General features: G+C 72.2%; 207 protein-coding genes and 4 tRNA genes (1 of these 211 only partly in view). 57 read left to right on the forward strand and 154 right to left on the reverse strand.

What is annotated here, in order from left to right; translation table 11 throughout:
- The first annotated feature begins 203 nt into the window (after nucleotides 1-203).
- The 3 genes from mmpB to ACIOGZ_RS13895 all read left to right on the forward strand — a co-directional run bounded on the left by mmpB (nucleotide 204) and on the right by ACIOGZ_RS13895 (nucleotide 3066).
- Nucleotides 204-329 (forward strand): morphogenic membrane protein MmpB, encoded by a 126-nt coding sequence (gene mmpB, locus ACIOGZ_RS13885; RefSeq protein ID WP_279634918.1) that lies wholly within the window; start codon nucleotides 204-206, stop codon nucleotides 327-329.
- A gap of 73 nt (nucleotides 330-402) precedes the next feature.
- Complete coding sequence (locus tag ACIOGZ_RS13890) at nucleotides 403-1002, forward strand: nucleoside triphosphate pyrophosphatase (RefSeq protein ID WP_363580284.1); 600 nt, start codon at nucleotides 403-405, stop codon at nucleotides 1000-1002.
- A 288-nt stretch (nucleotides 1003-1290) separates the two neighbouring features.
- Complete coding sequence (locus ACIOGZ_RS13895) at nucleotides 1291-3066, forward strand: biotin carboxylase N-terminal domain-containing protein (protein WP_363580282.1); 1776 nt, start codon at nucleotides 1291-1293, stop codon at nucleotides 3064-3066.
- Nucleotides 3067-3145: 79 nt separating this feature from the next.
- Here the strand turns inward: ACIOGZ_RS13895 and ACIOGZ_RS13900 are convergent, their stop codons facing one another.
- Both ACIOGZ_RS13900 and ACIOGZ_RS13905 read right to left on the reverse strand, forming a co-directional pair.
- Complete coding sequence (locus ACIOGZ_RS13900) at nucleotides 3146-4102, reverse strand: DeoR/GlpR family DNA-binding transcription regulator (protein WP_400811353.1); 957 nt, start codon at nucleotides 4100-4102, stop codon at nucleotides 3146-3148.
- A gap of 236 nt (nucleotides 4103-4338) precedes the next feature.
- Nucleotides 4339-5787, reverse strand: coding sequence for an NAD(P)H-quinone dehydrogenase (locus ACIOGZ_RS13905; RefSeq protein ID WP_350877308.1), 1449 nt, complete (start codon nucleotides 5785-5787; stop codon nucleotides 4339-4341).
- A gap of 99 nt (nucleotides 5788-5886) precedes the next feature.
- On the opposite strand from ACIOGZ_RS13905, the gene ACIOGZ_RS13910 reads away from it, so the two are divergent.
- The gene (locus tag ACIOGZ_RS13910) at nucleotides 5887-6324 is read left to right on the forward strand and encodes a gamma-glutamylcyclotransferase (protein ID WP_363580278.1); all 438 of its coding nucleotides are present in this window, start codon (nucleotides 5887-5889) and stop codon (nucleotides 6322-6324) included.
- Nucleotides 6325-6336: 12 nt separating this feature from the next.
- On the opposite strand, the gene ACIOGZ_RS13915 is transcribed toward ACIOGZ_RS13910, so the two are convergent.
- Nucleotides 6337-7332, reverse strand: a complete 996-nt coding sequence (locus ACIOGZ_RS13915) for a hypothetical protein (RefSeq protein ID WP_400986032.1) — start codon at nucleotides 7330-7332, stop codon at nucleotides 6337-6339.
- 246 nt (nucleotides 7333-7578) lie between these two features.
- On the opposite strand from ACIOGZ_RS13915, the gene ACIOGZ_RS13920 reads away from it, so the two are divergent.
- The 6 genes from ACIOGZ_RS13920 to ACIOGZ_RS13945 all read left to right on the forward strand — a co-directional run bounded on the left by ACIOGZ_RS13920 (nucleotide 7579) and on the right by ACIOGZ_RS13945 (nucleotide 15727).
- Complete coding sequence (locus ACIOGZ_RS13920; protein WP_400986034.1) at nucleotides 7579-9819, forward strand: cache domain-containing protein; 2241 nt, start codon at nucleotides 7579-7581, stop codon at nucleotides 9817-9819.
- Between the two features lie 21 nt (nucleotides 9820-9840).
- On the forward strand, nucleotides 9841-11190 hold the full coding sequence (gene pgsB, locus ACIOGZ_RS13925; protein WP_363630738.1) for a poly-gamma-glutamate synthase PgsB: 1350 nt from the start codon (nucleotides 9841-9843) through the stop codon (nucleotides 11188-11190).
- Nucleotides 11187-11669, forward strand: a complete 483-nt coding sequence (locus ACIOGZ_RS13930; protein ID WP_063349074.1) for a poly-gamma-glutamate biosynthesis protein PgsC/CapC — start codon at nucleotides 11187-11189, stop codon at nucleotides 11667-11669. The genes pgsB and ACIOGZ_RS13930 overlap by 4 nt, the downstream gene beginning before the upstream one ends.
- Before the next feature lie 56 nt (nucleotides 11670-11725).
- Nucleotides 11726-12811, forward strand: a complete 1086-nt coding sequence (locus ACIOGZ_RS13935) for an NlpC/P60 family protein (protein WP_400986036.1) — start codon at nucleotides 11726-11728, stop codon at nucleotides 12809-12811.
- A 217-nt stretch (nucleotides 12812-13028) separates the two neighbouring features.
- Nucleotides 13029-13850, forward strand: a complete 822-nt coding sequence (locus ACIOGZ_RS13940) for a purine-nucleoside phosphorylase (protein ID WP_350877297.1) — start codon at nucleotides 13029-13031, stop codon at nucleotides 13848-13850.
- Between the two features lie 152 nt (nucleotides 13851-14002).
- The gene (locus tag ACIOGZ_RS13945; protein ID WP_363630737.1) at nucleotides 14003-15727 is read left to right on the forward strand and encodes a phospho-sugar mutase; all 1725 of its coding nucleotides are present in this window, start codon (nucleotides 14003-14005) and stop codon (nucleotides 15725-15727) included.
- A gap of 63 nt (nucleotides 15728-15790) precedes the next feature.
- Here ACIOGZ_RS13945 and ACIOGZ_RS13950 read toward each other — a convergent pair whose 3' ends face one another.
- Nucleotides 15791-16465, reverse strand: a complete 675-nt coding sequence (locus ACIOGZ_RS13950; protein WP_363580266.1) for a PH domain-containing protein — start codon at nucleotides 16463-16465, stop codon at nucleotides 15791-15793.
- A 207-nt stretch (nucleotides 16466-16672) separates the two neighbouring features.
- Here ACIOGZ_RS13950 and deoC point away from each other — a divergent pair, with 207 nt between their 5' ends.
- From deoC to ACIOGZ_RS13970, 4 genes are all read left to right on the forward strand, one after another.
- Entirely contained in the window at nucleotides 16673-17659 is a 987-nt protein-coding gene (gene deoC / locus ACIOGZ_RS13955) for a deoxyribose-phosphate aldolase (protein ID WP_363580264.1), read from the forward strand.
- Nucleotides 17660-17664: 5 nt separating this feature from the next.
- Nucleotides 17665-19140, forward strand: coding sequence for an aldehyde dehydrogenase family protein (locus ACIOGZ_RS13960; protein WP_363580262.1), 1476 nt, complete (start codon nucleotides 17665-17667; stop codon nucleotides 19138-19140).
- Nucleotides 19133-20035 carry an aldehyde dehydrogenase family protein gene (locus tag ACIOGZ_RS13965; RefSeq protein ID WP_363624611.1) on the forward strand — a complete coding sequence of 301 codons (903 nt, stop codon included), beginning with the start codon at nucleotides 19133-19135 and terminating at the stop codon, nucleotides 20033-20035. The genes ACIOGZ_RS13960 and ACIOGZ_RS13965 overlap by 8 nt, the downstream gene beginning before the upstream one ends.
- 265 nt (nucleotides 20036-20300) lie before the next feature.
- Nucleotides 20301-20909 (forward strand): ATP-binding protein, encoded by a 609-nt coding sequence (locus tag ACIOGZ_RS13970; RefSeq protein WP_363580258.1) that lies wholly within the window; start codon nucleotides 20301-20303, stop codon nucleotides 20907-20909.
- 270 nt (nucleotides 20910-21179) lie between these two features.
- On the opposite strand, the gene ACIOGZ_RS13975 is transcribed toward ACIOGZ_RS13970, so the two are convergent.
- Nucleotides 21180-21842: a SigE family RNA polymerase sigma factor gene (locus ACIOGZ_RS13975; protein ID WP_107453068.1), complete on the reverse strand. Its 663-nt coding sequence runs from the start codon at nucleotides 21840-21842 to the stop codon at nucleotides 21180-21182.
- A 591-nt stretch (nucleotides 21843-22433) separates the two neighbouring features.
- Between ACIOGZ_RS13975 and ACIOGZ_RS13980 the strand changes: the two genes are divergently transcribed.
- From ACIOGZ_RS13980 to ACIOGZ_RS14000, 5 genes are all read left to right on the forward strand, one after another.
- Nucleotides 22434-23111: a response regulator transcription factor gene (locus ACIOGZ_RS13980; RefSeq protein ID WP_063349065.1), complete on the forward strand. Its 678-nt coding sequence runs from the start codon at nucleotides 22434-22436 to the stop codon at nucleotides 23109-23111.
- 120 nt (nucleotides 23112-23231) lie between these two features.
- Nucleotides 23232-24776, forward strand: a complete 1545-nt coding sequence (locus tag ACIOGZ_RS13985; protein ID WP_400811318.1) for an ATP-binding protein — start codon at nucleotides 23232-23234, stop codon at nucleotides 24774-24776.
- Nucleotides 24773-25087, forward strand: a complete 315-nt coding sequence (locus ACIOGZ_RS13990) for a hypothetical protein (protein ID WP_363580254.1) — start codon at nucleotides 24773-24775, stop codon at nucleotides 25085-25087. The genes ACIOGZ_RS13985 and ACIOGZ_RS13990 overlap by 4 nt, the downstream gene beginning before the upstream one ends.
- A gap of 261 nt (nucleotides 25088-25348) precedes the next feature.
- The gene (locus ACIOGZ_RS13995) at nucleotides 25349-25864 is read left to right on the forward strand and encodes a VanZ family protein (RefSeq protein ID WP_400986134.1); all 516 of its coding nucleotides are present in this window, start codon (nucleotides 25349-25351) and stop codon (nucleotides 25862-25864) included.
- Nucleotides 25865-26093: 229 nt separating this feature from the next.
- Nucleotides 26094-26573, forward strand: coding sequence for a hypothetical protein (locus ACIOGZ_RS14000; protein WP_363580250.1), 480 nt, complete (start codon nucleotides 26094-26096; stop codon nucleotides 26571-26573).
- Nucleotides 26574-26663: 90 nt separating this feature from the next.
- On the opposite strand, the gene aspS is transcribed toward ACIOGZ_RS14000, so the two are convergent.
- Nucleotides 26664-27941, reverse strand: coding sequence for an aspartate--tRNA(Asn) ligase (gene aspS, locus ACIOGZ_RS14005; RefSeq protein ID WP_400986040.1), 1278 nt, complete (start codon nucleotides 27939-27941; stop codon nucleotides 26664-26666).
- 504 nt (nucleotides 27942-28445) lie between these two features.
- Between aspS and ACIOGZ_RS14010 the strand changes: the two genes are divergently transcribed.
- Nucleotides 28446-28631, forward strand: a complete 186-nt coding sequence (locus tag ACIOGZ_RS14010; RefSeq protein ID WP_363580246.1) for a PspC domain-containing protein — start codon at nucleotides 28446-28448, stop codon at nucleotides 28629-28631.
- Nucleotides 28632-28740: 109 nt separating this feature from the next.
- On the opposite strand, the gene ACIOGZ_RS14015 is transcribed toward ACIOGZ_RS14010, so the two are convergent.
- The 3 genes from ACIOGZ_RS14015 to ACIOGZ_RS14025 all read right to left on the reverse strand — a co-directional run bounded on the left by ACIOGZ_RS14015 (nucleotide 28741) and on the right by ACIOGZ_RS14025 (nucleotide 31576).
- Nucleotides 28741-29097 carry an ATP-binding protein gene (locus ACIOGZ_RS14015; RefSeq protein WP_363580244.1) on the reverse strand — a complete coding sequence of 119 codons (357 nt, stop codon included), beginning with the start codon at nucleotides 29095-29097 and terminating at the stop codon, nucleotides 28741-28743.
- Between the two features lie 213 nt (nucleotides 29098-29310).
- Entirely contained in the window at nucleotides 29311-30468 is a 1158-nt protein-coding gene (locus ACIOGZ_RS14020; protein ID WP_363624600.1) for an adenosine deaminase, read from the reverse strand.
- A 130-nt stretch (nucleotides 30469-30598) separates the two neighbouring features.
- On the reverse strand, nucleotides 30599-31576 hold the full coding sequence (locus ACIOGZ_RS14025) for a LysR family transcriptional regulator (RefSeq protein WP_363580242.1): 978 nt from the start codon (nucleotides 31574-31576) through the stop codon (nucleotides 30599-30601).
- 92 nt (nucleotides 31577-31668) lie between these two features.
- On the opposite strand from ACIOGZ_RS14025, the gene ACIOGZ_RS14030 reads away from it, so the two are divergent.
- From ACIOGZ_RS14030 to ACIOGZ_RS14045, 4 genes are read left to right on the forward strand one after another with little or no spacing between them, the layout of a single operon-like run.
- Complete coding sequence (locus ACIOGZ_RS14030; protein WP_400986042.1) at nucleotides 31669-32958, forward strand: MFS transporter; 1290 nt, start codon at nucleotides 31669-31671, stop codon at nucleotides 32956-32958.
- Nucleotides 32959-32984: 26 nt separating this feature from the next.
- A complete protein-coding gene (locus ACIOGZ_RS14035) occupies nucleotides 32985-33302 on the forward strand; it encodes an AbrB/MazE/SpoVT family DNA-binding domain-containing protein (RefSeq protein ID WP_400986044.1) in 318 nt (105 codons plus the stop codon).
- The gene (locus ACIOGZ_RS14040; RefSeq protein ID WP_400986046.1) at nucleotides 33289-33582 is read left to right on the forward strand and encodes a hypothetical protein; all 294 of its coding nucleotides are present in this window, start codon (nucleotides 33289-33291) and stop codon (nucleotides 33580-33582) included. Before ACIOGZ_RS14035 ends, ACIOGZ_RS14040 begins: the two co-directional genes overlap by 14 nt.
- Before the next feature lie 26 nt (nucleotides 33583-33608).
- The gene (locus tag ACIOGZ_RS14045) at nucleotides 33609-33773 is read left to right on the forward strand and encodes a hypothetical protein (protein ID WP_400474711.1); all 165 of its coding nucleotides are present in this window, start codon (nucleotides 33609-33611) and stop codon (nucleotides 33771-33773) included.
- Between the two features lie 91 nt (nucleotides 33774-33864).
- Here the strand turns inward: ACIOGZ_RS14045 and ACIOGZ_RS14050 are convergent, their stop codons facing one another.
- The 10 genes from ACIOGZ_RS14050 to ACIOGZ_RS14095 form a co-directional block, all read right to left on the reverse strand.
- Complete coding sequence (locus tag ACIOGZ_RS14050) at nucleotides 33865-34203, reverse strand: helix-turn-helix domain-containing protein (protein ID WP_387817609.1); 339 nt, start codon at nucleotides 34201-34203, stop codon at nucleotides 33865-33867.
- Nucleotides 34200-34394, reverse strand: coding sequence for a hypothetical protein (locus ACIOGZ_RS14055; RefSeq protein WP_400986049.1), 195 nt, complete (start codon nucleotides 34392-34394; stop codon nucleotides 34200-34202). The genes ACIOGZ_RS14050 and ACIOGZ_RS14055 overlap by 4 nt, the downstream gene beginning before the upstream one ends.
- A 46-nt stretch (nucleotides 34395-34440) precedes the next feature.
- Entirely contained in the window at nucleotides 34441-35718 is a 1278-nt protein-coding gene (locus tag ACIOGZ_RS14060) for a thymidine phosphorylase (RefSeq protein ID WP_400811305.1), read from the reverse strand.
- A 96-nt stretch (nucleotides 35719-35814) separates the two neighbouring features.
- Nucleotides 35815-36219 carry a cytidine deaminase gene (locus tag ACIOGZ_RS14065; RefSeq protein WP_063349052.1) on the reverse strand — a complete coding sequence of 135 codons (405 nt, stop codon included), beginning with the start codon at nucleotides 36217-36219 and terminating at the stop codon, nucleotides 35815-35817.
- Complete coding sequence (locus tag ACIOGZ_RS14070; protein WP_350877261.1) at nucleotides 36216-37481, reverse strand: ABC transporter permease; 1266 nt, start codon at nucleotides 37479-37481, stop codon at nucleotides 36216-36218. The genes ACIOGZ_RS14065 and ACIOGZ_RS14070 overlap by 4 nt, the downstream gene beginning before the upstream one ends.
- Complete coding sequence (locus tag ACIOGZ_RS14075) at nucleotides 37478-38644, reverse strand: ABC transporter permease (protein WP_363580228.1); 1167 nt, start codon at nucleotides 38642-38644, stop codon at nucleotides 37478-37480. Before ACIOGZ_RS14075 ends, ACIOGZ_RS14070 begins: the two co-directional genes overlap by 4 nt.
- A gap of 5 nt (nucleotides 38645-38649) precedes the next feature.
- Nucleotides 38650-40176: an ABC transporter ATP-binding protein gene (locus tag ACIOGZ_RS14080; RefSeq protein WP_400986136.1), complete on the reverse strand. Its 1527-nt coding sequence runs from the start codon at nucleotides 40174-40176 to the stop codon at nucleotides 38650-38652.
- A 347-nt stretch (nucleotides 40177-40523) separates the two neighbouring features.
- Nucleotides 40524-41585, reverse strand: a complete 1062-nt coding sequence (locus ACIOGZ_RS14085) for a BMP family ABC transporter substrate-binding protein (protein ID WP_363580226.1) — start codon at nucleotides 41583-41585, stop codon at nucleotides 40524-40526.
- A gap of 418 nt (nucleotides 41586-42003) precedes the next feature.
- Nucleotides 42004-43257 (reverse strand): amidohydrolase, encoded by a 1254-nt coding sequence (locus tag ACIOGZ_RS14090; protein ID WP_363580224.1) that lies wholly within the window; start codon nucleotides 43255-43257, stop codon nucleotides 42004-42006.
- A 183-nt stretch (nucleotides 43258-43440) separates the two neighbouring features.
- Entirely contained in the window at nucleotides 43441-45030 is a 1590-nt protein-coding gene (locus ACIOGZ_RS14095; RefSeq protein WP_363580222.1) for a methylmalonyl-CoA mutase family protein, read from the reverse strand.
- Nucleotides 45031-45170: 140 nt separating this feature from the next.
- On the opposite strand from ACIOGZ_RS14095, the gene ACIOGZ_RS14100 reads away from it, so the two are divergent.
- Entirely contained in the window at nucleotides 45171-45926 is a 756-nt protein-coding gene (locus tag ACIOGZ_RS14100; protein ID WP_363580220.1) for an SDR family oxidoreductase, read from the forward strand.
- Nucleotides 45927-46362: 436 nt separating this feature from the next.
- Entirely contained in the window at nucleotides 46363-46800 is a 438-nt protein-coding gene (locus ACIOGZ_RS14105) for a 2-oxo-4-hydroxy-4-carboxy-5-ureidoimidazoline decarboxylase (RefSeq protein ID WP_387817637.1), read from the forward strand.
- 43 nt (nucleotides 46801-46843) lie between these two features.
- On the opposite strand, the gene ACIOGZ_RS14110 is transcribed toward ACIOGZ_RS14105, so the two are convergent.
- Entirely contained in the window at nucleotides 46844-47623 is a 780-nt protein-coding gene (locus ACIOGZ_RS14110) for a hypothetical protein (protein ID WP_400811299.1), read from the reverse strand.
- A gap of 254 nt (nucleotides 47624-47877) precedes the next feature.
- Between ACIOGZ_RS14110 and sdhC the strand changes: the two genes are divergently transcribed.
- Genes sdhC through ACIOGZ_RS14130 form a run of 4 tightly spaced genes read left to right on the forward strand, consistent with a single transcriptional unit; the run spans nucleotide 47878 to nucleotide 51328 of the window.
- Nucleotides 47878-48258, forward strand: coding sequence for a succinate dehydrogenase, cytochrome b556 subunit (sdhC, locus tag ACIOGZ_RS14115; protein ID WP_063349043.1), 381 nt, complete (start codon nucleotides 47878-47880; stop codon nucleotides 48256-48258).
- Between the two features lie 8 nt (nucleotides 48259-48266).
- Entirely contained in the window at nucleotides 48267-48758 is a 492-nt protein-coding gene (locus tag ACIOGZ_RS14120; RefSeq protein ID WP_350877244.1) for a succinate dehydrogenase hydrophobic membrane anchor subunit, read from the forward strand.
- A gap of 54 nt (nucleotides 48759-48812) precedes the next feature.
- On the forward strand, nucleotides 48813-50555 hold the full coding sequence (gene sdhA, locus ACIOGZ_RS14125) for a succinate dehydrogenase flavoprotein subunit (RefSeq protein ID WP_063349041.1): 1743 nt from the start codon (nucleotides 48813-48815) through the stop codon (nucleotides 50553-50555).
- A complete protein-coding gene (locus ACIOGZ_RS14130; RefSeq protein ID WP_350877240.1) occupies nucleotides 50555-51328 on the forward strand; it encodes a succinate dehydrogenase iron-sulfur subunit in 774 nt (257 codons plus the stop codon). Before sdhA ends, ACIOGZ_RS14130 begins: the two co-directional genes overlap by 1 nt.
- A gap of 66 nt (nucleotides 51329-51394) precedes the next feature.
- Here ACIOGZ_RS14130 and ACIOGZ_RS14135 read toward each other — a convergent pair whose 3' ends face one another.
- Complete coding sequence (locus ACIOGZ_RS14135) at nucleotides 51395-53005, reverse strand: hypothetical protein (RefSeq protein WP_400811296.1); 1611 nt, start codon at nucleotides 53003-53005, stop codon at nucleotides 51395-51397.
- A 91-nt stretch (nucleotides 53006-53096) separates the two neighbouring features.
- Nucleotides 53097-53354 (reverse strand): SCO4848 family membrane protein, encoded by a 258-nt coding sequence (locus ACIOGZ_RS14140; RefSeq protein WP_400986052.1) that lies wholly within the window; start codon nucleotides 53352-53354, stop codon nucleotides 53097-53099.
- Nucleotides 53355-53496: 142 nt separating this feature from the next.
- On the opposite strand from ACIOGZ_RS14140, the gene ACIOGZ_RS14145 reads away from it, so the two are divergent.
- Nucleotides 53497-54708, forward strand: coding sequence for a D-alanyl-D-alanine carboxypeptidase (locus tag ACIOGZ_RS14145; RefSeq protein ID WP_363580214.1), 1212 nt, complete (start codon nucleotides 53497-53499; stop codon nucleotides 54706-54708).
- A 22-nt stretch (nucleotides 54709-54730) separates the two neighbouring features.
- Here the strand turns inward: ACIOGZ_RS14145 and ACIOGZ_RS14150 are convergent, their stop codons facing one another.
- Nucleotides 54731-55678 (reverse strand): YihY/virulence factor BrkB family protein, encoded by a 948-nt coding sequence (locus tag ACIOGZ_RS14150; RefSeq protein ID WP_363580212.1) that lies wholly within the window; start codon nucleotides 55676-55678, stop codon nucleotides 54731-54733.
- 54 nt (nucleotides 55679-55732) lie between these two features.
- A complete protein-coding gene (locus ACIOGZ_RS14155) occupies nucleotides 55733-56728 on the reverse strand; it encodes a glycosyltransferase family 2 protein (protein ID WP_400986054.1) in 996 nt (331 codons plus the stop codon).
- Nucleotides 56729-56862: 134 nt separating this feature from the next.
- Between ACIOGZ_RS14155 and ACIOGZ_RS14160 the strand changes: the two genes are divergently transcribed.
- Nucleotides 56863-60435: a CDP-glycerol glycerophosphotransferase family protein gene (locus tag ACIOGZ_RS14160; RefSeq protein ID WP_400986056.1), complete on the forward strand. Its 3573-nt coding sequence runs from the start codon at nucleotides 56863-56865 to the stop codon at nucleotides 60433-60435.
- Nucleotides 60436-60743: 308 nt separating this feature from the next.
- Entirely contained in the window at nucleotides 60744-63254 is a 2511-nt protein-coding gene (locus ACIOGZ_RS14165; protein ID WP_400986058.1) for a CDP-glycerol glycerophosphotransferase family protein, read from the forward strand.
- Between the two features lies 1 nt (nucleotide 63255).
- Here the strand turns inward: ACIOGZ_RS14165 and ACIOGZ_RS14170 are convergent, their stop codons facing one another.
- The 6 genes from ACIOGZ_RS14170 to ACIOGZ_RS14195 form a co-directional block, all read right to left on the reverse strand.
- Nucleotides 63256-63744 (reverse strand): 2'-5' RNA ligase family protein, encoded by a 489-nt coding sequence (locus ACIOGZ_RS14170; protein WP_363630719.1) that lies wholly within the window; start codon nucleotides 63742-63744, stop codon nucleotides 63256-63258.
- 62 nt (nucleotides 63745-63806) lie between these two features.
- Entirely contained in the window at nucleotides 63807-64847 is a 1041-nt protein-coding gene (gene trpS / locus ACIOGZ_RS14175) for a tryptophan--tRNA ligase (protein ID WP_363625898.1), read from the reverse strand.
- A gap of 30 nt (nucleotides 64848-64877) precedes the next feature.
- Nucleotides 64878-66203, reverse strand: a complete 1326-nt coding sequence (locus ACIOGZ_RS14180; RefSeq protein WP_363580202.1) for a hemolysin family protein — start codon at nucleotides 66201-66203, stop codon at nucleotides 64878-64880.
- Between the two features lie 124 nt (nucleotides 66204-66327).
- Nucleotides 66328-67320 carry a malate dehydrogenase gene (locus tag ACIOGZ_RS14185; protein WP_350877220.1) on the reverse strand — a complete coding sequence of 331 codons (993 nt, stop codon included), beginning with the start codon at nucleotides 67318-67320 and terminating at the stop codon, nucleotides 66328-66330.
- A 204-nt stretch (nucleotides 67321-67524) separates the two neighbouring features.
- Nucleotides 67525-67950, reverse strand: coding sequence for a DUF3017 domain-containing protein (locus ACIOGZ_RS14190; protein ID WP_063349030.1), 426 nt, complete (start codon nucleotides 67948-67950; stop codon nucleotides 67525-67527).
- A gap of 35 nt (nucleotides 67951-67985) precedes the next feature.
- Nucleotides 67986-68840, reverse strand: a complete 855-nt coding sequence (locus tag ACIOGZ_RS14195) for a bifunctional methylenetetrahydrofolate dehydrogenase/methenyltetrahydrofolate cyclohydrolase (protein ID WP_363580198.1) — start codon at nucleotides 68838-68840, stop codon at nucleotides 67986-67988.
- 628 nt (nucleotides 68841-69468) lie between these two features.
- Between ACIOGZ_RS14195 and ACIOGZ_RS14200 the strand changes: the two genes are divergently transcribed.
- Nucleotides 69469-70095, forward strand: a complete 627-nt coding sequence (locus ACIOGZ_RS14200; RefSeq protein WP_363580196.1) for a hypothetical protein — start codon at nucleotides 69469-69471, stop codon at nucleotides 70093-70095.
- 160 nt (nucleotides 70096-70255) lie between these two features.
- Here ACIOGZ_RS14200 and purH read toward each other — a convergent pair whose 3' ends face one another.
- Complete coding sequence (gene purH / locus ACIOGZ_RS14205) at nucleotides 70256-71833, reverse strand: bifunctional phosphoribosylaminoimidazolecarboxamide formyltransferase/IMP cyclohydrolase (protein ID WP_363580194.1); 1578 nt, start codon at nucleotides 71831-71833, stop codon at nucleotides 70256-70258.
- A gap of 69 nt (nucleotides 71834-71902) precedes the next feature.
- On the reverse strand, nucleotides 71903-72568 hold the full coding sequence (gene purN, locus ACIOGZ_RS14210) for a phosphoribosylglycinamide formyltransferase (RefSeq protein ID WP_063349026.1): 666 nt from the start codon (nucleotides 72566-72568) through the stop codon (nucleotides 71903-71905).
- Nucleotides 72569-72936: 368 nt separating this feature from the next.
- Between purN and ACIOGZ_RS14215 the strand changes: the two genes are divergently transcribed.
- Entirely contained in the window at nucleotides 72937-73569 is a 633-nt protein-coding gene (locus ACIOGZ_RS14215) for a hypothetical protein (protein ID WP_363580192.1), read from the forward strand.
- A gap of 46 nt (nucleotides 73570-73615) precedes the next feature.
- Here ACIOGZ_RS14215 and ACIOGZ_RS14220 read toward each other — a convergent pair whose 3' ends face one another.
- Nucleotides 73616-75115 (reverse strand): DUF6350 family protein, encoded by a 1500-nt coding sequence (locus ACIOGZ_RS14220; protein WP_400986061.1) that lies wholly within the window; start codon nucleotides 75113-75115, stop codon nucleotides 73616-73618.
- Between the two features lie 132 nt (nucleotides 75116-75247).
- On the opposite strand from ACIOGZ_RS14220, the gene ACIOGZ_RS14225 reads away from it, so the two are divergent.
- A complete protein-coding gene (locus ACIOGZ_RS14225; RefSeq protein ID WP_400986063.1) occupies nucleotides 75248-76978 on the forward strand; it encodes a sigma factor-like helix-turn-helix DNA-binding protein in 1731 nt (576 codons plus the stop codon).
- A 70-nt stretch (nucleotides 76979-77048) separates the two neighbouring features.
- Here ACIOGZ_RS14225 and sucD read toward each other — a convergent pair whose 3' ends face one another.
- From sucD to ACIOGZ_RS14250, 5 genes are all read right to left on the reverse strand, one after another.
- Entirely contained in the window at nucleotides 77049-77933 is an 885-nt protein-coding gene (gene sucD / locus ACIOGZ_RS14230; protein WP_063349021.1) for a succinate--CoA ligase subunit alpha, read from the reverse strand.
- A gap of 19 nt (nucleotides 77934-77952) precedes the next feature.
- Nucleotides 77953-79125: an ADP-forming succinate--CoA ligase subunit beta gene (gene sucC, locus ACIOGZ_RS14235; RefSeq protein WP_363625906.1), complete on the reverse strand. Its 1173-nt coding sequence runs from the start codon at nucleotides 79123-79125 to the stop codon at nucleotides 77953-77955.
- A gap of 302 nt (nucleotides 79126-79427) precedes the next feature.
- Nucleotides 79428-80591, reverse strand: coding sequence for a VWA domain-containing protein (locus tag ACIOGZ_RS14240; RefSeq protein ID WP_363625908.1), 1164 nt, complete (start codon nucleotides 80589-80591; stop codon nucleotides 79428-79430).
- 20 nt (nucleotides 80592-80611) lie between these two features.
- Entirely contained in the window at nucleotides 80612-83041 is a 2430-nt protein-coding gene (locus ACIOGZ_RS14245) for a DUF5682 family protein (protein ID WP_400986065.1), read from the reverse strand.
- A complete protein-coding gene (locus tag ACIOGZ_RS14250; protein WP_063349017.1) occupies nucleotides 83038-84150 on the reverse strand; it encodes an AAA family ATPase in 1113 nt (370 codons plus the stop codon). The genes ACIOGZ_RS14245 and ACIOGZ_RS14250 overlap by 4 nt, the downstream gene beginning before the upstream one ends.
- A 149-nt stretch (nucleotides 84151-84299) precedes the next feature.
- Here ACIOGZ_RS14250 and ACIOGZ_RS14255 point away from each other — a divergent pair, with 149 nt between their 5' ends.
- Entirely contained in the window at nucleotides 84300-85598 is a 1299-nt protein-coding gene (locus ACIOGZ_RS14255; protein ID WP_400986067.1) for an SWIM zinc finger family protein, read from the forward strand.
- A gap of 28 nt (nucleotides 85599-85626) precedes the next feature.
- Complete coding sequence (locus tag ACIOGZ_RS14260) at nucleotides 85627-87228, forward strand: DUF5691 domain-containing protein (RefSeq protein ID WP_400986069.1); 1602 nt, start codon at nucleotides 85627-85629, stop codon at nucleotides 87226-87228.
- 131 nt (nucleotides 87229-87359) lie between these two features.
- Here the strand turns inward: ACIOGZ_RS14260 and ACIOGZ_RS14265 are convergent, their stop codons facing one another.
- Nucleotides 87360-87767 (reverse strand): cobalamin B12-binding domain-containing protein, encoded by a 408-nt coding sequence (locus ACIOGZ_RS14265; RefSeq protein WP_063351339.1) that lies wholly within the window; start codon nucleotides 87765-87767, stop codon nucleotides 87360-87362.
- Nucleotides 87768-88135: 368 nt separating this feature from the next.
- Between ACIOGZ_RS14265 and ACIOGZ_RS14270 the strand changes: the two genes are divergently transcribed.
- Nucleotides 88136-88975, forward strand: a complete 840-nt coding sequence (locus tag ACIOGZ_RS14270) for a peptidoglycan DD-metalloendopeptidase family protein (protein WP_363580176.1) — start codon at nucleotides 88136-88138, stop codon at nucleotides 88973-88975.
- 6 nt (nucleotides 88976-88981) lie between these two features.
- Here ACIOGZ_RS14270 and pcrA read toward each other — a convergent pair whose 3' ends face one another.
- The 3 genes from pcrA to ACIOGZ_RS14285 form a co-directional block, all read right to left on the reverse strand.
- The gene (gene pcrA / locus ACIOGZ_RS14275) at nucleotides 88982-91609 is read right to left on the reverse strand and encodes a DNA helicase PcrA (protein WP_363580174.1); all 2628 of its coding nucleotides are present in this window, start codon (nucleotides 91607-91609) and stop codon (nucleotides 88982-88984) included.
- A gap of 148 nt (nucleotides 91610-91757) precedes the next feature.
- Entirely contained in the window at nucleotides 91758-92435 is a 678-nt protein-coding gene (locus ACIOGZ_RS14280; protein ID WP_350877187.1) for a response regulator transcription factor, read from the reverse strand.
- Nucleotides 92428-93885, reverse strand: coding sequence for a PspC domain-containing protein (locus ACIOGZ_RS14285; RefSeq protein WP_400809129.1), 1458 nt, complete (start codon nucleotides 93883-93885; stop codon nucleotides 92428-92430). The genes ACIOGZ_RS14280 and ACIOGZ_RS14285 overlap by 8 nt, the downstream gene beginning before the upstream one ends.
- Before the next feature lie 134 nt (nucleotides 93886-94019).
- Here ACIOGZ_RS14285 and ACIOGZ_RS14290 point away from each other — a divergent pair, with 134 nt between their 5' ends.
- Complete coding sequence (locus ACIOGZ_RS14290) at nucleotides 94020-95456, forward strand: PspC domain-containing protein (RefSeq protein ID WP_363580172.1); 1437 nt, start codon at nucleotides 94020-94022, stop codon at nucleotides 95454-95456.
- Entirely contained in the window at nucleotides 95453-95662 is a 210-nt protein-coding gene (locus ACIOGZ_RS14295) for a hypothetical protein (protein WP_363580170.1), read from the forward strand. Before ACIOGZ_RS14290 ends, ACIOGZ_RS14295 begins: the two co-directional genes overlap by 4 nt.
- Before the next feature lie 16 nt (nucleotides 95663-95678).
- On the opposite strand, the gene ACIOGZ_RS14300 is transcribed toward ACIOGZ_RS14295, so the two are convergent.
- The 7 genes from ACIOGZ_RS14300 to ACIOGZ_RS14330 form a co-directional block, all read right to left on the reverse strand.
- Nucleotides 95679-96716 (reverse strand): Rieske (2Fe-2S) protein, encoded by a 1038-nt coding sequence (locus ACIOGZ_RS14300; RefSeq protein ID WP_400986072.1) that lies wholly within the window; start codon nucleotides 96714-96716, stop codon nucleotides 95679-95681.
- 193 nt (nucleotides 96717-96909) lie between these two features.
- Nucleotides 96910-98505 (reverse strand): glutamine-hydrolyzing GMP synthase, encoded by a 1596-nt coding sequence (gene guaA / locus ACIOGZ_RS14305; protein WP_363580166.1) that lies wholly within the window; start codon nucleotides 98503-98505, stop codon nucleotides 96910-96912.
- Nucleotides 98506-99599: 1094 nt separating this feature from the next.
- Nucleotides 99600-101342 carry a hypothetical protein gene (locus ACIOGZ_RS14310; RefSeq protein ID WP_400986074.1) on the reverse strand — a complete coding sequence of 581 codons (1743 nt, stop codon included), beginning with the start codon at nucleotides 101340-101342 and terminating at the stop codon, nucleotides 99600-99602.
- A gap of 218 nt (nucleotides 101343-101560) precedes the next feature.
- Nucleotides 101561-103366, reverse strand: a complete 1806-nt coding sequence (locus tag ACIOGZ_RS14315) for a GMC family oxidoreductase (RefSeq protein WP_363630708.1) — start codon at nucleotides 103364-103366, stop codon at nucleotides 101561-101563.
- A 217-nt stretch (nucleotides 103367-103583) separates the two neighbouring features.
- Complete coding sequence (locus ACIOGZ_RS14320; RefSeq protein ID WP_363580160.1) at nucleotides 103584-105215, reverse strand: succinic semialdehyde dehydrogenase; 1632 nt, start codon at nucleotides 105213-105215, stop codon at nucleotides 103584-103586.
- A gap of 87 nt (nucleotides 105216-105302) precedes the next feature.
- Complete coding sequence (locus tag ACIOGZ_RS14325; RefSeq protein ID WP_363580158.1) at nucleotides 105303-107054, reverse strand: serine/threonine-protein kinase; 1752 nt, start codon at nucleotides 107052-107054, stop codon at nucleotides 105303-105305.
- Between the two features lie 160 nt (nucleotides 107055-107214).
- Nucleotides 107215-108339 carry a protein kinase domain-containing protein gene (locus ACIOGZ_RS14330; RefSeq protein WP_363580156.1) on the reverse strand — a complete coding sequence of 375 codons (1125 nt, stop codon included), beginning with the start codon at nucleotides 108337-108339 and terminating at the stop codon, nucleotides 107215-107217.
- Between the two features lie 57 nt (nucleotides 108340-108396).
- Between ACIOGZ_RS14330 and ACIOGZ_RS14335 the strand changes: the two genes are divergently transcribed.
- Nucleotides 108397-108939, forward strand: coding sequence for an SHOCT domain-containing protein (locus ACIOGZ_RS14335; protein ID WP_363580154.1), 543 nt, complete (start codon nucleotides 108397-108399; stop codon nucleotides 108937-108939).
- A 24-nt stretch (nucleotides 108940-108963) separates the two neighbouring features.
- On the opposite strand, the gene ACIOGZ_RS14340 is transcribed toward ACIOGZ_RS14335, so the two are convergent.
- Entirely contained in the window at nucleotides 108964-110931 is a 1968-nt protein-coding gene (locus tag ACIOGZ_RS14340; RefSeq protein ID WP_363580152.1) for a protein kinase domain-containing protein, read from the reverse strand.
- Nucleotides 110932-111185: 254 nt separating this feature from the next.
- Here ACIOGZ_RS14340 and ACIOGZ_RS14345 point away from each other — a divergent pair, with 254 nt between their 5' ends.
- The gene (locus tag ACIOGZ_RS14345) at nucleotides 111186-111749 is read left to right on the forward strand and encodes a hypothetical protein (protein WP_363580150.1); all 564 of its coding nucleotides are present in this window, start codon (nucleotides 111186-111188) and stop codon (nucleotides 111747-111749) included.
- A 65-nt stretch (nucleotides 111750-111814) separates the two neighbouring features.
- Here ACIOGZ_RS14345 and ACIOGZ_RS14350 read toward each other — a convergent pair whose 3' ends face one another.
- The 4 genes from ACIOGZ_RS14350 to ACIOGZ_RS14365 form a co-directional block, all read right to left on the reverse strand.
- On the reverse strand, nucleotides 111815-112942 hold the full coding sequence (locus ACIOGZ_RS14350; RefSeq protein ID WP_063348999.1) for a GuaB3 family IMP dehydrogenase-related protein: 1128 nt from the start codon (nucleotides 112940-112942) through the stop codon (nucleotides 111815-111817).
- A gap of 189 nt (nucleotides 112943-113131) precedes the next feature.
- A complete protein-coding gene (guaB, locus tag ACIOGZ_RS14355) occupies nucleotides 113132-114634 on the reverse strand; it encodes an IMP dehydrogenase (protein ID WP_063348998.1) in 1503 nt (500 codons plus the stop codon).
- Between the two features lie 251 nt (nucleotides 114635-114885).
- Nucleotides 114886-115602, reverse strand: a complete 717-nt coding sequence (shbA, locus tag ACIOGZ_RS14360) for an RNA polymerase sigma factor ShbA (protein WP_079135824.1) — start codon at nucleotides 115600-115602, stop codon at nucleotides 114886-114888.
- Nucleotides 115603-115940: 338 nt separating this feature from the next.
- Nucleotides 115941-116552 (reverse strand): response regulator transcription factor, encoded by a 612-nt coding sequence (locus ACIOGZ_RS14365; protein WP_014136228.1) that lies wholly within the window; start codon nucleotides 116550-116552, stop codon nucleotides 115941-115943.
- Between the two features lie 560 nt (nucleotides 116553-117112).
- Here ACIOGZ_RS14365 and ACIOGZ_RS14370 point away from each other — a divergent pair.
- Entirely contained in the window at nucleotides 117113-117439 is a 327-nt protein-coding gene (locus ACIOGZ_RS14370; protein ID WP_063348997.1) for a WhiB family transcriptional regulator, read from the forward strand.
- 89 nt (nucleotides 117440-117528) lie between these two features.
- Here the strand turns inward: ACIOGZ_RS14370 and ACIOGZ_RS14375 are convergent, their stop codons facing one another.
- The 3 genes from ACIOGZ_RS14375 to groES form a co-directional block, all read right to left on the reverse strand.
- A complete protein-coding gene (locus ACIOGZ_RS14375) occupies nucleotides 117529-118524 on the reverse strand; it encodes a LysR family transcriptional regulator (RefSeq protein ID WP_363580148.1) in 996 nt (331 codons plus the stop codon).
- 131 nt (nucleotides 118525-118655) lie between these two features.
- Complete coding sequence (gene groL / locus ACIOGZ_RS14380) at nucleotides 118656-120281, reverse strand: chaperonin GroEL (RefSeq protein WP_063348995.1); 1626 nt, start codon at nucleotides 120279-120281, stop codon at nucleotides 118656-118658.
- Between the two features lie 116 nt (nucleotides 120282-120397).
- The gene (gene groES / locus ACIOGZ_RS14385; protein ID WP_014136232.1) at nucleotides 120398-120703 is read right to left on the reverse strand and encodes a co-chaperone GroES; all 306 of its coding nucleotides are present in this window, start codon (nucleotides 120701-120703) and stop codon (nucleotides 120398-120400) included.
- Between the two features lie 317 nt (nucleotides 120704-121020).
- On the opposite strand from groES, the gene ACIOGZ_RS14390 reads away from it, so the two are divergent.
- Nucleotides 121021-122187 carry an SAM-dependent methyltransferase gene (locus ACIOGZ_RS14390; RefSeq protein WP_400330337.1) on the forward strand — a complete coding sequence of 389 codons (1167 nt, stop codon included), beginning with the start codon at nucleotides 121021-121023 and terminating at the stop codon, nucleotides 122185-122187.
- 25 nt (nucleotides 122188-122212) lie between these two features.
- Here the strand turns inward: ACIOGZ_RS14390 and ACIOGZ_RS14395 are convergent, their stop codons facing one another.
- The 5 genes from ACIOGZ_RS14395 to tsaB all read right to left on the reverse strand — a co-directional run bounded on the left by ACIOGZ_RS14395 (nucleotide 122213) and on the right by tsaB (nucleotide 125741).
- Nucleotides 122213-123127: a polysaccharide deacetylase family protein gene (locus ACIOGZ_RS14395; protein ID WP_363580144.1), complete on the reverse strand. Its 915-nt coding sequence runs from the start codon at nucleotides 123125-123127 to the stop codon at nucleotides 122213-122215.
- Nucleotides 123128-123207: 80 nt separating this feature from the next.
- A complete protein-coding gene (locus ACIOGZ_RS14400; RefSeq protein WP_363580142.1) occupies nucleotides 123208-123468 on the reverse strand; it encodes a hypothetical protein in 261 nt (86 codons plus the stop codon).
- Entirely contained in the window at nucleotides 123465-124571 is a 1107-nt protein-coding gene (gene tsaD / locus ACIOGZ_RS14405; protein ID WP_363580140.1) for a tRNA (adenosine(37)-N6)-threonylcarbamoyltransferase complex transferase subunit TsaD, read from the reverse strand. The genes ACIOGZ_RS14400 and tsaD overlap by 4 nt, the downstream gene beginning before the upstream one ends.
- Nucleotides 124564-125043 (reverse strand): ribosomal protein S18-alanine N-acetyltransferase, encoded by a 480-nt coding sequence (gene rimI, locus ACIOGZ_RS14410; protein ID WP_363580297.1) that lies wholly within the window; start codon nucleotides 125041-125043, stop codon nucleotides 124564-124566. Before rimI ends, tsaD begins: the two co-directional genes overlap by 8 nt.
- Before the next feature lie 23 nt (nucleotides 125044-125066).
- Entirely contained in the window at nucleotides 125067-125741 is a 675-nt protein-coding gene (tsaB, locus tag ACIOGZ_RS14415) for a tRNA (adenosine(37)-N6)-threonylcarbamoyltransferase complex dimerization subunit type 1 TsaB (RefSeq protein WP_350877147.1), read from the reverse strand.
- A 153-nt stretch (nucleotides 125742-125894) separates the two neighbouring features.
- Here tsaB and ACIOGZ_RS14420 point away from each other — a divergent pair, with 153 nt between their 5' ends.
- Nucleotides 125895-126464, forward strand: coding sequence for a hypothetical protein (locus tag ACIOGZ_RS14420; RefSeq protein WP_363580295.1), 570 nt, complete (start codon nucleotides 125895-125897; stop codon nucleotides 126462-126464).
- 16 nt (nucleotides 126465-126480) lie between these two features.
- On the opposite strand, the gene ACIOGZ_RS14425 is transcribed toward ACIOGZ_RS14420, so the two are convergent.
- The 5 genes from ACIOGZ_RS14425 to ACIOGZ_RS14445 all read right to left on the reverse strand — a co-directional run bounded on the left by ACIOGZ_RS14425 (nucleotide 126481) and on the right by ACIOGZ_RS14445 (nucleotide 131470).
- Nucleotides 126481-126675, reverse strand: coding sequence for a hypothetical protein (locus ACIOGZ_RS14425; RefSeq protein ID WP_063348989.1), 195 nt, complete (start codon nucleotides 126673-126675; stop codon nucleotides 126481-126483).
- Nucleotides 126676-126792: 117 nt separating this feature from the next.
- Nucleotides 126793-127290 carry a tRNA (adenosine(37)-N6)-threonylcarbamoyltransferase complex ATPase subunit type 1 TsaE gene (gene tsaE, locus ACIOGZ_RS14430; protein ID WP_363580138.1) on the reverse strand — a complete coding sequence of 166 codons (498 nt, stop codon included), beginning with the start codon at nucleotides 127288-127290 and terminating at the stop codon, nucleotides 126793-126795.
- A 96-nt stretch (nucleotides 127291-127386) separates the two neighbouring features.
- Nucleotides 127387-128580, reverse strand: a complete 1194-nt coding sequence (locus tag ACIOGZ_RS14435) for an alpha/beta hydrolase (RefSeq protein WP_363580136.1) — start codon at nucleotides 128578-128580, stop codon at nucleotides 127387-127389.
- Nucleotides 128577-129776, reverse strand: coding sequence for an alanine racemase (gene alr / locus ACIOGZ_RS14440; RefSeq protein WP_400809103.1), 1200 nt, complete (start codon nucleotides 129774-129776; stop codon nucleotides 128577-128579). Before alr ends, ACIOGZ_RS14435 begins: the two co-directional genes overlap by 4 nt.
- 218 nt (nucleotides 129777-129994) lie before the next feature.
- Nucleotides 129995-131470, reverse strand: coding sequence for an NAD(P)H-hydrate dehydratase (locus ACIOGZ_RS14445; protein ID WP_400809100.1), 1476 nt, complete (start codon nucleotides 131468-131470; stop codon nucleotides 129995-129997).
- Between the two features lie 171 nt (nucleotides 131471-131641).
- On the opposite strand from ACIOGZ_RS14445, the gene ACIOGZ_RS14450 reads away from it, so the two are divergent.
- Complete coding sequence (locus tag ACIOGZ_RS14450) at nucleotides 131642-132199, forward strand: Uma2 family endonuclease (RefSeq protein ID WP_363629383.1); 558 nt, start codon at nucleotides 131642-131644, stop codon at nucleotides 132197-132199.
- Between the two features lie 33 nt (nucleotides 132200-132232).
- Here the strand turns inward: ACIOGZ_RS14450 and glmS are convergent, their stop codons facing one another.
- Nucleotides 132233-134089, reverse strand: a complete 1857-nt coding sequence (gene glmS / locus ACIOGZ_RS14455) for a glutamine--fructose-6-phosphate transaminase (isomerizing) (protein ID WP_363580128.1) — start codon at nucleotides 134087-134089, stop codon at nucleotides 132233-132235.
- A gap of 99 nt (nucleotides 134090-134188) precedes the next feature.
- Between glmS and coaA the strand changes: the two genes are divergently transcribed.
- Complete coding sequence (gene coaA, locus ACIOGZ_RS14460) at nucleotides 134189-135184, forward strand: type I pantothenate kinase (protein WP_063348983.1); 996 nt, start codon at nucleotides 134189-134191, stop codon at nucleotides 135182-135184.
- A gap of 61 nt (nucleotides 135185-135245) precedes the next feature.
- Here coaA and glmM read toward each other — a convergent pair whose 3' ends face one another.
- The 49 genes from glmM to ACIOGZ_RS14705 all read right to left on the reverse strand — a co-directional run bounded on the left by glmM (nucleotide 135246) and on the right by ACIOGZ_RS14705 (nucleotide 173452).
- Nucleotides 135246-136610, reverse strand: a complete 1365-nt coding sequence (gene glmM / locus ACIOGZ_RS14465; RefSeq protein ID WP_363580126.1) for a phosphoglucosamine mutase — start codon at nucleotides 136608-136610, stop codon at nucleotides 135246-135248.
- A 165-nt stretch (nucleotides 136611-136775) separates the two neighbouring features.
- Complete coding sequence (rpsI, locus tag ACIOGZ_RS14470; RefSeq protein ID WP_363580124.1) at nucleotides 136776-137285, reverse strand: 30S ribosomal protein S9; 510 nt, start codon at nucleotides 137283-137285, stop codon at nucleotides 136776-136778.
- Nucleotides 137286-137330: 45 nt separating this feature from the next.
- Nucleotides 137331-137774, reverse strand: coding sequence for a 50S ribosomal protein L13 (gene rplM, locus ACIOGZ_RS14475; protein WP_030055846.1), 444 nt, complete (start codon nucleotides 137772-137774; stop codon nucleotides 137331-137333).
- A gap of 234 nt (nucleotides 137775-138008) precedes the next feature.
- Complete coding sequence (locus tag ACIOGZ_RS14480) at nucleotides 138009-139667, reverse strand: ATP-binding cassette domain-containing protein (protein WP_350877126.1); 1659 nt, start codon at nucleotides 139665-139667, stop codon at nucleotides 138009-138011.
- Nucleotides 139668-139708: 41 nt separating this feature from the next.
- The gene (truA, locus tag ACIOGZ_RS14485) at nucleotides 139709-140620 is read right to left on the reverse strand and encodes a tRNA pseudouridine(38-40) synthase TruA (RefSeq protein WP_363580122.1); all 912 of its coding nucleotides are present in this window, start codon (nucleotides 140618-140620) and stop codon (nucleotides 139709-139711) included.
- A gap of 76 nt (nucleotides 140621-140696) precedes the next feature.
- Nucleotides 140697-141182 carry a 50S ribosomal protein L17 gene (rplQ, locus tag ACIOGZ_RS14490; protein WP_350877122.1) on the reverse strand — a complete coding sequence of 162 codons (486 nt, stop codon included), beginning with the start codon at nucleotides 141180-141182 and terminating at the stop codon, nucleotides 140697-140699.
- A gap of 127 nt (nucleotides 141183-141309) precedes the next feature.
- Entirely contained in the window at nucleotides 141310-142332 is a 1023-nt protein-coding gene (locus ACIOGZ_RS14495; protein WP_030232516.1) for a DNA-directed RNA polymerase subunit alpha, read from the reverse strand.
- Nucleotides 142333-142478: 146 nt separating this feature from the next.
- Nucleotides 142479-142886, reverse strand: a complete 408-nt coding sequence (gene rpsK, locus ACIOGZ_RS14500) for a 30S ribosomal protein S11 (protein ID WP_030232513.1) — start codon at nucleotides 142884-142886, stop codon at nucleotides 142479-142481.
- Nucleotides 142887-142958: 72 nt separating this feature from the next.
- Nucleotides 142959-143339, reverse strand: a complete 381-nt coding sequence (rpsM, locus tag ACIOGZ_RS14505) for a 30S ribosomal protein S13 (protein WP_063348977.1) — start codon at nucleotides 143337-143339, stop codon at nucleotides 142959-142961.
- Between the two features lie 178 nt (nucleotides 143340-143517).
- Nucleotides 143518-143631, reverse strand: coding sequence for a 50S ribosomal protein L36 (gene rpmJ / locus ACIOGZ_RS14510; RefSeq protein ID WP_003956441.1), 114 nt, complete (start codon nucleotides 143629-143631; stop codon nucleotides 143518-143520).
- Between the two features lie 32 nt (nucleotides 143632-143663).
- A complete protein-coding gene (gene infA, locus ACIOGZ_RS14515) occupies nucleotides 143664-143885 on the reverse strand; it encodes a translation initiation factor IF-1 (RefSeq protein ID WP_014047798.1) in 222 nt (73 codons plus the stop codon).
- 195 nt (nucleotides 143886-144080) lie between these two features.
- Nucleotides 144081-144506 (reverse strand): large conductance mechanosensitive channel protein MscL, encoded by a 426-nt coding sequence (gene mscL / locus ACIOGZ_RS14520; RefSeq protein WP_363580119.1) that lies wholly within the window; start codon nucleotides 144504-144506, stop codon nucleotides 144081-144083.
- 152 nt (nucleotides 144507-144658) lie between these two features.
- On the reverse strand, nucleotides 144659-145498 hold the full coding sequence (gene map, locus ACIOGZ_RS14525) for a type I methionyl aminopeptidase (protein WP_363580117.1): 840 nt from the start codon (nucleotides 145496-145498) through the stop codon (nucleotides 144659-144661).
- Nucleotides 145499-145606: 108 nt separating this feature from the next.
- Nucleotides 145607-146260: an adenylate kinase gene (locus tag ACIOGZ_RS14530; protein ID WP_363580115.1), complete on the reverse strand. Its 654-nt coding sequence runs from the start codon at nucleotides 146258-146260 to the stop codon at nucleotides 145607-145609.
- Nucleotides 146260-147570, reverse strand: coding sequence for a preprotein translocase subunit SecY (gene secY, locus ACIOGZ_RS14535; RefSeq protein WP_063348973.1), 1311 nt, complete (start codon nucleotides 147568-147570; stop codon nucleotides 146260-146262). Before secY ends, ACIOGZ_RS14530 begins: the two co-directional genes overlap by 1 nt.
- Nucleotides 147571-147892: 322 nt before the next feature.
- On the reverse strand, nucleotides 147893-148345 hold the full coding sequence (gene rplO / locus ACIOGZ_RS14540; RefSeq protein ID WP_255752515.1) for a 50S ribosomal protein L15: 453 nt from the start codon (nucleotides 148343-148345) through the stop codon (nucleotides 147893-147895).
- Nucleotides 148346-148347: 2 nt separating this feature from the next.
- Nucleotides 148348-148530, reverse strand: coding sequence for a 50S ribosomal protein L30 (rpmD, locus tag ACIOGZ_RS14545; protein ID WP_030055835.1), 183 nt, complete (start codon nucleotides 148528-148530; stop codon nucleotides 148348-148350).
- A complete protein-coding gene (rpsE, locus tag ACIOGZ_RS14550) occupies nucleotides 148530-149153 on the reverse strand; it encodes a 30S ribosomal protein S5 (RefSeq protein ID WP_400986078.1) in 624 nt (207 codons plus the stop codon). The genes rpmD and rpsE overlap by 1 nt, the downstream gene beginning before the upstream one ends.
- 48 nt (nucleotides 149154-149201) lie before the next feature.
- Nucleotides 149202-149585 (reverse strand): 50S ribosomal protein L18, encoded by a 384-nt coding sequence (rplR, locus tag ACIOGZ_RS14555; protein WP_030280785.1) that lies wholly within the window; start codon nucleotides 149583-149585, stop codon nucleotides 149202-149204.
- Nucleotides 149586-149588: 3 nt separating this feature from the next.
- Nucleotides 149589-150128, reverse strand: a complete 540-nt coding sequence (gene rplF / locus ACIOGZ_RS14560; protein ID WP_030055832.1) for a 50S ribosomal protein L6 — start codon at nucleotides 150126-150128, stop codon at nucleotides 149589-149591.
- Nucleotides 150129-150150: 22 nt separating this feature from the next.
- Nucleotides 150151-150558 carry a 30S ribosomal protein S8 gene (rpsH, locus tag ACIOGZ_RS14565; RefSeq protein ID WP_030055831.1) on the reverse strand — a complete coding sequence of 136 codons (408 nt, stop codon included), beginning with the start codon at nucleotides 150556-150558 and terminating at the stop codon, nucleotides 150151-150153.
- A gap of 269 nt (nucleotides 150559-150827) precedes the next feature.
- Nucleotides 150828-151013, reverse strand: coding sequence for a type Z 30S ribosomal protein S14 (locus tag ACIOGZ_RS14570; RefSeq protein WP_030055830.1), 186 nt, complete (start codon nucleotides 151011-151013; stop codon nucleotides 150828-150830).
- Between the two features lie 4 nt (nucleotides 151014-151017).
- On the reverse strand, nucleotides 151018-151587 hold the full coding sequence (gene rplE / locus ACIOGZ_RS14575) for a 50S ribosomal protein L5 (RefSeq protein ID WP_030393302.1): 570 nt from the start codon (nucleotides 151585-151587) through the stop codon (nucleotides 151018-151020).
- Nucleotides 151587-151898: a 50S ribosomal protein L24 gene (gene rplX, locus ACIOGZ_RS14580; RefSeq protein WP_030055828.1), complete on the reverse strand. Its 312-nt coding sequence runs from the start codon at nucleotides 151896-151898 to the stop codon at nucleotides 151587-151589. Before rplX ends, rplE begins: the two co-directional genes overlap by 1 nt.
- A gap of 15 nt (nucleotides 151899-151913) precedes the next feature.
- Entirely contained in the window at nucleotides 151914-152285 is a 372-nt protein-coding gene (gene rplN / locus ACIOGZ_RS14585; RefSeq protein WP_030393301.1) for a 50S ribosomal protein L14, read from the reverse strand.
- A gap of 102 nt (nucleotides 152286-152387) precedes the next feature.
- Complete coding sequence (gene rpsQ, locus ACIOGZ_RS14590) at nucleotides 152388-152660, reverse strand: 30S ribosomal protein S17 (RefSeq protein WP_030055826.1); 273 nt, start codon at nucleotides 152658-152660, stop codon at nucleotides 152388-152390.
- The gene (rpmC, locus tag ACIOGZ_RS14595) at nucleotides 152660-152884 is read right to left on the reverse strand and encodes a 50S ribosomal protein L29 (RefSeq protein ID WP_063348970.1); all 225 of its coding nucleotides are present in this window, start codon (nucleotides 152882-152884) and stop codon (nucleotides 152660-152662) included. Before rpmC ends, rpsQ begins: the two co-directional genes overlap by 1 nt.
- Complete coding sequence (rplP, locus tag ACIOGZ_RS14600) at nucleotides 152884-153303, reverse strand: 50S ribosomal protein L16 (RefSeq protein WP_030055824.1); 420 nt, start codon at nucleotides 153301-153303, stop codon at nucleotides 152884-152886. The genes rpmC and rplP overlap by 1 nt, the downstream gene beginning before the upstream one ends.
- Before the next feature lie 5 nt (nucleotides 153304-153308).
- A complete protein-coding gene (gene rpsC / locus ACIOGZ_RS14605; protein WP_363580113.1) occupies nucleotides 153309-154133 on the reverse strand; it encodes a 30S ribosomal protein S3 in 825 nt (274 codons plus the stop codon).
- On the reverse strand, nucleotides 154133-154480 hold the full coding sequence (gene rplV / locus ACIOGZ_RS14610) for a 50S ribosomal protein L22 (protein WP_363580111.1): 348 nt from the start codon (nucleotides 154478-154480) through the stop codon (nucleotides 154133-154135). The genes rpsC and rplV overlap by 1 nt, the downstream gene beginning before the upstream one ends.
- Before the next feature lie 50 nt (nucleotides 154481-154530).
- Entirely contained in the window at nucleotides 154531-154812 is a 282-nt protein-coding gene (gene rpsS, locus ACIOGZ_RS14615) for a 30S ribosomal protein S19 (RefSeq protein WP_030055821.1), read from the reverse strand.
- A gap of 11 nt (nucleotides 154813-154823) precedes the next feature.
- Entirely contained in the window at nucleotides 154824-155660 is an 837-nt protein-coding gene (gene rplB, locus ACIOGZ_RS14620; RefSeq protein ID WP_063348968.1) for a 50S ribosomal protein L2, read from the reverse strand.
- A gap of 43 nt (nucleotides 155661-155703) precedes the next feature.
- Nucleotides 155704-156024 (reverse strand): 50S ribosomal protein L23, encoded by a 321-nt coding sequence (rplW, locus tag ACIOGZ_RS14625; RefSeq protein ID WP_063348967.1) that lies wholly within the window; start codon nucleotides 156022-156024, stop codon nucleotides 155704-155706.
- Nucleotides 156024-156701, reverse strand: a complete 678-nt coding sequence (rplD, locus tag ACIOGZ_RS14630) for a 50S ribosomal protein L4 (protein ID WP_350877106.1) — start codon at nucleotides 156699-156701, stop codon at nucleotides 156024-156026. Before rplD ends, rplW begins: the two co-directional genes overlap by 1 nt.
- A 4-nt stretch (nucleotides 156702-156705) precedes the next feature.
- The gene (gene rplC / locus ACIOGZ_RS14635; RefSeq protein WP_327677876.1) at nucleotides 156706-157353 is read right to left on the reverse strand and encodes a 50S ribosomal protein L3; all 648 of its coding nucleotides are present in this window, start codon (nucleotides 157351-157353) and stop codon (nucleotides 156706-156708) included.
- Between the two features lie 14 nt (nucleotides 157354-157367).
- Nucleotides 157368-157676 (reverse strand): 30S ribosomal protein S10, encoded by a 309-nt coding sequence (gene rpsJ, locus ACIOGZ_RS14640; protein ID WP_012785157.1) that lies wholly within the window; start codon nucleotides 157674-157676, stop codon nucleotides 157368-157370.
- A gap of 419 nt (nucleotides 157677-158095) precedes the next feature.
- Entirely contained in the window at nucleotides 158096-159916 is a 1821-nt protein-coding gene (locus ACIOGZ_RS14645; RefSeq protein ID WP_363580108.1) for a hypothetical protein, read from the reverse strand.
- A 332-nt stretch (nucleotides 159917-160248) separates the two neighbouring features.
- Nucleotides 160249-161142, reverse strand: a complete 894-nt coding sequence (locus ACIOGZ_RS14650) for a glycosyltransferase (protein ID WP_363580106.1) — start codon at nucleotides 161140-161142, stop codon at nucleotides 160249-160251.
- Nucleotides 161143-161581: 439 nt separating this feature from the next.
- On the reverse strand, nucleotides 161582-161959 hold the full coding sequence (locus ACIOGZ_RS14655) for a DUF2304 domain-containing protein (RefSeq protein ID WP_363580104.1): 378 nt from the start codon (nucleotides 161957-161959) through the stop codon (nucleotides 161582-161584).
- Nucleotides 161956-162645, reverse strand: coding sequence for a glycosyltransferase family 2 protein (locus ACIOGZ_RS14660; protein ID WP_363580102.1), 690 nt, complete (start codon nucleotides 162643-162645; stop codon nucleotides 161956-161958). The genes ACIOGZ_RS14655 and ACIOGZ_RS14660 overlap by 4 nt, the downstream gene beginning before the upstream one ends.
- Nucleotides 162646-162748: 103 nt before the next feature.
- On the reverse strand, nucleotides 162749-164083 hold the full coding sequence (locus ACIOGZ_RS14665) for a hypothetical protein (protein WP_363580100.1): 1335 nt from the start codon (nucleotides 164081-164083) through the stop codon (nucleotides 162749-162751).
- Between the two features lie 124 nt (nucleotides 164084-164207).
- A complete protein-coding gene (locus ACIOGZ_RS14670) occupies nucleotides 164208-166274 on the reverse strand; it encodes a hypothetical protein (protein WP_363580098.1) in 2067 nt (688 codons plus the stop codon).
- Nucleotides 166275-166456: 182 nt separating this feature from the next.
- A complete protein-coding gene (locus ACIOGZ_RS14675; RefSeq protein ID WP_363580096.1) occupies nucleotides 166457-166888 on the reverse strand; it encodes a GtrA family protein in 432 nt (143 codons plus the stop codon).
- Nucleotides 166885-167874, reverse strand: a complete 990-nt coding sequence (locus tag ACIOGZ_RS14680; RefSeq protein WP_363580094.1) for a glycosyltransferase family 2 protein — start codon at nucleotides 167872-167874, stop codon at nucleotides 166885-166887. The genes ACIOGZ_RS14675 and ACIOGZ_RS14680 overlap by 4 nt, the downstream gene beginning before the upstream one ends.
- Before the next feature lie 175 nt (nucleotides 167875-168049).
- Nucleotides 168050-169243 carry an elongation factor Tu gene (tuf, locus tag ACIOGZ_RS14685; RefSeq protein ID WP_031063092.1) on the reverse strand — a complete coding sequence of 398 codons (1194 nt, stop codon included), beginning with the start codon at nucleotides 169241-169243 and terminating at the stop codon, nucleotides 168050-168052.
- Between the two features lie 234 nt (nucleotides 169244-169477).
- Nucleotides 169478-171583, reverse strand: coding sequence for an elongation factor G (gene fusA / locus ACIOGZ_RS14690; protein ID WP_063348955.1), 2106 nt, complete (start codon nucleotides 171581-171583; stop codon nucleotides 169478-169480).
- Nucleotides 171584-171622: 39 nt separating this feature from the next.
- A complete protein-coding gene (gene rpsG, locus ACIOGZ_RS14695) occupies nucleotides 171623-172093 on the reverse strand; it encodes a 30S ribosomal protein S7 (RefSeq protein WP_148644378.1) in 471 nt (156 codons plus the stop codon).
- A 2-nt stretch (nucleotides 172094-172095) separates the two neighbouring features.
- Nucleotides 172096-172467, reverse strand: coding sequence for a 30S ribosomal protein S12 (rpsL, locus tag ACIOGZ_RS14700; RefSeq protein ID WP_014144289.1), 372 nt, complete (start codon nucleotides 172465-172467; stop codon nucleotides 172096-172098).
- A gap of 421 nt (nucleotides 172468-172888) precedes the next feature.
- Complete coding sequence (locus tag ACIOGZ_RS14705) at nucleotides 172889-173452, reverse strand: DUF1707 and DUF4190 domain-containing protein (RefSeq protein ID WP_363580092.1); 564 nt, start codon at nucleotides 173450-173452, stop codon at nucleotides 172889-172891.
- A 253-nt stretch (nucleotides 173453-173705) separates the two neighbouring features.
- Here ACIOGZ_RS14705 and ACIOGZ_RS14710 point away from each other — a divergent pair, with 253 nt between their 5' ends.
- The 4 genes from ACIOGZ_RS14710 (at nucleotide 173706) to ACIOGZ_RS14725 (ending at nucleotide 178728) form a co-directional block, all read left to right on the forward strand.
- A complete protein-coding gene (locus ACIOGZ_RS14710) occupies nucleotides 173706-174563 on the forward strand; it encodes an ABC transporter ATP-binding protein (RefSeq protein ID WP_400986081.1) in 858 nt (285 codons plus the stop codon).
- A complete protein-coding gene (locus ACIOGZ_RS14715; protein WP_400986083.1) occupies nucleotides 174560-176191 on the forward strand; it encodes a transporter in 1632 nt (543 codons plus the stop codon). Before ACIOGZ_RS14710 ends, ACIOGZ_RS14715 begins: the two co-directional genes overlap by 4 nt.
- Nucleotides 176192-176292: 101 nt before the next feature.
- On the forward strand, nucleotides 176293-177573 hold the full coding sequence (locus tag ACIOGZ_RS14720) for a DUF2786 domain-containing protein (protein ID WP_400330281.1): 1281 nt from the start codon (nucleotides 176293-176295) through the stop codon (nucleotides 177571-177573).
- Nucleotides 177574-177615: 42 nt separating this feature from the next.
- A complete protein-coding gene (locus tag ACIOGZ_RS14725) occupies nucleotides 177616-178728 on the forward strand; it encodes an ADP-ribosylglycohydrolase family protein (RefSeq protein WP_400986085.1) in 1113 nt (370 codons plus the stop codon).
- 78 nt (nucleotides 178729-178806) lie between these two features.
- Here the strand turns inward: ACIOGZ_RS14725 and ACIOGZ_RS14730 are convergent, their stop codons facing one another.
- The 4 genes from ACIOGZ_RS14730 to ACIOGZ_RS14745 form a co-directional block, all read right to left on the reverse strand.
- Nucleotides 178807-179949: a serpin family protein gene (locus tag ACIOGZ_RS14730; RefSeq protein WP_400986087.1), complete on the reverse strand. Its 1143-nt coding sequence runs from the start codon at nucleotides 179947-179949 to the stop codon at nucleotides 178807-178809.
- 276 nt (nucleotides 179950-180225) lie between these two features.
- Nucleotides 180226-181224 carry an ADP-ribosylglycohydrolase family protein gene (locus ACIOGZ_RS14735; RefSeq protein WP_363580080.1) on the reverse strand — a complete coding sequence of 333 codons (999 nt, stop codon included), beginning with the start codon at nucleotides 181222-181224 and terminating at the stop codon, nucleotides 180226-180228.
- Between the two features lie 55 nt (nucleotides 181225-181279).
- Nucleotides 181280-182494, reverse strand: a complete 1215-nt coding sequence (locus ACIOGZ_RS14740) for a cytochrome P450 (RefSeq protein WP_400986089.1) — start codon at nucleotides 182492-182494, stop codon at nucleotides 181280-181282.
- 81 nt (nucleotides 182495-182575) lie between these two features.
- A complete protein-coding gene (locus ACIOGZ_RS14745) occupies nucleotides 182576-183316 on the reverse strand; it encodes a Sir2 family NAD-dependent protein deacetylase (RefSeq protein WP_363617965.1) in 741 nt (246 codons plus the stop codon).
- Nucleotides 183317-183428: 112 nt separating this feature from the next.
- On the opposite strand from ACIOGZ_RS14745, the gene ACIOGZ_RS14750 reads away from it, so the two are divergent.
- Together ACIOGZ_RS14750 and ACIOGZ_RS14755 are read left to right on the forward strand one after the other, a co-directional pair.
- Nucleotides 183429-184493, forward strand: coding sequence for a MoxR family ATPase (locus tag ACIOGZ_RS14750; protein WP_363369345.1), 1065 nt, complete (start codon nucleotides 183429-183431; stop codon nucleotides 184491-184493).
- A complete protein-coding gene (locus ACIOGZ_RS14755) occupies nucleotides 184490-186289 on the forward strand; it encodes a DUF2201 family putative metallopeptidase (protein ID WP_363580074.1) in 1800 nt (599 codons plus the stop codon). The genes ACIOGZ_RS14750 and ACIOGZ_RS14755 overlap by 4 nt, the downstream gene beginning before the upstream one ends.
- A gap of 66 nt (nucleotides 186290-186355) precedes the next feature.
- On the opposite strand, the gene ACIOGZ_RS14760 is transcribed toward ACIOGZ_RS14755, so the two are convergent.
- From ACIOGZ_RS14760 to ACIOGZ_RS14840, 17 genes are all read right to left on the reverse strand, one after another.
- Nucleotides 186356-186967, reverse strand: a complete 612-nt coding sequence (locus ACIOGZ_RS14760) for a hypothetical protein (protein ID WP_400809066.1) — start codon at nucleotides 186965-186967, stop codon at nucleotides 186356-186358.
- A 202-nt stretch (nucleotides 186968-187169) separates the two neighbouring features.
- Complete coding sequence (locus tag ACIOGZ_RS14765) at nucleotides 187170-187850, reverse strand: response regulator transcription factor (RefSeq protein WP_363580070.1); 681 nt, start codon at nucleotides 187848-187850, stop codon at nucleotides 187170-187172.
- The gene (locus tag ACIOGZ_RS14770; RefSeq protein ID WP_400986091.1) at nucleotides 187847-189034 is read right to left on the reverse strand and encodes a sensor histidine kinase; all 1188 of its coding nucleotides are present in this window, start codon (nucleotides 189032-189034) and stop codon (nucleotides 187847-187849) included. The genes ACIOGZ_RS14765 and ACIOGZ_RS14770 overlap by 4 nt, the downstream gene beginning before the upstream one ends.
- 82 nt (nucleotides 189035-189116) lie before the next feature.
- The gene (locus tag ACIOGZ_RS14775) at nucleotides 189117-189791 is read right to left on the reverse strand and encodes a hypothetical protein (protein WP_400986093.1); all 675 of its coding nucleotides are present in this window, start codon (nucleotides 189789-189791) and stop codon (nucleotides 189117-189119) included.
- Nucleotides 189792-189970: 179 nt separating this feature from the next.
- Nucleotides 189971-190044, reverse strand: a tRNA-Met gene (locus ACIOGZ_RS14780).
- A gap of 171 nt (nucleotides 190045-190215) precedes the next feature.
- The gene (locus ACIOGZ_RS14785; protein WP_350877062.1) at nucleotides 190216-194109 is read right to left on the reverse strand and encodes a DNA-directed RNA polymerase subunit beta'; all 3894 of its coding nucleotides are present in this window, start codon (nucleotides 194107-194109) and stop codon (nucleotides 190216-190218) included.
- Between the two features lie 98 nt (nucleotides 194110-194207).
- On the reverse strand, nucleotides 194208-197684 hold the full coding sequence (rpoB, locus tag ACIOGZ_RS14790) for a DNA-directed RNA polymerase subunit beta (protein ID WP_350877059.1): 3477 nt from the start codon (nucleotides 197682-197684) through the stop codon (nucleotides 194208-194210).
- 722 nt (nucleotides 197685-198406) lie between these two features.
- Entirely contained in the window at nucleotides 198407-198790 is a 384-nt protein-coding gene (gene rplL / locus ACIOGZ_RS14795; protein WP_208869184.1) for a 50S ribosomal protein L7/L12, read from the reverse strand.
- A gap of 84 nt (nucleotides 198791-198874) precedes the next feature.
- The gene (gene rplJ / locus ACIOGZ_RS14800) at nucleotides 198875-199438 is read right to left on the reverse strand and encodes a 50S ribosomal protein L10 (protein WP_063348937.1); all 564 of its coding nucleotides are present in this window, start codon (nucleotides 199436-199438) and stop codon (nucleotides 198875-198877) included.
- 366 nt (nucleotides 199439-199804) lie between these two features.
- On the reverse strand, nucleotides 199805-200668 hold the full coding sequence (locus tag ACIOGZ_RS14805) for a hypothetical protein (protein ID WP_363580063.1): 864 nt from the start codon (nucleotides 200666-200668) through the stop codon (nucleotides 199805-199807).
- Between the two features lie 267 nt (nucleotides 200669-200935).
- Nucleotides 200936-201748 (reverse strand): hypothetical protein, encoded by an 813-nt coding sequence (locus tag ACIOGZ_RS14810; protein WP_363580061.1) that lies wholly within the window; start codon nucleotides 201746-201748, stop codon nucleotides 200936-200938.
- A 111-nt stretch (nucleotides 201749-201859) separates the two neighbouring features.
- The gene (locus ACIOGZ_RS14815; protein ID WP_363580059.1) at nucleotides 201860-202645 is read right to left on the reverse strand and encodes a hypothetical protein; all 786 of its coding nucleotides are present in this window, start codon (nucleotides 202643-202645) and stop codon (nucleotides 201860-201862) included.
- Nucleotides 202646-202816: 171 nt separating this feature from the next.
- Complete coding sequence (gene rplA / locus ACIOGZ_RS14820; protein ID WP_363580057.1) at nucleotides 202817-203539, reverse strand: 50S ribosomal protein L1; 723 nt, start codon at nucleotides 203537-203539, stop codon at nucleotides 202817-202819.
- Nucleotides 203540-203616: 77 nt separating this feature from the next.
- A complete protein-coding gene (gene rplK / locus ACIOGZ_RS14825; RefSeq protein ID WP_063348931.1) occupies nucleotides 203617-204051 on the reverse strand; it encodes a 50S ribosomal protein L11 in 435 nt (144 codons plus the stop codon).
- A 165-nt stretch (nucleotides 204052-204216) separates the two neighbouring features.
- Nucleotides 204217-205104, reverse strand: a complete 888-nt coding sequence (gene nusG / locus ACIOGZ_RS14830) for a transcription termination/antitermination protein NusG (RefSeq protein WP_363580055.1) — start codon at nucleotides 205102-205104, stop codon at nucleotides 204217-204219.
- Between the two features lie 212 nt (nucleotides 205105-205316).
- On the reverse strand, nucleotides 205317-205676 hold the full coding sequence (gene secE / locus ACIOGZ_RS14835) for a preprotein translocase subunit SecE (RefSeq protein ID WP_350877047.1): 360 nt from the start codon (nucleotides 205674-205676) through the stop codon (nucleotides 205317-205319).
- A 147-nt stretch (nucleotides 205677-205823) separates the two neighbouring features.
- Nucleotides 205824-205896: transfer RNA gene (locus ACIOGZ_RS14840), tRNA-Trp, on the reverse strand.
- Between the two features lie 284 nt (nucleotides 205897-206180).
- Here ACIOGZ_RS14840 and ACIOGZ_RS14845 point away from each other — a divergent pair.
- Entirely contained in the window at nucleotides 206181-207428 is a 1248-nt protein-coding gene (locus ACIOGZ_RS14845) for a pyridoxal phosphate-dependent aminotransferase (RefSeq protein WP_363580053.1), read from the forward strand.
- 128 nt (nucleotides 207429-207556) lie between these two features.
- Complete coding sequence (locus ACIOGZ_RS14850) at nucleotides 207557-208591, forward strand: adenosine deaminase (RefSeq protein WP_350877043.1); 1035 nt, start codon at nucleotides 207557-207559, stop codon at nucleotides 208589-208591.
- Between the two features lie 21 nt (nucleotides 208592-208612).
- Here ACIOGZ_RS14850 and ACIOGZ_RS14855 read toward each other — a convergent pair whose 3' ends face one another.
- The 8 genes from ACIOGZ_RS14855 to ACIOGZ_RS14890 form a co-directional block, all read right to left on the reverse strand.
- Complete coding sequence (locus ACIOGZ_RS14855; RefSeq protein ID WP_400986095.1) at nucleotides 208613-209656, reverse strand: UDP-N-acetylmuramate dehydrogenase; 1044 nt, start codon at nucleotides 209654-209656, stop codon at nucleotides 208613-208615.
- Nucleotides 209657-209717: 61 nt separating this feature from the next.
- Nucleotides 209718-211217, reverse strand: coding sequence for an MFS transporter (locus tag ACIOGZ_RS14860; protein ID WP_363580049.1), 1500 nt, complete (start codon nucleotides 211215-211217; stop codon nucleotides 209718-209720).
- 87 nt (nucleotides 211218-211304) lie between these two features.
- Nucleotides 211305-211886: a TetR/AcrR family transcriptional regulator gene (locus ACIOGZ_RS14865; protein WP_363580047.1), complete on the reverse strand. Its 582-nt coding sequence runs from the start codon at nucleotides 211884-211886 to the stop codon at nucleotides 211305-211307.
- Nucleotides 211887-211995: 109 nt separating this feature from the next.
- The gene (locus tag ACIOGZ_RS14870; RefSeq protein WP_063351327.1) at nucleotides 211996-212418 is read right to left on the reverse strand and encodes a MaoC family dehydratase; all 423 of its coding nucleotides are present in this window, start codon (nucleotides 212416-212418) and stop codon (nucleotides 211996-211998) included.
- 5 nt (nucleotides 212419-212423) lie between these two features.
- The gene (locus tag ACIOGZ_RS14875) at nucleotides 212424-212882 is read right to left on the reverse strand and encodes a MaoC family dehydratase N-terminal domain-containing protein (RefSeq protein WP_363369376.1); all 459 of its coding nucleotides are present in this window, start codon (nucleotides 212880-212882) and stop codon (nucleotides 212424-212426) included.
- Nucleotides 212883-213038: 156 nt separating this feature from the next.
- Nucleotides 213039-213203, reverse strand: a complete 165-nt coding sequence (rpmG, locus tag ACIOGZ_RS14880) for a 50S ribosomal protein L33 (protein ID WP_006604855.1) — start codon at nucleotides 213201-213203, stop codon at nucleotides 213039-213041.
- Nucleotides 213204-213286: 83 nt separating this feature from the next.
- Nucleotides 213287-213359 (reverse strand) — tRNA-Met (locus ACIOGZ_RS14885).
- Nucleotides 213360-213402: 43 nt separating this feature from the next.
- A tRNA-Thr gene (locus ACIOGZ_RS14890) sits at nucleotides 213403-213475 on the reverse strand.
- Between the two features lie 286 nt (nucleotides 213476-213761).
- Between ACIOGZ_RS14890 and ACIOGZ_RS14895 the strand changes: the two genes are divergently transcribed.
- Complete coding sequence (locus ACIOGZ_RS14895) at nucleotides 213762-215033, forward strand: hydrolase (RefSeq protein ID WP_363580045.1); 1272 nt, start codon at nucleotides 213762-213764, stop codon at nucleotides 215031-215033.
- Nucleotides 215034-215279: 246 nt separating this feature from the next.
- On the opposite strand, the gene ACIOGZ_RS14900 is transcribed toward ACIOGZ_RS14895, so the two are convergent.
- The 8 genes from ACIOGZ_RS14900 to ACIOGZ_RS14935 form a co-directional block, all read right to left on the reverse strand.
- The gene (locus ACIOGZ_RS14900; RefSeq protein WP_363580044.1) at nucleotides 215280-215954 is read right to left on the reverse strand and encodes a response regulator; all 675 of its coding nucleotides are present in this window, start codon (nucleotides 215952-215954) and stop codon (nucleotides 215280-215282) included.
- Between the two features lie 60 nt (nucleotides 215955-216014).
- Entirely contained in the window at nucleotides 216015-218567 is a 2553-nt protein-coding gene (locus tag ACIOGZ_RS14905) for a sensor histidine kinase KdpD (RefSeq protein WP_363580042.1), read from the reverse strand.
- A 176-nt stretch (nucleotides 218568-218743) separates the two neighbouring features.
- Complete coding sequence (kdpC, locus tag ACIOGZ_RS14910) at nucleotides 218744-219379, reverse strand: potassium-transporting ATPase subunit KdpC (protein ID WP_363580040.1); 636 nt, start codon at nucleotides 219377-219379, stop codon at nucleotides 218744-218746.
- 14 nt (nucleotides 219380-219393) lie between these two features.
- A complete protein-coding gene (gene kdpB / locus ACIOGZ_RS14915) occupies nucleotides 219394-221508 on the reverse strand; it encodes a potassium-transporting ATPase subunit KdpB (RefSeq protein WP_363580038.1) in 2115 nt (704 codons plus the stop codon).
- Entirely contained in the window at nucleotides 221508-223169 is a 1662-nt protein-coding gene (gene kdpA, locus ACIOGZ_RS14920) for a potassium-transporting ATPase subunit KdpA (RefSeq protein WP_363580036.1), read from the reverse strand. Before kdpA ends, kdpB begins: the two co-directional genes overlap by 1 nt.
- A gap of 1 nt (nucleotide 223170) precedes the next feature.
- Nucleotides 223171-223260, reverse strand: coding sequence for a K(+)-transporting ATPase subunit F (kdpF, locus tag ACIOGZ_RS14925; RefSeq protein WP_037971201.1), 90 nt, complete (start codon nucleotides 223258-223260; stop codon nucleotides 223171-223173).
- Between the two features lie 411 nt (nucleotides 223261-223671).
- The gene (locus tag ACIOGZ_RS14930; RefSeq protein ID WP_363580293.1) at nucleotides 223672-225669 is read right to left on the reverse strand and encodes an APC family permease; all 1998 of its coding nucleotides are present in this window, start codon (nucleotides 225667-225669) and stop codon (nucleotides 223672-223674) included.
- Between the two features lie 272 nt (nucleotides 225670-225941).
- On the reverse strand, nucleotides 225942-226316 hold the 3' end of the coding sequence (locus tag ACIOGZ_RS14935; protein ID WP_363580034.1) for an APC family permease. Its footprint extends 1458 nt past the window's final position; 375 of the gene's 1833 nt are visible here — the last part of the coding sequence; its start codon lies off the right edge, out of view — the gene reads right to left on this strand; the stop codon is at nucleotides 225942-225944.

Genomic DNA, 226316 nt, shown 5'->3' on the forward strand with positions numbered 1-226316 from the left:
CCGGGCGCCCCCCCGCGCCCCCCCCCGCCGCCCCCCCCGCCGGGGCCGGGGGGGGGGGGGCCGGGCGCGGCGGGGGGGGGGGGGGCCCGCGCCCCCCCCCCCCCCCCCACTCCGCACCCGTTCGGGCCCGTCCGCCCGGATTGCCCGAAAGCTGAGTACGGATACTCAGGCGCCCGGGGCCGGGCGCGGCGCACCCTGGACGTGTGCTCTGGTCAGACCCCCGCGACGAGCCCTCCCCGGAGGCCCGCCGGATGATGGAGCGGCTGCACCGGGCCGGCCGGGTGCTCGCCGCCCTCGCGATGGTGGCCGCCGTCCTCCTCCTGCTGTGACCGCCGCTGATCCGACTGCGGTGGCCGTCGTTCACCCGAACGGCGGACACCGGCACCCCCTACCCTGAGGGGCATGACCGACCAGCGCATCCTCGTCCTCGCCTCCGCCTCCCCCGCCCGCCTCGGACTGCTGCGCCAAGCGGGCCTCGACCCGCGCGTGGTGGTCAGCGGCGTCGACGAGGACGCGATCAGCGCCGCCACCCCGGCCGAACTCGCCCTGGTGCTGGCCGAGGCGAAGGCGAAGGCGGTCGCCGCCGAACTGACCGGCGGCGAGCTGGTGATCGGCTGCGACTCCGTCCTGGAGCTGGACGGCCAGGCCCTCGGCAAGCCCGCCGACGCCACCGAGGCGCTCGCCCGCTGGCAGTCGATGCACGGTCGTGCCGGGGTGCTGCGCACCGGCCACTGCGTGATCGACACCGCGACCGGCCGGCAGTCCTCGGCGACCGCGTCCACCACCGTCCGCTTCGGCACCCCGGACGACGCCGAGATCGCCGCCTACGTGGCCTCCGGCGAGCCCCTGCACGTCGCCGGGGCGTTCACCCTGGACGGGCGCTCGGCGCCGTTCATCGAGGGCATCGACGGTGACCCGGGCAACGTCATCGGCCTCTCGCTGCCGCTGCTGCGCGCCCTGCTCGCCGACCTGGACGTCCGGCTGGTCGACCTCTGGGCCTGACGGCCGGGCCCGCGGGACCGCGGCGCCCCGCCGCCCGTTCCACCGTCCTTTGAGCCGCCCGCGCGAGAGTGTGTCCGATGCCACCGGGGGACCGGACAACGCCCGGTCACCCGCTGTGGATCCGGCCGGTTCGACCGCACCGGCCGCGACCTGCGGCGTCACCGGACGGGCGGCCGACGGGCCCCGGAAATTCATCACCGTCCGTGTGGGATAGTTCACAACCTGGGGCTACTCGCCGGTACCGCCCAGGAATCCATAAACTCGACCAGGTTCAAGAAGGGAGCCACAGTGCGCAAGGTGCTCATCGCCAACCGCGGGGAAATCGCCGTCCGCGTCGCCCGGGCCTGCTCGGACGCCGGTATCGCCAGCGTCGCCGTCTACGCCGAGCCGGACCGGGATGCGCTGCACGTCCGCGCGGCCGACGAGGCTTACGCGCTGGGTGGAGACACCCCCGGCACCAGTTACCTGGACATCGCCAAGGTCCTGAAGGCCGCGGCGGACTCCGGGGCCGACGCCATCCACCCCGGCTACGGGTTCCTGTCGGAGAACGCCGACTTCGCCCAGGCCGTCCTCGACGCGGGCCTGACCTGGATCGGCCCGCCCCCGCAGGCCATCCGCGACCTCGGTGACAAGGTCACGGCCCGGCACGTGGCGCAGCGCGCCGGCGCGCCGCTGGTCGCCGGCACCCCGGACCCGGTCTCGGGTGCCGACGAGGTGGTCGTGTTCGCCCGGGAGCACGGCCTTCCGGTCGCCATCAAGGCGGCCTTCGGCGGCGGCGGCCGCGGCCTCAAGGTCGCCCGCACGCTGGAGGAGATCCCGGAGCTGTACGAGTCCGCGGTGCGCGAGGCCGTCGCCGCCTTCGGCCGCGGCGAGTGCTTCGTCGAGCGCTACCTGGACAACCCGCGGCACGTGGAGACCCAGTGCCTCGCGGACAAGCACGGCAACGTGGTGGTCGTCTCCACCCGTGACTGCTCGCTCCAGCGCCGGCACCAGAAGCTGGTCGAGGAGGCGCCCGCGCCGTTCCTGACCGCCGAGCAGAACGCCGAGCTGTACCGGGCGTCCAAGGCCATCCTGAAGGAGGCCGGCTACGAGGGCGCCGGGACCTGCGAGTTCCTGGTGGCGCTGGACGGCACGATCTCCTTCCTGGAGGTCAACACCCGGCTGCAGGTCGAGCACCCGGTCACCGAGGAGGTCACCGGACTCGACCTGGTCCGCGAGATGTTCCGGATCGCCGACGGCGAGGAACTGGGCTACGGCGACCCCGAGGTGCGCGGCCACTCGTTCGAGTTCCGCATCAACGGCGAGGACCCGGGCCGGGGCTTCCTGCCCGCGCCCGGCACCGTGACGCTGTTCGCGCCGCCGTCCGGCCCGGGTGTCCGGCTGGACTCCGGCGTGGAGACCGGCTCGGTCATCGGCCCGGCCTGGGACTCCCTGCTGGCCAAGCTGATCGTCTCCGGCCGGGACCGCAAGCAGGCCCTGGAGCGGGCCCGCCGCGCGCTGAACGAGTTCAAGGTGGAGGGCATGGCCACCGCCATCCCGTTCCACCAGGCGGTCGTCACCGACCCGGCGTTCGCGCCCGAGGTGCACGGCGGCGAGGGCCCGTTCACGATCTACACCCGCTGGATCGAGACCGAGTTCGACAACACCATCCCGCCGTTCGCGGGCGCGGCCGGCGACGGCGAGGAGGCCGAGGGCCGCGAGACCGTCGTGGTCGAGGTCGGCGGCAAGCGGATCGAGGTCTCGCTGCCGTCCTCGCTGGGCGTCTCGGCGGCCCCGGCGGCCGGTGCCGCGGGTGCCGCGAAGGCCAAGCGCCGGGTGGGCGCCAAGAAGGCCGGTTCGGCCGTCAGCGGTGACACCCTGGCCTCGCCGATGCAGGGCACCATCGTCAAGGTCGCCGTCGAGGAGGGCCAGGTCGTCGCCGAGGGCGAGCTGATCGTGGTCCTGGAGGCGATGAAGATGGAGCAGCCGCTGAACGCGCACAAGGCGGGCACCGTCGTCGGCCTCAAGGCCGAGGTGGGCGCGAGCGTCAGCAGCGGCGCCGCGCTGTGCGAGATCAAGGACTGACACGCTCCCTGGAGCACCGGCCGGCCCGTACCCCCTCGGGGGGTGCGGGCCGGCCGCGTTCGCGCGGCTGTACGGGCCCTCAGCGCCCGCGCGGGAGGCCCAGCTCGGCCAGCCGGGTCGGCATGCCGCCCGGCCCGGCCGGACCGCCGTGCGCGCCCGGCCGGCGCTGGCCGGGCAGCGGGGCGCCGCCGGGGGGCGGGGCGGGCCGGCGCGCCAGCGGGCCGGGCTGGGTCTGGTGGACGGGCCCGCTGCCGGTGCCGTGCACCGGGGCGTCCCCGGTGGGGGCGGCGCCGAGCGGCGCCAGGTCGATCTGCACCCCGCAGTCGGCGATCGCGTCGAGTTCCCGGGCGGTGCCGTCGTCGGCGGTCGCCTGCTCGTCCGTGACCAGCCGGGTGATGTTCTCGGTGGGCACGGTCTGGAACATGGAGTCCGCGCCGAGCTTGGTGTGGTCGGCGAGGACGATGACCTCGTTGGCCGACTGCACCAGCGCCCGGTCCACGCTCGCGGACAGCATGTTGGCGGTGGACAGGCCCCGCTCCGCGGTCAGCCCGCTGCCGGAGATGAAGGCCTTGGAGACCCTCAGCCCGTGCAGGGACTGCTCGGCACCGCTGCCGACCAGCGCGTAGTTGGAACCCCGCAGGGTGCCGCCGGTCATCACCACCTCCACCCGGTTGGCGTGCGCCAGCGCCTGGGCGACCAGCAGCGAGTTGGTGACCACGGTGAGGCCGGGCACCCTGGCCAGCCTGCGGGCCAGCTCCTGGGTGGTGGTGCCGGCGCCGACCACCACCGCGTCCCCCTCCTCCACCAGGCCGGCGGCGAGGTCCGCGATGGCGCTCTTCTCCGCCGCGGAGAGGTGGGTCTTCTGCGGGTAGCCGGGTTCGCGGCTGAAGCCGCCGGGGAGCACCGCGCCGCCGTGCCGGCGGTCGAGGAGCCCTTCTGCCTCCAGGGCCCGTACGTCGCGGCGCACGGTCACTTCGGAGGTCTGGACGACGCGGGCCAACTCCCGGAGCGAGACCGCTCCGTTGGCGCGCACCATTTCGAGGATCAACTGGCGACGTTCTGCTGCAAACACAGAACCGACGGTAACGTGCGTGACCGTCTGCTTTCAGGCGTTTGCAGCTAGTAGCTGGAATTGCTCACGCAAGAGCGGCGCGTGACCGTACAATACGCGCCGTCAGCAGCCCGGGGCCGCGCCCGCCGTCCGGGTGACGATCACTCCTGCGCGAAGGGCGGCCGCCGATCGGCAGCCGCCCTCAACTGTGCGCCGGAGGTTCAGGATTCGCCCTCGACCCGCTTGCGGATGTGCAGCTGCCGGGCGGCCTCGGCGGTCGAGCCGGAGACCGACGGGTAGACGGTGAAGGCGCTGGCCACCTGTTCGACGGTCAGATTGGCGTCCACCGCGAGCGCGATCGGGTGGATGAGCTCGCTGGCCCGCGGGGCGACGACCACGCCGCCCACCACGATGCCGGTGCCCGGGCGGCAGAACAGCTTCACGAAGCCGTCCCGGATGCCCTGCATCTTCGCCCGCGGGTTGCCGCGCAGCGGCAGCTTGACCACGACCGCGTCCATCTTGCCGCACTCCACATCGGCCGCGGTGTAGCCGACGGTGGCGATCTCCGGGTCGGTGAAGACGTTGGAGGCGACGGTCTTCAGGTTCAGCGGCTGCACCGCGTCGCCGAGCGCGTGGTACATCGCGATCCGGCCCTGCATGGCCGCCACCGAGGCGAGCATGAAGACGCCGGTGCAGTCGCCGGCCGCGTAGACGCCCGGGGCGCTGGTGCGGGAGACCCGGTCGACCTGGATCTGGCCCCAGTCGTTGAGCTTGACCCCGGCCTCCTCCAGGCCCATCTCCGCGGTGTTGGGGATCGAGCCGACCGCCATCAGGCAGTGCGTGCCCTCGATCACCTTGCCGTCGGCGAGGGCCACCTCGACCCGGTCGCCGATCCGCTTGACGCTCTCGGCGCGCGAGCGGCCCATCACGTTCATGCCGCGGCGGCGGAAGACGTCCTCCAGCACCTCGGCGGCGTCCGGGTCCTCGCCCGGCAGCACCCGGTCACGGCTGGAGACCAGGGTGACCTTGGAGCCGAGCGCCTGGTAGGCACCCGCGAACTCCGCGCCGGTCACACCGGAGCCGACCACGATCAGCTCGCGGGGCAGCTCCTCCAGGTCGTACACCTGGGTCCAGGTGAGGATCCGCTCGCCGTCCGGCTGGGCGTCCGGCAGCTCGCGGGGGTGGGCGCCGGTGGCGATCAGCACCGCGTCGGCGCGCAGCGACTGGACGGTGCCGTCCGGCGCGTCCACCAGCACCTCGCGGGAGCCGTCCACCGCCTGCCCGCCGCCGCCGAGCCGGCCGCGGCCGCGCAGCACGGTGACCCCGGCCCGGGTGACCGACTGGGTGATGTCGTGGGACTGCGCGATCGCCAGTCGCTTCACACGGCGGTTGACCTTGCCCAGGTCCACGCCGATGACCTTGGCCGCGTCCGCGGCCTCGTCCTGCGCGACGGTGATGCCCAGCTCCTCGTACGAGCTGTCGAAGGTGGTCATCACCTCCGCGGTCGCGATCAGGGTCTTCGACGGCACGCAGTCGGTGAGCACCGCCGATCCGCCCAGACCGTCGCGGTCGACGACGGTCACCTCCGCGCCGAGCTGCGCGGCCACCAGCGCAGCCTCGTAGCCGCCGGGTCCGCCACCGATGATCACGATCCGAGTCACGTGCACCATTGTCCCGCACGCCGGGAGCGCCGCCACGCCGGGGTCCGGGCTTCTGTGCGATCGCCCAGTCGCCACGGACCGTCCACCGGCCGGGCTAGTCTTCCCCTCATGCCCCTTTACGCCGCGTATGCCACCAACCTCGATGCACGGCAGATGACCCGCCGCGCCCCGCACTCACCACTGCGCGGCACCGGGTGGCTGGACGGCTGGCGGCTCACCTTCGGCGGTGAACAGCTCGGCTGGGAGGGCTCGTTGGCCACCGTCGTCGAGGACGGCAAGGACCGGGTCTTCGTCTCGTTGTACGACGTCGCGCCGATGGACGAGGAGGGCCTGGACCGCTGGGAGGGCGTCCAGCTCGGCATCTACCGCAAGATCAAACTGCGCGCGCAGACCCTGGACGGCGACACCCCGGTCTGGACGTACGTGCTCAACGACTACGAGGGCGGCCTGCCCGCGGCCCGCTACCTCGGCCTGGTCGCCGACGCCGCGGAGAGCGCCGGCGCCCCGCACGACTACGTGATGGACCTGCGCCGCCGCCCCTGCTAGCCCCTGGCCCCACTAGCTCCGGCCCGCAGCCCAGCCGCGGACCGTCTGCGCCAGCACCCCGGCCACCTCCGCACGGCGGGCCGGCTCGGTGCGCAGCCCGTTGCCCAGCTCGACGTGCAGCCACGGCACGCCGAGCCCGGCCGCGAACCGGCCCTCGACGTTGGTGGTGCCCCCGAGCTGCCCGCACTTCTCCCGCCAGGCCCGACAGGCCGCGTACCCGGCCCTGCCCAGCCCGGTGGCGGTCAGCTCGGCGGCCGGGCCCGGCTGGCCGGCGCCGCTGGAGACCACCGCGTCCTGCCCGGGCAGGCTGCCCTCGTCGAAGCCGTGCACCTGGGTGCCGGGCAGGCCGCGCCCGGTGAGCGCCTCGACCACCGCCGCGAAGACCGTGTCGGCGCGGTGCGCGACGTCCGAGGCGCCGTCCGCCCCGGCCCGGCGGTGCGCCCCGGCGAGCACCAGCACCCCGCCCGGCTCGGCCCGGAAGAGGTCCACCCCGAGCGCCTCGGTACGGGCGTCCGAGACCGGGTGGGGCACCTGCACGGACCAGCCCGCCCGGGCCGAGAGGTCCAGGTAGACCCGGCCCCAGCCGCGGCTCCCGGCGTCCGTGCCGTCGGCGTCCGCGCCGTCGGCGATCTCCGCCACCCGGCGGCCGGTCGCCGCCTCGGTGAACTCGGTGAGCCGGTAGCCGACCCGCGCCAGTGAGCGCCCGGCCTGCTCGGCCTGCCCGTCCAGCGCGCCGAGCACACCGTCGGCGATCGCCCGGCGCTGCCCGGCGTCCGGCGCGGTGTACGGGCCGCCCGGGGTGAACCCGGCGGTGTACCCGTCGACCAGGGCCGCCAGGTCCACCGGGGCGGGCCCGGTCGGTCCGCTCCGGCCCGCCGCGGCGCCCGCCGCCGACGGCCGCCCGTCGGAGCCGCGCACGGCCAGCGTCAGCACCGCCGCGAGCGCCGCCAGCACCAGCAGCACCGCCGCCGACAGCAGCAACGGGCGTCGCGAACCCCGAGTCTCCATGGCCGTCGAACCTACCGTGCCGCCCGCCGAGGACCGCCGGGGGCCACCTGGGGCCGCGCACCACGCCCGGTCCACGGAAAGAGATCCCGAAGCGGCATCCGATCGACACCGGAACGTGACAACTTTTCGAAATCTCCTTCGTACGCTGTTCCGGCTTGACCGACTCTTGATCAGCGCTTGACCGACGAGAAGGCCGGCGGACCTCCCGGGGACAGGTGCGCCGAGCCCCGAGAAGAACGAGGCCCCGTGAGCACGGCACCCAACCCGCCGCGACAGCACCGCTATCGCCGCCGGGCCGACATGCCGCTGCTGGGAGGCATCCGCCCGCCCATCGCGCTGCTGCTGGTGCTGCTGCTCGCCGTCGCCGCCATCACCGCGCTCGCCGTCGGCGGGCTGCGCGTCGACGACACCCCGCAGGCCGTCCGGGAGTCCCACCAGTACGCCGCCGAGGACACCGCGGCCTCGCTGCGCGCCGGGCTGCACGAGAGCGCCACCGACCTGCGCCGGGCCGCCGCCCGCTACGACGCCGCGCCCGCCGAGCCGACCGCGGTGCTGTCCGCACTCGGCCAGGCGTACCACAAGTGGCGCGGCACGGTGGTGGTCCGCCCCGACACCGGCCGGCTGCTCGCCGCCCGCGGCGAGACCGTGCCGCTGGCCAGCCTCGACCTCAGCCGGGTCACCGACACCGCGCCCGCGCCCGTCCTGGTGCCCTCCGCCGCCGGCACCCGGCTGCTCACCTTCGCCCTGGTCGCCACCAAGGCCGACGGCCGCGCCCTGCTGGTCGCCTCCGACAACCTGCGGCTGCCCGGCATCGCGACCCGCAAGGAACAGACCATCCAGGTCCTCGACGCCGCCGGCGCCGTCCTGGACAGCACCGGCGCCGAACTCGGCGCCGAGGCCGACCGCGCCGTGGTCACCGGTGCCCGGGAGCGCGCCGCCCGCGAACGCCCGGCGCCCGGCGGGACGGCCGCCGGCAGCCTGTCCGGCAGCCCGGACGCCAAGGGCGTGCGCCGGGTCGCCGGCTACGCCGCCGTCGGCACCGCGGGCGGGCACGACCCGGCCGCCCCGCTCGGCCTGACCGTGGTCTCCACCAGCACCGTCGACGGCAAGCCCGGCAGCCTGCGCCACCCCGCGCTCGGCCTGGCCGCCGCCGGCGCGCTGCTCGCCCTGGCCCTGCTGCTCGCGTGGTACCTCAGCCGCAGCCTCCAGCGGCCGCTGCTGCGGCTGTTCCTGGAGTCCCGCCGGCTCACCCGCGGCGAACGGCTCGACCTGCCGGTCCGCGGCCCGAAACGGGGGGAGGCCGGCCGGATCGCCCGCGCCCTGGAGGAGCTGCGGCTGCAACTCCTCGACCCGGCCCGCCCGCCGGCCCCCGCCGCGCCGAAGCGCCGCCCCGGCACCGCGCTGCCGCTGGCGCTGTGCGCCGTCCTGGTGCTCGGCTGGTCCGGCCCGCTGCTGTTCCTGGGCGGCAACGACCCGACCGTACGGGTCCCCACCCAGGTGGTGGCGGGCCAGCGCGACCGCACCGACACCGCCGCCGACCGGATCCGCCAGGCGCTCAACGAGGGTTACGCGGACCTGCGTTCGCTCGCCCCCGAACTCGCCGGCGCCTCCGTCGGCAAGGCCGACGCCCTGCTGCGCGCCACCCTCGCCGAGCACGACCGCTACCGCGCGCTGTACGTCCTCGGCGCGAACGGCGAGGTCCTCGCGCACGCCGGCGACACCCCGCACCGCACCGGCCCGCAGGCCCTCGGCGCGAGCGGCGTGCTGCTGCTCAACAGTTCCGGCCGGGAACCCAGGATCGCCGCCCGCGCGGCCCTCACCGCCGCCCCCGCCGACGCGGAGGCGGAGGGCGCCGCCGAGCCGCCGGGGCCCGTGCTGATCGGCGAGTTCAAGACGGACTTCCTCAGCGGGCTGCTGGTCCGCCCCGGCCTCGGCCGGGTCTGGCTGGTCGACGAACGGCAGCGGGTACTCGCCGCCAACGAGGGCTACAGCTCCTTCGGCGAGCTGCCCGAGGGCCGTGCCAGGGCCCTGCTGGCCCAGGCGAAGAAGTCGGCCGCCGCCGAGGTGCTGCGCGGCGGCGGCGACCCGGCGCTGTTCGCCGCCGCCCCGCTCGGCGGCAACGGCAGCGTGGCCAAGCTGGGCTGGTCGGTGGTCACCGCCCACCCGGTGGCGTGGCTGCACCTGGACGAGAACCGGGCCGACCGGCGGACCGTACTGGCCGGCATGCTCGGCCTGGCCGCGGCCGCGCTCTGCCTCGGCTGGCTGTTCATCGCGGTCGGCCTGCCGCTGCGCCGGCTCGCGGCGAGCGCCGAGGCGCTGGCCGCCGGGGACCGCCGGACGGTCCTCTACCCCGTCCACCACGACGAGGTCGGCGCCGTCGCCCGGAGCCTGGAGCTGATCCGCCAGGAACTCGTCCGTCAGGAGCCGGCCCGCCCCCGCCGCACCGCCGCCCCCGAGTCCGTCCCCGTGCCCGCGCACGCCCGCTGAGCCCCGCCCGAAGGACCTCCCGTGCTCTTCCTCTACGTCGTGCTGCTGGTGTGCTGCGCCGTGCTGCTGGTGGCCGGCATCGTCGAGCAGCGCCGGCACTTCGCCGCGCTGGAACAGATCCCGACCCGGGTGCTGGTCAACGGCATCCGCGGCAAGAGCTCGATCACCCGGCTCTGCGCGGGCGCGCTGCGCGGCGGCGGGCTGGTGACGGTCGCCAAGACCACCGGCACGGCGGCCCGGTTCATCCACCCGGACGCCACCGAGGAGCCGGTCTACCGCAAGTTCGGCATCGCCAACGTGGTCGAGCAGATCGGCATCGTCCGCCGCGCCGCCACCTACCGGCCGGACGCCCTGGTGATCGAGTGCATGGCCGTCATGCCGGCGCTCCAGGAGGTCAACCAGACCAAGCTGATCCGCTCCACCATCGGCGTGCTGTGCAACGTCCGCGAGGACCACCTCGCCGAGATGGGCCCGACCCTGGACGACGTCGCCCGCTCGCTGTCCCGCTCGATGCCGGTCGGTGGGGTGTGCGTCACCGCCGAGCGGGAGCGCGCGCACATCCTGCGCGCGGAGGCGGCCCGGCGCGACTGCGAGCTGATCGTGGTGGACCCGGAGTCGGTCACCGACGAGGAGCTGCGCGGGTTCAGCTGGTTCACCTTCAAGGAGAACGTGGCGATCGCCCTGGCCGTCGCCGAACTCCTCGGCGTGGAGCGGCGGACCGCGCTACGGGGCATGTGGGCGGCCCCGCCGGACCCGGGCGTGCTGTCGGTCGAGCGCTACCGCACCGAGGACGGCAAGCGGCTGCGCTTCGCCAATGTCTTCGCCGCCAACGACCCCGAGTCCACGCTGATGAACGTCCGCCAGCTGGAGGGCCTGGGCGCGATCCACCGCCCGCTCAACGTGGTGATCAACTGCCGCCCGGACCGGGTGGAGCGCAACGGCCAGATGGGCCAGATCGTGCCCGACCTCGACCCGGACGCCGTGTTCCTGATCGGCCACCCCACCAGGAGCGCCCGGGACGGCATCCCGGCCGGGTGGTCCGGCCGGGTGGTCGACCTCGGCGGCGACAAGCGCGACCCGGCCCGGCTCACCGCCGAACTGCTGGCCGAACTCGGGCCGGACTCCTCGCTGGTGGCCGTCGGCAACATCCACGGCCAGGGCGAACTGTTCCTGGAGGAGCTGGCCCGGCTCGCCCCCGACGAGGCCCCGGACGCGCCCGACGCCCCCGAACTCCCGTACCACGAGCCCGAACCGCTCTACCCCGAGCCGGTGTACGACTCCGCGTACCGGCCCGTCCACCGCCCCGAACCGCTCCCCGACTCCTGGTTCGAGCCCCACCACCACACCCCCCACCACGGAGACCAGCAGTGATCCCCACCGAGCTCACCCCCGAGATCGCCGCCATCGGCATCGCGCTCGGCCTGGTCTTCTCGCTCGTCTGCTACCTGACCACCAACCTCTCCCCCGGCGGCATGATCACCCCCGGCTGGCTGGCCCTCACCCTGGTCGAGGACCTCCAGCGGGTGGCCATCGTGATCGGCGTGACGGTGCTGACCTACCTCGCCACCCGGGTGGTCCAGAAGCTGGTGATCCTGTACGGCAAGCGGCTGTTCGCCGCCGTGGTGCTGATCGGCGTGCTGCTGCAGGCCACCGTGATGCTGGTCCTCCAGCGCGAACTGCCCACCCTGTACGCCAACCAGACGCTCGGGTTCATCGTCCCCGGCCTGATCGCCTACCAGCTGGTCCGCCAGCCCCGGGCGGCCACCCTGATGGCCACCAGCACGGTGACGCTCGCCAACTACGTGGTGCTCACCGCCGGCGTCCTGCTCGGCGCCCTGCCCGGCACCTGATCCCCCGTTCAGGAACCCTCGCCCGGAATCCCGCAGGAACCCCCAGGAAGACCCCGATGCCCGTCACCCGCAAGTCCCTGCTCAGCGGCGGCCTCGCCGTGGCCCTGCTGGCCGCCAGCGGCTACCTCACCGTCCAGCTGCGCGACCGCGACCACGACCGGCCGTCGGACCCGGGCGGCGGCGCACCCCTGATCACCACCACCGCCGTGCCCGGCCCCGCCCAGGGCACCGCCGCCGAGTACCGCTACGAGCGGCTGGGCGGACCCGACCGCACGGTGGTCCGGGACGCCCGCGGCGGCGTGGTCGCCACCCTGACCGACAGCGCCCGCACCGCCGTCCTGGCCGGCCCGAGCCGCACCTTCGCCGAGCCGGGCACCACCACGGCCACCGTGGTGACCGACACCTGGGTCCGGCTGATGCCGCAGCCGTGGCGACCGGGCGCCGAGCAGGAGGGCTGGTTCCGCGCCTGGTTCCAGCAGTCGCTCGGCTCCACCGCGGACGACGTGCTGGCGGTGGCCACCCAGTACCTGGCCGGCGCGGCGCCGGAGAAGGACGCCAAGGGCGTGCGGTTCAAGGGCGATGCCTCCTTCGGCCCGCTCAACCCGAACGGTTCGGTGGGCAACGACCTGCGGCTGGAGCAGACCGACTTCCTCGACTACCTCGGCGTTCCGTACACGTTCGCCGACAAGGTGGCCAAGCAGCCGGACAGGACGCGGTACGGCGCCTTCGACTGCTCCGGGTACGTCCGGATGGTCTACGGCTACCGCTCCGGTTACCCGCTGCTCTCCAAGGACGTGGCCGGCCCCGGCCTGCCGCGCAGCGCCAACGGCCTGGCCAGGGTCGGCCCGGGCGTCCCGGTGCTGCCGCTGACCACCGCGCCGGGCTCCGACACCACCCTGCGACCGGCCTCGATCGACCCGCTCCAGCCCGGCGACCTGGTGTTCTTCGAGATCGACGCCCGCACCGGCGCCCGGCTCGACCACACCGGCATCTACCTGGGCCTGGACACCGACGGCCACCCCCGGTACATCTCCAGCCGGGAGGAGGCGGACGGCCCGACCTTCGGCGACAAGGGCGGCACCGCGCGACTGGACGACAACGGCCTGTACGCGACGGGGCTGCGCAGCGCGAAGCGGCTCTGAACCCGGGCCCGGCTCCCGGCCCGCACCGCCCGCGGGCCGACTGCGGTTCGACCTCGCACCGGCCTCGCACCGGCCTCGCACCGATTTGTACGTACCGACGAGCGGCGTCACCCGAAAGACGCCACCGAGCTGTGCTTTCGGGTCAACCGGGTAACGATCCGGCATGCCGCGCCGGATTTTCTACGCGCGTAGTCGAAACCCGTCTATCCTCGGAGCCGTGAACGCATCTCCTCAGTCGGTCGTCTCCGCCGACCCCTACGCCGCCGCCCAGGCCGCCGCCGAGCGCCTGCGCGAGCTGACCGGTGCCGAGCGGCACGACGTCGCCCTGGTGATGGGCTCCGGCTGGGTGCCGGCCGCCGACGCCCTGGGCGAGACCGTGGCCGAGTTCCCGGTCACCGAGCTCCCGGGCTTCCCCGCCCCCGCCGTCGCCGGCCACGCCGGCACGATCCGCTCGGTGAAGATCGGCGACAAGCGCGCCCTGATCTTCCTCGGCCGCAACCACTACTACGAGGGCCACGGCGTGGCCACCGTCGTCCACGGCGTGCGCACCGCCGCCGCGGCCGGCTGCGGCATCATCGTGCTGACCAACGGCTGCGGCGGTCTGCGCGAGGGCTGGGTCCCCGGCCAGCCGGTCCTGATCAGCGACCACATCAACCTGACCGCGGACTCCCCGATCGTCGGCGCCAACTTCGTCGACCTCACCGACCTGTACTCCAAGCGCCTGCGCGCGCTCTGCCGCGAGGTGGACCCGAGCCTGGACGAGGCCGTCTACGTCCAGTTCCGCGGCCCGCACTACGAGACCCCGGCCGAGGTCAACATGGCCCGGGTGATCGGCGGCGAGCTGGTCGGCATGTCCACCACCCTGGAGGCCATCGCCGCCCGCGAGGCCGGCTCCGAGGTGCTCGGCATCTCGCTGGTCACCAACCTGGCCGCCGGCATCACCGGCGAGCCGCTCAACCACGCCGAGGTGCTGGAGGCCGGCAAGGCCTCCGCCGAGCGCATGGGCGAGCTGCTCGCGAAGGTCCTTGAGCGGATCTGACAGGCCTAGGCGCACAATCATGAGCGACGGGGCCCTCGGGCGGCCGTGATCCGTTGATCACGCCCCGCGGGCCCCGTCCGCATGTGCACCCCCCTTCTTTGCGGAACCCTCCGGCCGACCAACCGACGCACTTCCCGATGGAGCAGGCAGCCATGACGCAGGCAACCACCACCGACCTCCTCGCCCGGGCCCGAACCTGGCTGGCCGAGGACCCCGACCCGCAGACCCGCGAGGAGCTGACGGCCCTGCTCGCCCGGGCCGAGGACCCGGCGGCCGAGACGGACGGCAAGCTCGCCTGGTCGGACCTCGCCGAGCGCTTCGCCGACCGGCTCCAGTTCGGCACCGCCGGCCTGCGCGGCGAACTGGGCGCGGGCCCGATGCGGATGAACCGCGCCGTGGTGATCCGGGCCGCCGCCGGCCTGGTCGCCTACGTCAAGCAGCAGAACCTGGGCGACCTGGTCGTGATCGGCTACGACGCCCGCCACAAGTCCTACGACTTCGCCCGGGACACCGCCGCCGTGGTGGTCGGCGCCGGCCTGCGCGCCGCGCTGCTGCCGCGCCCGCTGCCGACCCCGGTGCTCGCCTTCGCCGTCCGCCACCTGGGCGCGGCCGCCGGCGTCACCGTGACCGCCAGCCACAACCCGCCGCAGGACAACGGCTACAAGGTCTACCTGGGCGACGGCTCTCAGATCGTCCCGCCGGCCGACGCCGGGATCGCCGCCGAGATCGACGCCATCGGCTCGCTCCACGACGTCCCGCGCGCCGAGGACGGCTGGGAGGTGCTCGGCGAGGACGTCATCGAGGCCTACCTGGCCCGGGCCGTCTCGATCGTCGACGAGCACAGCCCGCGCAACCTCGACGTCGTCTACACCCCGATGCACGGCGTCGGCCGCGACACCCTGGTCGCCGCCTTCCGCCGGGCCGGCTTCCCGGCGCCCACCGTCGTCGCCGAGCAGGCCGAGCCCGACCCGGACTTCCCGACCGTGGCCTTCCCCAATCCGGAGGAGCCGGGGGCGATGGACCTCGCCTTCCGCACCGCCGCCTCGGTCGGCCCCGACATCGTGATCGCCAACGACCCGGACGCCGACCGCTGCGCGGTGGCCGTCCCGGCCCTCGCCAACGCGGCCGGCAGCGGCAACGGCACCTCCGGCTGGCGGATGCTGCGCGGCGACGAGGTCGGCGCGCTGCTCGGCGCGGCCCTGGTCGCCAAGAAGGCCGAGGGCGTCTTCGCCACCACCATCGTCTCCGCCACCCTGCTGGGCCGGATCGCCGAGGCCGCCGGCCTGGGCTACGCCGAGACGCTGACCGGCTTCAAGTGGCTCTCCCGCGCCGAGGGCCTGCGCTACGGCTACGAGGAGGCGCTCGGCTACTGCGTCGACCCGCAGGGCGTCCGGGACAAGGACGGCATCACCGCCGCCCTGCTGGTCGCCGAACTGGCCGCCACCCTCAAGACGTCCGGCCGCACCCTGACCGACCTGCTGGACGACCTGGCGCTGGAGCACGGCCTGCACGCCACCGACCAGCTGTCCGTCCGCGTGCAGGACCTCTCGCTGATCGCCGACGCCATGCGCCGGCTGCGCGAGCAGCCGCCGACCGTCCTGGCCGGCCTCCGGGTCACCCGCGCGGACGACCTGTCGGCCGGCTCCGCCGAGCTTCCGCCCACCGACGGCCTGCGCTACTACCTGGCCGGCGAGGCCGTCCGCTCGGCCCGCATCGTGGTCCGCCCGTCCGGCACCGAGCCCAAGCTCAAGTGCTACCTGGAGGTCGTCCTCCCGGTCGCCACCGCCGCCGACCTCGCCGCCACCCGCGAGCGGGCCGCCGAGCTGCTCGAAGCCGTCAAGCGCGACCTGGCCGAGGCCGCGGGCATCGCCGTCTGACGCCCGCCCGTACGAGAAGGGGCCCGCCGGTCGCGTACCGGCGGGCCCCTCGCGTGCTTCGGCTCAGACCGCGATCACCGTGATCAGCGCGGCCAGGCCGGCCAGCGTCGGCGCGATCACCCACCAGCACCACGCCACCTCGACCGGGCCGGCCGCGTCGGGGCGGCGGGCGTTGCGCTCGGCCATCTCCTGGAGCACGTTGGTCACCTGGTCGGACCAGGCGCGGGTCGGGTCGGGCGAGCCCTGCACCACCGGGTTGGCCTGGCGGCCGAACACCATCCCCATCCGGGAGGCGTGCTCGGCGCCGCCGCGCTGCTGGGCCCGGGTCGCCCGCTTGCGCTGCCGCAGTGACACCGGCACCGCCCACACCTGGTACTTCTTGCCCCCGGCCAGCAGCTCGACCGAGTACCCCGCGCGCAGCGCGTCCACCGAGGCCCACGGCGCGGTGATGGTCCGCCACGGGTTGCGCACCAGCAGCCGGCTGCGGTCCGCCAGCACCGCCGGGCGCAGCGTGTAGGCGATCACCGGGAAGGCGAACACCGGTACCGCCGCGAGCGAGACGTACGGCGTCTTCCCCGTCCCGTTCAGCACCGCGTCGCCGATCAACCAGCCGGCGACGGCCAGCAGCAGCACTCCGGAGATCACACCGGGGACAGAGCGGTACACGCGGTCCGCGTACGCGGGATCCCCGTCGGGGGCGGCGGAACCCTGTCGGGGCTTGCCGTCGGAATCGGTCATGCCGTCGATTCTGCCCCATGCCCCCCACCGAGAGGTCTCGGTCCGGCATCGAATGCCGCCCCCGGACCACCCGGTCGCCGGTCGCCGCGCGGCCCGGCCGTACACGCTCCCTGCCACCCCTCCGCCTTCTCCGAGGTCTCGGTCCGGCCACGAAAGGCAGGCCCCCTAGCGGTCGACTACGCGCGTAGATATGCTGCTCTGGTGACTATGTCCACTGTTGCAGCCAATGCCCTCGGCGTTGCGGGCAGCGGCCTTCAGGACGTTGCGGCGTCCGAGGCCTCGCTCCGCCGCTTCCTGCACGGCCTGCCCGGCGTCGACCAGGTCGGCCTCGAGGCGCGTGCCGCCGCCCTCGGTACCCGCTCGATCAAGACCACGGCGAAGGCCTACGCCATCGACCTGGCGATCTCGATGATCGACCTGACCACGCTGGAAGGCGCGGACACGGTCGGCAAGGTGCGCGCCCTGTGCGCCAAGGGCAGGACCCCCGACCCGACCGACCCGACCACCCCCCGCGTCGCCGCCATCTGCGTCTACCCGGACATGGTCGCCACCGCGAAGGACGCCCTGCGGGGCACCGACATCCAGGTCGCCTCGGTGGCCACCGCCTTCCCGGCCGGCCGCGCCGCCCTCCCGGTGAAGCTCGCCGACACCGCCGACGCGGTCGCCGCGGGCGCCGACGAGATCGACATGGTGATCGACCGGGGAGCCTTCCTCTCCGGCCGCTACTACGACGTCTTCAACGAGATCGTCGCCGTCAAGGAGGCGTGCAAGCGCCCGGACGGCACCAGCGCCCACCTCAAGGTGATCTTCGAGACCGGCGAGCTGCAGACGTACGACAACGTGCGCCGCGTCTCCTGGCTGGCGATGCTGGCCGGCGCCGACTTCATCAAGACCTCCACCGGCAAGGTCGCCGTCAACGCGACCCCGCCGGTCACCCTGCTGATGCTGGAGGCGGTCCGCGACTTCAAGGCGCAGACCGGCGTCCAGGTCGGCGTGAAGCCCGCCGGTGGGATCAAGACCACCAAGGACGCCATGAAGTACCTGGTGATGGTCAACGAGACCCTCGGCGACGACTGGCTGAGCCCGCACTGGTTCCGCTTCGGCGCCTCCAGCCTGCTCAACGACCTGCTGATGCAGCGCCAGAAGCTCACCACCGGACGTTACTCCGGCCCCGACTACGTGACGGTGGACTGATCACCATGGCCAAGAAGAAGAACATCGAGGAGCCCGTGAAGGCCTCCGGCCTCTTCGCCTACGCCCCGGCCCCCGAGTCCCCCGCCGCCGCGGGCGACATCGCCACCTCCTACGGCCACTTCATCGGCGGCGAGTTCGTCGACTCCTCCGGCAGCGAGGCCCTGAAGACGGTCAACCCGGCCACCGAGCAGGTGCTCGCCGAGTTCGCCCAGGGCACCGACGAGGACGTGGACCGCGCGGTCGCCGCCGCCCGCAAGGCCTTCGCCGACTGGTCGGCGCTGCCGGGCAGCGAGCGCGGCAAGTACCTGTTCCGGATCGCCCGGATCATCCAGGAGCGCAGCCGCGAGCTGGCCGTGCTGGAGTCGATCGACAACGGCAAGCCGATCCGCGAGACCCGCGACTTCGACATCCCGACCGTCGCCGCGTGGTTCTTCTACTACGCCGGCTGGGCGGACAAGCTGGACTACGCGGGCTTCGGCCCGAACCCGCGCCCGCTGGGCGTGGCCGGCCAGGTCATCCCGTGGAACTTCCCGCTGATGATGCTGGCGTGGAAGATCGCGCCCGCCCTGGCGACCGGCAACACCGTCGTCCTCAAGCCGGCCGAGACCACCCCGCTGACGGCCCTGCGTTTCGCCGAGATCTGCCGCCAGGCCGGTCTGCCGAAGGGTGTCGTCAACATCGTCACCGGCGACGGCCGCACCGGCGCCGCGCTCACCGCGCACCCGGACGTCAACAAGGTCGCCTTCACCGGCTCCACCCCGGTCGGCAAGGCGATCGCCAGGCAGCTGGCCGGCAGCCGCAAGAAGCTGTCGCTGGAGCTGGGCGGCAAGGCCGCGAACATCGTCTTCGACGACGCGCCGATCGACCAGGCGGTCGAGGGCATCGTCAACGGCATCTTCTTCAACCAGGGCCACGTCTGCTGCGCGGGCTCGCGCCTGCTGGTCCAGGAGTCGATCCAGGACGAGCTGCTGGACGCCCTGAAGCGCCGGATGTCCACCCTGCGGGTCGGCGACCCGCTGGACAAGAACACCGACATCGGCGCCATCAACTCGGCCGCCCAGCTGGCCCGGATCACCGAGCTGACCGACGCCGGCGAGGCCGAGGGCGCGGACCGCTGGTCGCCCGAGTGCGAACTCCCGGGCACCGGCTTCTGGTTCAAGCCGACCCTGTTCACCGGTGTCAGCCAGGCCCACCGGATCGCCCAGGAGGAGATCTTCGGCCCGGTCCTGTCGGTGCTGACCTTCCGCACCCCCGACGAGGCGGTCGCGAAGGCCAACAACACCCCGTACGGCCTCTCCGCCGGCATCTGGACGGAGAAGGGCTCGCGCATCCTGTGGACGGCGAGCCGGCTCAAGGCCGGCGTGGTCTGGGCCAACACCTTCAACAAGTTCGACCCGACCTCGCCGTTCGGCGGCTACAAGGAGTCGGGCCACGGCCGCGAGGGTGGCCGCCACGGTCTGGAGGCCTACCTCGATGTCTGATGTCGCGACGCGTCTTGACGTCTTCAAGACCTACAAGCTGTACGTCGGCGGGAAGTTCCCGCGCTCCGAGAGCGGGCGGGTGTACGAGGTGACGGACGCCAAGGGCCAGTGGCTCGCCAACGCTCCGCTGGGCACCCGCAAGGACGCCCGCGACGCCGTCCTGGCCGCCCGCGCGGCGGTCAAGGGCTGGGCCGGCACCACCGCGTACAACCGCGGCCAGGTGCTGTACCGGGTGGCCGAGATGCTGCAGGGCCGCCGCGAGCAGTTCGCCGCCGAGGTCTCCGCCGCCGAGGGCATCGGCCCGAAGAAGGCCGCCGCGCTGGTGGACGCCGCGATCGACCGCTGGATCTGGTACGCGGGCTGGACGGACAAGGTCGCCCAGATCGCGGGCGGCGCCAACCCGGTCGCCGGCCCCTTCTTCAACCTCTCCACCCCGGAGCCGACCGGCGTGGTCGGGATCGTCGCCCCGCAGGCCGGGTACGGGCACTCGCTGCTCGGCCTGGTCTCGGTGATCGCCCCGGCGATCGCCACCGGCAACACGGTCGTGGTCGCGGCCGCCGCGGACGCCCCGCTGCCGGCCCTGTCGCTGGGCGAGGTGCTCGCCACCTCGGACGTCCCCGGCGGCGTGGTCAACATCATCTCGGGCAAGACCGCCGACATCGCGCCCACCCTGGCCTCGCACCAGGACGTCAACGCGGTGGACCTCACCGGCGCGATCGCCGCCGACGGCCCCGGCGCGGCGCAGGCGCTGGAAGCGGCCGCCGCGGATACCCTGAAGAGGGTGGTCCGTCCGGAGCTGGACCCGTTCGCCCAGGACTGGACCAATGCGCCCGGTACCGACCGGCTACTCTCGTTCCTGGAGACGAAGACGGTCTGGCACCCGATGGGGATCTGACCGCCCCGTCGACCATCGAGTAACAACTCCACAGACTGGCCGTCCCCAGTGCCCTCTCCCCCCCAGGGCCCGGACGGTCATTGGACGGACCCGCGCCTCTCCCCCCCTGGCGCGGGTCCGTCGCCTTTCCGTGCCGTTTCGACGCCGTCCTCCGGCTCGCCGATCCCCGGAGCTCTCAGAAGGTGTGATCCGACGGGTTTCGGCATCGGGCCCGGATGCGTCAGACTGGTGTCCCGTGAGTGACGACCCGCTGAATCCTGTGCCGATGACCCACGCCCGGGTCGTCCTGCTGTCCGGCCCCTCCGGCTCCGGGAAGTCCTCGCTCGCCGAGCGCAGCGGGCTGCCGGTCCTGCAACTGGACGACTTCTACAAGGACGGGGACGACCCCACCCTGCCGCTGCTGCCCGACGGCGCGGTCGACTGGGACTCCCCGCTCGCCTGGCACCGCGACCAGGCGGTCGCCGCGATCCGCAGCCTGTACGCGACCGGCCGTGCCGACGTCCCGGTGTACTCGATCCCGGACAACGGCCGGATCGCCACCCGCGCCCTGGACCTGGACGGCGCCCCCGCGTTCATCGCCGAGGGCATCTTCGCCGCCGAGATCACCGCCGAGTGCGCCGCCGAGGGCCTGCTCGGCGATGCCCTGTGCCTGCGCAACGGCGCGCTCACCACGGCCTGGCGCCGACTGCGCCGGGACGTCCGGGAGGGCCGCAAGTCGCTGCCGGTGCTGCTGCGCCGCGGCTGGCGGCTGATGCGCGCCGAGCGCTCCATCGTCGGGCGGCAGGTCACCCTGGGCTCCCACCCGTGCGCCGGGGCCGAGGCCGAGCGCCGGATCCGCGCCGCGGCCGGGCGGCGGGAGCTGTCCTCCGTCTGAGCCGCCCTCCGTTGGGGCGGGCCGTGCTCCGTTCGGGCGGGCCGTGCTCCGTTCGGGCGGGCCGTCTCCGGACGAGGGCTCGACGCGGAACGAAGACACGAAGAACGACGGGCCCGGTGCGTCTCCCCCGCACCGGGCCCGTCGCCTTCCCCGAACGGCCGTCGGGCTCCCCGTGTTCACCGCTCCCCCGAGCCGGCGTCCACGCACCGCGACCGTCCGCTACCCGTCCCCCGACGGGAGTTCCACTCCTTCGCGTCACCCGCGTCCGCGTCAGGCGACCAGCTCGCCGAACGCCCGGACGGTGTCGCCCGACTTGTTCAGGTGCTCGTCCTCGCGCAGCCGGCGCAGCGCCCGCCAGATGCTGCTCTTGACCGTACCGACGCTGATCCCCAGCACGTCGGCGATCTCCGGGTCGGTCTTGCCCTCGTAGTACCGCAGCACCAGCATGGTGCGCTGGTTCTCCGGAAGCTTCGCCAGCGCCTGCCAGAGCACGGTGCGCAGCTCGGTGCCGCCCATCGCGTCGGTGTCGCCGGCCGTCTCCGGCAGCTCCTCGGTCGGGTACTCGTTGACCTTGCGGCGCCGCCAGGCGGAGATGTGCAGGTTGGTCATGGTGCGGCGGAGGTACCCGCCGACCGCGGCCTTGTCGGTGATCCGGCCCCAGGCCCGGTAGGTGCTGAAGAGCGCGCTCTGCAGCAGGTCCTCGGCCTCGTAGCGGTCACCGGTGAGGTGGTACGCCGTGGCGTACAGGGAGGCGCGGCGCTCGCGCACGTACGCGGTGAACTCCGTGATGTGGTCCTCCGCGACGGCCGGGTGCTCCCCCTGCGCGTCCGCCCGTCCCGCCTCGGTGGTGCGGGCCGCCGCCGGGTTCAGCTGCAGCAGCGTCGCACCGGCGGCCTCGCGGCCGGCCGACTCCCCCGAGCCGACCGTCCGCAGGCCGTTCCCGCCGACGCCCCGGTTCCCCGCCGGAGCGTCCTTGCCCTCGACGCGGACGGGGAGGATCCCCCGCAGCGTGAGGGTGTTGCCGGAGTCGGCCGCGTTCCCCACCCGGCCGATCCCGTACAGCTCCCCCGTCCTGGCGCCGCCGCTCACCCGGCGGGCGACAGGGTTTCCACCGGTGCTGTGCGCGCACCCCCGTACGGTCACGGCACCGGAGTTCTCGTCGGTCCTGACCTCGTACCGGGTCCGCGGGGCGGTGGCTGACGAGCGCGCGGTGCGGACAGCCGGGTTGGTCCGGGTCTGAAGCATGGCGTTCATCGTGCGCCCCCTGGGTCGGTACGAGCGGTTCCTGTTGCCGCCTTCCAGCCGGCCGGGTTGGCCCGCTGTCCTGCGGCGACATGGAAAATCTTGCCCGCCGGTTGTGATGGCGCTGTCCGCCGACTGTCACAGGGGTGTCACAGGGGCGGGCCTTTCGTCCCGGTCCGCCTCCCTCCGTACCGGACGCCGGTGGTGCTCCTTCCGGTTCCCGTACGGGCGGTGACCGGTCCTGGGGGTGATTCGACGCTTCGAGTGGGCCAAAATGGGGCCGTGCCTTTCCTCCTTCTGATCGAGGACGACGACGCCATCCGGACCGGCCTCGAACTCGCCCTCACCCGCCAGGGCCACCGTGTGGCCACCGCCGCCTCCGGCGAGGACGGTCTGAGGCTCTTCAAGGAGCAGCGGCCCGACCTGATCGTGCTGGACGTCATGCTGCCCGGAATCGACGGCTTCGAGGTCTGCCGCCGCATCCGCCGCACCGACCAGCTGCCGATCATCCTGCTGACCGCCCGTTCGGATGACATCGACGTGGTCGTCGGCCTGGAGTCCGGCGCCGACGACTACGTGGTCAAGCCGGTGCAGCCACGGGTGCTGGACGCCCGGATCCGGGCCGTGCTGCGGCGCGGCGAGCGGGAGAGCTCCGACTCCTCCGCGTACGGCACCGTGGTGATCGACCGGGCGGCGATGACCGTCACCAAGGACGGGCAGGACCTCCAGCTCACCCCGACCGAGCTGCGGCTGCTCCTGGAGCTCAGCCGCCGCCCCGGCCAGGCGCTCTCCCGCCAGCAGCTGCTTCGGCTGGTCTGGGAGCACGACTACCTGGGTGACTCCCGCCTGGTGGACGCCTGCGTGCAGCGGCTGCGGGCGAAGGTCGAGGACGTCCCGTCCGCGCCGACCCTGATCCGCACCGTCCGCGGCGTGGGCTACCGGCTGGACCCGCCGGCCTGAGCGCCTCTCCCGTCCTCCTGCTTCCCGTCCTCCTGGCTGCCGCACTCCTGATCCGCCTGGGCTGCCCGAAATTCCTGAACTCCCTGAACTCCCTGAACTTCCGTACGACGACAGGCTCTTGTGACTGATCATCAGACGACGGCCCGCCGCTTCACCGCGGGCCCGTGGCGCAGGCTGCGTTCCCTGCGCGTACGGCTGATCGCGGTGTTCGCGGCGGTCGCGCTGCTCGCCGCCGTCTCGGCCTCCGGCATCGCCTACTGGCTCAACCGCGACGCGGTGCTCAAGCGCGCCCAGGACACCGCCCTCAACGACTTCCGGGTCTCGCTCAGCCGCAACGTCTCCGAGCTGCCGCTGAACGCGAGCTGCCCGGACCTGACCACGCTCGCGTCCACCGTCGCCAGCTCCGGACTGAGTTACGACGTGGTGGTGGCCGACCCGGCGCACCCGGAGTGCACGGCCTCCTCCGACCCGGGGCAGTTCACGCTGGCCGACGTCCCGGCGGCGCTGCAGTCCACCGTCGCCAGACAGCGCGAGGTCACCGAGAGCAACCCGTACCCGTACCACCTGTACTGGCAGCGGCAGAACCTGGCGGGCCAGCCGTTCCTGATCGGCGGCACCAAGGTGGTGCCGACCGGCCCGACGGCGTACATGTTCAAGTCGCTGGAGAACGAACGCAAAGACCTCAACACGCTGGGCTGGTCGCTGGCCATCGCCACGCTGCTCGCGCTGATCGGCTCGGCGCTGCTCGCCCAGGCGGCCTCGTCGACCGTGCTGCGGCCGGTCAAGCGGCTCGGCGACGCCGCCCGACGGCTCGGCGAGGGACACCTGGACACCCGGCTGGAGGTCGAGGGCGGGGACGAACTCGCGGACCTGGCGAGGACGTTCAACCGGGCCGCGGAGTCGCTGCACGAGCAGGTCGAGGAGTTGAGCGCGCGCGAGGCGCAGAGCCGGCGGTTCGTCGCCGACATGTCGCACGAGCTGCGCACACCGCTGACCGCGATGACCGCCGTCACCGACATCCTGGAGGACGAGGCCGAGTCGCTGGACCCGATGATCGCGCCGGCCGTACGGCTCGTGGTCAGCGAGACGCGGCGGCTGTCCGACCTGGTGGAGAACCTGATGGAGGTGACCCGCTTCGACGCCGGCACCGCCAAGCTGGTCGCCGACGAGGTGGACATGGCCGACCTGATCATGTCCTGCATCGACGGCCGGGCCTGGTACGACGCCGTCGAACTGGACGCCCCGCGCGGCATCCTGGCCGTGGTCGACCCGCGCCGGCTCGACGTGGTCTTCGCCAACCTGATCGGCAACGCGCTCAAGCACGGCGGCTCCCCGGTGCGGGTCAAGGTCCGGCAGACCGCGGGCTCGGTCGTCATCGAGGTCTCCGACAGCGGCCCGGGCATCCCCGAGGACGTGCTGCCGCACGTCTTCGACCGGTTCTACAAGGCGGACCGGGGACGGGCCCGCTCGGAGGGCAGCGGCCTGGGGCTGTCGATCGCGATGGCCAACGCACAGATCCACGGGGGCACGATCACGGCGGCGAACGGGGAGGTCGGGGCGGTGTTCACGCTGACGCTGCCGCTGGCCCCGCCGCCTCCGCCGAACGAGGGCGAGACCGGTGACGGCCCCCTCGGCGACGCCGCCCAGGACAAGGACGCCACGTGACCGCCCCCACCCGCACCGCCCTGCGCCGCACCGCCGGCGCCCTGCTGCTGCTCGCGCTCGCCTCCGGCTGCGGCATCCGGCCGACCGCCGTCCCGGTGGACGCGGGCGCCCCGGCCAGCCGGACGGCCTGCCCGACCGCCCCGCACATACCGACCGCCCTGGCCACGCCGCCGGCGCCCACGCCGACCCCGCCGGCCCGCGGCGCCGCCAAGGCCGGTGTGAGCCCGAGCCCGTCGCCCACGGTGGTGCCCGCCACCCCGCCGGCCGACAACGTGTTCGGCGCGGTGCCGACCGCGGCGCCCTGCCGGTAGTCCCGCCTGCCCCTCGTCCGCCGCCCCGCCGCCCCGCCGTTCCACCGCTCGGCCCCGGGGCGGCGGGAGGCCAGGGGCGCGCCCCGGAATGTTCACGCCCGGGGTGGAACCACCGCGCCACCGGCCCACGTCCTTCCCCCCGTGCAGCGAGATGGCACCAGGACACGCGACGAGCGTTCCGGCGCACGGACCAGGAACCGGCCGGCGACGGCCGTCCACCGTCCCCTTCGAACAGCCGGACTGGCGGGCCTGACCTGTCACCTGGCCCTCGTCCTCTGGCTGGTGGTGCTGAGGCCGCTGCCGGTTCCCTGGGTGTACGACACCAACCTGACGCCGCTGGCCTCCCTCCGCTCCTCCACCGGCTGGCAGGTGGTCGGCGAGTTCCTCCTGCTGGCCCCGCTCGGCGTGCTGCTCCCGCTGTCCGGCGGCCGGCTGCGGGCCCCCTGGCTGCCGTCCTTCCTGCGCACCACCGGCGCCTCCGCCCTGCTGGCGACCGGCCTGGAGTTCCTCTCCTCCTGGACGCCCGGGCACGTCCTCAACGTCGACCACATACTGCTCGCCGTGATCGGCGTGGCCATCACCCACCTGGCCCTCGTCCCCGGCCTGCGGCGGCTGCTGCGCGACCGGCGGCCGCAGGTCCGGGTGCCGGTGCCCGCGCCCGGGGCTGCGCCCGCGACTGCGCCTGCGCCTGCGCCTGCGCCGAAGGTGACCGCCCTGGTCGGCCCGCCGGTCGCGCGCGCCCGCGCCTACGCCGAGCCCACGCCCCCCGCTCGCTGAGGCCCGTCCTCCCGCACCACGGCGAGTGCGTTCCCGCACTCGCCGTCGAGGCCGCAAAAGACCCGCGGCACCTCATAGTCAGTCATTTCCCACCTCGTCCATTGCCGTTCCGTCGGGGTGCGACGACTCCGTGATGAAAAGGCGACGCCGAATGTCGGCCGCCTCCGGTAATCTGCGCTGTCGCCCCAAAGGCCTCACCGCCTTATCCCCCGTCCCACAGGAATCCCCCTTGAACAATCTCGATTTCAGCGCCGAGCCGCTTTTCTCCTGGTACGTCGTCGCGCTGGCGATCAGCGGTGCCGCCATGCTGGTCCTCGGAGCGGTCAATCCCGGTAGCGGCCTGAAGGTCGGCTGGCGAATCATCAACGTCCTCGCCGGCCTCGGATTCCTGGGGTACGCCTACTACCTCGCGTTCGTCTTCGAAGGCGGCCGGTACGAGATCTTCTTCAAGGCGTTCATCCTGCCGATCGCGCTGATCGCCAACTCCGTGAAGGCGATCGTCGAACGCGGCAACGCCAAGAACCAGCAGTCGGCCCCGCAGGCGGCGCCGTACGACCCCAACGCCCCGCAGGCGCCGTACGGCCAGCCCGTCCCGCCGCAGGGCGCCGCGCCGCAAGCCGCGCCGTACGCTCCGCCGGCGCAGCCCGTGCCGAACAACCCGTACGCGCAGCCGGTGCCGCCGGCCGGGCAGTCCGGGCAGGCGCAGTAACCGCCTGTTGATCCGCCGCCGACGGGCGGGGGGCTCCGGTCCGTCCGGTGTCCCCCGCCCGTCGGTGTCAGGGTGTCAGGGCGTCAGGGGTCAGGGCGTCAGGCGGTGCAGGTCGCGCGGGAAGAGCGTGGTCCGGCGGATGTTGTCGGTGCCGGTGAGCCGCGCCGTCCAGCGCTCCAGCCCCAGCGCGAACCCGCCGTGCGGCGGCATCCCGTGCGCGAAGGAGCGCAGGTAGCCCTCGTACGGCTGGACCGGCTCGCCCCGGGCCGCCAGCGCGGCCAGGTAGTCCTCGTACCGGTGCAGCCGCTGGCCTCCGGTGACCAGTTCGAGCCCGCGGAAGAGCAGGTCGAAGCTGTTGGAGTACTCCGGGCGGCCCGGTTCCGGGTGGGTGTAGAAGGGCCGCTTGCGCATCGGGTAGCCGACCACGAACAGGAACTCGCTGCCGTGCTCGCGCAGCGCCCACTCGCCGAGCCACCGCTCGTGCGCCGGGGCGAGGTCCGGCTCGTCGACGCCCAACAGCCGGATCGCCTCGGCGAAGTGGAGTTGCGGGATCTCCGCCGGGACCTCGGGCGGCTTCACCTCCAGCAGGTCGACGGCGGCGCCGGCCCGCTCGGCCACCGAGGCGACCATCCCGGCGACCACCTCGCGCAGCACGGCCATCACCTCGCGGTGGTCGGTGATGAAGCCGAGCTCCGCGTCGAGGCTGGTGTACTGCGCCAAGTGCCGCGCGGTGTCGTGCGGTTCGGCCCGGAACACCGGCCCGGTCTCGTAGACCCGCTCGAACACCCCGACCATCGCCTGCTTGAAGAACTGCGGCGACTGCGCGAGGTAGGCGGGGCGGCCGAACCAGTCCAGCGCGAAGACGTCCGCCCCGGACTCGGTGGCCGAGGAGACCACCTTCGGGGTCTGGATCTCGGTGAAGCCCAGGCCGTCGAGGGTGGCCCGGAACCCGCCCACCGAGGCCGCCGTGATCCGGTGCAGGGCGGACAGGCGCGGGTGGCGGAGGGTGACGGGAGCGCCGTCGAGGATCACCGGGAGGGCGGCCTCGACGGTCGGCCGGAACAGGCTGAACGGGGGCGCCTCGGCGAGGCTGGACAGGACCTCGACGGTGGGCGAGGTCAGCTCGACGCCGGCCGGCGCCTGCGGGTTGGCGGTGACGGTGCCACGGATCCGCAGGACGGTCTCCTCCGGCAGGTCGGGACCGGCGCCGGTGGCGACCACCTGGGCCGGTCCGGAGCGGTCCCGGATCACCAGGAAGGTGACGGACTTGAGTGCGCGGCGGCGGTGCAGCCAGCCGCTGATCTCTACGGATTCGCCGACGTGGCCGGGTAGTTCGGCGGCCAGGACACGGGTCGTCGGGTGGATCATCGCGGCCCTCCAGGGGCGTCGTGGTGATCCCTTCGGAGTGCGGGCGAGAAGGGCAACTCGCGGTGCCACCGCACTTTCGCCGCCGCCCGCGCGGGCGGCGGCCTCATTGCGGCCCGTTGACGGGGGCCGGTCGGCGGGGCATTTCCTCCCCGCACTCGGGAGTGTCTTCGCTCCGGGGCGCGGGGCCGCCTTCACAGCTGCCGGCGGCTCTCTCGGCCCACGGGGCCCGGAGGTACTCATCTCCCTCGACGTGTTGCCGGAGAGGCTAGACCGGCCCGCCACCGGCCCGCAACGGGCTTTCCCGCCGCCGGGCGGGCGCCACCTGGGGCATCCGCACTCCGGGCGACCCTGAGACGGACCCCGACACCCGGCTACGCCTCACCGGCGAGTCGGCGGGGTGGCGAATCGACTGCCAGGTGGACGTTTCCGGGAGCGCGGTGGCGGAGAGTGGAAATTAAGCCCGCCGGATCGGCCGGATCGGGTGCCACGACACGGAGTTGACCCATGAGCGCCCGTCTCGCCCGTCCCCGTCACAACCGCGTCATCGCCGGCGTCTGCGCCGGGCTTGCCGAGCGCTACGGCGTGACGCCGTGGACCGTGCGACTGATCTTCCTGATCTCGATCATCCTGCCCGGGCTCCAGTGCCTGGTCTACCTGGTCCTCTGGGTGCTGCTCCCCCAGGAGCCGTAAGCCCGGGAGCCGTACGCCCGGCGCCGTCGCGCCGGGCCCGGTACGACGGCGGGCCGCCCGCTCCCGGGATCACCGGGGCGGACGGCCCGTCGCCGTGCCGGCGGCCAGGTCAGCCGGCCAGGCCCGGCAGCGGCAGGGTGTGGGTCAGCCCGCCGATGGGGGTCTTGTCGATGCCGGGGATGGTCGGGATGGCGCCACGCGTGGTGGCACCGGCCTCGGCGGCCGGGGCGGGCGCCGCCTGGCCGGCGGCCGGGGTGAGGGTGCCGAGCGTGCCGGTGACCTTGTCGCCGCCGGGCAGCTTGGCGGCGGTGTCGGTGACCGCACCGGTCACCGCGGGGTTCGTGACCGCGCCGGTGGGCAGCCCGAGGCCGCCGGGCGCGGGGGCGGCGGCGGCGGTACCGGCGCCCACCGCCGCGATGGCGATGCCGAGCGCCGCGGTGCCGGCGGCCTTGAGAGCCTGCTTCATGGTTCGTCCCTTGGGTCGTCGTCGGTGGCCGACATCGGGACGGGGCGGACGGGCTACCGCCGCCACGGCCTGTCAGCATGGACGGGCACACCGTAGTGAGTGGGCCGCGCGAGGACCAAAGGGCGTTCACTCACCCGAGTGAGTAGTCGGATGAACGCCAACTCCCTTTCGGGACATGGGCGTTCACCCGACCATTCGAACGGGCCGGGCCGCTCAGCTGTCGCCGGTGCCCGAGCTGAACAGCCACTCCGCCTTCAGTTCGGCGTACCCCGGCTTGATCACGTCGTTGATCATCGCCAGCCGCTCGTCGAACGGCAGGAACGCGGACTTCATCGCGTTCACCGTGAACCACTCCATGTCCCCCAGCGTGTAGCCGAAGGCCTCCACCAGGTGCCCGAACTCGCGGCTCATGCTGGTGCCGCTCATCAGCCGGTTGTCGGTGTTCACGGTGACCCGGAACTTCAGCCGGCTGAGCAGCCCGATCGGGTGCTCGGCGTACGAAGTGGCCGCCGCGGTCTGGAGGTTGGAGGTCGGGCACATCTCCAGCGGGATGCGCTTGTCGCGCACGTACGCGGCCAGCCGGCCGAGCTCGACGCTGCCGTCCTCGGCCACCGTGATGTCGTCGACGATCCGCACGCCGTGGCCGAGCCGGTCGGCGCCGCAGCACTGCAGGGCCTCCCAGATCGACGGCAGGCCGAAGGCCTCGCCCGCGTGGATGGTGAAGTGGTTGTTCTCGCCCTTGAGGTAGTCGAAGGCGGCCTGGTGGCGGGTGGGCGGGTGACCCGCCTCGGCACCGGCGATGTCGAAGCCGACGACGCCCTGGTCCCGGTGGCGGTTGGCCAGTTCGGCGATCTCGGTGGAGCGGGCGGCGTGCCGCATCGCGGTCAGCAGGGTGCCGACCCGGATCCGGTGGCCGGCCGCGCGGGCGTTGGCCTCGCCGAGGCGGAAGCCCTCGTTCACGGCCCGGACGACCTCGTCCAGGGACAGGCCGGCCTCCAGGTGCTGCTCGGGGGCGTAGCGGACCTCGGCGTACACGACGCCGTCGGCGGCCAGGTCCTCGGCGCAGTCGGCGGCGACCTTGATCAGGGCTTCGCGGGTCTGCATCACGGCGCAGGTGTGCGCGAAGGTCTCCAGGTAGCGGACCAGCGAGCCGGAGTCGGCGGCCTCGCGGAACCACTCGCCGAGCTCCTTGGCGTCGGTGGTCGGAAGGCCCTCGTAGCCGACCGCGGCGGCCAGCTCGACGACCGTCTCCGGGCGCAGCCCGCCGTCGAGGTGGTCGTGCAGCAGCACCTTCGGCGCGCGGCGGATCTGGTCGGGGGTGGGGATGCGCGGGCCGGCGCCCGCGGCGGTGACAGGGATCTGCTTCTCCATTGCGGAAATATAGCCCCTACGCGCGTAGACCCACCACTGTTGACACGGCCGGTTCGGCGAAAGTCCACCGGGAATTCCACCGCTCGGGCCATCCGCGACACATTCGGCCCGGTTGTGGCCCGGTTACGGCTCAGTCGTGCTGCAGCAACCGGCCCCGCCGGGACAGCACGAAGTCCCGGAACGCCGCCACCGGCGGGGTCAGCGGCCGCCCCGCCGCCCAGGCCAGCCCGATCGCCCGCCGGGTGCGCGGCGCCGTCACCTCCAGCTCCACCACCCCCGGCCGCGGCACCAGCGCCGGCGGCAGCAGCGCCACCCCCAGCCCGGCCGCGACCAGCCCGCGCAGCGTCTCCGCCTCCTCCCCCTCGAAGGCCAGCCGCGGCACGAACCCGGCCTGCGCGCAGAAGCCGTCCGTGATCGCGCGCAGCCCGTACCCCTGCTCCAGCCCGACGAACGGCTCCTCGGCCACCTCCGCCAGTCGGATCCGCCGCCGGCCCGCCAGCCGGTGGTCCGCCGGGACGACCAGGTGCAGCCGCTGCTCGTCCAGCGGGCGGGCCGTGAAGGCCGGATCGTCCGGCAGCGGCGCGACCAGGCAGAGGTCCAACTCCCCCGCCCGCAACCGCTCCAGCATCGCCCCGACGTAGTCCTGCACCAGCTGGAACCGGACCTGCGGATGCCCCGCCCGGAACCCGCGCAGCAGCGCCGGCACTGCGTCCGTCCCCATCGTGTGCAGGAAGCCGAACGCCACCCGCCCGGCCGCCGGATCGGCCTCCGCCCGGGCCGCCTCCGCCCCCCGCTCGACCTCCGCCAGCGCCCGCTCCACCGAGGCCAACAGCAGCCGGCCGGCCCTGGTCAGCCGGACCGTCCGGCCCTGACGGGCCAGCAGGTCCACGCCCAGCTCCTCCTCCAGCCGGGCCACCGCCCGCGACAGCGTCGGCTGCGGCACCCCGAGCAGCGCGGCCGCCCGCGTCACGTGCTCCAGCCGGGCCACCGCCGCGAACTGGGCCAGCCGGGGCGCCAGCAGCACCGCCGGCTCGTCCGGCCCCAACTCCGCCACCCGGTACCGCGGCTCCGTGCCGTCCGTCACGTCCGCCCGGTCCACCCCGGCCATCCCGCCACCACCTCGACTCATACGACAACGCATCGATCATCCACCGTTCATGCATTGGACGCATCAACCGCGGCGCGCCTACCGTCGACGACATGCAGCCCGCCGATACCAGGGCATCCGTGACCACCCCGGATGCCCCCGCCCCCGCCCCCTCGCACGACGACCGCCACCGCCCCGGCCAGCGCGCCTTCCGCCGCGCCAACCTCGCCCTGTTCGCCGCCGGAGTCGCGACCTTCGTCCTGCTCTACTCCACCCAGGGCCTGCTGCCGATCCTCTCGGCCGACCTCGACCTCACCCCCGGCCAGGCCAGCTGGACGGCCTCCGCCGCCACCCTCGGACTCGCGCTCGCCCTGCTCCCCGCCAGCGCCCTGTCCGACCGGTACGGCCGCACCGCCGTGATGACGGCCTCCACCCTCGCCGCCGCCGCCCTCGCCCTCGCCCTGCCGTTCGCGCCCGACCTCACCACCCTCGTCGTACTGCGCGTCCTCCAGGGCGCCGCGCTGGCCGGGCTGCCCGCCACCGCCATGGCCTACCTTGCCGAGGAGGTCCACCCCAGCGCCCTGGCCTCCGCGATGGGCCTGTACGTGGCCGGCAACAGCATCGGCGGCATGGGCGGCCGACTGCTCTCCGGCTGGACCGCCGCGGCCTTCGGCTGGCGCTGGGGCCTCGCCGCCTCCGCCGCCCTCGCCCTGCTCGCCGCGCTCGCCTTCCGGCTGCTGATCCCCGCCGCCCGGCACTTCACCCCGGCCCCGGTGGACGCCCGCGCCCTGGCCCGCACCGTCGGCCGGCACCTGCGCAACCCGCTGCTGGTGCGGCTGTACGCGCTCGGACTGCTGTTCATGGCCGTGTTCGGCGCGGTCTACAACACCGTCGGCTACCGGCTGATCTCGGCGCCGTTCCACCTGCCCGAGTCCGTCGCCGCCTCGATCTTCGTCGTCTACCTGGTCGGCACCGGCACCTCCGCCGCCGCCGGCCGCCTCGCCGCCCGGCTCGGCCGCCGCGGCGCGCTCTACGTCTCCATCGGCGTGACCGCCGCCGGGCTGCTGCTCTCCCTCACCGAGTCCCTGGTCTGCGCCCTGCTCGGCCTGGTCCTGATCACCGCCGGTTTCTTCGCCGGCCACGCCACCGCCTCCTCCGCGGTCGGCCGCACCGCCACCGAGGGCCGCGCCCAGGCCTCCGCCCTCTACCTGATCGCCTACTACCTCGGCAACAGCCTCGGCGGCACCCTGGGCGCCGACGCCTACCACGCCACCGGCTGGCCGGGCGCCGCCACCGTCGGCCTCACCGCCATGACCCTCGCCGCCGCCGTCACCCTCTACGCCACCCGCCGGGCCCACGCGGCCCGGCGAGAGGACCGACTGGGCAGACTTTCCGCCAGGTAGACCTCAAGCGCCGCCGCCCCCACCTGGTGTCCACGCCCGTACGGAAGAAGGGCGTGGTCACCATCCCGCAGGAGATAAGGGAGCAACTGGACCTCCAGGAGGGCGACCAACTGGTGGTCGCCGTCGAGGACGGCCGCATCGTGCTGACCCCCGCCTCCGTGATCCCCGACGACCAGGCGTGGTTCTGGGGCGCCGCCTGGCAGGAGAAGGAGCAGGAGGTCGACGAGGCGATCGCCGAGGGCGACCGCGGCGAGGTCTTCCAGGAGGGCGACGCCTTCCTGCAGTCCCTCGCCGACGAGGGCGGTCTGGACCTGGAGGAGATCAAGCGCCGTGCCGACGCATGAGTCGCCAGCCCACTTCCTCCGCGACTGGAAGGGCCTGACTCCCGCGCAGAAGGCCGAATTCCTCGTCGCCGTCGCCCAGTTCGTCACCGACCTGCGGGCCGGTCAGGGCTTCCGACGCGGCCTGCGCGTGAGGAAGATGCAGGGCCACCCGGACATCTGGGAGCTGACCTGGGCCCCGGACGGCCGGGCCACCTTCCACCACGGCCACCCCGTCCAGGGCGGGGAACCACGCATCGTCTGGCGCCGGATCGGCACCCACGACGTCTTCAACCGCCCCTGACAGTCACCGCGGATACACTCCGGGGCATGAGCGTCGATCCGGCGGCGTACCTCCTGGTCGATCCCCGCAAGGGCACCGGCATCGTGCACGACGAGCCCGGCTACACCCGCCGCAAGGACTTCGTCTTCGGCGACGAGATCACCGTCGGTCCCTGGACGCTCGACACCAGCGTCCTGCGGACTTACGCCTGAACCCGCACCCGCAGGACACCGGCCGACCGGGCCCGAGCACACGGAAGGAGCCCGCACCCGGCAGACCGGGTGCGGGCTCCTCGTCGGTCCCTCATGCAGCCGGCGCGTGAAAGCGAAGCTTCGTATCGGCGCCGGGCACCACGTGGAGGTCCAGCTCGGCTTCCAGAGCCACCGCCAGCTTTTCCAGCAGCAACAGGGTAGGGACTGTGTCAGCTCCCTCGATGTTCTCGATCTCCGCCTCGGTCATGTTCGCGCGGCGGGCCACTTCGGCCTGCGACAGGCCGAGAGCAGTGCGGCGGTCGTAGAGAGCCTGTCCGAAGGCCAGCGCATAGCGGATCTCCCGCCGGTGCTCGACCACCTCGGGCGGTTCTTCGACCTGCTCGCCCAGCAGCGCACGCGTGCGAGCGGTCTTCCACTGGAGGTGGTTCATCGCTGCTCTCCCTTTCCGAAAATTCTCGCAGCGCCCCCCAGATGGCGCGTGTACGGCTCACCGAGTGTCGTGGGGTGGTCGGCCAGCAGATCGACGGTCTCTTCGACCTTGCGATAGCGCCGGTCCGACAGCTCACAGAGCCACTGTCGGACCTCCGGTTCGATCTCGACCGTGAAGCGGTCAACTCCCATGTGCGGCAGCGTAGGACACGCTGCCGCACATGGGGTAATCACGTGGTCACGCGATGCGGTCGAGGACGATCGGGTTCGGGGTGAAGGCCGTGCCGGCCGGGGAGACCGCGATGCCGCCCGCCAGCGCCTCGATGGCGTAGTCGTAGCGCTCGGGGGTGTCGGTGTGCAGGGTCAGCAGGGGCTGGCCGGCCACGACGGTGTCGCCGGGCTTGGCGTGCATCTCGACGCCGGCGCCGGCCTGGACCGGGTCCTCCTTGCGGGCGCGGCCGGCGCCGAGGCGCCAGGCGCAGACGCCGACGGCGTAGGCGTCGAGCTCGGTGAGGACGCCGGAGGCGGGCGCCGGGATGACGTGCTGCTCGCGGGCGACCGGGAGCGGGGCGTCGACGTCGCCGCCCTGGGCGGCGATCATGCGGCGCCAGTGGTCCATCGCGGAGCCGTCGCGCAGCGCGTCGGCCGGGTCCTTGCCGTGCACGCCGGCCGCGGCGAGCATCTCGCGGGCGAGGGCGAGGGTGAGCTCGACGACGTCGGCGGGGCCGCCGCCGGCCAGCACCTCGATCGACTCGCGGACCTCCAGCGCGTTGCCGGCGGTGAGGCCGAGCGGGGTGGACATGTCGGTGAGCAGGGCGACGGTGTTCACACCGGCGCTGGTGCCCAGGCCGACCATGGTGCGGGCGAGTTCGCGGGCGTCGTCGAGGTTCTTCATGAAGGCGCCGGAGCCGACCTTGACGTCCAGGACCAGGGCGCCGGTGCCTTCGGCGATCTTCTTGGACATGATCGAGGAGGCGATCAGCGGGATGGCCTCGACGGTGCCGGTGACGTCGCGCAGCGCGTAGAGCTTCTTGTCGGCGGGCGCGAGGCCGTCACCGGCGGCGCAGATGACCGCGCCGGTGGAGCGCAGGACGTCGAGCATCTCCTCGTTGGAGAGCAGGGCGCGCCAGCCGGGGATGGACTCCAGCTTGTCGAGGGTGCCGCCGGTGTGGCCGAGGCCGCGGCCGGAGAGCTGCGGGACGGCGGCGCCGCAGGCGGCGACGAGCGGGGCGAGCGGGAGGGTGATCTTGTCACCGACGCCGCCGGTGGAGTGCTTGTCACTGGTGGGCAGCGGCAGCGAGGAGAAGTCCATCCGGACGCCGGAGCGGATCATGGCGTCGGTCCAGCGGCTGATCTCGTGCGGCTTCATGCCGTTCAGCAGGATCGCCATGGCCAGGGCGGACATCTGCTCGTCGGCGACCTCGCCGCGGGTGTAGGCGTCGATGACCCAGTCGATCTGAGCGTCGCTCAGCTCTCCGCTGTCGCGCTTGGTCCTGATGACGGAGATGGCGTCCATGCGTGCTCCAAGAGGGGTTTCAAAAGCGAAGAGTGTCGCGAGATGACCGGGTTCCGGCCCACTCGCGACACTCTACGCGCGTAACAATTGTCGAAGCTAGAGCCGCTCCGGCCCGAACGCGTCGGGCAGGACCTCACTCATCGGGCGGATCCCCGAGGGCAGCTCGATCAGCAGTTCCGGCCCGCCGTGCTCGTAGAGCAGCTGGCGGCAGCGCCCGCACGGCATCAGCAGTTCGCCCGCGCCGTCGACGCAGGTGAAGGCCGTCAGCCGGCCGCCGCCGGTGGCGTGCAGCGCGGACACCAGCCCGCACTCGGCGCACAGCCCGAGCCCGTACGAGGCGTTCTCGACGTTGCAGCCGGTGACCAGCCGCCCGTCGTCCACCAGCGCGGCCGCGCCGACCGGGAACTTGCTGTACGGGGCGTACGCGTGGGTCATCGCCTCGCGCGCGGCGGCGCGCAGCCGCTCCCAGTCGATCGCGGCCGACGCCGCAGGCGCCGTCACTTGCCCTGGCCCTTGCGGTAGATCTGGCCGTCGGCCTTCGGCATCCGCAGCCGCTGGGAGGCCAGCGAGAGCACCACCAGGGTGATCACGTACGGCGTGGCGACGATCAGCGGGCGCTGCACCTCGTCGGTGAGCGCGTACCAGGCGCCGAGACCGCCGGCGACCACGAAGGAGATCGCCGCACCGGTGAACTTGCGCCGGTACAGCTGCCAGAGCGCGAGCAGCGCCATCGCGATGGCGACGGTCAGGATCAGCACGTGCACCGACTCCGGGTCGCGCAGCTGGAGGCTGTCGGTGAAGCCGAACAGGCCGGCGCCCATGGCGAGGCCGCCCGGCATCCAGTTGCCGAAGATCATCGCGGCGAGGCCGATGAAGCCGCGGCCGAGGGTCTGCCCGTCCTTGTAGAAGTGCGCCGCGACCAGCGAGAGGTACGCACCGCCGAGACCGGCGAAGGCGCCGGAGGCGATGACCGCGAGGTACTTGTACTTGTAGACGTTGACGCCCAGCGACTCGGCGGCGGTCGGGTTCTCACCGCAGGAGCGCAGCCGCAGGCCGAACACCGTGCGCCAGAGCACGAAGTAGCTGACCACGATCATCGCGCCGGCCACCAGCACGACCACCGAGATGTTGGTGACCAGGCCGCCGACCACGCCGGCCACGTCCGAGACCAGGAACCAGTGGTGCTTCTCGATGTCGGACAGCCACGAGGACAGCCCGGGGACGGTGATGTACGGCAGCGGATCCGCCGGCGGCGACTGGTTCGCACCCGCGCCGACCGCGATGTAGTCCTTGTAGTAGATCCGGTTGACGTACGCGCAGATGCCGGGGATCAGCAGGTTGATGCCGACGCCGGAGACGATGTGGTCGACGCCGAAGGTGACGGTCACGAGCGCGTGCAGCAGACCGCCGAGCGCGCCGCCGAGCATGCCGGCCAGCAGGCCGACCCACGGGTTGACCAGGTAGCCGGCCCAGGCACCGCAGAAGGTGCCGGCGACCATCATGCCTTCGAGGCCGATGTTGACCACGCCGGCCCGCTCGGACCACAGACCACCCAGACCGGCCATGCCGATCGGCACGGCGGCGCTGAGCGCGGCGGTGATCTGACCGGAGGAGGTCAGCGCGTGGTTGCCGGTGGCCATGCCCACGGCGGAGAACAGGACCAGGGCGCCCGCGATCAGCAGCAGCACCACCGGCCAGGACATCTTGCGCTTCTTGGTGGGCGCGCCCGGCGCCTTCGGACGCGCGGCGGTAGCCGTGCTCATGCGGACACCTCCTTCTTCTCAGTGGCCGCGAGCTGAGCCGCGAGCTGGGCGGCGAGCTGGGCGCCGACCTTCTGCTGCTGGCGCTTCAGGCCGTAGCGGCGCACCAGCTCGTAGGCGACGACGACGCAGATGACGATGGTGCCCTTCATGACGTCGACGATCTCGAAGGGGAAGCCGCCCTGGAGCGGCAGCTGGGAGCCGGTGGTGTCCAGGAACGCGAACAGCAGGGCCGCGAAGGCCATGCCGATCGGGCTGTTGCGGCCCAGCAGGGCGATCGAGATGCCGAGGAAGCCCAGACCGGGCTGGAAGCTCTGGCCGTAGTAGAACGAGTTCTGCACCAGCTCGGGCATGCCGATCAGACCGGCGATCGCGCCGGAGACCGCCATCGAGATGATCACCATGCGCTTGACGTTCACGCCGGACGCGGTCGCGGCCGACTCCGAGCGGCCGGTGGCGCGCAGGTCGAAGCCGAAGCGGGTGCGGGTCAGCGCGAACTGGAACACCACGCCGACCAGGGCGGCGATGAAGATGAAGCCCCAGAGCGGGCCACCCGCCGTCTCCATCGTGAAGAAGTGGCTGGACTGCGAGATCGGGTCGGTCTGGATCGAGTTGCTGGTGGCGCTCGTCTTCGGCGCGAAGATGCCGGGGACGAGCAGCAGGCCGACGACCGCGATCGAGATCGAGTTCAGCATGATGGTCGAGATGACCTCGCTGACCCCGCGGTAGACCTTCAGCAGACCGGCGATGCTCGCGTACAGGCCGCCGACCAGCATGGCGGTGACCAGCAGCAGCGGGATCTGGATGATCGCCGGCAGGTCGACCTTGGCACCGACGAAGGCCGCGAACAGCGCCGCGACCTTGTACTGGCCCTCGACGCCGATGTTGAACAGGTTCATCCGGAACCCGAAGGCGGCGGCAGCGGCGGCCAGGTAGTACGTGGTGGACCGGTTGAGGATCCCCACTTGGCCGTCCGACTTGCCGGCGTACGTGAGCATCACGTTCCACGCGTCGAACGGGTTCTTGCCCGAAGTCGCCAGCAGGACGGAACAGATCACGATGGAGAGCACGACCGCGAGCACCGGCGCCGCCAGTGCGAGCACGATCCGCTCACCGCTGATCCGCTGCGCCAGGCTGCGCTTGGCGGCGGTGTTGGGACTGGTCATGTGGGTTACTCCCCCGCCTGCGGGTCGTCGGCGGTGTCGGTGGGGCCGGCGTCGGACTCGGCCTCGGTGCCCTCCACGAGGATCTCGTGGAACTGCTCGACGGCCTCCGCATCGGACTCGATGTGGCCGCTGGCGGCACCCGTCATGGCGGTACCGAGGTCCTCGGCGGTGACGGTGGCCGGGTCGGCGTCGGCGACCAGGCGCCCGCGGTAGATGACCCGGATGGTGTCGGACAGGCCGATCAGCTCGTCCAGGTCGGCGGAGATCAGCAGGACGGCCAGACCGGCCCGCTGGGCGACCCGGATGTGCTCCCAGATCTGCGCCTGCGCGCCGACGTCCACACCACGGGTGGGGTGCGCGGCGATCAGCAGCTTGGGCTGGTGGCTCATCTCGCGGCCGATGATCAGCTTCTGCTGGTTGCCGCCGGAGAGGGAGGCCGCGGTGACCTCGATGCCCGGGGTGCGGACGTCGTAGTCCTCGACGATCCGCCAGGTGTCCTTGCGGGCGGCGCCCGGGTCGAGCAGGACGCCCTTGGAGTTGGGCGCCTCGGTGACGTGACCGAGGATCCGGTTCTCCCAGAGCGGGGCCTCCAGCAGCAGGCCGTGCTTGTGGCGGTCCTCGGGGATGTAGCCGATGCCGGCCTCGCGGCGGGCCCGGGTGAGCGAGCCGGAGAGGTCCTTGCCGTCCAGGGTGACGGTGCCGCCGTCCAGCGGCAGCATGCCCATGATGGCCTCGACCAGTTCGGCCTGGCCGTTGCCCTCGACGCCGGCGATGCCGAGGATCTCGCCCTTGTGGATGCGCAACGAGATGTCGTCGAGGACGACGCGCTCGATGCCCTCGGCGTCGGTCTTGGCGATCCGCAGGTCCTTGACGTCGAGCATCTCGGTCGTGGTGACGGTCGACTCGCGGCTCTCCGGGGAGGGCAGCTCGGCGCCGACCATCATCTCGGCCAGCTGACGGGCGGTGACGGCCTTCGGGTCGGCGTCGCCGACCGTGGTACCGCGCCGGATCACGCTGATCGCGTCGGCCACCGCCAGCACCTCGTGCAGCTTGTGCGAGATGAAGATGACGGTGACGCCCTCGGACTTGAGCTCGCGCAGGTTGTCGAACAGCGCGTCGACCTCCTGCGGGACGAGCACGGCCGTCGGCTCGTCGAGGATCAGGATCTTGGCGCCGCGGTAGAGCACCTTGAGGATCTCGACGCGCTGGCGGTCGGCGACGCCGAGGTCCTCGACCAGGGCGTCCGGGCGCACGCCCAGGCCGTACTGGTCGGAGATCTCCTTGATCTTCGCCTTCGCCTTGGCGCCGATGCCGTGGAGCTTCTCGCCGCCGAGGACGACGTTCTCCCACACGGTGAGGTTGTCGGCCAGCATGAAGTGCTGGTGGACCATGCCGATGCCGCGGGAGATGGCGTCGCCCGGGGTGTTGAACTCGCACGGCTCGCCGTTGATCGCGATGGTGCCCTCGTCCGGCTTCTGCATGCCGTAGAGGATCTTCATCAGCGTCGACTTGCCGGCGCCGTTCTCACCCATCAGGGCGTGCACGGTACCGCTGCGGACGGTGAGGTTGATGTCGTGGTTGGCCACGACACCGGGGAAGCGCTTGGTGATGCCGCGCAGTTCGACGGCCGATGTCGCCGTCCCCGCGCTGGGGGTACCGTCCTCGCGCGGGGGGACGGGGTCGGATGCGGTGATGGCGATCTCCTGGTGGTCTGGAGGCGCGTCGTTGCGCTGGGAGGGCCAAGGGGAAGACGGGGGGACGGGACGGGGCCCGGGGGTACGCGTTGAGCGCACCCTGCCGGGCCCCTCCCGTGATGCTTTGCCGTTCATCGCGCTGCCGGGCAGGCGGCAGTCGCTGGTGCGTCCGGGACGCGCGGGCCTTACTGGGCCGGCGCGGTCGGGACGGTGGTGGCGCCGGAGGTGATCGCCGTGGCGGCGGCCTTCAGCTTGTCCTGGATGTCGTCGAGCTTGCCGCCGGTGGTGGCGAGCGAGACGCCCTCGGCCTTCAGGTCGAAGAGCTTGATGCCGGTGAACGGCTGGCCCTTCTTGATCGACTCGATGTAGGAGAAGACGGCGTTGTCGACGTTCTTCACCATCGAGGTGAGGATGCTGTTCTTGTACTTCGCCAGGGCCGGCTGGGCGGCCTGGTCGGAGTCGACGCCGATGGCGTAGGCGCCCGGCTTGTTGGCGACGGCCTCGATGGCGCCGTTGCCGGAGGAGCCGGCGGCGGCGTAGATGACGTCCGCGCCCTTGTCGAGCTGGCCCTGCGCGGCCTCCTTGCCCTTGTCGGGCGAGTTGAAGCCGGTGAAGTCCGGAGGCGTGGTCAGGTAGGTGGTCTCGACCTGGATGTTCGCGTCGACGGACTTCACACCCGCCTTGTAACCGGCCTCGAACTTCTTGATCAGCTCGGTCTGCACACCGCCGATGAAGCCGACGTGCTTGGACTTCGACTTGTTCGCGGCGGCGACGCCGGCGAGGTACGAACCCTCCTGCTCGGCGAAGACCAGCGAAGTGACGTTGGACGGCTGGTCCTTGTCGTTCGAGTCGATGATCGCGAACTTGACGTTCGGGTTGTCCTTGGCGACCTTGTCGACCGCCTGCTGGTAGACGAAGCCGACCGCGATGATCGTCTTGTAACCACCGTCGATCAGGTTCTTGAGGCGGGTCTCCTTGTCAGCCTCGGCCTCACCGGTCTTGGCGTCGGCCTCGGTGACCGCGACGCCGAGCTCGGCCTTGGCCTTGTCGAGACCGCGAGCGGCGGAGTCGTTGAACGACTGGTCGCCACGGCCGCCGATGTCGTAGGCCATACCGACCTTGATCGAGCCGTCGCCCGAACCGGAGGAGGTGTTGCTGTCAGTGCTCTTTGCGCCGCAAGCGGCGAGCGAGGCCATGCCCAGGGAACCCGAGAGCACAACCGCAGCGAGCTTCATTGAACGGCGCAAGGGAGTATCTCCTTCTCACACGCACCTGATTAGCGTGGTCGGACGCCACCGTAACGCGCGTAGAACACGGTTGGGTTACGGGGTGCCGGAGCATTCGGGTTGTTATCAAACCGTGGTCTCACGGTCTTCCCGAGGCCCTATTTCCCGTGCGCGACGGTGATCCAAAGCTGGTTTTGCGGCTCAGTCTACGGAACCGTTCGATTAGCTCGGATGGCGGTAAACCGGCCGGTCACCCCGATGGGGTGCCGACCGGTCGTCCGGGGGGGTCGCCCGAGGGGGCGTTCACACGGTGCCCGAGGAGATGTCCGGGGACGGCGTGCGCCGCTCAATCCCGCGGCCCAGTCCTGCTGTTCGGTTTCCGCGGCTCGGTCCTGCGGCTGGGTCCTGCCGTTCGGTTTCCGCAGCTCAGTCCCGCAGCTCAGTCCCGCGGCTCGTCCAGGGCGAGCGCCGCGAACAGCTCCACGCCGATCCCGATCGCGCGCTCGTCGGCGTCGAAGCGGCCCTGGTGCAGGTCGCGGACGGTGGTGTCACCGGGGGCGCGGACGCCGAGCCGGGCCAGCGCGCCCGGGGCGTGCTCCAGGTACCAGGAGAAGTCCTCGCCGCCCAGGCTCTGCTCGGTGCTCTCCACCACCCGCGCGCCCTCCCGGCCGAACCGGTCGGTCATCGCCGCGTCCAGCAGGGCGACCGAGACCGCCTCGTTGACCACCGGCGGCACCCCCCGGTGGTAGTCCAGCGTCCACTTCGCCCGGTAGGTCTCGGCCAGCTTGGCGATCAGCTCGTGCAGCAGGTCGGGCGCCTCGCGCCAGCCGTCCAGCTCCAGGCAGCGGACGGTGCCCTCCAGTTCGGCGTGCTGCGGGATGACGTTGGACGCGGAGCCGGAGGCGATCCGGCCCCAGACCAGGCTCACGCCCCAGCGCGGGTCCATCCGACGGGCCAGCGCGCCCGGCAGGTCGGCGGCCATCCGGGCGACCGCGGTCACCAGATCGGTGGTCAGGTGCGGGCGGGCGGTGTGCCCGCCGGGGCCGTCCAGGTGCAGCACCAGGCGGTCGCAGGCCGAGGTGATCGCCCCGGTGCGCAGGGCGATCCGGCCCACCTCCACCTTGGGGTCGCAGTGCACCGCGAAGATCCGGCCGACGCCGTCCATCCCCCCGGCCTTGATCACGTCCAGCGCACCGCCCGGCAAGACCTCCTCGGCCGGCTGGAACACCAGCCGGACGGGGCGGCGCAGTTCGCCGGTGCGGACGGCCTCGGCCAGCACCAGGGCGGTGCCGAGCACCACCGCGGTGTGCACGTCGTGGCCGCAGGCGTGGGCCCGGCCGGGGACGGTCGAGCGGTACGGCACGTCGGTCTTGGCGTCGTCGATCGGCAGCGCGTCGATGTCGGCGCGGAAGGCCAGGAACTCGGTGCCGGGGGCGGTGCCGGCCGGGACGACGTCGACGATCAGGCCGGTGCCGCCGGGCAGCACCCGGGGGCTCAGGCCGGCCGCCACCAGCCGGTCGCGGAGCAGGCCGGTGGTGCGGAACTCCTGGCGGCCGAGCTCCGGGTGCCGGTGCAGGTCACGGCGGAAGGTGATCAGCTCGGACTCCAGCCCCCGGACCCGGGCGCGCAGTTCGGCGGCGGGGCGGGCGGTGGCCAGAGTGGCGCCCGGCTGAGCGGGCTCAGGACGGTTCATCTCAACAAGGGTAGGCCTGTTGGGGGGATTTGGCCCGACTTCTGGAAAACTAGTCCCCGGATGGGCGCATACCGGCCGAACAGGTGGGTATGACATCTCGTTTCAGCCGCCTTCCCCGGTTGCTTGCCCTGTGCAACGATCACCCGGAGCGGCGGTCACGGCCGCCCCAATCTTGACGTGACGTCAGAAGCGCTCCACCGGGGCGTACACGCCCCACACCTCCCGCAGGGCGTCGCAGACCTCGCCGACGGTGGCCCGCGCGGCCAGCGCCTCCTTCATCGGGTACAGCACGTTCCCCGCCCCCTCCGCGGTGCGGCGCAGCCCGTCCAGCGCCCGGGCGACGGCCACGCGGTCCCGCCCGGCGCGCAGCCGGGACAGCCGCTCGACCTGCTGCCGCTCGACCGCCGGATCCACCCGCAGCGGCCGGTACGGCTCCTCGGCGTCCAGCCGGAAGCGGTTGACGCCGACCACCGTCCGCTCGCCGGAGTCGGTCTCCTGCTGGAGCCGGTAGGCGGTGCGCTCGATCGCGGCCTTCTGGAAGCCCCGCTCGATCGCGGCCACCGCGCCGCCCAGCTCCTCGACCCGGGCCATCAGCGCCAGCACGGCGGCCTCCACCTCGTCGGTCAGCGACTCGACCGCGTACGAGCCGGCGAACGGGTCGGCGGTGGCGGTCACGTCGGTCTCGTGGGCGAGCACCTGCTGGGTACGCAGGGCGAGCCGGGCGGCCTTCTCGGTGGGCAGCGCGATCGCCTCGTCGAAGCCGTTGGTGTGCAGCGACTGGGTGCCGCCGAACACCGCGGCGAGCGCCTGCACCGAGACCCGGACCAGGTTCAGCTCGGGCTGCTGGGCGGTGAGCTGCACCCCGGCGGTCTGGGTGTGGAAGCGCAGCATCCACGAGCGCGGGTCCTTCGCGCCGAACTCCTCCCGCATCACCCTGGCCCAGATCCGGCGGGCGGCACGGAACTTGGCCACCTCCTCCAGCAGCGTGACCCGGGCCACGAAGAAGAACGAGAGCCGGGGGGCGAAGTCGTCCACCGCCATCCCGGCGGCGATCGCGGTACGGACGTAGGCGATGCCGTTGGCCAGCGTGAAGGCGATCTCCTGCGCCGGATCCGCCCCGGCCTCGGCCATGTGGTAGCCGGAGATGGAGATGGTGTTCCAGCGCGGGATCTCCGCCCGGCAGTACCGGAAGACGTCCGCGACCAGCCGCAGCGAGGGCTGCGGCGGGAAGATGTACGTGCCCCGGGCGATGTACTCCTTCAGCACGTCGTTCTGGACCGTGCCGGTCAGCCGGGCCGGCGCCACCCCCTGGGCCTCGCCGACCAGTTGGTAGAGCAGCAGGAGCAGGGCGGCGGGCGCGTTGATGGTCATGGAGGTGGACACCCCGCCCAGCGGGATGCCGTCGAACAGGACGGCCAGGTCCTCGACGCTGTCGACGGCCACGCCCACCTTGCCCACCTCCCCGGCGGCGAGCGGCGCGTCCGAGTCGTAGCCCATCTGGGTGGGCAGGTCGAAGGCCACCGACAGGCCGGTGCCGCCGCCCGCGATCAGCTGCCGGTAGCGGGCGTTGGACTCGGCGGCGGTGCCGAAGCCCGCGTACTGGCGCATCGTCCACGGCCGCCCGGCGTACATCGTCGGGTAGACGCCCCGGGTGTACGGGTACTCCCCCGGCCGGCCGAGCCTGCTCGCCGGATCCCAGTCGGCCAGCGCCTCCGGGCCGTACAGCGGCTCGATCGGGAAGCCTGACTCGGCGCGGCGCGGCTCGGCTGCCATGAGGTCCCTCCACGGGATCGGCGGGGGCATCGGTCGGTCCTCGCAATGTAGGACAGGACCCGGAGCGGGACCGGTCGGCGCGGGCGCGGACGCGGTTGAGATGATCGGGTGAACGACCGGATGAGCCCCAGGGAGTGGCAATGACCGAGCAGAAGGTGGCCGTGGTCACCGGTGCCAGCAGCGGAATCGGCGCGGCGACCGCCCGCCGGCTGGCGGCCGAGGGCTTCGACGTGGTGCTGACCGCCCGGCGGACCGAGCGGATCGAGGCGCTGGCCAAGGAGATCGGCGACGGGGGCGGTTCGGCCAGGGCGGTCACGCTCGACGTCACCGACCGGGCCGCCGTGGACGCCTTCGCGGCCGAGGTGGGCCGGGTCGACGTGCTGGTGAACAACGCCGGCGGGGCGATCGGCGCCGAGACGGTCGAGCACGGCGACCCGGCCGACTGGCGGGCCATGTACGAGGTGAACGTGCTCGGCGTGCTGCACGTGACGCAGGCGCTGCTGCCGGCCCTGCGGGCCACCGGCGACGGCACCGTGCTGGTGCTCTCCTCGACCGCCGCGCTGGCCGCGTACGAGGGCGGCGGCGGGTACGTCGCGGCCAAGCACGCCGCGCACACCATCGCGGCGACGCTGCGCCTGGAGCTGTGCGGGGAGCCGATCCGGGTGATCGAGATCGCCCCCGGCATGGTGAAGTCCGAGGGCTTCGCGGTCACCCGCTTCCGCGGCGACGAGGAGAAGGCCGCGGCCGTGTACGCCGGCGTGGCCGAGCCGCTGACCTCGGAGGACATCGCCGACACCGTGGCCTGGGCGGTCACCCGCCCCCCGCACGTCAACATCGACCTCCTGGTCGTCCGCCCCCGCGCCCAGGCCGCCAACCACAAGGTCCACCGCGGCTGACGGCGGTCGGATCCACCGGCGACCCGGCCACCCCGTACGCCTCTGGCGAGCCTCGCCAGAGCCACCCTCCTGAGGCGGGGGTGCCGGGTCAACAGATGCCGGATTAACGGATGAATGTGGGGAGGGCGCTGACACAAAGATGTCAACGTCACAACTTGATAGCTCGTCCGGATGAATTCCGCGCGCGCCCTCCCCAACTGATGACCGCTCAACTACCTTTGAGGAGCTGCCCGACCGGCGCCGCGACACCGCCCGCAGCCCCCATACTTCAGCTGCTTCACCCCACCCCACTTCACCGGCACCTTCCCGCCCTCACGAGGAGGACCCGCTGGCCAGCGACGTCCCACCACAGCGGCTCGATCCAAGCTCCGAGCCGACCCTCCTCGGGCTGCACCGCTTCAACGAAGCCGATGCCGGCGCCGCCGAGGAGGCCCTCCTGGCCTGCTGCGGCAGCCACCGCTGGGCCCTGCGGCTCACCGCGCACCGGCCCTACCCCGACATAGAGTCCCTGCTGGCCGCCGCCAGCGAGGCCTCCTACGACCTCCGCCCGGCCGACCTGGCCGAGGCGCTCGCCGACGAGAGCTGGATGCCGCAACCGCTGCTCGGCATGCGGGCACCGGGCAGCCAGGCCGCGCACACCGCGCTGCGGGCCGCCCACGCCGCGTACGAGGCCAGGTTCGGCCACGTCTTCGTGGTCTGCCTGGAGGGCGTGGCCCCGGAGGAGATGCTCGACACCGTGCTCTCCTCGATCCGCACCCGGCTGGCCAACGACCCCGACGAGGAGCGGCTGATCTCGGCGGACGAGCTCCGCCGGATCTCCCTCACCCGGCTGGAGCACCTGGTCGCCACCCATTCGGAGGCCGGGGCGCGCTGAGCCGCCGACTCCTCCCCCATCCCGCCCACTCCCTCTCCGCCCGCTACTTCTTCTTCGCCTGCGCGGCCCGCAGCTTGGCCACCTGCTGCCGGACGATCACCTCGTCCGGCGCGGTGGCCGGCTCGGCGGCGACCCCGAAGGTGGTGAACACCGCGAGCGCCGGCCCGATCCGGGCCAGCACCGCACGCTGCGAGAGCACCGCGCTCCCCGATTCATTCGTCAGGGTGAATCCGAGCGCGGCGTCCGCTCCCCCGGGGGTGGGCGTGTCCTCACGGTTCAGCCGGTGCCTGGTCCGGATCGGCGCCTTCTTCCCCGGCTTCTCGGCCGGCGGCGCCGGGGCCATAGAGGTGAACGCGGCACACGGGCCGAACAGCTTCTCCAGCTCCGCCTGGAGCACGGCCGCCCGCCCCGTCCGGTAGCCGAGCAGCCCGCCGTACACGCCGCCCCTGGGGTCGGCGGCCCGGGCCACGCTCAGGTCCGTCTCCGCGTACGGGTAGCCCGGGGCCTGGGCGGCCGGCGAGGCAGAGGCGGCCGGGGTGGCCGGGGTCACCGCGTCCAGCAGCGGCTGGCAGGCCGGGACGTCCGCGACCTCCCGCCCCGCGCCCGCCCCGGTGTCGCCGTGGCCGGGCGTCATCACCGTCACCGTGTAGCCCGCCCCGAGGTCGGCGTCGGCCACCGCGGCCGCCCGCAGCTCGGCCGCGGACAGCTCGCGACCGGGCCCGGCCCGGTCCGCGGAGGAGCCGCCGACCGCGGTGCAGCCCGTGGCGAGCATCAGCAGGGCCGCGAGGGCGGCGGCGGGCGGTCGGACGGGGCGAAGCGGCACGGGGGCCTCGGCAGGGTGTCGGCGGCGGAGCGGGCCGCCACCGTAACGCAGCCGAGCAGTCACCCAGAGCGACCAAAGCGCCGCCGGTTCCCGTCCGGCTAGGCCAGTCGTGCCTGATTGATCACACCTGAGACCCCCGGAGGCGGTTCGCGACGCGGCGTCGATAGGATGCTGGCGGCCGGTGGACCGTACCTGGCCGGGCTGACCGACACCGAAGCCGGCCGAGCCCCCAATCGCTTCCGGAGGGTTTTTCCGTGCCGGCTGGAACGCTGTACCGCGGCCGGGAAGGCATGTGGAGCTGGGTGGCTCATCGAGTCACCGGCGTCCTCATCTTTTTCTTCCTGTTCGCCCATGTCCTGGACACCGCTCTGGTGCGAGTGTCGCCCGAGGCGTACGACACCGTCATTCAGACGTACAAGACTCCTCTCGTGAACCTGATGGAGTACGGCCTGGTGGCCGCCATCCTGTTCCACGCCCTCAACGGCCTGCGGGTCGTCGCCGTGGACTTCTGGTCCAAGGGCCCGAAGTACCAGAAGCAGATGCTCTGGACCGTCGTGGCGGTCTGGGTCGTGCTGATGGCCGGTTCCTTCTACGGGATCCTGCAGCACACGCTGATCTCCTGGTTCGGGAAGTGAGCTGACACATGTCCACGGAATACTCCGACGCGCTGGTCGTCCCCTCCGCGCAGGCGCACACCGGCAAGGGCCTCGGCACCGGCAACCCGGCCGACGCGTTCGTCATCGAGCCGCCGCGCAAGCGGACCCCGAAGACCCCGCGCCGCACCCGCACCAACTTCGAGATGCTGGCCTGGCTCTTCATGCGCCTGTCCGGCATCGTCCTCGTGGTCCTGATCCTCGGCCACCTGCTGATCATGCTGGTGCTCGACGGCGGCGTCTCCAAGATCGGCTTCGCCTTCGTGGCCGGCCGCTGGGCCTCGCCGTTCTGGCAGGTCTGGGACCTCACGATGCTCTGGCTCGCCATGCTCCACGGCGCCAACGGCATGCGGCAGGTCATCAACGACTACGCCGAGAAGGACTCGACCCGGCTCTGGCTGAAGGGGCTCATGGGTACCGCCACGGTCTTCACCGTGCTGCTCGGCACCCTGGTGATCTTCACCTTCGACCCCAACATCTGACGACAAAGCATCTAATCGGCAATCGGCAGAGGCCAGAGGCGAGTTAGAACCCCCATGCAGATTCACCAGTACGACACCGTCATCGTCGGCGCCGGCGGCGCCGGCATGCGCGCGGCCATCGAGTCGACGCAGCGCACCCGCACCGCCGTCCTGACCAAGCTCTACCCCACCCGGTCCCACACCGGCGCGGCCCAGGGCGGCATGTGCGCCGCCCTCGCCAACGTCGAGGAGGACAACTGGGAGTGGCACACCTTCGACACGGTCAAGGGTGGTGACTACCTGGTCGACCAGGACGCCGCCGAGATCATGTGCAAGGAGGCCATCGACGCCGTCCTCGACCTGGAGAAGATGGGCCTGCCCTTCTCCCGCACCGAGCAGGGCCGGATCGACCAGCGCCGCTTCGGCGGGCACTCCCGCAACCACGGTGAGGCCCCCGTCCGCCGCTCCTGCTACGCGGCCGACCGCACCGGTCACATGATCCTCCAGACGCTGTTCCAGAACTGCGTCAAGCACGGCGTCGAGTTCTTCAACGAGTTCTACGTCCTCGACCTGCTGATCAACGAGGGCAAGACGGCCGGCGTCGTCGCCTACGAGCTGGCCACCGGCGAGATCCACGTCTTCCAGGCCAAGTCCGTCGTGTTCGCCTCCGGCGGCACCGGCAAGTTCTTCAAGGTCTCCTCCAACGCCCACACCCTCACCGGTGACGGCCAGGCCCTGGTGTACCGCCGCGGCCTGCCGCTGGAGGACATGGAGTTCTTCCAGTTCCACCCGACGGGCATCTGGCGCATGGGCATCCTGCTCACCGAGGGCGCCCGCGGCGAGGGCGGCATCCTGCGCAACAAGGACGGCGAGCGCTTCATGGAGCGCTACGCCCCCGTCATGAAGGACCTCGCGTCCCGTGACGTCTGCTCCCGCGCGATCTACACCGAGATCCGCGAAGGCCGCGGCTGCGGTCCGGACGGCGACCACGTCTACCTGGACCTGACCCACCTGCCGCCGGAGCAGCTGGACGCCAAGCTCCCGGACATCACCGAGTTCGCCCGCACCTACCTCGGCATCGAGCCCTACACGGACCCGATCCCGATCCAGCCCACCGCGCACTACGCCATGGGCGGCATCCCGACCAACGTCGAGGGTGAGGTGCTGCGCAACAACACCGACGTCGTCCCGGGCCTGTACGCGGCCGGCGAGGTCGCCTGCGTGTCCGTGCACGGCGCCAACCGCCTGGGCACCAACTCGCTGCTGGACATCAACGTGTTCGGCCGTCGCGCGGGCATCGCCGCCGCCGACTACGCCAACGTGCACGAGTTCGTCGAGCTGCCCGAGAACCCGGCCGAGAAGGTCCAGGCCCTGGTCGACGGCCTGCGCGAGGCCGCCGGCACCGAGTCCGTGGCGCAGATCCGCAAGGAGCTGCAGGAGACCATGGACGCCAACGCGATGGTGTACCGCACCGGCGCCACCCTGAAGCAGGCGGTCGAGGACATCGCCGCGCTGAAGGAGCGCTACAAGAACGTCTCGATCCAGGACAAGGGCTTCCGGTACAACACGGACCTCCTGGAGGCCGTCGAGCTGGGCAACCTGCTCGACCTGGCCGAGGTGCTGGCCGTCTCCGCGCTGGCCCGCGAGGAGTCGCGCGGCGGCCACTACCGCGAGGACTTCCCGACCCGTGACGACGTGAAGTTCATGCAGCACACCATGGCGTACCAGGAGGTGGCCGCCGACGGCAGCACCTCCATCCGCCTCGACTACAAGCCGGTCGTCACGACCCGCTACCAGCCGATGGAGCGTAAGTACTGATGAGCACTCCTACCGTGGAGAAGCACTCGGCCGCTCTGGACGCGGTCGAGGCGGGCGGCGTCGAGCTGATCACCGTCACCTTCCGGATCCGCCGGTTCAACCCGGAGGAGCACCCGGACCCGGTGTGGGTCGACTACCAGCTGACGCTGGACCCGAAGGAGCGCGTTCTGGACGCGCTCAACAAGATCAAGTGGGAGCAGGACGGCACCCTCACCTACCGCCGTTCCTGCGCGCACGGCATCTGCGGCTCCGACGCCATGCGGATCAACGGCCGCAACCGGCTGGCGTGCAAGACCCTGATCAAGGACGTCAACCCGGAGAAGCCGATCACGATCGAGGCCATCAAGGGCCTCACGGTCCTCAAGGACCTGGTCGTGGACATGGACCCGTTCTTCCAGGCGTACAAGGACGTCATGCCGTTCCTCATCACCGAGGGGAACGACCCGACCCGCGAGCGCCTGCAGTCCGCCGAGGAGCGCGAGCGCTTCGACGACACCACCAAGTGCATCCTGTGCGCCGCGTGCACGTCGTCCTGCCCGGTGTTCTGGAACGACGGCCAGTACTTCGGCCCGGCCGCGATCGTGAACGCGCACCGCTTCATCTTCGACTCGCGCGACGAGGGCGCCGAGCAGCGCCTGGAGATCCTCAACGACCGTGAGGGCGTGTGGCGCTGCCGCACCACCTTCAACTGCTCCGAGGCCTGCCCGCGCGGCATCGAGGTCACCAAGGCGATCCAGGAAGTGAAGCGGGCGCTGGTCACCCGCCGCTTCTGATCCCCACCTGACACGGCGAAGGCCCCCGTCCGATCGGATGATCGGACGGGGGCCTTCGCCGTGGGCTCAGCGCAGCGCGCCGAGGTCCTTCGGGGCGGACCAGCCGCTGAAGGTCACCAGGTGCCGGTCGGCGGTCACGGCCCACAGGTCCGGCGTGCCGTCCCCGTCACCGTCGCCCGAGCTGCCGAGGGTCGGGTAGGCGGCGGTGGTGAAGCCGGTGGCGACCACGTTCGCCTTCGGGTCCGCGAGCGCGGAGAAGTCGAAGGTGCCGTCAGCCTTCTTCGGGACCGGGTAGGCGTGCAGGTCACCGGTGGCCCGGTCGCGCGCCCACAGGGCGAGGTTGCCGGCGGCGTCCGGGCCGGGGGCGATCAGGTCGTAGCCGGCCCAGTCGCCGGTGGTGGTGAGCTGACGGGCGCTCCCCAACTCGTACGAGAAGCCGGGGTCGGCGAACAGCCAGAGGTTGCCCTCCTCGATGGTCACCAGTGAGGAGACGGTCGAGTCGTTCAAGGAACCGATCAGGGCCAGCTGATCGGCCTTGTGCCAGTCGGCTGCGTAGCCCCCGGGGCAGGCGGTCGCCTTACCGGAGGCGTTCTGGCAAGCCCTCGGCCGGGAGACCGAGAGCCGGCCTCCGGTGAAGGAGCCGTAGTCCTGGTTGCTGGAGAAGTACAGCGCCCGGGATCCGCCCTCGTGCATCAGCAGGTCGTCCATCGGCGCGTGGGAGTCGTCCCAGCCCCGGTGCATGACCTGGACGTTGGTCCAGGAATTCTGGTTGGGCGACCAGTTGGCCGGGATCGTCGCGGTCGGGATGGTGCTCGCCGAGCCGCCGCTGATGATCTGGAGGTTGCCTGCGGAGTCCGGAAGCAGGATGTCCGGAACACCGTCGCCGTCGACGTCGCCGAGGGCCTGCGGCGGGTTCGGGTTCGAGGGAGCGTAGAAGGTGTAGGACGCCGCGCTGACGTTGCCCGCGTTGTCCATCACCTGGACGTTGAGGATGTTGGTGCCCCAGTTCCGCACTTTCAGCGGCAGCGACACCGTACCGTCGCCGTTCGGCCGAACGGCGTTCGGCGAGGAGCAGTCGCCGACACCCAGCATGGAGAAGCCGTACCGGAAGCAGGCGATGCCGGAAGCCGCGCCGCCGGCCGGAGCCGGGTCGACGCCCTTGAGGACGAAGGTGCCGATCTGGCCCGCGTACTTGGTGGCGGTGCCGCCCGCCGGGAAGTCGGGCGAGGAGACCGTGACGGTCGGGCTCGTGGTGTCCACCCGGAAGTGGCAGTCCGCCGACGGGGCGGAGGTCTGCTGGTCCTGCACGGCCCAGGCGTGCCACGCGTAGCCGTGCCCGTCCACCAGGCCGGGGACGGCGACCTTGGCCTGCTGGCCGTACGCCTGGGACGCCCCGGTGAACACCGGGTCCTGGGCGCCCGTGGTCTCGTCCCAGACGCCGAACCGGGCGCCGGTGCCGGTGACCTTGGCGTTGAGCGTCGGGCCGTTCGTGGTCCGTCCGACCCAGCTCGGGTCGGTGGTCGAGTCGCAGGCGTCGGCGCGGTACTCGCTGCCCTGGCTGGTGCCGAGGACGGCCGGCGCGGTGTCGGCGGCGAAGGCGCCGGGCGCGGTGAGCAGGCCTGCCGCGATCGCGGCCGCCGTCACCCCGCCGAGTCTGCGGGCATGCCGAAGTGTCATGGAAGTACCCCACCCCTTTGATCGAGAGATCTCGTTACGTGTACGAGCGGTGAGGATCTTTCCAGTGGGGACCGACAGCGGCAACGGAGATTCAGTCGGTGGACGGGGTGCGGCGGGTGGCGCGGAGGCCGCGCAGGCCGATGGCGCCGACGGCGATGCCGAGGAGGAAGGAGGTGACGGCGAGGAGGAGGTGGATCCAGAAGAAGGCGGTGGGCTGGGAGTGGTCGCCGTCGGTGAAGGCCTGGCCGCCGGAGTCCTTCCAGAGGTTCTTGACGAAGGTGGTCCAGATGATGATCGACCAGACGCCGAAGGCGGTCAGGAACCAGGAGGTGCGGCGGCTGAGCTTCATGGGGGTCCTCGTCGGGGGTGTGGGGGCGGGGTGCGTCCCCCAGTATGCGCGGACCGCCGATCGGCGTAGGGCGGGCCCCTCATACGGAGGACCGGCCCGGTGTGGCGCACAGCGGATGCCCCGGAGTGGGTACGGTCTGCGCGTGTCCACACGTCGTCAGAAATTCGCGCATCTGTTCGTCACGACCGCCGCGGTCCTCCCGGCCCTGCTCGCCGCCCCGGGGGCGGTCGCTGCCCCGCAGGAGCCGCCCCCGGCCGCTTCCGCGGTCGGCGGCGAGCGGCTCGGGCGCTCCGGGGTCCAGGTCTCGCCGCTGGCCGGAGCCCCGGCCCTGCCGAGGGACCTCACCGGCCAGTCCTGGATAGTCTCCGACGCCACGTCGGGCGACGTGCTGGCGGCCAGCAACCCGCATCTGCGGCTCGCCCCGGCCAGCACCCTGAAGATCCTCTTCGCCGACACCGTGCTGCCCAAGTTCGACCGCAACACGGTGCACAAGGTCGCCGACGAGGAGATCCTCGGGATCGGTGAGGGCAGCAGCCTGGTCGGCATCAAGGAGAACCTGGACTACCGGGTCGAGGACCTGTGGCGCGGGGTGTTCCTGAGCTCGGGCAACGACGCCGTGCACGTCCTGGCGCACATGAACGGCGGCGTGGAGCAGACCGTCACCGAGATGCAGTCCCGCGCCGACGCCCTCCAGGCCCGGGACACCCGGGTGATCTCCCCGGACGGCTACGACATGGACGGGCAGCTCTCCTCGGCCTACGACCTGTCGCTGTTCGCCCGGGCCGGCCTGCGCAACCCCGACTTCCGGATGTACTGCGCCACCCGGCAGGCGATGTTCCCGGGCGCGGTGGACAAGAACACCGGCCAGCGCGGCAGTTTCGGGATCGCCAACACGGACCGCCTGCTGGGCAAGTACCCCGGCCTGATCGGGGTGAAGAACGGTTTCACCACCAACGCCGGCTCGACCTTCGTCGGCGCCGCCGAACGCAACGGCCGCACCCTGCTGGTGACCGTGATGCACCCGGACAGCTACCAGAAGGTCTACGACGAGACCGCGGCCCTGCTGGACTGGGGCTTCGCGGCGGCCGGCAAGGTGCAGCCGGTCGGCAAGCTGGTCGACGAGCTCCCGCCGGACGGCGAGCCCTCCGGCCAGGCCGGCGGCACCGCCGGCGCGCCCCCGCCGCACTCCACCCCCGCCACCCGGCCCGGCACCGCCCCCACTGCCGCCCCGGCCGCCGCCGAGGACGACGGGCTCGGCCTCGGCGGCTGGCTGGCCGTCGTGCTGGTGACGGCCGCGGCCGGCTACGGGGTGCTGGTCCTGCGGCGCGGCCGCCGCGGGGCCTCCGGCTGGTGACGGCCGGACGGACGGCCCGGCCTCAGGGTTCCTCCCGGGGCCGGGCCGCCGTCGTGTCCGCGGCCGCCTCCGCCTCGTCGGCCGCCGCCAGCAGCGCCCGGGCGTGCTCCCGGGTGCGCTCCCGGGCGGCCACCGGATCGGCCATCGCCGTCCAGGCCACGCAGTACATCAGCAGCCGGGAGACGAAGTTGATCCACAGCAGCAGCGCCACCGGCACGCCGAAGGCCCCGTACAGGCTCTTCCCGGCGACGGAGCCGAGGTAGGAGGCGAGCAGGACCTTCAGCAGCTCGAAGCCGACCGCGCCGATCAGCGCGCCCTGCAGCACGTCGCGCCGGCGCTGGCCGCCGATCCCGGGGAACGGCGCCAGCAGGTAGGCGAAGAGCAGCGTGTCGCACGCTATGGCGACGAGCACGCCGACTCCGGTCAGCAGGTAGCCGCTGGGCAGGCCGGTCCAGTCGGCGATCCGCCCGGCCAGCGTCGTCCCGGCGGTGGAGACACCGACCGAGATCAGCGACACCACGCCGAGGCCGCCCAGCACCGCGCAGTCCCAGCCCTTGCGCAGCACCACGTTGGTGTCGTCGTCGGGCAGCTGCCAGACGTCCCGGATCGAGGTGCGCATGGTGTCCACCCAGCCGAGGCCGGAGACCAGCAGCAGCGCCCCGCTGACCAGTCCGACGGCGCCCGCGTTGGCCACCAGGGACGGCAGGTTGAGCGCCTCCGAGATGCCCGGCAGCTGGTCGGAGATGTGCTTCTGCAGGTCCGCGACCTGGCTGCTGCTGAGCGTCGAGACGGCGATCGCCAGGCCCACCGTGAGCAGCGGGAACAGGGCGAGGAAGCCGAAGAAGGTGACCGCACCGGCCAGCCGGTTGCCCCGGGCCGCGGAGAAGTGCTCGTACACCCGGTACGGGCGGCTGCGCAGCACCCACGTGACGAGCGGGCCGATGACCGGGAGGCGGGTCAGGAAGTCCACCCGACCGGTTATACCGGCCCGTCCTCCGAATGGCCGTCAGGCTCGGCGCAGATTCTAGCGTTTCACCAGGCGGCGGGCCCGGGCGAGGGCGCGGACGGCCTGGTAGGCGCCGTAGCGGCCGTGGCTGAGCAGTTCGGTGCGCACGCCGTCCACGCCGGGCGGCGGGCGGTAGCCGGCCGGCCGGAGCCGGGCGCAGTGGGCGGCGGCGCGGCGGAAGTACTCGCGGCGGTCGCCGGGCGGGATCCGGCCGGGCTTGGAGACGACGGTGTTGAGGTGGTGCAGCATCCGGCCGTAGACGACCGGGCGCCAGTGGTCGAGGTCGGGGCGGTGGTCCAGGAAGGCGAAGACCAGGTCGTACTGGGCGAAGACGTCGAAGTGCTTGCGGCTGGCGGTGGCCAGGATGTTGCCGCCCTCCTGGCGCTGGCGGTAGTGCACGCCGACCTCGTCGAGCAGGGTGATCCGGGCCGCGGCGAGCAGCACCGGGTACGTCCAGGGGGTGTCCTCGTAGTAGCCGGCCGGGAAGACCAGCTGCTGGGCGGTGACGAAGTCTCGGCGGTAGGCCTTGTTCCAGACCACCTGGAGCAGGTCGAGCAGGTCGGGACGGGCGGCGAGGTCGAAGACGTCCGGGGAGGCGGCGCCGAACACGTGGGCGGAGGCGGCCCGGGTGATCCGGCCGTCGGCGTAGGTGCGGGCGTAGTCGTAGACCAGGACGTCCGGGTCGCCGGTGGCGGCGAGCCGGTCGTCGACGCTCTTGAGCAGTTGGGGGGTGAGCGTGTCGTCGCTGTCGAGGAAGATCACGTAGTCCCCGGTGGCGACCTCCAGGCCGGCGTTGCGGGCCCGGCCGAGGCCGACGTTCTCGGGCAGGTGCAGCACCCGGATCCGCGGGTCGGCGGCGGCCTCGTCGAGCATCGGGCCGCAGCCGTCCGGGGAGCGGTCGTCCACCGCGATCAGTTCGAGGTCGGGGCCGCCCTGGCCGAGCACCGAGTCGAGACACTCGGCGAGGTAGTCCTCAACCTGGTACACGGGGACGATCACGCTGAAGCGGGGCACGGGCCCAGCGTAGTGGCCCCGAAGGGCCCCATGGCCCGGAGGTAGGATCGGTGCGCACGTACGCACCGATCCAAAGTGCGGTCAGGCCCTCACCGGGCTGCCACGCTCCTTCCCGAGAAAGGCCTGCGTAGCCGATGGCTCCCCGCCTCTCCATCGTCGTTCCGATCTACAACGTCGAGCGTTACCTGGTCGAATGCCTCGACTCGATCGCCGCCCAGACCTTCACGGACTTCGAGTGCGTCATGGTCGACGACGGTTCGAAGGACGACAGCGCGGCCCTCGCCGAGGCGTACGCGGCCAAGGACTCGCGGTTCCGGCTGGTCCGCCAGGTGAACAAGGGCCTCGGCGCGGCCCGCAACACCGGCATCCGGCACATCGACCCGGACGCCGAGTTCCTGTGCTTCGTCGACAGTGACGACTCGATGCCGCCGAGCGCGTACGAGCTGATGATCAACACTCTGGACGAGACCGGCTCGGACTTCGCCACCGGCAACGTGCTGCGGTTCCGCGCGGTGGGCTACTACCAGTCCGGCGGGCACTCGAAGCCGTTCAGGGAGACCAAGCTCAAGACGCACATCACCGAGATCCCGGCGCTGGTCACCGACCGCACCGCGTGGAACAAGGTGTACCGCCGCTCCTTCTTCGACGCGGCCGGCATCCTCTACCCCGAGGGCATCCTGTACGAGGACGCGCCGGTCAGCGTGCCGCACCACTACCTCGCCAAGAGCGTGGACGTGCTCTGCGAGCCGATCTACCACTGGCGCGAGCGCGAGGTCGGCGAGATGTCGATCACCCAGATGCGCACCAACCCCAAGGGCCTGATCGACCGCGTCACCTCAGTCGAGCTGGTCCGCGGCTGGCTGCGCAAGCAGACCGATCCGCGCTTCGCCCAGTACCTGCGCTCCTACGACGAGAACACCCTCGTCGAGGAGATCCCGATGTTCTTCTGGTCCGTCGTGGACGGCGACAAGGAGTACCGGGACGCCTACGTCAAGAACGTCAGCCGGCTGCTGCGGGCGATCGGCCCCGAGCAGGTCCGCAAGCTGCGGGCGCCGCTGCGGCTCAAGTACCACCTGACCCTCCAGGGCCGGATCGACGAGTTCGTCGAGCAGATCAAGTACGAGGGCGAGAGCAACGGCGGCGTCCAGGCCCGCGGTCTGCTGCGCCCGTACGCCGACTACCCGTTCCTGCGCGGCGGGCGCAAGAGCGTGCCGTCCGGCGTGCTCAAGCTGGACAACTCGCTGGTCATGCGCAGCCGGCTGTACGAGACGGCCTGGGTCGGCGGGCGGCTGCAGCTGACCGGGCACGCGTACCCGGAGCAGCTGGGCGCGGCCGGCAAGCACGACATGGTCCGCACCCTGGTGCTGCGCGAGGCCAAGGGCCGCCGGGTGATCGCGGTGCCGATGAAGACCCAGTACAGCCCCGAGGCCACCGCCAGCTGCCACCACGACCTGTACAGCTGCGACTGGGCCGGCTTCACCGTCGGCGTCGACCCGAAGAAGCTCAAGCACCGCGGCCAGTGGAAGGACGGCAACTGGCGCGTCCTGGTGGCCGGCGCGGGCAAGGGCGGCGTCTACAAGGGCCGGGTCTGGGCCGGCTGGAGCGACACCGCGCAGTACATCCCGGCGCACTGGGTCGAGCCGGACGTGCGGATCGTGCCGTGGGTCCGGGACGGCTCCGTCTACCTGCGGGTGGAGACGGTCAAGGCCCGGGTGACCGGCCTGGCTTCGCACGGCGGCCGGGTCGAGGTGTCGGGCGCGGCCCGCTCCGGCTCCAGCTTCGCCGGGGCCCGGCTGCGGCTCACCCACGTCGAGTCCGACCGCGAGCTGGCCTTCCCGCTGGAGCTGGGCGCGCCGGTCGGCAGCCTGCAGCCGTTCAGCGTGTCCTTCCCGGCGGCCGAGCTGACCGCCGTCCGCGAGGCCTGGGCCGAGCTGGACCCGGTGGCCGCCGAGCGAGGCCGTGACCGCTGGGACACCGCGCTGCTGCTGGCCGACGGCAGCACCGTCCCGGTGACCTGGGACGACCGCAACGCCCCGGCGCAGCTGCACCTGCCGCTCAACCCGGACGCCCCGGCCGACCAGCGCCGGGCGCTCTACTCCAAGCCCTCCCCCAGCGGGTACCTGCAGTTCTCCGACCAGCTGCTCCAGCCGGTGGTGGACGAGGTCTCCACCCGCGGCGCGGACGGCTTCCTGCTCAGCGGTTCGTTCCCGCTGTCCGGCGCGCACCGCTGGGAGCTGGTGGTCCGCCACGACTGGCGCGAGGAGGAGCACGTCTACCCGGTGGAGATCGCGGACGGACGGTTCCGGACCGCGCTGCCCGCCGTGCCGACGGCTTCCTTCGCCGGCCGGGTGCCGCTCGCCCAGGGCACCTGGAACGTCTTCTTCCGCCCGGTCGGTGCCCCGGCCGAGGAGCTTCCGAGCTCGTACGCGCTGATCTCGCCGGACTGCTTCGGCGCGATGCCGCTGGAGGTGGAGTCCCGGGGCAAGCGCATCGTGCTGGAGCGCCGCCACCACGACGGCCTCTCCCTGGAGTCGCACTCGGCGCTGCTGCCGGAGGAGCGCAGCGGCTACCGGCTGCGCCAGCTGCGGTTCGTCGACTACCCGAACGCCCGCCGGCACCCGGTGCGCGACACCGTGCTGTACAACGTCGGCCTCGGCGGCCTGTACGCCGACTCGCCGCGGGCGGTCCACGAGGAGCTGGTCCGCCGCGGCCTGCCGCTGGAGCACCTGTGGGGCAGTGACGACCTCCAGGCCGATCTGCCGCAGTCGGCGAGCGCGATCCGGCTGTGGAGCCCGGAGTGGTTCGAGGCGCTGGCGACCGCCAAGTACATCGTCACCAGCACCCACCTGCCCGACTTCTTCGTCCGCCGCCCCGGACAGGTGGTCCTGCAGACCTGGCACGGCAGCCCGCTGAAGCAGATCGGCCTCGATTTCGAGAAGGTCTGGTTCACGGATGCGAACTACCTGAAGGGCCTCGCCCGGGAGGTGCCGAGCTGGAGTCTGCTGGCGGCTGGCAACAGCTGGTCGGCCCCGATCCTGCGACGCGCGTTCGATTACAAGGGCGAGATTCTCGAAAGCGGTTCGCCCAAGAATGACCTGCTCTTCGCGGCCGACCGGGAGAAGACCGCCGAACAGGTGCGCGAAAGGCTCGGCCTGCCCGAGGGCAAGAAGGTCGTGCTCTACGCGCCGACCTGGCGCGAGGACCGGCGCCGGCCGAACGGCGGGTACCAGCTGGACCTGCGGCTCGACCTGGCGGCGGCCAAGGCCGCGCTCGGCGACGACCAGGTACTGCTGGTGCGCCGGCACAGCATGATGTGCGGTCAGATCCCGGGCGCCGGCAACGGCTACATCTGGGACGTCGGCAGCTACCCCGACATGGCGGAGCTGCTGCTGATCGCCGACGTGCTGATCACCGACTACTCCGCCAGCGTGTTCGACTTCGCCGCGACCGGCAAGCCGATCCTGTTCTTCACCTACGACCTGGAGCACTACCGCGACAACCTGCGCGGCTTCAGCCTGAACTTCGAGGCTGAGGCGCCCGGCCCGCTGCTGGCCACCTCCGAGGAACTGGTCGACGCGCTCGGCCGGGTCGGCGAGGTCGCGGCCGAGTACGCCGACAAGGCCGCCGCGTTCCGCACGGCGTACTGCGACCTGGACGACGGCAAGGCCTCCGCCCGGGTGGTCGACGCGATGCTCCGCGCGGAGTAGCACCGAGCAGTACGGGGTAGCCCGGAGCATCCCCGAGAGCCCCGCAGAGGCGCCCGACGCGAACCGCGTCGGGCGCCTCCGCGTTTTCCTGGGAATTCCCTGACAATATCCCCGGCCTTTGCCTGCGCATTGCACTCGAACTAGTGTTTTGTCGGTGAATTTCACGGGAAATTCTCTGGTCCACACTGTTGACCCCGGACGGCGTCCCGGTATGGGATATGAATTCGGCCCCGGTTTCCTCTCGGCATCGGTCCGGCGGCCCCGGTCCACCGCCCATGGCCCGGCCCCCGTCCCGAAGGACCCCTGCCATGCCTGCGCTCACACGGTTCGTCCTTCCGCACGCCGACCCCCGCGTGAGCACCGACCAGCCCGCCGCCGACGAGGACGTCACCTTCGGCCTGCTGCGCGCCCGCTGGACCGGCCGCGGCCTGGAGCTCACCGGCTTCGCCCGCCCGGACGACCTCGACACCGGCCGCCCCGGCTCCGCCTGGACCTGGCTGACCCTGCGCCACGCCGACGGGAGCAGGCCGCCCGTCCACCTGCGCTCCCGGCCCCGCCGGCTGCCCGAGGTCACCGACGACAGCGCCCAGCCCGAGTTCAACCACGACTGGTCCGGCTTCACCGCCCTGATCGAGCCCGGCCGGCTGCGCCACGGCACCGACTGGCTGCTCGGCGACTGGCAGATCGAGGCCACCCTGTTCACCCGCCCACGCCCCACCCGGCTGCGCCGCCGGTACGGCGCCCTCGCCCCGCACTGGTGCGGCTCCGGCGAGTACCCGCCCGCCCACTGGGTGGACCACGACGTCCGTCTCCAGCCGCACTTCACCGACGGCCGGCTCCACCTGCGGCTCGAACGCCCGAGTGTCCGGCTCACCCACGCCACCCCCACCGCCGACGGCCTCGATCTGCGCGGCAGCGCGGACACCTGCCCGTCCGGCACCGTGCTGCGGCTGCGCCACCGGCAGAGCGACGCCGTGATCGAACGGCCGGTCGCCCGCACCGGCAACACCTTCGCCGTCCACCTGCCGTACCGGCCGTTCACCGCCGACGGCCGCGGCAGCGGCGAACTGGAGCACTGGGACACCGAGTTCCTGCACCCCGACGGCAGCACCGAGCAGCTCTGCCCGGACGAGCGCGGCGGCCCGGTGGCCGGCCAGCACCGACTGCCCGACACCCCGGACCGCGCCCTCTACCTCAAGCACCTCGCCGACGGCCGGCTCCAGGTGTGCGTCCAGCCCGCGGCCGGCCTGGTCGAGCGGATCGCCGTCCGGGCCGGCGGCTTCGAGCTCACCGGCCGCTGCCCGGACCGCGCCGCGGACCGGCTGGAACTCGTCCTGCGGCACACCGGCACCGCGAGCGAGGTCCGCTCCCCCGTCGAGGCCGACCAGGACGGCCGCTTCAAGGTCCTGCTGCCCGCCACCCGCACCGGCGCCGACGGCACCGCGCTGCCCCTGCGCAAGGGCATCTGGGAGGCCGCGCTGACGCCCGCCGGGCGGCCCGGCCCGAGCCGCCCGCTGCTCGCCGCACCGGCCGCCCTGCCCGCGCTGCCCGCCGCCACCACGGCCGGCGGCAAGCGGATCCTGCTCCAGCGCCGCTGGCACGACACCCTGCTGGTGGACTCCACCCCGGTGCTCACCCCCACCGAGCGCAGCGCCTGGACGCAGAGCCGCCAGCGCGCCGTCCACTACCCCGCCGCCCGCCGCGAACCGCTGCGCGAGGCCGTGCTGTACGACGTGTTCGGCGGCCGCGGCTACGCCGACTCGCCGCGCGCGGTGCACGCCGAACTGGCCCGCCGCGGAGCGCCGTTGGAGCACCTCTGGGTGGTCGACGACGCCCAGGCCGAACTGCCGCCCGGGGTCCGGGCCGTCCGGATCTGGAGCCCGGAGTGGTACCGCGCGCTGGCCACCTGCCGGTACCTGGTCGGCAACACGCACTTCCCGGACTTCCTGGAGCGCCGCCCCGGCCAGGTGGTGCTCCAGACCTGGCACGGCTCGCTGCTGAAGCGGATCGCCCACGACGTCGACAACCCCTGGCTGGCCGACCACGGCTACCTGGAGGCGCTCGACCGGGAGACCCCGCAGTGGAGCCTGCTGCTCTCCCCCAGCCCGTTCGCCACCCCGATCCTGCGCCGCGCGTTCCGCTACGACGGCGAGATCCTGGAGGCCGGCTACCCGCGCAACGACGTGCTCGCCCGCCCCGACGAGGCCGCCGCCGCGGCCGTCCGCCACCGGCTCGGCATCCCGGACGGCAAGCGGATCGTGCTGTACGCGCCGACCTGGCGCGAGGACCAGCAGCGCGGTGACGGCGACGGCTTCCGACTCGGCCTGCGGCTGGACCTCGACCACGCCCGGCGCCTGCTCGACCGGGACCACGTGCTGCTGATCCGCCCGCACGCGCACGTCCGCGAGCCACTGCCGGGCGCCGGGGACGGCTTCCTGTACGACTGCGGGGACTACCCCGACCCGCAGGAGCTGCTGCTGGTCGCGGACGTCCTGGTGACCGACTACTCGTCGATCATGTTCGACTTCGCCGTCACCGGCCGCCCGGTGCTCTTCTTCACCTACGACCTGGAGCACTACCGCGACACCCTGCGCGGCTTCTACTTCGACTTCGAGCCGCAGGCCCCCGGCCCGCTCGTCCCCACCTCGGCCGGACTGCTCGGCGCGCTGCGCGAACTCGCCGACTCCGGCGCGGACCTGCCGCCCGGGTACGCGGAGCGCCACCGGCGCTTCCGGGCCGAGCACTGCGTCCTGGACGACGGCGGCGCGTCCCGCCGGGTGGTCGACCGGATGCTCGAACTCGGAAGGTCAGTCCGGTAGTTCAGGAGAAAAGGTAGCTCCGCCAGGGCCGCCAGACCTCGTCCGCGTCGAAGCGGGAGAGGCCGAAGCCCGGCACCGGGAAGGCCGCCCGGAAGCCGCGCGCCTGCGCGTACGCCTGGTCCAGCGCGTCATCCGGCAGACCGTGCGCGACCGTCACGTGCGGGTGGTACGGGAACGCCAGCTCGCGGGCCAGCGGGCCGGAGCGGACGTCCGCCTCCAGCAGCCGGCACTCCTGCGCGCCCTCCTCGACCCGGACGAACACCACCGGGGAGACCGGGCGGAAGGTGCCGGCGCCGCGCAGCAGCATCCGGAACGGCCGGTGCGAGGCCGCCACCGCCGCCAGGTGCTCCTCGATCTTCGGCAGTGCCTCGGCCGGCACCTCGGTCGGCGGCAGCAGGGTGACGTGCGTCGGTATCGACCGGGCCAGCGGATCGCCGTGCCCGGCCCGGGCGTCCTGGATCTGCGCACCGTACGGATCCGGAACGCTCACGGACACGCCGATGGTGACGGCCTCGGGGAGACCGTCACCATCGGGCAGGCGTGTGAGGGGAGTCACCGCTTGGCGGCCGGGAGGAAGCCGACCCGGTCGTACACCGTCTCCAGCGTCTGCGCGGCCACCTCGCGAGCCTTCTCGGCGCCGATCGCCAGCACCCGGTCCAGCTCGGCCGGGTCGTCCAGGAAGGAGCGGGTGCGCTCCTGGAAGGGGGTGACCCACTCGGTGAACAGCTCGGCCAACTCGGTCTTCAGGGCGCCGTACATCTTGCCCTCGAAGTGCGCGACCAGCTGGTCGATCGACTGGCCGCTGAGCGCGGAGTGGATGCGCAGCAGGTTGGAGACGCCGGGCTTGCCGTCCTCGTCGTAGGAGACGACGGTGCCGGTGTCGGTGACGGCGCTCTTGAACTTCTTGGCGCTGACCTTCGCCTCGTCCAGCAGGTTGACCAGGCCCTTGTCCGAGGAGGCGGACTTGCTCATCTTGGCGCCCGGGTCCTGGAGGTCCTGGATCTTCGCCGTCTCCTTGAGGATGTACGGCTTCGGCACCGTGAAGGTCGGGCCGTAGCGGGTGTTGAAGCGGTCGGCGAGGTCGCGGGTGAGCTCCAGGTGCTGGCGCTGGTCCTCGCCGACCGGGACGGCGTCCGCCTGGTAGAGCAGGACGTCCGCGACCATCAGCACCGGGTAGGTGAACAGGCCGACCGTGGTGCTGTCCGCGCCGTGTCGGACGGACTTGTCCTTGAACTGGGTCATCCGGGAGGCCTCGCCGAAGCCGGTGAGGCAGTTCATCACCCAGGCGAGCTGCGCGTGCTCGGGCACGTGCGACTGGACGAACAGGGTGCAGTGCTCCGGGTCCAGGCCGGCGCCGAGCAGCTGGGCGGCGGAGACCCGGGTGTTCTCGCGCAGCTCCTTCGGGTCCTGCGAGACGGTGATCGCGTGCAGGTCGACGACCATGTAGAAGGCGTCGTTCTCCTTCTGCAGGTCCACCCACTGGCGCACCGCGCCCAGGTAGTTGCCGAGGTGGAACGAGCCGGAGGTGGGCTGGATGCCGGAGAGAACCCGGGGACGGTCCTTGACCGGACCAGTGACCGCTGCGTTGACCATGCGGGCCATTGTTCCAGTTCCACCGGGCGCTCAGGAAACGTCCGCCCCAGGAGGTTCCGCCAGTGTGACCGCACTCACCCTCACCCGGGCGATCCGCCGGCCCTCCAGCTTGGCCACCGTCAGCAGCACCCCGCCACCGCCCTCGACCGGGACGCGCACCTGGTCGCCGTCCCGGGGCAGCCGGCCGAGCGAGGCGACCAGACAGCCCGCCACCGTCTCGTACGGGCCCTCGGGCAGGGTGGCGCCGGTCTCCTCGGTGAAGTCGCCGAGGTTGAGCAGGCCGTCCAGCTCCATGCCGCCGCCGACCAGCCGGCGGGTGGCGGCGGTCTCCGGCCGGTCGTACTCGTCCCGGATCTCGCCGATCACCTCCTCGACCAGGTCCTCCAGGGTGACGATCCCGGCGGTGCCGCCGTACTCGTCCACCACGATGGCCAGGTGGTGGCCCTCGCGGCGCATCTCGCCCATCGCCTCCAGCACCCGCTTGGTGCCGGGCAGCAGCTTCACCGGGCGGGCCAGGTCGCGGACCTTGGCGGCCTGCTCGCCGCGCGCGCCGTACAGGTCGCGGACGTGCACGAAGCCGACCACGGCGTCGGCGCTGCCCTCGACCACCGGGTAGCGCGAGTGCGGCGAGGTGTCCGCCTGGTGCCGGACGGCGGCCAGCGGGCGCTCGGCGTCCAGGAAGGTCACCTCGGTGCGCGGGACCATCACCTCGCGCAGCTGCCGCTCCCCGGCGGAGAACACGTCCGCGATCAACGCCCGTTCGTCGCTGCCGAGTTCGGTGTTGGCGGCGACCAGGCCGCGCAGCTCCTCGGAGCTCATCGAGCCACGGCCGGCGGCCGGGTCGCCGCCCAGCAGGCGGACCATCAGGTTGGTGGAGTGGCCGAGCAGCCAGATCACCGGGCGCAGCGCCACCGACATCACGTCCACCACCGGGGCCGCGATCACCGCGATCGACTCGGCCCGCTGCAGGCCGATCCGCTTGGGGGTGAGTTCGCCGAGAACCAGCGAGACGTAGCTGATCACCAGGGTGAGGCCGACCAGGGCGACCGCGTCGGCGACGCCCTCGGTGAGCCCGGCCCGGACGAACAGCGGCGCGACCTTGCCGGCCAGGGTGTCCGCGCCGAAGGCGGCGGACAGGAAGCCCATGCAGGTCACGCCGACCTGGACGGCGGCCAGGAAGCGGTTGGGGTCGGCGGCCAGGTGCGCGGCCCGGGCGGACCGCCGGGTGCCGAGCGCCTCCAGCGTCCGGATCTGGCCCTCGCGCAGCGAGATCAGCGAGATCTCGGCGACGTTGAACAGCCCGCCCAGCAGGATGAAGACGAGGACGAGCAGGGCGTCCCCGAGGGTTTCGTTCACAGCGGGTCAGTGTAAGACCGGCCGGCGCCCGGGGAGTGGAAGAACGAGCGACGGCCGGTCACACGACGGCCCGCCGCCTCCGGGAAGGAGACGGCGGGCCGTCGGGAAAGCGGTGCCGCGGGGCTCAGATGAGGCCCAGCTCCTGGACCGCGTCGCGCTCCTCGGTCAGCTCCTTGACCGAGGCGTCGATGCGGGCGCGCGAGAAGTCGGAGATCTCCAGGCCCTGGACGATCTCGAACTTGCCGGCCTTGGTGGTGACCGGGAAGGAGGAGATCAGGCCCTGCGGGACGCCGTAGGAGCCGTCCGAGACGACGCCCATGGAGGTCCAGTCGCCCTCGGCGGTGCCGTTGACCCAGGTGTACACGTGGTCGATGGCGGCGTTGGCGGCCGAGGCGGCCGAGGAGGCGCCACGGGCCTCGATGATGGCCGCGCCGCGCTTGGCGACGGTCGGGATGAAGGTCTCGTCCAGCCAGGCCTGGTCGCTGCCGATGGCCTCGAAGGCCGGCTTGCCGGCGATCTCGGCCTGGAAGACGTCCGGGTACTGGGTGGCGGAGTGGTTGCCCCAGATGGTGACGCGCTTGATGTCGGAGACGGGCGCACCGGTCTTGATGGAGAGCTGGCCGACCGCGCGGTTGTGGTCCAGGCGGGTCATCGCGGTGAAGCGCTCGGCCGGGACGTCCGGGGCGTTGCGCTGGGCGATCAGGGCGTTGGTGTTGGCCGGGTTGCCGACGACCAGGACCTTGATGTCGTCCGCGGCGTGGTCGTTGATCGCCTTGCCCTGCGGGCCGAAGATGCCGCCGTTGGCCTGCAGCAGGTCGCCGCGCTCCATGCCGGCGGTGCGCGGACGGGCGCCGACCAGCAGCGCGACGTTGGCGCCGTCGAAGGCCTCGTTCGGGTTGTCGGTGATCGTGATGTCACGCAGCAGCGGGAACGCGCAGTCGACGAGCTCCATGGCGGTGCCCTCGGCGGCCTTGAGGCCCTGCGGAATCTCCAGGAGGCGCAGGTTCACCGGGACGTCGGCACCGAGCAGGTGGCCCGAGGCGATGCGGAAGAGCAGCGCGTAGCCGATCTGGCCGGCCGCTCCGGTGATGGTGACGTTGACGGGGGTGCGGGTCATTTCTACCTTCTCCAGCAGATCGCCAGGTGCCCCAGGCACACCGGCGCGCTGGAGCCGAGGATGATCTCTCGACATCGAGAGACCGGCGTCAGGTTATCGCAAAGGGAAGCGTACGCCGCGGGTGCGGGCCTGGCTGATGCGTCACAACGGACGGCGGCCCCCGCCCTGGCTCGCAGGGCGGGGGCCGTCACGGTCGCCCCGGCGTCAGTGCTTGGGCCGGCCGATCAACTTGCCGATGTTGTCGAGCAGCGGGATCTCCAGCCACGGGTTCGGCTGCGCCACCAGGGTCAGCAGCACGATCGACGCTCCCAGGAAGGTCAGCACGATCACGTCGGTGAAGCGGCTGCGCACCGCCAGCATCCCGACCTCGGGCAGCACCAGCCGCAGGACGGCCCCGAGCAGCACCCCGCAGCCGAGGATCAGCAGCCCGTACTTGAAGCCGTCCTTGAAGTCGGCGAACCAGGTGACCGCGAGGCCGGCCCCGACCACCAGCAGGACCAGCGTTATCGGCCACTGCCGGACCGGCAGGGTGTGGTCGCGCCCGAGGGCTGCGGCCGCGCCCTCGGGCGGCAGGGTGCCGGTGGTCTTGACCGGCCTGCGCGGGGTCCGCGCCGGTCGCGGTTCCGTCATGCTCGCCGTCCCTCGTGGTGGTGTCGGTCGCGGGGTCAGACGCCGGCGCGGCGCTCGGCCGCCACGACGATGTTGTTGAGCAGCATCGCGCGGGTCATCGGGCCCACGCCGCCGGGGTTCGGGGAGATCCAGGCGGCCACCTCGGCCACGCCCGGGTGCACGTCGCCGACGATCTTGCCCTCGCTGCGGCTGACGCCCACGTCCAGCACCGCCGCGCCCGGCTTGACGTCCTCCGGCTTGACCAGGTGCGGCACGCCCGCGGCGGCCACGATGATGTCGGCCTTGCGCAGGTGGTAGCCGAGGTCCCGGGTGCCGGTGTGGCACAGGGTCACGGTGGCGTTCTCGCTGCGGCGGGTCAGCAGCAGGCCGATCGAGCGGCCGACGGTGACGCCGCGGCCGATCACGACCACCTCGGCGCCGTCGATCTCGACGTCGTGCCGGCGCAGCAGCTCGACGATGCCCAGCGGGGTGCACGGCAGCGGCCCCTCGATGCCCAGGGCGAGCCGGCCGAGCGAGGTCGGGTGCAGGCCGTCGGCGTCCTTGTCCGGGTCCATCAGCTCCAGGACCGGGTTCTGGTCCAGGCCCTTGGGCAGCGGCAGCTGGACGATGTAGCCGGTGCAGGAGGGGTCGGCGTTGAGCTCGCGGACGACGTTCTCGACGTCCTCCTGGGTGGCGGTGGCGGGCAGCTCGCGCTGGATCGAGGCGATGCCGACCTCGGCGCAGTCCTTGTGCTTCCCGTTGACGTACCAGCGGCTGCCCGGGTCGTCGCCGACCAGGACGGTGCCGAGGCCGGGCGTGACGCCCTTCGCCTTGAGGACCGCCACGCGGGCGGCGAGTTCGGACTTGATCGCGGCGGCGGTGGCCTTGCCATCGAGAATCTGGGCAGTCATGACCCCATTCTCCCGGATCGGGGCAAGCCGCCGTACCAGGGCCCGTCTTCGAGCTCCCGCCGTCCTCCCGCCGTCCGCTCGGCGCGCGCTCGATGGGCGCTCGATGGGCGCTCGATGGGCGCTCGATGGGCGCTCGGCGGGCGCTCGGCGGGCGGGAGCCGGAGGCGGGCCCCACCTCCGGCTTCCGGTCGGACGGGTACGGAAGGCCTGGACCACGTTGCGGTTGCGCCACAGTCTCGGTCCGGCGCGCGGAACCGGCTGGACACGGCCCCGCCGTCCGGTTGACGATATGCGGGCATTCCCTGCCGCGACCCGGCCCGGTGACGGGCCGACGGACACCCGGCGGGGGCGTACCCGGGGGAAAGAGCACGTGAGCCGACCACTTCAGACCGAGCCGCCCGACCACTGCGGCGCAGTCCTGCCCGCAGCGGGCCCGTCGACGACTCCGCTCTCACCGTTCTCACCATTCTCAGCGCTCTCACCGCGCGTCTGAGCCGGCCGCGCCCGGCTCCGCTCCGGGCTGTCACTCCCCTCCGTTAGCGTCCCGTTCCACCGGCGACCCGACTCGCCAACCGGAACCGGGCCCTCCGTCCCGTCCCCACGTCCCCGCAACTGCCCGGAGGCATCGATGAGTTACCCGCCCGACCCGAACAACCCGAACAACCCGTACGGCCAGCCCCCGCAGGCTCCCGGCTACGGCTACCCCCAGCAGGCCCCGCCGGCCGGGTACGGCTACCCGCCGCCCGCGCCGGGCTACGGCGGACCGGGCTACGGCTACCCGCCGGCCGTCCCGCAGAACATGCCGGGCCTGGTGGTCACCACCCGGGTGCTGCTGTTCATCATCGGCGCCGTGCAGATCATCGGCGGGGGCATCTACCTGATAGCCGCCGCGGCGGCCAAGGAGGTCACCAACCGGGCCCAGGAGATCGACGGGAGCGACCCGTTCAACGGCTTCGGCAACGCGGCGGCCGGCGTGCTGGTGGTCGTCGGCATCGTGTGCGCGCTGTTCGCGGCCTTCTCCATCACGCTGGGCGTGAAGTTCGGCAAGGGCGGGCCCGCGGTCCGCATCACCACCCTGGTGTACGGCTCGTTCGGCGCGCTGCTCGGCCTGCTGGGGCTGGCCGGCTCGTTCGCCAACAACGCCAACCCGGTCGGCATCGTCTTCACGCTGATGTGGCTCGCGGTCTCGATCACGATGATCGTCGGGATGAGCGTCAAGGACGGCGTCGCCTGGTTCGCCCGGCCGCGCTACTGACCGGCTGCGCTGGCCGGCCGGGTCGCTGACCGGCCGCACTACCGACCGGCCCCGTCCGAGCCGATCGGACGACGAGCGGCCCGGCTCCCCTTCCGGAGGAGCCGGGCCGCTCTGTCATGCCGTCACCCGGGCGGTGCGCCGGGCGAGCGGTGGAACGCGATCAGTGGAAGAAGTGCCGGGCACCGGTGAAGTACATCGTCACCCCGGCCTCGGCGGCCGCCGCGACGACCTCCTCGTCCCGGATCGAACCGCCCGGCTGGACGATCGCCTTGACGCCGGCCGCGATCAGGATGGCCGGGCCGTCCGCGAACGGGAAGAACGCGTCCGAGGCCGCGTACGCGCCCTTGGCCCGCTCCCCGGCCCGCTCGACCGCGAGCTTGCAGGAGTCGACCCGGTTGACCTGGCCCATGCCGACGCCCACCGAGGCGCCGCCCTTGGCCAGCAGGATCGCGTTGGACTTGACGGCCCGACAGGCCCGCCAGGCGAAGGCCAGCTCGGCCAGCTCGGCCTCGGACAGCGCCTCGCCGGTGGCCAGCCGCCAGTTCGCCGGGTCGTCGCCCTCGGCCTGCACCCGGTCGGCGTCCTGGAGCAGCACGCCGCCGGAGACCGGGCGCAGCTCCTGGCGGTTGGCCGGCGCCTCGGGGGCCAGCAGCACCCGCAGGTTCTTCTTCCGGGCCAGCACCTCGACGGCGCCGTCCTCGTAGCCGGGGGCCACCACGACCTCGGTGAAGATCGGGGCGATCTGCTCGGCCAGCTCGACGGTGACCGGGCGGTTGACCGCGATCACGCCGCCGTACGCCGAGACCGGGTCGCACTCGTGCGCCTTGCGGTGCGCCTCGGCGACGTCCGCGCCGGTCGCGATGCCGCACGGGTTGGCGTGCTTGATGATCGCGACGGCCGGCTCGGCGTGGTCGTACGCGGCGCGGCGGGCGGCGTCGGTGTCGACGTAGTTGTTGTACGACATCTCCTTGCCGTGCAGCTGCTCCGCGCCGGCCAGGCCGCCGCTGCCGTCGCTGTACAGCGCGGCGCCCTGGTGCGGGTTCTCGCCGTAGCGCAGCACGTTCTGCCGCTCCCAGGTGGCGCCCAGGAACTCCGGGAACCGCTCGTCGCTCGGCGCGTAGCCGGCCTCGAACCAGGAGGCGACCGCGACGTCGTACGCGGCGGTGTGCGCGAACGCCGCACCGGCCAGGCGCTTGCGGGTGGCCAGGTCGAAGCCGCCCTCCTGGACGGCGCGCAGCACGTCGTCGTAACGGGCCGGGTCGACCACCACGGCCACCGACGGGTGGTTCTTGGCCGCGGCGCGGACCATGCTCGGGCCGCCGATGTCGATCTGCTCGACGCACTCGTCCGGGGTGGCGCCCGAGGCGACGGTGGCCTTGAACGGGTAGAGGTTCACCACGACCAGGTCGAAGGGCTCGACGCCCAGCTCGGCCAGCTGCGCGCGGTGCGACTCCAGCCGCAGGTCGGCGAGCACGCCGGCGTGCACGCGGGGGTGCAGCGTCTTCACGCGCCCGTCCAGGCACTCCGGGAAGCCGGTCAGCTCGGAGACCTCGGTCACCGGGACGCCGGCGGCGGCGATCCGGCCGGCGGTGGAGCCGGTGGAGACGATCGCGACCCCGGCGGCGTGCAGGCCCTGGGCCAGCTCCTCCAGACCGGTCTTGTCGTACACGCTGATCAGCGCGCGACGGATCGGACGGATGTTCTCCGAAACGGGGGGCGTGGTGGAGCTGGCACTCATGCTCCCACCTCGCTGCGCTCGGCGGGCGCTGCGCGCCAGGCACCATTCTCGATGATTCGCTCGCTCCGCTCACTCATGTGCCGGAATCCATACCTTTCGGTCCTCGATGCGGTGGCCCTCGCGGGCCAGCCGGCCCACGACGTCGACGAGCAGCTTGCGCTCGACAGTCTTGATGCGCTCGTGCAGCGCTTCGCCGCCATCGGCGTGGTCGGCGTCGACGACCTCGACGACGCCCTGCGCGATGATCGGCCCGGTGTCCACCCCGGCGTCGACCAGGTGGACGGTGCAACCGGTGACCCTCACCCCGTACGCGAGCGCGTCGGTGACGCCGTGGGCGCCGGGGAAGGAGGGCAGCAGCGCGGGATGGGTGTTGACGATCCGCCCGGCGAAGGCCGCGATGAACTCGGGCCCGAGGATCTTCATGAAACCGGCCGTGACCACCAGGTCCGGCTCGTGGGCGGCGACGGCGGCGGTCAGCGCGCGGTCCCAGTCGGCCCGGTCGGCGAAGTCCTTCACCCGGTGGACGAAGACCGGCAGGCCCGCCTTCTCGGCCCGCTCCAGGCCCGCGATGCCGTCACGGTCCGCACCCACGGCGAGGATCTCGGCGCCGTACGCCGGATCGGCGGCGGCGTCGAGCAGCGCCTGCAGATTGGTGCCGGAACCGGAGACGAGCACCACCAGGCGGGCCGGTCCGGGCGTACGGGGCGGGAAGAGCTGGGCGGGGGCGGCGGCCACTGCGCGATTCTCCGTAGGTCGGGCGCCGCCCGCTGGTACGTCCACCGGTGGTGGGGCCACTACGAACGGCAGGTCGAGCGAGGGGGAACACCAGGAGAACCCACCGCGACGCGGGCACCCGGGAACCTCTGCGAGCTGCTGACCGTCACCACGATAACGGCTGGTCGGACGGCCTCCGCACCCTCCTGGCGGCGCTACGCGCGTAGTTGAGACGGGGATCTCCTCCGTCCCGCGCGGCGGAGTTGCCCCGGGCACGGGCCCGCCCGGCACCCGCGCAGCGGGCAGGCCGCCGGAGGACCGGCGAACGGCTGCGGGATCATAGGGGAGGCGGGAGACCGCCCCTCCGACCGAGAAGGAATGGCTGAACCATGAGCAGCGGTGACGACACCGGCGAGCGCAACCCCTTCGCGCCGCCGCCGGCGGATGCCCCGGACCAGCCGTGGCAGCCGCGCAACCCCTGGCCCGGCGAGGGCCGGGACGACACCGGCGGCCAGGGCGCCGGCGAACGCCCGCAGCTCCCGCCGCCGCATCCCTGGGGCCTCGGCCGGCCCGAGGACGGCCGCCCCAACCCCCCGGCCCCGCAGCCGCCCAAGCTCGACCCCGCCGACCCCGCCCAGCGCCGGGCCCGCAACGCCGCGCTGGCCGGGCCGCTCGCGCTGGTCTGCCTGTTCGTCGGCTTCCACTGGGCCGCCCTGTTCGTCGGCGCGCTCGGCATCGTGTGGGGCATCAGCGCACTGCGGACCCCCAAGCCCGCCCCGGCCGCCGCCGTCACCGGCACCGCCCACCAGCCCGCCGCCCCGAACCCGCTCACCCCGGCCGCGCTCGCCGGAATCCTCACCGGCGCGATGACCGTCGTGGTCGCGACCTCGGTGATCGGCCTCGGGATGTACTACAACGACTACGTCACCTGCGTCCGGGACTCGCTGACCTCCGTCGGCGCCGAGAACTGCGACCGGTTCGCGCCCAAGTGGTACGTCGACTTCACCGGGAACGCGGGCTAGATCCTGTCCGTCCGGTCTTGCCGGACAAGGCCCAGGACGGACAGGGCTAGTCGTTCCCGGGGGCCCGCCCGCCCAGGCGCAGCACCGCGGCGTACCCGCGGGCCCGCAGCAGCAGCACCCCCCGGCGCAGCCGCTCGGCCGACCGGGCGCGGGCCGCAGGCGGGACCTCCTCGTCGGCGTACGCGTCGAGCTTCTCGGCGGTCTGCCCGTCGACCTCTTCGTCGACCTCTTCGTCGGCCTCCGGGACCGTTGCGGGGCACAGCGCCCGATGGCGGACCAGCAGCGCGCCCGGCACGGCCACCAGCGCGAACCAGCCCGCCGCCGCCGGTCCCGTCCACCAGGGTGCCGGTCCCAGCCGGGCCATCCGGCCGCCCGCCAGCGCGCCACCCGACAGCCAGCCCGCCGCCGCCACCGCGACGCCCGTCAGCAGCGCCGCCGCCAGCACCGCCACCACCGTCGCCGCGAGCGGCCACGGTCCGTCGCCGCCCCCGTCACCGTCGTCGACGCCATCGCTGTCGTCGGCCCCGGCCGCCGCGCACGGGCCGGCCGCCGCCCGGCCCAGCAGCACCGCCGGCACCACCCCCGCCAGCACCGGCAGCAGCAGTGCCGCCAGCCGCCAGCCGCCCGGGCCCTCCGCCGGCAGCAGGGCGAACATCGGGAACTCCGGGACGGGGCCCAGCACGGTGCCGCCCGGCGCCACCACCGTCCCGGAACCCACCGCGAACCCCGGGCCCAGGGCGTACGCCGTCCCCCAGAGCACCGCGTTCGGCAGCAGCACCACCCCGAGCAGCAGCAGCCCGACCAGGGCCGCCGGTCCGCGCCCGAGCACCGCCATCCCGTGCCCGCCCCCGGACGCCGCGTCCAGCGCCGCCGCCACCGCCACCAGCACCCCGCCCGCCGCCACCAGGCCCGCCCCGGCCGCCAGCACCGCGCCGCGCACCGCCGCCGCGCCGCCGACCGGTCGGAGCGGCGCGGGCAGCCGGTCCAGCAGTTGCCACGCCGGGCGGCGGGGCGGGGCGTCGGGGCCGGCGGCCCGGGCCGAACGCGCGCCCGCCGCCGTCGCCAGCCCGGCCAGCAACCCCACCACCAGCACGTCCGGCAGCACCCTGGCCCGGAACAGCCCGGCGCCCGTGCAGTGCAGCACCACCGCCACCGCGACTGCGCAGTAGCCCGCCCACACCGCAACCGGACCGCCCCAGCGCGGCCGGGGCCCGCGCCGCGACGCCACCCCGGCGGCGGCCCGGTACAGCTGAGCCACCGCCAGCACGCCCAGCAGCAGCGGGGTGACGGTCAGCGGCGCGCCCGCGTCCCCCCGCAGCACCGGCGCGCCGTGCCCGAGCAGCCACAACGCCCCCGCCAACCGGGTGGCGCCGGTCGCCCCGTTGTCCGCGTACGGCGTCGCCACCCAGAGCCCGAGCACCGGTACCCCGACGACCGCCAGGCCGACCAGCGCCGTCCGCACCCCCGCCAACAGGTCGGCCGGCAACGGGCGTCCGCCCAGTTCGCCCGGCAGTTCCAGGATCGGACGGCCCATCAGCTGCGTCATGCGCCTCATGGTGCCAAGGCGACTCGCCATGCCTCGTGAAGCGGCAAACCGCCGCCGTGTCCCAGATTATTGGCTTATGCGCATTTTCAGACCCGATCCCCAAGCCGCCGGCGGACCGGCCCGGAGCGTCTGATGACCACGCCACCCACCGCCGAACACCCCGCCGGCGCCGACTCCCCCACCCCCGGGAACCGCGCCCGCAAGCCCCGGACCACCCACCCCGACCAGGACGCGGCCCGCCTCCTACGGAAACTGACACCCCGTGAGGCCCAGGTGCTCGCCCACCTCGCCGCCGGCCGCGACCTCCAGCAGTCGGCCGCCGCCCTCGGCGTCACCCCGGCCACCGCCCGCAGCTACGTCCAGCGGGCCATGCGCAAACTCGGCGCGGCCACCGAGGCCGAGGCCGTCGCCCTCACCACCGCCCGCCCGAAGAGCCCCGACCCCGCACCGCCCCGCCCCGACGCACCGCCCCGCCCCGACGCACCGCCCCGCCCCGACGCACCGCCCCGCCCCGACGCACCGGGCGACGTCCAGGCGGGCCCTGCCGCCGACCCCCGTACCCCCGACCCCGCGCCGCAGCGCCCGCCCGTCCTCGGCACCGGAGGAGAGCACGCCGGGCCCGCCCTCGCGCACCCCGGCCAGGCCGCCCACGCCCACGCCCAGACCGCCCCGAACGCCCCGAACGCCCCGGGAGGGAGCATCAGCACACCCGCCGTCACCACGACACCGCCTGGCACCCGCGACACCCCGCCCGCGGCGCAGGACCGACCCGACGGCCCGGCCGCCGACCCCGGGCGGCCCGCCCACGTGGCCACGCCGGCCGACGGCGAGCGGGCCGGGCCGGCCGGGAGCTTCGAGGAGTTGTACGAGCAGGCGCACACCCGGCTGGTGCAGCAGGTGTTCCTGCTGACCGCCTGCCGGCACCGGGCGGCGCACTGCGTCCGGCTGGCGTTCGGGGCGGCGCGCCGGGGCTGGGCGGAGGTGGCCGCGACGGGGGATCCGGAAGGGTGGGTGCGGGTACGGGCGTGCGAGCTGGCACTGTCCCCGTGGCACCGGGGCGGGCCCCGGCGGATGCACGCCTGGAAGCTGCCGCACCGGCGGATCCGGGTGCGGCCGGCGGACGAGTCGCAGGCGGTGCTGCCCGATCACGACCGGCTGACCGACCGGGACCGGGCGCTGCTGAAGGCACTGCGGCGGCTGTCCCGGCCGCAGCGCCGGGCGCTGGTGCTGCACGACGGGCTGGGCCTGCCGGCGGCGGCGGTCGCGGTGGAGGTGGAGTCGACGCTGGCGGCGGCCGAGGGGCGGGTGTGGGCGGCCCGGGCGGCACTGGCCCGGTGGGTACCGGAACTGCTGGGGCCGGATCCGGCGGCGCCGGGGTTCGCGGACGGCCTGAGCGGGCTGCTGCACCGGGCGGCGGTCCGGGGCTGCCCGGAACCGCACCGGCCCCCGGTGCCGGTGCTGCGGGCCCGGCACCGCCTGTGGACCGCGAGCCGGACGGGGGCGGCGGCGCTGCTGACGGCGGCGGTGGGCGGGGCGGCGCTGGCGACGCTGGTGGGGATCCGGCCGGTGACGCTGTTCCGGTCCCCGGAGCCGCCGGAGCCGGCGATGTGCCTGTCGGCGGCGGGCCCGGGCGAGCCGGGTGTGCCGGCGCTGCCGGGCGGGCCGCCGAACGTCGTCCGCAGCCTGTGGTGCAGCCCGACGCCGGGGGTGGAGGCGGTCGTGATGGAGTCGGCGCCGCAGGCCGCCGCGCGGTGGGAGCTGCCGGCGGTCGCCCGGGGGGCGGGCGCCCCGCCGCCGCAGGGTCCGGAGGTCTGCCCGCTGTGGTCACCGCTGCCGTGCACGACCGGGCCCACGCCGTACTGACGGCGTCCGCGGACGCGCGAGCGCCCCTGCCCGTGAAGGGCAGGGGCGCTCGCTGCGCGGTCGACCGACGTCAGCCGGCGATGATCTCGCGCGCCAGGCGGGCGGTCTCGGACGGCGTCTTGCCGACCTTGACACCGGCGGCCTCGAGGGCCTCCTTCTTCGCCTGGGCGGTGCCCGAGGAGCCGGAGACGATGGCGCCGGCGTGGCCCATGGTCTTGCCCTCGGGGGCGGTGAAGCCCGCGACGTAGCCGACGACCGGCTTGGTGACGTGCTCGGCGATGTAGGCCGCGGCACGCTCCTCGGCGTCGCCACCGATCTCACCGATCATGACGATGAGCTCGGTCTCCGGGTCCTCCTGGAACGCCTTGAGGGCGTCGATGTGGGTGGTGCCGATGACCGGGTCACCGCCGATGCCCACGGCCGAGGAGAAGCCGATGTCCCGCAGCTCGTACATGAGCTGGTAGGTCAGGGTGCCGGACTTCGAGACCAGGCCGATCTTGCCGGAGGTGGTGATGTCGGCCGGGATGATGCCGGCGTTCGACTGTCCGGGGCTGATCAGGCCGGGGCAGTTCGGGCCGATGATCCGGGTCTTGTTGCCCTTCGAACCGGCGTACGCCCAGAAGGCGGCGGTGTCGTGCACCGGGACGCCCTCGGTGATGACGACGGCCAGGCCGATCTCGGCGTCGATGGCCTCGACGACCGCGTCCTTGGTGAACTTCGGCGGCACGAAGATGACGGTGACATCGGCACCGGTCTTCTCCATGGCCTCGGCGACGCCGCCGAAGACGGGCACCTCGGTGCCGTCGACGTCGACCGTGGTGCCGGCCTTGCGCGGGTTGACACCGCCGACGATCTGGGTGCCGGAGGCGAGCATGCGGCGGGTGTGCTTCATGCCCTCGGAGCCGGTCATGCCCTGGACGATGACCTTGCTGTCCTTGGTAAGGAAGATAGCCATGGTGTGAAAGTCCCCTTCCTTACTTGTTGGCCAGCTCGGCGGCGCGGTCAGCGGCGCCGTCCATGGTGTCCACGCGCTGGACCAGCGGGTGGTTGGCGTCGTCGAGGATCTTGCGACCCAGCTCCGCGTTGTTGCCGTCCAGACGGACGACCAGCGGCTTGGTGACGTTCTCGCCCTTGCTCTTCAGGAGCTCCAGGGCCTGCACGATGCCGTTGGCGACCGCGTCGCAGGCGGTGATGCCGCCGAAGACGTTGACGAACACCGACTTGACGTCGGGGTCGCCCAGGATGATCTCCAGGCCGTTCGCCATGACCTCGGCGGAGGCGCCGCCGCCGATGTCGAGGAAGTTGGCGGGCTTGACGCCGCCGTGGTTCTCACCGGCGTAGGCGACCACGTCGAGGGTGCTCATCACGAGGCCCGCGCCGTTGCCGATGATGCCGACCTGGCCGTCGAGCTTGACGTAGTTCAGGCCCTTGGCCTTGGCGGCGGCCTCCAGCGGGTTGGCCGCGGCCTTGTCCTCCAGGGCCTCGTGCTCGGGCTGGCGGAACTCGGCGTTCTCGTCCAGCGAGACCTTGCCGTCAAGCGCGATGATCTTGCCCTCGCCGGACTTGATCAGCGGGTTGACCTCGACGAGGAGGGCGTCCTCGGCGATGAAGACCTTCCACAGCTTCTGCAGGACGTCGGCGACCTGGTCGGCGATCTCGGCCGGGAACTTCGCCGCGGCGACGATCTCGGCGGCCTTCTCCGGGGTGCAGCCCTCGTTGGCGTCGACCGGGATCTTGGCGAGCGCGTCGGGGTTCTCCTCGGCGACGACCTCGATCTCCACGCCGCCCTCGACGCTGGCCATCGCCAGGAAGGTGCGGTTGGTGCGGTCCAGCAGGAACGAGACGTAGTACTCGTCCTTGATGTCCGCGGTCTGGGCCAGCATCACCTTGTGGACGGTGTGGCCCTTGATGTCCATGCCGAGGATCGCCTCGGCCTTGGCGACGGCGTCAGCCGGGTCGGAGGCGAGCTTCACGCCACCGGCCTTGCCTCGGCCACCCACCTTCACCTGAGCCTTGACGACGGCGCGGCCGCCGAAGCGCTCCGCGATGGCGGCAGCGTCTGCGGCGGTCTCGATCACATCACCGTCAAGCACGGGCACACCGTGCTTGGCGAAGAGGTCCCTCGCCTGGTACTCGAACAGGTCCACGTGTTTGTCCTTGTTCGTGGTCGCGGATTGTGTCTCTACGAGCGTGCCACGGCAGGATCTTCGCTGCGGGTCGTCGGGGCGGTGCGGGTACGCAGAGGTACGGCCTTGCGGCCCACACAGCCACGGGCGCACACGTCAATCAACACGCGCGTCACGTCCGTCTGGCAGGTTATCCCCGTACGACGGGACTGTTTCGCCCGGGGCCTGCCCGTCCGTGGTGAGAACCGTCACAGACAGCCTACGGGGGCGGTCGGCGCACCCCCCGTCCGCCGGTCGGCCGGTTCGCACGTCCGGGTGAATCCTCACACTCCCTGGTCAGGCACCGGCAGCGGGCGCTTCTCGATCGCCGCGGCCATGATCTCCGGAAAGGCGTCCGGGGTGCAGGCGAAGGCCGGGGCCCCCAGGGCGGCCAGGGCGGCGGCGTGGGCGTGGTCGTAGGCGGGCGCACCTTCGTCGGAGAGCGCCAGCAGGGCGATGAACTGGACGCCGGCCGCCTTCATCGCGGCGACGCGCTTGAGCATGCCGTCCCGGATGCCGCCCTCGTAGAGGTCGCTGATCAGCACGACCACGGTCTCGGACGGCCGGGTGATCCTCGACTGGCAGTAGGCGAGCGCGCGGTTGATGTCGGTGCCGCCGCCGAGCTGGGTGGCGAACAGGACGTCGACCGGGTCGGTGAGCTGTTCGGTGAGGTCGACCACCGAGGTGTCGAAGACGACCAGCCGGGTGTCCAGCGTGCGCATCGAGGCGAGCACCGCGCCGAACACCGCCGAGTGCACCACCGACGGGGCCATCGAGCCGGACTGGTCGATGCAGAGGATGACGTCCTTCTTCACCGCGCGCTGGGCGCGGGCGTAGCCGACCAGCCGCTCGGGCACGACGGTGCCGTGCTCGGGCAGGTAGTTCTTCAGGTTGGCCCGGATGGTGCGGTCCCAGTCGATGTCGCGGTGGCGGGGCCGGTTGACCTTGGCGCTGCGGTCGAGGGCGCCGCCCAGGGTGGCCCTGGTGCGGTCGGCGAGCCGGCGTTCCAGATCGGCGACCACCTTGCCGACCACGGCCCGGGCGGTCTCCCGGGTGGTCTCGGGCAGCGCGTGCTTGAGCGACAGCAGGGTGCCGACCAGGTGCACGTCCGGTTCGACGGCCTCCAGCATCTCGGGCTCCAGCAGCAGCCGCTCCAGGCCTAGCCGGGCGATCGCGTCCTGCTGCATCAGCTGGACGACGGTGGACGGGAAGTACTCGCGGATGTCGCCCAGCCAGCGCGCCACCTGCGGGGCCGAGCCGCCCAGCCCGGCGCCGCGCCGGCCGCCGCGGGCCGCCCGGCCGCCCTCCTCGGGCGCGCCACGGTAGAGCGCGGCCAGGGCGCCGTCCATCGCGGCGTCCCGGCCGCGCAGGGCGCAGCCGGTGCCGTCGGCCTCGCCGCCGAGCACCAGCCGCCAGCGGCGCAGCCGTTCGTCGGTCGTGGTCGCCATCAGGTCCTCCTTCACGGGTGTCAGGTGTTGCGACCGGCGGCCTGCCGGGGGATCCGGGGGCGGGCGCCGAGCAGCAGGGCCACCACCGGGACGGCGGCGTCGGCCCGGGCCCGGTCGAGGGTGCCGCCCGGGGTCCGGGCCGCCGGGGCCTCGCCGAGCGGGCCGGCCGCGACCCGGCCGCCGATGGTGCTGCGGACGCCCGCCTCCAGCCCGGCGAAGGTGCGGCGCAGCAGCGGCAGGACGTCGGTGAAGACCTCGCCGGGCACGCCGGTCAGCCACTCGTCGAGCAGGGCGAGCAGGCGCGGGTCGTGCAGCAGCAGGGCGCCGCCGCCGGTGAGGAAGCCCTCGATCCAGCCGGCCGCGTCCGCCGGGGCGTTGGCGGTGGACAGGACCAGCCGCAGCCGGCCGGCGGCCTCCTCGGAGTCGAGCCGGCCGTCGTCCAGCAGCAGCCGGACGGCGCGCCCGCGCAGCAGGCCCGGGGCGCCGGTGGCCGGGCCGCCGGCGGGCTCGCGGCGGGCCAGCGAACGCAGGGCGGCGGCCCAGCGGTCGGCCAGGCCCTCGGAACCGGCCAGGCCCTCTGAACCGTCCGGGCCCGGGGAGGCTGCCGGGGTGCCCGGGCCCGCTGATTCGTCCGGGGCGTCCGGGCCTTCCGGGCCTTCCGGCTCCGGACGAGCGGCCGGGCCGAGCAGGCCGATCGCGCCGTGCACCTCGTCGAGCCGGCCGCGCATCGCCGCCGCCCCCTCGGCGTCCAACCCGACGCAGGCGGGCGGCAGCCCGACGCAGATCCGGTCGGCCAGGCCGGTGGCGACCTCGCCGAGCGCGCCGTGGTCGGTGCCGCGCACATCGCCGTAGCGCAGCGCCCGGACCAGCGCGGGCAGCGCCCCGGCCAGGTGCGCGACGTCGGTGTCCAGGGCAGCGCAGTCGGCGAGCACCCGCATCACGGCGGGCAGCGCGCCGGCCAGCCCGGCCAGCAGGCAGGTCTCCACCAGCCCGGTCAGCTCGGCGAGTTCGACGGCGGCGCGGGCGCTGCCGACGGCCTTGCCGGTCGCCGCCTCCTCCACCGTGGTGCCCCACTGGGCGGCCTCGGCGATCCGGACCGCGAACTCGGGCTGCCAGCACAGCCGCCAGCTCTCCCGGAACGTCCCGGTCGAGTTGACCGCCGAGCGGGCCGGCACGCCCCAGTCGACGCCCAGCAGCCGCAGCCGGTGCAGCAGCCGCGAGCGGGCCGCGTCGGTGTCCTTGCGCAGGTCGAGGTCGAGGTCCTTCGGCGCGGCCTCGGGCTTGAGCCGCAGCGTGCGCTGCCAGCGGGTGAGGTCCCGCTGGAGCGGCACCGCCGGTGCCGCGTCCGGGACTTCGCCGAGCGCGTCGCCGACCACCAGACGGTCCCGGACGAGCTCCAGGGCGATGTCCGAACCCTCGCAGAGCACCGCGCGGACGGCGTCCAGGGTCTCGGTCAGCCCGGCCAGCGGGCGGCCGCGCAGCACCGCCAGCGTGCGGGCGAGCCGGACCGCCTCGATGACGTGGGCGGAGGAGACCGGGTGGTCCTCGGCGCGCAGCAGTTCGGCGGCCCGGGTGAGCCAGCGCGGCACCGGATCGCCCTCGGTGCTGAACAGGTGGTGGTACCAGCCCGGTGACCGCACGCCCGCGCCGTAGCCGGTGGCCTGGGAGAGCCGGCGGTGCGTCCACGGCACCCAGGTGATGTCCGTCCTCACCTTCCGCGGCAGTCCGGCGAGCAGCGCCCGGTCGTGCGCGACCGTCGGCAGCACCGCCAGCGCGGGCACGTGGAAGGCCCCGCACACCACGGCGATCCGGCGGTGCCCGGCGCGGCGGGCGGCCCGGATCTGCTGGCGCATGTACGCCTCGCGCAGGTCGTCCCGCCGGGACTCGCCGAGGCCCTCCGCGCGCAGCGCCGCCATCGCCTCCGCCACGGCGGCGAACGGCGCCAGTCCGTCCGGGTCGTCCCCGCCGCCGTCCGCACCGGGCGCGGCGGGCGCGCGGTGCTCGACCACGTCCTCCCACCAGCGCTCCGGGTCGTCGTACCCGGCCGCCTCGGCGAGCAGCGCCAGCGGGTCGGCGACCGGCCCGGCGGGCTCCCCCGGCTCCCCCGGCTCCCCGGCCTCCGGGGCGGGGCCGAGGCCGTACCCGGCGGGCAGGTCGATGAAGCGGACCGGCAGCTCCCGCTCGACGCCGTAGCGGATCGCCACCCACTCCGGGGAGAACTCGGCGTACGGCCAGAACGCGGCCCTCGCCGGGTCGTCCACCGCGTGGGCCAGCAGCGCGACCGGCGGCACCAGGCCGTTCCCGGCCGCGAGGTGGACGATGCCGTCGGCCTCCGGCGGGCCCTCGATCAGCACCGCGTCCGGCCGCCAGCGCTCCAGCGCGGCGGCCACCGCCCGGGCCGAGCCCGGGCCGTGGTGCCGGATGCCGAGCAGCGCGACGTCCTCGGTCATCGCACCTCCTCGCGGGCGGCCCGGTAGAAGTCCTTCCAACCGTCGCGCTCGCGCACCACCCCTTCGACGTACTCGCGCCACACCGCGTGGTCCGCCACCGGGTCCCGGACGACGGCACCGAGGATGCCGGCCGTCACGTCCCCGGCGCGCAGCACGCCGTCCCCGAAGTGGGTGGCCAGGGCGAGGCCGTTGGCCACCACCGAGATCGCCTCCGCCGTGGAGAGGGTGCCGCTCGGGCTCTTGACCTTCGTCCGCCCGTCCGTCGTGATCCCGGCCCGCAGCTCGCGGAACACGGTGACCACCCGCCTGATCTCCTCGGCGCCGCCGGGCAGTTCGGGCAGTTCCAGGGAGCGGCCGAGCTGGTTCACCCGGCGGGTGACGATGTCGACCTCCTCCTCCAGCGAGCCCGGCAGCGGCAGCACGACGGTGTTGAACCGCCGGCGCAGCGCGCTGGACAGCTCGTTGACGCCGCGGTCGCGGTCGTTCGCGGTGGCGATCACGTTGAAGCCGCGCACCGCCTGCGTCTCGCCGCCCAACTCCGGCACCGGCAGCGTCTTCTCGGACAGGATGGTGATCAGGCTGTCCTGCACGTCGGCCGGGATCCGGGTCAGCTCCTCGATCCGGGCGAGCTTGCCGTCCGCCATCGCCCGCATCAGCGGCGAGGGCACCAGGGCGTCCCGGCTCGGGCCGTCGGTGAGCAGCCGGGCGTAGTTCCAGCCGTATCGGACGGCCTCCTCCGGGGTGCCGGCGGTGCCCTGCACCAGCAGGGTGGAGTCGCCGCTGATCGCGGCGGCCAGGTGCTCGGACACCCAGGTCTTCGCGGTGCCGGGCACGCCGAGCAGCAGCAGCGCGCGGTCCGTCGCCAGGGTCGTGACGGCGACCTCCACCACCCGGCGCGGGCCGATGTACTTGGGGGTGATCGGGGTGCCGTCGGGCAGTTCGCCGCCGAGCAGGTACGTCGCCACGGCCCACGGCGAGAGCTTCCAGCGCTCCGGGCGCGGACGGTCGTCCTGCGCGGCCAGCGCGGCCAGTTCACCGGCGAAGGCGTCCTCGGCATGCTGCCGCAGAACGTCGGTCACGGGGGCTCCTTCGGGTCGGCCGCCGGGCACACGGGTGCCCCGGCGGCAGGGTGATCGGGGGGAGCTGGGGCCGGCGTCCCGGCCTGTGGGAACCACCCTGCACCCCGGCACTGACAAACCCCGGGGCGCTCCCGACGGGCAGTCAGCCGATGTCAGTGGCACCGCCTACCGTCGGTCGCATGGAGGAACGCTGGAGCACCGAACACGTCCTGTCCCTGGCACCTGACGCCGCGTCGCAGAAGGCGGCCGGCAAGCTCTCCTCACCCGCGTCCTGGTCCGGGGCGGGCACCGACGGCACCGCGCTCTGGGGCGAGTGCAAGGGCAGCGGCAGCACGCCGTACCGCACCGTGATCGAACTCGCCACGCCCGCCTACCAGTGCAGCTGCCCCAGCCGGAAGTTCCCGTGCAAGCACGCGCTCGGGCTCCTCCTGCTGTGGAGCGGCGCCCCGGAGACCGTCCCCGCCGCCGAACCCGCCGCGTGGGCGGCCGACTGGCTCACGTCCCGCGAGGAGCGCGCCGAGAAGCGCGCCGCACCCCCGGCCGACCCGGTCGCCGCCCGCCGCCGGGCCGAGCGGCGCGGCGCCCGGGTGGCGGCCGGCGCGGCCGAGCTGCGGCTGCGCCTGGCCGACCGGATCCGGCACGGCCTGGCCGACCAGTCCACCGCCGGGCCCTGGGAGGAGGTCGCCGCCCGGATGGTCGACGCCCAGGCCCCCGGCCTGGCCACCCGGGTCCGCGAACTCGACGCCGCCCCGCAGGACCGGCTCCTGGAGGAGTACGCGATGCTGCACCTGCTCGCCACCGCCGCCACCCGCGTCGACGAGCTGCCGGCCGAACTGGCCGCCACCGTCCGCACCCGGGTCGGCTACCCCACCGACACCGCCGAGATCCTGTCCGGCCCCACCGTGCGCGACCGCTGGCAGGTGCTCGGCAGCCGCGACTCCGCCGACGAGCGGCTCACCACCCGCCGGGTCTGGCTGCGCGGCGCCAAGACCGGCCGCCCCGCCCTGCTGCTCGCCTTCGGCCGCCCCGGCCAGGCCCCCGACCTCGCCCTGCCCACCGGCCACCTGCTGGAGGCCGACCTGGCCTTCCACCCCGGCGCCCGCCCGCTGCGCGCCGCCCTCGGCACCCGCTACGGCGCCCCCGGGCCCGGCCCGGCCGGCCCGCCCGACGGCCTCACCGTCGCCGAGGCGGTGGCCGGCTACGGCACCGCCGTCGCCGACGACCCGTGGCTGGACAACTGGCCGACCGTCCTCGCCGGCGCCATGCCCGTCCGCACCCCGGACGGCTGGTACCTGACGGACGGCCACCACACCCTGCCCGTCCGCACCTCGGCCCTCCCGGAGGCGGCCCTGTGGCGGCTGGCCGCGGTCTCCACCGGCCGCCCGCTGACGGTCTTCGGCGAGTACGGCCACCAGGGCTTCGCCCCGGTCACGGCCTGGGCCGGCCACGACCGCCCGATCGGCCTCACCACCGTCTAGCGTCCAGCACACCTCAGGAGCATCGAAGATGACGATCACCCAGGACCCGTGGGAGACCCTGCACACCACCGCCCTGCTCGGCACCGACCGCCGCCCGCTCCCGGCCACCACCCTGCCGCTCGCCGACACCGTCGACCAGGCCGACCCGGCCACCGCGCTGCTGGAGCTGGCCGCCCTCGCCACCGTCCGCCGCCGGGCCGGCGCCCTGCCCGTCCCGGCCGCCGGACCGCCCGGCCCGCCCGCCCCCGAGGACGGGCGCCCCGAGCTGCCCGCGACGGCCGCCCGCCGGCTCGCCGTCCTGCTGGCCGGCCGGTCCGGCGGCGGCAGCGGCGCCACCCTGGCCAACCTCGCCGAACTGCTCCCGCAGTGGCTCGCCACCGCCCGCACCCGGGGCCTGCGCCCGCCCGGCGCACTGATACCCGGCCTGCTCGACGCCGCCCGCGCCCGCAGCGAACTGCGCTCCGACGCCGTCGCGCTGGCCGGACCGCTGGGCCGCTGGCTGGCCGAACAGAACCCCGACTGGCGCTTCGTGCTGCGCACCGCCGCCCCCGATCCGGCCGAGCAGCCCGGCGGCCCCGTCGACCACCAGCTGTGGCACGAGGGCCTGTTCGCCGAGCGGGTCACCTACCTCACCCTGCTGCGCCGCCGCGATCCGGCCGCCGGCCTGGAGCTGCTGAGCGGCACCTGGTCCACCGAGCGCGCCGAGGACCGCCTGCTCTTCCTGGACTCCCTCCAGGACGGCCTCTCCGCCGCCGACGAGCCCTTCCTGGAGGCCGCCCTCGGCGACCGCAGCAAGAACGTCCGCGCCACCGCCGCCGAACTGCTCTCCACCCTGCCAGGCTCGGCCCTCGCCCGGCGGATGGCCGAGCGGGCGGGGGCCGCCGTCCGCCTCGCCGCGACCGGGACGCACCTGCTGGTCACCCCGCCCGCCGAGTGCGACGCGGCCATGCAGCGCGACGGCATACCGCTCAAGTCCCCCACCGGGCGCGGCGAACGGGCCTGGTGGTTCGGCGAGGTGATCGCCGCCGCACCGCTTCGGCTCTGGCCCGAGAGCACCGGCCTGACACCCGAGCAGCTGCTCGCCCTGCGGGTCGGCGACAGCATCGACGAGACCAGCAGCAGCTGGGCCGACGACCTGCGCGAGGCCTGGGCGCGCGCCGCCGTCCGCCAGCACGACGCCGACTGGGCCCGGGCGCTGCTCGGCCCGGCGCCCGCACCGCCCGCCCGCGGCGCCGGACGGGCCCGCGCGCCCCGTGTCACCGGCGCCCCCGCCAAGCTGCTGGCCGTCCTCCCGCCCGAGGAGCGGGCCGCCCGGACGGCCGCGTTCATCGAGGTGCACGGCCTGGGCGAGGCCTTCCAACTGCTCGGCGCCTGCGGCACGCCGTGGACGCCGCCGCTGTCCACCGCCGTGGTGACGGCCCTGGCCCGCGCCGCCGGCTCCGGCGCGTACCCGTGGAGCCACAGCGGAGTGCTCGGGATGACGGAACGCGCGCTCGCCCCGGAGACGGCGTCCGCCGTGGAGGAGCTGGCCGCCGGGGCCGCGCCCGACTCCGCCTGGTCGGAGACCTTCGCCCGGCTGGCCGGGACGCTGCGCTTCCGGGCCGCGATGCTCGCCGAACTCGACACCTGACACCTGACGCCTGACGCCTAGCGAGTGTCCGGCGCCCGCTCCCGAAGCGGCAGAACGGCAGGACGACAGGACGGGCCGGCCCCGCCGAAGCCTGGGGCCGGGCCGGGCCGGGCCGTCCCGCACCGTCAACCTCAGCCGGCCGCGCGCAGGTTGGCCGCGACCCAGGCCACGACGTCCCGGGTGGACGTGCCCGGGGTGAAGATGTCCGCGACGCCCATCGCCTTGAGCTCGGCGATGTCGTCGTCCGGGATGATCCCGCCGCAGAAGACCTTGATGTCCGCCGCGTCGCGCTCCTTCAACAGCTCCAGCACCCGCGCGCACAGCGTCATGTGGGCACCGGAGAGGATCGACAGCCCGATGCCGTCCGCGTCCTCCTGGATCGCGGTGTCGACGACCTGCTCGGGCGTCTGGTGCAGCCCGGTGTAGATGACCTCCATACCGGCGTCGCGCAGGGCACGCGCAATGACCTTGGCGCCACGGTCGTGACCGTCGAGCCCCGGCTTGGCGACCACCACACGGATCGGCCCCGACACACTCATGACTGCCTCCTGGACCTCGTCGTCCACCATCCGACCGGACCTCGCGGGCCACGGGTGCGGTTAACGGTCGATAACCAACCTGAGGGGAGGTTAGCGCCACCCGGCCCGGTTGGCCGCGCCACCTCCCAAGAGGAGGGCAAAGTCACAGCCCCCGGCCTTGCTACCAGTGGGTATACCCGTCCACCCGTCCACCGCACAGACCCCCGGCCGACCTCTTGACAACCGGAGGTTTTTCCGGGGCGTCGGCCTTGCGGATACAGTCTCGGCTGTTTTCTCCCCGCTTCCCCGGTACCGCTTCTCCCTGTCGCTTTCCCCGCCGCTCCCCTGCCCGACGACGCGCCCCAGGCCCACCGAGGAGGCAGCCCCCGATGGCTCCCGACGCAGCCGCCCGCCCGACCCGTGCGGAGCTGCGCCTCGCCGCCCGCGAGCAGTCCCGCGCCCAGCGCCGCGGCGCCGCCAAGGCCGCCACCAGAACCGCACTGCTGCGGGTCGCGCTGCCGTCGGTGGCCGCGCTCGGGGTCGCCGCCGCGGCGGCCGTCACCGTGCGGGACGAGGCCGATCAGCACGCCCAGGCGGCCGGCCGGACGGCACGGACGGCGGTCGACGCCCCGGGCGCCCAGGACAGCCCGAAGAGCCCGGACAACCCGGCCGACGGCGGCGCCGAAGCCGCCAGGACGGCCGCCCGGCAGGCGGTCGCGGCCGGCGACCCGGCCCAGGCCTCCCGCGGTGACGCCCGCCAACCGCTGGCCGGCGCCCAGCCCGCCGACGCCCAGGGCACCCCGGACGCGCAGCCGAGCGCCGAGCCCGTCAAGCCCAAGGTGGTCATGCCGGTCGCCCGGCACGGCCTCGGCGAGCTGTTCGGCGAGGCCGGCACCCACTGGGCCAACCGCCACACCGGCATCGACTTCCCGGTGGACGGCGGCTCCGAGGTGATGGCCGTCACCGACGGCACGATCCGCACGCAGTGGAACCCGTCGTACGGCTACATGACGGTGCTGAAGATGCCCGACGGCACCGAGGCCTGGTACTGCCACCTGCGGGCGTACAAGGTCCGCAAGGGGCCGGTGAAGCAGGGCGACGTCATCGCCTTCGTCGGCAGCAGCGGCAACAGCACCGGGCCGCACCTGCACTTCGAGATCCGCCCGGCCGGCAGCGGGCCGGTCGACCCGCTGCCGTGGTTCCTCTCGAACGGGCTCGACCCCCGCTAGGGAAGGCTAGAGCTTCTCCACCGGCGCGTAGCGCAGCAGCAGTTGCTTGCGGCCCTCCGAACCGAAGTCGACCGTGGCCTGCGCCCGGTCGCCGACGCCGGTGACGCCCACCACCGTGCCCAGCCCGAAGGTGTCGTGGGTGACCCGGTCCCCGACCGCGAGCGAGACGGCGTCCCGCTCGACGACCTGGCCGCCGCGCCGCGCCGACTGCCCCCAGCCCGCCTTGGGCTTCGACGAGGCCGACGAGCCCGAAGAGCCCGACGAGGAGCGCGAACCTCCGCCCCCCGACGAGGACTTGCCCCAGGACGACCCCGAGGAGAAGCCGCGCGCGGCCGGCGCCTGCGCCGCCCCCGTCCGCTTCCACTCCACCAGGTTCTCCGGGATCTCCTCCAGGAACCGCGAGGCCGGGTTGTACGCGGGCTGCCCCCAGGCGCTGCGCAGCACCGAGCGGGTCAGGTAGAGCCGCTGCCGCGCCCGGGTGAGCCCCACGTAGGCGAGCCGCCGCTCCTCCTCCAGCTCCTTGACCTGGTTGAGCGCCCGCATGTGCGGGAAGATCCCGTCCTCCATGCCGGTCAGGAAGACCACCGGGAACTCCAGGCCCTTGGCGGTGTGCAGGGTCATCATCGTGATGACGCCCCGGCCCTCCTCGTCGTCCGGGATCTGGTCGGAGTCGGCGACGAGCGCGACCCGCTCCAGGAAGTCGGGGAGCGAGCCGACCGGCGGGGTGCCCTCCTCGTCGGCGTCGGGCCGTTCGCCCGGGTCCTGCTCGTACTCCAGGGCGACGGAGGCGAGTTCCTGGAGGTTCTCCACCCGGGTCTCGTCCTGCGGGTCGGTGGAGGCCTGGAGTTCGGCCAGGTAGCCGGTCTCCTCCAGGACGGCCTCCAGCACCGCGGCCGGGCCCGCGCCCGACTCGACGACCTGCCGCAGCCCGGCCATCAGGACGTTGAACTTCTTCACCGCGTTGGCCGAGCGCGCGGCCATCCCGTACGCCTCGTCGACGCGCAGGAGCGCCTGGGCGAAGGAGATCCGCTCCCGCGCGGCCAGCGCGTCGACCATCGCCTCGGCCCGCTCGCCGATGCCGCGCTTGGGCACGTTGAGGATCCGGCGCAGCGGCACGGTGTCCTCCGGGTTGGAGAGCACCCGCAGGTACGCCAGGACGTCCCGGACCTCCTTGCGCTCGTAGAAGCGCACCCCGCCGACCACCTTGTACGGCAGGCCGACCCGGATGAACACCTCCTCGAACACGCGGGACTGGGCGTTCGTCCGGTAGAAGATCGCGACGTCGCCGGGCTTGGCGTCGCCCGCGTCGGTGAGCCGGTCGATCTCGTCGGCGATGAACTGGGCCTCGCCGTGCTCGTCGTCCGCGACGTAGCCGACGACCTTCTCGCCGTGCTCGCCGGCCGTCCAGAGCTTCTTCTCGCGCCGGTTGGCGTTGCGCTCGATGACGGCGTTGGCGGCGCTCAGGATGGTCTGCGTGGAACGGTAGTTCTGCTCCAGCAGGATCGTGGTCGCGTTCGGGTAGTCCTCCTCGAACTGGAGGATGTTGCGGATCGTCGCGCCGCGGAAGGCGTAGATCGACTGGTCCGCGTCACCGACGACGCACAGCTCGGCCGGCGGCACCTCGGACAGGCGCCCGGCGGCCGGGTTCACGAACTCCCCGTCCACGGTGCGCTTCGGCGCGGCCGCGACGGATCCGCCGCTCAGCTCGCGGACGAGCATGTACTGGGCGTGGTTGGTGTCCTGGTACTCGTCGACCAGGATGTGCCGGAACCGGCGCCGGTAGTGCTCCGCGACGTCGGGGAAGGCCTGGAGCAGGTTCACCGTCGTCATGATGATGTCGTCGAAGTCCAGCGCGTTGGCCTCGCGCAGGCGCCGCTGGTAGAGCGTGTACGCCTCGGCGAGCTTCTTCTCCATCGGGTTGGCGGCCTGGTCGGCGAAGGTCTCCTCGTCGATCAGCTCGTTCTTCAGGTTGCTGATCTTCGCGGTGAAGGACTTCGGCGGGAACTGCTTCGGGTCCAGGTCGAGGTCGCGGCAGACCAGCGACATCAGCCGCTGCGAGTCGGCCGAGTCGTAGATCGAGAAGCTGGAGGTGAAGCCCAGCACCTTGGACTCGCGGCGCAGGATCCGCACGCACGCGCTGTGGAAGGTGGACACCCACATCGCCCGGGCCCGCGGGCCGACCAGCGCCTCGACGCGCTCGCGCATCTCGCCGGCGGCCTTGTTGGTGAAGGTGATCGCCAGGATCTCGCCCGGCTGCACGCCGCGGGCGCCCAGCAGGTGGGCGATCCGGTGGGTCAGCACCCGGGTCTTGCCGGAACCGGCGCCGGCCACGATGAGCAGCGGCGAGCCCGCGTGCAGCACCGCCTCGCGCTGCGGGTCGTTCATGCCCTCCAGCAGCTGCGCCGGATCCACCACCGTGCGGGCGGCGCCGTTGCGGTACCAGGCGTCCCGCGCGGTCTCGGCGGCGTGGTCGGTCTGGAACAGCCCCTCCGGGATGGCCTCCTCGTAGGCCTCGTACGGGGCGTCGTCCTCGTACGGCGGGGGCTCCTCGTCGAGGGGCACGGCGGGCTGCTTCGACCCGGCGGCGGGTGCCTCGAAACCGGGGAGCGGGAGGTCGTCAAAGAGGCTACTCATGGCACTCCGAGTCTATGGCCACCCACCGACAAGCCCGCCCGGCCCGGAGGAACCGGACCGGGCGGGCTCGCGACCGGGGCTCAGCGGCACGTGGGCTCAGCGAGGCACCGGCTCAACGACGCACCGGCTCGGCCGCCCAGGCCGGGGCTCAGACCAGACGGCGGGCGGTGGCCCAGCGGGTCAGTTCGTGCCGGTTGCTCAGCTGGAGCTTGCGCAGGACGGCGGAGACGTGGCTCTCGACCGTCTTCACCGAGATGAAGAGCTGCTTGGCGATCTCCTTGTACGCGTAGCCGCGCGCGATCAGGCGGAGCACCTCGCGCTCGCGCTGGGTGAGGCGGTCCAGGTCCTCGTCGACCGGCGGGGTGTCGGTGGCGGCGAAGGCGTCCAGGACGAAGCCGGCCAGCCGGGGCGAGAACACCGCGTCGCCGTCGGCGATCCGGAAGATCGCGTTGACCAGGTCGGTGCCGGTGATGGTCTTGGTGACGTAGCCGCGCGCGCCGCCGCGGATGACGCCGATCACGTCGTCGGCGGCGTCCGACACCGACAGGGCGAGGAACTTGACCCCGCCCTGCTCGCCCATCACCCCGGCCGAGCGGCGCAGCACCTCGACACCGCCGCCGCCGGGCAGGTGGACGTCCAGCAGCACCACGTCCGGCCGGGTCTCGGCGACGACCCGGACCGCCGACTCGACGTCGTCGGCCTCGCCGACCACGTCGATGCCGGTCGCCTCGGTGCGGCCGATCTCGGCCCGGACCCCGGTGCGGAACATCCGGTGGTCGTCCACCAGGACGACTCTCGCGGTGCGCTCCGGCGCTGCCTCAGTCATTCGTTCTCTCCATCTCCAGCTCGACCTCGGTCCCGCCGTCCGGCGCGGGCCGCACCCGTGCGGTGCCGCCGTTGCGCTTCATGCGGCCGATGATCGACTCCCGTACGCCCATCCGGTCCTCGGGCACCGTGTCGGGGTCGAAGCCGGGACCGTGGTCGCGGACGAACACCGACACCGTCTTCCCCTCCACCTCGGCGTAGACCTGGACCGGTCCCCCGCCACCGTACTTGGCCGCGTTGACGGTCGCCTCCCTCGCGGCCTGCATCTGGGCCGCGATCCGCTCGTCCATCGGGCAGTCGCCGACGATCACGACCTCGACCGGGACGCCGTGCCGGTCCTCGACCTCGGCGACGACGGCGCGCAGGCTCTCCGCCATGGTGTCGGGCGCGGCCTCGGCGGCGGCCTCCGGGCGGTACAGCCACAGCCGCAGCTCGCGCTCCTGGGCACGGGCCAGCCGCAGCACCTCCTTGGGGTCCTCGGCCCGGCGCTGGATCAGGGTCAGGGTGTGCAGCACCGAGTCGTGGACGTGCGCGGCGATCTCGGCGCGCTCCTGGGCGCGGATGCGCGCGGTGCGCTCGGCACCGAGGTCCTGCCACAGGCGCAGCCCGTACGGGCCGAGCAGCACCAGCACCCCCGCGAGTACCGCGAGCGAGGCCTCGACCACCGAGCCGAGCGTCGAGCCGCTGCCCTGCATGGCGAGGAAGGCGATGGTGCCGGCCACCACGAGCAGCACGCCGGCACCGACCCGGGTGTAGGCGCCGCGCCGCTTGTCGCCCTCCTCCAGGCCGAACCAGCGCTGCCAGCGCGAGTCGTCGGCCTGCCGCCAGACCAGCGCGACGCCGACGCCGATCGCCAGCAGCGGCCAGGTGTACGGCTTGGCGGTCTGCAGGCCGAGCGCGTTGAGCAGGGCGGTGATGCCGATCACCATCATCACCAGGGCCGCGAGCTGGCCGAGGCCGCCTTGCCCGGTCTTGCCGCCCGCGCCGTCCTCCCCCTCCGCGGGGGCCGCGGCCGGCTCGCCCTGGAGGGCGTGCTGGAGCAGTTCGCGCAGCCGGCCGAGCCAGCCGCCGCGGCCCTTGCTCAGCGCGCCGCCCGGCTGCTGCCCCGAACCGGTCGGGACGAAGGCGCCGTTGACGTACACCCAGTGGGCGGCGCCGCGCTGCGCGGGCTCGCCGATGCCGATCGGCACCACGAACCAGAACGCCGCGTACAGCAGGGTGCCGATCCCCTGCGCGAAGAACAGCAGCACGAACGCGAGCCGCACCCACCGCACCGGGAGCCCGAGGTGCACCGCGAGCCCCTGCGCGACGCCGCCGAGCATCCGCCGCTGCGGGCTGCGGTAGAGCCGGCGGTACGGCGGCCGTCCGCCGTCGGGCGCGGTCGGGTCGGTGCCGCCCGCCGGCACGGCGTCGGGGGCGAGGGATCGGGGGTCGGAACCGGGTGCTGCCACGCCACCGATGGTTCCACGCCCGCGCACACGGACGCATCAGGGTGTGCCCCTGACCCCTTCTCAGGGACAAGTCAGGGTCCGGGCAGGGCTCGCACCGGTTGGGCCGGACCGGGGCAGCCGGGAGGATGGTGCCCATGACCGACGACCACCGCATCCAGGAGACCGGGCCCGCCGCCCCGCCGGAACCGGACCGCCCCCCGCTGACCAGGACCGAGCACCACCGCGTGGTGGCCGGCGTCTGCGGCGGCCTCGGGCGGCACCTGGACATCGACCCGGTGGTCTTCCGGGTGGTCACCGTGGTGCTCTGCCTCTCCGGCGGCCTCGGGCTGTTCCTGTACGGCCTGGCCTGGCTGATCGTCCCCACCGAGCCGGTGCCGGACGGCCGGGGCGGCACCCGGCACGGGCGCACCGAACTCCAGCGGGTGCTCACCGGCCGGGTGGACGGCCAGTCGGTCGGCGCGGTGCTGCTGGCCGTGATCGGTACCGGGGTGTTCTTCTCCTCGATGGGCCAGGACGACCAGCTGTTCCCGCTGCTGCTGCTCGCCGGCCTGGTCTTCCTGGCGGTGCGCTACGACCCGGACCGCCGCCGCGGCCGGGTGCGCCGGCGCCGCCGCGGCGGCCCGTACGACCGCCACTACCCCGACGGGGACCAGTACGGCCCGTACCCGTGGTCCGGGCCGGAGGACGACGAGGCCGCCCGCGCCCGGCACGCGGCCGAGCGCGCCGCCGGAACGGTGCCCGCCGACTCCCCGGCCCCCGGCCCGACCGGCTACCTGTGGGACCCGCGCCACCCCGAGCGCAACCCGTACGGCGCCGGCCCCACCCCGCCGTTCGGCACCCCGGTGCCGCCGGCGGGCGGCCCGGCCCAGCCCTGGTGGCAGCGCGTCGACCTGCCCGCGGGCGACCCTCTGCGCAAGGACGGCCCGCCCGGCCGGCCCCGGCCCGCCGCCGTCCGGCAACGCCGGGAGCGGTCCGCACTCGGCTTCTTCGGCCTGCTGCTGGCGATCGGCGCGGGTGCCGCGGTCTGGTCCGCCTCGGCCGGCCACACCGACGTCACCGTGCTGAGCGCGACCGTGCTGGCCACCGCGCTGCTGGTGATCGGCCTGACGCTGCTGCTCGGCGCGAAGTTCGGCCGGGCCCGCAAGCTCGCGGTGACGGGCCTGCTGCTCACCCTGGCGCTGGTCTTCGTCGGCCACTCCCCGGACTCCATGCGCAACGCCGTCGGCCGGCGCGACTTCACCGTCGTCGCCTCGGCCGAACTCCAGCCCCGGTACTCCCTGGGGGCCGGCCGGCTCCAGCTGGACCTGAGCGGGCTCGACCCGGCCGGGGCCACCCTCACCAGCAAGGTCGAACTCGGCGCCGGCGAGCTGACCGTCGTCCTGCCGCCGGACGTGACGGTGAACCTGGTGGCCCGGGTGGGCCTCGGCGACGTCTCCACCCCCGGTGAGCGCAACAACGGCACCGGCCGCCACACCTACCTGCTGCCACCCGGCAGCGGCCATCCGTCCAAGGGCACATTCGACCTCGAACTCGCGGTCGGGATCGGCAACATCAAGGTGGTCCAGCAGTGAGGAAGCACCGGCTCGACCTGTTCTCGCTGATCGCGGGGGCGCTGTTCAGCACGATCGCGGTGGTCTACCTGGTCGCGGCGCTCAACGACCAAGCGGTGAACGGCCGGATCGTCATCCCGGTCACCTTCATCGTGCTCGGCCTCGGCGGCCTGGCCGGCGCGGTCGCGGCGGTCGCCCGGCGCGGCCGCACCGACCGCCGGGACTGAACCCGCCCGATCAGGCTCAGCTCTGCAGCGGCCCGAGGTTCAGCTTGTCGCCGTCCTGGGTGACGGCGTACTTCGGCAGCGGCTTGACCGCCGGCCCGTTGACCACCGCGCCGGTCGCGGCGTCGAACCGGGAACCGTGGCAGGGGCAGTACAGCTGGCCGTTCTTCGGGGCGTCGACCGCGCAGCCGGAGTGGGTGCACACCGCGGACAGGCCGCAGTACTGGCCCGCCTTGGGCTGCACGATGTAGACGGCGTCCCCGGTGGCCGGGTCCTTGACCTGGGCCGAGCCGCCGACCGGCACGCTCGCGGCGGCCACCGAGGGGGCCGGTCCGGACTGCGCCGGGGTGGTGGCCGGGGCCGCGGACTGCTTGGGCGCGGAGTGCTTGGCCCGGCCGAAGGTCCGGGTGAGCGAGCCGGTGAGCAGCCCGGCGCCGCCGATCGCGACGGCGGCGATCCCGCCGTCCACCAGCGCCCGGCGCCTGACGCGGTCCTCGCCCAGCCCGCGCCCCCGCTCCCGGCCGGCCCGCCGGGCGAGGTAGCCGTCCACCGACAGGTCCGGGGTGCCGGCCAGCAGCAGCGGCGTCCAGGCCATCAGGTAGCCGAGGTCGTTGCCCAGGTAGTAGGGCGAGACGCTCCAGCTGATGGACAGCCAGAGGCTGAGGTTGATCAGCGCGCCGCCGAGCGCCGCGACCCGGCCCCAGAGGCCGAGCAGGGTGCCGAGGCCGACCGCCAGCTCACCGAAGGCGACGGCGAGCGCGAACAGGGTGGGCGCGTCCAGGGCGGCGCCGAGCAGGAAGGAGATCGGGCTGCCGCCCCTGGCCGCCTGGGTCTGCGAGACGAACGACGCCGGGTCGGCCGCCCCGGCCAGGTAGTGCGCGTCGGACAGTTTGTCGAGGGCGGCGTACACGAAGGTGACGCCGAGGAAGAGCCGCAGCGGCAGCAGCGCGTACCGGGACGCGGACGCCCGCCACTGCGCCGCCCGGTCGGCCGGACCGGCCGCTCCCCCGTCGCCCGCTTCCCCGTCACCCGCCACGGAGTTGCCAGCCTCCGACATCGCTCACACCTTCCCTCGCGGCCCGCCACTCCCTGACAGGTCCGGTCCGCATTCTGCCCGCTCCCGATCGCTTTCGGTGGGAGGTCCCCACCCCGGCGGCGACCGCCCCACCGCGAACGGCCGCGCCGCCGTTCCCTGGTACGGGAACGACGGCACGGCCGTTCAGCAGCGGCTCAGCGGCCGGCGGGAGTGCTCACTCCCACTCGATGGTGCCCGGCGGCTTGCTGGTGACGTCGACGACGACGCGGTTCACGTCGCGGACCTCGTTGGTGATCCGGGTGGAGATCTTGGCCAGCACGTCGTACGGCAGGCGCGACCAGTCGGCGGTCATGGCGTCCTCGGACGAGACCGGGCGCAGCACGATCGGGTGACCGTAGGTGCGGCCGTCGCCCTGCACGCCCACGCTGCGCACGTCGGCGAGCAGCACGACCGGGCACTGCCAGATCTCACGGTCCAGGCCGGCCGCGGTCAGCTCCTCGCGGGCGATCGCGTCGGCGTCGCGGAGCAGGTCCAGCCGCTCCTGGGTGACCTCGCCGACGATCCGGATGCCCAGGCCCGGGCCCGGGAACGGCTGGCGCTGGACGATCTCCTCCGGCAGGCCCAGCTCCTGGCCGACCATCCGGACCTCGTCCTTGAACAGCTTGCGCAGCGGCTCGACCAGCTGGAACTGGAGGTCCTCGGGCAGGCCGCCGACGTTGTGGTGGGACTTGATGTTGGCGGTGCCGGTGCCGCCGCCGGACTCCACCACGTCCGGGTACAGGGTGCCCTGGACCAGGAAGTCGACCGACTCGCCGTGCTCGCCGGCCTCGGCGACGATCTCGGCCTGGGCCTGCTCGAAGACCCGGATGAACTCCCGGCCGATGATCTTGCGCTTCTCCTCGGGGTCGGTGACCCCCTTCAGCGCGTTCAGGAAGCGCTCCGCGGCGTCGACCACCTTCAGCTGCACGCCGGTGGCCGCCACGAAGTCCTTCTCGACCTGCTCGGTCTCGCCCTTGCGCATCAGGCCGTGGTCGACGTACACGCAGGTCAGCTTGGAGCCGATGGCCTTGTTGACCAGGGCCGCCGCGACCGCGGAGTCCACGCCGCCGGAGAGGCCGCAGATCGCGCGCTTCTCGCCGACCTGGGCGCGGATCAGCGCGACCTGCTCCTCGACCACGCTGCCGGTGGTCCAGGTCGGGGCGATGCCGGCGCCGCGGTAGAGGAAGTGCTCCAGGATCTGCTGGCCGTGGTCGGAGTGCAGCACCTCGGGGTGGTACTGGACGCCGTAGAGGCGGGCCTCGTCGTTCTCGAAGGCCGCGACCGGGACCACCGCGGTGGACGCGGTGACGGTGAAGCCCTCCGGGGCGGCGGAGCAGGCGTCGCCGTGCGACATCCACACCGAGTGCTCCGCCGGAACGCCCTCGAACAGGGTGGAGCCGGTGCGGCTGACGGTCAGCGGGGTGCGGCCGTACTCGCGGGCGCCGGTGTTGTCGACCGTGCCGCCGAGGATCTTGGCCATCAGCTGGAAGCCGTAGCACATGCCGAAGACCGGGACCCCGGCCTCGAAGATCGCGCGGTCGAGCTGCGGCGCGCCCTCTTCGTAGACCGACGACGGACCGCCGGAGAGGATGATCGCCTTGGGGTTCTTGGCGAGCATCTCGGCGACCGGCATGCTGCTCGGCACGATCTCGCTGTAGACCCGCGCCTCACGCACCCGACGGGCGATGAGCTGGGCGTACTGGGCGCCGAAGTCGACCACCAGGACGGTGTCGTTGTCCGGCGCGGACTGGACGGGAATTGCAGAGGACACAGACGGCCTTCCGGCAGCGGTACGAGAGGTGTCACACCGAACCGCTTCCCCGGCGGGGGCCGCGGCGGCGACGGGTGGGGGTGTCTGGACACCGATTCTACCGGGCTGTCCGGTTTCACTCGTCTGCCCGTCCAAACGACCGTGACCGGGCGGGGCCGCCTTTCGTTGCTTCAGACGACCGTACGACCGCGCCGCGCCCGCCAGACGCGCCGCCTTCGCCCCGGCCAGGGGCGCCGCCGTACGGACTGCAGGACCACGCGTGGAGCTTCATCCCAGTCCACCGGCGCATGTGGCACCGCCGCCCCGGCCCCGCCGGGAGCGCGGTGCCGTGGGACCGTGCGCGGGTGCCGCGGCCGGACAGCAGGGGACAGCGACCCCGGCCGCGACTGGACCGAGAGGTGGGACGGCCGGTCCCCGGGGACGCCCGGGCCGGTCGTCGCACCCCCCGCCGCGAGCCGGGCACACCCGGGCGCACACCCTTCCCCGTCCCGCGCCGCTACGCGCGTCCCCGTGCGCTGCAGCCACCCACACCACTACGCACCGTGATCATCGACGCCTCGCGTCGGCACCTGCCCGCAACCGCCCGACGGGGCGGGGCGAGGCCCGCACCCGTGCCCGGGCCACACCAGGGAGTCGGCACCCGCACCAAATGCGCTGGGCCGAACTGTGCCGAATCGGTTGCAGAGCAAGCCCTTCGTCCAGCACGATGCTGCGTGGAAGCGGTTCTCCCGGCGGCCGGCAGGCTCACCGCGGAGACCCCGACCGCTGCCGCCGCACTGGGCGACAGCCCCGTACGTCACCTCACGCTCCGTGAGCGAAGGCCCGGCGCAGACCTGCGCGCCGACCCGCCGCACCGCGAGCGTGTGCGCCCCGCGCCACCGGCCACCCACGCCGGCCCGCGACGGCGCGACCCCTGAGCCGACCGACCCGACGGCGCCCCTCCCCCGGCGCCGTTACCCCCAGCACCGGCGCAGCCCTGACGCCGCGTGCTGAGCGACAAAGGGCCCCGTTCCCCCGCGGGGCCCTTTGCCCTGTCCGGGCCGCTCCGCCCACGGACGCTCCGCTCAGGGCTGCTCCGCTCGCGGCTGCCCGGCTCAGGGCTGCTTGCGCCAGACGCTCGGATCGACCGGCTCCTCGGCCGGCGAGCCGGGCGGCGGCACCAGCGGCGCGTCGTCCGAGCCGACCACGTCGCCCACCGCCGCCCCGGAGGCGTACGGCTGCGGCTCAGGCCCGGCCTCGTACGGCGCCCCCGGCGACGGCACCGCGCCGTACGGGGGCGCGCCGTACGGGGGCGCGCCGTAGGCGTCCTCGCGGGCCACCGCGCCCCGGCCGCGGACGGCCGCCAGCAGCGGCGGCACCAGCAGCGCGCCGATCGCCGCCCAGACCAGGTTGGCCACCAGCACGCTGGCGAAGCCCAGGCTGATCGAGGTCTCCCGGGACAGCACCGTCTGGTTCGCGAAGGTGTTCCACCCCGGGGTCGCCGAGGACGTCGAGGTCGTCATCAGCGCACCGCCCACCGCCATCAGCGCGGTGAGCGCCACGGCGTGGACGGCCGCCAGCCGGAGCCGGTCGGCCGCGTCCAGCCGCCGCCGGTACGCCGACCAGCCGAGGACGCCCGCCGTGGCGAGGGCCAGCAGGCCGGTCCAGCGCCAGTCGGCGGTCTGGTCGTGCAGGTCGAAGAAGGAGACCTCCATGCTGTCGGGGGTGTCCTGCCAGTCGCCGCCGATCGCGGCCGCCGCGTCGCTCGCCCCGCCGCTCGCCCCGCTGAACGCCTGCAAAGTCGCCCCCGAGCCCAGGCCGAGCAGGCCCAGGCCGAGGTTGGGCAGGAAGGCCGCCGAGACCGGTGTCTGCCAGCCCTCCTCGCTGTTGACCGCGACCAGCACGAAACCCGTCACCGAGGCCAGGCCCAGCGACAGTGCCAGCGCCCGGCCGCCCGTGAGCGCGGCGACCGCCCAGCCGCGCACCGCCCGGCTGCGCCAGGCGGCCCAGCGCAGCGCGTCGGTGCCGTGGACGGCGAAGGCCGTCAGCGCGGCGAGCAGGGCGGTCCAGCCGGTCGCCTCCAGCCAGCCGGAGTCCACGGTGTACGTCACCCCGAGGGCGCGGCCGACGAGGCCGGTGCGCTGCGGCTGCCAGGACGTCCCGCCGGCCAGCCCGAGCAGCGCGGTCACCGCCGCCAGGACCACCGCGGTACGCAGCGCCTCGCCCGCGGCCTGGGCTCGGGTCAGCTGGAGGCCGGCGGCCCGGCGGCGGCGCGCCCCGGTCCGCAGGCCGAGCCAGAGCGCCAGCGCCCACAGCACGGTGACCGTCAGCGGCACCGCCCGGAACAGCGCGTCCATGCCCTCCGCGTCGCCGCGCCGCAACGCGCTGGTGTACCCGAGCTTGAACGGCGCGCCGAGCGCGCTCAGCGCCATCGACAGGGCGGCGCCGAAGCGCTCGCCGAACCCGGGCGCCCGGACCAGGTAGGCGTACTGGTAGTCGCTCGGGATCGCCACGATCAGCGCCGCCAGCAGCAGCACGGCGGTCGGGGCGGCGGCGACCAGGAGCGCCGGGCGCCAGTCCGCGCCGAGCAGCTGGCTCAGCACGGTCGGCCGCCCGGCCCGCGGGTCGTACGGCTGCCCGGCGCCCCAACTGCCCAGCGTGGGCGGCCCGGCGGGCTGCGGGTGGCCCGGGCCGTAGCCGGGCGGCGGGCCGTAGCCGGGCGGCGGGCCGTAGCCGGGCGGCGGAGGCGGCGGAGGCGGCGGCGGGTACCCGGGCGCGGCGGACGGCGGACCGTACGCCGGCGGGGGCGGTACGGGAGGCGGTACGGCCGGCGGAACGACGGGAGGTACCGCGGGCATGGCGGCCGTCGGCGGGGGCGGCGTCAGCGGCCGCCCGCACGAGACGCACGCGGACGCCCCTTCCACCGATGCCGCGCCGCACGATGCGCAGATGGCCATGGACCGGTTTCCCCCCGCTCGACGAGTTCCTGGTCCCCCAGAAAGCCCGTTTATCCCATCGGATCCGAACGAATGTCAACCGGGTACCGAGCCGGGCGGGTTGGCCCGTCGAGGCCTGCTCATCCGCGCTTCTTCGGGACCTCCGGGACGGGCAGCAGCGGCAGTCGGAGCGCGCCGAACGCGTCCTCCGGGACGGCCGGCCGGGCCGGCGCCACCGGGGCGACCCGCCGGTAGGCCTCGCCCTGGGCCGGGCGGCGGTCCGCCTCGCCCTTGTTGGGCCACATCGACATGGCGCGCTCGGCCTGCGCGGTGATGGTCAGCGAGGGGTTCACCCCGAGGTTGGCGGAGACGGCCGCGCCGTCGACCACGCTGATCCCGGGGTGGCCGTACAGCCGGTGGTAGGGGTCGACCACGCCGGTCTCGGGGGCGTCGCCGATCGGGCAGCCGCCGAGGAAGTGGGCGGTCATCGGGATGTCGAAGATCTCGCCGGCGCTGCTGCCCGCGAAGCCGTTGATCTGCTCGGCCAGCGCCTGGGCGCCCTGTTCGGCGGCCGGGATCCAGGTCGGGTTGGGGGCGCCGTGGCCCTGGGCGGAGGTGAGCCGGCTCTTGCCGAGCAGGTCCTTCTTCAGCGAGACGGTGATCGAGTTGTCCAGCGACTGCATCACCAGGCCGATGATCGTCTTCTCGGACCAGCGGTGCTGGTTCATCGAGCGGGCGAAGGTCACCGGGTGGCGCACCGACCCGCCCAGGTAGCGCAGCCAGCGCGGGGCCCGTCCGCCGCCCTTGACCTGGGCTATCGACAGCGCGCCCATCGCGTTGGAGCCCTTGCCGTAGCGGACCGGCTCGATGTGGGTGCTGGCGTCCGGGTGGATCGAGGAGGTGATCGCCACGCCCTTGGTGAAGTCCACCCGGCTGCCGTAGCGCCGGTCGGTGGTCTGCGCGCCCACCAGCGCCTCGGAGTTGGTGCGGGTCAGCTCGCCGAGCCGGGCGGAGATCCGGGGCAGGTGCCCCCCGTCACGCATCCGGTGCAGCAGCGACTGGGTGCCGTACGTCCCGGCCGCGACCACCACCCGGGCGGCGGTGATGGTCCGCGCGCCCGCCTTCACCCGGTCGGTGCGGGAGCGGGAGTCGGTCCGGCGCACGTCCACCGCGTAGCCGTGGCTCCCGTCGGCTCCGGGGAGCTCCCGGATCCGGGCCACCGTGGTGAGCGGGTGGATCTCGGCGCCGCCCCGCTCGGCCAGGTGCAGGTAGTTCTCGGTGAGCATGTTCTTGGCCCCGTGCCGGCAGCCCGTCATGCACTCGCCGCACTCCACGCAGGCCTTGCGGGCCGGCCCGGCACCGCCGAAGTACGGGTCGGCGACCTCGTCCCCGGGCGCCGCCTTGGCCCTGCCGCCGGCGTCCCGGCCGTCCCCGAAGAAGACCCCGACCGGCGCCATGTGGAAGGTGTCGCCCACCCCCATCTGCTCGGCGGCGGCCTTGAGGTGCACGTCGGAGGGGGTGACGGTCGGGTTGAGCCGGACCCCGAGCATCCGCTGCGCCTGGTCGTAGAACGGCGCCAACTCCTCCTGCCAGTCGGTGATGTGGCGCCACTGGCGGTCCTCGAAGAAGGCCTTCGGCGGCACGTACAGGGTGTTGGCGTAGTTCAGCGAGCCGCCGCCGACCCCGGCGCCGGCCAGGATCAGCACGTTGGCCAGCAGGTGGATCCGCTGGATGCCGTAGAGGCCGAGCTTCGGCGCCCACAGGTAGTTCGGCAGGTCCCAGGAGTTCCTGGGCAGTTCGTCCCGCTCGAAGCGCCGACCGGCCTCCAGGACGGCGACCCGGTAGCCCTTCTCGGTCAGCCTCAGCGCGGCGACCGAACCACCGAAGCCGGAGCCGACCACGACCACGTCGTAGTCGAACTCCGCCGCACCGCCGGACTCCACCATCTGCCACTGCTCCTTCGGGACACGAACCTGACTACGGGACGGGCGGACCTGACTGCGGGACGGGCGAACCTGACTGCGGGACGGAACCTGGCTGCGGGACGGTCGGATCGGACCACCGGCCGGGCCGACTCCGACCCACGGGGACGAACCGCCGGCCCGGGACGGCTACTTGAACCTTCGGCCCGGGACGGCTACTTGAACCTTCGGCCCGGGACGGCTACTTGAACCGCAGCGCCTTCAGCACCCGCAGCCCGCCGGTCATCACCGCGGCGAACTGCCGGTCGTCCAGCCCGAACGAGGGCGCGATCGGCATCAGCCGCTGGGTCGCGACGGTCTGTGCCTCGGTGAAGCGCAGGATGCCCTCGGCGCCGTGGCGGCGGCCGAGCCCGGAGTCGCCCATGCCGCCCATCGGCGAGCCGATCGAGCCGTACGCGGCCGCGTAGGCCTCGTTGACGTTGACCGTGCCGGTGCGCAGCCGGGCCCCGACCGCCCGGCCGCGCCGGGTGTCCCTGGTCCAGACGCTGGAGTTCAGGCCGTACGGCGTGGAGTTCGCGGCGGCCACCGCCTCGTCGTCGGTGTCGAAGCGGTAGACGGAGACGACCGGGCCGAAGGTCTCCTCGCCGCAGACCGCCATGTCCGGGGTGACCCCGTCGAGGATGGTCGGCTCGAAGAAGTACGGGCCGAGGTCGGGCCGGGCCCGGCCGCCGGCCAGCACGGTGGCGCCCGCCTTGACCGCCTCCTCCACGTGTCGGGTGGTGGTCTCCAGCTGGCGGACGGAGACCAGCGAGCCCATGTCGGCGCCGTAGGCCAGGCCGCCGCCGAGGCGCAGCGCCCGGGTGCGGGCGGCGAAGCGCTCCAGGAAGTCGTCGGCCACCGAGCGGTGCACCAGCAGCCGCTCGATCGAGATGCACAGCTGCCCGGCGGAGGAGAAGCAGGCCCGCACGGCGCCCGCGGCGGCCCGGTCGAGGTCGGCGTCGGAGAGGACCAGCATGGCGTTCTTGCCGCCGAGTTCGAGCGAGGCGCCGACCAGCCGGGCGGCGGCGCGCTGGGCGACCTCCCGGCCGGTGCGGGTGGAGCCGGTGAACGAGACGTAGTCGGCGTGCTCCACCACGGCGGGACCGATCACCGGGCCGTCGCCGATCACGACCTGCCACAGGTCGGCCGGCAGCCCGGCCTCGATCAGCAGCTCGCGGGCCCACAGCGCGGTCAGCGCGGTCTGCGTGTCCGGCTTGTTGACCACGGCGTTGCCTGCCGCGAAGGCGGGCAGGACGTCGCCGACGGACAGCTCCAGCGGGTAGTTCCAGGGCGAGATGTGGCCGACCACGCCCTTGGGCCGGCGGGCCTCGACCGCGTGGGTGAGCACCGGCAGCGCCCCGCCGCGCCGCTTGTCCCGGAGGTAGCCGTGCGCGGCCCGCCCGTAGTGCCGGGCGGCCATGGCGACGGCCAGCACCTCCTCGAAGGCGTGCAGCCGGGCCTTGCCGGTCTCGGCCTGGACGAGGTCCAGCACCTCGTCCTGCCGCTTGAGCAGCAGGTCGTGGAAGCGCAGCAGGACGGCCGCCCGGCGGCGCACCGGCAGCGCGGCCCAGGCCGTCTGGGCGCGGCGGGCCAGTTCGAAGGCGACCTCGACGTCGGCCGGGGTGGACCGCGGCAGGCTCGCCAGCCGCTCGCCGGTCAGCGGGGCGACGGTCTCCACCAGGCTGGGCTCGCCGGTGGCGGTGACGCCGGCGGCCAGCCGGGCGACCAGGGACGGCGGGACGGCCGCCGCGACGGTCCGGCCCCCGCCGGGGGCGGGCGGGTTCCCGGTCGCGGGGTGTTCGGTGGCCGCTGCGCCTGCTGTGAGGTCCGACATACGGCGCAGCCTAGGCGCTCGGCGGCCGGTCCGGTACCCGTCGGTAACAAGAATCTGCCGCGGCCGGGTGGAGCGGGCTCCCCCCGGTCAGCGGGTCGGCGCGAAGTAGTGCAGCACCGCGTTGAAGCGCTGCTCCGCCTCGTTCCACTCGTTGCCCCGGTCCGGGCTGGACGAGTAGATCGCGTAGCTGGTGCCGTCGTCGTCGATGAACTCGGCCTCGACCGCCCGGCGCCGGCCGCCCTCCTTGGCGAGGTAGCTGAACTCCCAGACGGCCGCCTCGTGGCCGTTCACCGCGACGCCGGTCATCTTGTGCTGCTTGTACTCCTTCAGGTTCTTGGAGACGGTGGCCTCCATCTGCCGCAGGTGGTCCAGCGGCTTGACCGACTGGCCGACGGTGACCGCGAACTGCAGGTAGTGCACCTTGTTGTCGGGGCTGTAGTAGACCTGGTTGTCGGGTGTGGCACTGCGCTGCCAGGCCGGGCTGACCGAGGGCAGCGGGAAGCGGAAGCCGGCCGGGTCGTCGACCCAGTGGTAGCCGTTGGGCGCCGCCGGCCCCGGGCTGGCGCCACTGGTGGGGTCCGGGTTGACGGAGGCGGTCGGGACGGGCTCGTCGGCCGTGGAGGCGGCGACGTGCCCGGTGGTGGTGTTCCGGGTGGCGAGGAAGGTCGCGCCGGCCGCCAGCAGGCCGACGGCCACCGCGATCACGACGATCTTCAGGGTGCTGCGGCGCTTGGCCGGCCCGCGCGCGGGCGTGACGGGGTGCGCCACCGGCGCGACCGCTGCGGTGAGCGCCGCCGCCCCGTCGGCCGCGCCCCCGGTGGTGTCCGGAACGGCCCCCGAGCGCACCCCGGTCGGCTCCTCGGCCTCCTCCACCGTCGTCCCCGGCGCGGCCTCCTCCGCGTGGTCCTCCGCCGCCGCCGGGCGCTCGCTGCGGTCCACCACGGGCACCGACTGGGTGGGCGCGCGCAGCGGCGCGACCGACTTCAGGCCGATCGTGTGCCCGGCCTTCACCTCGGCCAGCATCCGGGCGGCCTCGTCCGCGTTCGGCCGCTCGGCCGGGTCCTTGGCCATCAGCGCGGCCAGCACCGGGCCCAGCGGCCCGGCCCGGAGCGGCTCCGGCAGCGGCTCACCCACCACGGCGGCCAGTGTGGTGATCGGCGAGGTCCGGCGGAACGGCGACTGGCCCTCCACCGCGGCGTACAGCGTCGCCCCGAGGCCCCACAGGTCGGAGGCCGGCCCGGGCCGCTCGCCCTGGGCGAGCTCCGGCGCCAGGTAGTCCGGCGAGCCGACCAGATCGCCCGGCCGGGTCAACTCGGCCGAGCCCTCGTACGTCGCGATGCCGAAGTCCAGCAGCACCACCCGCCCGGTACCGCGCTCCAGCAGCACGTTGGCCGGCTTCACGTCGCGGTGCAGGACGCCGAGCTGGTGGCCGCGGTGCAGTGCGGCGAGCACCTGGCTGCCGACCTCGGCGACGGCGCGCGGCTGCAGGGTGCCGTCCTGGCTGATCACGTCGGCCAGCGAGCGGCCGTCCACCAGCTCCATGACGATCCACGGCCGGCCGTCCTGCTCCAGCACGTCGTGCACCGTGATCACGCCGGGGTGCTTGATCCGGGCGGCCGCGCTGGCCTCCCGCTTCATCCGGGCGTGCAGGATCTGCAGCTCGTCCTCAGGCAGGTGGTTGACGGTCAGTTCCTTGACCGCGACCTCGCGGTTCAGCATCCGGTCCCAGGCCCGCCAGACGGTCCCCATCCCGCCGCGGCCGAGCCGGTCGCCCAGCTCGTACCGCCCGGCCAGCAGCCGCTCCGTCTCGGCCGTCTCCGGCCGGTCCTGCACGCCCATCGGCGACCACTCCCCCTCACATCCGTCTGCCGTCACAGCGACGGAGGGCCTGGTGCAGACCACTGTTCGAACAAATCCCACGCACACATTAGGCGCACCTTGCCAGCCCCGGTAATCACGCTCACCCGTCGGACCGACGGCCCGGGACACTCCGGGGCCGTCAGCCTGCGAACAGCACCACCGCGGTCACTCCCAGCACCAGCAGCAGGAACACGCCCCCGACCAGCAGCGGGCCGAGCAGCGCCGGAGGTATCCGCGGCGGCCGCACCTCGTCCGGCCGCCCGGCGCCCGCCCCGGCGCCCACCCCGACGTTCGTACCCACGACGACCTCCGGCCGCCCCCGTCCACCACCCCGCCCGCGCCGACGCCGCACCAGCGGGGCCTCCGGTCTCAGCACCAGCGCCCGCGCCGCCCACTCCTCGTCGACCGGCTCCGGCGCGCCCGCGAGCAGCGCCGCCAGCTCCCAGCGGGCCTCCTCGGCGGTCGGCCGCAGCGAGGGGTCGGGCTGCAGCAGCCGCTCGACCAGCGGCGCCAGCGGCCCGCAGGCCGCGGCGGGCTCCCGCCGCCCGTCCCGGACCGCCGACACCAGCTCCGGCACGCCGCCGTCCGGGAACGGCGAGCGGCCGGTGACCAGCCGCTGCACCAGCACCCCGAGCGCCCAGCAGTCGCCCGCCGGGCCGCCGTCCAGCGGCCAGCGCTCCGCCACCGGGCCGACCAGGGTGGCCCGCACGTCGTACCGGCGGCGCCCCCCCGGGCCGCCGAGGTCCTCGGCCAGCGCCTCCTGCGCCACCCCGGACAGCAGCCCGCCGAGCATCGCCGCGCCGTCCTCGCAGACCAGCACGGACTCGGGGGTCAGGTTCCCGTGGACGAGTCCGTCCTCGTGCAGCGCCCGCAGCGCACCGGCCAGGTCCGCCGCCAGCTCGGCCGCCCGGTAGGGCGGCACCGGTCCGGCCGCCACCAGGTCCGCCAGCGTCATGGCGCCCGGCCGCTCCTCCACCGTCCACAGCAGTTCGCCCTCGACGAAGGCACCGAGCCCGCGCAGCAGCCGGGGGTGCCCGGTCGGCGCGGACGAGCCGACCGCCGCCACCCGGCGGACCAGCCGGTCGGCGTGCGCGGGCACCTCGCCGTCCAGGTCCTGACCGGTGGTCAGCAGCGCGGGCAGCTCCAGGGCGCGCAGCAGCACGGACTCCCCGGTGCGGTCGTCCACCGCCAGGGCCCGCAGGAGTTCGGGACGGTCCGTCAGCCGGTACCGTCCCGCCAGCAATTGCCCCGGGCCGCCTCGCATGCCAGTTCCTCTCGCTCACCGAGCAGCCTACTGAGCGGCTCCTTTACGCTCGGTCCCATGGACTGGACCGATCTGATCGACACCGCCTTCAAGGTGGCGGGAAACAACAGCCAAGCCCATCAGGCCGAGGCCGTGCGCACCGTGGAGGCGGCCGTCATCGACGGCGAGAATCCGGTCGCCTCGACGGCCGGGCGCCATCCCGACCACTTCCGCAAGGGCGTGCTCGTCCTCACGACCCACCGACTGCTCTTTCTCAAGGACGGTAAACCGCCGGTCCCGGTTCCGCTTACGGCGGTCACGGACGCGGCCGTGGCCAGGACCAAGCTCAACGGCGACGTGCTCACCGTCGTCGCGCTGACCGGCTCGCACCGGTTCGAGGACGTGGCCAAGGCCGACGTCTTCGCCGAGCAGCTCCGGGAGGCCGCCCGGCTCGCCCGCAAAGCCGCGTCGGCCGCCCGCCCGGCGGCCGACACCGCCCCCGCCGACCTCAGTGCGGGCGACCAACTCCTCGGCCAGCTGGAGCGGTTGGCCGCCCTGCACGCCTCCGGCGCGCTCACCGACGAGGAGTTCACCCGGGCCAAGGCCCGCCTGATCGGCTAGGCCCTGCCCGGCCGGGGCCATGGCCTACGGCGCGGGCTGGAAGCTGGCGAAGGCCGTGTCCCGGGCCTGGGAGTTGGCCGGGGCACCCCAGTCCGCGTCCGGGGTGATCCAGTAGATCGCGTAGCCGTACTTGGCCGGGTTCCCGGTGACGAAGCCCCGGTTGAGCGAGTGCGTGCGCGGCGTGCCGCTGATCCACTCCCAGTCGGCCGCGTTGCTCCACTGCCGGTAGTTGATCGCGGCCAGGTTGACCCGCTGGTAGTTGGTGACCTTCGAACGCAGGCCCGGCTCGGACTCCTGCCAGTCGGCGACGGCGCTGGGACCGGGGCTGGTGGTCCACTCGATGGTCAGGGTACTGCCGTTGCCCTTGAAGATCCGGCGGACGCCCTCCGAACCGGCCGGCTGGAGCCAGTCCGGCAGGACGACCGAGAAGCCGGTCGGGTCCTTGTACTCGTGGTAACCGGCCGGCACGGCGGTCCCCGGAGGGGTCGGGCTCTGCGCGGGGGTGGTGGCGGGCGAGCCGGCGGCCGGCGGGTTCGCCGCGGAGGGGCCGGGCGTGTCGGCCGGTTTGTCGGGGGCCGGCGTGTCGGTGGCCGGCTTCTCCGGGGCGGGCTTGTCGGTGCCCGGCTCCGGCTCCGCGGGCGGAACGGACGCGGCCGGGGTCCCGCTCGGCCCGGTCTCGGGGCCGGTCGAGACCGACGAGGTGGCGCCCGCACCGTTCGCCGACGAGTCGTCCCCGTTCCCGACGGCCTGGAGCACCGCGACCACCCCGGCGATCAGCAGCAAAACCAGCACCACGGTGACGACGGCCAGCCGCCGCCGTCCGTTGCGCGGGTCGGCACCGGCCGCCTGCGTGGCGCCCAGGGTCCACTCGCTGGTCACCGGCCGGATCGGCTCGGCCCCCGGAGCCGGACCCGACGCCGAGCCCGACGCCACCTCCGAGGACGGCGAAGCGGGCTCGGGCGCCGGCTCCACGACGGGCTCCGCCGCGGCGGCGGGCTCCTCGTCCTTGGCCCGGCTGCCCACCCGGACCGTCCCCAGCAGCCCGCCGATGGACCGCTTGCGGCCCTCCTCGGCCTCCGCCGGGGCCTCCTCCGGCTCCACCGCGGCGGTCGGCCGCTCGACCGGCAGCGCGTGCACGGTGGTCGACTCGGCCTTCGAGGTGGCCTCCGCGACGACCCGCTTCAGCATCGACCGGGTCTGCGAGGCGTCCAGCCGCTCGGCCGGGTCCTTGGCGAGCAGCCCCTCGATCACCGGCTGCAGCGCCCCGGCGTTCACCGGAGCGGTCAGCTCCTCCGTCATCACCGCCGTCAGGGTGGCCAGCGCCGAGCCCCGGTCGTACGGCGGCCGGCCCTCGACCATCGCGTACAGCGTGCCGCCCAGCGACCACAGGTCGGCCGGCGGCCCGGGCTTCTGCCCGCGGGCCCGTTCCGGGGATATGTACGAGGGCGCGCCGACCAGCATGCCGGTGGAGGTGACCGAGGCGTCGCCCTCCACGCTGGCGATGCCGAAGTCGGTGAGCACGACCCGGCCGTCGTCGCCGATCAGCACGTTGGACGGCTTGACGTCCCGGTGCAGGATGCCCAGCGCGTGCGCGGCGCTCAGCACGCCGAGCACGTCGAGCGCGATCTCGGCGGCCCGGGCGGGGGCCAGCGGCCCGTCCTCCCGGATGACGTCGGCCAGCGAGCGGGACTCGACCAGCTCCATGACGATCCACGGCCGGTCGTCCTCGTCGACCACGTCGAAGACGGTGACCGCCGAGTTGTGCCGGATCCGGGCGGTGGCCTTGGCCTCGCGCAGCGTCCGGACGATCAGCCGGTGCTTCTCCTCCTCCTCGACGCTGGCGTTCATCCGCAGTTCCTTGACCGCGACGGTCCGCCCCAGCATCTCGTCCTCGGCGCGCCAGACGGTGCCCATGCCGCCGCGCCCGAGCACGCCGTTCAGCCGGTAGCGGCCGGCCAGGAGGCGGCCGGTGGAACCCTGCGCCTGGGTCATTCGGAACGTTCCCCCATGTGCTGCTGGCGGTCGTGGTGACGGCGTGTCGGCCCGGCCTCAGGCCCGAACGCCCAAGTCTCCATCATCCCCTGTCCCCGGGGGCCGGGACCACCCGGCCCCCGCACCCGATCCGGGGCGTGCCGGATCGGGCTCGGCGCTCCGTGCCCGATCTGTGATCGAAAACTCGCCAAGATCTGGCCGGGGCGCTGCTACCGTTCGGCAGCTCATCGTCTTTCCGGGGGGATCCGACGCCCATGACCGCACCCGCACCGGGCGCTGACGGCCAGTCGGGCCGGCCGCGCACCGCCCAGCACTACTCGGTCACACCCACCCTGGATTCCCCCGAGGGCTACGTCGCGCCCGGTATGCCCGGTGTCCCGGTGGCCGGATACCTCCCCGCCGTCCGCTCCCACCGGACGGGCCCGCACCGCCGCACCGCCCTGGCGGTCGCCCTCGCCCTCCTCGCCATGCTGCTCGGCGGCCTGGCCTACGGCTGCGCGCCGGCCCGGGCCGCGGACAGCCTCGGCTGGCTGGCCATCGCCCTCGCCGCCCTGGTCGCCTTACCGCTCGGCCGACTCGGCGGCCGCAGCCGGGTGCTGCCGCTGCTCGGCGCGCTGCTCGCGGCCTGCGCGCTGCTGCTCGGCCAGCTGACCGGCCAGCTCCGCCGGGTGCACGCGGCCGGCCCCGGCCCGCGCGGCCTGCCGCACGACGCCCTGGCGCACTGGCGCGCCGAGCTGCGCGCGCTCGACCTCGCCTTCTACGGCATCGCCCTGGTCGGCGGCTTCCTCCTCACCCGCCGCACCGCCAACCGCGGCTGACTCCGATCCGGACAGCCCGAGGCCCCCGCCGGCCGAACCGACGGGGGCCTTCACCACGACGCGTCTCAGCGGTGGTTGAGCGCCGGGTTGACGGTCACCTCGACCCGCTGGAACTCCTTGAGCTCGGTGTAGCCGGTGGTGGCCATCGCGCGGCGCAGCGCGCCGAACAGGTTCATGGTGCCGTCGGGGGTGTGCGAGGGACCGGTCAGGATCTCCTCGGTGGTGCCGACCGTGCCGAGGTCCACCCGCTTGCCGCGCGGCAGCTCCTCGTGGACGGCCTCCATGCCCCAGTGGAAGCCCTTGCCGGGCGCGTCGGTGGCGCGGGCCAGCGCGGCACCGATCATCACCGCGTCGGCGCCGCAGGCGACGGCCTTCGGGATGTCGCCGCTGTAGCCGACGCCGCCGTCCGCGATCACGTGCACGTAGCGGCCGCCGGACTCGTCCATGTAGTCCCGGCGGGCGGCGGCCACGTCGGCGACGGCGGTGGCCATCGGCACCTGGATGCCGAGGACGCCCCGGGTGGTGTGGGCGGCGCCGCCGCCGAAGCCGACCAGCACGCCGGCCGCGCCGGTGCGCATCAGGTGCAGGGCCGCGGTGTACGTGGCGCAGCCGCCGACGATCACCGGGACGTCCAGCTCGTAGATGAACTGCTTGAGGTTGAGCGGCTCCGCGCCGCTGGACACGTGCTCGGCCGAGACGGTGGTGCCGCGGATGACGAAGACGTCGACGCCGGCGTCCACGACGGCCTTGGAGAACTCGGCGGTGCGCTGCGGCGAGAGCGCGGCGGCGGTGACCACACCGGAGTCGCGGACCTCCTGGATCCGCTGCTTGATCAGCTCGGCGCGGATCGGCGCGGCGTAGATCTCCTGGAGGCGGCGGGTCGCGGCGGCCTCGTCGGTGATCGTGGCGATCTCGTCGAGCAGCGGCTGCGGGTCCTCGTAGCGGGTCCAGAGGCCTTCCAGGTTCAGCACGCCGAGGCCGCCGAGGCGGCCGATGGCGATGGCCTGCTGCGGCGAGACCACGCTGTCCATCGGGGCGGCCAGGAACGGCAGCTCGAAGCGGTAGGCGTCGATCTGCCAGGCGATCGAGACCTCCTTCGGGTCCCGGGTACGGCGGCTGGGGACGACGGCGATGTCGTCGAAGGAGTACGCCCGTCGGCCGCGCTTGCCTCGCCCGATCTCGATCTCAGTCACTTCGAGCCCTTCTGGTTTGTTGCTCATGCCCGCCGGGTCACCCCGGCCGCCCCCAGTATCCCGCACCCCGGTTGCCTCGCGCGCTCGCCTCCGGGGCGCGGGGCCCACCCCGGCGGCCCGCCCCCGCTCCCGGGCGCGCCGAAGGGCCCGGCGCCGGGGTGCGGCGACGGGCCCTCGATGTCCGCGGACTCAGCGGTTGGAGTAGTTCGGCGCCTCGACGGTCATCTGGATGTCGTGCGGGTGGCTCTCCTTGAGGCCCGCCGAGGTGATCCGGACGAAGCGGCCCTTGCTCTCCATCTCGGCGATGGTGGCGGCGCCGACGTAGCCCATGGTCTGGCGCAGGCCGCCGACCAGCTGGTGCAGCACGGCCGACAGCGGGCCGCGGTAGGGCACCTGGCCCTCGATGCCCTCGGGGACGAGCTTGTCGTCCGAGGCCACCTCGGCCTGGAAGTAGCGGTCCTTGGAGTACGAGCGCCCCTGGCCGCGGGACTGCATCGCGCCCAGCGAGCCCATGCCGCGGTAGGACTTGAACTGCTTGCCGTTGATGAACATCAGCTCACCCGGGGACTCCTCGCAGCCGGCCAGCAGCGAGCCCAGCATCACGGTGTCGGCGCCGGCGGCCAGCGCCTTGCCGATGTCGCCGGAGTACTGGAGACCGCCGTCGCCGATGACCGGCACGCCGGCCGCCTGACAGGCCACCGCGGCCTCGTAGATGGCGGTGATCTGCGGGACGCCGATGCCGGCGACCACGCGGGTGGTGCAGATGGAGCCGGGGCCGACGCCGACCTTGACGCCGTCCACGCCGGCGTCGATCAGCGCCTGGGCGCCGTCACGGGTGGCCACGTTGCCGCCGACCACGTCGATCCCGACGGCCGACTTGATCTTGCCGATCCAGGCCAGCGCGTTGTGGCTGTGGCCGTGCGAGGTGTCCACGACCAGGAAGTCCGCACCGGCCTCGACCAGGGCCTGGGCCCGGTCGAACGCCTCGGCGCTGGCACCGACGGCGGCACCGACCAGCAGACGGCCCTCGGCGTCCTTGGCGGCGTTCGGGTACTGCTCGGCCTTGACGAAGTCCTTGACGGTGATCAGGCCCTTGATCCGGCCCTCGTCGTCGACCAGCGGCAGCTTCTCGATCTTGTGGCGGCGCAGCAGCGCCATCGCGTCCACCCCGGAGATGCCGACCTTGCCGGTGATCAGCGGCATCGGGGTCATGATCTCGCGGACCTGGCGGCTGCGGTCCGACTCGAAGGCCATGTCACGGTTGGTGACGATGCCGAGCAGCTTGCCGGCCTCGTCCGCGATCGGCACGCCGGAGATGCGGAACTTGGCGCACAGCGCGTCGGCCTCGGCCAGCGTGGTGTTCGGGCCGACCGTGATCGGGTCGGTGACCATGCCGGACTCGGAGCGCTTCACCAGGTCGACCTGGTTGGCCTGGTCCTCGACCGACAGGTTGCGGTGCAGCACGCCGACGCCGCCCTGGCGGGCCATCGAGATCGCCATCCGCGCCTCGGTGACCTTGTCCATCGCGGCGGAGAGCAGCGGGATGTTGACGCGCACGTTCCGGGAGACCCGCGAGGAGGTGTCGACCTGGTTCGGCAGCACCGCGGAGGCCCCGGGCAGCAGCAGGACGTCATCGAACGTGAGCCCGAGCATGGCGAACTTCTCGGGTACGCCTGCGGCGTTGTAAGACATTTGGGGGGTACCTTCCGTGGCCGGCCTATTCCGCTCACGCCCTGAGGGTGGGGCGCGTTCATCGCTCACTCGCAGCAGACCGCCGAAGCCGGGTGGTTTTGGAGGAACCTCCAGGGGAACCCCGCGCGCACCCGCGAAACTTTGGCAACCCGCCCAGGCGCCGATACCCCATGGTACTGGCACCGCGAATGTGTCCTCGTGTGCCCTTGACAACACCGGCCCCCCGTGGCTCATTCCGGCCGGTCAGGGCTTCAGGAGGACTCCTCCGCCAGCGCCCGCAGCCGGCTGAGCGCCCGGTGCTGCGCCACCCGGACGGCGCCCGGGGACATCCCCAGCACCTCGCCGGTCTCCTCCGCCGACAGCCCGGCGGCCACCCGCAGCAGCACCAGTTCGCGCTGACGGGCCGGCAGGTTGGAGAGCAGTTCCTTGGCCCAGGCCGCGTCGCTGCTCAGCAGCGCCTGCTCCTCCGGGCCGAGCGCCTCGTCCGGCACCTCCGGCAGGTCGTCCTGCGGAACGACCGTCGAGCCGGGCCCGCGCATCGCGGCCCGCTGCAGATCGGCGATCTTGTGCGCGGCGATGCCGTAGACGAAGGCCTCGAACGGCCGCCCCTGGTCCTTGTACCGGGGCAGCGCGCACAGCACCGCGACGCAGACCTCCTGCGCGACGTCGTCCACGTGGTGCCGGGCGCCGCCGGGCAGCCGGACCAGCCGGCCGCGGCAGTAGCGCAGCGCCAGCGGATGGACGTAGGCGAGCAGGGCGTCGATGGCCGGGCCCTCACCGCGGACGGCGGCCGCGACGAGCTCGCCCACCAGCGGGGAGCCGCCCGCGCCGAGCACCGGCGGTCGACCGGGGCCGGGCACCGCGCCGGGGCCGCCGGGGTCGGCGTACGACGGATCGCCACCCGGGCCGGAGGGCTCGGCCTCCACCGGGTCCGCCTGGCCGGCCGCACCGGCGACGTCGTCACGCATCGGTCCATGGTGCCTGGTCGAGCGGGAAAACGCGGCACCGCGTCCGGAGTTGTGCACCGGAACGTTATGCGCTGCGGCGCCGTACGGCGTGCCGCCGCGCACCACCGGCCCCTCCTGCACCGTGCCGCCTCCCGCCCCGCCGCCGTCGGTGGTCCCGTCCTTCGCGCCGTCCGCCGCATGTCCCGCGGCCGTGTGGTTCGCCGCAGTGCCTGTCCGCTGGTCCCCGAGGTGCTCCACTCCTCCATGGTGCAACCTCGGGACCGTAACGTCACACGCCCGGACGGCGTCCGTCCCGGGAACCGCCGGCGGCGCGCCGCAGCCGGCGGCGCCACCGGCGGTCAGCGGACCAGGCCCCAGCGGAAACCCAGCGCCACCGCGTGCGCGCGGTCGGAGGCCCCGAGCTTCTTGAACAGCCGTCGGGCGTGGGTCTTGACGGTGTCCTCGGACAGGAACAGCTCGCGGCCGATCTCGGCGTTGCTGCGGCCGTGGCTCATGCCCTCCAGCACCTGGATCTCACGCGCCGTCAACGTGGGCGCCGCGCCCATGTCGGGGCTGCGCAGCCGGCGCGGGGCGAGCCGCCAGGTCGGGTCGGCGAGGGCCTGGGTGACGGTGGCCCGCAGCTCGGCGCGCGAGGCGTCCTTGTGCAGGTACCCGCGGGCGCCCGCGGCCACCGCGAGCGCGACCCCGTCGAGGTCCTCGGCGACGGTGAGCATGATGATCCGCGCGCCCGGATCGGCGGACAGCAGCCGCCGGACCGTCTCGACCCCGCCGAGGCCGGGCATCCGGACGTCCATCAGAACGAGATCGGAGCGGTCGGCCACCCAGCGGCGGAGGACCTCCTCCCCGTTCGTCGCGGTGGTGACCCGGTCCACACCGGGTACGGTCGCGACCGCGCGGCGAAGCGCCTCGCGGGCGAGCGGGGAATCGTCGCAAACGAGAACGGAAGTCATGACCGTCGTCCTCCGCAGCTGATCCGCGTCACGTTGAGCCTCCTGGCTGGTACGAACCTCTCCGACACGGCCGATCGGCGACAGAGTCCGTGCTGATCGCCTCAAATTCCGCGCGATCGTTCCCGACGTCCGGCGCCCGCTAACCGCCTCCGCACTTCCAACGACCGTCACTCGAATGAGTTACGGCCTTCGGGGCCATCTCCACCACTGTACGTGGCCAACCCATTACCGATCAGCCGCATCGCGGTGCACACGCCGCACTTTTCCCCAGCTCGCGCGCGGTGGGCGCACGACCCGCACACCGGTGCGGAGTGTCGCGCGCCCGTCGGCCACCCGAATGCCACGCCCGCGCCCGCCGAACCCCTTGCCCACTTTGCCCGTTTTTATAGCTTTCGTATGGTCATTGACTGTTGTGCCACTCTGTGGGTGACTTGTCCATGGAGTTGCCGTAAGTCATATTTCCAGGTGTCCACACCAGTGCATCGACGCCCGCCGTGCCGCCCAGCAGCAGCCCGCTGAGCGCCGGCCCACGGCCGACGAGCCTCTGAAGGGAATGAGCCATGGCAGATTTCTCCCGCCTCCCAGGTCCCAACGCGGACCTCTGGGACTGGCAGCTCTCCGCAGCCTGCCGTGGCGTGGACAGTTCGCTCTTCTTCCACCCCGAGGGCGAACGCGGGGCCGCGCGGAGTTCGCGCGAGGCCAGTGCCAAGGAGGTCTGCATGCGCTGCCCGGTGATCACCGAGTGCGCGGCGCACGCGCTGGCGGTCCGCGAGCCGTACGGCGTCTGGGGTGGGATGACCGAGGACGAGCGCGAGGAGATGCTGGGGCGTTCGCGGCACCGGCTGGTGGAGGTCCCGCTGACCCCGCCGGCGATCGCCCGGCGCTAGCCCCGCCTCCACGGCGCGCCGTGAAGAAACGTTTCCTCTCGGCGTCCCGGGCTGTTCAAGCCCAGTCCAGAACGCTCAGGCCCCAGAGGTCAGCGCCCGGCCGACCCCGCCAGCCGCTCCAGCATCAGCGCCACGGCCGGCACCTCGGCCAGATCCGGCAGGGTCAGCGCGACCACCTGCCGCACCGCCGGCGCCCCCGCGGCCGTCCGCACCGGCACCGTCGACACCCCGTCCGGGCGCACCGACTCCAGCGCCAGCCGGGGCAGCACCGCCACCCCCAGCCCGGCCGCCACCAGGCCGACCACTGCCGGATAGTCGTCGGTCGCGAAGTCGATCCGGGGCTCGAAGCCCGCCCCCGCGCACAGCTCCACCAGGTGCCCCCGGCACTGCGGGCAGCCCGCGATCCACTGCTCCCCCGCCAGCTCGGCCAGCTCCACCGGCCTGCCGCGCCCCGCCAGCCGGTGCGCGGCGGGCAGCAGGCCCACCAGCGGGTCGTCCAGCAGCGGGGTGACCACCAGATCGGACCAGTCGGAGCCGGCGCTCAGCTGCTGCGCCTCCAGGTTGGCCTCGGCCCGCGCCTCGCGCGGCGTCCCGTGCGCGGGCGCCGGCAGCGCGGCGCCGCCGTCGGACTGCGGGTAGCGGAAGGCCAGCGCGATCTCGCACTCGCCGCCGCGCAGCATCGCCAGCGACTCCGGCGGCTCCGCCTCGACCAGCGACACGCGCACCCCCGGATGGCTGTCCCGCAGCCGGGCGACCGCGGGCGGCACCAGGGTGGAGCTCGCGGTCGGGAAGGAGACCAGCCGCACCCGCCCGGCCCGCAGCCCGGCGATCGCGGCGATCTCCTCCTCGGCCGCGGAGAGCCCGGCCAGGATCCCGGTGGCGTGCTTGAGCAACACCCGCCCCGCCTCGCTGAGCTGCATGCCCCGGCCGGAGCGGACCACCAGCGGGGTGTCCACCGACTTCTCCAGGGCCTTCATCTGCTGGCTGATGGCGGGCTGCGTACAGCCCAGCTCGCGGGCGGCGGCGGAGAAGGAGCCGGTGCGGGCGACGGCACGCAGAACGCGCAGGTGACGGGCCTCGATCATGCCTCAGTTATAAGGCAATCTTTGCCAATGGCAAAATTCTGCTGATGATTGAAGCCTCAAACGCCAAACACGCCGGAGGCCCGGCCGCACCCCGAGGGGCGCGGACCGGGCCTCCGGTCGACCGTCAGGCGTCAGTGCGAGTGGCCGTGACCGTGGCCGTGGCCCGCCTCGGCCTCCTCTTCCTTCTTCTCCACCACGAGGGTCTCGGTGGTGAGCAGCAGGGAGGCGATCGAGGCCGCGTTCTCCAGGGCGGAGCGGGTGACCTTGACCGGGTCGATGACGCCGGCCTTCACCAGGTCGCCGTACTCGCCGGTGGCCGCGTTGTAGCCCTGGCCGATCTCCAGCTCGGCGACCTTGGAGGTGATGACGTAGCCCTCCAGGCCGGCGTTCTGGGCGATCCAGCGCAGCGGCTCGTGCAGCGCCTTGCGGACCACCGCGACACCGGTCGCCTCGTCACCCGACAGGCCCAGGCCGCCGTCCAGCACCTTGGCGGCGTGCACCAGGGAGGCGCCGCCACCGGCGACGATGCCCTCCTCGACCGCGGCACGGGTCGCCGAGATGGCGTCCTCCAGGCGGTGCTTGCGCTCCTTCAGCTCCACCTCGGTGGCGGCGCCGACCTTGATGACGCAGACGCCGCCGGCCAGCTTGGCCAGGCGCTCCTGCAGCTTCTCGCGGTCCCAGTCGGAGTCGGTGGCGGCGATCTCACCCTTGATCTGGGCGACGCGGCCGGCCACGGCCTCGGTGTCACCGGCACCGTCGACGACGGTGGTCTCGTCCTTGGTGATGGTCACGCGGCGGGCGGTGCCCAGCACGTCCACGCCGACCTGGTCGAGCTTGAGGCCGACCTCCTCGGAGATGACCGTGCCGCCGGTCAGGGTGGCCAGGTCGCCGAGGATCGCCTTGCGGCGGTCGCCGAAGCCCGGGGCCTTGACGGCGACCGCGTTGAAGGTGCCGCGGATCTTGTTCACCACGAGGGTGGACAGCGCCTCGCCGTCGACGTCCTCGGCGATGATCAGCAGCGGCCGGGAGGCACCGCCCTGGAGGATCTTCTCCAGCAGCGGCAGCAGCTCCTGGATGGAGGAGATCTTGCCCTGGTTGATCAGGATGTACGGGTCCTCCAGGACCGCCTCCTGCCGCTCCGCGTCGGTGACGAAGTACGGCGACAGGTAGCCCTTGTCGAACTGCATGCCCTCGGTGAAGTCCAGCTCCACGCCGAAGGTGTTCGACTCCTCGACGGTGATGACACCGTCCTTGCCGACCTTGTCGATCGCCTCGGCGATCAGCTCGCCGACCTGGGTGTCCTGGGCGGAGAGGGACGCAACGGCGGCGACGTCGTCCTTGCCCTCGATCTCGCGGGCCACCGAGAGCAGGTGCTCGGAGACGGCGGCGACGGCCTTGTCGATGCCCTTCTTCAGGGCGGCCGGGCCGGCACCGGCGGCGACGTTGCGCAGACCCTCGTTGACCAGGGCCTGGGCCAGCACGGTGGCGGTGGTGGTGCCGTCACCCGCGACGTCGTTGGTCTTGGTGGCGACCTCCTTGACGAGCTGCGCGCCAAGGTTCTCGTACGGGTCATCCAGCTCGACCTCACGGGCGATGGTGACACCGTCGTTGGTGATGGTCGGGGCGCCGAACTTCTTGTCGATGACGACGTTGCGGCCCTTGGGGCCGATGGTCACCTTGACGGTGTCGGCCAGCTTGTTGACACCGCGCTCCAGCGAGCGGCGGGCGTCCTCGTTGAACTGCAGGATCTTCGCCATGTTCCCTATTCCCTCGGGGCTTCGGCCGGCCCACCGGCCGCCGGACTACGTGAACCAACAACCACGCCCCGGGCCCCTGTCACTTGGGACACGGATCCGGGGCGGGTCGGAACGACTTACTTCTCGATGATGGCGAGAACGTCGCGGGCGGAAAGAACCAGGTACTCCTCGCCCTGGTACTTCACCTCGGTGCCGCCGTACTTCGAGTACAGGACGATGTCACCGACGGCGACGTCGAGCGGCAGACGCTGGCCGTCCTCGAAGCGGCCCGGGCCGACGGCCAGGACGACGCCCTCCTGGGGCTTCTCCTTGGCGGTGTCCGGGATAACCAGGCCGGAGGCCGTGGTGGTCTCGGCGTCGAGCGGCTGGACCACGATGCGGTCCTCAAGCGGCTTGATGGCAACCTTGCTGCTGGTGGTCACGTCCGAGCTCCCCTTCGGAGATTACGGGGTTTCTAACGGGTAGGAGCGAACCTGTGGGCCTGCCGTCGCGGGGGTCAGGCACACGTCTTCGCGTTAGCACTCCCCCAGTGGGGAGTGCCAAGGACGACCATAGGCCGGTGTTAGCACTCAGTCAACCAGAGTGCCAACGGCGCGCCCGGGCATCCCGAACCGCGGGCGCGGAGCCGTACTCCTGTGCGACCACCCCGCCCCGGGCGGACTCCCGCCGCGAGCCGCGACCCCGCCCACCGCGTCGGCCGTCGGAGCCGGTGGGGCCGCCAACCCGCCAGAATGGCCCCGTGGACACCGAGAACCTCCAGCCCCTACTGGCCCCCGAGGGCCAGGCCCTGCTCGCCGAACTGCGCGAGTTCACGCCCGAGGAGGAGCTGGCGCTGGCCACCAGGCTGCGGCGGGAGCACCCGGCCGAGCTGGTGTCGGCGGCCTTCGGGCAGGCCCGGCTGCGGCAGCGGGCGCGGGCGAAGTTCGGGGCGGACGCCGACCTGATGTACTTCACGCCCAACGGCGTCGAGCAGTCCACCCGGCGCAGCGTGGCCGAGTGGCGGGCGCGCCGCTTCGCCGAGCTGGGCGTCCGCCGGCTGGCCGACCTGTGCTGCGGCATCGGCGGGGACGTGCTGGCGCTGGCCAGGGCCGGGATCGAGGTGCTGGCCGTCGACAAGGACCCGGCGGCCTGTGCCGCCACCGCCGCCAACGCGGCCGCGCTGGGCCTGGCCGACCTGGTCCGGGTGCGCTGCGCGGACGTCGCCGAGGTGGACGTCACCGGCTACGACGCGGTGTTCACCGACCCGGCGCGGCGGACGGCGCGCGGCCGGGTGTTCGATCCGGAGGCGTACGCCCCGCCGCTCTCCTGGGCGATCGAGGCCGGCCGCCGGACCCCGATCGGCGCGCTGAAGGTGGCCCCGGGCATCCCGCACGAGGCCGTCCCGGCCGACGCCGAGGCGGAGTGGGTCTCCGACCACGGCGACGTGAAGGAGGCGGTGCTCTGGTTCGGCACCGGGGCCGCCCGCCCGCACCGCGCCACCCTGCTGCCGCAGGCCGCCAGCCTCACCGGCGGCGACCTGCCCGACCCGCCGGCCGGCCCGGTCGGGCGCTACCTGTACGAGCCGGACGGCGCGGTGATCCGGGCCCACCTGGTGGCCGAGGTGGCCGAGCAGGTGGGCGGTCGGCTGATCGACCCGAAGATCGCCTACCTGACCTCGGACCAGCTGGTGGCCACCCCGTACGCGCACGCCTTCGAGCTCACCGACGTGCTGCCGTTCCACATCAAGCGGCTGAAGGCGCTGCTGCGCGAGCGCGGGGTCGGCACGGTGGTGATCAAGAAGCGCGGGATGGCGATCACCCCGGAGGAGCTGCGCCGCCAGCTCAAGCCCTCCGGGCCGAACGCCGTCACGGTGATCCTCAGCCGCACCGACAACGGGCCGCTGATGATGCTCGGCCGACCCGCCTGAGGCGGCTGCGCGGCGGGCGCCCGGACTACGAGGCGGGCGCCTGGATGTAGTCCTCCAGCCGGGCCACCGAGAAGCCCTGCTCCTGGATCCGGGCCAGCAGGTCGCCGAACATCTGGGTCATCGTGGCGCCCTTGAGCTCCTTCGGGCCGCGGAAGTGCGCCAGGATGATGTCGCCGGACTTCAGCTTCTTGTCCGCCGCCTGGTACTGCATGTCGTGGATCTGCATCGACTCGCGCCAGAGCACCATCGCGCGCGGGCCGCACTGCTGGACCGAGTTGTTCAGCGTGGGGGTGTTGGCACCGTCCCCGAACGGCGGGCGGAACAGCAGCGGGGCGGTGCCGTACTGCTGGGTGAGCGCGGACTGCGCGTCGCAGATCTCGGACTTCTGCTTCTCCGCCGGGATCTTGCTCATCACCGGGTGGTCCACGGTGTGGTTCTGGATGTGGTTGCCGAGCGCCTGGAGCGGCTTGAAGTAGCCGTAGTCGTTCTTGACGATGTCCCGGGTCAGGAACATCGAGATCGGCACCTTGAGCTCGGTCAGCATCTCGACGAACTTCGGGTCCTTCTCGGCGCCGTCGTCGATGGTGATGAAGACGACCTTGTCGCTCGTCTTCACCTCGCTGAACACCGGTACGGGGCCGGTCCGTTCGAGCTTGATGGGCTTGTCCGCGGGCGGTGCGGGGGCCGGCGCCAGCGGCTTGAGGTTCCACTTCGCCCAGGCCGCCGGGTCCCCGCCGGCCGGGGCCGGGGTGGTGGGCGTGCCGGCCGGGCTGGTCGGCACGGCGCCTCCGCCGGTGGGCTGGGGCGTGGCCGCCGAGCTGCCGCCGGCCGCCGCCGGGGCGGCGGCGCCCCCGTTGTCGCCGCATCCGGTGGCCAGGGCCAGCAGGGCCAGCGCCCCCACCGCGTACGTCCTGGTCCTGCTCCGACCGTCCCTGTTCACCGCAGCGCGCTCCCGGTTCCCGTCCAGCTTCTTCTCAGCTATGCACGGTAGCGGTCGGGGCGGCGGTTCCCGGACGGGGCCTATTCGACGTGCTCGCTGGTGAAGGACCAGCGGTGCACCGGGCGGCCGAGCAGGTCGGCCGGCGGGTCGGCGACCGGCACCGGCTCGCCGGTCCACCAGGTGATCAGCAGCACGCGTTCGCCGGGCGCGCCGAGCAGCTCGGTGCGGACCAGCCCGGCCGAGCCGCGCACCGACGGCAGCACCACCTCCCGTACCCAGGAGGCGAGTTCGGCCCCACGGCCGGCGGCGGCGCGGGCCTCCCACATCGCGGCGACGGTCACTTGGCGCCACCGGTGAGGGCCTGGTACGCCTGGCCGTGGACGTCGCCGTGCCGGACGTCCGCGGCTGGCACGTGCGCCTCGGTCACCGGCAGCGAGGAGTCGGCGGACAGGTCGAGCGCGGACGGCGTGCGGTCGCGCCACACCATCTCGGAGCCCAGCGCGGCCACCATCGCGCCGTTGTCGGTGCACAGGCCCGGCCGGGGCACCCGCAGCCGGATGCCGGCCCGGTCGCAGCGCTGCTGGGCCATCTCGCGCAGCCGCGAGTTGGCGGCCACCCCGCCGCCGATCATCAGGTGGTCGACGCCGTTGTCCCGGCACGCCTTGACGGCCTTGCGGGTGAGTACGTCGGTGACGGCCTCCTGGAAGGACGCCGCCACGTCGGCGATCGGCACCTCCTCGCCGGCCCGGCGCTTGGCCTCCACCCAGCGGGCGACGGCGGTCTTCAGGCCGGAGAAGGAGAAGTCGTACGCGGGGTCGTTGCGGCCGCTCAGGCCGCGCGGGAAGGCGATCGCCTTGGGGTCGCCCTCGCGGGCGGTGCGGTCGACCACCGGGCCGCCCGGGAAGCCCAGGCCGAGCACCCGGGCGACCTTGTCGAAGGCCTCGCCGGCCGCGTCGTCGATGGTCGCGCCGAGCGGGCGGACGTCGCTGGTGATGTCCTCGCTGAGCAGCAGCGAGGAGTGCCCGCCGGAGACCAGCAGCGCCATCGTCGGCGACGGCAGCCGGCCGTGCTCCAGCTGGTCGACGCAGATGTGCGAGGCGAGGTGGTTGACCCCGTACAGCGGCTTGTCCAGCGCCCAGGCGTACGCCTTGGCAGCGCTGACACCGACCAGCAGCGCCCCGGCCAGGCCGGGGCCTGCGGTGACCGCGATGCCGTCCAGGTCGCTCGCCTTGACGCCGGCGGTGTCCAGGGCGCGCTGGATGGTCGGGACCATCGCCTCCAGGTGGGCGCGGCTGGCGATCTCCGGGACGACGCCGCCGAAGCGGGCGTGGTCGTTGACGCTGGAGGCGACCGCGTCGGCCAGCAGCGTGGTGCCGCGCACGATGCCGACGCCGGTCTCGTCGCAGGAGGTCTCGATGCCGAGGACGAGCGGTTCGTCAGCCATGGCGGGTGTCCTTAAGGTCCTTCGGGTCAGTGCTGGGGTGGTCGAGGCGCATCACCAGCGCGTCGACGTTGGCGGGCTGGTAGTAGCCGCGCCGGATGCCCACCGGTTGGAAGCCGAAGCGCTCGTACAGCTGCTGGGCGCGCGGGTTGTCCACCCGCACCTCCAGCAGCAGTTCGGCGCAGCCGCGGCGGGCGGCCTCCCGGATCAGGTCGGTGAGCAGCGCCGCGCCGAGGCCGGCGCCCTGGTGGCGCTGGTCGACGGCGATGGTCTGGACGTCGCCCTCGCCGGCGATCGCCATCAGCCCGGCGTAGCCGACGACGGCGCCGTCCGCGTTGGTGGCGACGGTGTAGTGGCGGGTGCCGCCGGGGTGGGTCTCGGCCAGCTCGGACCAGTACATCCCGGTGGACCAGGCGTCCTCGGGGAAGAGTCGCAGCTCCAGCTCCATCACCGGCGCGATGTCCCACCAGCGCATCGGGCGCAGGGTGGTGCCGTGTTTCACGCCGGGAGCACCGCCTTGCCCCCTAGAACGTTCTTGAAGGCGGCCGGCACCTGGGCGTCCGGGCGGCGCAGGTACAGCGGGACGTTCGGCAGCAGCTCGCGGCCGGCCGCCAGCTCGGCGGCGGCGAAGCCCGCCAGGGCGCCGGCCGACACGTGCTCGGGGCCGTGCGCGCCGGGGAAGGTCTCGGGGTAGAGCAGCGCGCCGGCGCCGACCGACCGCGGGCGCGGGGCCAGCTCGGCGGGGCGGTCCACGCCGGGGCCCTCGGTGCGGTGGCCGTCGGCGTCGTAGGAGGCCCAGTAGACCTCCTTGCGGCGCGCGTCGGTGGCCACCGTGAACGGCTGCCCGGCCAGGCCCTCGGCGCGGGCCTGGTGGGCGATCGCGTCCAGGGTGCAGACGCCGTGCACCGGCAGCCCGAGGGCGTGGCCGAGCGCGGCGGCGGTCACCAGGCCGACCCGCAGGCCGGTGTACGGGCCCGGGCCGACTCCCACCGCGATGCCGGTGAGCCGGTGCTTGTCGACGCCGGCCGCCCGCAGGACCTGGTCGATCGCGGGCAGGAGCAGTTCGCCGTGGCGCCGGGCGTCGACCTGGTGGGTCTCGGCGAGGACGGCCGTGCCGTCGTGGACGGCGGCGGTGACGGCGGGGGTAGCGGTGTCGAACGCGAGCAGCAGCACGGGTCAAGGTTAGACCGACGTTGGTCCGACCGGCTGATCGACCGGGCGTGCCGCCCGGGAACACACATCCGGGGCGCCGCGCCCCGGCTGGACGGACCTGGCACGATGGGGCGGTACGTAAAGGGACGGCGGCGGGAGCGGCACGTGGCGAAGATGGGTCCTGGTGTGGTGGTCACGGGGCTGACCCTGGGGGCCCTGGCGGTGGTGAGCCTGCTGGCCTTCCAGGCCAACGGTGCTCAGGACCGGGCGGCCGGCGCCAAGCCGACCGCCAGCACCACGACGTCCGGCGGGCCGGCCGCCTCCCCGACGCCGAGCGCCTCGGCCACCCCGACGGCCCCACCGCTGCCGACCATCTCGGGCAGCGGCACCAGGGTGGTCTACTCGATCAGCAGCCACTACGTCTGGCTGGTCGACCCGAAGAAGAACCCGCAGGTCACACCCGGCTTCCCGGTCACCCCGGGCTCGGTCGAGCCGGCTCCGGGCAGCTACTCGGTCTACAGCCGCACCCCGACGACCACCGGGACGGACGGCAAGCAGATCGAGCACGTGGTGCGCTTCGCGCAGCAGAACGGCGTGGTGTTCGGCTTCAGCGCCGCCGTGGACGGCGCGACCCCGACCGCCGAGCCGAACGCCAAGACCGGCGGCATCCGCAGCGGCCGCCCGGACGGCCAGCTGCTCTGGGACTTCGCGCCGAACGGCACCAAGGTGGTCGTGGTCGCCTGAGCTCGGCCCAGGTGAGTCAGGCCGCGCGGGGCGTGCCCGTCTCCGGCTCCTCGGCCCGCCGGGGCTCCGGCTCGGGCGGGGTGGACACCGCCTCGGCGGCCGCACAGGCGGCCAACAGCGCCCGCATCGGCGCCCCCTGGACGCGGCGGGCGGACTCTCCGGCCCCGGCGCCGTGCCCGGCGCGCTTCGGGGCGGGGGTGGTGCTCGACATGGCGCCTCCCTAGTTAGGCAGACCTAACCGCAGCACCCATCCCACCACGCCCGGCACCCCGCCCGCAACACTTCCCGACAGCCCGTCGGCAAAACGGCGCACACCCGGGTGCGGGCCTCAGCCGAGCGCCTCCAGCGCGACGCCCGCCCAGCGCGGACCGAGGCCGGTCAGCACCACCCGGCGCGGGTCCAGGTCGTCCTCGTCGACGGTGTCGCCGAGGGCCCGCTCGATCCGCACCTCCAGCCGGTCCTCGGACAGCCGCTCGACCTTGCCCTCGCCCCACTCGACCACGACCACCGACTCCGGCAGCGAGACGTCCAGGTCGAGGTCCTCCATCTCGTCCAGGTCCCCGCCGAGCCGGTACGCGTCCACGTGCACCAGCGCCGGGCCGCCGACCAGCGACGGGTGCACCCGGGCGATCACGAAGGTCGGCGAGGTCACCGCCCCGCGGACCCCCAGCCCCTCCCCCAGGCCCCTGGTCAGCGTGGTCTTCCCCGCTCCCAGTTCACCGGAGAGCAGCACCAGGTCCCCGGGCCGCAGCAGCGCGGCCAGCTCCCGGCCGAGCCGGCCCATCCGCTCCGGGGTGGGGACGGTGAGAGTGGCGTGCGAGCCCATGCGCGTGTCTTGCCCTTCGGTCCGTACCGGCGTGCCGACCGCCGGCCGCCACCGCTACCGTGCCACATCGCCGGCCCGGCGCGCGCCGGGAAGGGGTCAGGAGCCGTCCAGGGCCGCCGGGGGCGGCGCGGCGGCGGCGAAGTCGGCGGCCCGGCGCAGCAGCGCCACCAGCTCGTGGTCGACCAGCTCCGGGCGCTCCAGCATCACCAGGTGCCCGGCGCCCTCCACCAGGACCAGCTCCGCGCCGGGCAGCCGCGCGACCATCGCCTCGCTGTGCGCCGACGGCGTCAGCAGGTCCTTCGTACCGGCCAGCACCAGCGTCGGCAGGCCGCTCAGGGCGGCGAGCGCCGCGTACTTCTCGTGCGTGCCGAACACCGGGTAGAACTCGGCGACCACGTCGATCGGGGTGGCGTCCAGCAGTTGCTCGGCGAACCGCACCACGCCCGGGTCGACGTCCCGCCCCCCGAAGGAGAACCTCCGGTAGAAGACGGCGGCGACGTCCGCGCCCAGCCGCCGGCTCGCCTCCACCAGCTCGACCTGTCGGCCCAGCAGCCGCATCATCCCGGGCGCGACCTTCTTGAACAGCTTCGCGCCGGCCGACGGCAGCCCGAGGCTGACCTCGTTCCAGTCCCCCGCCAGCGTGCCGATCAGCGCCACCCCGGCGACCCTCTCCCGGAACAGCTCCGGGTGCTGGTCGGCCAGCGCCATCACCGTCATGCCGCCCATCGAGTGGCCCACCAGCACCAGCGGCCCGGTCGGCGCGACGGCGTCGATCACCGCCTTGAGGTCGCCGCCCAGCTGGTCGATGCTGGCCGGCTCGCCGGCCAGGTAGGAGCGGGAGCGCTCGGAGCGGCCGTGGCTGCGCTGGTCCCAGAAGACCAGCCGCAGTCCCTCGCGCAGCGCGGCCCGCTGGAAGTGCCAGCTGTCCTGGTTGAGGCAGTAGCCGTGGCAGAACACCACGGTCAGCGGCTCGGGGCCGGAGGTGTCGCCGTCCGGCTCGGGGCCGGTGCCGTCCAGCTCGACGTACAGCTCGGTGCCGTCCGGCGCGGCCACCGTCCGCGGGCGCCCGCGCAGCGAGCCGTACGGGGCTTCGGCGTCCAGCTCGGCCCGGGCCCGGCGGCGGGTCGCCCGGCCGACGGTCAGCCGCTCGATCGCCACCCCGGCGGCCGCCCCGGCCGCCAGCACGCCGACCGAGATCCCGATCACACCGGCCCGGCTCACCCCGGAGGCCGCGCCGGCCGCCTTGGCCACCGCCGCGACCGGGCCGCTCTCGGCCGGTCCCTCCGTCATGCGCCCGGGCCCTCGGTGCGGCAGCCGCCCAGGTAGCGGCGCGGGACCCGGGCGCCGATCCGGGTCACGATCTCGTACGAGATGGTGCCGCAGGCCCGGCCCCAGTCCTCGGCGGTCGGTTCGCCCTGCTCGCCGTTGCCGAACAGCAGCACCTCGTCGCCGATCGCGGGGGTGTCCCCGCCGAGGTCCACGACGAACTGGTCCATCGCGACCCGGCCGGCGATCGTGCGCCACTTGCCGCCGATCTGCACCGGGCCGGTGCCGCTGGCGTGCCGCGGGATGCCGTCGCCGTAGCCGACCGGGACCAGGCCCAGCGTGGTCGGGCCCGGCGTCACGTAGTGGTGGCCGTAGCTGACCCCGTGCCCGCCCGGAACGTGCTTGACCAGCGCCAGCCGCGCGGTCAGCGCCATCACCGGACGCAGCCCGAAGTCGGCCGGCGACCCGACCTCCGGCACCGGCGACAGCCCGTACGCGGCCAGGCCGGTGCGGACCAGGTCGAAGTGCGACTGCGGGAGCAGCAGGGTGGCCGGCGAGTTCGCCAGGTGCCGCACCTCCGGGCGCAGCCCGGCGGCCTCGGCCCGGGCCAGCGCCGCGTGGAAGGAGTCCAGCTGGGCCTGGATCGACGGGTGGCCCGGCTCGTCGGCGGCGGCGAAGTGCGACCAGACGCCGACCACGGTCAGCAGCCCCTCCGCCTCGGCGCGGCGGGCGGCGGCCACCAGGTGCGGCCAGTCGTGCGGCTGGCAGCCGTTGCGGCCCAGACCGGTGTCCGCCTTCAGGTGCACCCGGGCCGGGATGCCGGTCTCCCGGACGGCCGACAGCAGCTCGTCCAGCGCCCACTGGCCGCTCACCGAGATGTCGATGTCCGCGCGCAGCGCCTCCCGCCACGGCCCGCCCGGCGTCCACAGCCAGCACAGGACGCGGGCCTGCTCCGGGCGGATGCCCGCGGCCCGCAGTGCCAGCGCCTCCTCGGGCGTCGCGCAGCCGAGCCAGCCGACCCCGTTCGCGACCGCCTCGCGGGCGCACTCGACGGCGCCGTGGCCGTAGGCGTCCGCTTTGACCGCGAGCATCACCGCCGAGCTGCCGACGCGCTCGCGCAGCGCGGCGAGGTTGCCGCGCAGGGCGGCCAGATCGATGGTCGCCTCGGCCCGTACGCCGTCGGTCAGGGTCGCCGTGCCGGTCGTGTTCGCAGTTGTCATCAGGGTCAGTCTCCCAGACATCCCGGAGTCCTCGCCGAACGGCCCGTCCGTGCGGCGGCCGGTGCCAGGACCCCCGGCACCGCGCCGACCTGCGGCGCACCGCTCGTCACCCTGTTCCGGACGCCCACGGAGGACCGATCGGTTCCGCACCGCCCGCACCGCCCGCCCCGGGCCTACGCCTCCCGCACCGCCCGCCCGCCCTCGACCGACGCCCCCGGCTACGCCTCCCGCACCGCCCGCCACACCGCGGGCAGCGCCTGCGCCACCGCGGGCGCCGTCACCGGCGCGCCCGGGTCGCCCGCCGCGTGGCGGCCCGCCAGGCCGTGCAGGTAGGCGCCCACCGACGCGGCGTCCAGCGGCGACAGGCCGGCCGCCAGCAGGGAGCCCGCCAGGCCGGCCAGGACGTCGCCGCTGCCTGCGGTGGCCAGCCAGGACGTGCCGGTCGGGTTGACCCGGACGGCGCCGCCCGGGTCGGCGATCACCGTGGTGGAGCCCTTGAGCAGGACCGTCGCCCGGTAGGCGGCCGCCAGTCGGCGGGCGGTGGCCAGCCGGGCGGCGGCCAGCGAGTCGGCGGGCGGCGGCGCGGTGCCGTCTGCGCCCGCGAGCAGCCGGGCGGCCTCGCCGGTGTGCGGGGTGAGCAGGGTGGGGGCCGTCCGGCCGGCCAGCGCGTCCGGGCCGAGCCGGGCCAGCTCGGTCAGCCCGTCCGCGTCCACCAGGACCGGGACGTCGCTCGACAGTGCCTCGGCCAGCGCCTGCCGCGCCCCCTCGCCGCCGCCCGGCCCGACCACCCAGGCCTGCACCCGCCCGGCCCCGGCCGGCCCGCCCTCGGTGACCAGCACCTCCGGGAAGCGCCGCACCACCTCCTCGGCCGCCGTGCCGACGTACCGGACGGCGCCCGCGCCGCCGTGCAGCGCCCCGGCGACCGCCAGCAGCGCCGCGCCCGGGTACGTCGCCGAACCGGCCGCCACCCCGACCACGCCCCGCCGGTACTTGTCGCTCTCGGCGCCCGGCAGCGGCAGCAGCGCCGCCACGTCCGCGTGCTGCAGGGCCGTCACCTCCGGCGCGGGCGGCTCCAGTCCGATCCCGACCAGCTGGACGGCGCCCGCGTAGGAGGCGCCCGGGTCGACCAGCAGGCCCGGCTTGTACGTTCCGAAGCAGACCGTGACGTCCGCGCGCAGCGCCTCGCCCGGCACCTCGCCGGTGTCGGCGTCGACCCCGCTGGGCAGGTCCACGGCCACCACGACCCCGCGCCGCCCGGCCCGCGCGTACGGCCGGGCCCCGGCCCGCAGCCCGCCCCGGCCGCCGATGCCGACGATGCCGTCCAGCACCAGGTCGGCGCGCGAGAAGTCGGCCAGGCCGACTTCCTGATCCAGCACCACCCGCCCGCCGGAAGCCCGCAGCGCGGCCAGCCCGCCCGCGTGCGCACGCTCCGGCGCGAGCAGCACCGCCGTCACCCGCGCGCCCCGCCGGGCCAGCGCCGCCCCGGCGTACAGGGCGTCACCCCCGTTGTCCCCGCTGCCGGCCAGCACCACCACCCGACTGCCGTACACCCGCCCCCGACGCCCCGCCAGCAGCCGGGCACAGGTCGCCGCCAGCCCGGCGGCCGCCCGCTGCATCAGCGTCCCCTCCGGCAGCCGCGCCATCAGCGCGGCCTCGGCGGCCCGGACGACTTCCACCCGATGGGCATGACGCATGAGAGGGCTCCTTCAGCGGTCGACGTACCGCCGACGCTAGCCCGCGCCACCGCCCCACGGCAGGCCGAGCTGCGGGACACTTTCGAGTGACAACCACTTCGATCCCCCACCGGTGTCGGTCCGCGCGCCTACCTTGTGGCTCGGCACGGACCCACAGGAGGGAGAAGGGCCATGGTCGCCATGCCAGCTGTCGAGGGCCCGCGAGGCCGGGACGACCTCGTCCAGGCGTTCCTGGAGTTGGACACCCCGCCCGGCTACAAGGCAGAGCTCGTCGAAGGGGAAATCGTCGTGACGCCACCACCGGACGGGGCCCACGAAACCGCGTTCTCGCTACTCAACCGGCAGTTCATGCGCAAGGTCGAGATCGAGCTGGACATCTCCGGCAACAAGGGACTGATCACACCCAAGGGTCGGTTCATCCCCGACGGAACCCTGAGCCCGGTCGGCCATTTCGAGCACGCCGACTCCTGGGCCTCCGCCACGGGAGTCCTGCTGGTCTTCGAGATCACCTCGACCAACCCGCACAAGGACCGCGAACCCAAGCGCCGCGGCTACGCCGCCGCCGGCATCCCGTGCTACCTGCTGATCGACCGCAGCGAGGGCATGGTCACGCTGTTCACCAAACCCGAGGGCGAGGACTACATCACCCGCACGCAGGTCGAGTTCGGCAAGCCGATCGACCTGCCCGCCCCCTTCTCCTTCACGCTCGACACGGCGCCCCTGCGGTAGGGCACAGCCACCGCAGGGACGCCGCGAGCGCTACTACTCGACGGTGACCGACTTGGCCAGGTTGCGAGGCTGGTCGACCTCGTGGCCCTTGGCCGTCGCCAGCTCGCACGCGAAGACCTGGAGCGGCACGGTGGAGACCAGCGGCTGGAGCAGGGTCGGGGTGACCGGGATGCGGATCAGGTGGTCCGCGTACGGGACGACCGCCTCGTCGCCCTCCTCCGCGATCACGATGGTGCGGGCGCCACGGGCCCGGATCTCCTGGATGTTGGAGACGATCTTGTCGTGCAGGATCGACCGCCCGCGCGGCGAGGGGACGACCACGACGACCGGCAGGCCCTCCTCGATCAGCGCGATCGGGCCGTGCTTGAGCTCGCCCGCCGCGAAGCCCTCGGCGTGCATGTACGCCAGCTCCTTGAGCTTGAGCGCGCCCTCCAGGGCCACCGGGAAGCCGACGTGACGGCCGAGGAACAGCACCGAGCGCGCGTCGGCGAGCGAGCGGGCCAGCTCGCGTACCGGCTCCATGGTCTCCAGGACCTGCTCGACCTGCTTGGGCGCGTCGCCGAGCTCCTTGATGACGGCGAAGATCTCGTCGCCCCACTTGGTGCCGCGCACCTGGCCCAGGTAGAGGGCGACCAGGTAGCAGGCGACCAGCTGGGTCAGGAACGCCTTGGTGGAGGCGACGGCGACCTCGGGGCCGGCGTGGGTGTACAGCACCGCGTCCGACTCGCGCGGGATGGTGGAGCCGTTGGTGTTGCAGATCGCCAGCACCTTGGCGCCCTGCTCCCGGGCGTGCCGCAGGGCCATCAGGGTGTCCATGGTCTCGCCGGACTGGGAGATGGCGATGACCAGCGTGCCCGGGCCCATGATCGGGTCGCGGTAGCGGAACTCGGAGGCGACCTCGACCTCGCAGGGGATGCGGGTCCAGTGCTCGATCGCGTACTTGGCGATCATGCCGGCGTGGAAGGCGGTGCCGCAGGCGACGATGACGACCTTGTCGACCGAGCGCAGGTCCGCGTCGGAGATGCGCAGCTCGTCGAGGATGAGCCGGCCGTCGGTGCCGATCCGGCCGAGGAGGGTGTCGGCGACGGCCTTCGGCTGCTCGGCGATCTCCTTGAGCATGAAGTAGTCGTAGCCGCCCTTCTCGGCGGCCGAGGCGTCCCAGTCGACGTGGTACTCGCGCACGTCGGCCGGGGTGCCGTCGAAGTTGGTCACCGTGACGCCGTCCCGGCGCAGCTCGACGACCTGGTCCTGACCCAGCTCGACGGCCTCGCGGGTGTGCGCGATGAACGCGGCGACGTCGGAGGCGAGGAAGTTCTCGCCCTCGCCGCGCCCGACCACCAGCGGCGAGTTGCGGCGGGCGCCGACCACCACGTCCGGCGCGTCGGCGTGCACGGCGACGAGGGTGAAGGCGCCGTCGAGGCGGCGGCAGACCACTCGCATGGCCTCCGCGAGGTCGCCGTCGTAGGCCTCGCCGAGCAGGTGCGCGACGACCTCGGTGTCGGTCTCGGAGCGGAGGGTGTGGCCGCGCTCGGCGATCTCGGCCCGCAGCTGGGCGAAGTTCTCGATGATGCCGTTGTGCACCACGGCCACCCGGAGGTGGTCGTCCAGGTGAGGGTGGGCGTTGGCGTCCGTCGGGCCGCCGTGGGTGGCCCAGCGGGTGTGGCCGATGCCGGTGGTGCCGCCGGGCAGAGGGGTCTCGGCGAGCGACTTCTCCAGGTTGGCGAGCTTGCCGGCCCGCTTGTCGGTGACCAGACTCCACTGCCCGTCGGAGTCCTGCGCCTGCACCGCGACACCGGCCGAGTCGTAGCCCCGGTACTCCAGTCGCTGCAGGCCTGCGATTACTACGTCGAGGGCGGACTGCGCGCCCACGTATCCAACAATTCCGCACATGCGTGCCAGCATAAGGGCGGTTCTGGGGCCCTTTTCCCGATTCCCGCGAACAGTGCGTGACCGACACCACAACCACGGTGAACGCCGCCACGGCTCACAATGGAGCATGTGCTGACCGAACTCTGTACGCGGGGCGCCGCCACGCCCGGCCCGTCGCCGTCCCCCTACGTGGACCTCAGTCGGGCCGAGTGGAGCGCACTGCGCGAGCGTACGCCGCTGCCGCTGACCGCCGAGGAGGTGGAACGGCTACGCGGCCTCGGTACCGCCCTCGACCTGGACGAGGTCCGCGACGTCTACCTGCCGCTGTCCCGGCTGCTGAACCTGTACATCCACGCCACGCACGAGCTGCGCGGCACGCTGGGCACCTTCCTGGACACGCCGGACACCGAACGCACCCGCACCCCGTTCATCATCGGGGTGGCCGGCTCGGTCGCGGTCGGCAAGTCGACGACGGCCCGCCTGCTCCAGGCCCTGCTCGCCCGCTGGCCCGAGCACCCGCGGGTCGAGCTGGTGACCACGGACGGCTTCCTGCTGCCCAACGCCGAGCTGCGCCGCCGCGGCCTGATGGCCCGCAAGGGCTTCCCGGAGTCGTACGACCGCCGGGCGCTGATGCGCTTCGTCGCGGACGTGAAGGCGGGCAAGGAGCGCGTCACCGCGCCGGTGTACTCGCACCTGGTGTACGACATCGTGCAGGGCGAGCGGCTCACCGTGGAGCGCCCGGACATCCTGATCGTCGAGGGCCTGAACGTGCTCCAGCCGGCCCTGCCCGGCAGCGACGGGCGCACCCGGCTGGCGGTGGCCGACTACTTCGACTTCTCGATCTACGTCGACGCCCGCACCGACGACATCGAGCACTGGTACCTGGACCGCTTCCGCAAGCTCCGGCAGACCGCCTTCCAGGACCCGAACTCCTACTTCCGCCGCTTCACCGAGGTGCCGGAGGAGGAGGCGATGGAGTACGGCCGGCAGGTCTGGCGCACCATCAACAAGCCGAACCTGCTGGAGAACGTGCTGCCGACCCGCGGCCGGGCCACCCTGATCCTCCAGAAGGGGGCGGACCACAAGGTCCGCCGGGCGCTGCTGCGCAAGCTCTGACACCGATGCGACGGAAGGGGCCCCGCCGGCGGCGGGGCCCCTTCCGTCATGCCGGGCTCGCTCAGCCCAGGTGCGTCCGCACGGCCTCGGCCAGCCGCTGCGCGACGGACTCGGCCTGCACCGGGTCGGCGGCCTCGACCATGACCCGGACCAGCGGCTCGGTGCCGGACGAGCGCAGCAGCACCCGGCCGGTGGAGCCCAGTTCGGCCTCGGCCTCGGCGACCGCGGCGGCCAGCTCGACGCTGGTGTGGACCCGGCTCTTGTCGACGCCCTTGACGTTGATCAGCTGCTGCGGCAGACGGGTCATCACGGCGGCCAGGTCGGCCAGCGGCTGCTTGGTGGCGGCCAGCCGGGCGCCCAGCATGAGGCCGGTCAGGGTGCCGTCGCCGGTGGTGGCGTGGTCGAGCAGGATGACGTGGCCGGACTGCTCGCCGCCCAGCGCGAAGCCGTGCTCCTTCATCGCCTCCAGCACGTAGCGGTCGCCGACGGCGGTCTCCACCAGGTCGACGCCCTCGCGCTCCATCGCCAGCTTGAAGCCGAGGTTGGACATCACGGTGGCCACCGCGGTGTTGCGGCGCAGGGTGCCGGCGTCCTTCATGGCGACGGCCAGGATGGCGATGATCTGGTCGCCGTCCACCTCGTTGCCGTCCGCGTCGGCGGCCAGGCAGCGGTCGGCGTCGCCGTCGAGGGCGATGCCGAGGTCGGCGCGGTACTCCGTCATGGCGGCCCGCAGCCGGTCCAGGTGGGTGGAGCCGACGCCGTCGTTGATGTTGAGGCCGGTGGGCTCCGCCCCCAGGGTGTGGACGACCTCGGCGCCGGCCCGGGCGAAGGCCTCGGGGGCGACGTAGGCGGCGGCGCCGTGGGCGCCGTCGATGACGACCTTGATGCCGTCGAGGCGGTTGGGCAGCACGCCGATCAGGTGGGCGACGTACTTGTCGAAGCCCTCGGTGTACTCGCGCACCCGGCCGACGGCGGCGCCGGTCGGGCGGTTCCAGTCCTCGCTGCCGAGCGTGTGCGTGCGGTAGTGGGCCTCGATCGCGTCCTCGATGCGGTCGTCCAGCTTGTGGCCGCCGCGGGCGAGGAACTTGATGCCGTTGTCGGGCATCGCGTTGTGGCTGGCGGAGAGCATCACGCCGAAGTCGGCGCCGAGCGCGCCGGTGAGATAGGCCACGGCCGGGGTCGGCAGCACGCCGACCCGGAGCACGTCGACACCGGCGCTCGCCAGGCCGGCGATGACAGCGGCCTCCAGGAACTCGCCCGAGGCTCGCGGGTCCCGGCCGACCACCGCGACCGGCCGGTGGCCCTCGAAGGCGCCGGCCTCGCCGAGCACATGGGCCGCCGCGACCGACAGCCCGAGCGCGAGCTCGGCCGTCAGGCCCTCGTTGGCCACCCCGCGCACGCCGTCCGTACCGAAGAGTCGTCCCACTGTCCCGTCCTCCATCACCACTGCTCGGAACCCAACCGATGGCACCCGGCCGCCGCACGATAGCCGGGGAACACGTCGCCCCGGAGTACACGTGGTACTCCGGGGCGACGGTTCGCGCAACCAGGGGGTGCGCCGCCAGGGCGGACCGCACCCCCAGGGACGCGATTAGCGCTTGCTGTACTGCGGCGCCTTGCGGGCCTTCTTGAGACCGGCCTTCTTGCGCTCGACGGCGCGGGCGTCACGGGTCAGGAAGCCGGCCTTCTTCAGCGCGCCGCGGTTGTTGTCCACGTCGGCCTCGTTCAGGGCACGGGCCACGCCGAGGCGCAGCGCGTAGGCCTGGCCGGAGACGCCGCCACCGGTGATGCGGGCGACGACGTCGTAACGGCCGTCAAGCTCGAGGAGCTTGAAGGGCTCGTTCACGGTCTGCTGGTGCACCTTGTTGGGGAAGTAGTTCTCCAGGGTGCGACCGTTGATCTTCCACTGGCCGGTGCCGGGGACGATGCGCACGCGGGCGATCGCCTCCTTGCGACGGCCGAGGCCGGCGCCCGGGATGGCCTCGCCGAAGCGGCCGGCCAGCGACTCGGAGGTGTAGCTCTCCTCGGAGGTGTACTCGCCCTCGACGGCCTCAACGGCCTCGTCGAAGTCGACCTCAAGGGTTTCAGTGGTCTCGGCCACGGTGTTCCTCAGCTCTTTTCAGTGTTGGGGGGCTTGGTGGCCGAATTACTGCGCGACCTGGGTGATCTCGAACGGCACCGGCTGCTGGGCAGCGTGCGGGTGCTGGTCGCCCGAGTAGACCTTCAGCTTCGAGAGCATCTGGCGGCCCAGGCTGTTCTTGGGGATCATGCCCTTGATGGCCTTCTCGACGGCCTTCTCCGGGTTGTTCGCCAGCAGGTCGTCGTAGCGCACCGACCGCAGACCGCCCGGGAAGCCAGAGTGGCGGTAGGCCAGCTTCTGGGTCTTCTTGTTACCGGACAGGTGCACCTTGTCGGCGTTGATGATGATGACGAAGTCACCAGTGTCAACGTGCGGCGCGTAGATCGCCTTGTGCTTACCCCGGAGGAGGTTGGCGGCCTGGGAAGCCAGACGGCCGAGCACGACGTCGGTCGCGTCGATGACGTGCCACTGACGCTGGACGTCGCCGGGCTTGGGGCTGTACGTACGCACGGTCGTAGCCTTCGCTTTTCAGTGAGTGAGTCCTGACAGGAGCACCCGGGACGGAAGAGCAGCCTGGCCAACCTTGGACGCAATTCAAGGGGGACCGCTGGTCGTCGAACCTGATGTCTCCGGCGTACCGACCTCTCACGTGAGATAGAGCGAGCCAATACGCACATCAAGCGTCCAGGTTACCGGGCGCGCGGGTGGGGGTCAAAAATCGGCTTCCCCCACCCCCGCCGTCACTCAGCGTTCGCGCTCCACCCGGCTGACGTCCCAGACCGGCTCGGGCGACTCGTAGACCCGGCCGTCGGCGCCGAACACCAGGTAGCGGTCGAAGGTCTTGGCGAACCAGCGGTCGTGGGTGACGCACAGCACGGTGCCGTCGAAGGCCTCCAGCCCGGCCTGCAACGCCTCGGCACTGTCCAGGTCCAGGTTGTCGGTCGGCTCGTCGAGCAACAGGGCCGTCACGCCGGAGAGTTCGAGCTTGAGGATCATCAGCCGGGCCTGCTGCCCACCGGACAGCGACTCGAACTTCTGCTCCTCCTGCCGGTCCAGCTCGTAGCGGCGCAGCGCGCCCATCGCGGCGCTGCGGCTGAGCGCGTGCTCCTCCTCGACGATCGAGCGCACCGTCCGGCCGAACAGCTCCGGGTGGGCGTGGGTCTGCCGGAAGTGGCCGGGGACGACCCTGGCGCCGAGCTTCCAGGTGCCGGTGTGCGCGACGCTCTCGTCACCCGCCAGCAGCCGCAGGAAGTGCGACTTGCCGGAGCCGTTGGAGCCGAGCACGGCGACCCGCTCGCCGTAGAACACCTCCAGGTCGAAGGGCTTCATCAGACCGGTGAGCTCCAGCTGCTCCACGGTGAAGGAGCGCACGCCGGTACGCCCGCCCTTGAGCCGCATGGTGATGCTCTGCTCGCGCGGGGGCTCCTCCGGGCGGCCGGCCTCCTCGAACTTCTTCAGCCGGGTCTGGGCGGCGGCGTAGCGGGTGGCGAGCGCGTGGCTGACGGAGGCCGCCTGGCGCAGGGTGACGACCAGCTTCTTGAGCTTGGCGTGTTCCTCGTCCCAGCGCCGGCCCAGCTCCTCGAAGCGCGCGAAGCGGTCCTTGCGGGCCTCGTGGAAGCTGTCGAACCCGCCGCCGTGCACCCAGACGCTGCTCCCGGCCGCGCCGGACTCGACGGCGATGATCTTGTCGGCGGCCTCGGAGAGCAGCTCGCGGTCGTGCGAGATGAACAGGACGGTCTTCGAGGTGGCCTTGAGGGCCTCCTCCAGCCAGCGCTTGCCCGGGACGTCCAGGTAGTTGTCGGGCTCGTCGAGCAGCAGCACCTCTTCGGGGCCGCGCAGCAGCGCCTCCAGGACGAGCCGCTTCTGCTCACCGCCCGAGAGGGTGTTCAGGCCGCGCCACTGGGCCTTGTCGAAGGGCATTCCGAGGGCCGCCATGGTGCAGACGTCCCAGTCGGTCTCGTAGTCGTAGCCGCCGACGTCGGCCCAGTCGGAGAGCGCCTGGGCGTAGGCCATCTGGGTCTTCTCGTCGTCCTGGGCGATCATCGCCAGCTCGGCGGCGTCCACCGCGCGGGCGGCGACGGCGATCCGCTCGGGGGCGACGGACACCAGCAGGTCGCGGACCGAGGCGTCCGGCGCCAGCGCGCCCGGGGTGGCCCGCTCGTCCTCGCGGCCGGTGGTGCCGACGAACTGGCGCATCACGCCGAGCCCGCCGCTGATCGTCACCGTGCCGCCGTGCGGCTGGAGGTCCCCCGCGATCATCCGCAGCAGGGTGGTCTTGCCGGCCCCGTTGGCGCCGACCAGGGCGACCGCGGCGCCCTCGCCGACCCGGAAGGACGCGTCGTCGAACAGCACCCGCCCGTCCGGCAGGTAGTACTCAAGGTGCGAAATCTCGACGTGTCCCATGCGGACGATTGTCCCAAGCCGACGCGCCCGGCCCAAACGGATTACCCGACGGGCGGCTGACCGGGCAGTGTGCGCAGCCGCCTGGCCTGGCGGTTGCGCTCGGCGAGCTGGTCGTCCGCCGGGTAGCCGACTTCCTCGAGAGTGAGCCCGTACGGCCGGATCACGTTGACGGCCGAGTTGCGGACCCCGCCGGCCAGCACCTCGCCGGGGAACTCCACCGGCCGGTGCCCGTCGCCGACCAGCAGCATCGCCCCGACCAGCGCCCGGACCATGTTGTGGCAGAACGCGTCGGCGCGGACGGTGGCGACCGCCAGCGAGCCCTCCTGGGCGGCGTAGGAGTCCACCGGGACGCGGTCCCAGCGCAGCTCCAGCAGGGTACGGATGGTGGTGGCGCCCTCGCGCTTCTTGCAGTACGCGGCGAAGTCGTGCTCGCCGAGCAGCAGCTTCGCTGCCTCGTTCATCCGGTCGACGTCCAGCGGGCGGTCGTGCCAGAGCACGTGCCCGCGCAGCAGCGGGTCGACCCCGCCGGGGTGGTCGGCGACCCGGTAGGCGTAGCGGCGCCAGATCGCGGAGAAGCGGGCGTCGAACCCGGCCGGCGCCTCGCCGATCCGGTAGATCCGGATGTCCCCGGGCAGCCGGCCGGCCAGCCGGCGCAGCAGCTTCTCGCGGTGCGCCTCCCACAGCTCGGCCGGCAGGTCGACGTGCGCGACCTGGCCGCGGGCGTGCACCCCGGCGTCGGTGCGCCCGGCCACGGTCAGCGGGAACAGCTCGGGGCTGCGGGTGACGATCTGCAGCGCGCTCTCGATCTCCTCCTGGACCGTCCGGCGGCCGCCGCGCTGGCGGGCCCAGCCGGAGAACTCGGCGCCCTGGTAGGCGAGATCGAGCCGGACCCGGACGCACCCGTCGGCCGGGCCGTCCTTCACCGGCGGCTGCTCGGCGCAATCGTTGACCACAATCCACTCCAGACAGAAGGAACGGGCCCGCTCCCCCACGGATGGGAGAGCGGGCCCGCGACCACACCTAGCGGTGTCAGGCCTGCTCGGCCTCGACGGCCTCGTCGGCCTTGGCGTCGGCCGGAGCCTCGACCTTGGCCTCGGCCTCCTTGACGGCGCGCTTGGTGGCGCCCTCGGCCTCGCCGACGGCGGTCTGCGCGACGGTCAGCGCCTCGACCAGCTCGATCACGGCCATCGGGGCGTTGTCGCCACGACGGGGACCGATCTTGGTGATACGGGTGTAACCACCCGGGCGGTTCTCGTAGCGCGGCGCGATCTCGGTGAAGAGGGTGTGCAGCACGGCGATGTCGGTGATCGTCTTGCGCACCAGGCGACGGTTGTGGATGTCGCCCTTCTTCGCCTTGGTGATCAGCTTCTCCGCCAGCGGGCGCATCCGACGGGCCTTGGCCTCGGTCGTGGTGATGCGGCCGTACTGGAACAGCTCCCGGCACAGACCGGCGAGCAGCAGCGGCTCGTGGTGCGGGCCGCCGCCGAGGCGGGCACCCTTGGTGGGACGCGGCATGGATGACTCCTTGAATCTCCGACTACGGCCGTATCAGGTACCGCAGCGGGCGTCCGGGCACTGTTGCCCGGACGACTTTCACGACGACGGGGGCGGTTCGGTGGAACCGCCCCCGCGGCCAAATCTCTTAGTACTGCTCGGTCTCGGCGTAACCCGCGTCGTCCAGGTCGTCGGCGCCGAAGGCGTCGGCGGCGGCGGTCGGGTCGAACCCGGGCGGGCTGTCCTTGAGGGCCAGGCCCATGCCGGCCAGCTTCGCCTTGACCTCGTCGATCGACTTCGCACCGAAGTTGCGGATGTCGAGCAGGTCGGCCTCGGAGCGGGCGACGAGCTCACCCACGGTGTGGATGCCCTCGCGCTTGAGGCAGTTGTAGGAGCGGACGGTGAGCTCCAGCTCCTCGATCGGCAGCGCCAGGTCGGCGGCCAGGGCGGCGTCCGTCGGGGACGGGCCCATGTCGATGCCCTCGGCGTCGATGTTCAGCTCGCGGGCGAGACCGAACAGCTCCACCAGGGTCTTGCCGGCCGAGGCCATGGCGTCACGCGGACGCATGGCGGGCTTGGTCTCGACGTCGACGATCAGCTTGTCGAAGTCGGTCCGCTGCTCGACACGGGTGGCCTCGACCTTGTAGGTGACCTTCAGCACGGGGCTGTAGATCGAGTCGACCGGGATGCGGCCGATCTCCTGGCCGGAGGCCTTGTTCTGGACGGCGGAGACGTAGCCGCGACCGCGCTCGACGGTCAGCTCCATCTCCAGCTTGCCCTTGCCGTTCAGCGTGGCGAGGACCAGCTCCGGGTTGTGCACCTCGACACCCGCCGGCGGGGCGATGTCGGCGGCGGTGACGACACCCGGGCCCTGCTTGCGCAGGTACATCACGACCGGCTCGTCGTGCTCCGAGGAGACGACCAGCTGCTTGATGTTGAGGATGAGGTCGGTCACGTCCTCCTTGACGCCCGGCACGGTGGTGAACTCGTGCAGGACGCCGTCGACGCGGATGCTGGTGACAGCGGCACCCGGGATCGACGACAGGAGCGTGCGGCGCAGGGAGTTGCCGAGGGTGTAGCCGAAGCCCGGCTCCAGCGGCTCGATCACGAACCGCGAGCGGAACTCGTCGACGACCTCTTCGGTCAGCGAGGGGCGCTGAGCGATAAGCATGGGGGGTATTCCTCCAGTTGTCTTCGGCACCCACTATTTGATGCCGACAGGACCAAGCGTACGGGGTCCCGCGAACAGCGACGAATCACCGCGTGGGACCCCGTACGAAGGTTCAAAGCAGGTACTGCGAGCCCGAAGGCGCTGCGTCAGACGCGGCGGCGCTTCGGCGGACGGCAGCCGTTGTGCGGGGTGGGGGTGACGTCCTGGATCGAGCCGACCTCCAGGCCGGTGGCCTGGAGCGAGCGGATCGCGGTCTCGCGGCCGGAGCCCGGACCCTTGACGAAGACGTCAACCTTGCGCATGCCGTGCTCCTGCGCGCGACGGGCAGCGGCCTCGGCGGCCATCTGCGCGGCGAACGGGGTGGACTTGCGCGAGCCCTTGAAGCCGACGTGACCGGCGGAGGCCCAGGAGATCACGTTGCCCGCGGGGTCGGTGATCGAAACGATGGTGTTGTTGAACGTGCTCTTGATGTGCGCGTGGCCGTGAGCGACGTTCTTCTTTTCCTTGCGGCGGATCTTCTTCGCGCCGGCAGCCTGACGACCCTTGGGGGGCATAAGTCTGTTCTCCTACTGAGGTGGTCGGTCCGCTGACCCGCGGGCCGGAGGGATGTCCGGTTACGGGACGGACTACTTCTTGCCCGGCTTCTTCTTGCCGGCGATCGCGCGACGCGGGCCCTTGCGGGTACGCGCGTTGGTGTGGGTGCGCTGACCGCGGACCGGCAGGCCGCGGCGGTGACGCAGACCCTCGTAGCAGCCGATCTCGACCTTGCGGCGGATGTCGGCGGCCACCTCACGGCGGAGGTCACCCTCGACCGTGTAGTTGGCGTCGATGTACTGGCCCAGCTTCACGAGGTCTTCCTCGGAGATGTCGCGAACGCGGACATCCGGGTTGACACCGGTCTCGACCAGGGTCTGCTGGGCGCGGGTACGGCCGATGCCGTACACGTAGGTAAGGGCGATCTCGATCCGCTTCTCACGGGGGAGATCAACGCCGGCGAGGCGTGCCATTCAAGGCTCCTGTGCTTTTTCAGAGGTCTTGCGTGCTACCTACTCCTTCGCCTCTCGACGATGGAGCCCCGGCCTCTGACCGGGGGTGGCAGTCCGTCCCTTCGTGGGAACGGATCGGGTAGCCCGCTTATGACGTTTTCGCGTCGCGCGAAGTACTACGAGAAATGCTGGGGAGAGATCAGCCCTGGCGCTGCTTGTGGCGCAGGTTGTCGCAGATCACCATGACCCGGCCGTGGCGGCGGATCACCTTGCACTTGTCGCAGATCTTCTTGACGCTCGGCTTGACCTTCATGTTCAGGTTCTCCGGGTCTAGATCTGACGTTCTTACTTGTAGCGGTAGACGATCCGCCCGCGCGTGAGGTCGTAGGGGCTGAGCTCCACGACGACCCGGTCGTCCGGCAGGATGCGGATGTAGTGCATGCGCATCTTGCCACTGATGTGCGCGAGGACCTTGTGACCGTTCTGCAGCTCGACCCTGAACATCGCGTTCGGAAGAGACTCGATCACGGTGCCCTCGATCTCAATGGCGCCTTGCTTCTTAGCCATGAACTGCGAGATCCACCTTCCGGGACCGGCTACCGTATGCGGCACGCTCGTGCGAACCTGGGTTCACCCCGCCCCCGAAGGGAAGAGGGCGTGCTGAAGCACGCTACGAGTGAGCCGACGGTCCATCCTACGCCAGTGCGTCCGGTGGGCCAAAACGAGGTCCCCCGAAGGCAGCCACCGTGACGTTCCGGCGGGTCAGAACCCGGCGGTGACCTTCAGCGGCTCGACGTGGGCGGTGCAGGCCGCGCAGCGGCGGGCGGCCGCGGGGATCTCGGTCAGGCACTCGGGGCAGGGCCGCTTGGGGGCCTTCGGCTTCTTCGGCAGGTACCGCGCTGTCGCCTTGGTGACCGGCAGCACGACGCAGAAGTACAGCACCGCCGCGGTCATCACGAAGGCGATCAGCACGTTGAGGAACTGGCCGTACGGGAACGTGACCCCGGCCACCGTCGCCTTGTACGAGCTGAAGTCGCCGGCCGCGCCGACCCCGACGCCGACCAGCGGGGTGAGGAAGGCCGACACGAAGCCGGTCACCACCCCGGTGAACGCGGCACCGATGACGACACCGACCGCCATGTCGACGACGTTGCCGCGCATCATGAAGTCGCGGAATCCCTTGAGCACTGCACTCTCCCGATCGATCGAAGCTGCTGAAGCCCCTGCTGAAGCCACTGCCAGCCGATAAAAATAGGACAAAAGCCCTGGAGGTCCAAACCCCCAGGGCCCTGATCCCTTGTCAGCAGCGGAAGTTGGCCGCTCAGCCGACCGTCGCGAGACTAGCCGAGCGGGTCCGGGGCGGCGGTGATGCCCAGCTTCGCGAGCTCCGCCTTGCCGCCGTCGAAGGCCGTCAGGACCAGCGGGCCCTGCTCGGTGACGGCCACCGAGTGCTCCCAGTGCGAGGCCCAGGTGCCGTCGTTGGTGACGACCGTCCAGTCGTCCTCCAGCACGGCGGTGTGCGGGGTGCCCAGCGAGACCATCGGCTCGATCGCCAGCACGGTGCCGGGGATCAGCTTCGGGCCCTTGCCGCGGCCGCGCTCGACGTAGTTCAGCACGTGCGGCTCCATGTGCATCGCGGTGCCGATGCCGTGGCCGCCGTAGCCCTCGGTGATGCCCCACTTGCCCTTGGGGGGCAGCGGCTGGCGGCGGATGAAGCCCTCGATCGCCTTGGAGACGTCGACCAGGCGGTTGTTCTTCTTCATCTGGGCGATGCCGGCCCACATCGAGCCCTCGGTCACCCGGCTCAGCATCTCGACCTCGGGGCGGACCTCGCCGACCGCCACGGTGATCGCCGAGTCGCCGTGCCAGCCGTCCAGGATGGCGCCGCAGTCGATCGAGATGACGTCGCCCTCCTGGAGCACCCGGTCACCGGGGATGCCGTGCACGACCTCGTTGTTCACCGAGGCGCAGATCACCCCGGGGAACCACAGACCGCCGTGGTCGGCGCGGAAGTTGGAGGTCGCACCGTGGTCGGTGATGACCTTGTCCGCGATGTCGTTGAGCTCCTGGGTGGTCACCCCCGGGGCGACCGCCTCCCGGCAGGCCTTGAGCGCCTCGGCGACGACCAGCCCGGCCGCTCGCATCTTCGCGATCTGCTCGGGGGTCTTGATCTCCACCATCTGGTCACGCCTTCCACGTTCTGTTTGCCACTGCCTACCACCGTACGACGCCGTACGGCCGCGCCGCCCGGGATCGGGGAGCGCGGCCGTACGGCGTCGCCGGGAAACTCAGTTGTCCTGCTTCAGCGCCTCGATCGCGCGGCGGGTGACCTCGTCCACCTTGCCGAGGGCCGAGATGGTCGCCACCAGGCCCTGCTGGGCGTAGTAGTCGATGATCGGCTCGGTCTCCGTGTGGTAGACCTCCAGCCGGGTGCGCACCTTGTCCTCGGTGTCGTCCGAGCGCTGGTACAGCTCGCCGCCGCACTCGTCGCAGACGCCCTCGGCCTTCGGCGGGTTGTAGTCCACGTGGAAGACGTGGCCCCCGTCGTTGCGGCACAGGCGGCGGCCGGCGATCCGACGGACCACCTCGTCCTCGGGGACCTCCAGGTCCAGCACGCCGTCCAGCTTGATCCCCTGCTCGGCGAGGAAGTCGTCGAGCGCCTTGGCCTGGCCGAGGTTGCGGGGGAAGCCGTCGAGCAGGAAGCCGCCCGCGGCGTCCTCCTGGAGCATGCGGTCCTTGGCCATCCCGATGGTGACCTCATCCGGCACCAGGCGACCCGCGTCCATGTAGCTCTTGGCCTCGAGCCCCAGCGGGGTGCCCTGACCGATGTTGGCGCGGAACAGGTCGCCGGTGGAGATGTGGGGAATGGACAGGGTCTTGGCGAGCAGGTGCGCCTGAGTACCCTTCCCGGCCCCGGGAGGACCAACGAGGACGATACGCATCAGCGGAGGAACCCTTCGTAATTGCGCTGCTGGAGCTGGCTCTCGATCTGCTTCACAGTTTCGAGTCCGACGCCGACGACGATGAGCACGCTGGTGCCGCCGAACGGGAAGTTGGTCTGCTGTCCGAAGGCGACCAGGGCGATCATCGGGATCAACGCGATCAGGCCCAGGTAGAGCGAACCCGGCCACGTGATTCGGGTCAGCACGTAGTTCAGGTACTCGGCCGTCGGTCGGCCGGCCCGGATGCCCGGGATGAAGCCACCATACTTCTTCATATTGTCGGCAACTTCTTCGGGGTTGAAGGAGATCGCGACGTAGAAGAAGGCGAAGAAGACGATCAGCAGGAAGTAGGTCGCCATGTAGATCGGGTGGTCGCCCTTGACGAAGTGCTGGGTGACCCACACCGCCCAGCCCGACTGGCTACCGGTCAGCTGGACCACCAGGGCCGGGATGTACAGCAGCGACGAGGCGAAGATGACCGGGATGACACCGGCCTGGTTCACCTTGAGCGGGATGTAGGTCGACGTGCCGCCGAACGCCCGCCGGCCGATCATCCGCTTCGCGTACTGCACCGGGATCCGGCGCTGGGCCTGCTCGACGAAGATGACCAGCATCACAACGATGATGCCGACCGCGACCACGGACAGGAACTCGACCCAGCCGCCACCGATGGTGCCGGAGCCCTTGATCGCCCACATCGAGGACGGGAACTGCGCGGCGATCGAGGTGAAGATCAGCAGCGACATGCCGTTGCCGATGCCGCGGTCCGTGATCAGCTCGCCCAGCCACATGATCACCGTGGTGCCGGCGGTCATCGTGATCACCATGACGGCGATCCGGAACACGCTCGTGTCCGGGACGATCTGGTTGCCCACCGGGCAGCCGGAGAACAGCGCGCCGCTGGAGGCCGTCGCCACGATGCCGGTGCCCTGGAGCACGGCGAGCGCGATGGTCAGGTAGCGGGTGTACTGGGTGATCTTCGTCTGGCCGGCCTGGCCCTCCTTCTTCAGCGCTTCCAGTCGCGGGATCACGACCGTGAGGAGCTGGAGGATGATGCTCGCGGTGATGTACGGCATGATGCCGAGCGCGAAGATCGTCAGCTGGAGGAGCGCGCCACCGCTGAACAGGTTGACGAGCCCGAAGAGGCCGTTGTTCTTGGTGTCCTTCACACACTCGTTCACGGCCGTGAAGCTCACGCCGGGGATCGGAATGTGCGAGCCCAGGCGGAACAGCACCATGATGCCCAGCGTGAACAGCAGCTTCTTGCGCAGGTCGGGCGTCTGGAACGCCCGCGCGAACGCACTGAGCACGGTGCCTCCTGCGCCTCCCGCGCGTCGTCGGCGGGAGGGTCGGTCCTGAATGGGAGTTTTGGCGGTACGGGCTCCCGTACAGACGGCACAGGCGAGCCTACGCGCAGCCTACAAGGGAACTCCACGGACTCTAACAGTGCGCAGCCACTCGGAAGAAGCGCGTACCGCCCCTCCCCCACTCACGGGGTACGGGATGCCCGGGTTTGCCACACAAAAGAACGAGGGCACGTCAACGGAATGCCCGGAAAACGCGATGCCCGGAAAACGCGCGAGCCCCGCGCCTCCCGAAGGAGGTGCGGGGCTCGCACGGAAGTCAGCGGGCTCAGACGAGCTCGGTGACGGTACCGCCGGCGGCGGTGATCTTCTCGGCGGCGGAGCCGGAGACGGCGTCGACCGTCACCTGCAGCGCAACCGAGATCTCGCCGGTGCCGAGCACCTTGACGAGGGAGTTCTTGCGAACCGCGCCCTTGGCGACCAGGTCCTCGACGGTGACCTCTCCACCCTGCGGGTAGAGCTCGGCCAGCTTGTCGAGGTTGACGACCTGGAACGTGATCTTGAACGGGTTCTTGAAGCCCTTCAGCTTCGGCAGGCGCATGTGGAGCGGCATCTGGCCACCCTCGAAGCGCTGCGGAACCTGGTAGCGGGCCTTGGTGCCCTTGGTACCACGACCGGCGGTCTTACCCTTGGAGCCCTCACCACGACCCACGCGGATCTTGTCGGTCTTGGCACCCGGGGCGGGACGCAGGTTGTGGATCTTGATCGGGTTGTCGCCCATGATCAGTCCACCTCCTCAACCGTCACCAGGTGACGGACCGTGTGGGCCATCCCGCGGATCTCGGGACGGTCCTCCTTCACCACGACGTCGTGCATGCGCTTGAGACCAAGCGAACGCAGGGTGTCACGGTGATTCTGCTTGCTGCCGATGTACGACTTGGTCTGCGTGATCTTCAGGCGAGCCATCAGGCGCTCACCCCTGCAGCACGCGCCCGCAGCAGAGCGGCGGGGGCCACGTCCTCCAGCGGCAGGCCACGACGAGCGGCGATCTCCTCGGGGCGCACGAGGCCCTTCAGAGCAGCCACGGTGGCGTGCACGATGTTGATCGCGTTGTCCGAGCCGAGCGACTTCGACAGGATGTCGTGAATGCCGGCGCACTCCAGGACGGCGCGCACCGGACCACCGGCGATAACACCGGTACCGGGGGCGGCGGGCTTCAGGAGCACGACGCCGGCGGCCTTCTCACCCTGGATCGGGTGCGGGATGGTGCCCTGGATACGGGGGACCTTGAAGAAGTTCTTCTTGGCCTCCTCAACACCCTTGGCGATGGCGGCCGGAACCTCCTTCGCCTTCCCGTAACCGACACCCACGGTGCCGTCACCGTCGCCCACCACGACCAGCGCGGTGAAGCTGAAACGACGACCACCCTTGACAACCTTGGCGACACGGTTGATCGCGACAACGCGCTCGACGTAAGCGGTCTTCTCGACGGCGGGGGCGTTGCCCCGGTCGTCACGCTTACGGTCGCGCCGCTCGCCACCGCCGGTGCCACCGCCGGCGCCGCTAGCGCGGCGCTGGGGTCCAGCCATTGGAATTACCTCTCTCGATTACGTCCGTCGACTGAGTCGACGAGCGGCTTAGAAGTCGAGCCCGGCCTCGCGAGCCGCGTCCGCCAGGGCGGCGATGCGGCCGGCGTACCGGTTGCCCGCGCGGTCGAAGACGACCGACTCGATGCCGGCAGCCTTGGCGCGCTCGGCGACCAGGCTCCCGACCTTCTTGGCCAGCTCGGTCTTGTCGCCCTCGGCGCCCTTGATGGACACGTCGAGGGTGGACGCCGACGCCAGGGTGTGACCCTTGGCGTCGTCGATGACCTGGGCGACCATGTGACGGTTCGAGCGCGTCACGACGAGGCGCGGACGCACCTCGGTGCCGACGACGCGCTTGCGAACGCGGATCGCGCGGCGCTTACGAGCGGCGCTCTTGTAGGCGTTGCCCTTGCCGATCTTGACAGAGACGCTCATCGCTTACTTACCACTCTTTCCGACCTTGCGGCGGATGACCTCGCCCGCGTACTTGACGCCCTTGGCCTTGTACGGGTCGGGCTTGCGCAGCTTGCGGATCTTCGCGGCGACCTCGCCGACCTTCTGCTTGTCGATGCCGTCCACGTGGAACTTGGTGGCCGACTCGACGACGAAGGAAATGCCCTCGGGGGCCTCGACCAGGATCGGGTGGCTGTAGCCCAGCTGGAACTCCATGTCGGAGCCCTTCGCCAGAACTCGGTAGCCGACACCGCTGATCTCCAGCGACTTGCGGTAGCCCGCGGTCACGCCGGTGATCATGTTCGCCACCAGCGTGCGGGAAAGGCCGTGCAGGGCCTTCGACAGACGCTCGTCGTTGGGGCGGGTGACGAGCAGCGTGCCGTCCTCGCCCTTACCGATCTCGATCGGCGCGGCGACAACGTGGGTGAGGGAGCCCTTGGGGCCCTTCACCGAGACCGCCTGGCCATCGATGGTGACGTCCACGCCAGCGGGGACCTGGATGGGCAGCCGTCCAATGCGCGACATTGCTGTACCTCCGTTTCCCGAATTACCAGACGTAGGCGAGAACTTCTCCGCCTACGCCCTTCTTGGCGGCCTGCTTGTCGGTGAGGAGACCCGAGGACGTGGAGATGATCGCCACGCCCAGGCCGCCGAGCACCTTCGGCAGGTTGGTGGACTTTGCGTAGACCCGCAGGCCCGGCTTGCTGATCCGCTTGATGCCAGCGATCGAGCGCTCACGGTTGGGACCGAACTTGAGCTCGATGGTCAGCTTCTTGCCGACCTCGCCCTCAACGGGCTCCTCAACCTTGTAGGAGGAGATGTACCCCTCCTGCTGCAGGATCTCGGCGACGTGCGCCTTGATCTTGCTGGCCGGCATCGCCACGGAGTCGTGGTACGCCGAGTTAGCGTTACGCAGACGCGTGAGCATGTCTGCGATGGGGTCGGTCATGGTCATGATGGCCTCAGGCCTCTCTCGCCGTGGTTTCTCCGCGCCAGGTCCCCCCGCCGCACTCCGAGGAGTGCGGCAGGGGCACAGACGCAGGGGACCTGCGGCGTCGTAAGACTGGGTGCGAGCCCTCCGAAGAGGGTCGACGGCAGCTACGGAGCTGCCGCGACAGGGGGCCCGACCTCACTACCCTACGGGATTCCGTACGCAGCCCCAAAAAAGGGGCTCTGTGGGGTCGGGCACACCTGCTTCGCTATGGCGTTACCGCGAGGTCCTGGTTACCAGGAGCTCTTGGTCACGCCCGGCAGCTCGCCGCGGTGCGCCATCTCACGAAGGCAGACACGGCAGAGGCCGAACTTGCGGTACACCGAGTGCGGACGGCCGCAGCGCTGGCACCGGGTGTAGGCCCGGACGCCGAACTTCGGCTTGCGCTCGGACTTCGCGATGAGGGACTTCTTCGCCATGTGGTTACGCCTCCTTGAACGGGAAGCCCAGAGCGCGCAGGAGCGCCCGGCCCTCGTCGTCGGTCTGGGCGGTGGTCACGACGGTGATGTCCATACCGCGCTGACGGTCGACCTTGTCCTGGTCGATCTCGTGGAACATGACCTGCTCGGTCAGACCGAAGGTGTAGTTGCCACGGCCGTCGAACTGCTTCGGGGAGAGGCCACGGAAGTCACGGATACGCGGCAGGGCCAGCGACACCAGACGGTCCAGGAACTCCCACATGCGGTCACCACGGAGGGTGACGTGGGTGCCGATCGGCTGGCCCTCACGCAGCTTGAACTGCGCGATGGACTTGCGAGCCTTCGTCACCGCCGGCTTCTGACCGGTGATGGCGGTGAGGTCGCGGATCGCGCCCTCGATCAGCTTGCTGTCACGGGCGGCCTCGCCGACACCCATGTTGACGACGACCTTGACCAGGCCGGGCGTCAGCATGACGTTCTCGTACGAGAACTGCTCCTGCAGCTGACCCTTGATCTCGGAGTTGTAACGCTCCTTGAGACGGGGGGTCACCTTCTCAACAGTCGTCTCAGACATCAGATGTCCTCACCGGTTCGCTTGGCAACGCGGATCTTGTTGCCCTCGTCATCGAAGCGGTAGCCAACGCGGGTGACGACCTTCTTGCCGTCCTTCTCCACGACCAGCTGGACGTTGGAGACGTGCACCGGGGCCTCGACGGTGACGATGCCACCCTGAGTGCCCGGGCCCGGCTTGGTGTGCTTCTTGACCCGGTTCACACCCTCGACCAGGACCTTGTTCTCGGCGGGCATGGCCTGGATGACCTTGCCCTGCTTGCCGCGGTCCTTGCCGGTGATGACCTGAACCAGGTCACCCTTCTTGATCTTCATGCTGTTCGCCATGAGTTAGAGCACCTCCGGCGCAAGCGAGATGATCTTCATGAACTTCTTGTCACGCAGCTCGCGGCCCACCGGGCCGAAGATGCGGGTACCACGGGGGTCACCATCGGTGTTCTTCAGAACGACCGCGGCGTTCTCGTCGAAGCGGATGTACGAGCCATCCGGACGACGACGCGACTTCACGGTACGGACGACGACGCACTTGACGACGTCACCCTTCTTCACCGAACCGCCGGGGATCGCGTCCTTGACGGTCGCGACGATGACGTCCCCGATGCCGGCGTAGCGACGACCGGAGCCACCGAGAACGCGGATGCAAAGGATTTCCTTCGCGCCCGTGTTGTCGGCGACACGCAGTCGCGACTCCTGCTGGATCACAGCTTTCTCCTGATCGTCAACGAGAGCTGACGGGCCGGCCGCTGCTCACACCAGCGCCCACGAGGGGCCTGGTGCACATACGGCCGTACCGCATCAACTTCGTTACTTGGCCTTCTCGAGGATCTCGACGACGCGCCAGCGCTTCGTCGCGGACAGCGGGCGGGTCTCCGCCAGGAGGACCCGGTCGCCGATGCCGCAGGCGTTCGCCTCGTCGTGCGCCTTCAGCTTGTTCGTACGGCGGATGACCTTGCCGTACAGAGCGTGCTTGACGCGGTCCTCGACGGCGACGACGACGGTCTTGTCCATCTTGTCGCTGACGACGAGACCCTCACGGGTCTTGCGGAAACCGCGCGTCTCGTTGGTGTTCTCAGTCATCAGGCGTTCTCCACCGTCTCGATGCCCAGCTCGCGCTCGCGCATCAGGGTGTAGATCCGCGCGATGTCCTTACGGACGAGCTTGAGCCGTCCGTGGTTGTCGAGCTGCCCGGTCGCCGCCTGGAAGCGGAGGTTGAACAGCTCCTCCTTGGCCTCACGGAGCTTGGCAACGAGACCCTCGTTGTCCAGCTCGCGGAGGTCAGCAGCCTTGGTGCCGGCCGACATCAGCTCTCACCTGCCTCGCGCCGGATGATCCGGCACTTCATCGGGAGCTTGTGAGCAGCGCGGGTCAGCGCCTCACGAGCCACCTTCTCGTTGGGGTACGACAGCTCGAACATGACCCGACCCGGGTGCACGTTCGCGATCCACCACTCGGGCGAACCCTTACCGGAACCCATGCGGGTCTCGGCCGGCTTCTTGGTGAGCGGACGGTCCGGGTAGATGTTGATCCAGACCTTGCCGCCACGCTTGATGTGACGGGTGACGGCGATACGAGCGGACTCGATCTGCCGGTTCGTCACGTAGGCCGGGGTGACGGCCTGGATGCCGTACTCGCCGAAGGCGAGCTCGGTGCCACCCTTGGCAGCGCCACGGCGCTTGGGGTGGTGCTGCTTGCGGTGCTTGACCCGACGGGGGATCAGCATTGGAGTCAGGCCTCCGTTCCGGTGTTCTCGGCAGCCGGAGCCTCGGCGGCCGGGGCCGCGGAGGCCTCGGCAGCGGCGGGGCGACGGCCACGGCCACCGCGCTCGCCACCACGGCGCTCGCCACCGCGGGCGGGACGACCACCCTCGGGACGGGCCGGGCGGTTGCCCGAGCGGGCAGCGGCGTTCTCAGCGCGGACCTCGGCGATGTTCTTGACGTCGCCCTTGTAGATCCAGACCTTCACACCGATGCGGCCGAAGGTCGTCTTGGCCTCGAAGAAGCCGTAGTCGACGTTCGCGCGCAGGGTGTGCAGCGGCACACGGCCCTCGCGGTAGAACTCCGAACGGCTCATCTCGGCGCCGCCGAGACGACCGGAGCACTGGACCTTGATGCCCTTGGCGCCGGACTTCATGGTGCCCTGCATCGACTTGCGCATGGCACGACGGAAGGAGACGCGGGAGGACAGCTGCTCCGCGACGCCCTGAGCCACGAGCTGGGCGTCCAGCTCGGGGTTCTTGACCTCGAGGATGTTCAGCTGGACCTGCTTGCCGGTCAGCTTCTCGAGGTCGCCGCGGATGCGGTCGGCCTCGGTGCCACGGCGGCCGATGACGATGCCGGGGCGAGCGGTGTGGATGTCAACGCGGACGCGGTCGCGGGTGCGCTCGATCTCGACCTTGGAGATGCCGGCGCGCTCCATGCCCTTCGTCATCATGCGACGAATGGCGACGTCTTCCTTGACGTAGTCCTTGTACAGCTTGTCGGCGTACCAGCGGGACTTGAAGTCCGTGCTGATGCCAAGGCGGAACCCGTGCGGGTTAACCTTCTGGCCCATTACCGGGTCCCTTCCTTGCTGCTGACGACCACGGTGATGTGGCTGGTCCGCTTGCGGATCCGGAAGGCACGACCCTGCGCACGCGGACGGAACCGCTTCAGGGTCGGGCCCTCGTCAACATACGCCTCGCTGATGACGAGGTCGTCCACGTTGGAGTGGTTGTAGTTGTGCGCGGCGTTGGCAATGGCGCTGTCGAGCACCTTGCCGACGGGCACGGTGGCGGCCTGCGGAGCGAAACGCAGGACGGCCTGGGCCTCCGTGGCCGGCAGGCCACGGATGAGGTCCACCACGCGGCGGGCCTTCATGGGCGTGACGCGGATGTACCGCGCCTGGGCCCTGGCTTCCATGGTTGTCCCCTTGCTGGTGTAAGTCATTGAGTCGGTAATCTCGCTGGCGACTAGCGACGCTTCGACTTGCGGTCGTCCTTGACGTGACCGCGGAAGGTACGCGTCGGCGCGAACTCGCCGAGCTTGTGGCCGACCATCGACTCGGTGACGAACACCGGGACGTGCTTACGGCCATCGTGCACCGCGATCGTGTGGCCGAGCATGGCCGGGAAGATCACGGAGCGACGGGACCAGGTCTTGATGACGTTCTGGGTACCCGCCTCGTTCTGCGCGTCCACCTTCTTGAGAAGGTGGCCGTCGATGAAGGGGCCCTTCTTGAGACTGCGCGGCATCTGACCTGCTCCTAGCGCTTCTTGTTGGTCTTGCGGCGGCGCACGATGAGGGCGTTCGAAGCCTTCTTCGGGCTACGAGTGCGACCCTCCTTCTGGCCCCACGGCGAGACCGGGTGGCGGCCACCAGAGGTCTTACCCTCACCACCACCGTGCGGGTGGTCGATCGGGTTCATGGCGACACCACGCACGGTCGGGCGGACGCCCTTCCAGCGCATGCGGCCGGCCTTGCCCCAGTTGATGTTCGACTGCTCGGCGTTGCCGACCTCACCGACGGTGGCGCGGCAGCGCGCGTCCACCAGGCGGATCTCACCGGAGGGCATGCGCAGGTGCGCCATCTTGCCCTCACGCGCCAGCAGCTGGATGCCGGCACCGGCGGAGCGGGCCATCTTGGCGCCGCCACCGGGACGCAGCTCCACCGCGTGGATGGTGGTACCGACCGGGATGTTGCGAAGCGGCAGGTTGTTGCCCGGCTTGATGTCGGCGCCAGCGCCGTTCTCGATCCGGTCACCCTGCGCGATACCGCGCGGCGCGATGATGTAGCGCTTCTCGCCGTCCGCGTAGTGCAGGAGCGCGATGCGCGCGGTGCGGTTCGGGTCGTACTCGATGTGCGCGACCTTGGCCGGCACGCCGTCCTTGTCGTGACGACGGAAGTCGATCACGCGGTAGGCGCGCTTGTGACCGCCACCCTGGTGGCGAACGGTGATCCGACCGGCGTTGTTACGGCCGCCCTTGCTGTGCAGGGGGCGAACCAGCGACTTCTCCGGCGTGGACCGCGTGATCTCTACGAAGTCGGCCACGCTGGAGCCACGACGGCCCGGCGTAGTCGGCTTGTACTTGCGGATGCCCATTTGGCTCTCTCGTCCTCGTCCTTATCGACGATCACGATCTCCGTTAGGAGACCGGACCACCGAAGATGTCGATGCGGTTGCCCTCAGCCAGCGTCACGATGGCGCGCTTGGTGTCCTTGCGCTTGCCAAAGCCCGTCTTGGAGCGCTTGCGCTTGCCCTGACGGTTGAGCGTGTTGACGGACTCGACCTTGACCGAGAAGACCGCCTCGACGGCCTGCTTGATCTGGGTCTTGTTGGCACCGGGCGACACGACGAACGTGTACTTGTTCTCGTCGAGGAGCGAGTAGCTCTTCTCCGAGATGACCGGCTTCACCAGGACGTCACGGGGGTCCGTGAACGTCTTGCTCGTGATCTCTGCAGCCATCAGGCGGCGCTCCCTTCGAGCTCGCCCTCAGCAGCCACGGCCTTGGCGGACGCGGCGGGACCCGCCACGAAACGCTCGAAGGCGGCCTGGGTGAAGACCACATCGTCGGAGACGAGCACGTCGTAGGTGTTCAGCTGACCGGCGTCCAGGATGTGCACGTGCGGCAGGTTGCGGGCGCTCTTCAGACCCAGCTCGTCGGCACGCTCGACGACGAGGAGGATGTTCTTGCGCTCGGTGATCTTGCCGAACAGACCCTTGGCGGCCTTGGTCGACGGCGCCTCGGCCGCGATCACGTCGGTGACGACGTGGATGCGGTTGTGGCGGGCCCGGTCGGTGAGCGCACCGCGCAGGGCGGCGGCGATCATCTTCTTCGGGGTCCGCTGCGAGTAGTCGCGCGGCACGGGACCGTGCACGACGCCACCGCCGGCGAACTGCGGGGCGCGGGTCGAGCCCTGACGGGCGCGGCCGGTGCCCTTCTGGCGGTACGGCTTCTTGCCGCCACCGCGGACCTCGGCGCGAGTCTTGGTCTTGTGGGTGCCCTGACGGGCCGCAGCGAGCTGCGCCACGACGACCTGGTGCATCAGCGGAACGCTGACCTTCGCGTCGAAGATCTCGGCCGGCAGCTCGAGGCTGCCGGTCTTGTCGCCCGAGGGCGACAGGATGTCAATGGTGCTCATATCCTCACAGCCCCTTCGCCGCAGTGCGGACGAGGACGAGGCCGCCGTTCGGGCCCGGGATTGCGCCCTTGATCAGGAGCAGCCCCTTCTCCGCGTCAACGGCATGGATGGTCAGGTTCTGGGTGGTCACACGCTCGTGGCCCATCCGGCCGGCCATCCTCACGCCCTTGAACACGCGACCCGGGGTGGCGCAGCCACCGATCGAGCCGGGCGAGCGGTGCTTGCGCTGCACACCGTGACCGGCGCCGAGGCCCCGGAAGTTGTGGCGCTTCATGACACCGGCGAAGCCCTTGCCCTTGGAGGTGCCGGTCACGTCGACCTTGACACCCGCCTCGAACAGCTCCGCGGTGATCTCCTGGCCGAGGGTGTACTCGGACGCGTCCGTGGTACGGAGCTCGACCAGGTGGCGGCGCGGGGTGACACCGGCCTTGGCGAAGTGGCCCGCGAGGGGCTTGTTCACCTTGCGGGGGTCGATCTCGCCGAAGCCGATCTGGACGGCGTCGTAGCCGGCCGGACTGTCAGCGGTGTGGACCTGGGTCACGACATTGGGCCCAGCCTTGACGACGGTCACCGGAACGATCCGGTTGTTCTCGTCCCAGACCTGGGTCATGCCGAGCTTCTCGCCCAGGATGCCCTTAATCTGCTTAGCCATCTTCGGTGCGCCTCTCAGAGCTTGATCTCGATGTCGACGCCAGCCGGCAGGTCGAGACGCATGAGCGAGTCAACCGTCTTCGGCGTGGGGTCGAGGATGTCGATCAGACGCTTGTGAGTACGCATCTCGAAGTGCTCGCGCGAGTCCTTGTACTTGTGCGGCGAGCGGATGACGCAGTACACGTTCTTCTCAGTGGGCAGCGGCACCGGGCCTGCGACCTGCGCACCAGTACGGATCACCGTCTCGACGATCTTCTTCGCCGAGGAATCGATGACCTCGTGGTCGTAGGCCTTGAGCCGGATGCGGATCTTCTGTCCCGCCATGGCTACTCAGTAGTCCTTTGTCCTTAGTCACTGCACGACCACCCTCCGACCCCCGCGCTCGGGCGTGTCGCACTCGCGCTTGCAAAAAACCGGCGAACAACTCGTCGGTTTCAAGATTTCGGGGTGGGGGGCCGGGTCGAGGCCCCGCATACGCTTCCCGGAAGATTCCCGTACTTTCGCCCCGCAGCTGCCGTGGCGTCGACTTCACGCTTAACGGCCATCACGGGAACGACGAATACCTGGGACTCGCTTCCAGTCCTCCCGGCGGGAGGCGCGCAGCATCGGCAACTCAACCGAGCAACTTGGACATACTGCCACATGGAGCAGCCCGGATGCCAATCGGGGCCGGTGAGGTCGCCCTCACCGGCCCCGATCGGGTGACCGTCCCCAACCGCGGCGCTCACCGCCGCGGACCCGCGTCACCAGGGTCGCTTGCTCCCGCAGGTCAGCGCCCACTCGTCACCGGTCACGTTGGCGCACCACAGCTGACCCTTGTCGGGCTCGTTGTTGTACTCCTTGAGCTCCTTGTTCACCGGCGCGCAGTCGGTCGGCCCGGCCGGGTCGTACTTCGGGCACTTGCCGTCGCGGTTCACCAGGATGTGCGCGCGCCAGGCGTCCGCGCCCATGTCGATGCCCTTGGCCCCGGCGACCGGCACGAACTCGGGCCTGGTGGTCGGCATGTAGCGGTCCGCCGACCAGGAGGCCGCCATGGTGGCGAACAGCGCCACCGCGCAGACCGCGCCGGCGACCAGCCGGCCGGTGACCGCGGGCCGCAGGGTCAGCGGCGCCGGCCGCCCGTCGGTGCCGACCCGCTGCACCGTGCGCAGCCAACCGGTGCCCCGCTGGACGAGGAACATCAGGCCGAGCACCGCGAGGATCATCAACGCGTAGAGGATGATCCAGGTCGTCCGCGGGTACAGCTGGATGGACTTCGTCTGGGCCATCTGGGAGGCGAACCAGAAGCGCAGCAGCCAGGCGCTGATCAGGGTGGCCGTCACGGTCCGGACGGCGATGCTGCGCAGCCCGAGGCCCAGCGCCAGCGCGACCCCGGCGAGCAGCAGCAGGGTGTAGGCGCTCTGCCCGGCGAGCTCACCGCGCCACGGGAAGTCGTGGTAGTTCAGGTCGCCGTTGCGGTCCGAGGCCCAGCTCATGATGTACGCCGGGTCGATGTACACCGAGAGGTACGCGTACCGGTCCTTGGCCTGGGCGCCCAGCCGCACCAGCTCGTACAGCAGCGGCGAGCCGACCACGCCGGCGCTCACCAGCGTCACGCCGAGGAACAGCAGCGCCCGCTTGATCCGGGCGGCGCCCTGGCGCCACGGGACGACGAACAGCGTCAGGACGAGGACGCCGGGCGCGGCCCAGATGAACCAGCCCGAGTACCAGAGGAACATCAGGCCGAACGAGACGCCGAAGCCGAGGCCGCGCAGCACCGTGGACCGGGTGGACAGCTCGTGCGACCGGCGGAGCTCCCGCAGGGCGGCGGCCAGCATCGGCACCATGACCAGCATCGTGACGTGGCTGTACGGCCGGATCGGGTCGAGGAAGAGGATCGCCGACGGGACGGCGATCAGCAGCGCCCAGACCGGCCGCAGCATCAGCCGCCAGGAGAGGTACGCCATCGGGCCGACCAGTGCGCTGCAGATCAGCTGGACGTCCTTCATGGCGTAGCCGACGCCGCCGACGCCGCCGTAGAACAGCTTCGACCAGACCGCCAGCAGCGCCGGGAAGCCGGGCGGGTAGACGCCGGGCAGGCCCTTGCCCCGCAGCATGTCGTTGGCCATGCCCATGAGGTTGCCCGGGTCGCCCTCCTGACCGCCGAGGCCCCACTGGGTACCGTTCAGCGCCACCGCGATCCCGCCCGCGACCGCACCGGTGGCCAGTCCGGCGACGGCCGCGCAGACCAGTCGCTGGGCCAGCTGGTACCGGGCCAGGCTGCCCCGGTAGGCGGCGTACAGCAGCACCGCCAGGATGGGCAGGCCCACGATGGCGGCGTACTTCTGGAGCATGGCCAGACCGCTGACCTGGCCCACCCGGTTCAGCGGGTTGACGTCGATGCGGGTGCAGAGCAGCGCGAAGCCGAACGCCGCCACGATCGAGACCAGGGCCTCGGCCGAGCGGACCGCCCAGGGGCGCTCCAGCAGGCCGTCGAGCCGTCCGGGGCGGGGCGCGATCGCGCCCTCCGGTTCGAGCGACTCCTTGCTGGAGCCGCCGACCGGGCTGGTGGCCAGATCAGTCATGTCAGTCACTTCCGTGCAGTGGCCACGTCCGATGAGTGGCGAAGGATGGCTCAGTGGACCGGCGATCAGCGGCCATCATAGGGCGCTTACCAGAAGCCGAAGCCTCGGGCAAGGACCCCGTGCCGGCCGTATCGGGGCTTGGGCGTGGTGGTTCAGCAGGATCCGCCCGGTCGGTCGTCGGTGCTCCCCATGAGCACCCCCTCACCCACCTAGAGCCCAGCGGCCGGCCGAAGCGCTTACTCCCGCCCCGTCGAATTCGGCCGGGCGGCTCGGGGCGCCGTGACCCGGGGGCCTCCGGCCGGCTGTCGGCACCGCCCTCGGACACGCTCCGGTCAGCTGCTGCGGACCGCGCGGCCGACCATGGCGCCGGCGTGGGAGAAGTCACCCGCGCCGAGCCGGCCGGCGGCGACCATCAGGGCGTGCAGGCGGGACGAGAGGTGCAGGTCGGCCGAGCGCGCGGCGTTGGTCCAGCCCTTGGCGCGCAGCTCCTTGGAGATCAGCGAGTAGTACCGCAGCTCCTCGTCGAAGCGCTTGCCGTCCTTGACCCGGTTCGAGGAGTCGCTGGCCTGGTGGCGCCGGTAGCGGAACACCTCGCGCTCGTCGACCAGCAGGTTGCCGCCCTCCATCAGCATGTCGACCATGAACGCCAGGTCGTGGATGGCGTCGATGTCCGGGCGGTACGGGATCTTCGACAGCGCGGACTGGCGGTAGGTGAGCGACGGCGTGTACAGCCAGTTGCCGGACAGCAGGCTCTTCACCGCGGCCTCGCCGCTGATCACCCCGGCCTTGCGGGCCGGCGCGCTGATCCGGCGCTTGACCTTGTCGCCGATGCCGAGCGAGGGCACCAGGGTCCCGTCGCTGTCCATCACCCGCACGCCCGGCTGGACCGCGATCGCGTTCGGGTCGGCCCGCAGGCGCTCCAGGACGACGTCCAGGTAGTCGGGCTCCAGCAGGTCGTCGGCGCCCATCATCGAGACGAACTCGCGCTCGGCCAGGGTGGAGGCCTTGTAGGTGTTGCCGTTGGGGCCCAGCCGCTCCGCGTTGCGGATGTACCGGATCCGCTCGTCGTTCAGGCTCTCGATGTACTGGGGCGCCCGGAAGCCCGGGTACTGGTCGTCCACGACGGTCAGCCGCCAGTCCTGCTGGTGCTGGGCCCGGATGCTGTCGATGGTGGCGAACAGGTACTCCGGATCGCCGTAGTACGGGATGACGAAATCGACGCTCATGACGGCGCCGCACCTCCTGGTCCTGGATCACGCTTCGGTGCCGCCCGGCCGCGGCCAGCGGGGCGCCCCAAGTCAACCAGCTTTGCCGGGCCCGTGCGTCAGCCGGTCGGCCCACACCGGCGCCGGGGGGCGGAAAGCGGGTGCGCAGAGGCCGCCGATCGGAAATTCTGGCACACAGAAATACGTCCACCGGGCGGCCGGGGGATGAATGAACTCGGTAATGTCCGGATTTTCCGGAGCCCAAGAAGACGGCACACATCGGCGCCCCCTCTTTGACAACGGACGAACGGGCGTCACCGTTCGACCCGGTGGCCGACGGTCGAAGGGGACCGTTCGCCGGCCTCTCCGGCGGCGCGCTCACCCGCACGCACGGCTGAGGGCCGGCACCCCGTCGGGGGTACCGGCCCTCAAACCCTGTGCCCTGTCGCGTGGAGCGCGATCAGTGGTCGGAGCCGACCGGAGCGTCGAGGCGGTCGTTGTTGTGACGGACGCCCTCGGTGATGGCGACCGTACGGGCCAGGTCGGTGAGCTTCTTCTCCAGCGACCGGAAGCGCAGGTAGGTGTTGAGCGTCAGGAAGCCCATGGCGATGACCATCAGGTAGAGCACCAGGTCCGTGCCACGGCCGACGCCCAGTGCGGTGGCCAGCTTGGTCACGCCGGCCGGCCACAGGATCGCGATGACGTTGGCGATGACGAAGAGCGAGAAGGCGATGCGCTTCCACGCCCGGGTGTTCGCGGCGTCCCAGCGCCGGACGAACAGGAGGGCCATGCCCACGGCGGCCAGGACGAGGATCAGCTGGATCCAGAGGTGATTCATCGGCGGTTACGCTCCCGCAGCGAGATGTCGAAGAGGATGTTCACGCCGTTGATCAGGGACTGGCCCTTGGCGCGCGAGTAGTCGGTGTAGAGGATGTCCACCGGCACCTCTGCAACCCGGAGGTCCGAGCCGGCGAGGAAGGAGACGATCTCCGAAGCGTGGGCCATGCCGTTCATGGTGATCCGGATGCGGCTGGCCGCCTCCCGGTTCATCACGCGCAGACCGTTGTGCGCGTCGGTGAGCTTGAGCTTGCGGGCGGTCGGGCTGACCGCGGCGGCGGTGCGGAGCACGACCCGCTTGATCCACGGCACCTGGCCGGTCTGCTCGATGAAGCGGGAGCCGAGCACGATGTCGGCCTCGTCCTGGCGCAGCAGCGCCACCATCTTCTCCACGTCGGCGGTCTGGTGCTGGCCGTCCGCGTCGAAGGTGGCGAAGTACTCGGCGCCCTCCTGCCCCAGCGCGTACTTCAGGCCGGTCTGCAGCGCTGCGCCCTGGCCCAGGTTGACCGGGTGCCGCACCAGGTGGGCGCCGGTCGTCATGACGTGCTTCGCCGTGTCGTCGGTGCAGCCGTCGTCGATCACCACGATGTTGGGGAAGGTCTTGCGTGCCCCCTCCACGACCTCGGCGATCACCTGGCCTTCGTTGTAGGCCGGGATCACCAGCCAGACGTTGTCATAGTCGGACACAGGGGCTCCATGCTTGGCGAACGGCACGGCGTCGCGTGCCTCGGTCTGTCTGTCGGTGGTGATCACGGGCGTCGTCGGCCAATCACAGTCCGGTCCCCCGCCGTCACGAGGTCCGCAGCGGCTCGGCCGCGCTCCTGCTGTCCAGCCCGGAGTGCCCGGAGGCGGCGGGGCGGGAGGGGAACGCGCGGTACAGCGCCCACAGCATCAGGACGGCGCTGACCAGCGCGCCGGCCAGGTACGCGAGCTCGGCACGGAGACCGACGTCACCCGGGGAGAGGGCGACCGCAACCAATGCTACGGAACCGGCCGTCCAGCCCACCAGCTGTCGGCGGTGCTGGGCGCTCGACATCAGCGCCTGGCCGAAGACCGTCGCGAGGACGTAGCAGAGGGTGCCGAGGACGAGCCAGGTGAAGTCCAGCGGGTTGAGCAGGTCCTTGGCGTTGAAGAGCAGCGGGTTGAGCCAGGCGCCGAGCGCGATGACCGGCAGCCCGCCGCCGATGCACATGGCGGCGACGATCGCCGTGGTGCGGGTCAGCACCTTGCGGAACTCGGCGTGGTCGCCGGCCGCGGTGGCACCCGAGAGCGCGGAGACCATGGAGGCCTGGAGGGCGCTGTAGGCGAAGAGCGGCACGCGGGCCATCACCACGGCCTGGCCGAGGGCGAAGACCAGGGCGTCGGACGCCTCGGAGTGCTTCGGAGCGAGCAGGCGCACGCAGACGACGGTCGCGTTCACCACCAGCTGGCTGAGCATCACGGAGCCGATCAGCAGGCCGAGCCCGCTGGTGAGCTGGCGCCAGGACACCTCCGGCCCGGGGGCGCGGTCGGCGAGGATGCCGCGCAGGCCGATCAGCGAGGCGGCGACCGGGGCGACCACCAGGATCAGGCCGAAGGCCAGCGCCGAGTGCAGCCCGAGGACGGCGGTCAGCGCGGCCAGCCCGATGCGCAGGGCACCGTCGACGGCCAGCTGGGTGCCGTAGGGGCCGAACAGCCCGAGGCCGGCCAGCGCACCGCGGGAGACCGAGCTCACCGCGAGGCCCGCCATGCCGCCGGCGAGGGCCACCACGAGGGTCCGGTCACCGCCGAACAGCTGGTCGGCGATCGGGCCGGCGGCGGCGGCCAGCACCGCGCAGGCCACGGCCAGGATCGCCAGGGCGAGCAGCAGCATCCGCCGTACCGCGGGCAGTGCCCCCGCCCCGGACACCTTGCGGGCGGCGACCAGCCGCGTCAGCTCCAGTTCGACGGGCTGGAACAGACCCCACCCGACGGACATCACGATCGTCCAGAGCATCGTCACCCTGGCTGCACCGGCCGTGCCCAGGCTGTAGCCCACGAGCGCCATGTAGACGTACGCCGAGGCGCCGAGCACGACCGTCCCACCGACCACGAGCCGGGCCCCCGGGGGTAGCACCCCGAGCAGCTTGGCGATCGGGTTCTTCATCACATGATCACCGAATTAACCGGCCGACCTTGCCACACGTCTCCGCACGAGGCCGGCCCGGCCGTGCGATTGCTGTGAATAGTAGCGGGTAGCCGTGAACGTCCGATGACGGTGGCCCCCACCCTCAGACCCCCGGGAAGGTACGGGACCACGGCTCCGTCCAAAGGTTCTGAGGATCGCTCAGCACCGTCACCGTGACACCCTGCGCCGCCAGGTCCCGCTTGATCCGGTCGCCCACGGAGGGGTCGGCGGTCAGGACGGTCGGCGGGACGGGCGCGGCCGGGAGCTTGTCGATGGCTCCCTTGAGGCGGCCCAGAGACTTCTGGTAGTCCTCCTCCTTCACCTGGGGACCGCCGATGGACACCCAGTGGATGTCGTACAGCGCCGTCATGTCGCCCCCGCGCCGGTTCAGCAGCGAGGCGAGCCAGGTGGCCTTGAGGTTCTTGTAGTCGTCGTTGGCGAAGAGCGCGATCACCGGGCCCTTGCTCGAGATGTCGAGCGCCTGCGCGCCCTTGGGGCCCATGTCCCCCTTGAACTCGCCGCGTCCCCAGGCCACCAGCGGGTTGGCGGACCAGGCGGACGGGTTGTCCTTGGTGGTCAGGAAGCCCCACTGCACGTTGGCGAAGAGGCTGAGCGCGGCGGCGACGGCGAGGCCGGACATCGCCAGCTCGCCGAGGCGGCTCGGCAGCGTGCGGCCCGTCCCCCGGTACGGGCTCTGCAGCATGACCCCGACGGCGCCGAGGGATATCAGGCTGACCACGACGCCCACGGCCGTCATCTTGTGGAAGTAGTACGAGTACTTGCCGATGGTGTGCAGCTGGTAGGCGGCGAAGGCGCTGAGCAGCCCGCCGGTGCCGAGCAGGACCGCGAGGTGCGCCTGGCCGACGGCGGTCCGGCGGTTGCGCGGCATGACCGCGGCCAGCAGGCCGAGCAGCCCGCCGCCGATGAGTATGGAGCGGTCGGCCCCGACGCTCGGGCCGTTCATGTTCGAGGCACTGGCCACGTCGAGGTTGCCCAGCACGGACAGGACGCTCGGCAGCGCGGCCACGCCCAGCGCGCACGCCAGCGCGCCGGCGGTCCACCACCAGCGCCCGGCGAACTTGCGCCGGTGCGCCGCCAGTGCGCCCAGCAGTGCCACGCCGACGAAGGCGCCGTAGATGTTGTACGCGTAGGTGACGGTGATCAGACCGGCCGACGCGGCCAGCACGAACTCGGTGGTGCCCATCGCCGGCCGGATCAGCACGGCCAGCGCGAGTGCTATCAGCAGCAGCCCGATGAAGGTCGAGTCGAAGCCGTGGACCATCAGGTCCATGTAGTTGCTCGCGAACATGATCGCGCCGACGGTCGCGCACACCGCCGCGCAGCGCCAGCCGCGCAGCCGCGGCCCGCCGATCCACCGGGCCGCCCAGACCAGCGCGGCGCAGAACAGCGCGTAGCCCACCAGCAGGTACAGGAAGTACCGGTTCATGGTGTAGAGCATGTCGCCGGAGTCGGCGGCGGAGTGGACGAGGGTGTCCGTCCAGGCCAGCAGGAAGTGGGAGCCCTGCGGGTACGTCACCTCGGACGGCGGTATCAGGAAGGACCGGGCCGCGTCCTGGTGGAGGAAGTTGAAGCCGCCGACGTTCTGGATGCCGGAGAAGAAGGAGAAGTGCGCGAGCCGGTCCTCCGACGTGGCGAAGTACGCGACCCGCTCGGCCGCCGACGTTCCCGCGATCGGGTGGAACAGGTAGTGCCAGACGCCGTAACCGGTGCCCAGGACCAGCAGGTCGGACCAGCGGAAGCGCAACGGCAGGCGCGGGCCGCGGCGGGCGGCCCAGGCGGCGACCGTCACCACGCTGAACATCAGGCCGCTGGTGGCGACCGGCGAGAGGCCCCACGGCCAGAGCGAGAAGAGCAGGCCGAACGTCAGCACCGAACCGGCGAGCACCAGCCCGGCGACGAACAGCCGGTCGAGCAGCACGCCGCCGACCCGGAGCACGGCGGCTATGGAGAACAGCAGCAGCGGCAGCAGCAGGACGCCCAGGTCCAGCGCGACCAGCCCGGTCGGCACCAGCCAGGACAGGGCCAGTCCCCCGGCCAGGACGAGCGGGTTGCGCCTGGACCGTCCACCGGTGGTCGACTCGGGCGGCGGCCCCGGCGGTGCGGTCGGACGTTGAAGCTCGCGCTCAGGCGAGGAATGTACGGTCGACACGGTGCCGTGCCCCTTCGGTCAAGTCCCTGCCGCCCGTCTCCCCGGCCGGGTGCGGACTTCCACTACCGTCAGCGGGCAGGCTACGAGCCACAGCATACCGAGGGGCCCGTCGGCACGACGGGCTGAGGGGCCCGGGTGGGCGGTCCGCGAACCAGTGGGAACGGCCGCCGTTCAGCCCCGGTTCAGCCCCGGAAGACCCAGATCTTCAGCAGCACGAACCGGGCCACCGTGGCCAGGCCGTTGGCGGCGACCAGTCCGGCGACCTCCACCGGCCGGGAGGCGTTCGGCGCCACCTGGTCCAGCAGGGCGAGCACGCCCGCGCTCAGGCCGAGCCCGATCAGGAAGGCCACCGCGCCCTGGAGCTGGTGCCGGACCATGCCCTGCGAGCCGGTGACCCCGAAGGTGAAACGGCGGTTGGCCGCGGTGTTGGCCACCGCGCTGACGGCCAGCGCGATCAGGTTCGCCGCCTGCGGGTCGGTGAACCACCGCGCGGCGACGAACAGCGCCAGGTAGAAGACGGTGCTGAGCACGCCGATGACCAGGAAGGACGGCAGCTGGCGGCGGGTCGACGGGGCCGGCTCGACGGGCTCCGCCGGTCCCTCGGTGACGGTCACCGGCCCGGGCCCCGCGCGTCGTCCTGCGCCGCGGCGTCCTGCGCCAGTTCGTCGTCCGCCGAGTCGTAGCCGACGAAGTAGGTCGGGCGGGCCTGCACCGCCGAGTAGATCCGGCCGACGTACTCCCCCAGCAGTCCGACGCAGATCAGCTGTACGGCGCCGATGAAGAGCATGCCGATGAACAGCGAGGACCAGCCGGGCACGGTCGCACCGAGCGCGTACGAGAGGGTGGTGTAGACCGCGAGGGCCAGGCAGACCACGAAGCTCACCAGGCCCAGCCAGGTGGCCAGCCGCAGCGGGGCGGCGGAGAAGTTGGTCACGCTGTCCAGCGCGAGCCGGACCATCTTGGACAGCGGGTAGTGGGTGCCGCCGGCCACCCGCTCCTCCCGGACGTACACCACCTCGCCGCTGGGGAAGCCGAGCCACGGCACCAGCAGCCGGTAGACGGGCTGGTGCTCGGGCAGCTGCTTGAGGGCCTCCACGGCCGCGCGGCTGAGCAGGCGGAAGTCGCCGGCCTGGTTGGGCATCCGCTTGCCGACCAGCTTGCGCATCAGCCAGTAGTAGGCGCCGGCCGTCCGGCGCTTGAAGGCGGTGTCGGTGGCGCGGTCCCCGCGCACGCCGTAGACGACGTCGAAGCCCTGCTCGCGGGCCAGGTCGAGCATCTCCGGGATCTTCTCCGGCGGGTCCTGGAGGTCCGCGTCGATGCTCACCACGTAGTCGCCGCGCGCCCGGTGGATGCCGGCGGTGAGCGCGGCCTGGTGCCCCGAGTTGCGGGCGAAGCGGACGATGCGGAACTCCGGCCAGTCCTGCCGGACCTTCTGCAGGACGACGGGGGTGGCGTCCGTGCTGCCGTCGTCGACGCCCACGACCTCGTAGTCGACCCCGAGCCCGTCCAGGATCGGCCGCAGCCGCTCGACGGTCAGCGGGAGCGCCTCCTGCTCGTTGTAGATCGGCATCACGACCGACAACAGTGGTGCCGTTGGCATGCGTTGGATCCCACTTTCCGCGACGGCGGGCTGGACGGTCGCCCGACAATAACAGCCGGCCATGAGCAGCCCGTGAGAGCCGGTGAAGGCCTGATGAAGGCCGAAGGGCTCCGCACACCTGGGTGTGCGGAGCCCTTCGGTTCGCCTGTACGGGACAGACAGGTCAGAACATCAATTACTTGATGATCTTGGTGACCTGGCCGGCGCCCACGGTGCGGCCACCCTCACGGATGGCGAACTTCAGGCCCTCCTCCATGGCGATCGGCTGGATCAGCGCGACCGTCATGGCGGTGTTGTCGCCCGGCATGACCATCTCGGTGCCCTCGGGGAGGGTCACGACGCCGGTCACGTCCGTGGTACGGAAGTAGAACTGCGGGCGGTAGTTGTTGAAGAACGGGGTGTGGCGGCCACCCTCGTCCTTCGACAGGATGTAGGACTGGGCCTCGAAGTCGGTGTGCGGCGTGACCGAACCCGGCTTGATGATGACCTGGCCGCGCTCGACGTCCTCGCGCTTGATGCCACGGAGCAGCAGACCGACGTTCTCACCGGCCTGGCCCTCGTCGAGCAGCTTGCGGAACATCTCGATGCCGGTGACCGTGGTGGTGGTCTTGGTCTCCTTGATGCCGATGATGTCGACAGTCTCGTTGACCTTGAGGATGCCACGCTCGATACGACCGGTGACGACGGTGCCACGACCGGTGATCGTGAAGACGTCCTCGATCGGCATCAGGAACGGCTGGTCCACGGCGCGGGCCGGGGTCGGGATGCTCTCGTCGACGGCGTGCATCAGGCCGAGGAGCTTCTCGCCCCACTCCTTGTCGCCCTCCAGCGCCTTCAGCGCGGAGACGCGGACGACCGGCAGGTCGTCGCCCGGGAACTCGTACTCCGAGAGGAGCTCGCGGACCTCGAGCTCGACGAGCTCCAGGATCTCCTCGTCGTCCACCATGTCGGCCTTGTTCAGGGCGACGACGATGTAGGGGACGCCGACCTGGCGGGCCAGGAGGACGTGCTCCTTGGTCTGCGGCATCGGGCCGTCGGTGGCGGCGACGACGAGGATCGCACCGTCCATCTGGGCCGCACCGGTGATCATGTTCTTGATGTAGTCCGCGTGACCCGGGCAGTCGACGTGGGCGTAGTGACGCGCCTCGGTCTGGTACTCGACGTGCGCGATCGAGATGGTGATACCGCGCTGCCGCTCCTCCGGCGCCTTGTCGATCTGGTCGAACGGCGTGAAGGGGTTGATCTCCGGGTACGCGTCGTGCAGCACCTTGGTGATGGCCGCGGTAAGGGTCGTCTTACCGTGGTCAATGTGACCAATGGTGCCGATGTTGACGTGGGGCTTCGTCCGCTCGAACTTCGCCTTCGCCACTGCAGTCCTCCTGAGGACAGTTCTGTACGCCGTGCTGACGTCAGTTGGTCTTTGATCGGGTTTGGCCCGAGGTGCCGGAAGCACCTCGCACCGTCCCGCGGGGTGGGGGCCGGAGGCCCCCCGGGAGGATCCGACCGGATCCTCCCGGGACGCCCCCTAATAGCCTAAGGGTTCGCAATCGTCCCGAATATCGGGACAGCCGCGGCCTCGTAGGGAGCCGGCTGGCGCCGGTCCTTACTCGCCCTTGGCCTTGGCGATGATCTCCTCCGCCACGGCCTTCGGAACCTCGGCGTACGAGTCGAACTGCATCGAGTAGCTCGCGCGACCAGAGGTCTTGCTGCGCAGATCACCGACGTAGCCGAACATCTCGGAGAGCGGCACCAGCGCCGTGACGACGCGGGCACCGTGACGCTCGTCCATGGACCGGATCTGGCCACGGCGAGAGTTGATGTCGCCGATCACGTCGCCCATGTAGTCCTCGGGCGTGGTGACCTCGACGGCCATCATCGGCTCGAGGAGGACCGGCTTGGCCTTCCGCGCGCCTTCCTTGAACGCCATCGAACCGGCGATCTTGAACGCGAGCTCGGACGAGTCGACGTCGTGCGCCTGGCCGTCGAGCAGCTTCACGCGGACACCCTGCAGCGGGTAGCCGGCGAGGATGCCGAACTCCATGGCCTCCTGGCAACCGGCGTCGACCGACGGGATGTACTCCCGCGGCACGCGGCCACCGGTGACCTGGTTGACGAACTCGTAGCCCTCGGCCTGCTCGAGCGGCTCGATCGCGATCTGCACCTTGGCGAACTGACCGGAACCACCGGTCTGCTTCTTGTGGGTGTAGTCGATGCGCTCGACGGCCTGACGGATCGTCTCGCGGTACGCGACCTGCGGCTTGCCGACGTTGGCCTCGACCTTGAACTCACGCTTCATACGGTCGACCAGCACCTCGAGGTGCAGCTCGCCCATACCCGCGATGATGGTCTGGCCGGTCTCCTCGTCCGTGTTGACCTGGAAGGACGGGTCCTCCTCGGCGAGACGCTGGATGGCAACACCCAGCTTCTCCTGGTCACCCTTGGACTTGGGCTCGATCGCGACGCGGATGACCGGGGCCGGGAAGTCCATGGACTCCAGGATGACCGGGGCCTTCTCGTCGGACAGCGTCTCACCGGTGGTGGTCTGCTTCAGGCCCATGACGGCGACGATGTCGCCGGCGCCCACCGACTCGATCTCCTCACGCTTGTTCGCGTGCATGCGGTAGATCTTGCCGATGCGCTCCTTCTTGCCCTTCACGGCGTTCAGCACCGAGGTGCCGGACTCCAGGCGGCCGGAGTAGATCCGGACGAAGGTGAGCTTGCCCAGGTGCGGGTCGGACATGATCTTGAACGCCAGCGCGGCCAGGGGCTCGTCGTCCGAGGCCTTGCGGGTGATCTTGGTCTCCGGGTCGTTGGGCTTGGTGCCCTCAACCGACTCGATGTCCAGCGGCGACGGGAGGTACTTGACGACCGCGTCGAGCAGGGGCTGAACGCCCTTGTTCTTGAACGCGGTACCGCAGAAGATCGGCGTGAAGGCCGACTCCAGGGTGCCCTTGCGGATCGCCTCGTACAGCAGCTCCTCGGGGACGTCCTCGCCCTCCATGGCGAGCATCATCACGTCATCGCTGACGTTCGACACCTCGTCCAGGAGCATCTCGCGGTACTCGTTCGCCTGCTCCTGCAGCTCGGCCGGGATGTCGACGATGTCGTACATCTCGCCCTTGGCGGCCTCGGCGGACCAGACCAGCGCCTTCATGCGGACAAGGTCGACAACGCCCTTGAAGTCCGCCTCGGCACCGATCGGGAGCTGCATGACCAGCGGGGTCGCGCCGAGGCGGTCCACGATGGTCTTGACGCAGAAGAAGAAGTTCGCGCCCGTGCGGTCCAGCTTGTTGATGAAGCAGATGCGCGGGACGCCGTAGCGGTCAGCCTGCCGCCACACGGTCTCGGACTGGGGCTCGACACCGGCAACACCGTCGAACACCGTCACGGCACCGTCGAGGACGCGCAGCGAGCGCTCCACCTCGACGGTGAAGTCGACGTGACCCGGGGTGTCGATGATGTTGATGGTGTTGTCGACGTCGTCGACCGTCCAGTGACAGGTCGTCGCGGCCGACGTGATCGTGATGCCGCGCTCCTGCTCCTGCTCCATCCAGTCCATGGTGGCAGCGCCATCGTGGACCTCACCGATCTTGTACGAGACGCCGGTGTAGAACAGGATCCGCTCGGTGGTGGTGGTCTTGCCCGCGTCGATGTGCGCCATGATCCCGATGTTGCGGACCCTGGCGAGGTCAAGGGAGGTTGCAGCCATGGTGGCTCGTTCTCTCTCTGTCTAGTGACGGGGTAGGGACTACCAGCGGTAGTGCGCGAAGGCCTTGTTGGACTCGGCCATCTTGTGGGTGTCCTCGCGACGCTTCACGGAAGCGCCCAGACCGTTGCTGGCGTCGAGGATCTCGTTCATCAGGCGCTCGGTCATGGTCTTCTCGCGACGGGCGCGGGAGTAACCGACCATCCAGCGCAGCGCCAGGGTGCTGGCGCGGCCCGGACGGACCTCGACCGGAACCTGGTAGGTCGCGCCACCGACACGGCGGGACTTGACCTCGAGGGCCGGCTTGACGTTCTCCAGCGCACGCTTCAGCGCCACGACCGGGTCCGAGCCGGTCTTCTCACGGACGCCCTCGAGGGCGCCGTAGACGATCCGCTCGGCGGTGGAGCGCTTGCCGTGCAGCAGGATCTTGTTGACCAGCTGGGTGACGACCGGGGAGCCGTAAACCGGGTCGATGATGACCGGGCGCTTCGGGGCGGGGCCCTTACGAGGCATTCTTACTTCTCCTTCTTGGCGCCGTAGCGGCTGCGAGCCTGCTTGCGGTTCTTGACACCCTGGGTGTCAAGCGAACCGCGGATGATCTTGTAGCGGACACCAGGAAGGTCCTTCACACGACCACCGCGCACCAGCACGATGGAGTGCTCCTGCAGATTGTGGCCCTCGCCCGGGATGTAAGCGGTGACCTCGATCCCGCTGGTGAGGCGCACACGGGCGACCTTGCGGAGAGCCGAGTTCGGCTTCTTCGGGGTGGTCGTGTACACACGCGTGCAGACCCCACGACGCTGCGGGGAACCCTTCAGCGCGGGAGTCTTGTTCTTCTCGACCTTGTCCTGCCGGCCCTTTCGGACCAGCTGCTGGATCGTAGGCACCGTTTCTCCGTTTTCTGTGTGCCAAGGCTTGGTAAAACTAACCTGCGGTGATCCCCCGCACACGGCCCCGTGGTCGACCCACGCGGTCGGGTGTGTTGGGCTTATTCCGACACGGAATCCCATGAGCTGATGTACAGCGACGGCGCTCAACGCGCGGGGCGCTGGAAGGCGCTCCGGCTCGGCGCGGCGACCGGTGTGCATGCACGCACAAGGACCCGGGGACACCCCAGGCACAAGGTCAGAGCGTACCTAGCGCATCGGGCGCGGTCAAAACAAATGCAACGCCGCAGGTCGCGACCTTCGGCCGGATGTCCCGGGAGTGTCCCGGACGCGACCACCCGGTGTCGGGCCGCCCTCCGCCCGCTCTACCACAGCCCGCCGACCGCCGCCACCGGGGCGGGACGCGCCCGGGGCGGCCCGCTCAGACCGGCACCTGCAGCATCACCAGGAGCAGCAGCGTCCAGAGCGCGCAGCCCGCGTAGCCGAAGAGCAGGCCGAGGGTGGAAACCCAGTCGCCGGCCCGGTCGTGGCTGCTCTGCTGGGCCTTCGCGATGTGCCCGACGACCACTGCGGGCAGCGAGAGGCCGGTCAGGCCGAAGACCAGTGAGGTGACCGCCAGCCCGTTGGTGGAGCGAACCGGCGGCGGAGGCGGCGGGAGGAAGGTCGCCGGGACGGGCGGGGCGGCGAAGGCCATCGGCGCCGGCATCGGGCCGGAGGGCAGGTCGGACACCAGCCCGGCCAGCTGGCCGTAGGTCTGCGCGACGGAGGCCTGCTCGTGGCGCTGCTCGTACTCCTCGGCGGAGAGCCGGCCCTCGGCGAACGCGGCCTTCAGCACGTCGATCGTCCGGTCCCGGTCCGCGTGCCCGGCGCGCATCCCCGTGTGGAACCCGGGCTGCGGGACGGACTGCGGGACGGGCTGGGGCTGCCGGTCCCCGCGGCGATCCGGCTCGCCGGGGCCCGAGGCTCCCCACGGTTGAACGGCCATCCGCACCTCCCGGCACCCGGCGCGGCCCCGCGCCCCTCGCTGTCCCTCACTGCCCCTCATAGTGCAGGACGAACGGCGCAGCTGAGTAGTTGCCAATTCCAGCCCGGCACCCGCCGTAACGCGCCGTCCGGGCGGCGCGCCTCACCCGTTCGGCCCACTCACTCAGGGGATCCTCAACTCGGGAGACAGTCCGTTTCCGCAGTGACAGGCTGAGTCCGAGACACCCATCCGCCAGCGAACAGAGAAGGCCGCCATGCAGGCGTCAGCGCCGCCGCCGTCCGACCGCCCCGCACCCGTTCCCCCCTCCGCCGTCAGCATCCAGGGACTGTGGAAGCACTTCGGCGGCCAGGCCGCCGTCGCCGGACTCAGCCTGGAGCTGCCGGCCGGCTCCTTCATCGGCCTGGTCGGCCCGAACGGCGCCGGCAAGACCACCACGCTGTCCATGGCCACCGGCCTGCTCCGGCCCGACCAGGGCACCGTCCTCATCCACGGCGGCGACGTCTGGGCCGACCCGGTCGCGGTCAAGGCCCGGATCGGCATCCTGCCCGAGGGGCTGCGGATGTTCGAGCGGCTCAGCGGCCGCGAACTGCTGCAGTACAACGGGCGGCTGCGCGGCCTGCCCGGCGCCGAGGTGGACCGCCGCGCGGAGGAACTGCTGGCCGTCCTGGACCTCGCCCGCGACGCCGACAAGCTGGTCGCCGACTACTCCACCGGCATGCGCAAGAAGATCGGTCTGGCCGCCGCGCTGCTGCACAACCCCGACGTGCTGTTCCTCGACGAGCCCTTCGAGGGCGTCGACCCGGTCTCCGCGCAGACCATCCGCGGCGTGCTCAAGCGGTACGCGGCGGCCGGATCCACGGTGGTCTTCTCCAGCCACGTGATGGAACTGGTCGAACAGCTCTGCGACTGGGTCGCCGTGGTCAACGCCGGCCGGGTGATCGCCCACGGCCCGCTGGACACCGTGCGCGGCGGGCGCAGCCTCCACGAGGCCTTCCTCGGCCTGATCGGCGTCCGCGAGGACGACGGCCAGGCGCTCGGCTGGCTCGGCGGACAGGCCGGTGGGCAGGCCGGCGCGCAGCTCGGGGGCGGGCAGCTCGGGGGTGGGCAGTGAGCACCGCCCCCGCAGCCGCCCGCACCCCGGTGCCCGACGGGCGGACGGTGGTCCGCGCCCTGGTGGCGCTCAAGCTGCGGCTGCTGCGCAACGGCCTGCGCCGCAGCCCCGGCCGGACCGCCGTGTACGTCATCGGCGGCGTCCTCGGTCTGGCCTTCGCGGCCGGCATCGCCTTCGCCCTCGCCATGATGAACGGGCGCTTCGACGGCTCCGGGGACGCCGGGGTGATGCTGCTCGGCGTGCTCACCCTCGGCTGGGCGGCGCTGCCGCTGTTCCTCTTCTCCAGCGACGAGAGCGCCGACCCGACCCGGCTCACCATGCTCCCGCTGCGGCCCGGCCCGCTGCTGCGCGGCTCACTGCTGGCCGCGCTGATCGGGCCCGGCCCGCTGGTCAGCCTGGTGCTGGTGACCGGCGCGGCGCTGTCCGGCGCCAACGGCGGTGCCTCGGCCGCGGCCGCGCTGGTCGGCGTCCCGCTGGCCGTGCTCTGCCTGGTCACGCTCTCCCGGGCGGTCGCCGCCGGCAACGCCCGGATGCTCTCCAGCCGGCGCGGCAAGGACTTCGCGATCTTCGGCGGACTGCTGTTCGCCCTGCTCGTGCAGGCCGCCAACGTCGGCTCGCAGAGCGTCTTCGGCCGGCCCGGGGACCACCTCGACCTCAGCCCGCTGGCGCCGATCGCCTCCGTGCTGCGCTGGCTGCCGCCGGTCGGCGCGGCGGACGCGGCCCGCACCGCCGGCGAGGGGCGGTACGGGCTGGCGCTGTTCCAGCTCGCCGCGGCCGCGGCGCTGCTCGCCCTGCTGCTGCGCTGGTGGCGCGGCAGCCTCCAGGAGCTGATGGTCACCGCCGACTCCTCCACCCTGGAGGTGGCCCGCGGCGTGCAGAGCTCACGCGGCTGGAGCCTCCTGCCCGAGGGCCGGGTCGGCGCGGTGATGCAGCGCCACCTCCGGTACGCCTGGCGGGAGCCGCGGGCCAAGGCCGCGGTGTTCACCAGCATCGGCATGACGCTGGTGATCTGCGTGCTGTCGATGGTCCAGGGCTGGTCGAGCGTCTACCTGCTGGCGATGACCGGGATGTTCCTCGGGCTGCAGATGCTCAACCTGTTCGGCATGGACGGCTCGGCGTTCTGGATGGTCGCCGCCACCCTGCTCACCCCGGCCGACGCCCGGGACGAGCTGCGCGGCCGGGCCTACGCAGTGCTGTCGTACGCCGTTCCGGTGACGCTGGTGCTCGGGCCCGTGCTGGCCGCCGCCACCGGCGACTGGGCCGGCCTGCCGTCCGCACTCGGCCTCGCGCTCGCCCTGCTCGGCTGCGGCGTCGCGCTCGGCGCGACGCTCAGCGTGCTCGCGCCGTACACCATGCCGGCCGACAGCAACCCGATGCGCAACGCCGCCCCCGGGCAGGGCGGCCTGGTGCTGGTCAACCAGTTCGGCTCGCTGTTCGGTGTGGCGTTGCTCTCCCTGCCGGTGAGCGGCTACCTCAGCTGGGCGCTGCTCTCCGCCGGCCCGACCTGGCCGGTCCTGCTGGTCGGCCCGCTCTACGGCGCCCTGATCGCCGCCCTCGGCATCCGCTTCGCGGCCGGGCGGCTGCTGGAGCGCGCCCCGGAGATCCTGGCCAAGGCCGTCGAGCGCTGAGTCGCCTGCGTCACCCGGAGCGCCCGGTCCCGTCGAAGGGGCCGGGCGCTCCGGCATCATGGGCGGGAGGGCCGGACCGTCGAGGAGAGCAGGGACACACCGTGGGCAAGCGCGCGCAGCAGGACGGGGACGGGGGCGCCGGCCCACTGCTGGAGCAGGCGGTGCGATCGGTGCTGACGGCCCCGGACGAGACGCTGGACCTCGCCCTGGACACCGGGGCGTCGCTGCTCGCCGCCTCGGCCGGGCAGTGGCCGGCGGTCAGCCGGGCCCTGCTGGGGTACGCGGACACCGCCGTCGGCCGCTGCTGGTCCGCCGGGTGGCGTCCGGCCGACCTGGCCCGGGTGGTCCGGCGCGGGCTGAAGCCCGTCCACCTGGCCCTCGCGGTGGACCTGATCGCCGCCGAGGGCCGTCGGCACCCCGCGGCCGCCCTCGACCGGCGCTGGCACGAACAGCTGCGCGAGCTGGAGGCCGAGGTGTGGTGGCCGGGTGACGAGCAGTACCTCGGCGCCTTCGCCGACCGGCACCGGCTGGACCGCTTCGCGCTCGCCACCACCGCCCTGGAGCTGCTGCGGACCTGGGGCCGGCTGCCGCCGATCTCCCCGGTCGGCCCCGCGCCCGGCCGGCGGCCGCAGGCCGAACGCGCCGCCGGCCCGCAGGCCGGCGAACCGCGGATGCTGGCCCGGATCCGGGCGCTGCTGGCCAAGGCCGAGTCCACCGAGTACCCGGAGGAGGCCGAGGCGCTCACCGCCAAGGCCCAGCAGCTGATGGCCCAGCACAGCATCGACGACGCGCTGCTGGCCGCCACCGGCGACGACCGGAACACCCCGGCGGCGCTGCGGATCGGCGTGGACAACCCGTACGAGAGCCCCAAGACGATGCTGCTGGACGCCGTCGCGGCGGCCAACCGCTGCCGGGCGGTGTGGGCCAAGGAGTTCGGCTTCTGCACCGTCGTCGGCTTCGACGGCGACCTGGACGGCGTCGAGCTGCTCTACACCTCGCTGCTGGTGCAGGCCACCCACGCGCTCAACAAGGCCGGCTCCCGCCGGGACTCGCGCAGCAAGGCGTTCCGGCACTCCTTCCTGGTCGCGTACGCGGCGCGGATCCGCGAGCGGCTGACCGCCGCCACCGAGCGCGCGACCAGCGCCGCCGCGGCCGGCCGGCACCTGCGCGAGGACGGCACCGAGGAGCAGCTGCTGCCCGACGAGCGGCTGCTGCCCGCGCTCGCGGCCCGCTCCGAGGCGGTGGACGACGAGGTCGGCCGGCTGTTCCCCAAGCTGGTCTCGCAGCGGGTCCGGGTGAGCGACGGCGTGGGCTGGGCGGCCGGGCGCGCCGCCGCCGACCGCGCCGCGCTGCACGGGCGCGCCGGGCAGATCCGCCGGTAGACCTGATAGAACGGATCCCGCCATGAACCAAGGGGGATCGACGTGACGGAGTCGGCGGCCGAATCGGGATACCGCGACCGGGTGCGCGGGGCGCTGCTCGGCGGGGCCGTCGGCGACGCGCTGGGCTGGCCGGTGGAGTTCCAGCAGCTCCACCAGATCCAGCAGCGGTACGGGCCGGACGGCGTGACCGGGCTGCCGGCCGGCGCCGGGCCGGTCGAAGTCACCGACGACACCCAGATGACCCTGTTCACCGCCGAGGGCCTGATCCGCGCGTTCGTCCGCGGCTGGACGGGCGGCGGCGGCTCGGTGCCGGAGGCCGTCCACGCCGCTTACCGGCGCTGGCTGCTGACCCAGCGCCAGGGCTCGCCGGACACCGCGCCGCAGCCCCGCCCGTACGACGGCTGGCTGCTGACCAGGCCCTTCCTGTACGCGTCGCGGGCGCCCGGCAACGCCTGCATGAGCGGGGTGTCCGAGCACCCGGAGTTCGAGTCGCCGTCCGTGATCGGGCAGCCGGGGCCGATCAACCCGGGCTCCAAGGGCTGCGGCACGGTGATGCGCTCGGCGCCGTTCGGGCTGGCACGGCTCGGCGTCGAGCTGTCCTTCGGGCTGGCCGTGCAGTGCGCCCAGATCACCCACGGGCACCCGACCGGCTACCTCGCGGCGGGCGCCTTCGCGGCGCTGGTCGAGCGGCTCGCCAACGGGACCGAGCCGTGGGCGGCGGTCGGCGAGACCGTGGAGCAGATCCGCGAGCTGCCGGGGTCCAAGGAGACGGTGCAGGCGCTGGCCCGGGCCGTCCGGGTGGCCCAGGAGTCACAGCCGACGGCGGAGTCCGTGGAGCGGGTCGGGCTCGGCTGGATCGCCGAGGAGTGCCTGGCCATCGCGGTGTACTCGCTGCTGGCGACCACCCTCGAACCCGACCCGGTGCGCAGCGCGCTGCTGCTGTCGGTGAACCACTCCGGGGACAGCGACTCCACCGGCGCGGTCTGCGGCAACCTGGTCGGCGCCGCGTACGGCGCCTCGGCGCTGCCCGCCGAGTGGGCGGGGGCGGTCGAGGGCCGGGCCGAACTGCTGCGGGTCGCGGACGACCTGCTGGTGCTGTTCGGCAGCCGCGACCCGGCCCACCCGGCGCTCGGCGGGCGCTACCCGGCCTGGTGACGCCCGGTCCTCCTCCGGCTGCTTCGCCCGCTTCGCCCGCTTCGTCTGCGGGTCGGTTCAGGGCGCCTGCGGGTCGGCTCAGGACGCCTGCGGGTCGGTGACCTGGCCGAGGAACAGCGGCCGCCCGTCGGCGGTGTCGCGGATCAGGAACAGGAACGGCCGGTCGATGTGCAGCTGGACGGACTCCGGCGCGGCCGGCGCCGCCATCGCCGCCACCCCGGCGCCGCTGCCGGCCGCCGCGACCGTACCGTCCTCGTTCACCTCGACGGTGGCCTTCTGCACCACCGCGCCCAGGCCGAGCGGCTCCTTGGCGGTGATGCCGGTGAAGTCGGGCGCGTCGAAGGCCGCCTTGACGCCGAGTGAGCGCAGGGCGGGGACGAGGTCGTTGGCCGTGTCGAAGTGGAACCGCGGCAGGGTCAGGTCGACGGACCGCTCGTCGAGCCCGCCGAGGATCCGGTCGAGCTGGGCCTGGTCCAGGCCCTTGCTGAAGGCCGTGTACCCGCCCTGCGCGGGGACGATCAGGTCCATCGCCAACCTGCCTCCCGCGTAAGGGAGTTCGACGGCCTGCCAGGGTTCGCCGACGATGCCGCCGGAGCCCTCGGCGTACCGGAGGGTGCCGGTGCGGCTCATCGTGCTCACCGACGGGGTGGAGCCGTCCAGCCGGTGGAAGGGGCGCTCGGAGGTGTTCGCGGGCTTGAACCCGGAGGCCCACGCCGCCTTCAGGTAGAGCGCGTCGGTGAGTGCCAGCCGGGTGTCGGCGGTGATCTGCCGCGGGCCGAAGAGCTCCTTGATCCGCCCCTCGGTGGCCTTCTCCACCGCCGCGTTGATGCTCCTGCGGGCGTCGGCCGGGTCCTTGGCGAAGTCGACGGGGTGCACGCCGGTGTCGAAGGCGGCGGCGAGCGTGTCCAGGTACTCCGGGGCGACGGCCAGGCCCTGCTGCGTCCACAGGTCGTCGGACCGGCGCAGGACGACCTGGTCGCCGCCGGCCCGGCTCCCGCGGTCCGGCGCGCCGACGGCGAGGGCGTACTGCCGCGGGTCGAGCCCGGTGTGCAGGGCCTTGGCCAACTCCTCGGCGGTGGCGCCGCGCGCCCCCGGCAGCAGCATCCCGAGCACGCTCGCCAGCCCGGCCGGCGAGACCACGACGTTGCGCCCCGCCCCGTCCGGTGTCGCGGTCAGCGCGTGCAGCAGGTCCAGCCCGAAGGCGCTGGTCCCGACCGCCACCGCCGCCACCTGCCCCGGATCCGCCGCCGCCCGGCTCCCCGACGTCGAGGCCCGCACCACCACGGGCCCCCCGCCCGCCGCACTCCCGCACCCGGCCAGCGCCGGGCCGACGGCCAACCCGGCGGAGAGAAGCAGCCCCACCCGACGGCGGGAACGGCCATGCCCTGCGGTGCTGCGCTTCGTCATGGCCCTTCGACGCACCACCCCCGAACCCGGTTCCGCCCGGGCCCAGAGCGCAGGTCGTGGAGCTCAGTCCCAGAGCGCAGGTCGTGGAGCTCAGTCCCAGAGCGCCCCGAGCTCGAGCAGCTCGTCCCGGTACTCGATCCGCTCCACCCACTCCTGCGGCCAGACCGACTCCCCGTGACGGGCCCCGGCGAAGGCGCCGGTCAGACAGGCCAGGGAGTCCGAGTCGCCGCTGGAGTAGGCGGCCCGGCGGACGGCGGCCACCGGGTCGTCCGGCAGCAGCAGAAAGCAGAGCAGGCCGGTGGCGAAGGCCTCCTCGGCGACCCAGCCCTCACCGGTGGCCAGACACGGGTCCGCTTCGACGTCGGGCGCGGCGAGCGCGGCGTCCAGCCGGTCGAGCACGGCCAGGCAGTCGTCCCAGCCGCGGGCGATGACGTCCTGCGGCGAGTGGCCGTGCCAGCGCGCGGCGAGGTCGCCGAGCCAGAACTCGTCGTACCGCTCGCGGCTCGCCAGCGCGTACGCCCGCAGCACCGCGGGCAGGCCGGCCGGCGGAACGTCCTCGGCGAGCTTGCGGATGGCGTACGCGGTGAGGTCACTGGCGGCGAGTGCGGTCGGGTGCCCGTGGGTGAGCGCGGACTGCAACTGCGCGGCGCCCGCGAGCTGGCGGGCGTCGAGTTCGCGGATCAGCCCGACCGGAGCGACCCGCATGTTGGCGCCGCAGCCCTTGGAGCCGACGTCGCTCGCCTGCTGCCAGCGGTACGCGGGGCGGCTCAGCCGCTCGCAGGCGCGCAGGCAGGTCATGCCGGGAGCACGGTTGTTCTGCGGGGAGCGCCACCAGTCGACGAACTCCTCGCGAACGGGCCGCTCCAGCCGTAGCGGGGTCAGCGGCCCGCGCTCCAGGGCAATGCGCAGACCACGGCCGAGGGCGAGGGTCATCTGGGTGTCGTCGGTGACCAGCGCCCTTGGGGGCAGCGGAAGTTGCCGCCAGTCAGGGTGGTCGTCGGCAATCATCTCGACCGTCTTGAACTCGGTCACCCGGCCGATCGCATCCCCGATCGCCAGCCCCAGCAGTGACCCCGTCGCCTTGCCCACAGCTCTCCCCCGTTCCTCGAACCGACCCCGAACCCGACCTGTCCCAGACCTCGATCTAGACCTCGACCACCAGTTCCCTGAGGCCCCGGATCACGTAGCCCGGGTTCCACTCGGGTTCGCGGGCCAGGCGCAGGCCGGGGGCGCGGCGCAGGAGGGCGCCGTAGGACTCGGCGAGTTCCAGTCTGGCGAGCGGGGCGCCGAGGCAGAAGTGGATGCCGGCGCCGAAGGTGATGTGGGGGTTGTCGGTGCGGCCGAGGTCGAGGCGGTCGGGGTCGGTGAAGCGCTCGGGGTCGCGGTTGGCGGAGCCGAAGAGGAGGGCGACCTCGGAGCCGCGCGGGATGGTGACGCCGCGCAGCTCGATGTCCTCCAGGACCCACCGTTCGAACAGCTGCAGCGGGGTGTCCCAGCGCATCAGCTCCTCGATGGCGGTGGGCAGGAGCGCGTCGGTCGCGCCGCGCAGCCGGGCGAGTTCGCCGGGGTTGCGGAACAGCGCCCACCAGCCGTTGCCGGTGGTGTTGACGGTCGCCTCGTGGCCGGCGTTGAGCAGCAGCACGCAGGTGGAGATCATCTCCTGCTCGCTGAGCGCGTCGGAGCCCTCCTGGGCCTGGATCAGCGCGCTGATCAGGTCGGTGCCGGGGGCGGTGCGGCGTTCGCGGATGAGGGCGCGCAGGTAGTCGGAGAACTCGGTGCTCGCGGTGACGGCCTTGCGGGCGGCCTCCTCGCTCGGGTTGAGCTCGTACATGCCGGTGATGTCGGCGGACCAGGGCCGCAGCAGGTGCCGGTCGCCCTCCGGCACGCCGAGCATCTCGGCGATCACGGCGACCGGCAGTGGCTCGGCGACGGCGGCGATCAGGTCGCCGCCGCCGGCCGCGAGCAGGCCGTCGACGAGTTCCCCGGCGAGCCGCTGGACGGTCGGCCGCAGGCCCTCGACCATGCGCGGGGTGAAGGCCTTGGAGACCAGCCGGCGGATCCGGGTGTGGTCGGGGGCCTCCAGGTCGAGCAGCCCGAAGTCGTTGAGGGTGTGGAAGGGCTCGTGCGCCGGGTCGGGTTCGGGCCGCCCGAACTCCTGGTGGCTGAAGCGGTGGGTGTAGGTGCGCCCGAGCCGCCGGTCGCGCAGGAGCGCGCTGACGTCCTCGTGCCGCGAGACGAGCCACTGCCCGGTCGGCTCGAAGTACGTCACCGGCGCGTGCTCGCGCAACTCGGCGTACGCGTCGTACGGGTGGGCCACGAACGCCGCCGCCCAGGGGTCGAACTTCGCCGTCGTCGTCATCGCTCGATCACTCCAGGCCATGAGGGGGGAGCCGGAAGGATCATCGTACGCATGCGGTTCACCCGTTTTTAAGCCCCTTCTTCAGAGCCCCTCCCCCACCAGCCTGCGCACCAGGGCCGGCAGTGCCTGGGAGATCGGCTCGCGGATCACCTCGTCGGCGGCCTCGTCGTACGGCGTCGGCTCGGCGTTCAGGATGATCAGCTTCGACCCGGTCCGCACCGCGTTGTACGGCAGCGCCGCCACCGGGAACACCTGAAGGCTGGTACCGACCGCGATGAACACGTCGCAGGCGCGGGCGATCGAGTCGGCCTGCCCGAGCACCTCCTGGTCCAGGTTCTCGCCGAACATCACCGTGCGCGGCTTCAGGATCCCCCCGCACGCCCGGCAGGCCGGGTCCGGCTCGCCCGCCTCGACCCGCCGCAGCGCCTCCGCCATCGGCCCCGTCGCCGCGCAGCCCAGACACTGCACCTCCAGTGCGGTGCCGTGCAGTTCGAGCACCTTGCGCGGGGCCAGCCCGGCCCGCTGGTGCAGCCCGTCCACGTTCTGGGTGAGCACCCGCAGCGGCAGCCCCGAGCGCTCCAGATCGACCAGCGCCCGGTGCCCGGCGTTCGGCTCGGCCCCCAGCACACCCGTCTCCAGCCTCAGCCGCCACGCCCGCCGCCGCACCTCGGGATCGGCACGGTACGGGCCGATGGTGACCAGGTCCTGGGCCGACGGGTCCCGCTGCCAGAGCCCCTGCGGGCCGCGGTAGTCGGGGATGCCCGAGTCGGTCGAGATGCCCGCGCCGGTGAGGACGGCGATCAGGGGGCGTTTCGCGTTCATGCCCCGGACGGTACGGGCGGCCCGGTTCGGGGCGCCAGCGAAAATCCGGGTGCGCCGCGCCAACTACCGCCGCACACTGGGCCGGTCACCCCACCACTTGCCAAGGAGCCCCGTGCAGGGAGCAGTCAGCGTCTCGCCCGTCCAGATTCCCGAGTTGCTGCTCGGGCTGGCCACCGTCCGGCCGGTGTTCCTCTGGGGCGCGCCCGGGATCGGGAAGTCCTCGCTGGTGCGGGAGTTCGCCGAGTCGCTCGGCCTGGAGTGCGTGAGCCTGGTCGGCACCCAGCTCGCCCCGGAGGACCTGATCGGTGTCCCTCAGCTGACCCCGGAGGGCCGTTCCCGGTTCTGCCCGCCCGAGCAGATCGCCCGCGACGAGCCGTACTGCCTGTTCCTGGACGAGCTCAACGCAGCGACCCCGGACGTCCAGAAGGCGTTCTACTCGCTGATCCTGGACCGCCGGATCGGCTCGTACGAGCTGCCGCCCGGCTCGATCGTGATCGGCGCCGGGAACCGCGCCACCGACGGCGCGCTCGCCCGGCCGATGGCGTCCGCGCTGGTCAACCGCATGGTCCACGTGCACCTGCGGGCCAGCGCCGCGGACTGGCTGCGCTGGGCGGCCGGCGCCGGCATCCACCCCTGGGTCATCGACTACGTCACCGACCGGCCCGACCACCTGTGGTCCGCCCCGCCGAAGACCGAGGAGCCGTTCTCCACCCCGCGCGCCTGGCACATGCTCTCCGACGCGCTGCACTCCTTCGGCCCCACCTTGGACGAGGAGACCCTCAAGGTGCTCGCGTACGGGCTGCTCACCCCGCAGCACGCGATCGCCTTCTGCGGCTACGCCAAGATCGTCCGCAACGCGTACGGCCTGGAGGCGATCCTCAAGGGCGACGCCCGCTGGCCGCACCGGCTGGAGGACCGCGACCTGCTCTACTACCTGGCCGACGCCTTCCGCGGCCGCCTGGTCAAGGAGCTGCCGGCCAGCAAGGAGCACGCCTCGGGGGCGCAGCGGCAGACCGCCTTCCGGGCCAAGTCGCTGCTGGTGCAGCTGGCCGAGATCTCGGTGGAGGTCGCCCAGACGGTGATCGCCGACGGCGCGGACGGCAATCCGGTGCTGCCCTCCTGGTTCCTGATCGAGGCGGCCCGGGACATGCCCCGGCTGGTCGAGGCCCGCCGGTGAGTCCTTCCGTCCAGAAGGGTGCGAAGAAGCCGGACCCGGGCGCGGAGGTCTTCGCCGAGGGAGTCCGGCTGCTGCGCCAGAATCCGGCCTTCGACGCCGTGCCCGCCGATTTCTGCCGCCGGGACGACTGCGGGCTGGCCCCGCCCGGCGGCTGGGCGGTGGTCGACTCCGACGGCACCGTGCACGTCAACCCGCGCCGCCGGGCCGAACCGGAGGAGTGGGCCTGGGTGCTGGCGCACTGCCTGCTGCACCTGGGCTTCGGCCACGTCCCGGCCGCCCGGGGTATCCGGGTCCAGCCCGACGTCTACGAGGAGGCGGCCCGCTGCGCGGTGGTGAACCGTTTCCTCGCGACCTTCCCGGTCGGCCGCCCCCCGGTCGCCCTCCCGCAGGAGTACCCGGGCGGCGACGAGGAGGAGCTGACCGCCCGCTGGCGCCGCGACGGCCTGCCGCCGGCCGTCACCGCCGGGACGGCCGGCACCGCCGACCACGACCAGCTGCTGGTCGAGTGGCAGAACTACGGCCACACCCCGAAGGACTGGTCGATGGCCTTCGCCGCCGCCCTCACCCGCACCATGTCCGCCGCGATGGACCGGGCCGGCGGCCGTTTCGACCAGGAGACCGGCGAGCGCCTGCCCGTACGGCCGTGGACCAGGGCGCTCGGCTGGTTCGTCTCCTCCTACCCGCTGCTCGGCGGCATCGCGGCCGGCCTCACCGTCGTCGCCGACGCCGAACTGGCCCGCGCCCACGGCATCACCATCGCCGCCGTCAACGCCGAGGCCGGCGAGGTCTACATCAACCCGCTGCGCCAGCAGACCGACGAGGAGTGGCGGTTCATCCTCGGCCACGAGATGCTGCACGCCGCCCTGCGGCACGGCGAGCGCCGCGGCGGCCGGGATCCGTTCCTCTTCAACGTCGCCGCCGACTACGTCATCAACGGGTGGCTGCTGGAGATGGGCGTCGGCGACATGCCGGAAGGCCTGCTGCACGACCCGCAGCTGAAGGGGCTGTCGGCCGAGGAGGTGTACGACCGGATCGTCCGCGACGAGCGCCGGATCCGCCGGCTCGCCACCCTGGCCGGCAAGAACCGCCCGGACATCCTCGGCGCACCGCTGGACCGCGGCCCGCGCGACTACGTGGACCTCGACGACTTCTACCGCCGCGGCCTCCAGCAGGGCTTCGAGCTGCACCAGCGCGAACGCGGGCTGCTGCCCGCCGGGCTGGTCGAGGAGATCCGCGCCCTCGCCCACCCGCCGCTGCCCTGGGACGCCCGGCTGGCCCGCTGGTTCGACGAGTTCGTGCCCCGCCCGGAGCCGGTCCGCAGCTACTCCCGGCCGGCCCGCCGGCAGTCCGCCACCCCGGACATCCCCCGGGCCGGCCGCTACCACCCGCCCGAGGAGGTGCCGCGCTGCACCTTCGGCGTCGTTCTGGACACCTCCGGCTCGATGAACCGGGTACTGCTCGGCAAGGCACTCGGCGCGATCGCCTCGTACGCGGCCGCCCGGGACGTGCCCGCGGCCCGGGTGGTGCACTGCGACGCCGCACCGCACGACGCCGGGTACGTCCCGGTCGGCGAGATCGCCGGCCGGGTCCGGGTGCGCGGGCGCGGCGGCACCGAGCTGCAGCCGGGCGTCGACCTGCTGGAGCGGGCCGAGGACTTCCCGCGCGGGGCGCCCGTGCTGGTCATCACCGACGGCGCGTGCGACGTGCTGCGGGTGCGCCGCGAGCACGCCTTCCTCGTCCCCCGGGGCGCCGGGCTGCCGTTCACCCCGCGCGGACCGGTGTTCCGGATGAGCTGACGGGCGCCCGCCCCTCCCCTGCGGGAGCGGCCGTCCGTCCGTACCGCCCGGTCGGACCAACACCGGTCAGACCAGTACCGGGCGGGGAGCGGCGGAGCGGCGGGCCAGCGGGGCCAGCGCCGCCAGGTAACAGACCGAGGCCACCGGGATCAGCGCCAGGTCGACCCCCGAGGCGGCGGTGCCGACCAGCATCAGCACCGGGCTCCACCAGGGCAGCGTCCGGGCCGCGCCCACCGCGGCGGCGACCAGCAGAGCCAGCAGGCCGACGTAGAACAGCAGCGGGCCGATCCGGTAGACGGCCGGCAGTACCCCGGGGACGCCCTGGACGCGGTCGAACAGCCGCGACTGCCCGGCCTTGTCCGCCGCCGCCAGGCCGACGTACAGATCGATCCCGATCTGCACCAGCGAGGCCGCCAGGCCGACGAACGCCGTCCCGAGCGCGGCACCGGCCGCGAGCCGCCCGGCCGTGGTCCCGCGCGGGGCGAGGAGCCCGCGCAGGGCGAGCAGGACCGGGGCGAACAGCAGCAGCCCGGCGAACATCGCGGTGTGGCCGACCGTCCAGCCGAGGCCGGGCTCCCGGGAGCCCGGGACCAGCCGGATCCCCCCGTAGAGGGCCATCAGGGCGGGGGCGCCGACGACGGCGTAGGCGGTGCGGCGGTTCTGCTGCGGGGTGTTCATCCGACGGTCTCCTGTGGTGATCCGCGGCCCCGGCAGGTAGCTGGTGGCCCGTGGTCCGTTCCGACACCACAGATGCTGTCCGCCGCACCCCTCGTCGCGGATCGCCCGCACCGGCGAACCCGCCGTCTCCCCCGCACGAGGGAGCCCCGACCAGGGGCCCCGACCAGGGGCCCGCGCGCCCGGCGTGATCCGGAGGGGGGCCCTACGCCTCCCCCGCCACCACCGCGCCGGCCTCGTACGCGAACACCACCGCGTGCACCCGGTCCCGCAGCCCCAGCTTGCTCAGCACATTGCTGACGTGCGTCTTCACCGTGTGCTCGCTGACCACCAGCTCGGCCGCGATCTCCGCGTTGGAGAGCCCGCGCGCCAGCAGCCGCAGGGTCTCCTGCTCGCGCAGGGTGAGCTGCTCGAGCAGCTTGGACGGCGGCCGCACCGCCCGCTCGGGCGAGCCCGGGCGGCGGGCGGCGAACTCGCCGATCAGCCGCCTGGTCACCGAGGGCGCGAGCAGCGCCTCCCCGGAGGCCACCATCCGCACCCCGTGCGCCAGGTCGTCCCGCCGGACGTCCTTGAGCAGGAAGCCGCTGGCGCCCGCGTACAGCGCGTCGAAGACGTAGTCGTCGGCGTCGAAGGTGGTCAGCATGATCACCTTGGTGGACGGGAACTCGGCGCACACCCGGCGGGCCGCCTCCAGCCCGTCCATGACCGGCATCCGGACGTCCAGCAGCAGGACGTCCGGGCCGTGGGCGCGGACCGCCTCGACCGCCTCGGCGCCGTCGCGCGCCTCGGCCACCACCTCGATGTCGGGCTGCGCGTCCAGGATCATCCCGAACCCTGCCCGCACCAGCTCCTGGTCGTCCGCGACGACCACCCGAATCGGATTCATCCGCCCGCCTTCTCCACCACGCCCGCCACCCCCAACGGCAGCCGGGCACTCACCAGGAAGCCCTTGCCCTCCGGTCCGGGCCCGGCCTCGGCCCGCCCGCCGCAGGCCGCCGCCCGCTCCCGGATGCCGACCAGCCCGCGGCCGCCGGACCAGCCGTTCACCGCGCCGCCGACGGTCACCGGCAGCCCGCGCCCGTTGTCGGACACCATGACCTCCAGGGTGTCCCCGGACCGCCGCACCCGGACCGCCACCCGGTCGGCGCCGGAGTGCTTGACCGTGTTGGTCAGCGCCTCCTGCACGATCCGGTACGCCGCCGCCTGGAGGTCGGCGGGCACCGCGCCCAGCCCGTCGGCCAGTTCGAGCTCCACCGCCGGTCCGGCCCGGCGCACCCGCTCTGCCACGTCGGCGAGTTCGGCCAGCCGGGGCTGCGGGGCCAGCTCAGGGCTGGCCCCCTCCTCCTTCAGCACTCCGAGGACGCGACGCAGTTGGACCATCGCGTCGCGGCCCGCGTCGGCGATGGTGTCGAAGGCGCGGATCGCCCGGTCCGGGTTGGCGTGCACCACCAGCGGCCCGGCCTCGGCCTGGATGATCATCAGTGAGACGGCGTGCGCCAGGATGTCGTGCATCTCCCGGGCGATCCGGGCCCGCTCCTCCACCACCGCGCGGCCCGCCTCACTCGCCGCCCGTTCCCCCGCCTCGCGGGCCCGCTCGGCCTCCAGCCGGGCCAGCCGCCGCTGGGCGCGCACCAGCGAGCCGAAGACGAACGAGCCGACCGAGGTGAGCAGGCTGAACAGCATGCCGTTGGGCGAGTGGGTGCCGATCACGTTGGCGACCACCACCACCGCCAGCACCGTCCAGCGCTGCCGGTCCGGGGAGCGCTCCGCCACCGTGTAGATGCCGATCACCCCGGCCAGCGGCACCTGCGGACTCGCCGAGTGCGCCACCACGGACAGCGTCATGAGGGCCACGCTGCCCGCCGCCAGCGCGGCCAGCGGCGCCCGGCGCCGCCAGGGCAGCGACAGCGAGGTGGACACCGCCACCAGGTAGACCCACCACGGCCAGGCCGTGTCGTCGTTGCCGACCGCCCAGACCGAGATCCCGGCCGATGCCACGGCCAGCAGCGAGTCCAGCACGTACGGACTCAGCCCGGCCGACCAGCTCTGCCAGCGCGCCGCTCGCACCACCGCCGCCCCTCCCCCGGGTCCGGGGGCGCCGCCCCCGCGGAGAAGATCATGCCCTACCGGCAGGACCTCCGGAACGGCCCGGTCAGACACCGTCGACCGACACTCCGCCGGCGCCCGTGCGCGCCGTGATGCTGCGCGCCGCCCCCGGCTGCGAGGGGATCCCGAGTTCCACTCCGCCGGCCCCGGCGTGCGCGTCCACCGCGTACGCCTCCCCGGCCGGCACCCTGACCCGCACCCCGCCGGTCTCCGCCTTCGCCTCCACCTTCACGGGTGCCGCCGCGAAGTCGGCCCGCACCCCGCCGGTCCGGGTGCTCAACCGGACGGTCTGCGAGGTCAGCCGGGTGGCCTCGACCCCGCCGGTGTCCACCGAGGCCTCCACCTCGGCGGCCAGCCCGACCAGCCGTACCCCGCCGGTCTCCTGGGTCACCCGCACCTTCGTCCCGGCCGGCACCTGCACGGTGTACCCGACGCCGCAGCCCCGGCAGTCGTACGTCAGCCGCAGCACGCCGTCCTTCACCTCGTGCGTGGTCCGCGGCGCCTCGCCCCGGTAGTTCTGCTCCTCGGTCACGTGCACCGCGTCGCCGCCGCCGGTCACCACGATCCCGCCGGTGTGCGCCTCGACCACCAGTTCCCCGACCGGCTCCGACACCCCGTAGTCCACGGTCCGGTGCTCCTGGTCGTCCCCGAAGGGCAGGCAGGCGGACATCCCGACCAGCACCGCCCCCGCGATCGCCATCGCGCCCAGTACCCGCTTCATGCCCGGCCCCCTTCGAAAGCCCCGCCGTCCCGACACGCGAAGCCTCCCCCGGCCGTCCCCTCCCCCGCCTCCCTCACCAGAGCGGTTCCGGCCCCTCCCCCGCACGAGGGAGGGGCCGCTCCCGGGAACGACGAAGGGCCCGGAGGCTTGATGCCTCCGGGCCCTTCGTTGCTACTGAGTAGCGGGGACAGGATTTGAACCTGCGACCTCTGGGTTATGAGCCCAGCGAGCTACCGAGCTGCTCCACCCCGCGTCGGTAAACACGACTCTACGCGACTTCTGCCGGGGAACCTAATCCGTGCCCCGCAGGGCCCCCGGCCCCCGGGCCCCGGGCCCTGGCCCCTGGCCCCTGGCCCCCGCAGCGGGAACGCCGCAGGGCGGCCACCCCGCGAGGGGTGACCGCCCTGACAGCCGAACGTCGGACTCAGCCGGTGTACGGGCCGTAGTCGTAGTCGTCCAGCGGGACCGCCTGGCCGGAGCCGGCGCCGAAGGGCGACAGGTCGTAGTCGTCGTAGCCGACGGCCGAGTACATCGCGGCCTTGGCCTCCTCGGTCGGCTCGACCCGGATGTTGCGGTAGCGGGGCAGACCCGTACCGGCCGGGATGAGCTTACCGAGGATGACGTTCTCCTTGAGGCCCAGCAGCGGGTCCGACTTGGCGTGGATCGCCGCGTCGGTGAGGACCCGGGTCGTCTCCTGGAAGGAGGCGGCCGACAGCCAGGACTCGGTGGCCAGCGAGGCCTTGGTGATACCCATCAGCTGCGGACGGCCGGAGGCGGGGTGACCGCCCTCGGCGACCACGCGACGGTTCTCGGTCTCGAAGCGGCCGCGCTCGACGAGCTCGCCCGGGAGGAGCTCGGCGTCGCCCGACTCGATGATCGTCACGCGGCGGAGCATCTGCCGGATGATGATCTCGATGTGCTTGTCGTGGATCGACACACCCTGCGAGTTGTAGACCTTCTGGACCTCGGCGACCAGGTGGATCTGGACGGCACGCTGGCCCATGATGCGCAGGACGTCGTGCGGGTTGGTGGCACCCATGGTCAGCTTCTGGCCGACCTCGACCGCCTCGCCCTCGCTGACCAGCAGCTTCACACGCTTGGAGACGGGGTAGGCGATCTCGTCGCTGCCGTCGTCCGGGGTGATGACGAGCTTGCGGGTCTTCTCGGTGTCCTCGATCCGCGCCCGGCCGGTGGCCTCCGAGATCGGGGCCACACCCTTGGGGGTACGGGCCTCGAAGAGCTCGACGACACGCGGCAGACCCTGGGTGATGTCGTCACCGGCCACACCACCGGTGTGGAAGGTACGCATCGTCAGCTGGGTACCGGGCTCACCGATGGACTGGGCAGCGATGATGCCGACCGCCTCACCGATGTCGACCAGCTTGCCGGTGGCCAGCGAACGCCCGTAGCAGAAGGCGCAGGTGCCGACGGCCGACTCGCAGGTCAGGATCGAGCGGGTCTTGACCTCGCCGATGCCGTGGCGGATCAGCTCGTCGATCAGCACGTCACCGAGGTCGGTGTTGGCGGTGGCAAGGAGCTTGCCGTCCACCGTGATGTCCTCGGCGAGCATGCGGGCGTACACGCTGGTCTCGACGTCGTCGGCCTTGCGCAGCACGCCGTCCGCACCGACGGTGCCGATCGCCAGCTTCAGGCCGCGCTCGGTACCGCAGTCCTCCTCGCGAATGATGACGTCCTGGGAGACGTCGACCAGACGACGGGTGAGGTAGCCGGAGTCGGCGGTACGGAGGGCGGTGTCCGCCAGACCCTTACGGGCACCGTGGGTGGAGATGAAGTACTCCAGCACGGTGAGACCCTCACGGAACGACGCCTTGATGGGTCGCGGGATGGTCTCGTTCTTGGCGTTCGACACCAGACCACGCATACCGGCGATCTGGCGCATCTGCATCATGTTTCCACGAGCACCCGAGTCGACCATCATGAAGATGGGGTTCGTCTTCGGGAAGTTCTCGTTCATGGCCTCGGCGACCTCGTTGGTCGCCTGGGTCCAGATGCCGATGAGCTCCTGCTTGCGCTCGTCGTTGGTGATCAGGCCGCGCTCGTACTGACGCTGGACCTTCTCCGCCTTCGCCTCGTAGCCCTCGAGGATCTGGGGCTTGTTCGGCGGGACGACGACGTCGGAGATCGAGACGGTGACACCCGAGCGGGTCGACCAGTGGAAACCGGCCGCCTTCAGGTTGTCCAGGGTCGCCGCGACGACGACCTTGGGGTAGCGCTCCGCCAGGTCGTTGACGATCGCGGAGAGCTGCTTCTTGCCCACCTCGTAGTCGACGAACGGGTAGTCCTCGGGCAGCAGCTCGTTGAAGAGCGCGCGGCCCAGGGTGGTGGTCAGGCGGAACGGCTCGCCGTCGAACCAGGCCGTCTGGCCCTCCTCGTCCACCGGCGGGGTCCAGCCGCGCGGCGGGACGGTGCCGGCCGGCAGGCGCAGCTCGATCGGGGCCTGGACGTCCAGCTCGCGGGCGTCGAAGGCCATGACGGCCTCGGCGGTCGAGGAGAAGGAACGGCCACCGCCCTTCACCGTCTCCCGGTCCGAGGTCAGGAAGAACAGACCGAGCACCATGTCCTGGGTCGGCATGGTGACGGGGCGACCGTCGGCCGGCTTCAGGATGTTGTTCGAGGACAGCATCAGGATGCGGGCCTCGGCCTGCGCCTCCGCGGAGAGCGGCAGGTGGACGGCCATCTGGTCACCGTCGAAGTCCGCGTTGAACGCGGTGCAGACGAGCGGGTGGATCTGGATGGCCTTGCCCTCGACCAGCTGGGGCTCGAAGGCCTGGATGCCGAGGCGGTGCAGGGTGGGCGCACGGTTCAGCAGGACGGGGTGCTCGGCGATGACCTCTTCGAGCACGTCCCACACGACCGGGCGGGCACGCTCGACCATGCGCTTGGCCGACTTGATGTTCTGCGCGTGGTTCAGGTCGACCAGGCGCTTCATCACGAACGGCTTGAAGAGCTCCAGCGCCATGGCCTTGGGCAGACCGCACTGGTGCAGCTTGAGCTGCGGGCCGACGACGATGACCGAACGGGCCGAGTAGTCGACGCGCTTGCCGAGCAGGTTCTGGCGGAAACGACCCTGCTTGCCCTTCAGCATGTCGCTGAGGGACTTCAGCGGGCGGTTGCCCGGGCCGGTGACCGGACGGCCGCGACGGCCGTTGTCGAACAGGGCGTCGACGGCCTCCTGGAGCATGCGCTTCTCGTTGTTCACGATGATCTCGGGCGCGCCGAGGTCGAGAAGCCGCTTCAGGCGGTTGTTGCGGTTGATCACGCGGCGGTACAGGTCGTTCAGGTCGGAGGTCGCGAAGCGGCCACCGTCCAGCTGCACCATCGGACGCAGGTCCGGCGGGATGACCGGGACGCAGTCCAGCACCATGCCGTTGGGCTTGTTGGTGGTCTGCAGGAACGCGGAGACGACCTTGAGGCGCTTCAGCGCACGGGTCTTCTTCTGGCCCTTGCCGGTGCGGATGATCTCGCGCAGGCGCTCGGACTCCTCCGCCAGGTCGAAGGTCTCGAGGCGGTCCTTGAGGGCCGCCGCGCCCATCGAGCCGGAGAAGTAGGTGCCGAAGCGGTCGCGCAGCTCGCGGTAGAGCAGCTCGTCGCCCTCGAGGTCCTGGACCTTGAGGTTCTTGAAGCGGGCCCACACCTCGTCGAGGCGGTCGAGCTCGCGCTGCGCGCGGTCGCGCAGCTGCTTCATCTCGCGCTCGGCGCCCTCGCGCACCTTGCGGCGCACGTCGGCCTTGGCGCCCTCGGCCTCCAGCTCGGCCAGGTCGGTCTCGGCCTTCTTGGCACGGGCCTCGAGGTCGGAGTCGCGGCGGTTCTCGATCTGCTGGCGCTCGACCGAGACGTGCGCCTCCAGGGACGGCAGGTCGCGCTGGCGGCGCTCGTCGTCGACCCAGGTGATCATGTAGGCGGCGAAGTAGATGACCTTCTCGAGGTCCTTCGGCGCCAGGTCGAGCAGGTAGCCCAGGCGGGACGGCACGCCCTTGAAGTACCAGATGTGGGTGACCGGGGCGGCCAGCTCGATGTGGCCCATCCGCTCACGGCGCACCTTGGCGCGGGTCACCTCGACGCCGCAGCGCTCACAGATGATGCCCTTGAAGCGGACGCGCTTGTACTTACCGCAGTAGCACTCCCAGTCCCGGGTGGGGCCGAAGATCTTCTCGCAGAAGAGTCCGTCCTTTTCGGGCTTCAGGGTGCGGTAGTTGATGGTCTCCGGCTTCTTGACCTCGCCGTGCGACCACTGGCGGATGTCGTCGGCGGTGGCCAGGCCGATGCGGAGCTCGTCGAAGAAGTTGACGTCAAGCACTGGTCGTCAAGCCCTCTTTCGTAAGTCGAGAGTCGTTCATGTGGTCTGAGGGGGGCCTGGGGGCGGGCCGGCTGCTCGGGCAGCCGGCCCAACCTCCGTCAGACCTCTTCGACGCTGCTCGGCTCGCGCCGGGACAGGTCAATGCCGAGCTCCTCGGCGGCGCGGAACACGTCCTCGTCGGAGTCCCGCATCTCGATGGACTGGCCGTCCGAGGACAGCACCTCCACGTTGAGGCAGAGCGACTGCATTTCCTTGATGAGGACCTTGAAGGACTCGGGAATGCCGGGCTCGGGGATGTTCTCGCCCTTGACGATGGCCTCGTAGACCTTCACGCGGCCGAGGACGTCGTCGGACTTGATGGTGAGCAGCTCCTGCAGCGCGTAAGCAGCGCCGTACGCCTCAAGGGCCCACACCTCCATCTCACCGAAGCGCTGACCACCGAACTGCGCCTTACCACCGAGCGGCTGCTGGGTGATCATCGAGTACGGACCGGTCGAACGGGCGTGCAGCTTGTCGTCGACCAGGTGGTGCAGCTTGAGGATGTACATGTAGCCGACCGAGACCGGCATCGGGAACGGCTCGCCGGAGCGGCCGTCGAACAGCCGGGCCTTGCCGGTGGAGTTCACCAGGCGCTCACCGTCACGGGTGAGGGTGGTGTTGTCCAGCAGGCCGGTGATCTCGTCCTCGCGGGCGCCGTCGAAGACCGGGGTGGCGAGGTTGGTGCCGCCCTGGACGGTGTCGGCGCCGATCGCCTGGAGGCGCTGGGCCCACTCGTCGGCGAGGCCGGAGACGTCCCAGCCCTGCTTGGCGAGCCACCCGAGGTGGATCTCCAGGACCTGTCCCGGGTTCATTCGGGACGGGACGCCCAGCGGGTTGAGGATGATGTCGACCGGGGTGCCGTCCTCCAGGAACGGCATGTCCTCGACCGGCAGGATCTTCGAGATGACGCCCTTGTTGCCGTGACGGCCGGCGAGCTTGTCACCGTTGGTGATCTTGCGCTTCTGGGCCACGTAGACGCGGACCAGCTGGTTCACGCCCGGGGGCAGCTCGTCGCCCTCTTCGCGGTCGAAGACGCGGACGCCGATGACCTTGCCGGACTCACCGTGCGGCACCTTCAGCGAGGTGTCGCGGACCTCACGGGCCTTCTCACCGAAGATCGCGCGGAGCAGGCGCTCCTCCGGGGTCAGCTCGGTCTCGCCCTTGGGCGTGACCTTGCCGACCAGGATGTCGCCGGTGACGACGTCGGCGCCGATGCGGATGATGCCGCGCTCGTCGAGGTCGGCGAGGACCTCCTCGGAGACGTTCGGGATGTCCCGGGTGATCTCCTCGGGGCCGAGCTTGGTGTCACGGGCGTCGACCTCGTGCTCCTCGATGTGGATCGAGGAGAGGACGTCGTCCTGCACGAGGCGCTGCGACAGGATGATCGCGTCCTCGTAGTTGTGACCCTCCCACGACATGAACGCCACGAGCAGGTTCTTGCCGAGGGCCATCTCGCCCTCGTCGGTGCACGGGCCGTCGGCCAGCACCTGGCCGGACTCGACCCGGGCGCCCTCGTCCACGAGCACCTTCTGGTTGAAGGCGGTGCCCTGGTTGGAGCGGGTGAACTTGGCGGCGCGGTACGTGGTGTACGTGCCGTCGTCGTTGGCGACGGTGACGTAGTCGGCCGAGACCTCCTGGACGACACCGGCCTTCTCGGCGGTGATGACGTCCGCGGCGTCGACGGCGCAGCGGTACTCCATGCCGGTACCGACCAGCGGAGCCTCGCTCTTCAGCAGCGGCACCGCCTGGCGCATCATGTTCGAGCCCATGAGCGCGCGGTTGGCGTCGTCGTGCTCGAGGAACGGGATCATGGCGGTCGCGACCGACACCATCTGGCGCGGCGAGACGTCCATGTAGTCGATCTCGGTGCCCGGGATGTAGTCGATCTCGCCGCCACGGCGGCGGACCAGGACACGCGGCTCGGCGAAGGTCAGCTCCGTCGTCAGCGGGGCGTTGGCCTGCGCGATGACGTAGCGGTCCTCCTCGTCGGCCGTGAGGTAGTCGACCTGCTCCGTGACGACACCCTCGATGACCTTGCGGTACGGGGTCTCGATGAAGCCGAAGGCGTTGACCCGGCCGTACGAGGCCAGCGACCCGATCAGACCGATGTTCGGGCCTTCGGGGGTCTCGATCGGACACATGCGCCCGTAGTGCGAGGGGTGCACGTCACGGACCTCGAAGCCGGCGCGCTCACGGGAGAGACCACCGGGGCCGAGGGCGGACAGACGGCGCTTGTGGGTCAGGCCCGACAGCGGGTTCGTCTGGTCCATGAACTGCGACAGCTGGCTGGTGCCGAAGAACTCCTTGATGGAGGCGACGACCGGCCGGATGTTGATCAGGGTCTGCGGCGTGATCGCCTCGACGTCCTGGGTGGTCATGCGCTCGCGCACGACGCGCTCCATACGGGCGAGACCCGTACGGACCTGGTTCTGGATGAGCTCGCCGACGTTACGCAGGCGACGGTTGCCGAAGTGGTCGATGTCGTCGACCTCGACCACGATGTCGCGACCGGTCTGGTCGTTCCACTCGGTCTCACCGGCGTGCAGCTTCACCAGGTACTTGATCGCACCGATGATGTCGGGCTCGGTGAGCACGCCGGAGTCCAGCGACTCGGCGTTGCCCAGCTTCCGGTTGACCTTGTAGCGGCCCACCTTGGCGAGGTCGTAGCGCTTCGGGTTGAAGTACAGGTTCTCCAGAAGCGTCTGCGCGGCCTCGCGCGTCGGCGGCTCGCCAGGACGCAGCTTGCGGTAGATGTCCAGCAGCGCGTCGTCCTGGCCCTGGGTGTGGTCCTTCTCCAGGGTGTTGCGCATGGACTCGTACTCGCCGAACTCCTCGAGAATCATCTCGTTGGTCCAGCCGAGCGCCTTGAGCAGCACGGTGACGGACTGCTTGCGCTTACGGTCGATGCGGACGCCGACCATGTCGCGCTTGTCGATCTCCATCTCCAGCCAGGCACCACGCGAGGGGATGACCTTGCAGGAGTAGATGTCCTTGTCGGACACCTTGTCCAGGGTGGAGTCGAAGTACACGCCCGGGGAGCGGACCAGCTGCGACACGACGACACGCTCGGTGCCGTTGATCACGAACGTGCCCTTGTGGGTCATGAGCGGGAAGTCGCCCATGAAGACCGTCTGAGACTTGATCTCACCGGTCTCGTTGTTGGTGAACTCGGCCGTGACGAAGAGCGGAGCCGCGAACGTGAAGTCGCGGTCCTTGCACTCGTCAATCGAGTTCTTCGGCGGCTCGAAACGGTGGTCGCGGAAGGTCAGCGACATCGACCCACTGAAGTCCTCGATCGGGGAGATCTCCTCGAAGATCTCCTCCAGACCGGACTTGGTGGGGACGTCCTGACCGTTCTCCAACGCCGCCTCGACCCGGGACTTCCAGGCCGCATTGCCGAGCAGCCAGTCAAAGCTCTCGGTCTGCAGGGCCAGGAGGTTGGGGACCTCGAGGGGCTCCTTGATCTTCGCGAAGGAGACGCGGAGCGGGGCGGTGGATGCGGCGGAATTGTTCGAGGCGTTGCGCGGCGCGGCCAAGAGGGGGGTCCTTCCGAGGGCTCGGAGCTCACTACGCGCGTACCAGCCGGGCCTTCACGGGCTTGGTCCCGCCTCCCTCGCCACTGGCCTCCGCCGGGATCGAGATCCCAGGTCAGAGCCGCTTTGCGGAGGCGATGCCAGACCCCTTCAGGGCAACGCAGACTCCGGGCGACGAGTCACGGAGCAGCTAACAGGCAGCGCAAAGGGACAGTGTAGCCAAAGGGCACACTGCTGTCCAGCTCTGATTCGGAAACCGAATCGGAGACTCCTCCCGGTAGCCGGCGGACGCGAACGCCCACCGGGTACTGCACCGGCCCGGGCACTGCCCGGGCCCCATAACTCACGTGGAGTCATTTCCCGCCTGAGCCACTGGTTATGCATCCAGGGGCAAACCAACCGGGCGGACTCGCGCCTTGAGAATCGCGCGCCTCGCCGGGTTCGTCAAGGGCCCGCAGGCGGTGCGGACCTCGACCCGTCCATCGGCCGGACGCCCCCCGGCGTTACAGAAGCCGTGGTGGGGGCCACAGTCGATGACGGTGATCACCATACCCGTCCGCACCGACGCTGCCGAGTGGGCTCTCGGCCACACCGGCACATCCCGGCCGCGGACCGGCCCCGGGGCCGTCCCAGGGCCGCTCAGGGCCGGAAACGCGAAAAAGCCGGGCCGACCACCCACAAGGGTGATCGGCCCGGCTTCAGGCCCCCTCAGAGGGGGCGAGAAGTCACTTGACGGTGACCTTGGCGCCGGCGCCCTCGAGGGCGGCCTTGGCCTTCTCGGCAACGTCCTTGGCAACCTTCTCCAGGACCTTGGCACCAGCGGTGTCAACGAGGTCCTTGGCCTCCTTCAGGCCGAGGGAGGTCAGGGTGCGCACCTCCTTGATGACCTGGATCTTCTTGTCGCCGGCACCATCGAGGATGACGTCGAACTCGTCCTGCTCCTCGACGGCCTCAACGGCGGCCGGGCCACCGGCGGCGGCAACGGCGACCGGGGCGGCGGCGGTGACGTCGAACTTCTCCTCGAAGGCCTTCACGAAGCCAGCGAGCTCGATGAGGGTGAGGTCCTCGAACTGCGCGAGCAGCTCGTCCTGGGACAGCTTCGCCATGATGGCGTCCTTCCACTAAATCGGCAGGTGATGCCGTATGTACGGGTGGGGCGGGCACGGGCCCGCAGCGAGGCGTGAGCCTGCCGATTACTCGGCGGCGGCGTCCTCGGCGGCGGGAGCCGGCGTACCGGCACCGCCCTGCTCGACCTTGTCGCGCAGCGCGTCCACAGTGCGGACGAGCTTCGACGGCAGGGCCTGGAAGAGCGCGGCAGCCTGGGACTGCTTGGCCTTCAGGGCACCCGCCAGCTTGGCGAGCAGCACCTCGCGGGACTCGAGGTCCGCGAGCTTCTTGATCTCATCGGCGGACAGCGCCTTACCGTCAAGGACACCGCCCTTGATGATGAGAGCGGGGTTCTCCTTGGCGAAGTCACGCAGAGCCTTCGCCGACTCCACCGGGTCACCGGTGACGAAGGCGACAGCCGTCGGACCGTTGAACAGGTCGTCGAGCTCCGAAATCCCGGCCTCGTTGGCCGCGATCTTGGTCAGCGTGTTCTTCACCACGGCGTACTCGGCGTTCTCGCCGAGCGAGCGACGCAGGGTCTTGACCTGCTTCACCGAGAGACCGCGGTACTCGGTCAGCAGCGCCGCGGAGGAGCCACGGAACTTGTCCGTGATCTCGGCGACGGCAGCAGCCTTGTCGGGCCTTGCCATAGGCTTACGCCTCCTTCCGTGATGTCGAAATCCGGCCGACCGCGAAAGTCGACCATTCACGCCTCGAACCAACCGGACGGAAGGAAAGCCTGCGGAAAAGCAGATGAGCCCCGGTGCGCAGGGCGCACGGGGCTCGAAACGACCTCAACGGATGTTCGCGCGAACGCGGACCCGGAAGTCGAAGCTCCAGACACACCTGCGCGGGCTGCCTGCGACGAAGCGCAGATCCTTCGGCCACCGAATCCCTCGCGAGAACGGTGACAACCAGCGGTCTTTGGCTTCGGTAACAGTAACCGGACTCGGCCGTCCGGGGCAAATCGCCTCTGAACGGCCGATCCCCGCCGGGCCGGCCGCGCCGGACGGGGCTCAGCGGGCCAGTGGGGAGACCGTCCGGGGCCCGGTGTCCACGGTGTCCGCCTCGGCCGGGGCCTGCACCGAGAGCAGGGCGCCGGCGAAGTCGGAGTAGAGGATCGAGTCGTCCGCCCGGCCGCTGTCACCGCTGCCGGTGCGCTGGAGCCGGACCAGCTGGTCCTTGTCGTTGAGCCAGAGGTCCACGGTGAGCGAGATCGAGCCGCCGGGGGCCAGCGCGGCCCGCAGGCCGTCCCGGCGGGCCTGGGTCAGCTGGGTCTGGGCGGCGGCGTAGCGCTCGGCGGTGGTGGTGATCCGGTAGTGCTCGACCGTCGAGTCGTCGAACTTCTCCTCACCCACGAACCGCGGGTCCACCCCGTCGGCGGTGGCGGCGGCCAGCGCCTCGACCGGGTTCAGCAGGTCGATCAGCCCCGCGTACGGGACCTCCCGGTGGCCGTCCGGGTCCGGCGGGACGGAGAAGCGCTCCCAGTGCCGGCCGCCCTGGCGAGCCGCGGTGGCGGCGTCACCGCCCTGGTAGGCGACGGTGTCCACGACGATCAGCTGCTCGGCGTCGGCCGGGGTGGAGCGCTTGATCTGGAGCGCCGTCTTGGGCTGCCAGAACAGCGGCCCGGCCCCGGCGTCCGCTCCCAGCCGGTAGCTGACCTTGGCCCGGCGGGCGGTCTGCATGGCCAGCTGGGCGGAGACCAGGACGCCGTGCGGCGAGCGGTCGCTGGGCTTGGCCGCCTCGGTCGACGAGGAACTGGTCGGGGTCGGGCTGCCGGAGGGCACGGCCGGCGTGCCGCCACCCCCGCCGCATCCGGCCAGCCCGCTCGCCAGCAGGACGACCGCGGCCAGCGCCGCCAACCGCCGTCGTCCCGCCATCGTCTGGTCCCCTCTCGCCCGGGCGCCGCGTCGGCGGCTTTCGTTCCGGCCACCTTGCCACCCTGCCCCGGATCAGCCGGTGGCGCCCCCCTTGCCCAGCTTCGCCAGCTCGGCCAGTTCCACCGTGTCGGCCGCCTCCGGCACCGCAGCGGTGACCGGCGTGCCGTAGTCCGAGTGGAGGACGGTGGACTTGCCGTTCTGCGCCCCGGGGGTCAGCCGTTCGGTACGGAGGGAGCCGTGTCGGCTCCGGTGCGCGGGCTCGGCGGATCAGCCGAGCAGTTTGAGGAGATCGGTCTCGCTGCCGAGGTCGGTGGCGGCGGGGGCGTCGATCTTCGCGGCCTTGCCGAGGTCCGCGTACTTGACGGTGACGGCGTCGTGCTCGCCGTTCTTGTCGCCGTACTCCTGGTACTGGACGAGTTCCTGCCGGCCGTTGAGCCAGAAGTCGATGGTGAGGGTCCTGCCGTCCTCTTCCAGGGACTTCTGGACGGCCGTGCGCTGGTCGGCCGTGAGCGCCGGCATGCCGGCCACCATGGCGGAGGCCTCCTCGACCACCCGCAGGTGGGTGACCTGGACGCCGTCGAGGCTCTCCTGGCCGACCTTGGCGGGCTTGCCGCTCTGCGCGGCGAGCCCGAGCTGGGCGACCGGGTTGAGCAGCTGGCTCATCAGCAGGACGCCGTCGCCGAGTTCGTTCGAGGCGGGCAGCTTGATCCAGTGCTTGCCGCCCATGGCGGCGGCCTCGGTGTCGCCGCCGCCGAGGTAGCCGTCGGTGCCGATCACCCGGAACCGGATCTTCTTGGTCTCCACCTCGCCCGTCAGGTCGACGGCCGTCCGGTTCGGGTCCTTCCAGTCGGCGTCGCCGCTGCCCGCGGTGTGGGTCGAGCCGTCCGGGGAGACCATGGTGACCTTGCCGTTGCCGGCCTTCTGCATCACCAGGGCGGAGGCGGCCAGCGCGGCCTTGGGGTCTCCGGCCGGCGCCGCGTCGCCGCTCTTGGCGTCGCCGCCCTTGCTGCCGCAGGCGGTGGCGGCACCGAGCAGCACGGCCGCGGTGACGACGGTCGAGGCGAGGCGCGCAGCGCGCATGGAGTCCCCCGTGAGATCCGAACGATCCGATGAAGAACCGATTTTCGGCTTCTTCTCACGCGGACTCTAACGGATCGCCAGATGTCCCACGCGCCGGACAGCCCCCTCCCGTCACCCGGCTTCGACAGGGGGCGCGTCGCCTTCTCCGGGGGTCGAGACATCCGTCGTGGTCACCGTGGTGCCGTCGCTCCCCCGGGCCGTCTCACGCAGTCTCAGCAGCCGCTCGCCGGGCCCGACCCAGACGTCGTAACCGATCGCCGTCACCCCCCGCCGGCGGTACCAGTCGACCACCGCAGCGAGTCGCGCGGGGGTCAACTCCTGGTCCGCGCCGAAGTATTCGGCCACCGGCGTGGTGCCCTGGTAGTGCGCCACGGTCGTCCCGGCCAGCTGTTCGCCGCCGAGCGAGCCGAGCTTCCCGGTCTGCGCGATCTCGTACGCGCGGCTGCCCGGGTTGGTGACCAGGGCGGTCATCCAGCCACCCGCGTAGCCGCCCGGGCCGGTGGTCGCCCGCGGATCGAGCGACTCGGCGCCGTCCCGGTCCGCGTGCTTGGGCGGGGCGCCCTGGTAGCTGAGGTCGAGTGCACCGTCCCTCAGAGTCAGCTGCCCGGTGCCCTGCTCGTCGGTGACGGTCAGGGCGCCCTCGTCCCGGGTGCCCCAGGTCAGGGTGCCGCTCGCGGTGCGGCGGCCGGCCGGGCCCTCCTCGACCACGTCGATCCGGGCGCCGCCGGCGTCGTCCAGCGCCTGGGCGGCGGCGAGCACCACCTGGCGGGGCGGTACGGGCGCGGGATCGCCGTCGGGGGTGCGGGTTCCCGGGGCGGCCAGCAGGCTGCACCCGGTGGTGGCACCGATCAGCAGCAGGGTGGCCACCGCGACGGCGGGGCGAAGGGTGGGCGGCACGGCACGCTCCGACGGTCACACGTTCTGCACATGATCTGACCGGCAGAGCGTACGACGCTTCGGGCAACCGTTCCCATCCACCCCCGTCCCGATCCGGAAACGACTGCGGGCCCGCACCCCCGGTGAAGGGGGTACGGGCCCGCAGTACGGACTGCTTCAGAGCCGATCGGCTCAGACCGCGGCCGGGTCCTCTTCGACGAAGAGGTTGCGGGTGCGGTTCGGGTCCACGGGGATGCCGGGGCCGATCGTGGTGCTGATGGCGGTCTTCTTGATGTAGCGGCCCTTGGCGGCGGACGGCTTGGCGCGGAGCACCTCGTCCAGCGCGGCGGCGTAGTTCTCGACCAGCTGCTCGTCGGTGAAGGAGGCCTTACCGATGATGAAGTGCAGGTTCGAGTGCTTGTCGACGCGGAACTCGATCTTGCCGCCCTTGATGTCGTTGACAGCCTTGGCGACATCCGGGGTCACGGTGCCGGTCTTCGGGTTCGGCATCAGACCACGGGGACCGAGCACGCGGCCGAGGCGGCCGACCTTGCCCATGAGGTCCGGGGTGGCGACGACGGCGTCGAAGTCCAGACGGCCCTTGGCGACCTCGTCGATCAGCTCGTCGGAGCCGACGATGTCGGCGCCCGCAGCACGCGCGGCCTCGGCACGGTCACCGGTCGCGAAGACCAGGACCCGAGCGGTCTTACCGGTGCCGTGCGGGAGGATCACGGTGCTGCGGACCATCTGGTCGGCCTTGCGCGGGTCGACGCCCAGACGCATGGCGACCTCGACGGTGCCGTCGAACTTGGTGGTGCTGGTGGCCTTGGCGAGGCGGATGGCCTCGAGGGGGGCGTAGAGGCGGTCGCGGTCGACCTGAGCGTCCGCGGCCTTCAGAGCCTTGCTGCGCTTCACTGCTGCTCCTGAATGGTGATGGGAGTCGTGGTATCACGGGCCTGCGCAGGCCCTACCACAGGGACGAAAAGAGCTGGTCAGCCCTCGACGGTGATGCCCATCGACCGGGCGGTGCCGGCGATGATCTTCTCCGCCGCGTCCAGGTCGTTGGCGTTCAGGTCGGGCATCTTGGTGGTGGCGATGTCGCGGACCTGGGCGCTGGTGAGCTTGGCGACCTTGGTCTTGTGCGGCTCGCTGGAGCCCTTGTCCACACCGGCGGCCTTCAGGATGAGGCGCGCGGCCGGCGGCGTCTTCGTGATGAAGGTGAAGGAACGGTCGTCGTAGACCGTGATCTCCACCGGCACGATCATGCCGCGCTGCGACTCGGTCGCAGCGTTGTAGGCCTTGCAGAACTCCATGATGTTGACGCCGTGCTGGCCCAGCGCGGGGCCGACCGGCGGCGCCGGGTTGGCCGCACCGGCGTTGATCTGGAGCTTGATAAGCCCCGTGACCTTCTTCTTCTTGGGAGGCATGTCTCTCCGGGTCCTTCCGAGAGGTGAGTGCTGGTGTGTGCGGAACCGGGGCGACACCCGGCCGCCAACACACACATCGAACCAGGCTAACGCCTTAGCGCCGCTGGACCAAAACGGATCCGGGGCAGGGCCCTCGGCCCCGCCCCGGATCCGAAGACCGTGGGACTAGTTCTTCTGGATCTGGTCGAAGGAGAGCTCGACCGGGGTCTCCCGGCCGAAGATCTCGACCAGGCCCTTGACCTTCTTCGAGTCGGGGTTGATCTCGTTGATGGTCGCCTGCAGCGTCGCGAACGGACCGTCGGTGACGGTGACCGAGTCGCCGACCTCGAAGTCCAGCACCTGGATCTCGCTCGGCTTGATCGGCGAGGGCTTGCCGGCATCCTTGGCCGCCTGGCGCTCGACGTCCGGGGCGAGCATCTTGACGACCTCGTCCAGGGTCAGCGGGTACGGGTCGTAGGCGTTGCCGACGAAGCCGGTGACACCGGGGGTGTTGCGCACGACGCCCCAGGACTCGGGGGTGAGGTCCATGCGCACCAGGACGTAGCCGGGGAGCTTGTTCTGGCGGATGGTCTTGCGGTCGCCGTTCTTGATCTGGACGACCTCCTCCTGCGGCACCTCGGCCTGGAAGATGTACTCCTCGACGTTCAGCGAGACGGCGCGCTGCTCCAGGTTCTGCTTCACCCGGTTCTCGTAGCCGGCGTAGGTGTGGATCACGTACCACTCGCCCGGCATGAAGCGCAGGTCCTCGCGGAACTTGGCGACCGGGTCGACCTCGACGGCCTCCTCAGCCTCGGCCTCCTCGGCGTCGGCGTCGGCCTCGGTCTCCTCGGCGGCGGGCTCCACGTCGTCCTCCACGTGCAGCGCCGCCTCCTCGGCGGGCTCGCCGGCCTCGGCCTCGTCGTGCGCGTCGACCTCGTCCTCGTCGCCGTCCACGGCGTCAACGATCTGCTCGGCGGACTCGGCTTCGTCAGCCAGCTCGGCCGCGTCCAGCTCGGCGGCGACATCCGCCTCGCGGACGGTCTCGTCGGCGTCGTACAGGGGGGACTCAGACACGGTGGCTGCTTCTTTCCTGGAGATGGTGAAGGTGGCGCGCTCCGGGGCCGGCTCCGGCGGGCTGCCGCTCGCGCGGGCGCCAGGAGAGGACTCGGAGACTTCAACAGTACCGAGTCCACGGTAGCGGCCTCGTACGTCCGGCGCAGACAGCACGACCCGGGCCGATGATTCGGCCCGGGTCGGGAGACTGCTACGGAGGTGGGACGGCCAGGTCAGCCGAAGACCAGGAGGCTCAGCTTGGAGAGGCCGTAGTCGAGGCCGGCCACGAAGCCCATCACGACCACCACGAACACGACGACGACGGTCGTGTACTGGGTGAGCTCGCTGCGGGTGGGCCAGACGACCTTGCGCAGTTCGGCGATGATCTGGCGGTAGAACAGGCCGATTCGGGCGAACGGGCCCATCTTGCCGCGCTTGCCGGACTTCTTGTCACCGGCGCGGGCGGCGCGCTTGCGCTCGCGGCGCGAGAGCGACTTCTCCTCGCCCTCGGCGGGCGTGGTGTCGGCAGCGCCGTCGGCCCCCTCGGGGTTGCCGCTCTCAGGCGTTGCGGTGGAGCCCGTGGTCTCCGTCACTCGTCCTCACCTGAATCCGGGTCCGGCCGAGCGGCTCGCGCCCGATGGGGCACGAACGGCCGGCTACAAGCGGTGCTGATTCGGCGCCCTCTCCGCATCAAGCCCGCTCGCTCTGTGGAGCGAACGGGCTGAAAACGGATCAAGCAGCAGGGCAAGAGGGACTTGAACCCCCAACCGCCGGTTTTGGAGACCGGTGCTCTACCAATTGAGCTATTGCCCTACGGGGTCTCGCGACTCCGTAGCGACCAACCTACCGCATCTCCCCCGGCTGTCTGCACAGCTGGTGAAGCTCCGGTTCTTTTTCGGCGGGCCGTCGAGCAGTGAGCATACGTGGTCGAGGGGTGTTTGGTCGAACCTCTTCTTCCGGGAGCACCGGTTGTCCGGCATATGTCCGGCATGCCCGCATGATCACCGGCGGATCGGCGGGCGCCGCCATGTGGACGGTCCGGTACGGATGGTGAAACCGCGATGCCCGGTCCGTCCCGGTTCTGCGACGATGCAGGCATGAGCGCTTCCACCCCGCAGCCCGACCGTTCCATCCGCCCCGCCGACCGCCGGGTCTCCGCCCGGGTCGGCGCGATCGCCGAGTCCGCGACCCTCGCCGTGGACGCCAAGGCCAAGGCCCTCAAGGCGGCCGGCCGTCCGGTGATCGGCTTCGGAGCCGGCGAGCCCGACTTCCCCACCCCGGACTACATCGTCGAGGCGGCCGTCGAGGCCTGCCGCGACCCGAAGAACCACCGCTACACCCCGGCGGGTGGCCTGCCCGAGCTGAAGTCCGCGATCGCCGCCAAGACGCTGCGCGACTCCGGCTACGAGGTGGACGCCTCCCAGGTGCTGGTCACCAACGGCGGCAAGCAGGCGATCTACGAGGCGTTCGCCGCGATCCTGGACCCGGGCGACGAGGTCATCGTCCCGGCCCCGTACTGGACCACCTACCCGGAGTCGGTCCAGCTCGCCGGCGGCGTCCCGGTGGAGGTCGTGACCGACGAGACCACCGGTTACAAGGTCTCGGTCGAGCAGCTGGAGGCCGCCCGCACCGAGAACACCAAGGTGGTGCTCTTCGTCTCGCCGTCCAACCCGACCGGCGCGGTGTACACCGAGGCCGAGGCCGAGGCGATCGGCCGCTGGGCGCTGGAGCACGGCCTCTGGGTGCTCACCGACGAGATCTACGAGCACCTGGTGTACGGCGACGCCTCCTTCACCTCGCTGCCGGCCCTGCTGCCCGAGCTGGCCGACAAGTGCGTCGTGGTCAACGGCGTCGCCAAGACCTACGCGATGACCGGCTGGCGGGTGGGCTGGGTGATCGGCCCCAAGGACGTCATCAAGGCCGCGACCAACCTGCAGTCGCACGCCACCTCGAACGTCTCCAACGTCGCCCAGCGCGCCGCGATCGCCGCCGTCAGCGGCGACCTGGCCGCGGTGCACGAGATGCGCACCGCCTTCGACCGCCGCCGCAAGACCATCGTGCGGATGCTCAACGAGATCGAGGGCGTGTACTGCCCCGAGCCGGAGGGCGCGTTCTACGTGTACCCGTCCGTCAAGGGCCTGCTGGGCAAGGAGATCCGCGGCCGGCGCCCGGAGAGCTCCGGCGAGCTGGCGTCGCTGATCCTGGACGAGGCCGAGGTCGCGGCCGTCCCGGGCGAGGCCTTCGGCACCCCCGGCTACCTGCGGTTCTCCTACGCGCTCGGCGACGCCGACCTGGCCGAGGGCATCGGCCGGCTGCAGAAGCTGCTCGGCGAGGCCCGCGACTGACACCCGTCGGCGCCCGCTGACGCCCGCTGACACCCGCGCTTCACGTCGGGTACCGCCCTCTTTCACCCCTTCGGGGGACGGAAGGAGGGCGGTTCCCGTTTGGGGGTCCGATGCGGCAGTATCGGCGAATGGAACGCCTGTTGAATCCGCGAGACGTCAGGGACCTCCCGAAGGCCCACCTGCACCTGCACTTCACCGGCTCGATGCGGCCCGCCACCCTGCTGGAGCTGGCCGACAAGCACGGCGTCCGACTGCCGGAGGCGCTCAGCTCCGGCGAGCCGCCGCGACTGCGGGCCACCGACGAACGCGGCTGGTTCCGCTTCCAGCGCCTGTACGACACCGCCCGCTCGGTGCTGCGGGACGAGGAGGACATCCGCCGGCTGGTCCTGGAGACCGCCCAGGACGAGCGGCGGGACGGCTCCCGCTGGCTGGAGATCCAGGTCGACCCGACCTCGTACGCGCCCCGGCTGGGCGGGCTGATCCCCGCGCTGGAGCTGATCCTGGACGCCGTGGAGCACGCCGCCACGGCCACCGGGGTGGGCATCCGGGTGCTGGTCGCGGCGAACCGGATGAAGTCCCCGATGGACGCCCGGACGCTGGCCCGGCTCGCCGTCCGGTACGCCGACCAGGGCGTGGTCGGCTTCGGCCTCTCCAACGACGAGCGGCGCGGCCTCGCCCGGGACTTCGACCGGGCCTTCGAGATCGCCCGCAAGGGCGGGCTGCTGGCCGCCCCGCACGGCGGCGAGCTGGCCGGGCCCGAATCCGTCCGGGACTGCCTGGACGACCTGGGCGCCGGCCGGATCGGCCACGGCGTCCGCGCCGCCGAGGACCCCCGGCTGATGGAACGGCTGGCGGACCGCCAGATCACCTGCGAGGTCTGCCCGTCCTCGAACGTCTCGCTCGGCGTCTACGAGCGACCCGAGGACGTCCCGCTGCGGCGGCTGTTCGACGCCGGCGTGCCGCTGGCCCTGGGCGCGGACGACCCGCTGCTGTTCGGCAGCCGGCTGGCCGCCCAGTACGACCTGGCCCGCGACGTCCTCGGCTTCGGCGACGCCGAACTCGCCGAGCTGGCGCGGCAGTCCGTCCGCGGCTCGCGCGCGCCGGAGGCCGTCCGCAAGGAGCTGCTGGCGGACATCGACACCTGGCTGGTCAGCGGCACCTGAGGCGTGCCCTGTGGACCGGGCCTAGAGCTTGACGCCGATCATCACCGGCTCGTTCACCAGCTCGACCCCGAAGGCCTCGCGGACGCCGTCCCGGATCTCCCGGGCCAGCGCCAGCAGGTCCTCGGCGGTGGCCGCGCCGCGGTTGGTGAGCGCCAGGGTGTGCTTGGTGGAGAGCGTCGCCGGGCCGCTGCCGTAGCCCTTGCCGAAGCCGGCCCGGTCGATCAGCCAGGCGGCCGAGGTCTTGGTGCAGCCCTCCGGCGCCGGGTAGGCGGGGGCGTTCTCGGTGCCCGGGCGGGTCCGGAAGGACTCGTACTGGGCGGCGGTGAGCACCGGGTTGGTGAAGAAGGAGCCGGCCGACCAGGTGTCGTGGTCCGCCGGGTCCAGCACCATGCCCTTGCCGGAGCGCAGCCCCAGCACCGCGTCGTGCGCCCGCTCCAGCGGCACCCGCTCGCCCTGCTCGACGCCGAAGTGCCTGGCCACCTCGGCGTACTTGACCGGAGTGGAGAGCCCCGCGTGGTCGGCCAGGGCGAACCGCACCCGCAGCACCACGTAGCGGTCCGGCTCGGCCTTGAAACGGCTGTGCCGGTAGGAGAACGCGCACTCGGCGTTGGGGAGCGTGACCACCTCGCCGGCCGTGCGGTCGTAGGCGACCACCTCGGTGATCGACTGGGCGACCTCCTGGCCGTACGCGCCGACGTTCTGCACCGGGGTGGCACCGGCCGAGCCGGGGATGCCGGCCAGGAACTCGACGCCCGCCAGGCCGTGCTCGCGCACCGCGCGGGCGACCGCCTCCGACCAGACCTCGCCGGCCGCCAGCTCCAGCACGGTGCCGTCCAGGGCGAAGCCGGTGGTCGCGATCCGCAGCACGGTGCCGGGGAAGCCGGCGTCGCCGATCACCAGGTTGGAGCCGCCGCCGAGGACCAGCAGCGGCTCGCCGGCCTCGTCGGCCGCGCGGACGGCGGCGATCACCTCGTCGTCGGTGTGGGCGGTCACCAGGCGGCGGGCCGGGCCGCCGAGCCGGAGCGTGGTCAGCGGGGCGAGGGGGGCGTCGTTTTCTACCAGCACGCCCACCAGCGTACGGGTGCGGGGGCGGCCGCCCGGCCGCCCCCGCACCCGGATCGGCCGGTCAGGCCTTCGAGGCCTCGGCGTGGACGGGCGCCGTGTCCTCGGCCCGCTCGGCACCGGCCTGCTCCGGCTCCACGGCCGCCGGCTCGTCGGCGACGACCACGGGCTTCACCCGGCGCGGGAGGAAGAACGCGCAGACCGCCGCGACCGCCACCACCCCGGCGCCGACGTACAGCGCGGGCACCAGCCCGTCGATGAAGGACTGCTCCGACGTGTACCCGCCCTGCGCCGAGAACACCGCCGAGAGGACGGCCACGCCGAGCGCGCCGCCGACCTCGCGCAGCGCGTTGTTGGCGCCGGAGGCGATGCCCTGCTCCTCCGGCCGGACGCTGTCCATCACCAGGGCGGCGGTCGGGGCGAAGTACAGCGACATGCCGATGCCGCAGATCACCACGGCGGGGATCTCGGCGGCGTAGTCGTAGCCGGTGCTGCCGCCGGTGATCGCCGCGTACATCGCCAGGCCGGCGCCCTGCAGCAGCAGCCCGGTGACCACGATGGGGCGGCCGCCGAAGCGGTCGGCCAGGATGCCCGCGATCGGGGCGACGATCAGCGGCATGCCGGTCCACGGGAGCATCCGGATGCCGGCCTCCTGCGGGCTGTAGCCGCCCACGCTCTGCAGGTGCTGGCTGATCAGGAAGATCGAGCCGAACATCCCGAGGAACATCAGCAGGCCGGAGGCGTTGACGGCGGAGAAGGCCCGGCTGCGGAACAGCCGCATCGGGAGCATCGGGTGCTCGGCCCAGCGCTGCTCGTACAGCACGAAGGCGGTGAGCAGCGCGACGCCGCCGATCAGGGAGCCGAGCACCAGCGGGCTGGTCCAGCCGTTCGGGTTGCCGCGGATCAGGCCGAGGACGACGCCGAACAGGCCCAGGCTGACCAGGATCGTGCCGACCACGTCCAGCGCCGGGTTGGCGCCCCGGCTCTCGCGGAGCTTGAGGGCGGCGAGCGGGATCAGGACGAGGCCGACCGGGACGTTCACCCAGAAGATCCACTGCCAGGAGAAGTGCTCGGTGAGCGTCCCGCCGACCAGCGGTCCGGTGGCGACGGCCAGGCCGTTGACGCCCGCCCAGATGCCGAAGGCCAGACCCCGCCTGGCCGCCGGCACCGCGGCGGTGAGCAGGGTGAGGGTGAGCGGCATGGAGACCGCGGCGCCGGCGCCCTGGACGGCGCGGGCGGCGATCAGCGCGCCGATGCCCGGCGAGAGGGCGGCGGCGGCGGAGCCGACGGTGAAGAGCGTGAGCCCGACCAGGAAGATCCGGCGGCGGCCGAACCGGTCGCCGAGCGCGGCGCCGAACATCAGCAGGACGGCGAAGGACAGGGTGTAGGCGCTGACCGTCCACTCCAGGTCGGACAGCCCGCCGCCGAGGTCCTCGCGGATGGACGGCAGCGCGGTGGTGACGACCAGGTTGTCCAGGCTGGCCATGAAGCCCGCGACGCTGGTGATCACCAGGGTCCAGACACCGAGCCGTCCCAGGCCCTGTTCTTCCGTTCTCTCCGTCATGACTTCCCCCCAGGGGTCTTAGATAGTTATTGATCACTAACTTTCGAGGCCCGAAAAAAGGCCGCACGGACTCCACCGTGCGGCCCGCTACTCCCCGCCCTCGCCGTGCTCTCCGTGCTCTCCGAAGCCCAGGCCGCTCCAGATCCGGTGGTCCCGGGGGTACCCCAGTGCCACCAGCGTGTTGATCAGCATCCCGTACGCGAAGAACTCCGCGGCGCCCTGCACGTCACCGCCGATCCGGCCCCTGACCCGCTCGAACAGCTCCTCCCAGAGCCTCCGGGCGGTCTCCCCGATCTCGTCCTCGCCGGTCGTCCGGGCCGCGAACACCGAGACGTAGAGCTGCATCTGCATCATGAGCTGCTCGCTGTCCGCGACCAGGCCCAGGTACGCCTCGGACATCGCTTCGGCGGCCGCCGGCCCGGTCAGCCCGACCGAGGCCTCGTCGAAGACCTTCCAGGTCTCCTCGATGCAGCGCTCGGCGGCGGCCGTGAAGATCGCCTGCTTGCCGGGGAACAGCCGGAACAGGTACGGCTGCGAGACACCCACCCGGCGGGCGATCGCCTCGGTGGACGTCCCCCGGTAGCCGCTCCTGGCGAATTCGATCACCGCGGCACGAACGACGCTCTCGCGCCGCTCCTCGGCGCTCATCCGCATGCTCGTCCTCGCCATAGGAGTCAAGTTAGTGGCCAATCACTATCTTCGCAAGGCCGACGGGCACGGCGGGAATCCCGTCGGACGGGCCCCGCCGCGGCCGGACACACCTGGGGCCGAGGTGCCTTCAGGCGAGCCGGACGACCGCCCTGGACATCCCGAGCACCTTCTGCCCGCCGGTGGTGGCCAGCAGGTCGACCTGCACCTTGCGGTCGTCCAGCAGCTTGGCGACCTTGGCCGACACCTCGACCACCGCACCGACGCCGTCGTTCGGCACCGGGACGGGGCGGGTGAATCGGACGCCGTACTCGACCACCGCGGCCGGGTCGCCGACCCAGTCGGTGACCACCCGAATGGCCGCGGCCATGGTGAACATTCCGTGCGCGATGACGTCCGGCAGGCCGACCTCCACGGCGAACTTCTCGTTCCAGTGGATCGGGTTGAAGTCGCCGGAGGCGCCCGCGTACCGCACCAGGGTGTCGCGGGTCACCGGGAAGGACTGCGCCGGCAGCTGGGTGCCGACCTCGACCTCGTCGTAGCTGATCGCCATCGTGTTCACTTCCCCGTCTCGTCGGCGGCCCGGGCCACCAGCGTCATGACCGACGTCACCACGTGCTCGCCGATCGCGTCCGACACCTCGCCACGCACGGTGAGCACGTCGTTGCCCGCCAGCGACTTGATGTTGTCGATGGTGACCGCGACCGTCAGCCGGTCGCCGGCCAGCACCGGGCGGGAGTAGGAGAACTTCTGGTCCCCGTGCACCACGCGGCTGTAGTCCAGGCCCAGCTCCGGGTCCTCGACCACCTGGGAGGCCGCCTGGTAGGTGATCACGAACGGGAAGGTCGTCGGGGCGATCACATCGGGGTGGCCCAGCGCCTTCGCCACCGCCGGATCGGTGAACGCCGGATTGGTGTCCCCGATCGCGATCGCGAACTCGCGGATCTTCTCCCGGCCGACCTCGTACGGCTCGGTGGGCGGGTAGGTCCGCCCGATGAAGGAGGGGTCGAGTGCCATGGGGCAACTCCTCGGAAGCACGGTGGATCCGGCGGCCGTTGCCGCCGGCGGGGCGCGCATGGGTGCATACGCGAAAAACTCCGGGCCGCACCCCCTGAGGGATGCGGCCCGGAGCTCAAGACCTGTGTCACACAGGCCCGATGCCCTGCGAGAGGGTCAGCGGGTCTCGCGGTGCGCGGTGTGCGAGTTGCAGCGGGGGCAGTGCTTCTTCATCTCAAGACGGTCCGGGTCGTTACGCCGGTTCTTCTTGGTGATGTAGTTCCGCTCCTTGCACTCCACGCAGGCCAGCGTGATCTTCGGGCGGACGTCGGTGGCAGCCACGGGAGTGCCTTCCTGGGACAACGAATAAGAACACAACAAGAGTAGCCGACCGGGAGTGCGATCTCCCGACCGACTACGCGGGGTAGCGGTGACCGGACTTGAACCGGTGACACAGCGATTATGAGCCGCTTGCTCTACCAACTGAGCTACACCGCCACAGTGATCCGCAGCACAACCGAAGCCGACTGCTTTTCACCAGAGCCCCCATGCGGAATCGAACCGCAGACCTTCTCCTTACCATGGAGACGCTCTACCGACTGAGCTATAGGGGCGAACGAGGAAGAGATTACACGTTCCGCGCCCAGAGGTGAAATCCGTATCCCGACGCGAAGACCGCAGGTCGGCGAGGTGAACGGACGGACGATCCAAGGCCCCGCGTTCGATCGGCCCACCAGCCGCACGGCCCGACCCGATACGACTATTGCCCGCCTCCGAGCGCCCCGCCCCCACGCGCCATAGGCTCGACCCTCATTGACGGGGACGGCCCGGGGCGTCAGGACGACCCGGGATCAGGACGGTCCGGCCGACCGGACGGGCCAGCGCGGGAAGGAGCCTGCGATGGACAGCGCAGCCGCCGACGGACCGCACTCCGGCTCCGGCCCGACAGCCAACCCGCTCGGGCACGGACCGGTCCTCCTGCTCACCGGCGCCCGGCTGGCCGACGGGCGGGTGGTGGACGTCCGGATCAGCGGCGACCGGATCCAGGCCGTCGGCACCGTCGGCAGCCTCGGCCCGCTGCCCGCCCTGCCCGGCGCGCCCACGATCACCACCGGCGCCAGGATCGACCTCAAGGGCTACCTGCTGCTGCCGGCCCCCGCCGAGGCGCACGCCCACTACGACACCGCCTTCTCCGCCGCCCTGTCCGCCCCGCCGCCGGAGAGCCCCTCCGACCTCACCCGGCGGGTCACCGAGGCCGCGCTCGCCTCGCTCGGCTACGGCGCCACCGCCCAGCGCACCCACGTCCGGATCGGCGACGTGCACGGGCTGCGCCGGCTGGAGGCGGTGCTCACCGCCCGGCAGGCGCTGCGCGGCCTGGCCGAACTCCAGGCGGTGGCGATGCCCCGGCTGCTCACCGGCCGGGCCGGCGCCGACGGCCGGGCACAACTGCGCGAGGCGCTCAAGCTGGGCGCCACCGCGGCCGGCGGCTGCCCGGAGCTGGACCCGGATCCGGCCGGGTACGTCCAGGTGCTGCTGGAGGCCGCCCGGGAGGCGGACTGCTCGGTGGACCTGCACACCACGGCCGGCGATCCGGCCCAACTCTCCCGGCTGGTCGGCGCGTTGGCCCCGCTGCGGCCGCGGGTGACGCTCGGGCCGTGCGGGGCGCTGGCCCGGGGCGCGTCCACGGTGCTGGCGACCGGCGGGGTGCGGGTGGTCTGCCTGCCACAGAACGGCGGCTGCACCGGGCTGGAGGGCCGGTCGCCGGGGCTGCGGCCGGGCCTGCTGCGGGAGTTGACGGAGGCCCGGGTGCCGTTGGCGGCCGGCAGCGGCGCGCTGCGGGACCAGTCCAACCCGGTCGGCCGGGCGGATCCGCTGGAGTCGGCGTACCTGCTGGCGGCCGGCGGGGAGCTGGGCCTGGAGGCGGCGTACGACGCGGTGGCGAACCAGGCCCGGGCGGTGCTCGGGCTGCCGCCGGTCCGGGTGGACGCCGGGTTCCCGGCGGAGCTGCTGGCGGTGCGCGGGGACAGCCTGGCGGGGGCGCTCGCGGGCGGCCACAGCCGGCTGGTGGTGCACAGCGGCCGGGTGGTCAGCCGGACGAGCGCGGTGCGGGAGTTCGCGGACACCGTGGCGCTGGCGCTGCCCCGGCAGTCCGGGAGCACCGGCGGGGGCTGAACAGCCCCCCCCCCAGAAAGTTCAAGGGGCGCGCGACGGATGTCGCGCGCCCCTCCCCCACCTGCTGGCCGCCGTTCGACGGCGGCTGGAGCGGTCCCGGGCCTCCCCCACATTGGAGCCGGGCCCGCTCGGTCAGCACTGACGCTACGCCCACGGAACACCGCTCCGGGCCTGCCTTGACGCTCCCCTGTCGGTCTCCGGCCCGCTCTTGACGGGTCGTTGACGCGGCGGCTGCCGGGGCGGCGTTCAGGGCTCGTACCGGTACCCGATCCCCGGTTCGGTGATCAGGTGCCGCGGGCGGCCCGGGTCGCGCTCCAACTTGCGCCGCAGCCCGGCCAGGTAGACCCGCAGGTAGTTGCCGCGCGCCTCCTGGGCCGGTCCCCACACCTCGCGCAGGATCTGCCGCCCGGGCACCAGCCGGCCCGGGTTGGCCACCAGCAGGGCGAGGATCCGCCACTCGGTCGGGGTGAGCCGCACCGGGCCCCGCGGGCCGGTCACCGTGGTGGCCGTCAGGTCGACGGTGTGGTCGCCTATCACCGGCCGCCCCAGCGGGGCACCGCCCAGCGGCCGGCGCAGCACGGCGCGCAGCCGGGCCAGCAGTTCCTCCATCAGGAACGGCTTGGTGAGGTAGTCGTCGGCGCCCGCGTCGAGGGCGCCCACCTTGTCGGCGGCACCGGACCGGCCGGAGAGCACGATGATCGGCATCGCGCTGCGGGTGCGCAGGCCGCGCAGCACGTCCATGCCGTCCAGGTCCGGCAGGCCGAGGTCGAGCAGCACGGCGTCCGGGGCGGAGTGCGCGGCGCGGTCCAGCGCCTCGCCACCGCTGGCGGCCGTCCGCACGGCGTACTGCCGGGCGCTGAGGTTGATCCGCAGCGTGCGCAGCAGGGCCGGTTCGTCGTCGACGATCAGGATCTCGCTCATGCGGCCACCTCGCTCCGCCCGGCGGTCACTTCGCGGGACACGCGCCTTTCCGCGGTTCGTTCAGTTCGTCCACTCATGAACGGGCTCCTCCCGAGTGGCGGCGGGCAGGGTGAGCAGCATGGTGGTGCCGCCCCCGGGGGTGTCCTCGACCTCCAGGCTTCCGCCCATGGCCTCGGCCAGACCGCGGGAGAGCGCGAGGCCGAGGCCGACACCGGTGGTGTTGTCGGTGTCGCCGAGGCGCTGGAAGGGCAGGAAGACCCGGTCGCGCTCCTCGGGGGCGATGCCGGGGCCGCGGTCGATCACCCGGATCTCGACCTGGTCGGCGTGGTGGCTGGCGGTGACCAGGACGGGCGCGCCGGGCGCGTTGTAGCGCAGCGCGTTGGTGATCACGTTGGCGAGCACCCGCTCCAGCAGCGGCGGGTCGGCGAGCACCGGCGGCGCGGTGTCCAGGTCGAGCGGCTGGATCGGGGCGTACGGGTCGGGGAGGCTGTCGAGCGCCCGGGGCAGGATCTCGTCGAGGTGGGTCTCGGCGAGGTGCAGGGTGAGCGCGCCGGCCTGGAGGCGGCTCATGTCGAGCAGGTTGTCGACCAGGCGGGTGAGCTTGACCAGCGACTCGTCGGCGGTGGCGAGCAGTTCGGCCTGGTCCTCGGGCGAGAACTCGACGTCGGGGCTGCGCAGCGAGCCGACCGAGGCGAGCGCGGCGGCGAGCGGGGTGCGCAGGTCGTGGCTGACGGCGGCGAGCAGGGCGGTGCGCATCCGGTCGGCGGCCTTGATCGGCTCGACCTCGGCGGCGACCACGGCGAGCCGGTCGCGTTCCAGGGCGACGGCGACGTGCGCGGCGAAGGCGGTGAGGACGCGCTGGTCGGCGGCCGGCAGCCGGCGGCCGGTGAGGACCAGGACGGCGTCCGCGCCGACCGGCACCTCGGTGGTCTCGCTCTGCCCGTCGGGGTCGTCCTGGTGCTCGGCCTCGGAGTGGGCGAGCACCTCGTCGTCGACCCGGGAGAGCAGGGCGACGGCCTGCATGCCGAAGGCCGTCCGGGACTTCTCCATCAGGGCGGACAGGGCGTCGGCGCCGCGCAGCACGCTGCCGGCCAGGGTGGAGAGGGTCTCGGCCTCGGCGGTGGCCCGGGCGGCGCGACTGGTGAGCCGGCTGGCGTGGTCGACGATGGTGGCGACGGCGAGCGCGACGGTGGCGAAGACGACCAGGGCGACGATGTTGTTGGTCTCGCCGATGGTCAGGGCGTGTATCGGCGGGATGAAGTAGTAGTTGAGCAGCAGCGAGGCGGTGACCGAGGCCAGCAGGGCGGAGGTGGCGCCGCCGAGCAGGGCGACGATGACCACGCCGAGCTGGAAGATCAGCGCGTCGGTGGTGAGGTTGATGCTCTCGTGCGCCTGGGACAGGACCGCGGTCAGCAGCCAGGGCACCACGAGGCCGGCCGCGTAGCCGGCGATGGTGCGGCGCTTGGAGTGGCGGCGGCCGAGCGAGGGCAGCCGGCCGCGGCCGGTGAACTCGTGGGTGACCATGTGGACGTCGATGTCCTCGGAGTCGTCCACGGTGGTCTCGCCGATGCCGGGTCCGGTGAGGAAGCGGTTGATCCGGCCGCGGCGGCTGGTGCCGAGCACCAGCTGGGTGGCGTCGTGGGCGCGGGCGAAGGTGAGCAGCGCGGTGGGGATGTCGTCGCCGACCACCACGTGGTAGCTGCCGCCGAGGGTCTCGACCAGCTGGCGCTGCTGGGCGAGCGCGCCGGAGGAGGCGCCGGCCAGGCCGTCGCTGCGGGTGACGTGGACGGCCAGCAGGTCGCCGCCGGCGGTGCGGTCGGCGATCCGGGCGGCGCGGCGGATCAGGGTCTCGCCCTCGGGGCCGCCGGTGAGGGCGACCACGACGCGTTCGCGGGTCTCCCAGACGCGGTCGATGTTGTGGCTGGCCCGGTAGTCGCGCAGGCCCTCGTCGACCCGCCCGGCCACCCAGAGCAGGGCGAGTTCGCGCAGGGCGGTGAGGTTGCCGACCCGGAAGTAGTTGGAGAGCGCGGCGTCCACCTTCTCCGCCCTGTAGACGTTGCCGTGGGCCATCCGGCGGCGCAGCGCCTGCGGGGCCATGTCGACGAGTTCGATCTGGTCGGCCCGGCGGACCACCTCGTCCGGGACGGTCTCGCGCTGCGGGATGCCGGTGATCTTCTGGACGACGTCGTTCAGCGATTCCAGGTGCTGGATGTTGACGGTGGTGATGACGTCGATCCCGGCGGCCAGCAGTTCCTCGACGTCCTGCCAGCGCTTGGCGTGGCGGCCGCCGGGGATGTTGGTGTGCGCCAGTTCGTCGACCAGCACGACGGACGGACGGCGGGTGAGCACCGCGTCGAGGTCCATCTCGTCGAACTCGGCGTCGCGGTAGGAGCGTTGGACACGCGGCAGGACCTCCAGGCCGTCCAGCATGCCCTCGGTGTGGCGGCGGCCGTGGCACTCGATGTACCCGACCGCGACGTCGGCCCCGCGCTCCTGTCTGCGCCGGGCCTCGTCCAGCATCCGGTAGGTCTTGCCGACCCCCGGGGCGGAACCGAGGTACACCCTCAGCCGGCCCTTGCGGACGCCGGTGCCGGGGGTGAGGTCGCGGGCCATGGGCACTGCTCTTTCGTTCCTGCGAGGGCTGCCGCCAGGGCGTCCTCGGGCCGGGGTCGGGACGTACGGCGGCCGACCCGGGCGCGGGGGTGGTGCCCCGGCCCGGGTCGGCCTGTTTCACGGATCCAGCCGTTGACCTGTCACTTCTGCTCCGCCGGTCATTCCTGTTCCGCCGGTCACTTCTGTTCCGCGAGTGCCCGGTTCAGCAGGAGGACGTTGACGCCCTCCTGCCCGAGGAAGCCGAGCGAGCGGCCTTCGGTGTACTTCTCGACCAGCTTGTGCACCGCGTCCGCCGACAGGTTCCGGGTCTTGGCGACCCGGTTCACCTGCTCCTCGGCGTAGGCGACCGAGATGTACGGGTCGAGGCCGGAGCCGGAGGCGGTCAGCGCGTCGGCCGGGACGCTCTCCGGGGCGACGCCGTCGAACTCGGCGGCGGCGGCGCGGCGGTCGTTGACGGCCTTCAGCAGGTCGTCACTGTTCGGGCCGAGGTTGGAGGCGCCGGACGAGGACGAGTCGTAGCCGGTCCCGGCCGCGGAGGGGCGGGGCTGGAACCACTTCGGGTCCGGCTGCGCCTCCTCCTTCGGGTCGTCGGGGTTCTTCTTCGGGAGGTTGAAGTTCTGGCCGATCAGGCTGGAACCGACCTCCTTGCCGTCGGACTTCACGAGCGAGCCGTTGGCCTTCTCGGTGAAGGCGACCTGGCTGATCCCGGTGACCAGCAGCGGGTAGGCGATCCCGAGGATCGCGGTGAGCACCAGCAGCGCCCGCAGTGCGGTGAAGTGGGTGCGGACGGTCGTCGGCAGGGGCTTGGACATCGGATTCTCCTCTCTCAGCTCAGGCCGGGGATGAACTGGACGATCAGGTCGATCAGCTTGATGCCGACGAACGGCACCACCAGACCGCCGAAGCCGTAGACCCCGATGTTGCGGCGCAGCAGGGAGCTGGCGTCGGACGGGCGGTAGCGCACGCCGCGCAGGGCGAGCGGGATCAGGCCGATGATGACCAGGGCGTTGAAGATGATCGCCGAGGTGATCGCGGACTGCGGGCTGTGCAGGCCCATGATGTTGAGGTGGCTCAGGCCCGGGTAGACCCCGGCGAACATCGCGGGGATGATCGCGAAGTACTTGGCCACGTCGTTGGCGATCGAGAAGGTGGTCAGCGCGCCACGGGTGATCAGCAGCTGCTTGCCGATCTCGACGATCTCGATCAGCTTGGTCGGGTTGGAGTCCAGGTCGACCATGTTGCCGGCCTCCTTGGCCGCCATGGTCCCGGTGTTCATGGCCACGCCGACGTCGGCCTGGGCGAGCGCGGGGGCGTCGTTGGTGCCGTCGCCGGTCATCGCGACCAGCTTGCCGCCCTCCTGCTCCTTCTTGATCAGCGCCATCTTGTCCTCGGGGGTGGCCTCGGCGAGGAAGTCGTCCACGCCCGCCTCCTCCGCGATCGCCTTGGCGGTCAGCGGGTTGTCGCCCGTGATCATGATGGTCTTGATGCCCATCCGGCGGAGCTCGTCGAAGCGCTCCCGCATGCCCTCCTTGACCACGTCCTTGAGGTGGATCACCCCGAGGACGCGGGCCGGCTTGGCGCCGACCTTGGTGGCCACCACCAGCGGGGTGCCGCCGGCCGCGGAGATCCCGTCGACCAGGGCGGAGACCTCGTTGCCGACCGAACCGCCGTTCTCGGTCACCCAGTTGGTGACCGCGCCGGCCGCGCCCTTGCGGACCTGGTGGACCGCCTCGGCCTCGTCCAGGTCGACGCCGGACATCCGGGTCTGGGCGGTGAACGGGACCCAGGTGGCGTGCGTCAGCTCGCCCTGGGCGCGGGCCCGCAGGCCGTACTCGGTCTTGGCGAGGACCACGATCGAGCGGCCCTCCGGGGTCTCGTCCGCGAGGGAGGACAGCTGCGCGGCGCTGGCCAGTTCCTCGGTGGACACGCCCGGGGCGGGCAGGAACTCGGCGGCCTGGCGGTTGCCCAGGGTGATGGTGCCGGTCTTGTCCAGCAGCAGGGTGTTGACGTCGCCGGCCGCCTCGACGGCCCGGCCGGACATCGCCAGCACGTTGCGCTGCACCAGCCGGTCCATGCCGGCGATGCCGATCGCGGAGAGCAGCGCGCCGATGGTGGTCGGGATGAGCGCCACGATCAGGGCGACCAGGACGATCATCGACTGCGGCGCGCCCGCGTAGGTGGCCATCGGCTGCAGGGTCACCACGGCGACCAGGAAGACGATGGTCAGCGAGGCGAGCAGGATGTTCAGCGCGATCTCGTTCGGCGTCTTCTGCCGGGCGGCGCCCTCGACCAGGGCGATCATCCGGTCGATGAACGACTTGCCGGGCTCCGAGGCGATCTTCACCACGATCCGGTCGGACAGCACCTTGGTGCCGCCGGTCACCGCCGAGCGGTCACCGCCGGACTCGCGGATGACCGGCGCGGACTCGCCGGTGATCGCCGACTCGTCGACGCTCGCGACGCCCTCGACGACGTCGCCGTCGCCGGGGATGATCTGACCGGCCTCGACCACCACGTGGTCGCCGAGCCGCAGCGCGGTGCCCGGCACCTCCTCCTCGGCCTGCGTGGCGGGCCAGTCGGTGAGCCGGCGGGCGACGCTCTCGGTCTTGGTCTTGCGCAGGGTGTCGGCCTGGGCCTTGCCGCGGCCCTCGGCGACGGCCTCGGCCAGGTTGGCGAAGATCGTGGTGAGCCAGAGCCAGACGGTGATGGCCCAGGCGAACACGGACGGGCTGGCGATCGCGGAGACGGTGGTGACCACCGAGCCGACCTCGACCACGAACATGACCGGGTTCTTGACCATCACCCGGGGGTCGAGCTTCTTCACCGCGTCCGGCAGGGACGCGACGATCAGCTTCGGGTCGAGCAGGCCGCTGGCCACTCTGTGCTGCGCGGCGGGCTCAGCCTTGTCGGCCGGTGCGGGGTTGAGCGTAGGGGTGGACATCAGGAGAGACCTTCCGCGATCGGCCCGAGAGCCAGGGCCGGGAAGTAGGTGAGGCCGACGACGATCAGGATGACGCCCGACAGCAGGCCCACGAACAGCGGCTTGTGGGTGGGCAGGGTGCCCGGGGTGGCCGGGACCGGCTGCTGCTGGGCGAGCGAACCGGACAGCGCCAGGACGAAGACGATCGGCAGGAGGCGGCCGAAGATCATCGCCAGGCCGAGCGCCGTGTCGTACCAGTCGGTGTTGACGGTGATGCCGCCGAAGGCCGAGCCGTTGTTGTTGGCGGCCGAGGTGAAGGCGTACAGCACCTCGGAGAAGCCGTGGGCGCCCGAGTTGAGCATCCCGGCCCGCTCCCCCGGCAGGGCCATCGCCAGGCCCGTGCCGACCAGCACCAGGGTCGGCGTGGTGAGGATGTACAGCGAGGCGAACTTCATCTCCCGGCCGCCGAGCTTCTTGCCCAGGTACTCGGGGGTGCGGCCGACCATCAGACCGGCGACGAACACCGCGACGATCGCCAGCACGAGCATGCCGTACAGGCCGGAGCCCACACCGCCGGGCGCGATCTCGCCCAGCATCATGTTGAAGACCGTCAGCCCGCCGCCGAACGGCGTGTACGAGTCGTGGAAGGAGTTCACCGCGCCGGTCGAGGTCAGCGTGGTCGAGGCGGCGAACAGGCCGGAGGCGGCGATGCCGAAGCGCTGCTCCTTGCCCTCCATCGCGGCGCCCGCGGCCTGGAGGGCGGTGCCCTGGTGCTGCGACTCGGCGAAGGTGAGCAGGGCGACCGAGGCGACCCAGAACAGGCCCATCACGGCGAGGATCGCGTAGCCCTGGCGGTTGTCCCCCACCATCCGACCGAAGGCCCGCGGCAGCGCGAACGGGATCAGCAGGATCAGGAAGATCTCGACCAGGTTGGAGAAGCCGGTCGGGTTCTCGAACGGGTGCGCGGAGTTGGCGTTGAAGAAGCCGCCGCCGTTGGTGCCGAGCAGCTTGATGACCTCCTGGGAGGCCACCGGGCCGCCCGGGATCTTCTGCACCTCGCCGCTGAGCGTGGCCACCTCGTGGAAGCCGTGGAAGTTCTGGATCACGCCGGAGGCGGCCAGGACCAGGGCGAAGACGATCGAGATCGGCAGCAGCAGGCGCAGGTTGATCCGGGTGAGGTCCACCCAGAAGTTGCCGACCCGGTCGGTCCGGTTGCGGGTGAAGCCCCGGATCAGCGCGCCGACGACGGCGATGCCGACGGCCGCGGAGACGAAGTTCTGCACCGCCAGGCCCGCCATCTGCGCCAGGTGGCCCATCGCGGACTCACCGGCGTAGGACTGCCAGTTGGTGTTGGCGACGAACGAGATCGCGGTGTTCCAGGCCTGGTGGCCCTCCATCTGCGGAACGCCCAGGTTCAGCAGCAGGTAGCCCTGGAGGCGGATCAGGCCGTAGAGGAAGAGGACGGAGACGGCCGAGAAGGCCAGCACCGAGCGGAGGTACACCGGCCAGCGCTGATCGGCGTCGCCGTCGACGCCGATCACCTTGTAGATGCCGCGCTCGACTCTGAGGTGCTTGGTGGTGGTGAGGAGCTTGGCGATGTAGTCGCCAAGGGGGCGGTAGCACAGGGCCAGTGCCCCGACCAGGGCCAGGGCCTGCAGCCAGCCCGCGAGAGTGGATCCCATGTCAGAACTTCTCCGGGAAGATCAGCGCCACGACGAGATAGCCGACGAGCGCGACGGCCACGATCAGACCTGCGATGTTCTCCGCGCTCACAGCTTCTCCACCCCCCGCGCGATCAGGGCGATGACGGCGAACACGGCGACCGTGACACCGACGTAGATGAGATCGGACATGGGCTCCACCAGAGCGGTTCGGGAGACTGCCGCGGGCGGGCCGGGGGCTTCGCGCGGCGCCGGCGGACGACCGGCAGATGCAGCAAAGCAGCCGTCAGAGGCGCGTTATGGCTCCCTGACGCCCTCCATACGGGTGACTGCGGGACGTTGACGCGACCTTGACGCCCGCTTCACCGGGCCGTGACCGTCGTCATCAGGCCGTGATCGGCCCGGCGCCGGAACGCCGGAAGCCCCGGGATTCCGGGGCTTCCGTACGGGTGGGGGTGCGGGTTGGTACGGGCTTCGTGCGGGCGGGGCCGACGGAGGCCCGGGGGGCCGGCTACTGCTCCGGTCAGACCTTCTCCGGCGCCGGGAGCCGCTCGTACCCGCTCCCCGGGGCCGGCTCGCCCCGGCGCACCGCGCCGGGCGCCCGGCGCGACGGACCGCCCGCGCGCCCGGAGGAGGTCAGCTGCCACGGCACGCTGATCACCATCACGCCCGCCGTGAACAGCAGCCGGCTCTTCAGCCACAGCGCCGACTGGTTGTGCAGCAGGTGCTCCCACCAGTGGCCGACCACGTACTCCGGGATGAACACGGCGACCGCCTCCCGGGGGCTGTCCCGGCGGTGCTCCCGCACGTACGCCAGCACCGGCTTGGTGATCTCCCGGTACGGCGAGTCCAGCACCTTCAGCGGCACCCGGACGCCGGCCTCCGTCCACTGCCGCTCCAACTCGCCGGTCGCCTCCGGCTCCACCGCCACGGTCAGCGCCTCCAGCGAGTCCGGCCGGAACGCCTCCGCGTAGCCGAGCGCCCGCAGCGTCGGCTTGTGCAGCTTGGACACCAGCACGATCCCGTGCACCCGGGCGGGCCGCGCCGACTCGGCCTCCGGGTCGTCCACCGCCAGCTCGGCGGCGACGCCGTCGTAGTGCCGGCGGATGCCGCGCATCATCAGCCACAGCACCAGCGCGGCGACCACGGCCAGCCAGGCGCCCTGGGTGAACTTGGTGAGCAGCACGATCACCAGCACCAGCGCGGTGACGACCGCGCCGAAGGCGTTGATCACCCGGGAGCGCAGCGCCGAGCGGCGCACCGCCGGGTCGGTCTCGGTGGCCAGCGCCCGGTTCCAGTGCCGGACCATGCCGATCTGGGACAGCGTGAAGGAGGTGAAGACGCCCAGGATGTACAGGTGGATCAGGCTGGTGACGTTCGCGTCGTACAGCCAGAGCAGCCCGCCGGCCACCACCGCGAGCGCGATGATGCCGTTGGAGAAGGCCAGCCGGTCCCCGCGGGTGTGCATCTGCCGGGGCAGGTAGCGGTGCTCGGCCAGGATCGAGGCCAGCAGCGGGAAGCCGTTGAAGGCGGTGTTGGCGGCCAGGATCAGCACCAACGCGGTGACCGCCTGGATCGCGTAGAACAGCACGCTGTGGTCGCCGCCGAAGATCGCCGCCGCGAGCTGGGCGATCACGGTCTGCTGGGGCGTGCTCGCGCAGTCGCCGGGGAAGCCGGACAGCCGGCAGGCGCCGCCCTCGGTGATGTGCACCTTGGCGATCAGCGCGAGGGCGGTGATGCCGGCGAACATCACCACGGCCGTGGTGCCCATCACGGCCATGGTGCGCGCGGCGTTCCTCGCCTTCGGCGCCCGGAAGGCCGGGACTCCGTTGGAGATCGCCTCCACCCCGGTCAGCGCCGTACAGCCGGAGGCGAACGCCCGCAGGCCCAGCATCAGCAGGCCGAGGCCGGCCACCGTGTCCTTGCCGTCCTCCGGGAGGATCCCGTACGAGGCGCTGGACGCCACCGGCGCGTCGCCGAGCGCGACCCGGACCAGCCCGGTGACCACCATCAGCAGGATGCCGCCGATGAACAGGTACGTCGGCGCGGCGAAGGCCTTGCCGGACTCCCGGACGCCGCGCAGGTTCACCGCCATCAGCAGCAGCACGAAGCCCAGCGCCAGCCAGACCCGGTGACCGGCCAGCGAGGGCAGCGCCGAGATGATGTTGTCCACCCCGGAGGCCACCGACACCGCGACCGTCATCACGTAGTCGACCAGCAGCGAGGCGGCCACCACCAGACCGGAGTTGGCGCCGAGGTTGCGGGACACCACCTCGTACGAGCCGCCGCCGCTCGGGTAGGCGTGCACCACCTGGCGGTAGGACATCACCACGACCGCCATCAGCGCGACCACGCCGGCCGCGACCCACGGGGTCAGGTAGAGGAAGGCGGCGCCACCGACGGTGAGCACCAGCAGGATCTCCTGGGTCGCGTAGGCGACCGAGGAGAGCGGGTCGGAGGCGAAGATCGGCAGCGCCAGCCGCTTGGGCAGCAGCGTCTCGCCGAGCTCCTCGCTGCGCATGGCCCGGCCGATGACGAGGCGCTTGAGCGCCTGGGGCACGTTGAACACGTTGGCGAGCGTAAGTTCGGTCGGACACGACGGAATCCGTTGCGGCGCCGGCCCGGCACGTCCCGCCCTCATGGACTTCCCGCAGGTCAGGGCCACTGCGGGCGGGCACGTGCCGGGCGTATCGAGGGCGTCAGGGCCGCCCCGTTAAGACCGCGTCAAGATACCGGGTTGTTATCGGGCGTCCAGGCTGTGGACGCCCAGCACCTCAGCGGTGGCGGCCCGGGTCACATCCGCATCCGCAGCCGGCAGACCACCGCGTCGGTGTGCCGGCGCAGCGCGCGGTCGATCACGGCGCCGCGCCGGTTCTGCAGCGCCCGCTGCCACCAGCGGGCCGGCTCCACCTCCGGGATCAGCACCGTCAGCCGGTCGTAGGCGTGCTCCTCGCCGAGCCGGTTCACGAACGCGGCGATCGGCTGGCCCAGCCGGCGGCGGTCCTCCGGGATCTCCACCAGCGGCACGCCCGGCTGCCACAGCTCCCAGTCCCGCCGCAGCGCCTCCGCCTCGGCCTGCTCGTGCACCACCGTCACCGCCAGCACCTCGTCCCCGAGCGACAGCGCCGCCGACAGGCCGTCCCGGGTGAGCCGGGTGATGGCCGTCAC

The sequence above is a fragment of the Kitasatospora sp. NPDC088160 genome, from assembly GCF_044741445.1.
Classification (GTDB): domain Bacteria; phylum Actinomycetota; class Actinomycetes; order Streptomycetales; family Streptomycetaceae; genus Kitasatospora.

What these genes read in the sequence shown, in the direction of transcription:
- ACIOGZ_RS13890 (WP_363580284.1), top strand. Translation starts at nt 403, where the DNA reads ATGACCGACCAGCGCATCCTCGTCCTCGCCTCCGCCTCCCCCGCCCGC.
- ACIOGZ_RS13900 (WP_400811353.1), bottom strand. Translation starts at nt 4,102, where the DNA reads ATGGTGCGCGCCAACGGAGCGGTCTCGCTCCGGGAGTTGGCCCGCGTC.
- ACIOGZ_RS13905 (WP_350877308.1), bottom strand. Translation starts at nt 5,787, where the DNA reads ATGGTGCACGTGACTCGGATCGTGATCATCGGTGGCGGACCCGGCGGC.
- ACIOGZ_RS13910 (WP_363580278.1), top strand. Translation starts at nt 5,887, where the DNA reads ATGCCCCTTTACGCCGCGTATGCCACCAACCTCGATGCACGGCAGATG.
- ACIOGZ_RS13915 (WP_400986032.1), bottom strand. Translation starts at nt 7,332, where the DNA reads ATGGAGACTCGGGGTTCGCGACGCCCGTTGCTGCTGTCGGCGGCGGTG.
- ACIOGZ_RS13935 (WP_400986036.1), top strand. Translation starts at nt 11,726, where the DNA reads ATGCCCGTCACCCGCAAGTCCCTGCTCAGCGGCGGCCTCGCCGTGGCC.
- ACIOGZ_RS13945 (WP_363630737.1), top strand. Translation starts at nt 14,003, where the DNA reads ATGACGCAGGCAACCACCACCGACCTCCTCGCCCGGGCCCGAACCTGG.
- ACIOGZ_RS13950 (WP_363580266.1), bottom strand. Translation starts at nt 16,465, where the DNA reads ATGACCGATTCCGACGGCAAGCCCCGACAGGGTTCCGCCGCCCCCGAC.
- deoC (WP_363580264.1), top strand. Translation starts at nt 16,673, where the DNA reads ATGTCCACTGTTGCAGCCAATGCCCTCGGCGTTGCGGGCAGCGGCCTT.
- ACIOGZ_RS13960 (WP_363580262.1), top strand. Translation starts at nt 17,665, where the DNA reads ATGGCCAAGAAGAAGAACATCGAGGAGCCCGTGAAGGCCTCCGGCCTC.
- ACIOGZ_RS13965 (WP_363624611.1), top strand. Translation starts at nt 19,133, where the DNA reads ATGTCTGATGTCGCGACGCGTCTTGACGTCTTCAAGACCTACAAGCTG.
- ACIOGZ_RS13970 (WP_363580258.1), top strand. Translation starts at nt 20,301, where the DNA reads ATGACCCACGCCCGGGTCGTCCTGCTGTCCGGCCCCTCCGGCTCCGGG.
- aspS (WP_400986040.1), bottom strand. Translation starts at nt 27,941, where the DNA reads ATGATCCACCCGACGACCCGTGTCCTGGCCGCCGAACTACCCGGCCAC.
- ACIOGZ_RS14010 (WP_363580246.1), top strand. Translation starts at nt 28,446, where the DNA reads ATGAGCGCCCGTCTCGCCCGTCCCCGTCACAACCGCGTCATCGCCGGC.
- ACIOGZ_RS14015 (WP_363580244.1), bottom strand. Translation starts at nt 29,097, where the DNA reads ATGAAGCAGGCTCTCAAGGCCGCCGGCACCGCGGCGCTCGGCATCGCC.
- ACIOGZ_RS14020 (WP_363624600.1), bottom strand. Translation starts at nt 30,468, where the DNA reads ATGGAGAAGCAGATCCCTGTCACCGCCGCGGGCGCCGGCCCGCGCATC.
- ACIOGZ_RS14025 (WP_363580242.1), bottom strand. Translation starts at nt 31,576, where the DNA reads ATGGCCGGGGTGGACCGGGCGGACGTGACGGACGGCACGGAGCCGCGG.
- ACIOGZ_RS14030 (WP_400986042.1), top strand. Translation starts at nt 31,669, where the DNA reads ATGCAGCCCGCCGATACCAGGGCATCCGTGACCACCCCGGATGCCCCC.
- ACIOGZ_RS14045 (WP_400474711.1), top strand. Translation starts at nt 33,609, where the DNA reads ATGAGCGTCGATCCGGCGGCGTACCTCCTGGTCGATCCCCGCAAGGGC.
- ACIOGZ_RS14050 (WP_387817609.1), bottom strand. Translation starts at nt 34,203, where the DNA reads ATGAACCACCTCCAGTGGAAGACCGCTCGCACGCGTGCGCTGCTGGGC.
- ACIOGZ_RS14055 (WP_400986049.1), bottom strand. Translation starts at nt 34,394, where the DNA reads ATGGGAGTTGACCGCTTCACGGTCGAGATCGAACCGGAGGTCCGACAG.
- ACIOGZ_RS14060 (WP_400811305.1), bottom strand. Translation starts at nt 35,718, where the DNA reads ATGGACGCCATCTCCGTCATCAGGACCAAGCGCGACAGCGGAGAGCTG.
- ACIOGZ_RS14070 (WP_350877261.1), bottom strand. Translation starts at nt 37,481, where the DNA reads ATGAGCACGGCTACCGCCGCGCGTCCGAAGGCGCCGGGCGCGCCCACC.
- ACIOGZ_RS14075 (WP_363580228.1), bottom strand. Translation starts at nt 38,644, where the DNA reads ATGACCAGTCCCAACACCGCCGCCAAGCGCAGCCTGGCGCAGCGGATC.
- ACIOGZ_RS14080 (WP_400986136.1), bottom strand. Translation starts at nt 40,176, where the DNA reads ATGGGTGAGAACGGCGCCGGCAAGTCGACGCTGATGAAGATCCTCTAC.
- ACIOGZ_RS14090 (WP_363580224.1), bottom strand. Translation starts at nt 43,257, where the DNA reads ATGAACCGTCCTGAGCCCGCTCAGCCGGGCGCCACTCTGGCCACCGCC.
- ACIOGZ_RS14095 (WP_363580222.1), bottom strand. Translation starts at nt 45,030, where the DNA reads ATGGCAGCCGAGCCGCGCCGCGCCGAGTCAGGCTTCCCGATCGAGCCG.
- ACIOGZ_RS14100 (WP_363580220.1), top strand. Translation starts at nt 45,171, where the DNA reads ATGACCGAGCAGAAGGTGGCCGTGGTCACCGGTGCCAGCAGCGGAATC.
- ACIOGZ_RS14120 (WP_350877244.1), top strand. Translation starts at nt 48,267, where the DNA reads ATGTCCACGGAATACTCCGACGCGCTGGTCGTCCCCTCCGCGCAGGCG.
- sdhA (WP_063349041.1), top strand. Translation starts at nt 48,813, where the DNA reads ATGCAGATTCACCAGTACGACACCGTCATCGTCGGCGCCGGCGGCGCC.
- ACIOGZ_RS14130 (WP_350877240.1), top strand. Translation starts at nt 50,555, where the DNA reads ATGAGCACTCCTACCGTGGAGAAGCACTCGGCCGCTCTGGACGCGGTC.
- ACIOGZ_RS14135 (WP_400811296.1), bottom strand. Translation starts at nt 53,005, where the DNA reads ATGACACTTCGGCATGCCCGCAGACTCGGCGGGGTGACGGCGGCCGCG.
- ACIOGZ_RS14140 (WP_400986052.1), bottom strand. Translation starts at nt 53,354, where the DNA reads ATGAAGCTCAGCCGCCGCACCTCCTGGTTCCTGACCGCCTTCGGCGTC.
- ACIOGZ_RS14160 (WP_400986056.1), top strand. Translation starts at nt 56,863, where the DNA reads ATGGCTCCCCGCCTCTCCATCGTCGTTCCGATCTACAACGTCGAGCGT.
- ACIOGZ_RS14165 (WP_400986058.1), top strand. Translation starts at nt 60,744, where the DNA reads ATGCCTGCGCTCACACGGTTCGTCCTTCCGCACGCCGACCCCCGCGTG.
- trpS (WP_363625898.1), bottom strand. Translation starts at nt 64,847, where the DNA reads ATGGTCAACGCAGCGGTCACTGGTCCGGTCAAGGACCGTCCCCGGGTT.
- ACIOGZ_RS14185 (WP_350877220.1), bottom strand. Translation starts at nt 67,320, where the DNA reads ATGACCCGCACCCCCGTCAACGTCACCATCACCGGAGCGGCCGGCCAG.
- ACIOGZ_RS14190 (WP_063349030.1), bottom strand. Translation starts at nt 67,950, where the DNA reads ATGACGGAACCGCGACCGGCGCGGACCCCGCGCAGGCCGGTCAAGACC.
- ACIOGZ_RS14195 (WP_363580198.1), bottom strand. Translation starts at nt 68,840, where the DNA reads ATGACTGCCCAGATTCTCGATGGCAAGGCCACCGCCGCCGCGATCAAG.
- ACIOGZ_RS14200 (WP_363580196.1), top strand. Translation starts at nt 69,469, where the DNA reads ATGAGTTACCCGCCCGACCCGAACAACCCGAACAACCCGTACGGCCAG.
- purH (WP_363580194.1), bottom strand. Translation starts at nt 71,833, where the DNA reads ATGAGTGCCAGCTCCACCACGCCCCCCGTTTCGGAGAACATCCGTCCG.
- ACIOGZ_RS14215 (WP_363580192.1), top strand. Translation starts at nt 72,937, where the DNA reads ATGAGCAGCGGTGACGACACCGGCGAGCGCAACCCCTTCGCGCCGCCG.
- ACIOGZ_RS14220 (WP_400986061.1), bottom strand. Translation starts at nt 75,115, where the DNA reads ATGACGCAGCTGATGGGCCGTCCGATCCTGGAACTGCCGGGCGAACTG.
- ACIOGZ_RS14225 (WP_400986063.1), top strand. Translation starts at nt 75,248, where the DNA reads ATGACCACGCCACCCACCGCCGAACACCCCGCCGGCGCCGACTCCCCC.
- sucD (WP_063349021.1), bottom strand. Translation starts at nt 77,933, where the DNA reads ATGGCTATCTTCCTTACCAAGGACAGCAAGGTCATCGTCCAGGGCATG.
- ACIOGZ_RS14240 (WP_363625908.1), bottom strand. Translation starts at nt 80,591, where the DNA reads ATGGCGACCACGACCGACGAACGGCTGCGCCGCTGGCGGCTGGTGCTC.
- ACIOGZ_RS14245 (WP_400986065.1), bottom strand. Translation starts at nt 83,041, where the DNA reads ATGACCGAGGACGTCGCGCTGCTCGGCATCCGGCACCACGGCCCGGGC.
- ACIOGZ_RS14255 (WP_400986067.1), top strand. Translation starts at nt 84,300, where the DNA reads ATGGAGGAACGCTGGAGCACCGAACACGTCCTGTCCCTGGCACCTGAC.
- ACIOGZ_RS14260 (WP_400986069.1), top strand. Translation starts at nt 85,627, where the DNA reads ATGACGATCACCCAGGACCCGTGGGAGACCCTGCACACCACCGCCCTG.
- ACIOGZ_RS14265 (WP_063351339.1), bottom strand. Translation starts at nt 87,767, where the DNA reads ATGAGTGTGTCGGGGCCGATCCGTGTGGTGGTCGCCAAGCCGGGGCTC.
- ACIOGZ_RS14270 (WP_363580176.1), top strand. Translation starts at nt 88,136, where the DNA reads ATGGCTCCCGACGCAGCCGCCCGCCCGACCCGTGCGGAGCTGCGCCTC.
- pcrA (WP_363580174.1), bottom strand. Translation starts at nt 91,609, where the DNA reads ATGAGTAGCCTCTTTGACGACCTCCCGCTCCCCGGTTTCGAGGCACCC.
- ACIOGZ_RS14280 (WP_350877187.1), bottom strand. Translation starts at nt 92,435, where the DNA reads ATGACTGAGGCAGCGCCGGAGCGCACCGCGAGAGTCGTCCTGGTGGAC.
- ACIOGZ_RS14290 (WP_363580172.1), top strand. Translation starts at nt 94,020, where the DNA reads ATGACCGACGACCACCGCATCCAGGAGACCGGGCCCGCCGCCCCGCCG.
- ACIOGZ_RS14300 (WP_400986072.1), bottom strand. Translation starts at nt 96,716, where the DNA reads ATGTCGGAGGCTGGCAACTCCGTGGCGGGTGACGGGGAAGCGGGCGAC.
- ACIOGZ_RS14310 (WP_400986074.1), bottom strand. Translation starts at nt 101,342, where the DNA reads ATGCCCGCGGTACCTCCCGTCGTTCCGCCGGCCGTACCGCCTCCCGTA.
- ACIOGZ_RS14315 (WP_363630708.1), bottom strand. Translation starts at nt 103,366, where the DNA reads ATGGTGGAGTCCGGCGGTGCGGCGGAGTTCGACTACGACGTGGTCGTG.
- ACIOGZ_RS14320 (WP_363580160.1), bottom strand. Translation starts at nt 105,215, where the DNA reads ATGTCGGACCTCACAGCAGGCGCAGCGGCCACCGAACACCCCGCGACC.
- ACIOGZ_RS14325 (WP_363580158.1), bottom strand. Translation starts at nt 107,054, where the DNA reads ATGGGCGTGCAGGACCGGCCGGAGACGGCCGAGACGGAGCGGCTGCTG.
- ACIOGZ_RS14330 (WP_363580156.1), bottom strand. Translation starts at nt 108,339, where the DNA reads ATGCGAGGCGGCCCGGGGCAATTGCTGGCGGGACGGTACCGGCTGACG.
- ACIOGZ_RS14335 (WP_363580154.1), top strand. Translation starts at nt 108,397, where the DNA reads ATGGACTGGACCGATCTGATCGACACCGCCTTCAAGGTGGCGGGAAAC.
- ACIOGZ_RS14340 (WP_363580152.1), bottom strand. Translation starts at nt 110,931, where the DNA reads ATGACCCAGGCGCAGGGTTCCACCGGCCGCCTCCTGGCCGGCCGCTAC.
- ACIOGZ_RS14345 (WP_363580150.1), top strand. Translation starts at nt 111,186, where the DNA reads ATGACCGCACCCGCACCGGGCGCTGACGGCCAGTCGGGCCGGCCGCGC.
- guaB (WP_063348998.1), bottom strand. Translation starts at nt 114,634, where the DNA reads ATGTCTTACAACGCCGCAGGCGTACCCGAGAAGTTCGCCATGCTCGGG.
- shbA (WP_079135824.1), bottom strand. Translation starts at nt 115,602, where the DNA reads ATGCGTGACGACGTCGCCGGTGCGGCCGGCCAGGCGGACCCGGTGGAG.
- ACIOGZ_RS14365 (WP_014136228.1), bottom strand. Translation starts at nt 116,552, where the DNA reads ATGACTTCCGTTCTCGTTTGCGACGATTCCCCGCTCGCCCGCGAGGCG.
- ACIOGZ_RS14370 (WP_063348997.1), top strand. Translation starts at nt 117,113, where the DNA reads ATGGCAGATTTCTCCCGCCTCCCAGGTCCCAACGCGGACCTCTGGGAC.
- ACIOGZ_RS14375 (WP_363580148.1), bottom strand. Translation starts at nt 118,524, where the DNA reads ATGATCGAGGCCCGTCACCTGCGCGTTCTGCGTGCCGTCGCCCGCACC.
- groL (WP_063348995.1), bottom strand. Translation starts at nt 120,281, where the DNA reads ATGGCGAAGATCCTGCAGTTCAACGAGGACGCCCGCCGCTCGCTGGAG.
- tsaD (WP_363580140.1), bottom strand. Translation starts at nt 124,571, where the DNA reads ATGGCTGACGAACCGCTCGTCCTCGGCATCGAGACCTCCTGCGACGAG.
- rimI (WP_363580297.1), bottom strand. Translation starts at nt 125,043, where the DNA reads ATGCGCTGGTGGGACATCGCGCCGGTGATGGAGCTGGAGCTGCGACTC.
- ACIOGZ_RS14420 (WP_363580295.1), top strand. Translation starts at nt 125,895, where the DNA reads ATGGGTCCTGGTGTGGTGGTCACGGGGCTGACCCTGGGGGCCCTGGCG.
- ACIOGZ_RS14425 (WP_063348989.1), bottom strand. Translation starts at nt 126,675, where the DNA reads ATGTCGAGCACCACCCCCGCCCCGAAGCGCGCCGGGCACGGCGCCGGG.
- tsaE (WP_363580138.1), bottom strand. Translation starts at nt 127,290, where the DNA reads ATGGGCTCGCACGCCACTCTCACCGTCCCCACCCCGGAGCGGATGGGC.
- ACIOGZ_RS14435 (WP_363580136.1), bottom strand. Translation starts at nt 128,580, where the DNA reads ATGACGGAGGGACCGGCCGAGAGCGGCCCGGTCGCGGCGGTGGCCAAG.
- alr (WP_400809103.1), bottom strand. Translation starts at nt 129,776, where the DNA reads ATGACAACTGCGAACACGACCGGCACGGCGACCCTGACCGACGGCGTA.
- ACIOGZ_RS14445 (WP_400809100.1), bottom strand. Translation starts at nt 131,470, where the DNA reads ATGCGTCATGCCCATCGGGTGGAAGTCGTCCGGGCCGCCGAGGCCGCG.
- ACIOGZ_RS14450 (WP_363629383.1), top strand. Translation starts at nt 131,642, where the DNA reads ATGGTCGCCATGCCAGCTGTCGAGGGCCCGCGAGGCCGGGACGACCTC.
- glmS (WP_363580128.1), bottom strand. Translation starts at nt 134,089, where the DNA reads ATGTGCGGAATTGTTGGATACGTGGGCGCGCAGTCCGCCCTCGACGTA.
- coaA (WP_063348983.1), top strand. Translation starts at nt 134,189, where the DNA reads ATGGAGCATGTGCTGACCGAACTCTGTACGCGGGGCGCCGCCACGCCC.
- ACIOGZ_RS14480 (WP_350877126.1), bottom strand. Translation starts at nt 139,667, where the DNA reads ATGGGACACGTCGAGATTTCGCACCTTGAGTACTACCTGCCGGACGGG.
- rplQ (WP_350877122.1), bottom strand. Translation starts at nt 141,182, where the DNA reads ATGCCGCGTCCCACCAAGGGTGCCCGCCTCGGCGGCGGCCCGCACCAC.
- ACIOGZ_RS14495 (WP_030232516.1), bottom strand. Translation starts at nt 142,332, where the DNA reads ATGCTTATCGCTCAGCGCCCCTCGCTGACCGAAGAGGTCGTCGACGAG.
- rpsK (WP_030232513.1), bottom strand. Translation starts at nt 142,886, where the DNA reads ATGCCCCCCAAGGGTCGTCAGGCTGCCGGCGCGAAGAAGATCCGCCGC.
- rpsM (WP_063348977.1), bottom strand. Translation starts at nt 143,339, where the DNA reads ATGGCACGCCTCGCCGGCGTTGATCTCCCCCGTGAGAAGCGGATCGAG.
- rpmJ (WP_003956441.1), bottom strand. Translation starts at nt 143,631, where the DNA reads ATGAAGGTCAAGCCGAGCGTCAAGAAGATCTGCGACAAGTGCAAGGTG.
- infA (WP_014047798.1), bottom strand. Translation starts at nt 143,885, where the DNA reads ATGGCTAAGAAGCAAGGCGCCATTGAGATCGAGGGCACCGTGATCGAG.
- map (WP_363580117.1), bottom strand. Translation starts at nt 145,498, where the DNA reads ATGGTGGAGATCAAGACCCCCGAGCAGATCGCGAAGATGCGAGCGGCC.
- ACIOGZ_RS14530 (WP_363580115.1), bottom strand. Translation starts at nt 146,260, where the DNA reads ATGCGTATCGTCCTCGTTGGTCCTCCCGGGGCCGGGAAGGGTACTCAG.
- rplO (WP_255752515.1), bottom strand. Translation starts at nt 148,345, where the DNA reads ATGGGCGACAACCCGATCAAGATCCACAACCTGCGTCCCGCCCCGGGT.
- rpmD (WP_030055835.1), bottom strand. Translation starts at nt 148,530, where the DNA reads ATGGCTCGCCTGAAGATCACGCAGACCAAGTCGTACATCGGCAGCAAG.
- rpsE (WP_400986078.1), bottom strand. Translation starts at nt 149,153, where the DNA reads ATGGCTGGACCCCAGCGCCGCGCTAGCGGCGCCGGCGGTGGCACCGGC.
- rplR (WP_030280785.1), bottom strand. Translation starts at nt 149,585, where the DNA reads ATGAGCGTCTCTGTCAAGATCGGCAAGGGCAACGCCTACAAGAGCGCC.
- rplF (WP_030055832.1), bottom strand. Translation starts at nt 150,128, where the DNA reads ATGTCGCGCATTGGACGGCTGCCCATCCAGGTCCCCGCTGGCGTGGAC.
- rpsH (WP_030055831.1), bottom strand. Translation starts at nt 150,558, where the DNA reads ATGACCATGACCGACCCCATCGCAGACATGCTCACGCGTCTGCGTAAC.
- ACIOGZ_RS14570 (WP_030055830.1), bottom strand. Translation starts at nt 151,013, where the DNA reads ATGGCGAAGAAGTCCCTCATCGCGAAGTCCGAGCGCAAGCCGAAGTTC.
- rplE (WP_030393302.1), bottom strand. Translation starts at nt 151,587, where the DNA reads ATGTCTGAGACGACTGTTGAGAAGGTGACCCCCCGTCTCAAGGAGCGT.
- rplX (WP_030055828.1), bottom strand. Translation starts at nt 151,898, where the DNA reads ATGAAGATCAAGAAGGGTGACCTGGTTCAGGTCATCACCGGCAAGGAC.
- rpsQ (WP_030055826.1), bottom strand. Translation starts at nt 152,660, where the DNA reads ATGACTGAGAACACCAACGAGACGCGCGGTTTCCGCAAGACCCGTGAG.
- rpmC (WP_063348970.1), bottom strand. Translation starts at nt 152,884, where the DNA reads ATGTCGGCCGGCACCAAGGCTGCTGACCTCCGCGAGCTGGACAACGAG.
- rplP (WP_030055824.1), bottom strand. Translation starts at nt 153,303, where the DNA reads ATGCTGATCCCCCGTCGGGTCAAGCACCGCAAGCAGCACCACCCCAAG.
- rpsC (WP_363580113.1), bottom strand. Translation starts at nt 154,133, where the DNA reads ATGGGCCAGAAGGTTAACCCGCACGGGTTCCGCCTTGGCATCAGCACG.
- rplV (WP_363580111.1), bottom strand. Translation starts at nt 154,480, where the DNA reads ATGGAAGCCAGGGCCCAGGCGCGGTACATCCGCGTCACGCCCATGAAG.
- rpsS (WP_030055821.1), bottom strand. Translation starts at nt 154,812, where the DNA reads ATGCCGCGCAGTCTCAAGAAGGGCCCCTTCATCGACGGCCACCTTCTC.
- rplB (WP_063348968.1), bottom strand. Translation starts at nt 155,660, where the DNA reads ATGGGCATCCGCAAGTACAAGCCGACTACGCCGGGCCGTCGTGGCTCC.
- rplW (WP_063348967.1), bottom strand. Translation starts at nt 156,024, where the DNA reads ATGGCTGCAGAGATCACGAGCAAGACGTTCACGGACCCCCGTGACGTC.
- rplD (WP_350877106.1), bottom strand. Translation starts at nt 156,701, where the DNA reads ATGAGCACCATTGACATCCTGTCGCCCTCGGGCGACAAGACCGGCAGC.
- rplC (WP_327677876.1), bottom strand. Translation starts at nt 157,353, where the DNA reads ATGGCTAAGCAGATTAAGGGCATCCTGGGCGAGAAGCTCGGCATGACC.
- rpsJ (WP_012785157.1), bottom strand. Translation starts at nt 157,676, where the DNA reads ATGGCGGGACAGAAGATCCGCATCCGGCTCAAGGCCTACGACCACGAG.
- ACIOGZ_RS14645 (WP_363580108.1), bottom strand. Translation starts at nt 159,916, where the DNA reads ATGACTGATCTGGCCACCAGCCCGGTCGGCGGCTCCAGCAAGGAGTCG.
- ACIOGZ_RS14650 (WP_363580106.1), bottom strand. Translation starts at nt 161,142, where the DNA reads ATGAGCGTCGATTTCGTCATCCCGTACTACGGCGATCCGGAGTACCTG.
- ACIOGZ_RS14655 (WP_363580104.1), bottom strand. Translation starts at nt 161,959, where the DNA reads ATGAATCACCTCTGGATCCAGCTGATCCTCGTCCTGGCCGCCGTGGGC.
- ACIOGZ_RS14665 (WP_363580100.1), bottom strand. Translation starts at nt 164,083, where the DNA reads ATGAAGAACCCGATCGCCAAGCTGCTCGGGGTGCTACCCCCGGGGGCC.
- ACIOGZ_RS14680 (WP_363580094.1), bottom strand. Translation starts at nt 167,874, where the DNA reads ATGCCAACGGCACCACTGTTGTCGGTCGTGATGCCGATCTACAACGAG.
- fusA (WP_063348955.1), bottom strand. Translation starts at nt 171,583, where the DNA reads ATGGCTGCAACCTCCCTTGACCTCGCCAGGGTCCGCAACATCGGGATC.
- rpsG (WP_148644378.1), bottom strand. Translation starts at nt 172,093, where the DNA reads ATGCCTCGTAAGGGCCCCGCCCCGAAGCGCCCGGTCATCATCGACCCG.
- ACIOGZ_RS14705 (WP_363580092.1), bottom strand. Translation starts at nt 173,452, where the DNA reads ATGGCCGTTCAACCGTGGGGAGCCTCGGGCCCCGGCGAGCCGGATCGC.
- ACIOGZ_RS14710 (WP_400986081.1), top strand. Translation starts at nt 173,706, where the DNA reads ATGCAGGCGTCAGCGCCGCCGCCGTCCGACCGCCCCGCACCCGTTCCC.
- ACIOGZ_RS14740 (WP_400986089.1), bottom strand. Translation starts at nt 182,494, where the DNA reads ATGACGACGACGGCGAAGTTCGACCCCTGGGCGGCGGCGTTCGTGGCC.
- ACIOGZ_RS14745 (WP_363617965.1), bottom strand. Translation starts at nt 183,316, where the DNA reads ATGAACGCGAAACGCCCCCTGATCGCCGTCCTCACCGGCGCGGGCATC.
- ACIOGZ_RS14760 (WP_400809066.1), bottom strand. Translation starts at nt 186,967, where the DNA reads ATGAACACCCCGCAGCAGAACCGCCGCACCGCCTACGCCGTCGTCGGC.
- ACIOGZ_RS14765 (WP_363580070.1), bottom strand. Translation starts at nt 187,850, where the DNA reads ATGAATCCGATTCGGGTGGTCGTCGCGGACGACCAGGAGCTGGTGCGG.
- ACIOGZ_RS14775 (WP_400986093.1), bottom strand. Translation starts at nt 189,791, where the DNA reads ATGAAGCGGGTACTGGGCGCGATGGCGATCGCGGGGGCGGTGCTGGTC.
- rplJ (WP_063348937.1), bottom strand. Translation starts at nt 199,438, where the DNA reads ATGGCAAGGCCCGACAAGGCTGCTGCCGTCGCCGAGATCACGGACAAG.
- ACIOGZ_RS14805 (WP_363580063.1), bottom strand. Translation starts at nt 200,668, where the DNA reads ATGGCGGGACGACGGCGGTTGGCGGCGCTGGCCGCGGTCGTCCTGCTG.
- ACIOGZ_RS14810 (WP_363580061.1), bottom strand. Translation starts at nt 201,748, where the DNA reads ATGCGCGCTGCGCGCCTCGCCTCGACCGTCGTCACCGCGGCCGTGCTG.
- rplK (WP_063348931.1), bottom strand. Translation starts at nt 204,051, where the DNA reads ATGCCTCCCAAGAAGAAGAAGGTCACGGGGCTTATCAAGCTCCAGATC.
- ACIOGZ_RS14845 (WP_363580053.1), top strand. Translation starts at nt 206,181, where the DNA reads ATGAGCGCTTCCACCCCGCAGCCCGACCGTTCCATCCGCCCCGCCGAC.
- ACIOGZ_RS14850 (WP_350877043.1), top strand. Translation starts at nt 207,557, where the DNA reads ATGGAACGCCTGTTGAATCCGCGAGACGTCAGGGACCTCCCGAAGGCC.
- ACIOGZ_RS14860 (WP_363580049.1), bottom strand. Translation starts at nt 211,217, where the DNA reads ATGACGGAGAGAACGGAAGAACAGGGCCTGGGACGGCTCGGTGTCTGG.
- ACIOGZ_RS14865 (WP_363580047.1), bottom strand. Translation starts at nt 211,886, where the DNA reads ATGGCGAGGACGAGCATGCGGATGAGCGCCGAGGAGCGGCGCGAGAGC.
- ACIOGZ_RS14870 (WP_063351327.1), bottom strand. Translation starts at nt 212,418, where the DNA reads ATGGCGATCAGCTACGACGAGGTCGAGGTCGGCACCCAGCTGCCGGCG.
- ACIOGZ_RS14875 (WP_363369376.1), bottom strand. Translation starts at nt 212,882, where the DNA reads ATGGCACTCGACCCCTCCTTCATCGGGCGGACCTACCCGCCCACCGAG.
- ACIOGZ_RS14895 (WP_363580045.1), top strand. Translation starts at nt 213,762, where the DNA reads ATGGACAGCGCAGCCGCCGACGGACCGCACTCCGGCTCCGGCCCGACA.
- ACIOGZ_RS14900 (WP_363580044.1), bottom strand. Translation starts at nt 215,954, where the DNA reads ATGAGCGAGATCCTGATCGTCGACGACGAACCGGCCCTGCTGCGCACG.
- ACIOGZ_RS14905 (WP_363580042.1), bottom strand. Translation starts at nt 218,567, where the DNA reads ATGGCCCGCGACCTCACCCCCGGCACCGGCGTCCGCAAGGGCCGGCTG.
- kdpC (WP_363580040.1), bottom strand. Translation starts at nt 219,379, where the DNA reads ATGTCCAAGCCCCTGCCGACGACCGTCCGCACCCACTTCACCGCACTG.
- kdpB (WP_363580038.1), bottom strand. Translation starts at nt 221,508, where the DNA reads ATGTCCACCCCTACGCTCAACCCCGCACCGGCCGACAAGGCTGAGCCC.
- kdpA (WP_363580036.1), bottom strand. Translation starts at nt 223,169, where the DNA reads ATGGGATCCACTCTCGCGGGCTGGCTGCAGGCCCTGGCCCTGGTCGGG.
- ACIOGZ_RS14930 (WP_363580293.1), bottom strand. Translation starts at nt 225,669, where the DNA reads ATGCGCAGCGAGGAGCTCGGCGAGACGCTGCTGCCCAAGCGGCTGGCG.